Source organism: Pollutimonas rozaliensis (assembly GCF_048751585.1).
GTDB lineage: Bacteria > Pseudomonadota > Gammaproteobacteria > Burkholderiales > Burkholderiaceae_B.
The window spans coordinates 1-230,147 of sequence record NZ_JAZHOB010000006.1 but is presented as its reverse complement, the minus strand read 5'-3'; the positions used below and the strand labels follow the sequence as shown (position 1 = coordinate 230,147).

The following is a 230,147-nucleotide window of genomic DNA, read 5'->3' as shown; positions in this document are numbered from 1 at the left end:
GCCAGAAAATGGCCAGCGCGCCCACGATGAATACCATGTCGCCGAATGTGCGCACCCAGCGCAAGGTTTGCAGCAGCGGCTGCTGCATGAACTCTTCGCTGCGGGCATACCACATGCCTTCGGTCACGCTGGCGTAGAACTGGATAATACCGATAGGCAGCAGGCTGGTTGCAATCATCAGCACCAAGCCGGCATTCAGGCCCCAGAAGCCGGTACGCATGACCTTGTCATTGAAGGAAAAACCCGGAACGACATAGCGCAGGACCAGCAGGGTGAAGCCGATGGCCAGGAAGCCGTACACACCGAACAAGGCTGCATGAGCATGCACGGGAGTGGTATTCAGACCCTGAATGTAATACAGCGAGATGGGCGGATTGACCATGAAGCCGAATACGCCGGCGCCCAGCATATTCCAGAACGCCACAGCCACGAAACACATCAGCGGCCACTTGACGGCCTGCATCCAGGGCGCGCGCTCCTTAAGGCGCCAGTTTTCCCAGGCTTCGTAACCCAGCACGATCAAGGGCACCACTTCAAGCGCGCTGAAGCTTGCGCCTATCGCCATGACCGGCGTGGTCGTTCCCGAGAAATACATGTGATGCAGGGTGCCGGGTACGCCGCCCAGCATGAACAGCGAGGCCGAGGCCAGGCTGGCCGCCGTCGCGCCGCGCCGGGAGACCAGGCCCATGGTTGCAAAGATGAACGCGAGGGCGGTGGTTGCGAACACTTCGAAGAAGCCTTCCACCCAAAGATGAACCACCCACCAGCGCCAGTACTCCATGATGGTGATGTGCGTGCGTTCGCCGTAGAACAGGCCGGTGCCGTAGAACAGGCCGATGGCGATGGTCGATGCCGCCAGCAAGGCCAGCAGGTTCTTGTCGCCGCCCTTCTTGAAAGCGGGCAGCATGCCGCGCAGCATCAGCAGCAGCCAGAATGCCAGTCCCAGGAACTTCACGATCTGCCAAACGCGGCCCAGTTCCAGATATTCATAGCCCTGGTGGCCCAGCCAGAAGTTCAGCTTCTCGGGCATGATGTGCTTGATGGCCAGGAAGTTGCCGATGTACGAGCCCACCACCAGCACAACCAGCGCCCAGAACAGGACGTCGACGCCCAGCTTCTGGTGTTTGGGGTCTTTTCCACCATTGATGACGGGGGCCAGGAAGAGGCCGGCCGCCAGAAAGCCCGTGGCAATCCAGAACAAGGCGGTTTGCAGGTGCCAGGTGCGCGTCAGCGAATAAGGGAACCACTGCGACACGTCGATGCCGTAGAAGGTCTGGCCTTCGACGGTATAGTGCGCGGTGAATCCGCCCAGCAGGACCTGGGCGACAAACAGCGCGACGACCAGGAACAGATATTTGCCCAGCGCCCTTTGCGAAGGCGTCAGCGCGCCCAGCGTCAGGGGGTCGGACTTGGGCGCCACCGGCTCGGGTTCTTCGCGATGCAGGAAGGCCCAGCCCCATACCAGGAAGGCAATGCCGGCGATCAGGAAGACCACGCTGGCGATGGACCACATGATGTTGGCCGACGAGGGCTTGTTGTCCACCAGCGGCTCATGCGGCCAGTTGTTGGTATAGGTGACATGGCTGTTGGGACGCTCTGTCGAGGCGGCCCATGCCGTCCAGAAATAGAAGTTCGTCAAGTCGTGACGGCGCTGGGCGCTGGGCAGCGTGTCTTCCTTCATGGCGAAGTTGGAACGCGTGCTGCGCAGTTCCGGGTCGGCGCCGTACAGCTTCTTGTAGTACTCGGCCGTCTGCGCCATGGCTTGTGCGCGCCGCTCCGAAACCGTCACCACGCCGGTATCCGGATTCAGCGTATTGCGGCGATACTCGGTTTTAAGCTGGTTCTTAAGCACCACCTGCCGATCGGCATCCAGTTGGGCGAACGGCACGCCGGCCGTTTCCTGCCCGGCCAGATCCAGCCAAGTGGTCAATTCGCGATGCAGCCAATCCGCGCTCCAGTCGGGCGCCTGATAAGCGCCGTGGCCCCAGACGGAACCCACCTGCATGCCGCCCGTGCTTTGCCAGGCGGTTTGACCGTTCAGGATGTCGTCCTGGGTCATCAGCACCTTGCCCGACACGGTGACTACTTTTTGGGGGATAGGCGGCACTTGCCGGTAGATTTCCACGCCGCTCCAACCCAGGATACCGAATGTTATGGCCAGGACGGCCAATAACAACCACCATAACTTCTTGTACTCACCCATGATGAGCTCCTTCTGCTGCACTCGAGGCATTTAGAAACAGCACGTCGTTCTCGAGTTGGATGTGCTGTATAAGATCGTTGTTGAATTGTTCCAGGGCGCCATACAGATTGCGCCATGTGCCGCAGGCATTTTCCGGCAGCGACAGATTGCGCGTCATGAGATTTATCAAGCCCAGCGAATTTAAATGCTGGCCGTGTTCGAAACGCATCACCGAAACCGGAGCCCGGGCCGGCCCGTTCAAGCCGCGCACCAGCAGGGGAAAAAGCACCTGCTCTTCCTTCATCATGTGGCTTTCCAGTTCCTGGCGCAGCCCCTCCAGCGCGTCGGCCAGTCCCGCGGGGCAGTCGGGCTGGTCGGCATGCACGTGTTCCACCCGGCGCGAAAGCCGAATAAGCTCGGGCAACTGCTCCCTGTGGCGTTCATGAAAATTCGCCACGATGTAGTCCACCAGTTCGCCGACAGGCCTCTGCCGCCAATCGGCATCTTCCTTCGCGCTGGCTAAATTCGTTTCCATACTGCGTTTTCCTTGTGGAAAGTTGATCCCGCATCCACTAACGCAATAGACATGCCAGCTTTTAAATGCTTATTTATCAAGGGCTAAATCCATTCAGGGTATATAAAACCTAAATTAACAGGGTGTTAAAAACCCTAAATGGGTATAATCAACCTATGGATCAGCTTATTCTCGCGGACCTGGTTACCGATTTGCCCGATGCCGTGCGGCTGCAACGGGCTGTGCATACCTTACGCGAGCGCTTCGAATGCGACGCGGTCGGCCTGTTGCGGCTGGACGACGACAGCCTGCGTTTGGTGGCTGCATCGGGACTTGCGCACGAAGCCATGGGCAGACGCTTCGTGGTCGCCCAACACCCGCGCTTTGCCACCATCCTGTCGCGGCGCGAACCTACCTGGTTTGAACCGGACAGCGTTCTGGCCGATCCTTACGACGGCCTGCTGGACGACAAGAAAGGCCTGCCGCTACCCGTCCATGACTGCTTGGGCATGAGCCTGTATATAGAAGGCCGTCTGTGGGGCGCCCTGACGCTGGACGCCCTGGCCACCGGCACTTTCGACGCCGCGGGGCAAGCCGAGCTGCAGCGCTTCGGCTTGATGCTGGAAGCGGCCATACGCATAACCGCCCTGGAAAAAGAAAACCGCAATCTGCGCCAGCTTGGCAGCACGGCCGGCGGTTCAATGCAGATCGTGGACGAAAACGAGATTCTGGGCGAAAGCGCGGCCATATCCCAGCTGCTGCACGAACTGAATGTCGTGGCCGATTCCGACCTGCCCGTCTTGCTGCTAGGTGAAACCGGAGTCGGCAAAGAGCTGTTTGCACGCCGGCTGCACCGCCATTCGCGGCGCAGCCGCAAACCCATGGTGCACGTCAATTGCGCGGCCCTGCCCGAATCGCTGGCCGAAAGCGAGCTCTTCGGTCATGTCAAAGGCGCATTTTCCGGCGCCACCAGCGATCGCGCGGGACGCTTTGAAGCGGCACAAGGCGGAACCCTGTTCCTGGATGAAGTCGGCGAGCTGCCGCTGTCGGTGCAGGCCAAATTGCTGCGCGCCCTGCAGAACGGTGAAATCCAGCGGCTGGGCACCGATGTCGTCATCAAGACCGATGTCCGCATCATTGCCGCTACCAATCGGCAGCTCAAGGAAAATACCTTGGCGGGAACCTTTCGTGCCGACCTGTATCATCGCCTGTCGGTGTATCCGGTGCTTATTCCGCCGCTGCGCGAGCGCGGCCGCGACATATTGCTGCTGGCGGGCCATTTTCTTGAACTGAGCCGCGCCCGTCTGGGCCTGCGCGGCCTGCGCCTGTCGTACGCCGCCGAACGCGCCCTGATGGGCTACAACTGGCCGGGCAATGTACGCGAACTCGAGCACGTCATCAGCCGCGCCGCAATCAAGACACTTAGCCGGGGCGCCTCGCGCGATCAGATACTTACGCTGAGCCCCGACGTGCTGGACGTGGACATCGCCGAATCCGCCGCCCAGTCCCTGGAGGACACACACGTTTCGCGACTCCATCCGGATGCCTCCGCCGGTGTCGCGGCAAAGCCGGCCGCAGACTTTGCCGCGGACGACGATCTTTATGCCGTTGAACCGTTCTATGGCTCTGGCGGCCCGCCCATTTCCAGTCCGCCCAGCCCTGCGCCGGCGTCCCATGCCCCGGCCAGGCTGCTTCCCTTGCGCGAGGCACTGGACGAATGCCAGCGCCGCGCTGTACAAGACGCATTGCAGGCCGCGCGGCACAATTGGACCCACGCTGCGCGAATCTTGCAGATAGACCCCAGCAACCTGCACAAGCTGGCCAGGAAACTGGGGCTGAAATCAGCCTCAAAAATGTAACAGCGGATACTTTCTCTAAACTTATTCCAGTGGCCGGCTTGGAAAAAACTTCCTACACTCCGTACCGCCTAGTACAAAAAGCCCGTACGCAAGGCGTGTGGCTGGGATGCAAAACATCTCTTTGATACGCAGGAGCTCCGGGCGTTAATAAAGGACTGATCATGGCACTGCGAAAAAGTCATCTTGCTACAGCGATCATTGTTGCTTTTCTATCCACCCAGCCCGCCCTGGCGGACAAACCCGCTCACGCGGGAGGGGGTGGCGGCGGCCAAGGCAAAGGCCAAAGCCAAAACCACGACAGGGGCAATGGCAACGGCAAGCAGGACAAGGCGGAAAAGAACGTGCATGGCTCACGCGGCGAATCGCCGGACAGAGCGGACCGCTCGGGGAAGTCAAGTCACCAAAGACAAGTGGATAGCCGGAATAGCGGAAACCGCGACCGGGACTACCGGGGCGATCGCGGCGACTCCCTTTCCATCAATATTCACTTCAACGACCAGCAACGAAGCTATCTGCGCGAGTACTACGGCGAAGAGTTCCGCGCCGGACGCTGCCCGCCGGGCCTGGCAAAAAAACATAATGGCTGCATGCCGCCGGGGCAGGCAAAGAAGTGGCGGATGGGCTATCCGCTGGACCGCGATGTTATCTTTTACGACCTGCCACCCACCATCGTGGCGCGCATCGGACTGCCGCCGTCCGGCTACCGCTATGTGCGCGTGGCCAGCGACATCCTGATGATCGCCATAGGCACAGGCCTGGTCGTCGATGCGGTGGCGGATCTGGCCAATATGTAACAACCTCCACAGCCGGCCTTGCTAGCCGGCGAACCCGCCTTCGTGAAGGAAGCGCAGTTCTTCAGGCGTACTGATGCGTCCCAGTTCGGGATTGCGGTGCGGGAATCGACCAAACCGGGCGATGATGTCGTGATGATCTTGCGCAAAGTGGCTATTCGCCGGGCTGTGCCGCTGGTACAGCTCCAGCCCGTAGCGCTGGTCCGCCAGGCTTTCCGAATGAATGAAGGGCACGCAAAGAAAAAGCGCCAACGGTTCGCCGACCTGCTCCAGGCGCCCCGCCGTTATGGCTTGCCGCGCGCAATGGCGGGCCAAGCCGTCGGTGGCGTACATATGCGCCGTGCCGCGAAAGGCATTGCGCGGAAATTGATCCAGCAAAAGCACCAGGGCCAGGCTGGCCATTGCATCGTCCAGCCAATGATCAAGCTCCCGGCGGGCCGCCGCAAAGTGCGCATCGCTGAACCCTTGACAAAAGGCCGCGTCGAAATCCGGATTCTTGGCGAACCAGGCGGCGGGGCCGGCCTGGTTCCAGAAGTCGATGAGAGCATCGGCCTGGCTGTAAGGCGCCCGACTGTCCACGCTAGCGCCCCGCCGCCGCGGCGCTGACACCGCCGGCCATCCCCATGTCATGCTTGGGAAAATCGATAAGCCGTGTACGGACTTCGCTTTCCGAAATGCCGGTGGTCTCTGATCCCGCGCGGCTAAGCGCCGCGATCAGCGCCGCCTTTTGTTCGACCGTGCGCCCCGCGATAAATTCGACCACGAACATCAGCCCTTCCGTATCGAACTGGCCGGCATTGAGGTAGCAGCCATCCTGCAACTCATGCAACAGAACTCGAACGCTGGCCACCGGCGCGCCTATGCTTTGCACCACGGCGTCGCTGGTCCGCTGCATAAGCTGCTTTTTCTGAGCCGCCGAGAATCCCGGTGTAATCGATATGGTGACGTAAGGCATATGACCTCTTGATGGTGGGAAGACAAGCGTCGATTATCGCTGCATCAGGGCGCCCCGCACAAGCACACGCCGCCATCCCTTGTTAATATCCATTGTGCGCCCCCCCCGCCGGCCCACCCGACCCAAGGAGCATGCATGCCGTCACCCCAAGTCCAGCCTTTCTTCGACGAACAAACCTCGACGTTCTCCTACGTGGTCTACCAGGCCGGCGATCCGTCCTGCGCCATCATCGACTCCGTACTGGATTACGATCCGAAATCCGGTCGCACGGCCACGGACTCGGCCGATGAAATCATCGAGTTCGTGCGCCGCGAAAAATTGGCGGTGCAATGGATACTGGAAACACATGCCCACGCCGACCACCTGTCGGCGGCGGCCCACTTGAAAGCGGTGCTGGGCGGGCGCATCGCCATCGGGAAACACATCATGCAGGTGCAGGCGTCGTTCAAGGAGATCTTCAATCTGAAAGATGATTTCGCACCCGACGGCCGGCAATTCGACCACCTGTTCGAAGACGGCGAAACCTTCATGATCGGACAAATGAAGGCAAGCGCCCTGCACGTGCCCGGGCACACGCCGGCCGATCTGGCCTACCGTATCGACGGCCTGGGCGTATTCGTGGGCGATACCCTGTTCATGCCCGACTTGGGCACCGCGCGCTGCGACTTTCCGGGGGGCGACGCCCATGCGCTGTATCGATCGATACGGCGCATACTGAGCTTGGACGAGAGCACCGCGCTGTATCTTTGCCATGACTACCCGCCCGAGAATCGTTCGCGCCAGTGCCGCAGCACGGTCGCTGAACAGCGCCGGCACAACATCCATGTCCATGACGGCATCAACGAGACCGAATTCGTGGCCATGCGCACGGCCCGCGACGAGACCCTGGACATGCCCGTTCTGATCCTGCCCGCCATCCAGTTGAACATCCGCGCAGGCGAGCCCCCCACACCCGAGGACAACGGCGTCCACTACCTGAAAATCCCGTTGAATCAGCTTTAATCAATAGCGCTTCCGGAACATTTCGCACACAATGCGGTCTCTGTAGCTTTTTGAATCGCCGCGGTAACGGAGCGTGAATGAACTGGAACAATGTATTGATGGATAGCGGCATATGGCTGGCCCAAGCCTATGCCATTACGGTGGCGATGGCCGCCGCGACGATATGGGGCTTGGCCAGATTCACCATATGGGGCCGGCAGTTCTGGGCCTTGGCGGCGGAGTATTTTTCTCCGCGCCGCCATTGGCGCCCCTTGGCGACCCTGGCGCTCATCCTGTTCCTGACCTTGTGCGGCGTGCGCCTGGAAGTGCTGTTCTCGGCCTGGTACAACACCATGTACAGCGCATTGCAGAAACTGGACAGTGCGGGCTTCTGGACAGCCATGCTGATTTTCGCCATCCTGGCCACCGCCCATGTCATACGATCGTTGATCGACTTTTACATGCAGCAGGCCTTTACCATCCGGTGGCGGGTCTGGCTTAACGAAAAGCTGCTGGGCCAGTGGCTGGATGGGCGGTCCTACTATCGCAGCCAGTATCTGGACGCTCCCGTCGACAACCCGGATCAACGCATACAACAAGACGTTGCCACCTTCGTGGAAATGTCCTTGTCGCTGTCGATGGGCGTCGTCAACGCCCTGGTCTCCACCTTTGCCTTCACCCTGATCTTGTGGAGCCTGTCGGGGCCGCTGGCAGTGCTCGGCACGGAAGTGCCGCGCGCCATGGTCTTCCTGGTATTCGCTTATGTGCTCATCGCCACGGTGTTCGCCATCGGGATCGGCCGCCCTCTTATCCTGCTGAATTTCCTGAATGAACGCTACAACGCCGATTACCGCTACGCCTTGGTGCGGCTGCGCGAATATTCTGAAAGCATCGCTTTCTATGCCGGCGAAAAAGTGGAAGGCGCCCTGCTGCGTAGCCGTTTCGCCAACGTCATCGGCAACGCCTGGGCCATCGTTTACCGAACCTTGAAATTCCTGGGCTTCAACTTCACGGTTACGCAGACGGCGGTGGTTTTCCCCTTCATCATCCAGGCGCAGCGCTTTTTCTCCAAACAGATCAGCCTGGGCGACCTGATGCAAACAGCCCAGGCCTTCGGCCGCCTGCAGGACAATCTGTCGTTCTTCCGCAATGCCTACGACAGCTTCGCCACGTATCGCGCCACGCTGAATCGCCTGAGCGGCTTTACCAAGGCCATTGCCGACGCCGGCGCGCTGCCGGAGCCGGAACTGCGCGAGGAAGGATCGGCCCTCGTCCTGCACGGACTGTCCATAACAACGCCGGACGGGGCTCCCTTGGTGGACAAGCTGGATCTCCTTGCCGGTCCTGGCGAGTCTCTGCTTATACGCGGCCCGTCCGGCTCGGGCAAGACCACACTGCTGCGAGCCGTGGCCGGCCTGTGGCCATACTGCCAGGGAACCATCACCCGTCCCGAAGGCGAATTACTGTTCCTGTCCCAGAAGCCTTATCTGCCGCAAGGCAGCCTGCGCGACGCCCTGCACTACCCGAAGAAAGCCGACCCGGACTCCGCTCAAGCCGGCGGAAGGGCCGAACAGGTGCTGGCGACGGTCCAGCTTGGGCATCTGGCCGCGCGCCTGGATCAAGTCGATGACTGGGGCCGCATCCTGTCGTTGGGCGAACAGCAGCGCCTGGCCTTCGGCCGGCTGTTGTTGGCCGCGCCGCGTGCCGCCTTCCTGGACGAAGCCACCTCGGCCATGGACGAAGGCCTGGAAGACGCCATGTACCGCCTGGTGCGCGAGCAGTTGCCCGATACCGTGCTGCTGAGCGTGGGCCACCGTAGCACGCTGTTTGCGCATCACGGACGCCAGTTGATACTGAAGGGTGATGGAACAGGTGCCTGGGAATTAGCGGAAACGCCGAAGACGCCCAGCTGATACGATAGGCCCGGCCGCAAGGATGGGCCGGGTGAACTACACTGCCAATGCATAAAACTTACGGGCACTACGATGAATTACTTTTTTATCAAACATCTGCACATGACGGCCGCCGGCCTGAGCATTATCTTCTTCATCATCCGGGCGTACTGGTCGGTATCGGGCTCGGGCCTGCTGCAGCGCCGTTTCGTAAAGATAGCGCCTCATATCATCGATACGGTATTGTTGGTCTGCGGGGTGATCCTGGCGGCGATGATCGGCCCCGAGCAGCCGTGGATACTGGCCAAGATCGTCGCCCTGATCCTGTATATAGGCGTGGGCGCCATCGCCATCAAGCGCGGCAAGACTCCGGCATCGCGCGGTGTCGCCGCCCTGATCGCGATCGCCATTTTCTTTTATATTGTGGGCGTGGCCATTCGGCACAACCCGATGTCGTGGCTGGCCTGATCAGGCCCTTCCCCACAAGGCGGTCGCGGCCGGCCTAGGCTTACCAGGCCCCAAGCAGGCGCTGCACCGCCAGGCTGCTGCCCGCGACAGCCAGCCACACGCCCAGACCCAGGGCAATGGGCCGCAAGCCGGCGACGGCCATCCGCCGTAGATCGGACGACAGGCCGATAGCCGTCAAGGCCACGATAATCAGAAACTGCGCCAGGAAATGAATGCTCGCATTCAGATGCTCCGGGATCAGGCCCGTGGAGCGCAGGGCCGAAGCGACCAGAAACCACAAGATAAACCAAGGGAAAATGCGCGCCAGGCTGAAGCCGGCCGTGCCCTGCTTTTTTTCACGCCAGGCCACCATGACGGCCAGCACCAGGCAAATCGGAATGATCAAGGTCGCCCGGGTCAGCTTGACGATGGTGGCGTAATCGCCCGCCGCCGTGCTGTAGCTATAACCCGCCGCCACGACCGACGAAGTATCGTTGATGGCCGTTCCCGCCCACATGCCGAAGCCCGCGTCCGACATGGATAGCCAATGGCCCAGCAAAGGAAAAGCCAGTACCGCCACGATGTTGAATAGGAAAATGGTCGAAATCGCGAAAGCGGTTTCATGCTCTTCCGGCTTGATGATGGGCGTTACCGCGGCGATGGCAGATCCGCCGCAAATGGCGGTGCCCACGCCAATAAGAGTCTTGAGCCGGGCCGGTATCCCCAGCCATTTGCCCAACAGGGCGGCCGAGCCGAATGCCACGACAAGGGTGATTAGCGTGACCCAAAGCGATTCCAGGCCGGTCTGTGCGACCTGCTGAATGCTAAGTCCGAAACCCAGGGCAATAATGGACCATTGCAGTATCTGCTTGGATGCAAACTGCAGGCCAGGCTTGAATACCGGCCCGATCCCGACTGTATTGCGTATAGCAATGCCCAGCAGAATGCCGAAAACCGGGCCGCCGATAATCGGCATCCAGCGCCCCAGCATCATGGCGAACACGCCCACCACCACGGCCAGCGCCAGACCGTACAGAGGAGACGGGGCGCGCGGCGCCGCATCGGCTTGCCGGCTCTCATGCGACAAAGACGCCCCCTGCATGGCCCCGGCCGGCGGCACGGCGCCGGGAAACAAGGAAATCGAAGCACGGGCGGGATCAGACATGGGAGCAAATTCGCATTTGATAATAACGTGGGGTTATTTTAAATATGACAAGTTAATAAGCAAATTCACTAATCCTGAATTGTTGTATAAAATTTATTGATGATAGGAATAAGCATACGCCAGCTCGAAGTCTTCGTTGCCATCGCCGCGTCGGGTACAGTCCGCGCCGCGGCGGAACGGCTGTTCGTCACCCAGCCGGCCGTCAGCATGGCTTTGTCCGAACTGGAACGCCAACTGAACGCGCAGTTGTTCGATCGCGAACGGGGACGGCTGCACCTGAGCCCGCGCGGCAAAGAGCTCTTGCCGATGGCTCAGGAGATCATCGAACGCCTGCACGAAATGCTGCGCCAGACCGGCGAGCAGCCCCTGGCGCTGACGGGCGAACTGCGCGTGGGCGCCAGCAACACCATAGGCAATTACCTGGTCGGCGACCTGTTGGGCCCTTTCGTTGCGCTGCATCCCGCGGTCTCTCTGCACGTCAGCGTGGAAAACACGGATACCATTGCCGCCGGCCTGTTGGCGCATCGCATCGATATCGGCTGCGTGGAAGGTCCCGTCAACCACCCGCAACTGGAGATTCTGCCCTGGCGCGATGACGCCCTGGTGGTCTGCGCCGCGCCTTCGCATCCTCTGGCGCAAACAAGCGAATTGAAAGCCCGGCATTTCAAGGACGCCAAATGGATACTGCGGGAACGGGGATCGGCCATGCGGGTGCAAGCCGAACAGGTGCTCAGCGCGCTGCCCGCCGGAAAGATCGTGCTGGAGCTGGGCCAGGTCGAAGCCATCAAGCAGGCTGTCATAGCCGGCTTGGGCATCGCCTGCCTGCCTTACGCGGCGGCGCGCGACCCGGTAGCCACCGGCCGCCTGCGTATCCTGGATACGCCCTTTCTGAACCTGCGCAGAAGGCTGTCGCTGGTTCTGCACAAGTCCCGCTATCGGGGCGCGCTGATCGACGCCTTCGTGGCAAGCCTGGCGGCGGCACCCGATAGTGTTATGGTGAACGGTATCGACGCGCAGCGCCGCAGCAAAGGCATTCAACCATGAGTCAACAGCTCAAGCTCTTTCCCGAAGCCGAACATACGCCTCGCCGAACCTTGTTGGCGCGGGCGGCGCCCAAGCCCCGCAACACCCACAAACTGCCAACCAAGGCCAGCACCGAAGAAGCGGCGCTTGAAAACGCCAATCTTCCGGTCAATACGACGCCCGGCCTGCCGCCCTATGAGACCGTGGCGCTGGTATTGCAGGGCGGCGGCGCGCTGGGCGCCTACCAGGCCGGCGTATTCCAGGGCTTGCACGAGGCGGGCATAGAACTGAGCTGCCTGTCGGGTATTTCGATCGGCGCGCTGAACATCGCCATCATTGCCGGCAACCCGCCCGAGATGCGCATGCCGCGCCTTTTGGAGTTCTGGGAAACCATATGCCAGCCCAATGGAGGATTGGGAATCCCGCCCTTCATCGAGCAGTCTTTTTTCAATCTGAACGACACCATGCGCCAGACGATGGGCGCCCTGCATGCCGGCAGCGCCTTGCTGAACGGCCAGAAGGGCTTCTTCCAGCCGCGCTTCCCGCCACCCTCGTCCATCATGCCTGGCAACGCCGATACCGCCAGCTATTACGACACCAGCGCGCTCAAGGATACGCTGGAGCGGCTATGCGATTTCGACCTGATCAACTCCGGCCAACAGCAAGTGTCGGTCGGCGCGGTCAATGTGCGCAACGGCAATTTCGCCTACTTCGACAATACCAAGATGACGCTGCGCGCCGAGCACTTCATGGCATCGGGCGCCTTGCCCCCGGCATTTGCCGCCGTCGAGATCGACGGCGAACACTACTGGGACGGCGGACTGGTGTCGAACACACCACTGACCCAAGTGCTGGAATCGCGCCCCTTGCGCGACACCCTGGTGTTCCAGGTGGATTTATGGAGCGCGCGCGGCCAGGTACCCGTCAACATGAGCGAAGTGTCCGACCGGATGAAGGATATCCGATACTCCAGCCGCACGCGCATGATCACCGAGCAACTACGCTGGACGCAATACCTGCGCCACATATTGCAGCATCTGCTGGAGGACATCCCCCCCGATATCCGCGCCAGCGACCCTTACTGCCGCATGGCGCAAGACCTGGCCTGCAGCAAGCGCTACAACGTCATCCACCTTATATACCGCAACAAGCCCTACGAGCGGCACTACAAGGATTTCCAGTTCGGGCTGTCGGCCATGCGCGAGCACTGGGCCAGCGGACTGGAGGACATACGGCGCACCCTGGCGGAACCCGAACGCCTGGCCATGCCCGAGAATGCCTCCGGCTTCGTGACGCACGATATCCATCGCGAGGAAATCGAGCTGCTCATGGAAAAGGCCGCCGGCAAGGTCGACGGCGCCAGCTAAACCGGCGCGGCAGCGCGCGCTACGCCCTGCGGCGGCGGCCCAGCACGACGGCGCCCGCCAGGGCAAAACCCGTACCCACCAGTTGCAGGACGGTCAGGGGCTCACCCAGCAGCCATGCCGCCAGGAACAGCACGGACACGGGTCCCAACAGGCCCAGTTGCGAAGTCATGGGCGCGCCGATGCGCGCCACCGACCACATGATCATGAAGGTGGGCGCAACGGTATTGAACAAGGCATGCACCAGCGACAGTTGATAGACCGGCAAGGGCTGCCGCAGCCCGTCCAGCCCGTGCACGCCGAAGAAATGGACCATGCTGATCACCGCCGATACCGACATCGCATACGCCACCAGCCGTGTTGCGCCCACGCGCTTGATCAGTTCGCCTGAAGCAATCAGATAAAACGAATACGAGAACGCCGAACCCAGCACGAAGGCTGAACCCAGCATGACATTGCTGCCGCTGAACGACAGGTCCTGCAGAAAGACAAACATCACGCCCAGATACGACAGGCCCAGCGCCACCCACTGTCCGCCCGCGATCGGGCGCTTCAGGTAAAAGGCCGAGATGAGCAAGACGAAAGTGGGAGACAGGAACAGAATCAGTCGCTCAAGTCCGGCGGAGATGTATTGCAATCCCAAAAAGTCCAGGAAACTGGACAGGTAATAACCGATGAATCCCAGAAAGATGATTTGCAGGCGTTCCTTCACCGTCAATCGCGGCAGTTTGCCCTGCCGCGCCTTGCGCGCCTGGAACCAACCGATCGCGGCAAAGAAAGGCAGGGAAAGCATCATCCGGAAGCCAATCACCGTCAGGGCGTCGACGCCATAGCGATAAGTGAATTTCACGACAATGGCTTTCGCTGAAAAGAGCACGGCGCCCAATCCCGCCAGCAGGAAGCCCATCCAGAATTCTTGTGTACGTGTAGTGGCTGAGGCGCCAGGTGAAGAGCTCATATCGGCAAGGGGGTTTCCATGGTTTGCAGCAGTCTGGATCGGCCATCGAGCACATGGCGTTGGGCGGCGGCCCAGGCCTTGGCCGGGCTGCCCGAAGAGATCGCCTGGTAGATTTTCCGATGTTCGGCATTCGAACGGCGCATGTTGGCGCCCACGTTGAAATACTTGCGCCGGAACAGGTGCAATTCTTTCACGTAGTCGTCGTAAGCTTGTTTGGCCCGCTGGTTTCCCGATAGATCAAGGATCAATTCGTGAAAGGCCAGGTTCAATTCGTAATAGCGGTTTCCGTCATTGGCTTTCGTAGCTTCGTCCATTTCGCCCAGCAACTGCTCGAACTGGACGGCATGCTCGGCGGAAAAATGTTCGCAGGCGCGCTCCGCCGCGTAGGCGAACACCAGCGCGCGCAGCTCGTAGACCTCGATCATGTCGCGCACGGAAAGCTGCCTGACGAACACCCCCTTGTTGGGCACCGAAGTCACCAGCCCTAGGCCGGCGAGCACCTTCATGGCCTCGCGGATGGGACCCCGGCTGGTGCCCATTCTTGTGGCCAGCGCGGCTTCGTTAAGGCGCTCGCCGGGCTCGAACTCGCCCGAATAGATGAGACGCTTGAGTTCGCTTGCTACGGTCTGGGAAAGTATTGCGGAACGTGCCGGGGAAGGAGTGGAAACCATGGCGCAATCTTACCTTAAAAGCCTATGCCGATAACTTGGAGTTACCGCCTGAAAACGCAAAATCACTTGAACAATTCATTAAATATTGTCGACCAATATAATAAAGTGTTGACACTTTAAAGCAAAAAACAAATAATTCAGGCATCATCTACAGGAGGCAATATCGTGGTTCACCTAGCCGCTTCCGAGGCGCTGAAGCGCTTTCGCGTCATCGATCTGACCCAGGTCCGAGCCGGACCCACCGCGTGCCGGCAATTGGCCGACTGGGGGGCGGATGTCATACAGGTGCAGATGCCTGAACACATGCGGGGCGACGACACTTTGGGCGGACAGGATGGGTCCGACTATCAGTACACCCATCGCAACAAGCGGTCCATCACGCTCAATCTGAAAGAGCCCGAGGGCATTGCGACGCTCAAGCGCCTGATCGCGACCGCCGACGTGGTGGTCGAGAACTTCCGCCCCGACGTCAAGTACCGGCTGGGCATCGACTACGAGACGCTGTCCGTGGACCACCCCAAACTGGTCTATGCCAGCATCTCGGGCTTCGGGCAAACGGGGCCCTACGCGAACCGTCCCGGCTTCGACCAGATTGCGCAAGGCACCTCGGGCCTGATGTCGGTAACCGGCCTGCCCGAGCAAGGCCCCTTGCGGGTCGGCATTCCCATCGCCGACCTGTGTGCGGGGATATTTGCCGCACAAGGGATTCTGGTTGCCCTGCTGGAACGCGAAGCCTCCGGCAAAGGCCAATGGCTGCATACATCCTTGCTGGAATCCCTGGTCTACATGATGGACTTCCAGACCTCGCGATACTTGATCGACGGCGAAGTCGCCACACCCGCCGGCAACTACCACCCCACCAGCATCCCCACGGGCGTTTACAAGGCCCGCGACGGCTATATGAATATCGCCGTGTTCGGCTCCAAGATATGGGAGCGCTTCTGCGACATCCTTGGCGCCCCCGAATGGGTGACCGACGAACGCTACCGCGACAAGCCCTCGCGCTCGGTCAACCGGGATTCGCTCAATGCCGAAATCAACCGGCGCCTGGCCGCGCAAGACAGAAGCTACTGGATAGCCAAGCTGAACGAAGGCGGGGTCGCCTGCGGCCTGATCAACGACCTGCGCGAAGTCTTCGAGGACCCTCAGGTCCATCACCTGAATATCGTCAAGGAGGTCGTGTCGGAACGTTTAGGCAAGCAGCGCATGGTGGGCCAGCCGGTGCAGCTTACCCGTACTCCAAGTACCATCGTGCGATCCGCCCCCCGGCGTGGCGAACACACCGAGGAAATCCTGAAAAACCTGGGCTATGGCGACGAGGACCTGGCCCGAATGAAATCCCATGGAGTCTATTGATGCCGCAAGCTGAATACCTGTCCACGACGGAACGCGTCCTGGCCTGGCTGGATGAAACCACCCTGCATATCCAATTCAATAATCCGACGCGGCACAACGCGCTTTCGGTGGATATGTGGGAAGCCGTCGTACCTTTGCTCGCGCTTGCGCAAGCCGACGACCGGGTACGCCTGGTCGTGTTTTCAGGCGCTGGCCAAAAGGCTTTCGTGTCCGGCGCCGATATCTCGCAATTCGAAGACATGCGCGCCGCCCGCGAGGCAGTGACCCGCTACGAAGCCATGGCCGAGACATCGCTGACGGCGATACAGGATTTCCCCAAGCCGACCCTGGCCTGCATCAGCGGGTACTGCATAGGCGGCGGCGTCAATGTGGCGATCGCCTGCGACATCCGCATCGCCTCGGACAACTCGGTCTTTTCCATCCCTGCCGCGCGTCTGGGCCTGGGCTACCGCTATTCCGCCATGAAGAACCTGGTCGACCTGATCGGGCCGGGTGCGGCAAAGGATCTTTTCTTTACGGCCCGCCGGATCGACGCCGCCGAGGCCAAAGCACTGGGCTTGATCAGCCGGACCGCCACTGCGCAAGCACTGCCGGCGCTGCTGGCGGAGTACACCGGCGCCATGGCCGATAACGCGCCGATAACCATAGCCGCCGGCAAGGCTATCACGGCAGAGATCCTGAAGTCGGCCCCTAATGTCGACAAAGAGCGCTGCACGGCGCTTATCCGGGCCTGCTTCGACAGCCAGGATTACGCCGAGGGCAGAACCGCGTTCATGGAAAAACGCAAACCGGTGTTTATCGGCCGATAGACCAAGCCACCCACGGAGAAGAAATGAAAAGCCATTGGATGCAAATGACCGAGACGGACACATTTCTGGAGTGCCGCGACACTCCGATGCCCGAGCCCGGCCCTCAGCAATTGCTGGTTCGCATGCATGCGGCCGGCTTGAATCGCGGCGAGTTCGTGCTGGGCCACGGCCTGCATGGCAAGCCGGGAAGCTGGAAGCAGATTGGCGGAGAAGGCGCCGGCGAAGTCGTCGGCGTTGGGAAAGACGTAAACAATTTCCAGATCGGAGACAAGGTCATGGGGCGCTGTCCGGGCGCCTTCTCGGAATATGGCTTGATGGAAGCCGCCGAAGCCATGCCCAAACCCGACAGCCTGTCGTGGGAAGAGGCTGCCTGCCTGCCTCTGACCTTCCTGGTCGCCTATGACATGCTGGTGCTTCAGGGTCGGCTGAAATCCGGTGAATGGCTGCTGATCAATGGCGTCACGTCCGGTGTGGGTGTCGCCTCGTTGCAACTGGGCAAGGCCCTGGGGGCCAAAGTGATCGGCACCTCGGGCTCGGCGGAAAAATTAGAACGGCTCAAGCCATTGGGCCTCGATATCGCCCTTCAAACGCGCGGCGCGGACTTTGCTCGCGACGTCATGGCCGCCACAGATCAACGCGGCGCCGACCTTATCGTCAATGCCGTGGGCGGCACCGTCTTTGCGGAGAACATCCGCGCGGCAGCCTTCGAAGCGCGGCTGGCCATCGTCGGCTATGTGGATGGCGTGCTGCACGGCGATCTGGATCTGGAAGCGTTACACGCCAAGCGGCTGACGATCTTTGGCGTATCGAACAAGCTGCGCAGCAAAGCGCAGCGCGCAGCCGCCGTTCCCCGTTTTATGGCCGATGTACTGCCGTACTTCAGCACCGGCAAGATACGGCCGCAAGTCGATATGGAATTCGACTTTGCGGACTTGGCAAAGGCCAAAGCCTGCATGGAGGCGGGCCGCCATGCGGGCAAGATAGTGCTGCGCATTCCTTCAAGCTGATCATCAAGCAAAACATATAAATACCGAGGAGACAAAACCATGAAAATCATTCATTTCGTTCTCGCATCCGGCTTGAGCCTGATGGCTGCGCAAGCGTATGCGCAGTCGACGGATTACCCCAACCGTCCAGTACGCCTGGTTATCGGATTCGCGCCGGGCGGAGCAGCGGATACCGTTGCCCGCTCCATGAGCGAGGCTTTCGGCAAGTCCCTGGGACAGACGGTGGTGGTCGAAAACAAGCCCGGCGCAGGATCGAGCATCGCCGCCGATTATGTGGTCAAGGCAGCGCCCGACGGCTATACCGTGCTGATTGCCAGCCCCAGCAGCATTTCCATCAACCCAGCCTTGAATCCCAAGCTTTCCTACACGGCCAAGGATTTGAAAGCCGTAACGAAAATCACGACCTCGCCGCTCGTGCTGGCCGTCAGCACCAAGACCAATATCAAATCCGTCGCGGACCTGATCAAAGAAGCCAAGGCCAAGCCCGGCGTACTGAACTACGCGACATCAGGCAATGGATCGGCGCCCCATCTGGGCGCCGCACTGTTTACGCTGCTGACAGGTACGACGATGACGCATATTCCATACCGTGGAGGAGCTCCGGCCATCCAGTCGGTCATGGCCGGCGACACAGACTTGAGCTTCGGCACCGCCCCATCGGTATTGGCACAAGTGGACAGCGGAAAATTACGCGCCATCGCGGTCAGCACGAGCGAAAAATCGGTCCTTGTGCCAGACTTGCCAGGCATGCGGGAAGCCGGACTTCCGGATTACAACCTGGAGTTCTGGTACGGAATCTTTGTACCGCTGAACACGCCCGACACAGTCGTGAAAAAGATCTATGACGCCGCGATATTCGCCATGCAGCAGCCCAACGTCAAGGCCGTATTGGCACGCGAAGGCACCGAGCCCTCGTTGTCGAAATCCCCCGAAGGCTTCAACAAATTCCTGGCCCAGGATGAGAAATTCTGGGTGAAGCTGGCCAAGGACGCCAACATCGTGGTCAATTGATGCGTGATTGATATCCGGGCCGCTTGCCAACCCTGCAGTAGCGGCCCGCGTAAAAACATGCCCTAACAGGTACTTGCCTAGGCAAATAAATAAGCGCTAAAATTGATGGCATGACCAAGCCAGCATCACCCGCCAGCAACCGCAAGCAAACCTTCTATTCGGCCGCCCTATTGCTGTCCAGCAAAGACAGCAACATCGGCATTCTGGTCAAGCAAGTGCAAAGTTCGCTGAACCGCATGATCGACCAGCACGTATCGCCGCTGGGGCTTACCGCCATGCAATGGCGTCCGCTGGTGATGATACGGTATCTGAACATCAACACGCCGGCCGAACTGGCGCGCAGCGCTCATGTGGACACCGGCGCCATGACACGCACACTGGATCGTCTGGAAGCCAAGGGATTCGTCACCCGGCACCGCTGCCCCGACGACCGGCGCGTAGTCCGGATTGAACTTAGCGAAGCCGGCACCGAAGTGGCTGAACAAATCATGCCGGCGATCGCCACCACCTTGAATACTCATTTGCAAGGCTTCAGCAAATCCGAGGTGGAAACCCTGATCGATCTTCTGCATCGCATGCTGGCCAATGGCCTGCCCGGCACCGAGCTGCCCTGCGCAAAAGAGCATTAGCGCGGCTCCCCTCGAGGCCGGCCGCTTCGGAATCCCTGTTCATTTTTTTCTTTTCTCCCTCATTATTTTCGCCATATAATTGCCTAGGCAATTACCAACTAGTCAAACATATTCAGCTTTCTGTAAGAAAAACCGTCCCTGCCTTCCCTTCCTTTTGAAAACATGAAATCACTTTTTTCCATCCTGTTGCTTGCCGTCCTGTCGGGCTGCGCCGCGATCAACCCGGGCGAGCCGGGCGTGGCGCAACTGCAAGGCGCACAGCTTGGCCTGCAAGAGCGCAACATTGCCTGGCCCACCGAACAATGGTGGCTGCGCTATAACGATCCGCAGTTGAACGAATTGCTTGGCGAGGCCCTTGCGGGCAGCCCCTCGCTGGCCGCGGCGCAGGCCCGCCTTGGCATGGCCAACGCCGCCGTCGGCGGCGCCCGTGCAATTCAGCTGCCGCAATTGAACGCCAACTACACCATGCTGCGCGAACGCTTTTCGGAGAACTACATCTATCCGCCTCCTTACGGCGGCTCCATGCAGACGGACAACAACCTGCGCCTGAACCTGGGCTTCGATCTGGATTTGTGGGGCAAGAACCGCGCCCATTACGCAGCCGCCCTGTCCCAGAGCCAGGCAGCCGCCGCAGACCTGCAAGTCGCCCGCAACACACTGGTTGGCGCCACGGTTCAAAGCTACTTCAACCTGCAAAACGCGCTGGCTCAGAAACGCGTCATTGCCCAGATCGTGAAGCAGCAGGAAGATGTCCTGGCCATCACCCGCCAGCGCGTTACGGCGGGGCTGGATACCGAAGTGGAAGTCAACCAGGCGGACTCGGCGGTATCGGCCGCCCGGGTCCAGCTTAGCCAAGCCGCCACCAACGCCGACCTGCTGCGCAACCAGATCGCCGCCCTGACCGGTTCCGGGCCGGAGCGGGGCCAGCGAATACACGAAGCCGCCCTGTCTCATGGTCCGGCTGCGCTGCCCGACCAGTTGCCCCTGGAACTGCTGGGCCGGCGTCCGGATATCGCCGCCGCGCGGCTGCGGGTCCAAGCCAGCGCCAGCGAAATATCCTCCGCCAAGGCCGAGTTCTTCCCCAATATAAATCTGTCCGCCTTTGCAGGCTTCATGTCGCTGGGCATGGCCAACCTGCTGCAATCGGACAGCCAGACTTATGGCGTAGGCCCGGCCATCAGCCTGCCCATATTCAATGGCGGCGCGCTGAATGCACGGCTGGACAGCAAACGCGCGGAACGCGACCTGGCCATCGCCAACTACAACCAGACCCTGCTGACGGCCGTGCGCGAAGTAGCCGATGCAACGACGGCGATCCGCGCCCTGCGACAACAGACGGAGGATCAGGCGGCCAGCCTTCGTGCGATTACTTCGGCCTACGACATTGCAGTGAAGCGCTACAAATCGGGTCTGGGCAATTTCGTACAAGTACTGCTGGCGCAAAACGAAGTGCAAAAGCAGGCCATCCTGAATACCGACATGCTTGCCCGCGCCTACAACCTGGACGCACAACTGGCTACCGCCCTGGGCGGCGGCTACAAGACCGAAACGACTACACACTGAAACACGAGAATTCGACATGACTACCCCAACTCAATCGGCTTCCAGGCGCAAACCGCTGCTGATTACCGCCGCACTTGTTTTCATCGCCATAGGCGCCGCCTATGCGATCTGGTGGGCCATCTATGCCTCGAACTACGAATCCACCGATGACGCGTATGTGCATGGCAACCTGGTCCAGGTAACCTCGCAGATTCCCGGCACCGTCATCGGCATCGGCGCGGACGATACGCAAACCGTCGGTAAAGGCGCTCTGCTAGTCGAACTGGATCCCAGTGACGCCCGCATTGCGCTGGCCCAGTCCGAGGCAGCGCTGGCCCAGGCCGTGCGGCACACGCGCACCATCTTTGTCCAGAACAATGCACTGGAGGCCGACGTTGCCGTACGCCAGGCCGATATCGAACGTGCGCAAGTCGACCTGGCCAAGGCGCAAAGCGACCTTAAGCGGCGGCAGACGCTGGCCCATTCGGGAGGCGTCAGCGGCGAAGAAATCCTGCACGCGCAAACAGCGGTCAAGGCGGCGCAATCCGGCCTGGCGCAGGTGCAAGCCGCGCTGGCCGCCTCGCAGGCCAAGCTGCAAACCAATCAGGCGCTGACGGCCGGCACCACCGTCGCGGACCACCCCGACGTCATGCAGGCGGCAGATCAACTGCGCAAGGCTTGGCTGGCCAGCAGCCGCACACGCCTCCCCGCGCCGGTGGACGGCCTGGTCGCACAGCGTTCGGTCCAGGTGGGACAGCATGTTGCGCCGGGCACACCGCTGATGACCATCGTGCCGCTGAATCAGGTCTGGGTTGAAGCCAACTTCAAGGAAGGCCAGTTGCGGCACATGAAACCCGGCCAGAACGCGACACTGACCGCCGATCTGTATGGCAACGACATCACCTACCACGGCAAAGTCGTTGGCCTGGCCGCCGGCACCGGCAGCGCCTTCGCCCTTCTGCCGGCGCAGAACGCCAGCGGCAACTGGATCAAGGTCGTCCAGCGTGTTCCCGTCAGGATAGCGCTGGACCCCAAGGAGCTGGCCTCGCATCCTTTGCGCGTGGGTTTGTCCATGCAGGTGGAAGTGGAACTGTCTGAACCCGAAGAGGGTGCCGCAGCTGCGGGCAACACCGAATTCAAGACAGCCGTCTTCACCGATGACAGCGGCGAGGCCGATGCCCTGATAGCCAAAATTATCAAGGAAAACCTCGGTTCATGAGCGCCACGAATACCAAAGCGGCGTCGGCCGCAGCCTACCCGCCCCTGGAGGGACGGGCGCGGGTCTTCGGCACGATCGCCTTGTCGGCGGCCGTTTTCATGAACGTGCTGGACTCCTCGATTGCCAATGTTTCCATACCGACCATCGCCGGCGACCTGGGCGTCAGCGCCACGCAAGGCACCTGGGTGATCACCTCGTTCGCCGTGGCCAATGCCATTACCGTTCCCCTGACCGGCTGGCTGACTCAGCGCTTCGGGCAAGTGCGGCTGTTCGTCCTGTCGGTGCTGTTGTTCGTCATCTCGTCCTGGCTTTGCGGGTTCGCCTGGTCGCTGGAGTCGCTGGTGGCCTTCCGCGTGCTGCAAGGCGCCGTGGCCGGCCCCATGATCCCCCTGTCGCAATCGCTGATGCTGGGCACTTACCCGAAAGACAAGGCAGGCATGGCGCTGGCGCTATGGTCCATGACCATCCTGGTCGGGCCGGTAGCCGGCCCCCTGCTTGGCGGGTGGATATCCGACAACTATAGCTGGCCATGGATTTTCTACATCAATGTCCCGGTCGGACTGCTGGCGGGCTGGGCATCGTGGCAGCTGTATAAGGAGCGGGAATCGCCGCGCGCTAAGTTGCCCATAGACACCGTGGGCCTGGGCCTGCTGGTGCTGTGGGTAGGCGCGCTGCAGCTTATGCTGGACAAGGGCAAGGAGCTGGACTGGTTCGCCAGCAGCGCCATTACCGTCATGGCCGTTCTGGCGGTCGTCTCCTTCGTGTTCTTCATTATCTGGGAACTCACGGCCAAACATCCCGTCATCGACCTGACGCTGTTCAAGCACCGCAACTTCACCTCGGGCGTGATTACCATTTCGGTGGGCTACGGACTCTTCTTCGGCACAGTGGTATTGCTGGCCTTGTGGATGCAAAGCACGCTGGGGTACACGGCCACCTACGCCGGCATCGCCTCGGCCCCGGTCGGCATCCTGGCCATCATCATGTCGCCCATGGTTGGGAAAATGCTGTCCAAGCACGATCCGCGCATGATCGCCACTTTTGCCTTCCTAGTGTTTGCATTGATCAGCTATATGCGAGCCAATTTCAACACCCAGGTCGATCTGTACACCATCATGCTGCCCACCTTCATACAAGGAGCGGCCATGGCGACATTCTTTATTCCCCTGACCACCCTTACCCTGGCGGGACTGGATCCGCATCGCATTCCCGCCGCAGCCGGCCTGTCGAATTTCGTCCGGCTGCTATTCGGCGCCTTCGGCACGTCCATCACCACGACCTTGTGGGAGAACCGGGCCGGCCTGCATCACGCGCAATTGACCGAAGCCGCCCGGCCCGGAGAACCTGCCTTCGACGCCATCATGAACGGCATGCAGCAACGGGGCTTCAGCCATGAACAGTCCGCAACCGTGATCAACAACCTGATCAACCAGCAGGCATTCACCATGTCGGCCACCGATATCTTCTATGCCTCGGCCATCCTGTTCATCCTGCTTATCGGGCTGGTCTGGATCGCCAGGCCGACCTCGAACAAGGGTGCGGGAGGCGCCGGAGCCGGCGCGCATTGAGCCGGCGACAGGCGGCCTTCGCCAGGCACGAAGCTTGCTGATGACTCTGATGGATGGCGGGGCGCCCTACCGGCGCCCGCGCCCGGCCTTTTCGTTAATACAAGACAAGGATAATCATGAGCACAGCATCGACCGACGCACGCAATAGACAACCCATAGACGTAGCCGCCATACGCGAGGCCGCCCGCAAGCTGGACGATGGCGCCGTTCCGTCCGGCTACCAGGGCAACCGCCAGGAAATTATTGAAATGCTCAACGCCGCGCTGGCCACGGAACTGGTCTGTGCGCTGCGCTACAAGCGCCACTACTACACTGCCACGGGACTGGTCAACGAATCCGTCAAGGCCGAATTCCTGCAACACGCCCAGGAAGAGGAAGAACACGCCGGCCGCATCGCCGAGCGCATCGTCCAATTGAACGGCGAGCCCGACTTCAATCCGTCCACGATATCCCAGCGCAGCCATGCCGAATACGACGAATGCACCGACATCAAGGGCATGATCCGCGCCAACCTGATCGCCGAACGCGTCGCCATCGAGTCATACCGGCAGATGATAGAGCGAATCGGCGACTCCGACCCCACCACCAAGCATCTGCTTATCGACATCATGGCGGTGGAGGAGGAACATGCCGACGACATGAAGGATTTACTGGACTGAGCAGGCAGGCAGCAAGCGGTCTGCCACCTGTTTCGTCCACGGGGCCTACGACTTGGCGAGGGGTGAAAATTTATGCTATAGTTTCGCTTCTTTAATTCCCCGATAGCTCAGTCGGTAGAGCGACGGACTGTTAATCCGCAGGTCCCAGGTTCGAGCCCTGGTCGGGGAGCCACAAAATATAGAAAGAAATCAAGCCTTTAGCGATTTTTCGCCAAGGGCTTTTTTCTTGTCCGCAGCCCCTGCTAAGGTCTGTGTCCGACTTGTGTCCGAAATTTCCGGCGGCGGACACGAGACAACTTGAGACGTTCGGTGTTGCGGCGGCGCCTCAGCGGGCTGTCTGCGACGGGCGCATGCAGTGTCTCTTCCTCTCTGTACTCTTGAGGATTTCCTATCCATTCTTGCAAGGCGGCTGGCGTCCAACCACATGCGCGCCCGCCCAGATTGACAGGACGTGGAAAGCGCCCCTCTGATATACGCCGATAGATCGTAGCGCGGCTAAGTGCCGTGATGCGTATCACATCGGCAATGCGATAGAACGCAGGCGCTACAGGGAAAGCAACGTGTGCCGATTGCTTAGCGATTCCTTGCTCGTCGGACATGGCCATCTCCGTAGTGGATTGATATGGCCTTAGGATGCCTCAAATAGTCTCAACCCAAAACCTGCAAGGGCGTAGCTTGGCGTAGTAGAGTCAGATTTCCAGGTCGCAGCCTCAAGCCCCACTCGATACGCGGTGATTAACAGTAGCTTTCTCGTTTTTGTCGCCGCGTTTGAACCCCCGATCCCCCGCCATAAACGCTTGCAGCATATGTGGAATGAGCGTCAATGCATCGACCGTTTCCTCATAGGTCTGGGAATACAGGGTGGCGTAGCGCTCCAACTCAGCTTTCAGGCTGGACGAGCATGTGAAAGTCAGTTTGACGGTTTCAGTCTTGGGTAGCGGCCCCAGCCGCAGCTTTTTGGTGGTATTCATTGCGAGGCTCCCTTGTTGAAGAAAAGCGGCTGGTAGGGTCGCAGCACGAGATCGCGGTTGACGATGATCCGCACCGGCAAGCCCGGCCGACTGGTCAGCGTAGGCTGGATGTTGAGATTGCGACGAGTCATTTCTTGACCGACTTGATTGACACTGTCTTGTGCGCTGTCGCGTCCGGCGATGATGATGCGGTCGCCGTCCTGGCGGTTCTCTGGTGCCGCCAGCTCGGCACCTACGCCCAATAGTGTCGTCAGCACGGCGCCGCCGATGATGCGATCCCAATGCCAGTCCACTTCATCCTCCAGGCCAGCATAGCCGGCGGGGTCGGTACCGACAAGGTTGTCCAGCGTTAGCGAGGACGTATCTGGCAGGATGATGCGATTCCACACGACCTGCACCCGGCTCTGTCCATAGCTCACCTGGCTGTTGTAGCGGCCCAGGATGCGAGAGCCTTGCGGAATCAGTAGGTGCTTGCCGGTCGCAGAGTCATAGACGGGCTCGGTGACAGTGCCGATCACCTCCCCCGGAAGGTCGGACTTGATGCCTGTGACCAGCGCAGCGGCGATGACCGTACCGGCCATGACCTGATATGGCGACGCGGGTAATTGCAGGTTTCCGGAGTTACGGGTTTCTGTGGAGCCAGATTGCAAGAAAGCTTCTTTCTGGTCTTGCCGGTTCTGTGCGGCTGCGGGGTCGCTAGATTGTGCTGCCGTCGATGCTGGGCCAGCGGCCAGCGGGTCGAAGCCGGCCAAGGTGTTGTCCATGCTTGGCGCGACAGGCATAGCTTGCGCGACTGTCGCCGTAGGTTGGCTGGACTGGCCCTGGCCGGTACGGAAGAACACCGATGATGCGGCCGCCGCATCAGCTTCCTTGCGCCGTGCTTCCCGTTCGGCAGCTTCAGCATCAATGCCGGGCGACGCATAGGTGGCCACTGCAGGCTGTTGTGCGTTTACGATGGCCGGCCCCAAGTCGCCCGGTAGCGGTGGGCCAAGCTCCGGCACGTCGGAGGACGTCTCCGGGGCGGGCAGCATGGAATAGTCAGCCGGAAGCGCGTCAAGCCCTTCCGACTTCGATACCCGGTCTACGTTGTAAAGCTCGGTTTGCGCGCCCGCTGTGCGTCGGTGCGGTTGCAACGACCAGATCGTGGCACCCAATACGGCCACCGACAGGCCACCCACGAGCATGGCGAGTGTGCGCCGGTTCAGCCGCGTGACAGGCCGGGGCTGGGCGCGCAGTGCGACCGTTTCGGGGGCCACTTTGTCAGCCGGTGGGACGGTCTGATCGGCGGTTTCTTCCTCGCTCATACTCAGTTCCTCCGTGACGCGCCATCGGTACGCTCAATCCGTACCACCTCGCCCCGATCACCGCCCAAGCGCAGTTCGGCAGCGCCGAAGAGCCGATCCACGATGTAGTACGGCGAACGGAAGCGATAATTCACCAATTGCCCATCGCCTTCAGCGCCGATCACAAAGAGTGGCGGCAGTTCGCCCTGGGCGATGCCAGCCGGAAACTGGATATAGACCTTGTTCCCGTCATCAAAGGCGCGCAGCGGCTTCCAGGGAGGATTGCTGCCGCTGACCGCGTAACGAAAGCGCAGGTTTCCCAGCGCCAGCCCCGTATCCACGGGCGCGGCGGCTTGCGCGGCCTGGTTCTGGCGCTGCAACGCCAGCATCCGGTCTTTCGGGTACTCCCAGGACGCGGATGCCATCCACGTTTTTTCGGTGGAAGTCAGTTCCAGCAAGTATGTGCGGCGGCTGGTGGTGATAACGAGGTTCGTCTTCAGGCTAGAGCGGATGGGTTTAACCAGCACATTGACTCGCAAATCTGCGCCGCTGCCGCTGGAGGTATCCCCCACAATCCAGCGCACGGTATCGCCTGCGGCGACTGTCACCAGCTCCTCGCCCGGCTGTAGCGCGATGACTGTCACACGCCCCACACCCGTATAGAGTTGATAAAGCGCTCCGTCGCTGTAGGGCCAGACCTGGATGGCATTGACGTAGCCCTCGCGCGTAGGTGCCACCCGTGCTTCGGCATTCGCACGAGACACCCGCACGGTTTCATCTTTGGGTTCCGGCGTCGGCTTGCCGCCATCCGTGCCCGGCAAGGGCTTCAGTTGCGCCGGCAATGCCAGAGGTTCAGGCACGGCAATCACTTCAACGGGACTGGGCGGCTCGGGCAGCAGTTCGGCCTGTACCGGCTCATCAAGCGAGATGGCCGGTGGCGGTTTGCCCTGGGTGGCGCAACCCGCCAGGACAATCAGGGTCAACGGCAAAGTGTAAAAGCGGATAGATGGTGTCATCGCTGGGCTCCTTCAGATGAATCTAGTTCACGGCTCCACGACAGGCCATTGACGTAAAGCCCCAGGGGGTTTTTGCGCAAGCGTGCTTCGGTGCGCGGCGGTTGATGCACGATGGACACCACCGCCGTCCAGCGTTCCAGACCGGCAGATGCGCCATTGACGTAGCGGCGTTCTGTCCAGCGCACGTTGAAGGACGTGTCGCTGGCCCGCACGACGCTGGTGATCTGCACCGTTACCGATTCTTTGCCGATGCGGGTGAAGGGATCATTCACCCTGGCGTAGTCATTAAGTACGGCAGCCCCCTTGTCCGTGGTGTAGTCGTAGGCATCCAGCCAGTTCTGACGCACCACGATCGGATCAATAGACAACGAACGCACCAAACCAATGAAGCGGGCGAGTTGGTGGGCGATCTGTGCATCGTTGGGCAGGTACGGCGTGGCGGCTTCGCCCACCGCACGCACCTGACCCGCGTTATCCACCTCCACGACATAGGGCGTGACAATGGATTGCGCCGAACGCCAGACCAGGCCACCGGCCATGAGCAGTGCCAGCAGCAAGCACCCGAAAGCCATCAGCCGCCAATTCCTGGCTTGCACACGGGCCGAACCGATACGGTCATCCCAGACCTGGGCGGCAGATTGGTAAGGTGTCGCCGGTTGCGGCGACTCGGCATAACGTACTAGTGGTCGTTTGAAACGCATGGACTTGTCTCCTTATGAATCGGAATCACGCAGGCTCGGGCCTTGGCCCGCACCACCACCGTCACCCCCGCGCAGCGTATGGGCGGCGGTCGTGGCGGCTTGCGTCAGTTGTTGTCGGCGCTGCAGGCGTTTGGCCCAGGCCGGTTGTGCGCTGGGGCCAGCCGCCTGGGCGGTCGCCGCTTCAGCGGAAGCGCCCGATCCAGCGGCGCCTTTGAGGCCACCGGTAGCCGAACCTGCCTGGAAAGCTGACCGGGCACTGCCTGCGGTCGCGCCCACTGAACGGGCCGCACCCGCAGCCATGCGGGCGGCACCCGGCATCATGCGCGCACCGGCGGCCACGGCACCGCCTACCCCCGTAGCCGCGGCACCAATGGCGACGGCGGCACCGGCAGCGCCCACAGCAGCGCCGGCCATGGAACCGGCACCCAATTGCGGCCCGCCGGACACCAGCCCTGTGGCGATGCCCGGTCCAAAGATCCCCAGTGCGAGCAAGGAAAGCGAAGCCAGCATGATGACCAGCGCGTAATCGACGGACGGTTCATCGGGATGCACCTGGAACTCGGCAAACAAACCGCTACCAATCCCAACGATCACAGCCAGCACCAGCACCTTGACGCCGGAAGACACGACGTTGCCCAGCACCTTCTCGGCAAGGAATGATGTCTTATTCCATAGAGCAAACGGCACCAGAACAAAACCTGCCAGCGTGGTCAGCTTGAACTCGATGAGCGTCACAAAAAGCTGGATGGCCAGCACGAAGAAGCTCAACACGACCACCATCCAAGCCAGGAACAGCACCACGATGGGGTCGATGTTGGTGAACACTTCCGGAAACCCTGCCATCTCGCCGATCTGCTCCAGAATGGGTGCGGCGGCATCAATGCCGGTCTTGGCCAGGCGTCCAGGCTGCAAGAAATTCCCCATCGTGAGCGACGAACCGGAGGCGATCAGGCCCAGCCCTGCGAACGACCGGAACAGGATGCTCGCCAGCGTATTGAAGTTGCCAATGATGTAGGCAAACGCCCCGACATAGAGCACCTTGCGCAGCAACTTGGCGATCACGTCGTCCCCTTGGCCGCTGGCATGATTCATCGCCCAGAACAGGCCAGCCAGCGTCATGTCGATCACAATAAGCGTGGCCGTCAGAAACGCCACCTCACCTTGCAGCAGGCCGAACCCCGAATCGATATAGCGTGCGAAGGTTTCGAGAAATCGGTCAATGATCGCAACGTCGTTCATGGTGCAGGCGCTCCCGGTCAGTTGCCGTAGAAGTTCACGGCTTGCGGTGTGTACGGCGTGCCCGTGCCCTGAAAACGCCGCCGCACTTCGCGGGCGCGTTCGGTCGCCGCCGCCTGCTGAGCCAGCTCCAGGGAAGCGGCGCGGTCTTGCGTAATTTGAAGCTGCTGCGCCTGGATGCTCTGCTTGGCCTGCAAAGCCAGCAACTGGTTGGTCGCCTGCGTGGCCTGCAAAGCGCCTTGCGCCGACTGGCTCTGGCTCACCAAGTCGGCCAACGCGCTTTCATCATCTTGCAAGTTTTGCGAGGCTTGAGCCTGTACCCGCATGGCTGTGTGCAGGCCATCCAGTGTGTTCTTCCAACGCTCGCGGGCATCCTGGGCCATGTGGTCGCCGCTCACGGTCGAGGCGTACTGTTCAGGGTATAGCCTTGCGAATTCACGGTTCAGGTTTTCGACCTCATAGGCCAGTCCTTGCGCCTGGGCGATCTGCTGTTCAGTGGCTGCCAGGGTCGAACGCAGGCGGTTGACGACATTAAAGTCAAGGCTCGCCAGATTACGCGCCTGGTTCATCAACATCTGCGCTTCGTTCTGAAGCTGGTTGATCTGATTGTTGATCTGTTGCAGCGTGCGAACGGCGGTCAGCGTGTTCTGCGTATAGTTGGAAGGGTCAAAAACGGTTTTCCAAGCCCAGGCGGGCGAAGCGGTCAGCAAAGACGCCGTGAGCACGGCGGCGAGCGAGAGGGACAGCGTGCAGATTTTCATGGCAGGGACTCCTGTGATTGAGAAGGAACGGAAGTGACTGAGGGCGAGATGCCGGGAAACTCGGGCAACAGGTCGGCCGCCCAATCCAGGCCGCGATGGCGCAGCCAGGCACCCGCGAAGCCGGGTACACCGGCATCCAGCAGGATGCGATCGATGTCGCGCTGGTCTTGCTGGGTGGACGCCCCCGCAAAGGCGAGCGTGGCCGGTCCCAGGTCAAGATCGAAGAGGCGATTGCCCAGGCGCGACTGGTAGTAGTAGTCGCGCTTCGGCTGGGCGGTGGCAACGATCTCGATCTGTCGGCTGTTCAAGCCGAAGCCCTCGTAGATCGTGCGGATCTGCGGTTCAGTCGCCTGCGGGTTGGGTAGGAAGATGCGGCTGGCGCAGCTTTCGATGATGGCCGGCGCAATGGTCGAGTCCTTGATGTCGGCCAGGCTTTGCGTGGCGAAGATCACCGAGACGTTCTTCTTACGCAGGGTTTTTAGCCACTGCCGGATGCGGGCGGCAAAGGACGGCTCATCGAGAAACAGCCACGCCTCGTCCAGAATCAAGAGGGTCGGTGCACCATCGAAACGCTCGTCGAACCGGGCGAATAGGTAGCGCAGCACCGCCTGCACGGCGGCGGGACTGTGCATCAGCTCTTCCATCTCGAAGCCCTGCACGTCGGCCATGCCCAGCCGATCATGATCGGCGTCCAGCAATTTGCCGTGCGCACCGCCCAGCACATAGGGCGCAAGCGCCTGGCGCAGCGCGTTCGATTGCAGCAGGACGGAAAGCCCCGTCATCGTGCGCTGTTCGAAGGGCGCACCGGCCAGACTGCCCAGCGCCGACCAGATGGCGGCTTTTTCATCGGGGGTCACCGACACCCCTTCATGCAGAAAGCGACCTTCAATCCATTCCGCCGCCCAAGTGCGGTAGCCTTCGCGATCGATGCGCGCCAGCGGTTGGAAGGCAATCTCGCCATCATTGCCCAGGTCGTAATGTTCGCCACCCAAGCCCAGGATGGTGGCGCGCATCGAGCGGCCCATGTCGAAAGCGAAAATGCGTGAGCCGTGATAGCGGCGAAACTGCTTGGCCAGGACGGCCAGCAACACGGACTTGCCCATGCCGGTCGGCCCGGCGACCAGGGTATGACCAACGTCGCCAATATGCGTCACCAGCCGAAATGGCGTCGCGCCCTCGGTGCGCGTGACAATGAGCGGCGGGCCATCGAGGTGGTCGTTCTTTTGCGGCCCCGCCCATACCGCCGAGACCGGCATCATGTGCGCCAGATTCAATGTAGACACAATGGGTTGCCGGACATTGGCGTAGGCGTTGCCGGGGATGGATGATAGCCAGGCATCTACGGCGTTCAGCGTTTCCGGGATAGTCACGAAACCCCGGCCCTGGATGACCCGCTCCACTAGGCGCAGCTTTTCATCGGCCACGGCAGGGTCGGCATCCAATACGGTCACGGTCGTGGTGACATAACCAAAAGCGACTTGATCGCTCCCCAACTCCTGCATGGCGGCGTCCGCATCCGCAGCCTTGTTGCTGGCGTCGGTATCGACCAGCGGCGACTCTTGCTGGAAAATCGTTTCCCGGAGCAACGCCACAACGTTCTTGCGCTTGGCGAACCACTGACGGCGCAGGCGGCGCAGCTCCTTTTCCGCCTCGGCTTTGTCCATGCACAGAAAGCGCGTACTCCAGCGATAAGCAAAGCCAAGCCGGTTCAGGTCATCCAGAATGCCCGGCCAGGTGGACGTCGGAAAGCCCCGCACCGACACCACGCGCAGGTGGGCATCCCCCAGGGTCGGTGCCAGCCCACCGACCAGGGCGGAATCTGTGAGCAGCGCATCGAGGTGAAACGGTACTTCCGGCACCTCAATGCGGTAACGCCGTGTCGAGATGGTGGCATGCAGGTAGGTCAGCGTCTGGCTGTCATCCAGCCAGATGATTTCCGGCATGACGCCATCGAGCAGATCAAAGACCCGATCCGTCTCCGCCACGAAGGCCGTCAGGCGCTCGCGCCAATCCACCCCTTCGGAGGGCCGGTTCTCGTACAGCATCCCCGCCGCTCGGGCGCGGGACTCTTCGGGCGGCAGGAAGACCAGCGTGAGGTGATAGGCGCTCTCGAAGTGATTACCGGACGCTTCAAACGCGGCGCGGCGTTCTTGATCGACCAGCCAGGACAGCGGTTCAGGGAAGTCCGAATAGGGATAGTCTGCCGCCGGGCGACGTTCGGCTTCGATGAAGAGCGCCCAACCTGAACCCGGGCGGCGCAGCGCATTGTTCAAGCGTGCGGAAGTTGCGATCAGCTCGCCTTGGGTGGCGCTATCCAAGTCCGGCCCGCGAAAGCGTGCCGTGCGCTGAAATGATCCGTCTTTATTCAGCACGACGCCGGGCGCAACCAGCCCGGCCCACGGCAGCCAATCGGCTAGGAGCGCGGGACGCTGGCGATATTCGGCAAAGTTCAGCATGGCGTCATCCCCTCACACGTCCAGCAGCGTTTTGTGCTTGATGTGGCGTGCGAAGACCTGCATGAACTGCGGGTCAACCCGTGCACCCCACACCGCCAGGGAATGGCCGACGATCCATAGCACCAAGCCCGGAATCCACAATTGCAGGCCCAGCCCCACGGCGGCGGCCAGCGTACCGTTGGCAATCGCCACGGTGCGCGGTGCGCCGCCCATCAGAATCGGCTCGGTCAGCGAGCGGTGCAGCGGAATCTCAAAGCCGGTGGCGAAGCTCGATACGCCTTCGTTGTCGGTATTCATACGACGGCCCCGCCAGAGAAGGAAAAGAACGACAGAAAGAAGCTCGATGCCGCAAAGGCGATCGACAGGCCAAAGACGATTTGAATCAGCTTACGAAAGCCCCCGCTGGTGTCGCCAAACGCGAGCGCCAAGCCCGTGGCGATAATGATGATGACCGCGACGATGCGGGCCACCGGCCCCTGGATGGACTCCAGAATGGATTGCAGCGGCCCTTCCCACGGCATGGAGGAACCGGCGGCTTGTGCCGCGCCGGCCAGAAGCATCAGCAGCGCGGCCAGCAACAGCCCGTGCGCGGCAGGCCGGGCAAGCTGGCGTAAGCGGTTCATGGTGAAAAGCGGAACTACGGAAATACGGAAGGCATCAGCAGGTGTCATGACAGTTCTCCAGACAGATCAGGGGATGGGAAAGAAGGCGGCGACGGTTCGGGAGACGGGGTTTCCAGCGCATCAGCCAGTTGGTAGCCTGTGCCGTCAAAACCGACGACGTGGGCGATGTTCTCAATGCGGCGCTTGCGTCCGCGTCCGGCGATGTAGATCACGACGTTGACCGCCTCGGCGATCAGGGCGCGCGGCGGGTTCACCGCCACTTCCAGAATCAGTTGCTCCAGGCGCAGCAGCGCACCTACGGCAGAACCGGCGTGGATGGTGGCGATGCCGCCCGGGTGGCCGGTGCCCCAGACCTTGATGAGATCCAGTGCTTCACCGCCGCGTACTTCGCCCACCACTACACGGTCAGGGCGCAGACGCATCGTGGCGCGCACCAGTTCTTGCATCGTCACCACACCCATACGAGTGCGCAGTGGCACATGGTCGCGGGCGGTGCATTGCAGTTCGACCGTGTCTTCGAGCACCAGCACGCGGTCGCCCGTGGCGGCGATCTCGGCCAGTAAGGCATTGGCAAGCGTGGTCTTGCCGGTGCTGGTGCCCCCGGCAATGAGGATGTTCTGACGGGCGCGCACCGCCCGTACCAGAAAATCGGCTTGGGCGGCGCTCATCATGCCGTCGGTGATGTAGCGTTCCAGCGGAATCACGCCTATGGCACGCTTGCGCAGCGCGAAGGCCGGGCCGGGAGCAGCCGGCGGCAAAATGCCCTCAAAGCGTTCGCCGGTTTCGGGCAACTCGGCAGTCAGTAGCGGCTGGCCGCGATGCACTTCCGCACCGACGTGGGCCGCAACCAACCGGATAATGCGTTCGCCGTCGGCTTCGGATAGCTCCACACCCAGCGGCGCACGCCCACTGGAAAGACGATCCACCCAGAGCGAACGGTCGGGATTCAGCATAATTTCCACCACATCGGGGTCTTCCAGCGCGGCGGCGATCACCGGCCCCATGGCGGTACGCAGCATCTGAATACGACGATCCAGGGCAACGGCGGTAGATGATTTGGGGACGGCGCTCATGAGACACGCTCTTGTGCCTCAAACGGAGGCGCCGTATCGTCCATGCGTACCGGCTCGGGGTGCAGTTCTTCCACCACATCGCGCACCAAGCTGCGGCCACGCAGCAGGTGACGGCCAAGCTGTTCGACGAATTGCTCGAAGCGTGCCTTGCCCTGGGCACGGGCCGCGTCCTGATGGGCTTCGGGCACCGGCGTACTCACGGTCAGGTAGTAGCGTACGAACAGCGCCAGCGTCTCGATCTGGATATTCTGGTCACGCTCCAGGCGCTCGAATTGGCGAGACAGGCGATCGAGCCGCTTGGCCATCGCCGCTTCACGCTGGTCGCCCGCATCCGGCGAGAGCCAGGATGCCAAAGCTGCCGCCACGATGGACGATTTGGACACACCTTTCTTGGCGGCCAGTTCGTCCAGGCGCTTGGCGTGTTCAGGATGAATAAAGAGATTCAGGCGATATCGGCTCATAGCTGGATTCCGTCATCAGGATCAAGGGAGGCCATGCGCGCCACGCGCTGCATGGCGGGGTCAATCTGGCTGGGAAGTATCGGCGGCAAGTCATCGTCATCAAGCAGCCTCAGGTCGCTGGTCGGATATTCCAGTTCAGGGCTGTAAACGGTGGATTCAGAAAGTTCGGGCTGGTGACGCGGGCCACCATCGTCGGCGGTGCCCAAATCATCGGCAGATGCCGTAACCGGTAAGGCAGGCATGGCCGGAATCGCCAAACCACTCCAATCGTCAGGCCGTGCCGGTGGCGCATCCGCGTAGTGCCCGGTGGCAAGCGCAGGTGGCGGCAGTACGCGCTGCGAGAAATTGGCATCTGCGTAATAGCGCAGCTTCTTGGCCTTGATGGGCGCGACACTGGACACCATCACAACCGATTCGTCGGGCGGAAGCTGCATCACCTCGCCGGGGGTCAGCAGTGGTCGCGCTGTTTCCTGGCGTGACACCATCAGGTGTCCCAACCAAGGCGCGAGCCGATGCCCGGCGTAGTTGCGCTGCGACCGCAGCTCAGTGGCAGTGCCCAGGGTTTCGGAAATGCGCTTGGCCGTGCGTTCGTCGTTGGTGGCGAAGGTCACACGCACATGGCAGTTATCCAGAATCGAATGGTTCTGGCCGTATGCTTTGTCGATCTGGTTGAGCGATTGCGCAATGAGAAAACTGCGGATGCCATAGCCCGCCATGAAGGCCAGCGCCGTCTCGAAGAAGTCCAGGCGGCCCAGCGCCGGAAATTCATCAAGCATCAACAGCAGCTTGTGGCGGCGGGCGATGCCATCCGACCCGTCCAGCGACTCCGTCAGCCGCCGTCCGATCTGGTTGAGAATCAGGCGAATCAGCGGCTTGGTACGGCTGATGTCTGAAGGCGGCACCACTAAATACAGCGAGACCGGGTGTTCGGCGGCGATCAGGTCAGCAATACGCCAATCGCAGCGCGAGGTGACCTCGGCCACTGTGGGATCGCGGTACAGGCCAAGGAAAGACATGGCGGTGGACAGCACGCCGGAGCGTTCGTTGTCCGATTTATTGAGCACTTCACGGGCGGCGGAGGCCACCACCGGATGCGGCGCATCGCCAAGATGCGAGGTTGTCATCATCCGGTGCAAAGTCAGCTCAAAGGGACACGCTGGGTCGGACAGGAAGTTCGCCACACCGCGCAGCGTCTTGTCCTCGCCCGCATAGAGCACATGCAGGATGGCGCCCACCAGCAGCGCGTGCGAAGTCTTTTCCCAATGGTTGCGCTTCTCCAGTGCACCTTCGGGATCGACCAGAATGTCGGCAATGTTCTGCACATCCCGAACTTCGTGCTCACCCCGACGCACTTCCAGCAGCGGGTTGTACCTGGCGGACTTCGTATCGGTCGGGTTGAACAGCAGGCAGTGCGAGAAGCGGGCACGCCAGCCAGCCGTGATCTGCCAGTTCTCGCCCTTGATGTCGTGAATGACGGCCGAAGCCGGCCAGGACAGCAAGGTCGGCACCACCAGGCCCACGCCCTTGCCCGAGCGGGTGGGAGCAAAAGCCAGCACATGCTCCGGCCCTTCATGGCGTAGGTATTGGTCATCATGCAGGCCCAGGAAAATGCCAGTCGGCTGAGTCAGCCCCGCTTTGCGGATATCCGGCGCTTGCGCCCAGCGTGCCGAACCATAGGTCGTGACCAGCCTCGCCTGGCGCGAACGCCAGATCGACATGCCGATGGCGACCACCACGGCGATCAAGCCACTGCCCCCGGCAATAATGCCACCAGCGTTAAATACCTCCGACGCATAAGCATCAAAGAAAAACCACCACTCGAACAGCCGCCACGGGTGATAGATCGGTATGCCGAGAAAATCAAACCAGGGCAAGCCCAGGCGTAGCTGATAACCCAGGGCGGCAGCTGTCCATTGTGTGGCACCCCACACACCGGCGATCACAATGCCGAATACGACGGCGATCTGCCCAAACAGCACGTTCGTCCCTTGCATACCCCTGCCTCCGACTTCTCTTGCCCTGATTCCTCGTTCCAAAGCGGCACAAAAAATGTGTCCGCCCCATGAGAATCGGTGCTGGGTCAGTGCCGGTCAAAGACCGTTATCAGGACAATGCTGATGAAAAAAGCATCAGTGCATGCACAGGCGAACAGGACGAAAACGCCGCAAGCGCGAGGACGCTGCGGCGTGTCGGTTAAGAAAAACGGAATTTGTCGGGAAATGCCGACGATTAGAACTTCGGTGGCGTATCCGAGGGGGTGTAAGGCACTGTGCCGTCGCCATAGAAGCGTTTACGCGTAGCTTCGGCCACCCGGTCGCAAAGCACGTCCCCCAGATTGGTGCGATCTGTCTTGCACTGCTGACGTAGCTCCTTCAACCGTTCGGGATTTGCCGCTAGCGACTCTACAGTCTCCGGGGTAGTGACGGCGGTGGGCGGTGTTGACCGATCGCAAGCCGCCAGCAGCATCGTCGGTAACAACATAATAATCTTTATCTGTTTCATAGCCTGACCACCCCCGAAATGTATAAATCGAGATAAATACCGATCTCTATGCGCCCGACTCGATAAACTCCAGCCGTTCAATAAACCGAGCCAGCATCAGCGACGGCTCGGCATCCCGACGCAACAAGTAGGTGATTAACATGGGCGGACGCCCTGCAAGTTGCCGCGCCACAACTCCCGGCTCGCGGGTGGATGCGATATGTGCGGCACCAGCAAGGCCCAATGCTAGACCCGCCGACACAAGCGCCATCATCACGTCGAATGAGGCCACACGCTGCGCGAGTAGCGGTTCCTTATCCTGCCTACGCAACACACGATCGACCTGGCGAGCATGGCCCTCGCATACAGCGGGGTCACCCAGTACGAGGGGATAGCGCAGCACTTCCTCTAGCGGAATTTTGCGGTACTCCAGCACAGGATGACGTGCAGGCACAGCCACCATCAACTGATCTTCCCAAACCGCTTCGACAATGATGCCGTCACCCACCGCATCAGCCATAGAGAAGCCTGCGTCATATAGGTCATCGTGCAGTCCTTTAATTTGCTGAGCCAGCGGCACCTCGAATAACCGAACCTCAACTTCAGGGTCTTCTTCGCGACATCGTGCCAGTAGGGTCGGTAGGCGCGATGGAGTAATGCCGTCAGACAAGGCAACGCGCAACTGCCCCTGAAAGCCATTAGCAACAGACTTAACGCTTTCCCGCGCTTGCTCCAAGGCGGCAAGTGCGCGTTGCACATGTTCCAGGAAAAGCTCGCCGGCAAGGGTGATCCGGGTGCTACGCGTGGTTCGGACGAAAAGCTGCACGCTCAACTCTTCTTCCAATTCCTTGATGGCGCGCGATAGCGGAGATTGCTCAATATGCAGCCGCTCTGCTGCTCGTGCAAAGTGAGGCTCTTCTGCAACTGCGATAAAGCAACGAAGGTGTCGTAGTTCCATGAAGTCTCACTCTAGAACTTCGACGCCGATATGGCATCGAAAAAGAAACCATGCTCCTTCTCGGTGCATCAGGAGACGATTTTTATGTAAAGCGATAAACATGCGGAGTGACAACTGAACAGGGTCGATCCTCCTCACCGAAAAATATGCCTAAAATGGCTATAATTGCCGCACTATAACGAGCTCACACTGAAAAGCTATCAGAAGATGGATCGTTTATACGAAGATGACAAAAATGTAATCGACGCGTAACTAGATTGTCAGATTAAACCGGTTTGCATATGGCATGAAGCAGTGCTTGTCCCGTCATCGGGAGGTATGGAAAACCGTGATCCTATAGCTCCTTCCTTTTACAGAACGCCCTCGTCACTATGGTGAACAACGAATTGAATCCACAACATGGTCATGGGCGACCGGTTTTTTCGCGCTGCCCCATCTCCGACTCAACGACACGATGGACTTGGCGTTGATCTTGGTAATCGTCAGGGCCATCAGGCAGTAGCGAACGAGTGTGAATTATTTCCTCGCCATTAAACTGTGAGATGTTCATACAGAATAGTGGCGCCAATGCCGATCAGCGCCACACCGCCAAGGATTTCCGCTCGTTTACCAGCAACGTTGCCGATTATTCGGCCGACCATGACCCCGAGCGTTACCATCAAAAGCGTTGCAAAACCTATGGCGGCGGCGGTTACCAGAATATTGTTATCTATAAATGCCAAACTCACGCCGACTGCCATGGCATCGATGCTTGTAGCAAACCCGGTAGCCGCAAGTAGCCAGAAGGAGTGACGCGCCACTGGCGCTGCATCCTCCTGATCCACTTTGAGACCGTTGCGGACCATCAGCGCACCCAAGATCAGTAGCAGGCCAAACGCAATCCAATGGTTCCAGTCGGCGACGAAACCAGCCGCTACTGAGCCCAGGCCCCAGCCGATCAAGGGAGTAACGGCTTCAATCACACCAAAAATTACACCGGTTCTTAAGGCTTCGGATACCCGCGGCTTTCGAAGAGCCGTACCCTTGCCGACGGCGGCCGCAAATGTGTCGGTCGACATGGCTAGAGCCAAAATCATAGTGGAGAAGAAATTCATAGGCGGAAGAACTCCTATCCGGCGACACACGTCGTCCGCACCAAGCAGTTCCGGTGCAGATCATCCATGAAAAGAAGATGGCGGTGCTCGCCCTGCGCGGCGTACTCCAGTAAGTGGGGGTGATCGGGCGGCAAATCCGGGTGCTCGTGTGCGATGTCGGTTGAATCACTGGCAGGCCATAGCCTCAACGCCAACGCCACTCCGGTTAAACCGATCAGCGACATGGTGATGAATGTTGATTGCAGCCCGAAAGAAGCGCCAAAGCGCCCTGCCAGTGGATAACAGATCAGCCAACAAGCGTGAGAGAGTGCAAATTGCGCGGCAAAAACTGCTGGCCGATCCCCAGCATGGGAGGAACGACGTAAAAGCCGTCCAGAAGGCGTCTGTGCCACGCTATAGCCAAAGCCTATCACCAGCCAGAGTGGCAACAATATCGTATAGGTCGGAATCAGTGCACCAATGGCGGTACCGAGAACCAAAACAGTCGCCCCCGTAACCATGACCAGCCTATCAGAAACCTTGTTGAGCAGACCGGGCAGAGTCAGTGCGGCAATCATAGATCCACCGCCAAAGGCCGCTAACGCCCAAGCAACTTCAGTATCACCAAGCCCAAAGCGAGCCTTCACGATAACCACTGTGTTCACAATCACCATGGCACCCGCTGCTGAAACCGCGAGGCTGATCGCCAACAGCCCCCGCAAGCGCGGTGTGGCGAGATAAATACGAATGCCCCGCGTCGTGCGGTCCCAAATTCCTCTTTGTGGACCAGGAGCGGTCGTAGGAAGCGTGACACTGACCACAAGTGCGGCTGAGATAAGAAAACCGACAACCGTTCCGGCAAACAAGCTGTGGAAGCTTATGACAGTCAGCAGCGCTGCCGCCAACATCGGAGAAATCAGATTTTCCAGATCGTAAGCCAGCCGTGATAGGGACAATGCTTTCGTATATTCCTCTTCGTCAGGCAGGATATCCGGGATGGTCGCCTGAAAAGTCGGTGTAAACCCAGCCGATCCGGCCTGCAAAACGAAAATCAGCAAATAGATTTGCCAGATTTCGGTCACAAAGGGCAGGCTTAGCGCCACGGCGGCTCGAACCAAATCGAGAGCAACAAGTAGCGAGCGCCTCGGAAACCGATCGGCGAAAGCTTGCGCAACCGGAGCGATTCCAACATAGGCGAGCATCTTGATTGCAAGCGCGGTGCCAAGAACTGCCCCCGCATCCGCCCCTGCCAACTCATATGCAAGAAGGCCAAGCGCCACTGTCATCAGTCCTGTACCAATCAGTGCGATCACTTGTGCGGCAAACAAATGACGATAAATGCGGTTTTTCAGGATGGCAAGCATGAAATCCCTTCAAAGGAGTTTTGAAAGTGCTTTCATTTCAGCTAAGACCGAAGCCGTGTCATGATCCAGGCAATGGTCGATGTGGTCATGAATCAGGACACGTTTCGCTGCGGTTACCGCGCTTTCCACCGCAGTAAGCTGGCGAGCGATATCGAGGCAGGGTTGCTCGTCTTCAATCATGCCGATAACGTGCCGAAGGTGGCCCTCTGCACGTTTTAATCGCTTGATGAGATCGGGATGGGTTGAGTGCTTATGCGGCATTGTCATATGAGAATAGTATCCCCCCTGGGGGGATATGACAAGAGAACGAATATCTGACCGACGGTAGTGACCGCGTAAGCCAGCTACTCAGAGGGACGCCCGACTAATTGAAAGTGCTATGTCCAAAGCCTGCCATGGGCAGACATGCAACGCCTGCTACAATACGATCCCGCTAGATACGATGTATTTATTGTTGGTTCCCGTTCCTAGAACGCGGACCAATCTCGCAAATTAGGCAGATACGATAGATTTCATGCAAAACCGGTTCGGCCGATCAACAATTCGCTTTATCACTGCGATTGCAATGATTCTGAGTATTTTGGCGACTCTACCGATGGCACACTCAACGTCACATGACCCGCTTGCACTGGCTTATGCAGAAAAACTGCGTCATGCCGAGCTACCTGTAGTAGAGATTTCTGATCATGGGCATAGCCACGACTTTGGCCTAGAAGAAGAAAAACAGGCTGGCCATCTGCACGGCCATAATTCAGTCGATCACTCACACGAAATACAAAATCTTCCTCCCGAAGTATTAGTTGCGCTAGCGCCCATACCCCAAACGTGGTATCCGGTGTCGTCGCCATCCAAGCTCCCTCACCATAGTTTTCTTCTTGAGCGCCCTCCGAAAGCCGATTTCGTTACCTGAAAACCGGTCAATCAAGACCATTTCAACTTCATCGAAACTATCGGAGTACTCATGTTTAGACCCTTCCTTGGGGGCTGGCTACGCTCGCCCATACATGGGAAGCGAGCAACTTTTCTTTGCCTTGCTTTCCTGCCTCTTTTACTATTCGCCGACGCAGCCTTTGGTCACGCCGTGGCGGAAGGCGATAAGGGCTATATACAAGAGATAACGGGCATTAGTTTGCTGCCGTTCGTCTATCTTGGCGCCAAACACATGGTGACCGGATATGACCATATCCTGTTTTTGCTCGGTGTGATTTTCTTCCTCTATCGGATGAAACATATCGGCCTCTATGTAAGCCTATTTGCCGTTGGACACTCCACCACCATGCTACTTGGTGGGTATTTCAATGTCGGGATCAATAGTTACATCATAGACACCATCATTGGCTTGTCGGTCGTCTACAAGGCGCTCGACAACATGGGCGCATACCAGCGCTGGCTTGGATTTCAGCCCAATACCAAAGTGGCGACATTGATTTTCGGATTTTTCCACGGCTTTGGCCTGTCTACAAAGATCATCGAATACAACATCTCACCAGATGGCCTGGTCCCTAATCTGCTCGCCTTCAATGTTGGCGTGGAGATTGGGCAATTGCTGGCTCTTGGTGCAATCCTCATCGCCATGAGCTATTGGCGTCGCACGGAGAGCTTCTGGCGTCACGCCTACACCGCCAATGTCGTCATGATGAGCGCAGGCTTCATCCTGATGGGCTATCAAATTACCGGCTATTTCGTTTCGTAAAGGATTCAATATGTACAACACCGACCTTCCACGTCGCTCAGAGTTGCCGACTTCCGAACAACTCAAGCGCTCCACTATTATTGCTGCTATCTCTGCCCTGGTCATTCTTGTGACAGTAGTACTCCCATCCGAATATGCGATCGATCCCACGCGAATCGGCCGTATGTTGGGTCTAACTGAAATGGGTGAAATTAAGACGCAACTGGCAGCCGAAGCAGCCGCAGATGCTGCGGCCGATACTGTCGCTAGAGAACCTGCGCAACAGCCGTCTGCGCCCGTCGCTGCATCAAGCGTGACTCCTACAGTCAGTCAGCCGCTGCAATCACCTGCCCCTGTCGCTCAAGCTTCGGGAGCACCGTCCAATACACAAGCCACGGCAGCGCCTGCTCAAGCCGGAAGATCCGATGAAATGAGTATTACCCTGAAGCCCGGACAAGGGGCTGAAGTCAAGCTGGTTATGGCGGCGGGAGCAAAAGCCAATTTTTCCTGGACGGCCAATGGTGCTGTCGTGAACTATGACACGCATGGCGATGGGGGTGGGCGCTCTATTTCCTATGAAAAAGGCCGTGGTGTGGCGAATGATGAAGGAGTGTTAGACGCGGCATTTGATGGCAATCACGGTTGGTTCTGGCGCAACCGAACTGAATCAGACGTTACTGTGACTCTTCGAACAAATGGGGACTACGCAGAACTCAAGCGCGTAGTTTAGTTTTTGCTCTGATGTTCTTTGTTTGGCCTTGAGCCCTACTTGCGTATGGAAGGAGCTACTCTTTCCATACGCAGCTTATTTATCCGCTGGGTCGGATCGCCTGTCTACGCCGTCCAGGTGGCGGCGCTGTCGCCCGGGCAACACGCAACCATCGAGACGCTGCAAAACGACGCAAGTCCGTTTCTGTTCTGTTTGACGAACAAACCCGGGTAGCGCTTGGGCTGGTGGCGCTGCGAGATGAATGAAGGGACGACGCCCAGGGAGGAGTCGCCCAACTCAAGGCGATGGGCGTGCGCTCAGTCATGCTCGCCGGTGACAACTGCCGTATCGCCCAGGCCATTGCTGGCAAGTTAGGCATGGGGCGCAGCCCGAAAGCCCGGCGGCGCATTGCGCCGACACGCTCAGGTTATCCACAGATTCTGTGTGCAAGCCTGTGCATAACCAGTGAAATTTTTATGACAGGCCTTGTGGTCTGTGCCACACGCCTAAATGGGCCGGTATTTATCCAGAGCAGCGATGGGCGGCGTGTCGGTGAACCGCCCCTCGTGCCGCATTTTGGCGGGGCCACTTTTACTGCAAGCGAAGCGCTGGCGCCGACACGCTCTGGCTGATCAATGCACGATCAAAGACAGCCTACCCATGCGGCTCAATCCAAAACCACAATGCCATCCCCGCCGCCAGCCATAGCGCCACGATCAGCACCGCGCCGAATCGGCTTCTTGGCTTGGCACCTTCCGTTTGCATCCATTCGTCGGCCTGGATTCGGCATTGTGCCAGCACTTGCGGCGGCAGCAGCTTGACGGTCAACCAGATCAGGACGGGCAGCAGGATCACGTCATCGAGATAGCCCAGCACAGGGATGAAGTCTGGAATCAGGTCGATGGGGCTCAGCGCATAGGCGACCACAAATAGCCCCAGGGCTTTGGCATACCATGGTGTTAGGGGATGTTTTCCCGCAAACCATAGTGTCACGCCATCACGCTTCATCCGCTTGGCCCAAGCTTTAAGCGTCGCCCCGATGTTCATACGGCCTCGCGCTGCACTTCGATCGTAACGTGTGACAACTCATGGATATGCGCGAGCACCGCCTTGTAGTGCGCGGGTTCCTGCGGTTCTGGGGCTATCAACGAAACAATCGCTGCAAAATGGCCGGGCCCGACCTGCCAGACGTGTAGATCTGTGATCTGGCTACCCGTTGGCGCCACCGCCTCCCGAATTTCCCGCTGCACTTGCCCACTTTCAGCCGTAGCATCAAGTCGTACGCTGCCGGAGTCGCGTATCAGCCCCCATGACCAGCGGGCAATCACCAGTGCGCCGACCACACCCATGCCCGGATCGGCCCACAACCAGCCATAGTTGCGGCCGACCAGCTGAACTTGCCTCGGTTTCACGTACAGCAACTCATGCTGCTTTAAGTAGCGCCTCCATTTGAACCGGCGTACGATAGTCGTTGGCTGAATGCAGTCGTTCCCGATTATAAAAGCCTTCAATCCAACTGACGATATCGAGCCTGGCCTGTGCCCGCGTTGCATAGCGCACCTGGTAAATGCGTTCTACCTTCAGGGATTTAAAAAAGCTTTCCATCACTGCGTTATCCCAGGCATTGGCACGTCGGCTCATGGAGGCCGCCATACCGTAATCGTGCAACAGCGTACGATGCACGAGACTGGCATACTGGCTACCGCGGTCGGTATGCATAATAAGGCCTGGCGCCGGTTTGCGCTGCCAGTAGGCTGTTTTGAGCGCCTTGCATACCAAGTCCGAATTGACCCGATCACTCAACGACCAGCCCACGATTCTTCGACTGCTCAGATCCAGGATCGCCGCCAAATACAGCCAGCCTTCCTGGGTGGCTACGTAGGTGATATCTCCTACCCAGGCTTGATCAGGACCCCACTCATCAAATCGGCGTGCAAGCAGATTAGGGGCAATGGGTAAGGCATGGTCTGAATCCGTTGTGTTCCGATAGCGTTGCTTATAGACTGGCTTCAGACCTTGCCTGACAAGGCTTTGGCGTACCCGCTCATGGCTGACGTAGTGGTTATGTTGTTCACGTAAGGCTTGTACGATACGAGGGCGTCCGTAGCTACGCCGGCTGGCTTAGTGGATGGATTTGACCTGCACGTCCAGTGCTGCAGTGGCTAGACGTTGCTGACTTGGTGTGCGCACCCGCCACTGGCAGTAACCGGAACGCGATACCGCCAATACCCGACACAATCGCGACACGCTATACATGCCACGCTGCGTATCGATCCACGCGTACCTCACCGTGACCCCCTGGCAAAGTACGCCGTCGCTTTTCCCAGGATTTCGATGTCCAAACGGGCGCTGGCCAACTCTTTACGCAAGCGACTGTTCTCGGCCTCCAACTCAGAGACAGGGCGTCGTGGTGTCTCAGGCGGCCGACTAACGACGTCCGAAGGCGCTAAGGTGGCAATGTCCAGCTGGCGGCGCCAACGCCCCAGTGTCGCCGTGGGAATCCCTAAACGCCGGGCAGCTTCATTCGTACCGAGCGACTGCGCCAAGCGCGCCGACTCCAACTTATAGTCGTCCGTATATTGCCTCTTGGGCACGTTGCTTTCTTTCATTTCCTTTCTCCGTTAACAAGAAACTACCACCTTCTTGCTGTACGTGGAAACGGGGCAGGGTCACTACCTCGGGCACAAGAGCATCCGCTCCACCTTGGTATACCTGAACATGACGCCCGAGTTGCTGCAAGAGACAGGTGAGCGGTATCGAAAACATGGGGCGATCGCCTTATATACATCGGGAGACCTCCTATGAACAGGCGTCCTCTGGCGTACTGGCTCCATGCCTTCTTCGACGAATGGCTGGCCGAACAACGCAATTGCTCACAGCACACCATCAAGTCCTATCGGGACTCCTGGCGGCTGTTCCTGCGCTTCGTCGCTGCTCGGCACCATCGATCAACAAGCGCGTTGACGCTCGAAGAACTGACAGCTGACGAAGTGCTTGCATTCTTGAAGCATATCGAGGCCGAGCGACAAACCTCCATCGGAACGCGCAACTGCCGTCTGGCAGCCATCCGTTCGTTCTACCGCTTCGTCGCGGACCGTGAGCCCTTGAGCGCTTGGCAGTGTGCGGCAGTGTTGCGCATCCCGACCAAGAAAGGCAGGAGCGCCGAGCCGGAGTATCTTGACATCGAGGAGGTTACAGCCATCCTGGGTCAGCCAGATCGATCAACCAAGGAGGGACAGCGTGATCATGCGCTGTTGGCCTTCCTGTACAACACGGGCGCACGGATCCAGGAAGCCGTGAGCCTGTGCCCCCGCGACATTCGCCTGACAACACCCGCACAAGTGAAACTGCACGGCAAGGGCCGCAAAGATCGGATATGCCCACTCTGGCCGGAGACCGCTGATCTGTTGGCGTCATTGCTGCTGCGTCAACCAAGGGCTGACGACGCCCCCGTGTTCGTCAACCGCTACGGCCAGCCCTTGGGCGCAGCGGGTGAAGGACGCGATACTGAAGCGGACGTGCTTCTACAAGCGTCGACGCATTGGCTTCGCCACACGTTCGGCACGCGTCTGGTGCTCGAAGGCAAAGACCTGCGCTTAGTTGCGCAAGCCATGCGTCACAAGAACATTCGGCGCACGATGCTTTACACAAATTTGGATTTTCTCGACGTAGCACGCGCTTCAGAGAGGGGTGACGCATAGGATCCAACGAGGATCGGGAAGTCTGTGAGTCAAGAGTAGCGTTTCTTGGTGATGAAGAACTCCCATGCGCGTTTCTCGTATGCGAGATTGACGGGTCTTCATGGCGAGACGCGTAGCAGTCTTGCCATTTCAGTGAGCTTTTTGAACGTGCGAGAGTAACGAGCGCAGCTGACCGTGCTATGGGGCTTCACTATTTTCTATTAACGATTCGACACTAATCATCAGGGTCCACCTCTTCAATATGGTTTGCCGTAAACAAGGATGCTACTCTCGTGATGGTCGGCGACTGCATAAAAAATCTGCTTTGATCGGCGCTCCCCTCTGACCGAGCTGGTCAACCACCAGTACCACCATGCCTTCGCCGCACGCTGGGGCGACGGTACCACTTCATCCTCCGATGGTCAGTGCTTCCGGGCTGGTGGTGGCCGGTGTGAGAGTACCGGGCACGTCAACCCGAAGTACGGCAGCGAGTCGGGACGGCTGTTCTACACCCACATCTCCGACGAGGCGTCCCGCGCCTTCTATCCGCACGTCAAAGATCCTGTCCGAGAACCCCAACGACGTGCGTCTCGTGCTGCGCTATGTGCTATTCCACCAGGGCTCCGAGGAAGTTGCGCGGATGCTGGAGGCGGCCCGCATGCAGAAACTTCCCGCAAGTGTTCGAAGCGGTGCTCATCGCTCAGCCGGGTTGGCATGATGACCCCTCAAGCAGCTGTCTGTAGTTTCAGTGTGGCTACATGACAAGTGGTTTTCGTGTGGTGAAAGACTGCCAGGCGCATTTCTCGCACGCGAGAAATGCAATGCATCAGGCTCTGCGCCTGTAGGGGGCTACAACTCGTCTATGGGTGCCATGCAGGGGGACAGCGCCGGGCTGGCCCGGAGCACCTTCCAGCAACATAACGAAAAAGTAATCTAAGTGTCCCCTGGTTGTCAGGACCGATTCATTAAAGTATCTCCATCGTAGCGCGTTGCGAATTTCACTGGCGGTTAGTTTTTCCGCCTAGTTGTCATTATCTATTCGATGGAGTCTTTATGAAGACCTTTGTTACTGGTTTAATGTTGTCTATCTCGCTAGTGGCTGGCGTCGCCCAGGCCACCCCCGTTGATGCCTCCGAAGGCAAAACTCGAGCCCAAGTGGTGGCCGAACGGCAAGAGGCTCGGGCCTTAGGCCTCTTGAGTAGCGGTGAACTTGACTACCCTCCAGTCACTGCGGATACGTCAAACTCCAAGTCCCGCCAAGCTGTACTTGCCGAACTGGCGGCGGCTCGCAAGGCTGGTACGTTAAGTAGCGGTGAGCTCGATTATCCGCCTGTATCTCCAGTTAAAAGTTCCAAAACTCGAGCCGAGGTGCGAGCCGAACTAGCGGCTTACAAAGCGGCAGGTCATATGCAGCCGGTTCCATATTGAGCTTTGAATAGAAAGCTAGAGGTGGCTTTGGGTCCGATATGCGCCTAGCTGGTATATTTCTGCCTGGAACGCGTACGGCGGCTCACAAGTGTGAGTCTCATTGTCGTAGTCTGACTCAGTGCGCCACATCTAGTGCCCCTTCTGGAAAGGGCTGAGCTGAGTCATCCATAAGGCTGCCTTCTCGTCCTATGAAAAACCTTATTGGGCCGCATGCCGACCTCGTTTCTCCTTTCAGCTCACTCGTACAGGACCATTTTGGCGTAACTCCATGCGAAGTTTTCTTTACTTAATCGGGTTTATTTCCCTAGTTTGTGGGCCAGCGTTCGCGCAGCCTGCTCCTGACTCTTTTAGAGATAGTCCGACGGTGCAACTTGAGCCAGCCACCCAGCTGACACTTGATGAGGCGCTGAACCTAGCTCTCGCAAGGAGCCCTTCTCTTTCGGCCGCTAAATATCTCGCTGCTTCGTCCGAGGGGGTCGTATCCCAAGCGGGTGTAATCCCGAATCCGGTTTTGAGCTTCGAAATCGAGGACACGAGCAGAAGGCCTACACGAACAACCACAAGTAGGTTGAGCATCCCGATAGAGCTTGGCGGCAAGCGCAGTGCGCGCATCAAAGCTGCTGAGCTAACACGGGACGTTACAAGGAGTGATCTGCAAGGAGTTCGCGCTGACGTGCGGTCACGAACGATTTCCGCTTTCTTTGATGTTCTCATCGCTCAAGAGCAAGTCGCTTTGACAACCAGCGCGGTCGATATCGCAGGTGGGGCGCTGTACGTGGCGGCCCAGCGTGTGGCGGGAGGAAAGGTCGCGCCGCTTGAAGAGAATCGGGCGCAGGTGGAGGTGGCGAACGCGCAACTTGAACAGAGTGAGGCGCAAAGCGAGTTAAAGGCGGCTCGACAGAGACTTTCAGCACTCTGGGGTAATCCGTCTCCGGTATTTACGCAGGCGAAAGGAGATATCGATGCATTGCCAACGAGACCCGCACTGGATGATCTTGCCGTTGCGCTTGGAGACTCGCCTCTGGTGGCATCGGCGCGACTGGCCGTCGAGCGAAGTCGCGCCCAAATTCAAGTCGAGCGCAGTAAACGGTATCCCGACATCGAGCTGAGTGTTGGAGTGGCTCAAAACAATGAGCTCGGTCGCAATCAGACCATTGTTGGTGTAGCGATACCGTTGCCGCTCTTTAACCGGAATCAGGGAAATCTCTACGAGGCGTCGATGCTTGCCTATAAGAGTCGGGACGACTACCGAGAACTCAAAACCCGCTTAATGGTCGAGCTTCAGCAGGCCGCAAGTGCGTTCGATATTTCCAAAGCTGCAGCAGGGAAGCTCGAGTCGTTAATTCTTCCTACTGCAAATCGGGCCTACGAGACGGCAAAGAAAGGGTTCGAGGCAGGTAAGTTTGGATTTACTGAAGTTATTGATGCGCAGCGCACCTTGTTTCAAGCGCGAACCCGTTATCTCACCGAATTATCCGATAGTTATCAAGCTCTTGCTCAAATAGAGCGAATTTTAGCCCCCAAAATAAGCAATACGTATGAACAATAATAGACAACGCTTGACTGCTAGAGCACTGCAGGTGGTATTTGGACTGGCACTGGTTGCCGCAACGCCTATGTTTGCCAATGCGGCTTACGCAGCCGATGAGGACCACGCAGAACACTCCGAAACCGAAGAGAGCCATGCAGATAGCCCTGAGAAGGGACCGAATGGTGGTGAAATCACCCAAGCTGGAGAAATTAGCGTTGAAATGTTGTTGGCTGAAGGCAGCGGCGAGCCTCGCTTACGTATCTGGGTGAACTCGTCGGGCGCGACTATTGCGATTGATAATATAACAGCGAAGGGCCAGGTCTCAAGACCAAATGGAGAGGTGCAGAATCTCAGCTTTACTCCAGTAAGTGGATATCTTCAAAGCGAACAACTGATTGAAGAGCCGCATTTTTTCTCTTTGAGCGTCGAGGTTAAGGTTGGTGCGGAGAACAAAACCATCTCGGCACGCCTCGAGCGCCAAGAAGGAAAAATCGAGCTATCACAAGAGCAGATTACAGCAACTGGCCTACTAATAGATACCGCTGCCCCGGCAACACTTGAGAAAACCCTGAAGTTTCCCGGTGAAATCAAATTCAACGAGGATAGGACCGCACATGTCGTGCCGCGGCTTGCCGGAATCGTCGAAAGCGTGCCTGCGACCCTTGGTGAGCGAGTAAAGGCGGGACAGGTTTTAGCGACGATTTCGAGTGCAACACTGGCCGACATGCGTAGTGAGTTGCTTGCGGCTCAAAAGCGTAACGCGTTGGCCAGGACGGTCTACAACCGCGAACGAAAGTTGTGGCAGGAAAAGGTCTCTGCAGAGCAGGATTTTTTGCAAGCGCGCGCAGCACTTGCAGAGACAGAGATAGCGTTGCAAAACATCAAGCAAAAGCTTAAGACGGTAGGAGCTTCAGATGACGCATCTTCACTAAGCCGACTCGAGTTGCGGGCCCCATTTGATGGTGTCATTATCGAAAAGCATATAACCCTCGGTGAGTCCGTCCAAGAGGATGCGAGCGTCTTTACGCTCTCAGACCTTCGTACCGTCTGGGTGGAATTTCGCATCGCCGCGAAAGATCTTGAAAGCGTTCAAATCGGCAAGAAGGCCGAAGTCTCGAGCGCTGCCTTTACTTCAACAGTTCGCGGTACCGTTTCCTATGTGGGTGCATTGGTCGGACAACAAACGCGCACGGCTACTGCACGAATTACGCTCGATAACCCAGACATGGCATGGCGACCGGGCATCTTCGTAACGGTAGATGTCGTTGTGAATGAACGAGACTCCGATATAACCGTAAAGGCTGATGCCATACAAACCATCGAGGGTCAGTCGGTTGTATTTATCGCCGTACCCGGAGGGTTTGTTGCGCAGCCGGTGCAGGTTGGTGCCATCAACAATGACCGGGCTGAAATTACCTCCGGCTTATCTGCAGGAGTGAACTACGTAGCTGAGAACAGTTTTGTGCTGAAGTCAGAACTTGGTAAAGCGACAGCCTCGCATTCACACTGACAGGGAAAGCATAAAACATGTTTGAACGGATTATTCGATTTGCCATTGAGCAGCGTTGGCTTGTTATTCTTGCGGTTCTGGCCATGGGTGCCCTTGGCGTCTATAACTATAGTCAACTTCCGATCGACGCGGTTCCAGACATCACCAATGTACAAGTCCAAATCAATGTAGGTGCGCCCGGTTACTCTCCGCTTGAAGTTGAGCAACGAATCACATATCCCATCGAGACTGTAATGGCAGGCCTGCCTGGTCTACAGCAGACTCGATCGGTTTCGCGTTACGGTTTATCTCAAGTTACCGTCATATTCGAAGACGGTACGGACATCTATTTTGCAAGGCAACTGGTCAATCAACGGTTGCAAGAAGCCACGGATAACCTACCCGATGGAATTAATCCCTCCATGGGCCCCATATCGACAGGCTTGGGCGAAATTTATCTTTGGACGGTCGAAGCGGAAGATGGTGCCCGTAAGCCGGATGGTACGCAGTACACACTCACAGATCTGCGCGAGATTCAGGATTGGGTCATCAAGCCGCAGCTACGCAACGTGCCCGGTGTAACGGAGATCAACACGATCGGTGGTTTTGCTCGAGAGTATCAGGTGTCACCTAGCCTTGAGCAAATGGAATCCTATAACTTATCACTGTCGGATATCGTTTCGGCACTTGAAAAAAATAACGCCAATGTCGGTGCTGGTTACATTGAACGGAAAGGCGAGCAATATCTTATTAGAGCACCTGGGCAGGTTCGGTCCGTTCAAGATATAGAAGACATTATTGTTGCGTCCGTGCAAGGCGGGCGACCCATTCGCGTTGGGGATGTCGCGCAGGTGGAGCAAGGGCGGGAGCTGCGCACCGGTGCGGCAACGGACAACGGTCGAGAGGTTGTGCTGGGAACTGTTTTCATGTTGATCGGGGAAAACAGTCGAGCGGTGTCGCTAGCGGTTGACCAGAAGATGCAGGAGATTAATCGCAACCTGCCTCAGGGCGTTCACGCCATTACCGTTTATGACAGAACTATATTGGTCGACAAAGCAATAAATACTGTCAAGAAGAATCTTCTCGAAGGTGCTGTCCTAGTTATCGTTATTTTATTCCTGTTTTTGGGGAACATAAGAGCTGCAATCATTACCGCAATGGTTATTCCGCTGTCGATGCTCTTCACCTTCACGGGGATGGTGACGTACAAGATCAGTGCAAACCTCCTTAGTTTGGGTGCCCTAGATTTCGGCATCATTATTGATGGTGCCGTTGTAATTGTTGAAAACTGCGTACGGCGTCTCGCTCACGCGCAGGAGCATCAGAAACGGCCGCTGACTAAGACGGAGCGCTTTCATGAAGTATTCGCTGCAGCAAAAGAAGCCCGGCGGCCGTTGATTTTTGGTCAGCTGATCATCATGGTTGTTTACCTTCCCATTTTCGCCTTGACCGGCGTTGAAGGAAGGATGTTTCATCCGATGGCGTTTACCGTTGTCATTGCGTTGATAGGAGCAATGATATTGTCGGTTACGTTTGTGCCGGCCGCTGTTGCGCTGTTCATCGGAAAACGGGTCGCGGAGAAAGAAAATCGTCTGATGTCGTGGGCCAAACGCATGTATGAGCCACTTTTGGGACTGGCCTTCAAACATAGCAAAGCCGTGTTTGCAGTGGCTATCATGGTAGTGCTGGCAACTGGCGTTTTGGCCTCTCGAATGGGAAGCGAGTTTATTCCCCAACTGAACGAAGGTGACCTTTCTGTACAGGCTCTACGCATTCCGGGAACGAGTTTGTCCCAATCACTTGAAATGCAGAAGCAACTAGAGATTCGCCTCAAAGAGAAGTTCCCAGAAATCGAACGGATTTTTGCAAGAACAGGTACAGCAGAGGTTGCTTCTGATGCAATGCCGCCCAATATCTCTGATGGCTACATAATGCTTAAGCCCCAGGACCAATGGCCGGAACCAGTGAAGACGCGCGATGAGCTACTTGAAGCGATTCGAGCTGAGGCGAACCAAATTCCGGGCAACAACTATGAATTTTCTCAACCTATTCAACTTAGATTTAATGAGCTGATCTCGGGCGTACGAAGTGACGTTGGCGTGAAACTTTTCGGCGACGATAACGATGTCCTGAATGCAACCGCAACTGAGATTGCAGAGGTACTGACTCAAGTTGAGGGCGCCACTGGGGTGAAGGTAGAGCAAACGACCGGGCTGCCTGTACTTACCATAGACATTGATCGAGGACGTGCGGCGCGTTATGGATTAAACATGATGGACATCCAGGAGACCGTCTCTATCGCGCTTGGCGGACGAGTGGCGGGAACATTCTTCCAAGGCGATCGAAGGTTTGACATCACTGTGCGCCTTCCCGACGGTGTGCGCGAAAATATTGAGGCTATTCGACAGTTGCCTATAGCGTTGCCTAATGACAGCGCCGAGAGTGGCCGCGTGTCCTACATCCCATTGAGTGAAATTGCTACTTTGGACCTGTCTCCGGGGCCGAATCAAGTATCGAGGGAAGATGGAAAGCGCCGGATTGTTGTCAGTGCCAATGTTCGCGGACGAGATCTGGGTTCATTTGTCGATGATGCCGCCCAGGCGATAGAGCAAGTCAAAATTCCGACGGGCTACTGGATAACGTGGGGGGGAACGTTTGAGCAGCTTCAATCAGCGACCCAACGGCTACAGATAGTTGTCCCTGTGGCCCTGCTATTGGTTTTTGTTCTCTTGTTCGCGATGTTCGGTAACGTTCGAGACGGTCTGATTGTGTTTACTGGCATACCCTTCGCTCTTACCGGCGGAATATTCGCACTTTGGTTACGTGGAATACCGTTATCGATTTCTGCGGCAGTAGGGTTCATTGCGCTTTGTGGGGTAGCAGTGCTCAATGGCTTGGTCATGCTGTCTTTCATTGGCTCGCTGAGAGAAGAAGGCAAGCCGCTTCTGGAGGCAATTCGATTGGGTGCGCTTACGCGATTGCGGCCTGTGCTAATGACAGCATTAGTAGCGTCTCTGGGGTTTGTCCCGATGGCGATTGCTACAGGAACCGGTGCTGAGGTTCAGCGACCGCTTGCTACGGTAGTGATCGGCGGTATTATATCTTCCACCATTCTTACGCTTTTCGTTTTGCCACTCCTATATCGCCTGGCGCATCGACGTGATATAGAGGAGGCTCCTTTAGACTCCTGATAAGAAGTAGCAATGAGGCCGCAAATGCGGCTTCATGCTTATGCAGAGTGCTGTTTATCGAATGCGGTGGGCCCAGAGGGCGTACGACCACCCAGTTATCATGCAAGGGATAGGCCACTTGTTTGTGTGGACGGTTTGATGGTCCGAGGGGATAGTTCGGGGTTTTAAACGACCGGAGTTTTCGGTTTCACGCCGTAGGATAAAATGCTCTTAGGTAAAAAGTGCCTTCTGCAACGCAGACAAGGAGGTGACATTGCTTTTTAGGGCCTATGGAAATGCGCATACTGATAATCGAAGATGAAAGAAAGCTAGCGGACTATCTGCGTAAGGGATTGACAGAGAACAACTATGTGGTGGATGTTGCTCGGGATGGCATCAATGGTCTGCATGCAGCTCGGGAGGGACACTACGACATCGTGCTACTCGATGTGATGCTTCCCGGAATAGACGGCTATACCATCCTGAAGGAGCTCAGACGAGACAAGCCGACGCATGTAATCATGCTTACAGCGAGGGATCAGGTTGAAGATCGCGTACGAGGTCTGGAGGGCGGTGCCGATGACTACTTAGTGAAACCATTCGCCTTCTCGGAGTTACTTGCTCGTATTCACGCTGTGCTGCGGCGTGGTTCGACGCAAGAGTCCACCACGCTTGAGCTAGGTGATCTGAACCTGGATTTAGTCAGGAGAAGGGTTACGCGCGCCGGCGAACGCATTGACCTCACCGCAAAGGAGTTTAAGTTGCTGGCGCTTTTGCTAAGGCGCCATGGCGAAGTGATTTCTAGAACCGTGCTAGCGGAGAAGGTGTGGGAGATGAACTTCGATGGCGATACAAATGCTATCGAGGTTGCTGTACGCCGCTTACGAGCAAAGTTAGACGATCCCTTCGATACTAAACTGCTTCACACGGTTCGCGGGATGGGCTATGTATTGGAGCTTCGCGACTCGTGAAATTGTTGCGCGTGCCGTCTATGTATCAGCGATTGATACTCGTGTTTGGGTCCATCGCTTTGATGGGCTCTTGCTTGGCTGGCTTGGTGCTGTTCAAAGTAATAAGTTATGAAGTGCACCATCAAGAGATCACGGAGATACGAGGGAAAGTTGAACTCATTACACATCTTGCTTCTATGCAGGACAACCCGATCGATGTCGACGTTTTTAAAAACTCGCTAGCTGATCTCCTTGGAGAGCATGAATACTTGGAAGTATGGATTTTCGATCCTCAAGGAGCCCTGATATATGGAAAGCCGTTTCCTGTAGATCGATATGATATGACCGAGGGAGGGTTTACGATTGACCTGCCGGACGGCAGGCGGCTTAGAGGTTTAGACACTAAGATTACTGCAGGCGAAGTGCCGAATTACAACTTAATTGTGGCGATGGATACGGGACGAGGCGATAAGCTCTTATACGTCTTTGGAACCACTCTGTTGATGGTCTGTTTGGCGTGGGTGGCATTTGTATCTGCGCTCGCTACATGGGCAGTGAGGCGATCACTTTTATCAATTGACCGACTTTCAGAGCAGGCGGCTCGGATCGGGCCGCGGGACGCTCATGTGCGTCTTCCAGTAGATGACATTGACATAGAGCTGCGGCAGCTGTCCATGACCTTTAATCGAACGCTGGATCGTGTCCAGGATGCGTACCGTCGTTCAGAAGAATTTAATGCCGATGTCGCTCATGAACTAAGAACGCCGTTGGCTAACCTTATCAGCGGTACGGAAGTTGTTCTTGGTCGGCCACGCTCTGCCGAGGAGCTTCGAGTCACGATGATGTCGAACCTTGAAGAGCTGGAATCACTTCAACTTATGGTAAACGATATGCTCTTTTTAGCCAGAGCCGATAGTGGCGCAGTAGCGGCAGAGCTTACGCCTACCGGTATAAGAAGCGAGGTCGCGATTGTACTCGACTACTATGAAGCCATGCTTGAATCCGCAGAATTGCGGGTCAATGTCGTTGGCGACGCTGACGTCTTGGCGAACACTCGTTTAATACGCCGAGCTATTTCTAATCTCGTTTCTAACGCGGTCAAAGCTAGTCCCCCAGGGGAGACGATTAGTATAGAAATCCATGATCACCGTGAGAGTGTCCATATCGGGGTCCGAAATTCCGGCACAGGTATCCCTGAGGAAGTTCTGCCAAAGATCTTTGAGCGATTCTTTCGAGCTGATTCATCGCGTACTCAGCGGCCTGAAGGCCACGGCCTTGGCCTTGGCCTCTCAATTGTTAACGCCATCGCCCGCATGCACGGAGGCGACACCTTTGCCCGTTCGGGCAAAGGTTGGAGCGAAGTTGGGTTTTATATTAAAAAGAAAGCAACAAACCACTGATTAAAGAGCTGAGAGCCGAAGCAGGCTTATCGTCAACGCCTTCTAAAACTGAAACGTCGACGGGCATAAAAGTGCCGACCTTTTTCAAATGGCGCGTGCATGCTTGTCAATTAATTTTGCCACCCCGCCAACGATGCTAGGCACCGAGGCGCCATGTTCGCGGCGGGATCCTTTGCTTCGGCAGAAGCAAAAGTCTCGATTAGAATTGATGACGAATGCCTATGCTTGCCTCGGTCGCTTTAGCATCGCTCAAGAATGCGAAGTTTTTGGTGTACTTTCCCAAAGCATATAGGTTAGTGCGTTTGGACAATTTGTAGGTGTAGCCAAGGGCAAACGTATTGCTCGTGGAGTCACCGCCAGTCAAACGGTCGTCATTCGCGTCCACGCGCTGCCAAGAGCCAAATACACCGCTGGACGCGCCAACTGGTGCCGATAGCGCTACGAGGTAAGAGTTTGATTTGAAGCCATCTACAAAGGCATTCGTTGGCACTCCGGTGAAGTTTCCGATACTGCCACCATTTGGAAGGCCACTGCCGCCGAACCAACCATCAGTCGTGCGGCCATACGCTAATGCAAGTTTCACGACTTCAAAATCATATGCTGCCCCCACTAGATATGAACGAGGTGTGGCATCCCTTTGCGCTTCACTGAGCCTACTGGAGGGGTTCAGTTGGTCGTATGAGACAAATGCGCTAAGTGGGCCATTCCCGTATCGGAGACCCACAGATATGGCGCGTGTGTTGTCTGCAGTCTCGAAGCCGACCTGGTTTGCCCGTGAGTCGTCTGCGCTAAAGGAATAACCAACTCCCAATGTGAATCCAGCAACCGACGGGGTTTCGTATGTGACCAAGTTGTCGTATCGCACGAAATTACCCGAGCTGAATCCGAGCCCAGAGCCCATGTTCAGCTGGGTAAAGCCGCCTCCAAATGAAGAACCTAAGGTGCTATAGAAGTATCTAGAGGCAATGTTGTACTGGCGACCGATCTTCATTTGCCCCCAGTTATCGCTGGCAAGGCCCACCGTAGCCTCACGTCCGAATAGACGGCCGCCTTGTGTCGACGTACCAGTACGGGGACTAAATCCAGACTCTAGCTGGAAGGTTGCGTAAAGACCGCCTCCGAGATCCTCTTTTCCGCGAACTCCCCAACGAGACCCGGACATGACGCCATCGGTCATGCCGATGCGGCTTCCTTTGGCACTGACTGTCTGGCCAGTCGTGGGATCCGTAAAAGAGCCTTCGACTTTAGAATACCCTACACCGGCGTCGATGAGGCCGTAGAGGGTCACTGACGACTCGGCATGCACGGCACCGGAAGAAATTGTGGCCAATGCGGCCACGAGAAGCGTTTTTTTCATAGTAAAAACTCCATATGTTTTGCAATACTCGGCAGGATTCAATGCCGACGGAAGGGTCTGGTGCCCGGATACATCCACGTTCCGAAGGCCTCGACAAAGAAAGCGTAAACGCGCGTTCTCGACAATTCGCAGACTTTAAGCTTACAAATCAGTCGGTTTGCTGTGGTTTTACTCCCGGCTGGGCAAGGCGCTAAATGGTGCATAGCCCTGCTTAGCAAGCCATAGCGGTAGTTGAAACGAACCGAAAGGGGTAATACCGACTGAGCGCAATCACGGCCGGCTATACTTCAACAGGTGAACACAACTGTCGCAATAATGCGACATACTGCAACATCTGTAGGCTGATTGTTGAGGTGCTTGACATAGCGCGGCGCGGCGCTTGTGGCAAGCCTAGACCGGGCCGTTGCTGGCGGACTTGCACGGGTGGCCAGGTGCCACGCTGGTCACAGCGCATAGCGACACGGCGCGCTTGCGGCTTTCATTTTCAGAAGACGATCACACCAATTGACAGGGGAATAACGTCAAGTGTGCAGGCGGCTCCTGACAGCGCAATATCAGAAGTCACTGGCACCAATCTCGACTATGCTCAATACTCGTATGCACCAAAGCGAGATATGGGCATGACCTCAGACACATCACCGATTACCGAGCAGGGCGTGGCCACCTTGCTCGACGGGGCATGAGCACAGGCTCGGCACCGGGCGGAGATCATCAGGCTGCTGGCAGCGCTTGAGGTGGTCGGGCATGAAGCCCGACGACATCGCTGCTCAAACGCTTGGCTTGTCCAGGCGTCAGATGTATGTCCTGATCCGCCGCGCCTGGCAAGGCATGGTTCGGTCGCGAAACAAGTCGCGCTCCAATTGGCCCAGCGCGCCGAAGAGTCTGATCAGATGTGGCAGAGAATGCCCAAGCCGATCCAGTCGCCACGCCATCAGCACATAGCCATCATGCAGATATTCCAAAGCCGCAGCCAAACTAGGGTGTGCGGATTTGGCCACGGAAACCGTATTCTCGAAAACTCGCTCGCAGCCTGCCGCGCGAAGCGCGTCCGTCTGCAAGGCGGTGTCCTGCTTCGTCGTTGATACCCGCGCATAGCCGATCCGCGCCATTGCCCGTTATTCCGCCGCCTATCTTATTGAGCCGTTAATCAAGTATATTGTCCGGCATGGCCGTCTAGTGATCGTCTGATGGACAGGACGAGAAAGTCTACGGCATCGCTACGTATTACCATGTAATAGGAGGCTCACTCTGGCAACGCCCCTCAAGATCGACGACACGCTAAAAGTTCGCGTCCAGCACCTCGCCAACCATCGCCGCCGCTCGCCCCACGATGCATTGTATGTCTTGGCATTTTGGCACCAGACAGAGGGGGTTACTGATGCGCATAGATTTCGTCGACTGCCGCAAGAATAGATAAGCAGATGCAACAACGTGGCCTGGTCTCTTACGGTGTCTTGTGCATAGGGTTGCTGACACCTTCCGTTCAGAAGTCCGCTGCGCACACGGCTGCCAGCCAATGGAAACGACATCCGCCTTCGCGCCAGTCTTCTGGAGCACAGGCCGTGTCCCCACAATGCCGCAAGACGGGACAATCCGATGACGCAAAAGCTTCAACTCGACATTCCGCTCATTCTCCCCGAAGTCACCGATGCTTCCGATGCATGCGTTACACGGCTGACGTCGGAGCTGTCCGCACTATTGGGGATCGAACAGGCACATATCGTCATCCCGGATGCGGGCAGTCCCCCACTGCTGTGCATCCATTATGATCCTGATACCGTCTCGCTGACTCGCATCCGCGAGATCACGCAGGCGGCAGGTGCAACGATCACCGATCGCTTCGGGCACCTGCATTGGGAGGTCGACGGCATCAGCAACCAGCGGCGTGCTCGGACGGTCTCGGACCGGCTGCGCACACTTCCTGGCGTAGTAGAAGCGGAAGCCAGCGTGTCAGGCCAGCTCCGCGTCGAATTCGACCGCGAGCTAATATCCAAGCAACATATTTCCGGCGCCCTGTTTGAGATGGGCGTGACGCCCCGTCATTCGGTGCCGAACACACGGGCTTCGCCTGGCATCGACGACGACCACAGCGCACATGGCCACAAGCACAACAACGGCGACCGGGGAGCTCACGACCATGCCCACGGCGCCTTTCTCGGTCCCAATACCGAACTGATCTTCGCGCTCGCCTGCGGAGGTCTGCTGGTGGTCGGATTTGTGATTGAAAAATTTGTGAGCGGCGCTCCGACGTGGTTGCCGACTGCACTCTACGTAACGGCCTATTTCTTCGGCGGCTTTTTCACCCTGCGCGAAGCTATCGACAATCTGAAGCTGCGTAAGTTCGAGATCGACACGCTGATGCTGGTCGCGGCTGCTGGCGCTGCCGCGCTCGGCGCGTTTGCAGAAGGCGCACTTCTCCTTTTCCTGTTCAGCCTGGGTCACGCGCTCGAACATTATGCGATGGGACGCGCCAAGCGCGCGATCGAGGCATTGGCCGAACTGGTGCCGAAAACCGCAACGGTGCGCCGGTCTGATAGTGGGACGAGCGAAGTGCCGGTCGAAGATCTCAAAGTCGGCGAGATCGTTGTCATCAAGCCCGACGAGCGCATTCCTGCCGATGGCTTTATCATCAAGGGGAGCACTGCGGTTAACCAGGCACCGGTAACGGGCGAGAGCATGCCTGTGGACAAGGCCGCGGTCAGGGACAGCGCCACGGCGCGCGCCAATCCGGACAGGCTCGATGCGGCGAATCGCGTGTTTGCCGGCACCATCAACGGCAGCGGCCTTATCGAGATTGAAGTGACCCGCTTGTCGAGCGAGACGACACTTGCCAAGGTCGTCAAGATGGTGAGCGAGGCGGAGACTCAGAAGTCCCCCACCCAGCGGTTCACCGACCGGTTCGAGCGTGTGTTTGTGCCAGTAGTCCTGGCTCTGGCGGTTCTGCTCCTGTTCGCTTGGGTCGTGGTGGACGAACCGTTCCGCGATAGTTTCTATCGCGCGATGGCAGTGCTGGTCGCTGCGAGCCCTTGCGCGCTCGCGATCGCAACCCCCAGCGCGGTGCTGTCCGGGATCGCCCGCGCTGCGCGCGGCGGTGTGCTCATCAAGGGCGGGGCTCCGCTCGAATTGCTCGGATCGCTCAATGCCATCGCTTTTGACAAGACCGGCACACTCACCATAGGCGAGCCACGCATTCGGGAAATCGTCCCAGCTTCCGATGTGACCAGGCAGGAATTGATGGCGGTCGCGGTGGCGGTCGAAAGCTTGAGCGATCACCCCTTGGCCCAGGCCATTGCCCGCGATGGCAGTGAGCATGTCGGCGACCAAGCCATCCCGCAGGCGGAAAGCCTGAAGAGCCTGACGGGTCGCGGCGTCTCGGCTTTTATAGGCGAGGACGAGATCTTCATCGGCAAGGCCGAGATGTTCGGCACAGACCGCATCGCGCCCCTGTCGCAGGAGATGACGCAAGCCATCGAACAGCTGCGTGCCGCCGGCCAGACCAGCATGGTGGTGTTGCGGGGTGAACAGTTTCTCGGCGCAATTGGCCTCATGGACACCCCTCGTCCAGCGGCCAAGGCCGCGCTCGACCGACTGCGTCAGATCGGCATCAAGCGAATGATCATGATTTCCGGCGATCATCAGCGTGTGGCCAAGGCCGTCGCCAGCCAAGTCGGCATTGAGGAAGCTTGGGGCGATCTCATGCCCGAGGGCAAGGTCGAGGCGATCAAGAAGCTTCGAGCCGAGACAAAGGTGGCGATGGTTGGCGATGGAGTGAACGATGCGCCGGCCATGGCCAGCGCGACCGTGGGCATCGCGATGGGGGCCGCTGGCTCCGATGTAGCGCTGGAGACGGCCGATGTGGCCTTGATGGCCGACGATCTTGCCCATCTGCCTTTCGCGGTCGGCCTCAGTCGCCATACCCGGAGCATCATCCGCCAGAATGTCTTTGTCAGTCTGGGCGTGGTGGTCTTGCTGGTACCAGCGACCATCCTTGGCCTTGGGATAGGGCCGGCGGTCGCCATGCATGAAGGGTCGACGCTCCTGGTGGTCGTGAACGCACTTCGGCTGCTCGCCTATCGAGATCCTTTGACGAACGTAGCGTGATTATCCCGGTTTGCCGAAAAGAGCTGCTTTACCGGAGCGTTGGTCCCAGATGCCAGTAATCGCTTACCCGATGTTGTCGACACGCAGACGGACGCGCTTCGCGGGGCAGGCTGCGAGCGGGTTTTCGAGGGCAAAGTTGTCTTACGTACACTGTTCCGGATTATTTATCCCAAGTGCGTATGTTTTTCCTGTCGGGATTCCGGCTCCATCGACGCCAGCCCAGCTATGGTGCGCTCGGTAATCAGCTCGCGCTCGAACTCGGCGAGCGCTGCGAAGATGCCAAAGATCAGCTTGCCGGCCGCAATGCCTTCAGGCAGATCGCCAAGCCTGGGCGACACCAAGCTCTACATCCCCAAGGGCGACGCCGCCTATGACGGGCTGAAACCGATGATCGGCGGCACGCTCAATATCAAGCACGTCCGCGCCCATTTGGACGAATCCTGCGGCTGGCCACGTCGATCAAGCAGGGCACGGTCACGGCGTCGATGATACGCTGTTGCAATACTTGTCGTCGCTGGGTTGGGAGCACATCAACCTGACAGGCGATTACCTCTGGCGCAGTAGCGCCAAGATTGGCGCGGGCAAGTCCAGGCCGCTTCGCCCTTTGCAACCGGCTTAACGTACGATTTTTTCCGTTTTCTGAAGCGACCCCTGAATAGATGTAGGTGGTGGCGTACCTTTAATACTCGGTACTCTCACTAAGGCATACCGTTTGTTGGAATAAAGTTCATCAATTTGTTTGCCGAGTATATCTGCAACGATCTTTTGCTCGCTTTTAGGAATTGCTAAATAGAACGGTGTGCCAACCTCAACTGCTTGTGACAATTCACTCTGCGTTATCTCCCGCACCTGACCGGCTGAATAGAACTCCGCAGAGAAAGGAGGCTTGGACAGATAGAACAGCGGAACAGTGGCTTCATCTCGCTGCATGACATAGCGAACCAGGCTGCGTTCAGTGTTTCGCAAGTCGGGGTTGATCCACGCGATAGCACTCAACACAAGCATCACCGCCGGAACAACACCGGCAACTGACAGCAGCCTGCGTCCGGAAAGGTTGAATCGACTGCATATCTCGTCAGCAAAAATAGCCATCAGAACGCTGAAAGCGGCCAATGAGGGAAGGATGTAGGTCCAAAGAATATTGGCAGAGAATGTGAAAAACAATGGCGTGAACAAGGCGCTTGCCAGCCAATAACTGCACAGAGGGTCGTCACTGGTGGCCTTCATTGCCACGCGAAGGCGCGAACTGCGCAGAGCGCCGATCATCGCTGCCAGCATCAGGACGCCCCAGGGGAAAGACGCCTGCAGCCAATATAGCCATATCGTGCCATACATCTGACGATGGGCCGTTCCATATAGATCGCCTTCCCAACCAGGATCGAGAAATCGGCGAAAGTGCTCACCTACAATGAAGTAGTCCAGAAAACCAGGAGTCTTGATTTCAGCGAGGATGTACCAGGGCAGACTTAGCGCTGCAATCAAGGCTAGGCCTTTACCCCAGGGCAGCGCTTTAGTGATCTCAATCGACTTCCGGTTGAGGGCATACCAAACCACTACGGGTACAAAGCTCAGCACTACAGCCAACGGCCCCTTTGCTAAAAGGCCAATCGCCAGTCCGAGGAAAAACCCGTATTGCCACCAACAAGAAGAGCTCTCGTTCTGCGTGGAGGTGGATTTCCTCTGCTGATCGCCCGCTTGAATTAAAGCGGGATGGCGGTGTTGGACTGCCATGGCAAAGGAAACCATGGACAGGGTCGTACCCAGCGCGAGAAATGGGTCCGTCAGTACGGCGCCTGAACTGATATAGACCAGCGTGCACGTGCTATAGATGATGGCCGCCCAAAGCGCGACGCGTGGTCCTCGCAACGATCGCAACCCTGCCAGGAGTATGCCGTTTGATAAAAGCAGGCACAGCCATGATGGGAAACGCGCAGCAAACTCAGTAACGCCAAATGCCTTCATTGATAAGGCTTGGGCCCAGAATGAAAGAGGGGGCTTTCCCCAAAACGGGACGCCCGGACTGAACCAAGGCGTTATCCAGTCCCCTGATTGCGCCATAATGCGCGCGATCTCCGCATAGCGTGGCTCGCTCGTGTCATAGAGCGGAATGATCATCATTGAGATGGGAAGCAGCAACAGCACCGCCGCAAGCGTCAACCAGGCGCCTTTACTAAAACGTTGCATACCACTTTTTTCCTGCAGGGCTGGGCGCGGAGTCGGATGCCGTCTGTTCGACCGGCTTGCCTCGTCGTACCACTTCGCGCACCAAGTAAACGGGACGCTGCTTGGCTTCGTAATAGGTTTTTCCGATGTATTCGCCCAGCAGGCCGATAGACAGCAATTGAGCACCGCCGAGAATCGTGATCATTGAGATGAGTGACGGGTAACCCTGCACGGGATCGCCCAAGACGAGGGCTTTGACGACGATCCATAGCGTGAAGAGAATGCCGAATAGCGCCGTCAGTAAGCCGCCAACCATTGCCAGACGGAGCGGGGCTGTCGAGAATGAGGTAATGCCTTGGAAGGCCAGATTTAAAAGGCCCAGATAGTTCCATTTGGTGAGGCCCGCTGCCCGCGGCATGCGGTCATACTCTATGACTGTGGTCGGCAAGCCGATCCAGGCGAATAAGCCTTTCATATAGCGGTTGCGCTCATTCAACTGTTTCAGTGCGTATACTGCCTTGCGGCTTAACAATCGAAAATCGCCCGTATCGGGTGGAATGTCCACATCACTGATCGCGTTCAGCAAGCGGTAGAAGTGATGCGCACTGAAGCGCTTGAACCACGTCTCACCTGCTCTTGAGCGGCGGCGCATGCAGACCACGTCGGCGCCGCCCTTCCAGGCTTGGAGCATCTCCGGAATAAGCTCTGGGGGGTCCTGTAGGTCAGCGTCCATGATGATGACCGCGTCACCTGCAGCATGCTCAAGGCCCGCTGTGAGCGCGGCTTCCTTTCCGAAATTCCGGCTTAGAAAGACGGCAGTCACTGTCGGGTCTGCTTCGGCTAGTTGGCTCATCGCGTGGGGCGTACCGTCCCGGCTTCCGTCATCAACCAGGACTAGCTCATAGGGAATACCGAGGTCGACAAGCACGGCGGTTAAGCGCTCATGCATTAGCGCGATCACCTCGTGCTCGTTGTACAGCGGGACGATCACCGACAGCTCGGTCTTGCTGTCCTCGTGAAATTCAGGGTGCCAGTTTTCGGGTAACGCGTTCATGGAACACAATCCTTTTATAAAGGATGAAATTGATGATTGCGACTGCTGCGGTGGCGCAAAGCTGCGCTAAACCATGGCCCGCGTGAACAATCGAAATTAGGAGGTAGAAGATTCCAGCATTGACACACCAGCCCAAAATCGCCGTGCTGGCATAAGCGGGAATGGCCTTGCTATGAACGCCGATACCACTGAATGCCCAGTAAAACTGGAACAAGTAGTTGAAGAGGGACCCGACGACAGCGCCGATTACCGTGGCCAGAACTGCCGGCGCGCCTTGCCAGACTAGCAAGGCCATTGTGGTCCAATGAATTAAAGTTGCGGTCCCACCCGAGGCGAGGAATTGGATGATTTGGACCGCCAGCGATGGGCCGACAACCCGCTTGTTACGGCGCTGTCTTCGTGCGTTGGGTTGCGGTGAGGGCGAAAGAAATCTCAATCTCGACATTCTGCTCATTTATTGAGTGTCGGTGAATATATCTTTCCAAGCGCGACAAACCTCCGTCTTTTGGATTACATTTTTGCGAACCCGCGAAGCCCGCGCTTTCCTACTTGCGTTGCGATCAAGGCCGGGACTCGACCTTGAACGCTCTGGGACCATTCTGACAGACTAGGCGGTAGAGTACGAGGTGTGATCGAGATTGAGGATCAAGGGTCAGTCTTGACTCTTGGTCAGCACGCCATTCTCTCGACCTACATTGAAGCCTGCAGCTTCACTAACGGGTCCTTTACTCGCAGTGCATGACATGGCAACTCTCCAGAAGCTGCGTACCAGGGAGCGTTCAGGGACCAACGCCGAGTCCCATCTGACGACACACCAAAAGCGATGCAGCCACCCAAATCCTCACCGGAGAACCGGCCTGGTCTACTCCTATTGTCATAGCGGGTCTGGTTGTTCGATCCGAAGGAACGTGCTACTTTTATCGGCCGTAGCATAGCCGGGCACCTCAAAAGACTGTCGGGATTTGGAATCGAAAGTGGGAAAGCATTATATGTACACCATGGCTTTAAGGCCCAGTTCCGCAGAGTTGCCCGACGTCGGCTGTCCAGCTAGTTTTTGCCCCACTTCGCTGAGCTGATCGACAGCCGGGAGATGGGGTGAGATTGAGCGCATTATGAAGATCGACATCGGAGAGATCGAGCATTGAGCGGTTCTCACGGCATCGAGCAAGTACAGCGCCGCACATTGCTGGTGGTGCTGGTTCTGAACGCGCTGTTGTTCTTGGGCCTTGGAGCCGGCGGCCTAGCCGCAGATTCCAGCGCCCTATTGGCCAATGCCGTGGACAACGGATCTGACGCCGCCGTATATTTGATCAGCTTTCTGGCGGTAAGCCGCGGCGCGAGTTGGAAGCGCGGCGCTGCGCGAGCATCGGGCATCATGCTGCTAATCTTCTCCGCCGGCGTCATGGCAGATGTTGTGCGGCGCTGGCTGGTGGGCACAGAACCGATCGGTTGGACAATGATGGGCCTTGCAGTCGTCGCAGCGGTCGTCAATCTGATCTGCCTACAGCTAATCAGACGCCAGCGCAGCGATGACGTCAACATGAAGGCCGCCGAAACTTTCAGCTTCAACGACTTTGCCTCCAATGGGGGCATACTGGTCGCTGGTGGACTTGTGATGTGGCTCGACCAGACTTGGCCGGATTTGGTCGTGGGCGTGATCGTCGCAGGAATCGCCCTTAAAGGCGGAGTTGACATCCTGCGGGACGCCGCGTTACAGGATGTCGAACCGGGAAATGCGCCATGAGGAGCCTCTTTTTGGGGCAGCTCCCTCGCCGAGGCGCGCCGACTTCGGCGTTTTCACAGCGCCGATTCAAGGCCCAGATGTGCAATCAATGCCTGAACAGCTGGACTTTCATGGCTTCCATTGCTGTCGACAATGGTCTGAACCCTAACCTATTGCGTCGCTGGGTATTGGAATATGAATGGTTGGGTATGCGCACGCTGGATACCTGCGAACATGCGGCGCTCCATACTCATTCTGATCAGCGTACGCCGACTGCGTTGTGGTCGGACTTTGTGCCACTAATGCAATATCTGCCCCGACAGTGCCTGGCGCCGACATGAGGGCAGATGCGGACACGGTCGAAACGTACGAGTCGAGTGGACCGCCAGGGCGATTAATATGACCGTACATTGGCCGCAGAATCGATCTGGCGAGATGGTCCACTGAATCCGAGACTTGATGGTATGATCCGCGTCGATCAGGTGTGGCTAACGATCGAGCTCATGGATATGCCAGCCAGGCCCGACACCGCCCTAGCCCGTGTGGTTCGGGTCTTCGGCGCAGCACACCCCATCGCGCATATTTGTTTGCCAACAAACGGAGCAATCGGATGAAGGCACTTGCGCACGATGGTATCGGCCTCTGGCTGGTCCTATAAACTGGACAAGCTCGAGCCAGAGAATCGGCCGGCTCAGAGGGGCAGCATCTGCAAGCGGTTTTCCTCTCTATCGATACGCTGGAAGCTCAACGCACCGATGGAAGTGTTCTCTACTTTTTCCTCAGAAGCTATGGCGCAGGCCGATACCGACGGATTGAGTTTTGTTGCCGGAAACAAAGGCAGCATTTCGACCATAGGGCGCCTGACTTTGAGGGTATCCATCCGGTGAACCTTGCTATTACCCAAAAATATCAATCAGTTATTGATCATTTTTAATGGTTTAGATTAAGTTAGCAGTATTCTATTGCCATAGGGACGATCCGGAGGTAATCCGAATGGCGAAGATATCAAGCGCGAAGTTCAGTGCAGATGCCTGGGCCGAGCATGAAGGAGCGACCGCCGCATGCCAGTTCTGTGATGTGCGTTTAGCCCGACGTTTCCGTCAAGTCCTCAAACAAATCACGGCAGCTGGCGAACCAAGCATTCTCTTTGCATGTCAAGATGCGGCGCAATCCAAGGCGGCCTATCGATTCTTCTCGAATCCGCGCGTTAATGGATGGGCCATTCTGTCGGGGCATATGCATTGCACGCGCGACCGTGCCCAGTCGATGTCGGGACCACTGCTCGTCCTGCACGATACAACGGAGATTTCATATGGCAGCAACGAGGGCAATATAGGGCTGCTCAGTAAGGTTGCACGTAAAACGATTTGCGGCATATTGATGCATTCCAGTTTGGTCGTCACCCCAGAAGGATTGCCCCTGGGTATGGCTGCCGTCAAATTCTGGACACGCAATAAATTCAAGGGAACGAATGCGCTTAAGCGCAAGATCAACCCGACCCGTGTACCGATTGAGCAGAAGGAAAGCATTCGCTGGTTGTAAAACGTGCAGCAGTCAACAGAATTGCTAGGATGTCCTGATCAATGCATCCACGTTGGCGATCGCGAAAGTGACATATATGAATTGTTCTGTGCCGCCCAAGAACTGGGCACCCACTTTCTGGTGACGTCATTGCCCGCTACAAATCCCTGGCCGATATCGAGCGCGGGTTCAAGATGCTCGAATCCGACATCGAAATCGGTCCGGTCTACCATCGGCTGCCGGACCGGATCCGGGCGCATGCCTACATCCGCTTTATCGCGCTGGTACTGGCCCGCGTCATGCGTGCCCGACTGCACGAAGACCCGATGCCCCAGATTCGTTCACCAAAGCAAGCCTTGTCCGTATTGCGTCGAATCCAGACGCACAGAGTTACGTTTGAGGGCCAAACATCTATGGCCGGCATCTCTGCCCTAGACGCTGAACAAGCCGCGGTGCTGGCCAGCCTGAAGATCAAGAAGCCGACCGCCCACGTTGACTATGTGAACTTGTAGTGGAGCGTTCTGAGTTCGATTGCTTATAAATCAATGACTTGTGCTTTTAACTGTCGAACTCGGGGACAATGACCACAGTTGATTGTTGATTGACCAATTAGACGACGAGCGCATTTACCGTATTTATCGCGAGCTGGAATTGAACATGCGTTTCAAACCTCGTAAACGCTTGGCGCGTGCATGTAGATATGAGATAACGAAAATGTAATGTCCATGTGCGGAGTTTGCCAGCTTTGCTTACCTACAATGGTTCATCCGATCAAGGATAACGATTCTCTGAGCGATCTATCGGAGGGTTAAGCGGAAATGTTTCAGATATTTGAGGAATTAAGTGTTATGAGTAAATTTAAAAGAAACCTATCGGCAGCTTTGCTACTATCGGCGGCGGCCATGACTGCAAATGCACAATTGCAGTCCACACCATCAACTGGTACCCAAGTAGCCCGAGCGGGTGTGGCAGATGTTTACGGCGAACCTAAGACACGCGCCGAAGTACGCGCTGACCTGGAACTGTGGAAACAAGCTGGCCTCGATGAGTTTTCGAGCGGTGAGGCCACGCCTGACACATTCAGCCGTGAGTACAAAGCTGCCTATGCTGAGTATATCCGCCTGCGCTCAGGTCCCGAATACCAACAGGAAGTAGAACGACAATCAGGCATGTGATTGATCTTGGCAAGGCCCTTCCCGCTATGGGAGGGGCGATAGTCGTCGCGCACGCTGATCTCAATCAGTCGTGCGCGGTTGTTTATGTGTAGCGGCCCCAATGCTGTTGCGATCTATGCAGGCTACGCGGTAATCAGTGAGCTGAGGATCATTCCTTTACGTCTTAGTTAAGTTACGCAATCTGGATTAAGGGCCACGTCCAAGGACTCTGTTGGCCACCTTTTTCAACATTCTTTTAGGCAAAAAAAACCGCGCACGACTGATTGAGATCAGCGTGCGCGGTGACACCAGCCCATCCCATCGCGGAGAAAGGCTCTACGGCCAACGGTGCTACATAGCAGACTGTCGTTCTACTTCCTGTTGATATTCGGGGCCTGAACGCATCCGGACGTATTCGGCGTACGCCATCCGGTATCCGCGGCTAAAGGTATCTGGCGTGGCCTCACCGCGCCAGAAATCATCCAGGCCCGCTCGTTTCCACAGCTCCAGATCAGCGCGTACCTCAGCACGCGTCTTCGGTTCTCCATAGACGTCCACGATGCTTTGATTAGTATTTGATGACACGGCTTGGACTGGCTGATGCATTTGTTGAGCACTGGCGGCCGTTACGGTCGCAGTAAGTAAGAATGCAGTTACGGCCTGCTTACCAGAAATACGCATAACATTTACTCCTATAACTCAGCTCATCTGGCTTCGAGGCTACGCGGACATACCCAATTGGATTGGAGCCATCGCCTGAAGCATGAACAGAATTCTACCGATGCAAACTCGACAAACATCAGACGTTCAGATTACTTTTTTGTAAGTTTTGAATGACGCCCAAGTTCGCGAAATCCCTTGACTCTGCGTTCGACTTAGAACGAGACGACCTCAGATGTGAAGCCTCCATCGCATCACATGAAAGCTTCTCGGTAATCCACCTCTCAGACCAAGTGGATTAACACTTCCACTTGGCATATTCGATGCCGTTACGGGCCTATCTCGCTTCGGTCGAAGCGCATTTCAAATTCAGAAAGACTGGATTATGAGGGCTTCCCTTCGACGACATGCTGTTCATCAGTTCGCACTGGTTAGTTACGAATTCGTAATTTAGCGGTGCGCGAATTGACGGAATGGATTGCTTAAGATGCTCTGGTAGCGGCGGCAATGATGCGTTCCCCTTTTGGTTAGGGGCCTGTGATTGCCGGCACTTTACGTCAATCTGGGGTACTACGCTCCTATATGAAGTCGGGGCTTTGCCGTGATGCCAACCTGAAATTGCGAAACGAATGAAAATCCTGGTTATAGAAGATGAGTACAAGGTCGCGGAGTACTTAAAGCGGGCACTAACAGAACACAACCACATAGTCGACATTGCGTTGGAGGGTATGGGCGGTCTTCATCTTGCGCGAGAAAGTCAGTACGATCTGATACTGCTAGATGTGGTTCTACCAGACATTGATGGCTTCTCCATCTTGCGCGACTTGCGCAGGAATAGTCTTGTGCCCATCCTTATGCTGACCGCGCAAAGCAAGGTCGAAGATCGTGTGAAGGGACTTCACGAAGGAGCGGATGACTATTTGGTAAAACCCTTCGCTCTGTCCGAACTTTTGGCTCGTGTTCTGGCTTTGGGTAGGAGAGGCATTCCTGATTCCAGCGAGAGCCCGGGTTCCAATGTGCTTCGCGTCGCCGATTTAGAGCTTGATCTACTTCGCCGCCGCGCCTCTCGGGCGGGCGTAAAGTTGGATCTGACGGCCAAGGAGTTCGCTTTACTGGCCCTGCTGATGCGCAGGCAAGGCGAGGTCTTTTCCCGCCTGGATCTAGCTGAACAGGTTTGGGATATAAACTTCAATAGCAACACCAATGTTGTAGAAGTCGCCGTTCGAAGGCTGCGGGGAAAGATTGATGAGCCATTTGAGAAAAAGCTCTTGCATACGGTGCGTGGCATGGGGTACGTGCTAGAGCCTGACAACGATATGTGAGATTTCGCGAAGGCACACCGTCGGCGAATATGGAAAAAAAGCAAGCCGACCCAAAACTGAACGCCTGCCAGCACGGCGAGCAGCGATAACAATGAGACGAATCGGAGTTTTCGAGAGTATGGCTTCACGTCTCCAAATGGTTGCTAGAGCGGTCTTGAGCCAGTTTTTACAATGCAGATCGGAACTACTACAGCTTAGGAATAGAGTCTATGGTCGAACCACGGGCTGTGTTCGCGATACTGAATCCTATCGTGGTCCTGTGACCTATACTCTTGGCGAAACTTCCTCCTCCGTGCATTTTTGCAATCGCTGCAACGATCGAAAGACCGAGGCCACAATGGCTGGTGCCATCAGTAGTGCGCTCCCCTGTGACACGGTAAAAGCGTTGAAAAAGCTTTGGTAGATGCTGTTTTTCAACGGGTTTCCCCATATTGGAGACCTCTATTACGGTCTCGCTTGCATGGGCAGAAATACTGATGGTCACTTCGCTAGAACTGTCAGCATAGCGAAGACCGTTAGAAATCAGGTTAGAGACGGCCTGCTGGAGTAACGTCCGCTCTATCTCTGCTTGCGCATCGCCAACGAGCACAAGGCTCACACCAGATTCTGCAGCTTCTACCTCGTAGTATTCCAGGACCTTCATGATCGCGGAAGCCACACTCTGAATGAACTCTCCATGCAGGCGAACACCGCAGTCAGCCTGTGATAGAAATAGCATGTCGGTGATTATTCGAGCCATACGTTGCAACTCTTCAAGGTTTGATCCGAGCATTTCTCTGAGCTGGGCACCGGCATAACTTGAACGCAACGCTAACTCTGTTTCACCAATCAGGGTTGTCAGTGGATTGCGAAGCTCATGTGCAACATCAGCGTTGAACCCCTCCATTTGTACATAGGCATTTTCCAATCGATCAAGGACCGCGTTGAATTGGCTGACTAACGGTTGAATTTCCTCCGCTTGACTTTGCCCGTTCAACCGCTGGCCCATTTTGTCGGGCGAAAGTGCCGCGGCTTGACGGCCAAGCTCGTCAACAGGCGCTAATGCACGCCTGACTAGAAGAGTACTTACCAGAGAGACAAGCATGGCCCCCACCAATGCACAAACGAAGAGAGCGAATGCAAGCGTCTGCTGTAGGTTAATGTAAGGTGAGACGTCAAGAACTAACTGTGCTGTCATTCGGTTCTCTGGCTCGGCACTAGGAAGCGAGAACGTTACTCTGCGTTCATTAGAGCCCATTCCTTCTTCCAGCCTTTTTCCATAGATCTCCTTTTTCCCATCAACTTCAAGTATTAAGGAGAAGTCCGGGCGCCCATAGAAAAAGTCGTTAAGCTTATGGCGTAGAAAGCCAGAATCGCCCATGGCTGCATTCTCTTCCACCAAATGCCGGATAACATCGATCTTTTGCGTGAGCATTGCGTTCTGTTGAGAAGTTAAATGCGCGTTCGTAGCAAAATACACCGCGACGCACACCACTCCGAGGCCAAGAAATGTTTGGGCGGCTAGCCACTTAGACAGCCAACGACGAATAGACTTTGATCCGATGGACATTATTAAGCTCTACTATCCCTGAAGCAGCCACTGCTCATACATTCAACTACTACAGCGGCTTTGTGATCCACGATTCAACCACCTCTTTTCTACGTTTCTGGCCTGAGTTCCAGGATCGCCATTAGCGTTGTGCTGTTACACGTGACTAACGTTTTGATTAACCAACTGAACGCAACGCAAGCTAGGATAGGACTCGAATAACGAAGAGAATTAGCACCTGCTGCTACATCTTTGGTTGCGACTGACTTCTAATGCGCTACTGTTGACAACGGCGGAGCTTAGAAAGGGGCATTCGAGTTGTTCTAAAAGCGAAGGGAAACTTCCGGAACAGTGGTATAAGCGACCTCCTACTAGAACGCCAGTGTTTTGAGATTGTAGTAATCCAAACTCGTCGTTTAGCCGACAGCAAGGTTACGAATTCGTAAGGTCTTTGAAATAAAGGTCCTTTGTGAGAGTAAATTCTTTCGTCTTGGCTAGACCGGCTGCTCCTGCCGCTGGAAAGGCGGTCTAGTTCTTATGGGCTTGATTGACAGCATCGGTCGGCGCTGCCCGGATAAGATTGAAGCCGGAATCGAACAAGACCCCGAAAAGAATTTGAAGCGCACAGAAGTCTTCCACCCGCAACGCCGGGTGAGCTAAACCGATAGCCTGACGGCCGGGCGTGGCGCCCCATCGGGAAGCTCAGAGTCTGCCCTTGAATTCATCCGCGAGCCGAAAGGCTGATTTGGGCTGACTATTTCAGGGCGAATTCAGTGCCAGTGCCTTTGGACATCGGTTATGAAAAGGCTCGACCAACAAACGAACCATCGGCAGCCCACGGTCTGGAATGCGTTTGGATAACCCATATCTGAATAAGCAAAGCAGTCCTACTGTGTAGACTTAATGTCTTATTAAAATACGACTTATATTTTAAGGAGGCAGTTATGTTTCAAACGGAGAGACAATAACGATCGCCATCCATGCAGATCACGAGGCCGCTCAAATTGCAGTTCGTCATTGTGGCGCAGGTATTCCAGCGGCAATCGTACCAAAGATCTTTGACCGTTTTTCCGCGCCGATTCATCGCGGGCTCAACGGCCCGAGGGCCATGGTCTAGGCCTAGCAATCGTCAGGGCCATCGCACGCATGCATGGCGGAAATACCTTTGCACGCTCAGGTGCAGACTGGAGCGAGGTTGGTTTCAGCTTGAGCAAACAGTCCGCTAGACCTTCCGTTGGCCCATGAAAAGGACAGACCTCTCGATGGTGTCCTGGGAAATCGTTATCACTTGCCCGAAAGGTGTGTAGCGAATAGCGTTAAACAAGAGTTGCAGAGCGCTAGATGTCGTCATCAAGGTTACGAAAACGTAATCTGAATGTGCGGAGTTTGTCACAATAGCCTCCTTAGAATACGCACATGCTTCAGTCAGATAGCCCAATATGAATTGGGCTATTCCGATAGCAAGAAAATGATGCCATCCGGCTTTTGGGAATAAGAATCATGCATATCTCAAGAATGTATTTAGTAACAGCTGTCCTCTTCTTTGCAGCCACGGCGACTGCGGGTGCTCAACAGATGCGCGAGTCAGTACACTCTGACCGGGAAACAAAGCAAAGCGTCACTGAGGTTCAAAGAGAGTCCAAAACAGTTGCAGAAGTTCAAGCTGACTTGGCGCTCTGGAAGCGCGCGGGAATGGACAAGTTCTCGTGGGCCCACCCTGACACTTTCAGTCCCAGGTACAGGGCCGCATATGCGGAATATATCCGCTTGCGTTCGGGACCAGAGTATCAACTGGAAGTCCAGCGGCAGTCTGCAAAATAGGCTTAGTTGATAAAGCCTTTATCCTACAGGCTGCTACTGCATTATTCAGGCAGCACGATTTCAAACATCATGTTTTCCCCGTCACTTCTTGCAGTAATCGTGCCGCCGTGTGCGTCGATAATTGATTTCACAATCGCTAAACCCAAACCAGCCCCCTCCCCTTTTCGTTGGCGCGAAGGATCGACACGATAAAAGCGCTCAAAAATGTGAGGCAAATGTTCAGCAGGAATGATGGGCCCCGGATTTTTTATGCGAACCTTTATAGCCTCAGCCGCTGTTTCGAGGCGAACTGTGACGGCTTCCTGGGCCGGCGTATAACGAATAGCATTGGACAAAAGGTTGCTCAGCGCACGCCGAATCATTAATCTGTCGCCCGACATGCAGACACGCTCGCCTGCCAGTTCCAAGGTCACTCCTTGTTCTTCGGCCCAGGCACTGAAATAATCAAAAAGCACCCGTATTTCAGCGTCAAGATCAATTATTACAAGTTCAGGCTTCAGTAAGTTGTTGTCTGCCTGAGCCAGGAACAACATGTCGCCCACCATCTTTGCCATGCGCTCATACTCTTCGAGATTGGAGTACAGAATCTCGCGATACTGTTCGACGTTGCGCGCCTGCGAGAGCGCCACTTCGGTCTGGGTCTTTATATTTGTAATCGGAGTACGCAACTCATGCGCAATGTCCCCCGAGAAGTCGGATAGTCGTTTGAAAACACCTTCGAGACGGTCGAGCATCTGGTTGAAAGAGGTTGCGAGTTCGAGCAGTTCGGTGGGGACTGCGTCGGCCTCCAGCCGGATATGCATCTGATCAGATCTGATGCTTCGTATTTCACGGCTTATGTGTCGTATGGGCGCATGGCCCCTGTGCACGGCCAACCACGTGGCCAGGATTGCGATAAGGCAAGCGGCGACCGTGATGAGGCGAAGATAGTTGCGAAAGCTCTCCAGGTAGTGCAGGTGAAAATTAATCCCGGTAGCCACTGCAATAGTGAGCGCGGCCATGCCGTCTGGCGCAATCCGCAGGACGGCGCCTCTGAACGTCTCGCCATGGTCTTGCCATATGCCAACGGTATCGATCGTGATCTGCTCGACAGGCTGCGCAATCCTTGCAAATCTGGCCAAGTCTGAACCGGGCGTCGCATAAATCACAGAACCGTCCACCGTTGATATCCGGTACTGAGCATTGTGGTGGCCGGAGACAGCGTTTGCGAGACGCCTTCGCAATGCTTCAGGACTGTCGTCGGGCGGCAGCGTCGCGAGTGTGTGTTTTAGCGTCTGAACAACAGCAATCAATTCATCAACATCCTGTTGGACGAAGTGATTGTTGATTGACCGCTCGACAATCCAGCCGAACGACAGCAGTACCACCGTTATAACCGCTCCGATAGAGACGGTCAGGCGTACAGTAAGCGATGCAGGACGTCGTTTCATTAGCTAAGCAGGATGGGTGATATCCAACATGTAACCCATACCCCGAACGGTGTGGATCAGTTTGGGCTCGTAAGTGTCGTCGATCTTGGCGCGAAGCCGCCGGATGGCAACGTCAATGACGTTGGTGTCGCTGTCAAAATTCATATCCCAAACTTGAGAGGCAATCAGTGAACGAGGCAGTACCTCGCCCTGGCGTCGTACTAAAAGCTCCAGCAAGGCGAATTCCTTATTTGTGAGGTTGATCCGTACGCCATTCCGCTGGGCTCGTCGGCGGGGAATGTCAAGAACGAGATCCGCTATCTGCAGTTGATCATTGAATGCAGGAGCGGTACCGCGCCTCAGTAAAGTGCGTACCCGAGCCAAAAGCTCGGAAAAAGCGAACGGTTTTACCAAGTAATCGTCCGCCCCGAGTTCCAGGCCTTTTACGCGATCCTCGACGCTGTCCCGCGCTGTGAGAAACAGGACGGGTGTGGAGGATCTCGCGCCGCGTAGCGCCTGAACGATACGCCACCCATCAACGTCCGGCAGCATGACGTCCAGAATGATCAGATCATAGGATCCAGTCAATGCCAAATGGTGGCCGTCCAAACCAGTACGCGCCAAGTCGACTACAAACCCGGACTCGACAAGGCCTTGACGCAGGTAATCGCCCGTTTTGATTTCGTCTTCCACAACGAGCAGTTTCATTGGGTCGCTCCTAATTCGCGTGCTGGCTGCCAACGAAAGGTAGTTTCCGGTGGAGTATGCCATTGCGTCATTAAAGTCTAAAGCCGCGACACTGACACGATGATGACCGGAGCATTACAACATTGTAATGGTCAGCTCTTGGACGGTCGGGACCGAGCAGAGCGGTGACCGTTTCTTTGCGAAATCTGAGGCTCGTGGCACTCAAGTTGCTAGTTTCACAGTGGCGTTGCATCGCCACGTACCAACCTACAAACTCTTTGGAGATTAATATGCCTCATCAAAAGTTTCAATCGTGCATTGACACATGTTATGCCTGCGCTACAGAGTGCGACCACTGCTCTGTCTCCTGCCTTCAGGAACAAGACGTCAAGAGCATGGCACGCTGCATAAAGCTGGACATGGATTGCGCACAGATTTGTCATGTGGCCGCTAGCTACATGGCACGGGGCAGTGAATTTGCCCAAGCGGTCTGCCGACTTTGCGCCGATATTTGTCAAACATGCGGCGAGGAATGCGCCAAGCACGAAATGGAGCATTGTCAACGCTGCGCGGAAGCTTGCCGCAGATGCGCGGAAGAATGTCGTCGGATGGCTCAGATGGCCTGAGAAACCTGCGGATGAAAAGCGGTTGCTCTCGAAACATGAGCAACCGGGACAACTCCAGGCCAGAATTCATTGTGGGGCCTGGCTTCCTTAAGACTAGCGCTCTGGGGTGTACCAGACCTCGTGAACAGCCCGTTCGACCATGTCGACGTCCGCGGCGCCTTCCACACGGAGCAAGTGCGCGCACGGATCAGCATAAACGACAGCTTCGAGAGATGCTTCCTTGATAGCGGCGCTTATAGTGCCGCAGTGTCCACAAGTCATGTCATTTACTTCAAAGCTGATCATTGTCGTTCCTTTCTCTATGGATAGTCGAATATCAGCACAATAAGCGTTCCCATCAGGGTATGTCAGACATAAAGCGAATGGTACTTTCCGATAATTGTAAAGGCCGGCTCCCTTTTCACAGCTGCCTCGGGCCGGTACGAGCGTGGGTCGACTTTCTAACACATACCGATACAAATAATTTGGTTTATGACGAGTCGTGGAGTACATGACAAAGATGTAATCCGGGCGCAATGTGCTTGACAGGTCTGGGTAGCTACAGTGTGCTCATACGTTAAAAGCAAATTGAGCGAAGGTGCTGCCAAGCACTTACGCAAGGAGAACTGAAATGAAATGCGATATGAAGATGATGGTGAAAGCCGGGTTGGCTCTGGCTGCTGTGGTTGTCGTAGCCTATGCAGCGCTACCTGGCGCACGAGAATGGATCTCGGCGGTCGCTCCATCGCTGTTCTTCCTGATCTGCCCCGTGATGATGCTTTTCATGATGAAAGGCATGCAGTCGTGCGACGCTAAGAAACCCGCTCAAAAAGACAACGTAAGGCCGATGTCTTTTGACTCGCCGGCAGATAAGCGCGAACTGTAGGGCACGATCCAGAAAATCACAAGCCTTGCCGAGCTTGATGCCCAGGTGCAGGCCGCCAATGGCCGCTACGTCACGCTCGATTTTTGGGCCGACCGGTGCGTTTCATGTAAGGAAATGGAACTGTCCACGTTTACCGACGCGCAGGTCAAAAATCGGCTCAAAAATGTGGTCCTGCTCGAGGCGGACGTGACGGCAAATAATGCGGCGGACCAGACGCTGCTTAAGCGCTTCGAGCTCTTCGGTCCGCCTGGCATCATCTTTTTTGACAGACAAGGCGAAGAAGTCGATTTTCAGGTCGTCGGTTTTCAGTCAGCGAAGAAGTTTATGCGTTCATTGAATACGGCCATTCCCCTTTGACATTACAGCGCGACCGACAGCATGTCAAAAATGTAATCGAGACGTCCTCCTTCTGTCAGGGATAGTTCGTTAAAATGGCCGCGCACAGAAGCTTGCGTACTATAAGCATGATGACAAAACAGCTTTCGCGCATGTTGTTAACCTGAACGGATGGGGTCGATATGAAAACGTTACTCATGGAACGACAAATTTATCCGATGGGAAGCGCATCCCGTAGCGTCAATATCCGGACACGGATTCTGGCCGAACTGGCGACCTATAAGGTGAAAGCCCACATGCAAATTTTTTTGAACTAACGAGCATAAAGGAATAGTCCTCTAACTGGCTGATTACTTAACATCATGCACATGTCTCGCTCCACCGCCCGCTGGCTGCTTGTTTTAGTGTTGCTCCCAACGCTACTATTCTCGCGCCTGGCATTGGCAAGCTATGTGTGCCCTCAGCCTCAGTTGTTGGTTTCGGCATCAGTCGGCCATGAGCAGAGCCACGGCTGTGCCCAACCGGGTGATCACACTCATATGATCGATGAGGTGCAGCCATCGCTATGTGCGGCGCATTCTTCAGATGAAAAGCAACTGAACAACGCTGGCGCACAGCCGGCTGCATCAGAGCCGGTTTTGCTGTTCTTGTATCCGGTCTCCTTACTACCCCTGTCGCTCGCATGGCCAATCTCCGCCTACGCCGACCTGCCCGATCAAGCCAGGGGCGATAGCGCCCTATTCCTGCAGACGCTAAGGTTACGCATTTGACCTGACTCCGGTTTTTGTTATTTGTCTCGCCGCTGCGGCTGCGAGTAACTGAAAAAACTATCCGGAGTTAACCATGTTTGTATCCATACGCGCGCTTGCACCGCAGCGCGGTCTGGTGCGCGCTCACGTCCTGTGCGCACTGCTTGCAATAGCAAGTGCATCTGCCTATGGCCAAGAGGCCGGCCTCACTTTTGAGCAGGCGCTTTACCAAGCCACGAACCGATCGGCCGCCATACAGGCGAGCGAGTCATCTGTATTGGCCAGCTCGAATGCCGTTGTATCGGCGGGCGAGTTGCCTGACCCGGTATTGAAATTGGGTATCGATAGCGCTCCCATTGAAGGTCCAATGCGTTATTCGCTCAGTCGGGACTCGATGACAATGCGGCGCATCGGCATCGAACAGGAATGGGTCTCGGCGGACAAACGTGAGCGCCGGACCCGTCTTGCCAGTCGGCAGGTCGACAGGGAGCAGGCAGACCTACTGCTGCAATCCGCGAATACACGGCAGCAGACGGCGATTGCCTGGCTCAATGCGGCCTACGCCCAACGCGCTCTCGGGTTGTCCAAAGAGTTGACCACGCAGATGACAGAGGAACTCGCCGCGACGCGGGCTTCTTATCGCGGCGTGCGCGCGACGGCTGATGATGTAACGCAGGCTCAGATGTTGAGTTCGCAGGCTAGAGATCGATTGCTCAAAGCCCAGCAGGACCATCGTTCAGCGTTGATCTCATTGAGTCGATGGGTTGCCTCGCCTGTGGCGCGTATAGCGGGTGAAATTCCGCCGTTGCAAAGCCATGCTTCGTCGCTCACGATACAGGAGCTCAATCGCGTGCAGCCTGAGCTCCTCGTTGCGCAGCGCGACATATCCATTGCCGATGCGGCCACCGCCGTTGCTAGCAGCAATAGGACCCCGAACTGGACTTGGGGCGTGACCTATCAGAACCGGGGAAGTCAGTACCAGGATATGGTTTCGGTAGGTGTGAGCATCCCGCTGCCCATCGATAGGGCTAGCCGGCAAGACCGGGATGTGGCTCAAAGGGCTGCGTTGGGCAATAAAGCCCGCTTTATGTTGCGCGAGACCCAGCGCCAGGTTCAGGCCAACATCGAGAGCCTGTTCACGTCACTTGCCAACGGACGGGAACGAGTTGGCAACCTTAACACTACCTTACTGCCCGCGGCACAACGACAAGTTGGGCTTGCGACCGCCGCCTACAAGGCGGGCACGGGATCGCTGGCAGATGTCTTCAACGCCAAGCGAGGACTGCTGGAGGCAAGGCTTCAGATACTCGAACTTGAGCGGGATGTTGCACAAATTTGGGCTCAGCTCGAGCACCAGGTCATCCCGAACACTGATGAACTTATGCAAAGGAATAGTCATGCGGCCAACTAACTGGATACGCGTTATGGTCGCACTTGCTGCGGTGGTGATATTGCTTGGTGCCGGCTATGTGCTGGGTAGCCGCCAAGCGGGTAGCGCTGCGGGCAACTCTGGTGCGAGTGTGGCGGGCGACAGTAAGCCTGCACCCGATTCGGATCGAAAAGTCTTGTACTGGCACGATCCCATGGTGCCGAACCAGCGCTTTGACAAGCCGGGAAAATCGCCCTTTATGGATATGCCGCTACAGCCGGTTTATGCGGATGAAGGCGAAGCCAGCGGCATCCAGATCGATCCATCACTTCAGCAAAATCTGGGCATTCGGTACGCCACGGTCACGAGAGAGGAAACGAAGCAAGGGTTCGATGCGATCGGCACGACGCAGTTTGACGAATCACAAGCGGTGTTCATTCAGTCTCGTGTGAACGGATTCATCGAACGCCTGCATGCGGACGCACCCTTGCAGCGCGTCGAAAAAGGCGCGGCCATCGCATCGCTGTTCGTTCCTGATTGGCTTGCGGCGCAAGAGGAGTACCTCGCACTCAAGCGAGGCGGAGCTGACCAACAGATGCTGTCGGCATCGCGCGCGCGCATGCGGGCACTGTCGATACCGAAGGAAGTAGTCAGTGCCCTTGATCGAACCGGAAAAGCACAAAGCTATATTACCTTGTCTGCACCCGTCTCGGGCGTGATCACTGAGCTTTCGGTGCGCAACGGCGCAATGGTTACGCCCGGGCAGACGTTGGCCAAGTTGGTTGGCTTGAACAAGCTGTGGCTTGTGATCGAGGTGCCCGAATCGATGGCGTTAAGGGTGCGCCCTGGGATGGCCGTTGAGGCTGTATTTTCGGGCGATTCAACCCAGCGCGTTACGGGGCGAATTCGTGAGATCCTCCCCGGAATCAATACTAGCAGCCGCACCCTGCAGGCTCGGCTGGAGATCGACAACACTGAGCTGAGGTTGACACCCGGAATGCTGATGCGCGCGCACATTAGTGCGGAAAAATCGGTCTCACGCCTGCTAGTTCCCTCTGAGGCGGTGATCACAACGGGTGAGCGTTCAGTGGTCATTGTGAAGAACGAGACGGGGCGGCTGCAGCCGGTTGAAGTCGAGCTTGGCATTAGGCTCGGTGATCGGACAGAAGTACTGCGCGGACTGCGCGACGGACAGCAGATCGTCGCGTCGGGCCAGTTCCTGATCGACTCGGAAGCGAGCCTGCGATCTGTCCTTCCTAAGCTACAGGGAGGTGCTTCAACTGAAACTGACGATACCGTCAAGGCAACGACGACACCTGCAACAACTTATGAAACGACCGGTAAAGTCGAAAAGGTTGCTTCGAACAGCATGACGTTTTCGCACCAAGCAGTCCCGGCGCTAAGCTGGCCCGCCATGACGATGACGTTCAGCAAACCAGCTACGGACGCGTTCCCCGACGTGAAGGCGGGTCAGACAGTGCGATTTTCCTTCAAGCAGTCGGACGATGGCTATCAATTGGTGTCGGTTGAACCGGTTACGGAGGAAGCACGATGATTGCGCGCCTCATTCATTGGTCCATTTATAACCGCTTTCTCGTGCTGCTGGGAACCCTTGTTATTTCAGTATGGGGTGTCTTCTCACTGCTTAATACGCCGGTCGATGCCTTGCCCGATCTATCGGACACCCAAGTCATCATCAAGGCGTCTTATCCGGGCCGTGCGCCGCAGGTTGTCGAAGACCAGGTAACCTATCCGCTCACCACAACCTTGCTGGGCGTTCCGGGCGCTAAAACGATCCGAGCGTATTCATCGTTTGGCGATGCATTTGTTTACGTGCTCTTTGATGATGATACTGATCAGTACTGGGCCCGATCGCGCGTGCTGGAGTACCTGAATCAGGTACAGAGCCGGCTGCCCGCCGGTGCCAGCGTTTCACTCGGACCGGATGCCACTGGGGTAGGCTGGGTCTATGAGTATGCATTGGTGGATCGAACCGGTTCTTACGATCTGGGCCAGTTAAGAGCATTGAATGACTGGTTCTTGAAGTTTGAGTTGAAGGCGGTGCCAGACGTCTCCGAGGTAGCCTCTATCGGCGGTATGGTCCGCCAGTATCAGGTGGTCGTAGACCCGGATAAGCTACGCGCGTATGGGATCACATTGGCCGCGGTGAAAGATGCGCTGGCCAAGTCGAACCAGGAGTCGGGAGGCTCGGTGCTAGAGTTGGCCGAATCCGAGTACATGGTTCGCTCCTCGGGATACCTCAAGACACTGGAGGATTTCAGAAACGTCGTACTGCGCACCAATGACACCGGCACACCCGTCTTGCTGGGTGACGTTGCACGCATTCAGATCGGCCCTGAGATGCGCCGGGGAATCGCTGAGCTAAATGGCGAGGGGGAAGTCGCTGGGGGCGTGATCGTAATGCGTTCCGGGAAAAATGCACTCACCACTATCGACGCGGTCAAAACGAAGCTGACCGAACTGAAGAAGTCCCTGCCGCCGGGTGTTGAGATCGTGACGACTTATGATCGCTCGCAGCTGATCGAACGGGCCGTGTCAAATCTTACCGACAAGCTGATCGAAGAGTTTATTATCGTCGGCATAGTTTGCGCACTGTTTCTGTTTCATTTGCGCAGTGCCCTTGTCGCCATTCTTTCGTTGCCACTGGGCATACTCGCAGCGTTCATCGTGATGCGGTACCAAGGCGTTAACGCGAACCTGATGTCGCTCAGCGGTATCGCGATTGCGATTGGTGCGATGATAGACGCCGCCATCGTGATGATCGAGAACGCGCACAAGCATCTTGAAGCGTACGAGCTCAAGCATCCCGACACCCCGCTCACAACGTCGCGGCGCTGGGAACTGATTGCGACATCGACGTCGGAGGTAGGGCCTGCCCTGTTTTTCTCGTTGCTTATTATTACGCTGTCCTTTATACCGGTGTTTTCTCTGGAGGGACAAGAGGGCAAAATGTTCTCGCCCTTGGCATTCACCAAGACATACTCGATTGCAGCCGCCGCGGTTATCTCGGTGACACTGGTGCCGGTCCTCATGGGCTACTTCATCCGAGGGCGTATTCCCCACGAGATGGCTAATCCGATCAACCGTGTACTGATTCGGATATATCGGCCGATGCTTAATGCAACGCTACGGCGTCCATGGGCGGTTATCGCGCTGGCACTGGCAACCTTGCTGATGACATTAATACCCCTGTCGCGCCTTGGCAGTGAATTCATGCCTGCACTGAATGAAGGCGATTTGTTGTATATGCCAACAGCCCTGCCTGGATTGTCTGCGCAGAAAGCCACCGAGCTCCTGCAGCAGACTAACCGCATGATTAAATCGGTTCCTGAGGTCGCAACAGTGTTCGGTAAATCTGGCCGTGCGGATACGGCCACGGATCCCGCTCCACTTGAAATGTTCGAGACCACCATCCAGTTCAAGCCACGCGATCAGTGGCGCGCGGGCATGACGTCTCAAAAGCTGATCGCAGAACTGGACCGGACCGTCAAGGTACCGGGTCTGACCAATGTCTGGGTGCCTCCTATCCGAAATCGGCTTGACATGCTCTCCACTGGGATCAAGACGCCGGTAGGCGTCAAGATTTCCGGCCCGAGCCTGGACGAAATCGATAAGATCGCCTCGCAGGTTGAAGCGGTGGTCAAGGACGTTCCAGGCGTATCGTCCGCGTTGGCCGAACGCTTGACAGGCGGACACTACATCGACGTCGATATCGATCGTGTATCGGCCGCGCGTTACGGGCTGGCCATTACCGAAATTCAATCCATCGTGTCCTCTGCTGTGGGAGGTGAGAACGTAGGAGAGGTAATTGACGGACGGCGGCGTTTCCCCATCAATGTTCGATACCCGCGCGAGATACGCGATTCTCTGGAAGAGTTGCGACAACTGTCTATTGTTACGGACCGCGGCGCCCAGATCCGCCTTGACGATGTGGCGGACCTTGCGATCACCGACGGTCCACCCATGATCCGCAGCGAAAACGCGCGCTTGACGGGCTATGTCTACGTTGACATCCAAAACGCCGATCTGTCTTCGGTGGTCCAAGCCATGCAGGAGGTGGTCGCGCGCGAAATCGTACTTCCGGCTGGGTACTCCATTGCCTGGTCGGGCCAGTTTGAATACCTTGAACGGGCCGAAGCTAAGCTGCGAACCGTCGTGCCGATGACGCTGGCATTGGTCTTCGTGCTTTTATTCCTCACCTTCAATTCCGTGGCGGACGCATTATTGCTGATGTTGACCGTGCCGTTTGCGCTGATAGGAGGTTTCTGGCTGATCTGGATGCTCGGACATGCCATTTCCGTGGCAACCGCTGTCGGCTTTATCGCTCTTGTTGGCGTGGCAGCTGAATTCGGGGTTGTAATGCTGCTTTACCTTAAAACCGCGTTGAATGATCGTCTCAAGAGCGGCAAGGCGCTGACTGAGTCCTTGCTTGTGGAAGCGATTCGCGAAGGGGCTGTCATCCGGGTTCGTCCCAAAGCCATGACTGTAGCCGTCGTCCTCGGGGGACTGTTCCCAATCATGTTAGGTCAAGGTACGGGATCGGAAGTCATGCAGCGAATCGCCGCGCCCATGATAGGCGGAATGGTCACGGCGCCCATTCTATCGATGTTTGTCATCCCAGCCGCCTGGTTCTTGCTGCAAAGGCGGCAAATCCGCCGTCTTGAACAAAAGCGTCAATGAGGTGGCGCTTATCCGGTGCATGCGCACCGCATCTTTCACTTATGGAGAATTGTTATGAAGAAACTAATTACCTATTCGCTGGGCGCCAGTCTGGCATTTGGCGTTCCACTCGCGGTCCACGCGGCCGATGGCAACAACATGAATATGGGCGGCAACACCAACTCAACGCCGTCCACACGTTCGACGGACACTGCTTTGGCTGATGGCGTGGTTCGTAAGGTGGATCGGTCAAGCGGCATGGTAACGATCGAGCATGGCGAGCTTAAAAACGTCGGCATGCCCCCGATGACAATGGCCTATAAAGCCAAAGACGCAACGGTACTGAAGCAGGCTAAAGAAGGAGAGAAGGTTAAATTTCGGCTGGAGAACCTGAACGGCACCTATACCATCACGAGCTTGAAGAAGCAGTAGCGATTGCCGTTTCGAAGAACCGCCTGGCGCATCAGCGAGAGTCGCAGTGCGCCAGGTGGGGATTTCAAATACAAGTTGGGCAGCCGATTGGCTGCCCAACTTGTATTGACGAAAAGTGGGGGTGGCTTAAGCGCCGGTGTAGAAACCTTGTAGGTACGCCTTTTCTTCCGCGCTCATGGATGCCAGCTCCTGTCGTACCTGGGCACGAGTTTTCGTCTGCTCAGCACCTGCTATAGGCAAGGTTCCAGTTTCTTCTCCCTGGCGGCTGGCCCACGAAGGCTCCATCTTCGCCTGTTCCAGTTCCTGGATCACCTGCGCACGGCTCTTCGTATTGGACGCATCCACAACTTCGGTGCCGCCTTGTTCGGAATTGTCGGGAATCCAGCGAGCAAAGCTGGTAGCGGGAACGGCAAATGCGGCTACAAGCAGGGCAGTAAGAGTTTTGGTACGGAGGGACATGATTAATTCCTTTAAAGAGATGTTTGCGAGCGTAGTCGTTGATCCGCTAGCGCCGCGCCAGACTTTCTGGCAATGGGTCTACTTTAAAGAAGAGCAGCCAACAGGCCGATGACTAATGCATGACAATTGCGTCATCTGTCGTAAGGTGTTTGTCATGGTCTTTACGACATGTATCCGTGGCTCGTGATAAGCCTGAGCATAGCCATGAGTCTCTTGTCGTGAAATCGGCTCTGGTCTATTGCGACTCACCGGGTAGAGACGGCAGTCATGGTCGAGATAACGCCTAGAGGGCTTCATCAAACTGCATGGCTCTTGCCTTGCCCCCGGCTCCGCGCGTTCGAACGAACATTATTCTCGGATTGACCATCCTCGACAATCTTATGCCATGGCGAAAACATAGCTTACCGCCCTGTCGTTTAATCCGGGATGGCGGCGACAACTGCGGCAAGAATGAATGCAACGGTATTACCTGCCTGTGTAGCGCCGCTATGGTCGCGAGCATTCCTGTAAAAGGTCCTACCAGGGTATTAGCCAGAACTCGCTCACCAAGAAGGGACCTTCTATTGCGACATATGCGGTTCCCTGGCCAGCGCGAGGATAGGCAACCTATGACGAAAAGCACCAGCATGGGGGGATTGGGGTGTTCCTTGATGCTGACGGCACTACCGCTTTTGGGTGGGTGGTGATTGGATCCTCTTGTGGTGGTATAGGAGCCTTGCAGTAACAGAAGTGGTGGTCGGGAGATCTCATCGGTGCGCCTACATCGGCCAGCAAGTTGTTTCGGTCGGGCTGCGAGATGAGTAGCGAGCCCATTCAGCCCATTTGTAATTTCGAAGGTTCGCGTGACGTTGCAAGCGAAAACGATAGGCTTTGCGGCATTTCATGTCTAACAAAGCTGACCAATTGCGCGACCGCTTCGCTACATTACAAAATTGTAATTCGGCCGTCATCCCATGGACAGTTGCACCCCGTTAAAGTAACGGAAAATCGGAGGCACAGCGGACGGTTATATGACTGACCAGTGTCGCCAAAACGCTACTTCAATCACAGGATTTGCTCTCGTGAAACGTCCTACCACCTTAGCTATTCCCATACCCGCCATGCCTCGCCGCCGCTTCGTTCAAGGGCTTGCGGCCGGAGGCGTGCTATTAGGCCTGTCACCTTTTGCCAGGGCGACGGGGATCCGATCCGACGGCACGCGTACCGGCTCAGCGCCCGTGCTGCGAGGAACTGAATTTAATCTGGAAATTGGCGAGACGCCGGTGAACTTTACCGGAAATCCTCAAATGGCCACGACCATCAACGGATCGCTTCCTGGCCCGACCTTATACTGGCGCGAAGGCGACACGATCACCATACGCGTGACCAATCGGTTGAAGGAATCGACCTCGATTCACTGGCATGGGATTATTTTGCCGTTTCAGATGGACGGCGTTCCGGGCATCAGCTTTCCTGGCATAGCCCCGGGGGAAACCTTTACCTACCGTTTCAAGGTCGAGCAAAACGGCACTTATTGGTACCACTCGCACTCCGGCATGCAGGAAGCGACGGGCATGATAGGCGCCATTGTAATTGAACCGGCTCAAAGCGACCCGATTCGAGCCGACCGCGAATATGTGGTTCAGCTCTCGGACTGGACCGACGAAGACCCCATGCGCGTGCTCGCCAAGCTGAAGATGCAGGGTGACTATTACAACTATAACCAGCCTACCGCTGTGGATTTCTTTCAGGATGTCTCGCAGACGGGGCTGAAAGCTGCCTTCGACAAGCGCAAGATGTGGAACGAAATGCGCATGAGTCCCACAGATCTGGCGGATCTGTCGGCCGATGTGCTGACCTACCTCATGAATGGGACCACGCCAGCTGGCAACTGGACTGGACTGTTTCGGCCGGGCGAACGCATTCGCCTACGCTTTATCAACGGCTCGGGCCACAGCTTTTACGATGTACGCATTCCAGGCTTGAAAATGACGATCGTGCAAGCCGATGGGCAGAACGTTGAGCCGATCACGGTCGACGAATTTCGCTTCGGATCGGGCGAGACGTATGACGTCATCGTCGAACCCAAGGACGAGGCCTACACAATCTTTGCACAGTCCATGGATCGCACAGGCTACGCACGCGGCACCTTGGCGACGCGTTCGGGCTTAGTAGCGGCGGTGCCTGCGCTTGATGAACCTGAGTGGCTCACCATGACCGACATGATGGGCGCCATGGGCGGCGGTATGGCCGGGATGGCAGGCATGAATCACGGCGGTTCGAATCCGTCGGCCATGGCGGGAATGAATCATGGCGCCATGGCAGGGATGGACCACGGATCGATGGCCGGAATGAATCACGCCAACATGGCTGGTATGAACCATGGCGCTATGGGTAAGGACAAGGCAAGCACGACGGTACGCCATGCAAAGACGGAGTACGGTGCAAGCACGGACATGCGCGTTGATATGCCGCGCACCAATCTGGACGACCCAGGCATCGGGCTGCGCAACAACAGCCGACGTGTGCTCACGCTGGCCGACCTGCATACCATCGGCGGGCCGATGGATCCACGCGGGGCCGAGCGTGAAATCGAACTGCACTTAACGGGCAATATGGAGCGGTTTACCTGGTCCTTTGATGGCGTTGAATTTGGCAAGTCCACTCCCGTGCATTTTCGCTATGGCGAACGCGTTAGAGTCATCCTGCACAACGACACCATGATGACGCACCCCATGCACTTGCATGGCATGTGGAGCGAATTGGAAACGCCTGACGGCGCTTTCCAGGCACGCCGCCACACGATTCCTGTGCAACCAGCGCAACGCATCAGTTTTCTGGTGACCGCCGACGCGCTAGGCCGCTGGGCCTGGCACTGTCACTTGATGCTCCATATGGATATGGGCATGTTTCGCGAAGTGGTGGTGGCATGAGCCCGACAAACGATAGAAAGAGAGTCCTGACGATGCATACCCCTACAAAGAAACACATTGTTGGGCTCGCTATTGCGACGATGGGCGTTACCCCAATTTTTGCGTACGCCCAAACGCATGACGCGCATAGCGGTCATACCGCGACCCCAGTCAGTCCGGCCCCCAAAGCCCCAAGCATGCCAGGCATGGATCACGGCACAATGAAAATGCCAGGCATGGACCATGGTGGGATGAATATGGGCGGCCAGGATCATGGTTCTATGAACATGAATCCAACCGGTGCGGCTAAGCCAGAAGCGGCCATGCCCGGTATGGATCACGGCGCAGCCAATGCCGCTCTGGCGGCCCCTGCGCACAATATGGGGTCAATGGACAAGGGCGGTGGCGAGATGGATCACGGAGCCATGCAGATGCAAGGTGGCTCAGCGCCACCCGATGCACGTGATCCAAACGCCTATTCTGGCGGTTATACGCTGGATTCGGGCAAATATTCCTTGGGCCCCGCCCAGCGCCTGCGTATGTCCGATGAGCACAATTTTGCCTCGGTATGGTTCGATCGGCTCGAGTACGTCAGAGCCGGCAGCCATGAAGGGCTTGCCTACGAGGGTCAGGCTTGGTACGGCAGCACTTACAACCGCGCGGTGCTCAAAGCCGAAGGCGAAGTGACCAATGGCAAGTTGGAGGAATCCCAAACGGAGCTGCTGTGGGGCCACGCGGTATCCACCTTCTGGGATACCCAGCTAGGAGTACGTTTCGATCATGGTCAAGGGGCGCCCAACAGAGAATGGTTGGCATTTGGTGTCCAGGGCCTGGCACCTTATTGGTTTGAAGTGGATGCTACAGCGTATGTAGGTCCCAGTGGAAGGACAGCCCTCGGTCTGAGCGCAGAATACGACATCCTGCTTACACAAAGGCTTTATCTGCAGCCAAGCGTCGAGGTGAACTTCTATGGCAAAGATGACGAGCAGTGGGGCATCGGCAGCGGCTTGGCAGATGGAACGGCTGGCTTGCGCCTCAAATATCAAATCACGCGCCAATTTGTTCCGTATATTGGCGTGGAGTGGTCCAGCAAGTTCGGCAAGACCGCCGATTATGCTCGCGCAGAAGGCGAATCGAGGCAGGAAACCCGTTTCGTGGCTGGTTTGAACTTTAGGTTTTGATGTTGATGCTATCCCGGCGGTTTAAAAGTAGCCGCCTCTGCCAACTAATGTATTAAAGAGAGTATCAATGATGAAAAAGACTTTATCCATATTAGCTTTGAGTGCACTTCCCGCCCTGGCGCTTGCCGCCGGCAGCCATTCTGGTGGCCATGACATGCCGACGCATGGCATGCCAGGCCATGACATGTCGACCATGTCAAACGCTGCTTCGCCAAGCGGCCAGCCAGGCGACCCAACCAAGGTCACCCGCACGATCGAGTTAACAATGGATGACACCATGCGTTTTACGCCCGATGAAATCAACGTGAAGGCAGGTGAAACCGTGCGACTGTTCATCAAGAACACCGGCAAGATTCTTCACGAAATGGTAATCGGGTCCATAGGAGAACTCAAAGCGCATGCTGCGCAAATGCAGAAAATGCCGGGCATGAAGCACGCCGAGCCGAACATGATTACGCTGGGGCCCGGTCAGCGCGGTGGCTTGGTCTGGAAATTCGATCAAGCAGGAACGGTCGACTTTGCTTGCTTGATCCCTGGGCACATGGAAGCCGGGATGGTCGGCAAGCTGAAGGTTAGCTGATTCAGACTGGTATGCTAAGCAGGAAATTGATCGCAGGGGCGGCGGCTGTTCTTGTTGGAGGGCTAGCTACTCTCCTGTACAGCACCCGTCGGCCGCCCCACCCGGTTTTCATCGATCCGGCAGATCGGGCGCTTGTCGTGCAAGGCAAGGCGATCTACGCGAATAATTGCGTGGCGTGCCATGGCGAGGCGCTGCAAGGACAGCCGAATTGGCGCGAGCGCCTTCCTAACGGGAGGTTGCCTGCACCGCCTCATGACAAGACCGGCCATACCTGGCACCATCCCGATGCGATGCTGTTCAATATGGTCAAGAACGGTCTGGTCCCCGGGAAGACAGCGCCTCCCGGTTATGAGAGCGATATGCCGGCATATGGCGAGATACTGACTGACGAGGAAATTGTTGCGGTACTCGCTTATATCAAGAGCGACTGGCCGTCCAAGGTTTTGCAGGCGCAGAAAGAAGTCACCCTGCAACAACGCAACTAGCGTGACTCACGTTGCGGCACGCGTCGTCACACAATAGATTTTATCAGACTCAAAGTGGAGTTCCTTCATGAAAATTTGGCTTGCCGCCGTCGCTCTGGCGACCGCAACTTCCTTTGTCCACGCAACGGAGAACGCCATCACCGTTTACCAGGATCCCAATTGCGGCTGCTGCTCGGGTTGGGTCGATCATATGCGGGACGCCGGTTTCGAAGTAAAGGCCATCAAGACGGCTGACATGGCTTCCAACAAGGAAAAACTGGGCGTGCCGATGAAGCTCAGCTCGTGCCACACGGGCGTGGTCGATGACACGGGGCAAATCATCGAGGGCCATGTGCCAGCGACCACCGTGCGAAAGCTGCTCACCAATGCGTCTGTTAAAGGCGTTTCCGCGCCGGGAATGCCTTCGAATGCTCCCGGGATGGGCAAGCTTGACGGCAACCTGGTCACCGTTGACTTTAACGGCGAGCCGTTCTCAAGAGATTAGGCAAAACTCGATGCTCGCCTCAATTGGCGACTGCCATTTTTTCGATCGAAAAGTACTAGACTCAAACTTAGATGTCTGGCATCGTTGCAAATGGGCCAGGGCCTGAAAAGCCGTTCATCAACCCATGCCACTTCCCAAATAACGGTGGCATGAAGAGACAGGCAGGTCACTTATTCGTCGAATTCAGCGCCCAGGCGAGGTACCCGAGCGATAGGAATCCCAGAACAGTGAGTGCCATTGTAAGGCCCGAATCAGCGACCAGAGGGGCCACCACTGCGGAGTTGAGGGCCATGACCATCGTTTGAATAAAGCCCTGCATGGAAGCGGTCATTCCGCGCATTGACGGAAACAGATCGAGAGTCAGTAAGGTGATGCTCGGAGTTGCAAATGACATTCCAATGGTATAGACCATGACGGGTAAGATTACCCAAGGCACGACAGGTGGTAGAAAAGCGTTGTAGAGAACGTTAGATACTGTAGCGGCCAACATTATCAGATAACCATAGCCTATGGTCCGGGCAGAGGAGAATCGCTTTGCGACTTTCCCAGAAAGATAGGCGCCCAAGATAATGCCAACAGTCGCTGGAACGAATAGCCAGCCAAACTCAGCCTTGGTCAGGCCGAGATACTGAATGACAAAGATAGGCGCCGCTGAGACATACAAGAAGAAGCCAATGAAGTTACAGCTTAAGGCTAAGGACAGTAGCCAGAAAGGCTTATTTTTGAGAACAGCGCTGTAATTGCGTGCGAGCACAGTGGGGTTCATTGAGGAACGCTGACTAGCTGGCAATGTCTCCGGAAGGATGAAGTAACTGGCTATTAACTGTACCGAGCTGAAAATGGCCATGAAGATAAACACGGATTGCCAAGGGAACCAGTTTTGTAGCCATCCTCCGAAGACCGGTGCAATGGCGGGAGCCAAGCCAAAAATCATGGTTACCTGAGACAGCAGTGTTTGCGCCTCTGACCCTTCGAACCGGTCACGAATAATCACCCTTCCTACAACACTACCAGCTCCGACCGATAGACCTTGCAGGGCCCGGCACAGTATTAGCACTGAAAGAGAACTGGCCAGGGCGCCAGCAATGGACGCAGTTAGATACACGGCTAGGCCCCCTAAGATGACGGGACGCCGACCAAAGGCATCCGACATCGGTCCATGGAGCAGCATCATAAAACCGAAGGCGACGAGATAAATGCTGAGTGTCTGTTGCAATTCAATCTCTGTGGTTCCTAGGCTGACCACTAACATCGGGAAGAACGGCATGTACGTCGAAATGGAAAATGGACCCAACATGGTGTAGCTGCCAAGCAGCCAAGCCAGCCCTTTCACCTTCGTTTGTTCAGATCGGGTTTTCTTCAAAATAATTGTTGCTTTCACTTATCGGTTCATCTCAGGACGGTATACAGGAACACCGATCTTGCAATAGAACGAACGCAATCTCGGTAAACAGGCAGAGTGGTTCTTCTCGCCAGTTTCAAGTGACCGTTACGGATCACGCATCGGGCGCTCAACGACACAACTTTTTGTCGAAGGAACGAGCTAGATCCAGATACGCACGCTCTACGAAGTCGTCGCTCTTGAAGAGGTCCGCTCTTTCCTCAAGAGCCCGCAAAAGATGCTCGGCCACTTGAAGCTCGCCTTCATTACATGCCCGTTCAAATACCGCAAGCACATCGTCATCTAAGGTGGAAAATTGTTTGGTCATGATTCCCCCGATCAATTGGCCGGTCCCGGCAAAAGAACCAAAAGAGTGCGTGGAAGCAAGGTGTACTAGCGTTCGAATTAACTGCGACTGTATCGCTACAAATTGGGAATATGTTTGAGCTTTGCAGCACGCCAGCTACGATTACGATCCATACAGCAGCTCAATCTTGACATTTCTCATCAGGCGCCGTAGCTGGTATTGTGTGCTGGAGGGCTGCCAAAATGGGGCAGTTGACAATCGGAGAATCTTCGTCTGTGCAATCAGCAATAAAATTGTCCAACGTCTTTGCCATGGCCGACAGCGTTCGGATTTTGGATTCCAACTGTAGTCTCTTTTGAATCGCGCGCTTACGCACGTCCCCGCAGCATGCCTCGCCTTTTCTGCGCAGCACAAGCAGTTGCTGGATTTCGGCTAGGGTAAATCCACAGTCGCGAGCGTGTTTAATGAACTGTAGCCGTGCGATTGCGTTTTCATCGTAGATACGATAACCATTAGCGCTCTTGCGTGAGGGCGCAATAAGCCCGTTGCGCTCGTAGAACCTCAATGTATCAGGGCTCACGTCCCCAATTGTTGCGAGCTTGCCTATAGTCAGCATTCATCACCTCCAAATTCAGTCTAAACCTTAGAGTTAGGTCCAAGGTCAAGCACGAGCAAAGACTCTGTTGCTGGCTGGCTTAGCCGTTCTTGGACAAAACATAGCGTACTTGCCCCGGGCACTGGTGTTAGCTGCCCGGACGTCACCCGGCAGAAGGTGTATCAGTAGGCGTAGAGAGACCGTTCACTAAACAGAGTTACGAAGACGAAGTGCGTTAAATACGACCGATGCAGAACTTAAGCTCATTGCCAGGGCAGCAAACATCGGGGAGAGCAATAGGCCCATAAATGGGTACAAGACCCCCGCAGCTAGGGGCACCCCAAGGGCGTTGTAAACGAATGCGAAGCCCAGATTCTGCTTCATGTTCGCAATCGTTTGGTCGGACAGGTGGCGAGCAATCGAAATGCCCCGCAAATCCCCTTTGACCAGCGTCACCTGTGCACTGTTCATGGCTACGTCTGTTCCGGTGCCCATCGCAATGCCCACATTGGCTTTTGCCAGCGCCGGAGCGTCGTTAATGCCGTCACCCGCCATGGCGACAATCCGGCCTTCAGACTGAAGTTTAGTGACCAGGCCGAGCTTGTCAGCGGGCTTGACTTCGCCGTGCACTTCATCGATCCCCAATTGCTGCGCAACGGCTTTGGCCGTTGCGACACCGTCGCCGGTCGCCATGATGACGCGAATTCCGGCGTTTTGGAGATCTTGCACGGCCTCCGGTGTGCTTTGCTTGATCGGGTCCGAGACGGCCAGCAGGCCCGTCAACTGGCCGCCTGTCGCCAGGAACATCACGCTTGCACCCTTAGCGCGCAAAGATTCAGCCGTTTCGGTCAATACAGTGACGTCAACGTCTTCTTGCCGCATCAAAGCGGTATTGCCCAGAACAAGGTAGTTTCCGTCAACCCGTCCGCGAACGCCAATACCGCTGCCTGATTCAAAATCGTCAACGGCACTGAGTGTCAGGCCACGTTCACGAGCAGCGTTCACGATTGCGTGGGCAAGCGGGTGTTCGCTGCCCTGGTCCAAGCTCGCGGCAAGGCGCAGCACCTCGTCCGCCGTTGTGTCGCCCGCCGGCACGGCCTGCTCGAACGTCGGCCGGCCCTCGGTCAAGGTGCCTGTTTTATCAACGATCAAGGTATCGACCTTGCGAAAGTTCTCGATCGCTGCCGCATCGCGAAACAGCACGCCCTGCGTGGCGCCTTTTCCCGTTGCCACCATGATGGACATGGGTGTAGCCAGACCGAGTGCGCAGGGGCAAGCGATGATCAGCACGGCGACAGCATTGATTAAGCCGTACACCCAGCTCGGTTGGGGGCCGAAGAAGCCCCAGACGATCAATGTGGCCACTGCGATGACTACCACAGTCATCACAAAGTAGCCGGCAACGAGGTCAGCCATGCGTTGCATGGGCGCGCGCGAGCGTTGGGCCTGGGCTACGAGCTGGACAATTTGCGACAGAACGGTGGCGGAACCAACTTTCTCTGCGCGGATCACCAAAGAGCCGGAGGTGTTCATTGTCGCTCCGATTACCTGGTCGCCAGGGCGTTTACTCACGGGAAGCGGTTCGCCCGTAAGCATGGACTCATCCAGGGAACTGCTGCCCTCTTCGACGGTGCCATCAACCGGCACTTTTTCACCAGGGCGCACGCGCAAGCGGTCGCCTTCATGAACGTGGGTCAGAGGCACATCTTCCTCGGTACCGTCTGCATTAATGCGGCGAGCCGTCTTGGGAGCAAGCCCCAGTAATGATTTGATGGCGGCTGAAGTTTGCGATCGCGCTCGCAACTCGAGGATTTGGCCAAACAGTGTCAACGAGATGATGACCACCGCAGCCTCAAAGTAAACGGCAACGCGCCCCATGGACATGAAGGTATCAGGAAACACACCGGGCGCCACCGTTGCTACAACGCTATAGATGAATGCTGCTGCTGTACCCAGGCCTATCAGCGTCCACATATTGGGGCTGCGGTTTATTACCGACTGCCAGCCCCGCACAAAAAACGGCTGCCCCGCCCACAGAACCACCGGCAGAGATAACACCAACTCGACCCATGTTTGCGTGGCCATGCTGAACCAACCAAGCTGGTGGCCGGACATCGCAAGCGCTGTGACGATGACGGTAAATGGCAACGTCCACCAGAATCTGCGCGTGAAATCCTTTAGCTCGGGGTTATCATCATCTTCGAGGCTGGGCATTAGCGGCTCAAGACCCATGCCGCAGATCGGGCAGTTTCCCGGGTGATCCCGTCGTATCTGGGGATGCATTGGACAGGTGTATATCGTGTTCGGTGCCGGTGCCGTTGCTTGAGATGCAGATTCATCTAATTTTTTCGGGGTGAGATACTTTTCAGGATCATCCTTGAATGCGCCCAAGCACTTTGTGCTGCAAAAATAGAAGGATTCTCCTTGATGCTCTGCGTGGTGCGGCGATTGTTCCGTTACGCGCATGCCGCAAACCGGATCTGCAAGATCGCCAAGCGGATTGTCGGAGGAAGCATCGTGATGATGATGGCCATGGTGACGATGGCCGTGATTATGATCGGTGTCGGGCTGCATCATGACAATAAGGCATCCATAGTTAAGCGATAGGACTGGATCGCCTACGCGCACATCGGCTAGTGAAAGGCAAGGCTTGATATGCTTATCATGCCACATGGGAGCCATTCTGAGCCCGAAAAGCTTGGCCTGCTCGTATTACATTTTTGTCATCCGCCAAGACCTATTACTCTTCGGTGACCTGACCTTCGGAGACCGGCGCGGCCGTGCCAATCGAAACAACGAGTCAATAATGGCTTGCATGCTTAACGTCGTTGGTTATTATCGGAGTATTCTGATGTGCGGTTGACGTATATTTAATGCCCAAACACCGTGGCGCAAGCGTAAACATGCCTGGCGACACGAGCGGCATGCGAAGCAACAACCGTTCAATCCACAGTTCGGGGCCGCGCGGCGAGCGCCGCTACCGCCTATGGGCTGTCTCGCTTTTTATTAGTGGGGCCGCAAGCGTGCGAGCACGCGCAACCCTTGACGGCGAGAACGCCGTGATACGGTAAAGGGACAGCAAGACCGCCTTCACGCGCCCGTACACATGCGATTAGCAAGCGCAGGCCCTGGGACTGGAGGCATCACGCGTCACAGCCGAATGGATGCGACTCGACGAAGGACACGGACGCAGCTCGCTAAATCACCAGAGCCCCGCCGGTCCATCGTCCCGTCGTAAAGCGCCCACGCCAGGACTGCGGTGAACAAGGCATGTGTTTTACCCATCCTCAAGCTACTACTCTTACGCCGCGCAGCGGACACAGGCCGTTAAAGACGACCAGCAGGCTGCCCCCATGTCGGCGCACACCGCCATCCACATGGTCGCGCCGCCAAAGATTGCCAGAACGAAGAACACTAACTCGATGCCCAGCGCCAGAGTGATGTTCTGCCACAGGACCGCATAGGCCTTCTTCAACAGCCGGATGGTTTCGGGAATCCGGCCCGTGCCGAACCCCAGGCCCGAACGGCCTTCTGGATCTAGGATATAGGTCAGCGCAAACGAACTGCACTCGCTTCAGGGACCCATCATCCAGAACATCATGGCTCCCATGAAAACGAAGGCCAAAATTGCAAAGACACCAATTGCAGCAAGGCCGACGAGAACGACTTGCTTCAGATTTACTTTCACTTGGTCCTCATGAGCGCGGTCGTCTGCATTTCAGCCCTTTGCCACATTGCACGACGCTTACCTGCTGCAAGGGCGCCGAAATCCTGGCCAGCATAGCGCCGACAATGGACTCGAAGCGGACGACTTATCCATACAGTCAGAGTCAAACCATGTAAGCGACGCCCTGGACAATTAGCGCGGAAAGTCTATACTAAGTCGACAAGCTTCCAAGTCCGAGAATCTTGCGCTGCGCCATTGGCGGATCCGAAGAGTTAACCGAGACCCGGACAACAATCGAAAGCGTTAGGACCGATTGGCCAAAGTTAATTCGTTAAGTACAGGAGATCTCCATGAATACGAAGGTATTGTTTATCGCTCCGCTTACAACACTTTTATTGGCTGTGGGCGGTGCTGCACTCGCAGCCACGCCCGGCGGCGACGCCGCCACGATGCCGAATGGACCGGGCGCAATGCACACGCCATCGCAGGATGGCAGCCCGTCCGGCATGAACCCCATGATGCGAGGTGGAATGAGCGGCGGCATGATGAATGGCGGCATGATGGGAATGGTGGGCGGTTGTCCCATGATGGGCGCTTCAGGCGGGAAGAACGGGAAAGTCATGATGCAAATGCATGGCGAGATGATGCGTGCAATGGGCGACATTATGATTAAGTATGCCGATAAACTGGAACCGTCGGCGTCCACCAATTGATCACAGCGTTTTGGGCGCTGTTGCTTATGCACCGTTGCCCTGCTCTGATGGGGCAACGCTCTCCCGGGTGCATCAATATTTTTCTAACGCAGTGATCGTGCTGCCTTCCGTTTTTTGACCTCATCTTCGGAGCGCCATCGGCGTCTAATTGATTTTGCGCTCGCTTGAATTGCTTCCGCTGGCGGCAGAGCAAGCCAGTTCATCCATCCCAAAACGCGCTGTCGACGAAGCGTGGCTCCCACTTAACCCATATGGGGTGCGAATTGCATACAGGCAGAGCACTTCGGTAAGCAATGTGCCAAAGCTGTTGTCGATACTCGCCGGGCTAACGAAGGATCAGCGCTTCGTACGCTCTTGTCGCCGCCGTTTGCTTTTATTCTTCGATGGCAAAGGTGGCGGCATGTTTTGCCTGATCTGTTCATTACGCAGTCGCTCCTGCGTAGCGGCGCTCGCCGCACGCCTCTTTACGATAAAGCGGGAAATAGCAAAGGCTATCGCGAATGCGACCACCAGTATGATGCCGCTGGCCAAACTTATCACTCAACACTCCACAGGCGCCACGGCACCGCAATACATAAGTTACGACGATTTTAGCGATTCTCTGTCGATTCAGCCATGCACATTGCAGCAGATAAGCGCCCTTCAGACACATCCTGCCCAACCTGCTGGTAGACACTCAATGGCTCTTGAACGCCGCTGGGGAGAATCGCAAACGTAGCCTGTCGCAGCTTCCTGTCTGTAGCCGACATCCCAGCTGATCTGTTCGCCAGGTAGCATGCTGAACCAAACGGGCGTTGATAAACGCTGTCTGCGTCATCACTAATACTTAGGCGAAAGCCGTATCAAAAATCGGCATTTTTAAACATGACAAGAACGATCGCCAAGGGCACGCAAAATTCCGCACGTCGCAGTCGGTTCTATGCTCACGCATTTCTGGCAAGGCCGTTAGATGCTGCTTCAATTGCATTAACTCCTCGACGCGTACCTCCACGGTGTGGAATCGGGCATGTCTCGATATTGAAGCAATGTTCGCTCTTCGTCCGACGCCATATCGAGCGTATCAATGATGTGCCAGTCTTCAAACAAATCACTTCGTGCATCATTTCGATTCTTGCAACGACGAGATCAGGGGACATTTCACTGTCTTGCGTACTAAATCGCATCGAGCCACGAGTTGGCCCAATGTCGCTTCGATGCGCTGCAGATCAGCCAGCTTTTCACGCACATTCCGAAGCTTATGCTCCGCGATGCGGCGCGCCTCCTCACAATGGGTGCCATCGTCCAGCCTCAGCAGATCACCTACTTCGGCAAGGCTGAAACCCAGTCGCTGGGACGCTTTGATAAAGCGCACACGATCAAGTTCGGCGTGGGCATAGCGGCGAATGCTGCCATAGGCGCGCTCCGGCAGAGGCATCAGGCCCTTGCGCTGATAGAAGCGAATGGCCTCGACATTAATTCCCGCCTCCTGCGCTAACTGACCAATGGTGAATTGACTTGATGTTGTGTCCATGGTTTGACTCCGTACTTAAGTACGGAGATAAGCTTACACCATGCGAAAAAACATTTCGAACGAAAAAACCGCCACCCCACCGCAGACGGCACGTGGCGCATTGCTTGCTGGGGGTGTTTCTGCCCTTCTCGCCTCAACCTGCTGCCTAGGGCCACTAGTTTTAATCACGCTTGGCTTTTCAGGTGCGTGGATCGTCAACCTGACGGCGCTCGAACCCTATCGTCCCGTTCTCATGGGTGTGGCACTGGTGGCCTTGTTTTTTGCCTGGCGACGCATCTGGCGGCCTGCCTTAGTTTGCATACCCGGGAATATATGTGCCGTGTCGCAAGTTAAGAGTGCCTACAAATTGCTATTCGGCGCTATATCGGGGCTAGTAGTGATTGCATTCGTTTTTCCGTATGTCGCGCCTTGGCTTTACTAAAAGGAAGAAGTTATGAAAAAATTGTTCGCTGCTGCCGCCCTGTGCGCGTTGGCCGCCCCAGTCTGGGCCGCCTCCACGACCGTCACATTATCCGTACCAACGATGGATTGCCCCATATGCCCCCTCACAATGAAGAAGGCACTTACTAAGGTGCCGGGTGTAAATCAGGTCGAAGTAAACTTCGACAAGCGTCTAGCCATCGTTACGTATGAAGACTCCAAGACCAATGTCGGTGCCCTCGTAAAAGCTACGACGGACGCGGGCTATCCGTCGACGTTGGCAGGGAGCACGAAGTGAATACCGTTATATTGAAGTCGGCTCTGACCTGCCCAGAGTGCGGGCACCACAAGACGGAGACCATGCCGTCCGACGCCTGCCAATGGTTTTATGAGTGCGAGCAATGCCACACGGTGCTGAAGCCTAAACACGGTGATTGCTGTGTTTATTGTTCCTACGGCTCAGTGCCGTGCCCCCCGGTTCAGGAACAAGGCAGACAAAACGGCTGTTGCGGTTGAGGCCAAGCAGCCATGATCAAGGGCCTCTGCCAAACCACCCAATCTTGCTCAAACGTTTATTCGAAAAACCTTAGGGCCGTCAACTCGCGGCGATGACGACCATACTAATCAATCGTATTGACGTACTCATCGTCCCATCATTTCGCTCATCATAATCCCCATACCAAGAAACCCGATGATGGCAAACAGGCCAATTATCGCTAATACAATTAGAAGGATTTTTGCCAGTTTTTTACCCATGCCTTACTCATTAATGATGACTTAAATTAAATAGGCTACCGTGTATGAGATTCCTCATAATGTCGCCCCTGCTTTGGCAATCTGTGTCCAGGTTGCGCCTTGATCGTGGCTTACATACACGCTGCGCTTAAATGTCGCGATAGCCAACTCTTTAAGCCAGATGGGGTTTTGTGCGATATAGGCGATAGCGTCGTCGGCGTCTATTGGGATCTGGATCTGTTCAGCTCGGGCATCGCCAGTTAGCCTAATCAGGCTAAGTGCGGGCCCGCCAGCGTAGTTGCTAAACCAAAGACGTTTACCATCCAGATCAAACCACTGCGCGAGCACCTGTTTCCTATCGATGATTTGTTCAAAATGATTGCCCCCATCGCGCGACAGATACAGACCGTCACCGGCGCCGACGGCAAGAATTTTGGCGTCGTTAGGGTGAGCAGCTAGGCTATTGACCTTGGTTTTGAGTCCGTTAGCGGCGATTCGATTCCATGTCATCCCGTCCGACTCCGTGAAATAAATACCAATAGCCTTCATCCGGCTGTTCGCCTGATGATTGAACACATAGATGGCGTTAGTTCCATAACTGGTTGCCAGAGTATGAAAATCCGATTCGCCCTCCAGGCTCAGTTTTTCCCAAGTCTTGCCGCCATCGTTGCTTTTAATAAGACCAAAGGGATTAACGGCGTCGGATCCCGGCGCCGGGTGTCCACTGCTGTATAGCGCATCGCGCGTCGCAGAAAATCCCATATAGTCATGTTTGGGGCCAGCCATCGTAGACCAACGACCTTGCGCGTACACGGCAATACCGTTATGGCTCGGGATGAGTATCTGCTTGCCATCGGCGCTGTAAGAGAGCCCGTGGATATGCATTAGTTCGATCGGCGCCTCGGCTTTAACATTGGTTGAAACGCGCGCTTCATTTGATGCCATCACCGCAGTCCCCGCAATGGCAAGCGGTTGCCAGCCGAGTGCGGAGAAAGCAACAATGCTCACTGCAATAACACCTTGAGTTACTGTGGTTTTTGAATCAATCATTTCTATCCCATAGTTGAACAATTGCGTCTCAGGAGCACTACCCAAAAATCAGGTTGTGGCCTGCGGACTATTACTTATCAATCCTTGTAATTAAGACGCTTCAGTACTCAATAAATTTAGATAGTTCACCCGACTGCCTAGCCGCAGCGAGTTCCACCAGTACCTCGGCTCGCGTCTTGGAACTAAGGTCAGTCGCGGAAGGTGGATAATCCAGTTCGCCGTGGCTCAACGTGCCTGCGGCGCGGGCCGCGGCCAACTCAGCCTGCACCTGTTGGCGAGTCTTAGAACTGGAGGCTTGCAGCGCAAGCGGGTAGTCCAACTCACCATGGCTCATGAGGCCAAGAGCGCGAGCCTCGTGTAACTCGGCAACAACCTGGGTTCGAGTTTTAGAGGCAGACGCAACGGCATCAGAATTGGCGGCTTGCGCTGCACCAGCTACTAACGAAAAAGAAATCATCAAAGCATAAATTGCGGTTTTCATAAAATACTCCATCTACTATTAGAAAATATTGAATTAGCGTGATACATCACCCATGCGCGTACGCACGGTATATTCATTTACTCGGCCGTCTTCCGCTTTTATAGGAAGGCGTACCAGCAGACAATCACTAGCCATCAAGCTTCACATTGCCAACCGGCGGGGTATCCTTGATTTTTTCGGCTTTTACATCGTTCTCCTTGCTGCATGAAGTCATGCCTTTCATCATGAACATCATCGATAAGGGGCAAATAAGAAACAGCAGGAATGGGGCGGCCGCCGAAATCAACTCCCGGGCGGCTGGCAGCGTGAAATAGGCAATGGCGAGCAACGTGCCCAGGCCAAAACCTACCTTAATCATGGTTTTCATATCGCACTTCATGTTCGAACTCCTTGAATACGGTTACGTAACGTGATCCATACCTGAGGCACTATGCATTGGTATGTACTCAACGATTGCGCCCGAGCAGCGTCTGATAAAGCCAAGGCCTATCCCGTGCTCAGTGCTTATTCATTAATGGGATGTGTTTGCCCGATGCCCGTCCTGTGACCAACGCGCAGGCGGAGTCAACCTGCCGGCATACGCGTGAGCGGCAGGTGTGGCTGAATCCAGCGATTTAAATCTGGAAGCTACAGTACAAAATTGAGAGGGAAGAGTTGCGTCGAGAACGACGAATGGTCGAAGTGGTGGGGTTAGCCGTTACAACGGTTTGAAAGACCGGCACAATCTCCAGTCTCGAAAACACGGGGCCAAATTCCGGATATGAGAGATAAGATGCTTCGGAGCGTGGCATCCACGCTTGAGTAATGCAGATGTCCGTGCCCGCTTGATCGGCAAGCAAACACTTGGAACCGCCAACCGAATAAACATCGGCACTCGGTTGGCAAGGCATATAGCCTGTTGCTATCTCCAGCGCCTGCACCTGCATGTTGCTGGGCAGCGTGCAGGCTTGCGCGGACTGCGCCGACAAACTAAACATCAGTACAGCGATATACGCAATGCCGATAAGTAGGTTACGCGAGATGTTTCTCATAATATGGTTAGTGATTTTCGGTCTTTTAATCAAAACAACTTGATAAAATTGGACGTTAAACCTTACCACCGTAGCAATGTCAAGCATATTTTGAAAAAATGTCGCAACATTAACAACGCCATCTCAACACGCGCTGTATGGCAGTCGATTCCAATCTGTAGATGAGTCTGAACTTGGTAGCTGTGAGCCTATACAGATATGCACAGGCTTTTTGGCCTAGCCCTTAAGCGGCGGCGCGGTTAAGCCGTCGGTTAAGGGATTTAAACAATGCTGTTCTGGCTTTTTGAAGCCGAGCAGCCGCCTCATTATCGCTCATCGCAGCCGCTTCACTGTGGAGCATTTCCAGCGTCGTGTCGGGGCGCAAGTTGCGCTGCTCTGGGCCCAGGCTGGCGAGCTTCTCAAGCGGGGTCTGCACCAGGCGTTGCGGATACCGCTTAATGACCTTGCCTTTGGCATCGGTATGGTCCTGGGCGAACAGACATGGCCGGTGCAGGTTCAGGTACGGGTTCAAGTACTGTCGGCAGAAGTCGTTGATCGGTGCGGCAAAGCGTTGCGGGATATGGCCGTAACCAAAGACCTTGCGCACGACCGCTCCATTCTTGCTCTCGGCCAGGGCATTATCGGTAGAGCGCCGGGGCCGCGACTTGGTCAGTTCCGCATTGAGCTTATTGAGCAGCCGGGCGACACGGTGATTGATGTATCCGCTGCCGTTATCGGCATGCACGCCCAGGATTGTGAAGGGGAAGGCGGCGAGCATTTCCTCAAGCACGGGCAACAGGTAAGCCTCGGAGATCTTCTGGCACGTGGCCACGACTTCCCATTGGGTTACGCAGTCGACGGCGTTGATGTGATAGACGCCCTTGGCGCCATCCTGATCGCCTTGATGCACGCTGTCGATTCGGATAAAGCCCGCCCGCCCTTGTGGCTGCGGGGCGCGTCGTACGCCGATGGCGGTGCCTTTGCCCGCACGCGTTCCATTCCAGCTAACCCGCACATCTTGGTAGCGCGGCGTCGCGTGCAAGTTGTACAAATGTGCCACGGAGATGCCCGCAAGCCGCTCGTAGCGGGCATCTCCATAGACCTGCCAGGCTCGCTCAAACAGGTGCTTGGCTGCCAGTCCGCTGGGCGTGTCATGCAGCGCGTCGGTCTGGGCCAGAAGGCGTACGTCGGCTTCGGTGTAGCGCCTGTAAAAGCCAGCCACAGGCGCACGCCGCTGCCCCAGGGGCGTGCGCGTCACAAACCGCCCAATCAGGCGCACCAAGTGCTGGCGTGAGTAGCCGCTGGTGTGTTGAAGATAACGCACCACCACGCCCTTATCGCGGCGCGACAGTTGGCTATAGCGGAATCGGCCCAATACCCGCCGAACGTGGTCCTGGCGCGGGGCTTCGCCTCCCTGTACGCGAGGTGCCACCCCGGCGGTCCCTTCCAAAAACTGTTCCAAACGCTCGATGCTATCGAGCCTCTCTTCTTGCATATCGATCACCATGCCTAATGATCGACGACTTGATCCCTTTACGCGAACGCTTCAGACTCATCTCATGTTGGAAACACGAGACCCCGTTCAGACTCATGTCATATTGGAAGAGACTCGCCCTGGACAATTAGCGCGGAAAGTCCATACTAAATCGACAAGTACTTCCGAGTCCGAGAATCTTGCGCTGCGCCATTGGCGGATACAAAGATTACCCGAGACCCGGACAACAATCGAAAGCATTAGAACCGATTAGCCAGAGTTAATTCGTTAAGTACAGGAGATCTCCATGAATACGAAGGTATTGTTTATCGCTCCGCTTACAACACTTTTATTGGCTGTGGGCGGTGCTGCACTCGCAGCCACGCCCGGCGGCGACGCCGCCACGATGCCGAATGGACCGGGCGCAATGCACACGCCATCGCAGGATGGCAGCCCGTCCGGCATGAACCCCATGATGCGAGGTGGAATGAGCGGCGGCATGATGAATGGCGGCATGATGGGAATGGTGGGCGGTTGTCCCATGATGGGCGCTTCAGGCGGGAAGAACGGGAAAGTCATGATGCAAATGCATGGCGAGATGATGCGTGCAGTGGGCGACATTATGATTAAGTATGCCGATAAACTGGAACCGTCGTCGTCCACCAATTGACCACAGCGTTTTGGTCGCTGTTGCTTACGCAGCGTTGACCTGCTGATGGGGCAACGCCCTCCCCGCGCGAACTATACTTTTATAACGCCGTGCTGCCTTCCGTTTTTGACTTTATCTTAGGAACGCCGCCTGCATCCAATTGGTTTTGCGTTCACTCGGATTGCTTCCGCCGGTGGCAGGAGGAAGCCAGTTCATTCGTCCGTAAATGCCCTGCCGTCGAAGCGCGGTGTCTATCCATTGCCGCAATTGCAGGCCGGAGCTTCAATGTCGCAGATGAAAGGCACCGACTGCACTCAATCGGACGATAGCTCGAGAATGCTCGATGAAGCGCAACCAAGGAGCCGTACAGCAGCGCAATGCGAGGCGGATGCAGCAATACTTTGGGCGGCTCCATTTTTTTTCCAGAATTGGAACCCATGCCAGCCGGGTCCAAGGGCATGCCGGGTGCACATACACCTTCCATCAAAGCATCAGCTGGAGGGTTATTTACTGCATTGGCGGCTCATGATCTTCGTTCGGTTGCCTCGCGCTCTTCACGACACCCGAATGGCGTGAGGCACGCGCCATTGCACCGCCCTATTTCATAATTTTTCTTGTTGCGTGACCGAATCATCAGATCGACCCGCGTCCCGCGCCTGCTCCAGAATTTCCCATCCGCCTTTGAACGCGATGCAAACCACAACCAATCCGATCAGCAGATCGGGCAATGGCGAATTAAATACTATTACGGCGGCACCGGATATCGCAATGCCTACGTTGGCGAACATGTCATTGGTAGTAAAGATCCATGAAGCTTGCAAATGCACCCCAGCCTGGCGGTGGGATCGCAATAGCCGCAGACAAAACAAATTGGTCGCAGCATTCGCCATCGCTGCGATGATCATCACGATGCCGGCCGGTTCGCCGCCGGCCACGAAGCGCCGCAGCACTTCTACGAGCAGACCTGCGGCTAAGGCGACAAGGAAAAAACCGGACAGGCGTGCGGCACGGGCCTTCGCCACAATCGAGCGGCCGACCGCATAGATGCTCACGGCATAGACCAAGCCATCGGCAAGGTTGTCTAGTGCCGCTCCCATCAAGCCTGTAGAGTCAGCCATCATGCCGACCACGCCGACGATCAGGGCCTGCGCCAGGTTGATGGCAAACACCCAGGTCAGCGTGCGCCGTTGGGCGGCATTGCTGGCATCCAATTTGCTATCGCCTTCTCCGCTCATTCTCGTTCTCCCCTCGAATTCAGCCGCACTTGTTTAATTACGAATCGGCTTTTGGGTATTGTCGGGATGCGTGATAGATTGATACGTAAATCCTGCTGCGGCACATCGAAGTGCATGCCTGCGCTCATAAAGGCCACCGCCCCTTTCATCAGTTCAATCGTGATCCATTCGCCGGGGCAGCGATGGCCGGTGCGGTGCTCGCCTCCTCCCTGGGGAACGAAATTGAAGGCGCTTCGGTTCCAGTGACGAAAACGTTCTGGTAAGAATACATCTGGCCGCTCCCACAGTCTGGCATCGTGATCTGTGCCGTATAAATCCAGAAGGACTCTGGTACCGTGAGGAAAATGGTAGCCCTTCCAGTCAAACTCCTTGCGTGTGCGAGCCGCGACTGCGGGAAAGAAAGGATAATACCGACGTACTTCCTGCACGAACCACTCCCGATACTCCGCTTCCCCAGTTAGCAACCGGGCTCGGCATTCCGGGTGCTGATACAAAGCCAATGCCGCAAAGGTCACATACCAGGCGATGGCCACGGTTGGCCGCAAGAGGTTGATAAGCCCGACCGCCGCAAGCTCCGAATTCAGCAGTCGGCCCTGCGCATCACGGTGACGTGCAATCACCTGCAGTGCGTCGCCTTCGTCCGACGGCGGCGACTGCGCGCGCACCTGATTCACGAGCCCGCCGATCCAACCCTCTGTGCGGTTACGTGCCAGGCGCCCGCGCCAGTGCCGCGGGCCGACCGCTGCGCCAGCCTCTATCATCGCAACGAAGTCACGGGTTCTTTTTTGAACGTCCGCCTCCGCCAGCGGCACTCCCGCCCATACGCACACGGCACGGCACAGGATTTCGCAGGCTTCGTCGAACAGTACCACCTGATCCCGCTTCGCCCACCTTGTCGCATAAGCGCGCCACTGCCCGTCACTCAAGTCCGCCAACCGGGCAATACTTTCGACGCTCATGAGCGAAAGAAACATCTCCTTGCGGCGGCGATGCGGCAGGTCATCCATACCCTGCACACCTCCCCGGCCGAACAAGGTTTCCTGAACCCTCAGCGGCGCAACACCGGTACGCTCGAACCGTTCCTCATCATAGAACAGGCTTGCCGCATCTTCGCCGCTCATGCAAATGGTATTGCGCAGAAGAAGCCGCGTTCGGAATAGATCTGATCGATGCCGCTCACAGCGCTTCGTGATAAACAAATAGCCATCCCTTGCAAACGACAGCGTACTATCCGGAATCCTATCGTGAGGTATTTTAGACATAGTCAACTCCCAGGCGTGCCGCAAGACTTTCGGCCGCTTCAGCTCAAGAATCTACGCACCCGCTTACGGCTAGCAAGATGCTGTCCATACCGGCGTGCTGTTGTGCCGAAAGCAAGTAATATACCGGCACCGCAGTAAATCAGTACAGGCAGATTGCCCGCCGCTACGTAAGGAGTGGCGCCGACAAACCCCTGCGCCATACCCGATAGTGCAAGAGTCCGGTGCGGTTTAGCCTGTTGAACCACGCGCCCGCGTTGGTCGATAATTGCCGTGGCCCCCGTGTTGGTCGCACGAAGCATGTAGCGACCGGCTTCCATCGCCCGCATTTGCGCGATCTGCAAATGCTGCGGCAGTGCCAGCGAATTGCCGAACCAAGCCAGATTACTGAGATTTACAAGCAGTGTCGCATTGGGCACCGCCCGGATGATCTCCTCCCCGAACACATCCTCGAAACAGATATTGACCGCCACCTGTTGGCCGGCCAGGGAAAGCGGCGCCTGTCCTGGCCCGCCAGGCGACATGTCGGCCAGTGGGATATGCAGGAAGTCCAACACCCAGCTTAGCAGCGCTTGTGCGGGAAGGTATTCGCCGAAAGGCACGAGGTGTTGCTTGCGATAAGTTTGAGTGGGCGATGTTCCCATGCCGATCGCGCTATTAAAATAACGCACTTTGTCATTATCAACAACGCGTTCCGGCACGCCAACGATCAAATCGGCGCCGGCCGCCCGGAGGTGAGTTATAACGTCGCGGATATACACCGCTGGAAGCTCGTCAGCAAACAGCGGCAATGCCGTCTCCGGCATGACAATTAGTCTGCCCGAGCTGCGCTGCAGCAGAGACCGATAGAGCTGCAACGTCGGGGCGACATTCTCAGCACGCCATTTCTCATTCTGTGGAACATTTCCTTGGAGCAGAGTCACCGAGAACGGTGCCCCAGCAGGAGATGTCCACTGCATCTGTTGCAGCATCCCGCCCACCGTCCAGATGCCGAACAGCAGTACGGTACTCCATCGCTTCAGGTTCTTCCAACAACTCAGACAATCGAGCAGCAGCATGGCGCTTATCGCGAGCAGGAGGGAAATACCGTACACACCAAACACCGGTGCATACCCGGCGAGCGGGCTTGGGGCTGTTTGCGAATAGCCGACGGCGAGCCAGGGAAATCCGGTAAACAGGACACCCCGCAGCCATTCAAATGCAACCCAGCACGCTGGCAGTGCAATGATGCGCAATAATGTTCCGCGACTTCGGCATGCCCAGGCTACCATGCCAAAGGCCGCGTAAAACAGTGCCAGAAAGCCGCAGAAGCCGATCGTCGCGATCACGGCAAGCAGTACAGACATGCCTCCGTACTCGTGCAAGCTGATATAAATCCAACTCACACCGGCACCGAACAGACCTACCCCAAAGCACAACCCCACGAGGGCAGAACGACCGGGCGTGGCCTGGTTCAGCATTAGAGCAAAGAGCCCTGCAAGTGCAAAAACTGGTAGCGGAAAGAGTTGAAACGGTGCATACCCGAAGACAAGCACTGCCCCTATAGCAAATGCAACGCCACAGCAAAAAGCCGGTATGCGCAGGAGCGAATACACTATCTGATGCAATCTATCCCTCCAACGTCCAGTCCGAATCCGTGCAAGATCGCCACCCTTAGGACGACAGCCAATGCATCAGGAGTACTAAGGGCTTTTCGGCGACGCCAGCGGGTGCCTCTCGCTCCAGCGCGAGGGCACCACTGTCTGAAATTTGCCCACACGTAATAGACTGAGGACACCGTACGCGCAGCGCGTCACATCGCACAGTTACTCCTCCAGACTTCCCTTCGCTGTGTCGCCCTTATATCGGAAGCTTGCGAGCATAAGAAGGCCCGCGCCACAGACAATACCGATATCTGCAACATTGAATGCAGGCCAATGCCACCCTCTTAGATGGAAATCGAGATAATCGACGACATGACCACGCAGCAAGCGGTCGATTGCATTCCCCAGCGCACCTCCCAGAATCAAGCTGTAGGCCCAGGCCTGCAATGCCGGAAGGGGTTTACGCAATTCGAAAACCAGCCAAACGCTTACGCCGAAGGCGAACGCAATGAAGAAATACCGTTGCCGTCCCCCTGCATCGGCCAGGAAGCTAAATGCGGCGCCGGGATTCCAAATATGCACCAGGTTGAAAAATCCGGTCAGCGGAATTGACGTCCCATATGGCATTAATGTCGATACGGCTGCTTTCGAAGCCACATCGAGTGCCAAGATTACGAGCGCCGTCAGCCACCAACGCAGGGGGCGAGCGGCACCCTCAAACCGTGCGTAAGATTGAACAAGATAATTTATCATGCTGCCACTCTGTAGTAGTGTTCAACTCCGGCCGCAGTTTCTATCTTGAGCGCGTAGGCGCCACAATCCATTCCCTCTACTCGCAACTTGAGTGCTTTGATCGTGCTCATATTCGTTTATAAAAGGTGAGTAATAGCCATACGATAAACCCTGTAGCCGCTACAGAGTCAAACGCGAACCAAAGCCGAAACCCTCCATATGTCCGCCGCATAGCTGGAGGACTCTCATCCAAATGAGGCACACTCGCCGTTTTTATGCAAGAGGCCATAATGGCGGGCTCGCGCGGCGACCACCTGCAACTCTAACTACAGGCGAAACATCAACACCAAAGAAGTCAGGATTGACGAGGAGGGCTACCGCCAATTAGCACCGTGGTCGGCGGCTGCTGAACCTCAGCCGCCGTACCCGCTGCAACTGGCACTGGGACAAATCCGAGGGATGTCACGAGCGCAGTCATCTACACAGGGCGAAGCGGGGTAAGTACGCCCAACCCCTGACCCAAGGGAAAGGCAATGTTAGCAGAGCGCTGGAGCGCCGCACCTGGCAGCGGGATCTCCAGGCCCAGTTCACCCGAATTCTGGGCCGCCTAGCGTCGAAAAAAAGGACTTCGAAGCGGACGACTCACCCAGCCAGAGTCGAACTATGTAATCGACGCCCTGGACAATTAGCACGCAAAGCCTATACTAACTTGACAAGCTTCCGAGTCCAAAATCTTGCGCTGCGTCATTGGGGGATCCAAAGCATTAACTTGGACCCGGGCAACAATCGAAAGCGTTAGGACTGATTGGCAAGAGTTAATTCGTTAAGTACAGGAGATGTCCATGGATACGAAGGTATTGTTTATCGCTCCGCTTACAACACTTTTATTAGCTCTTGGCGGTGCTGCGCTCGCAGCCACGCCCGGCGGCGGCGGCGGCGACGCCGCCACGATGCCGAATGGACCAAGCGCAATGCAGACGCCGTCGCAGGACGGCAGCCCATCCGGAATGAACCCTATGATGCGAGGCGGAATGAGCGGCGGCATGATGAATGGCGGCATGATGGGAATGATGGGGGGTTGTCCCATGATGGGCGCTTCAGGCGGGGGAAACGGGAAAGTCATGATGCAAATGCATGGCGAGATGATGCGCGCAATGGGCGACATTATGATCAAATATGCCGATAAACTAGAACCGTCGGCGCCCACCAATTGACCACTGCGTTTTGAGTTCTGTTGCTTACACAGCGTTGCCCGCTGGTGGGGCAACGCTGCCCCGGCGTGGATCGATATTTTTCTAACGCCGTGATCATGCTGCCTTCCGTTTTTTGACCTGATCTTACGAGCGCCGCCGGCATCAAATTGATTTGGAGCTCGCTTGGATTATTTCCGCCGGCGGCAAGTTCACCCGTCCGAAAACGCCCCGCCGTCGAAGCGCCGTTTCTACTTCACCATATGAAGTGCAAATTGCATACATGGCAGAACACTTCGGTGAATAATGTGCCAACGCTCTAATTGATACTCGCCAAGCTGACTAAGGATCAGCGTTTCGTACGCTCCTGTCGCCGCCGTTTGCTTTTATTCTTCGATGGCACAGGTGGCGGCATGTTTTGCCTAAGCTGTTCAATACGGAGCCGCTCCTGCGTAGCGGCGTTCGCCGCACGCCTCTTTACGATAAGGCGGGAAATAGTAAAGGCTATCGCGAATGCAACCACCAGTATGATGCCGCTGGCCAAACTTATCACTCAACACTCCACAGGCGCCACGGCACCGCAATACATATGTTACGACGATTTTAGCGGTTCCCCGTCGATTCAGCCATGCACATTGAAGTAGATATGGCGGCCCCCAAACACATCCTGCCCCAGCTTGCTCGCAGTCCACTCATGGTTATTGATCGGCGCTGAGGACAGTCGTAGACATAGTCGTTTGCAACCGCCTGTGCAAAAGTAGCAACGCAAACGCCGGATCAATGTGCCGATTTTTCTCACAGTGCCGGCGCTCGACACCTATATTTGCCATGCAACTGGAGCGCCGACTTTGACTGGACATTGAAGACGCTGATAAACGCTCTCTGCGTCATCACTAATGCTTGGCCGAAAGCTGTACCGAAAATCGGCGTTTTTAAACATGACAAGAATGGTCGCCAAGGGCGCGCAAGATCCCGCATGTAGCAGTCGGTGCCGTACTCCCGCACTTCTGGCGCAAAGCCATTAAATGCCGCTTTAATTGCATTAATTCTTCAACGCGTACTTTCACGGCGTGGATATGGTCATCCAACAAGGCATTCACATCGCCGCAATCCTCATTGGGAAAGTCTCTGTGCTTGAGCAACGTTCGCACTTCGTCCAGCGTCATATCGAGCGTACGACAGTGTCGGATAAATCGTAGACGTTCAATGTGTTCTTCGCCATACAAACGATAATTACCTTCGCTGCGAGAAGGCTCCGGCAACAACCCCTCCTTTTCATAATACCGAATGGTTTCCGCCGTGGACTCTGTACGTTTCGCAAGCTCGCCGATCTTGATAGGCATGATGGTTTCTACTTTCTAAAGCATTAAAGTAACTATAGACTTATACAGCAATAAAATCTAGACCACGGAGTGGGATGCAGGTGCGGTCAGAGCGCTTGACTCTGAAGCCACTAGAGGGTCTCTAATGACTCTATTCATTGGAGAAACCCTCATGCAATTTCATATTGAAGACATGACGTGCAGCGGTTGCGCAGGCAAAGTCGTCAAAGCCATCCACGCCATCGACCCGAGCGCGGACGTCGTCACCGATCCACCCACGCGCAGCGTGCAAGTCACCTCGGCAGCAACAAGGGTACAGCTCGAAGCGGCCCTATGCCAGGCAGGTTACCCGCCGCGTGGAAGCGATGTTTTAGCCGCCAAAAGCGTGGCTCCCATTCTCGCCCAGGAAATGCCTCGGAGTGTTTCCATGCAGGTAGAGGGCATGGACTGCGCAAGTTGTGTGGGCAAGATCGAAACGGCTTTGGCACGCTTGCCGGGCGTTTCTGATATCCGCCTGAACTTCGCCACAGAGAAGCTTGAATTGACGGTCGCGCCCGATTCAGCCACTCAGGTCAGCAACATCGAAAAAACCATCAAGAGCCTGGGCTTTGGCGTATCGGCCAACGCAGGCCAAAAAACCACGTCGGAAGTCGATGCCACCCAGGACAGGCCTGAGGGTGTCTCCATGCAAGTGGCAGGCATGGATTGTGCAAGTTGCGTGGGCAAGATCGAAACGGCTCTGACACGTATGGCCGGTGTTTCTGATATCCGGCTGAACTTTGCCACAGAGAAACTTGAACTGACACTGGCACCCGATTCGGCCACTCAGGTTGGCGACATCGAAAAAACCATCAAGAGTCTGGGCTTTGGCGTATCCGCCACCGCAAGCTCAAAAACCATGCATGGCGAAGATGATCACAATCAACCCGCCGCACCCCCAAAACGTTGGTGGCAAACTAAAAAGGGCAAGCAGGTCGTCGGACTCGGTGTTTTAATGGGCGCCGCCTATGCGATAGCCTTGTTTGTTCCCGATTATGGAGCCTGGGTGTTCGCGGTGGCCGTGGTTGCGGGGGTGTTTCCGTTTGCGCGCAAGGCGCTTGCGCTAGCCCAGTCTGGCTCGCCCTTCTCGATCGAAACACTGATGTCCGTGGCTGCGCTTGGCGCCCTCTTCATTGGCGAGGCCGAAGAGGCAGCCGCTGTCGTATTTTTGTTCTCGATCGGTGAACTATTAGAGACCGTAGCCGCTGGCCACGCCCGCGCCGGCATCAGAGCCCTGGCCTCACTGGTTCCAAAGACGGCCGTTTTGCTCGATGCACAGGGTGGCCAGCGCGAGGTCTCCGCAGCCACGCTGCGCGTGCATGACCTTGTGCTCGTGCGGCCGGGTGACCGGGTGTCCGCCGATGGCGTGATTATCCAGGGCATATCCAGCCTTGATGAATCCCCCGTGACCGGCGAATCCATCCCTGTTGCCAAAACGACAGGCGACAGTGTCTTTGCAGGTTCGATTAACGTCGAAGGCGTCCTTCATGTGCGCGTAGAAAAAGCCGCTGCCGACAACACGATCTCACGCATTATTCATATGGTTGAACAGGCGCAGGCATCCAAAGCGCCCACTGCCCGTTTCATTGAACAGTTCAGCCGTTATTACACGCCAGCCGTGATGGCCATTGCCGCGCTGATCATCATCGTCCCGCCGCTGACCATGGGTGCTGATTGGGGAACCTGGCTTTATCGTGGCCTGGCACTATTGCTGATTGCCTGTCCTTGTGCTCTGGTGCTGTCAACACCGGCCGCCATCGCTTCCGGCTTGGCTGTCGGGGCGCGCCGCGGATTGCTCATCAAGGGCGGTAATGCCTTGGAAACGATCGGTCGGGTAAGCACGATTGCTTTCGACAAGACCGGCACCCTGACCGAAGGCAAGCCGCGCGTCACCGACGTCCTTGCCTTTACACCAGGGCGCGAGGACGAGGTGCTGGCGCTGTCCGCAAGCGTGGAGTCCGGCTCCAATCACCCGCTTGCTAAAGCTATTGTGAATCATGCTGAAGCCGCTAACATTCTCATTCCCGCTGCCTCGGATGCTTCTGCTACCGCAGGTAAAGCCGTACATGGGACTGTAGCTGGACGCACTCTGGCCATCGGATCGCCTGTGCACGCTGCCCAGGTGGCGACACTTTCGCCCAAACAGCACACCCAGATCGAAGCGCTGCAAAACGACGGCAAGACCGTTTCAGTTCTTTTCGACGAACAAACCCGTGAGTCGCTTGGGCTGGTGGCGCTACGAGACGAATCAAGGGACGACGCACAAGAAGGCGTGGCCCAGCTCAAGGCAATGGGCGTGCGCTCGGTCATGCTCACCGGCGACAACCGCCGTACCGCCCAGGCCATTGCAGGCCACCTGGGCATGGACTGGGAGGCCGAACTCCTGCCCGAGGACAAGCTGCGCCTGATCAATGAGATGAAGCACAACGCCAAGGTCGCCATGGTGGGCGATGGCATCAACGACGCACCGGCATTGGCAACGGCGGATGTCGGCATCGCCATGGGCGGTGGCACCGATGTGGCAATCGAAACGGCCGATGCCGCGCTGCTGAAAAGTCGCGTCACGGACGTGGCCCACTTGGTTGCCCTCTCGCGCGCGACCATGGCGAACATTCATCAGAACGTGATTTTCGCGCTCGGTCTGAAGGGCGTGTTCCTGATCACGACCGTGCTGGGCTTCACTGGCTTGTGGGTTGCAGTGTTGGCCGACACAGGCGCGACGGCGATTGTCACGCTCAATGCATTGCGTCTGCTGCGCTTCAAAGGGGCAAAAGCGGCGGATAATGTCCACGAAAAAGCCAAGGGGATTCGCCCGCTGGCTCCGATGCAGAGCCGTTAACTCATTCACTGAAGAGAGTCGCTGGCAAGAAACGCGACCAGCGGCTCCAAGAAAACGTCCGCACCTCCCCTTGGATCAGTAGTATTACACCGGTATTGACGAGTAGACTACAAATGGCTACTGAAACGGCGGCGCTGCGCTCGACATCTACATTGGCTATGGAACTGAAGTGCCGACTTTGACAGGACATTAGATGGGTTCAGGTCACATTCACGCATCTCCCAGCAGCGACAATGAGAAGTATCTCTGGACGGCGCTCGCACTGACATCCACCTTTATGGTGGCCGAAGTCATCGGCGGCTTCATGACGGGCAGCCTGGCGCTGCTCTCCGATGCAGCCCATATGATGACTGATGCGAGCGCATTAGGGATCTCATTGGCGGCGATTCGAGTCGCTAAGCGGCCAGCCGACGCCCGAAGAACATTTGGATATCACCGCTTTGAGATCCTCGCGGCGGCTTTCAATGCAATGCTGCTCTTCCTTGTTGCTATGTACATTCTGTACGAGGCGTACCAGCGCCTGCAGGTTCCCCAAAACATACAATCAACCGGGATGCTAGTCATCGCAACCATCGGTCTAATCATCAATTTGATTAGTATGCGATTGCTTAGCCGAGGCGCGGGCACCAGCTTGAATGTCAAGGGCGCTTATCTTGAAGTCTGGAGCGACATGCTCGGCTCCATTGGGGTTATAGTCGGCGCGATTATGATTCGAGTTACTGGCTGGGTATGGCTCGATTCCGCCATCGCGGTATTGATCGGCCTATGGGTTTTGCCGCGGACGTGGATACTTCTAAGAGAAAGCATCAATATTCTTCTCGAAGGCGTACCCGAAGGGATGGATATTGATCAAATACAAAAGACCATGCTGGCTGTTCCAGGCATTCTGAGCTTGCACGACTTTCATTTGTGGGCTCTGACCAGCGGTAAAGCGAGCCTGACAGCACATGTTGTTTATGACCCGAATTTTAGGCCTGAAGAACAATTGATTCCCGCGTTGAAAGACATTCTAGGCCGGCAGTTTTCGGTCTATCACACCACATTCCAATTTGAGACGGTGCCCTGCGCACATACCGACGATGGCTGCAATTACGTTGCCTCGCTCCATTAGACAGTGATCGCAGCAGTTCCAGCAGATCGGACTTCGATAGGCCAGCGTTACGCCTCAAACGGCTTCAAGAAGAATAAGCAAGCTCGAGAAAACGAGCCTTCATACCGATCACGCGGCCAGTCACCGCATGACCTGGACTGGCATAGCAGAGCGGTTTTTCAAGTCTTCAGCAGCTCCCTTATATCTTTTGCGATGGTCTCCGTCGAGTACTGGTCGTTGATATACAACCGTAGACGCCCTTGCGGGTCAAAAGCGTAAATGCCGCCCGAATGGTCCACGGTGTAAGAACCATTCTCGTCGGAGCTTTGCAGAGTCCGGAGTGTCTTGAACTCTTTTGCTGTTGCCTCCGTCTGCTGCCCATCACCCCTTAACCCAAGAAAGCTGGGATGAAACGCCGGAGCATACTTTTTCAGTATCTCTGGCGTATCCCGTTTAGGATCAAGCGTTACCATCAGCACTTGCACACGCTCGGCATCCGAACCGAGTAGTTCCATCACAGAGGCAAGCCTGGCCATCGTTGTGGGGCAAACATCCGGGCAATTGGTATATCCAAAGAAAGGTACGACGGCTTTCCCTTTGAAATCGGCAATAGTCCTAGTGTAATGCTTCGTAAATAACAGAACTTATATTAAGGGCTTCTGTCTTAGAATAAATGGACAGACAGGAGCCCTGAAATGCGTATTGCATCGACCCTCATGCTCACCGCCGACGAACAGAAAACGCTGGAACAACTTTCGCGCTCGAACATAACGAGCGTTCGTCTGGCGCGGCGTGCGCAGATCGTGTTGCTGGCGGCCGCAGGAATGGACAATACGACGATTGCCGAGCGGCTGAATGTCGGACGCATCCAGGTCGGGCGCTGGCGCGAACGTTATGCTCGAGGCGGATTGCCAGCGATTGAACAAGATTTGCCTCGGGGCGGGCGCCACCGCACTGTAGATACGGCCGAGGTCATCCGACTGACCACGCAAACCACACCGCAAGCGGCCACACACTGGAGCACGCGAAGCCTGGCCAAAGAGGTCGGCGTGAGCGACACCACAATCTTACGGATATGGCGCGCTCACGGCCTGAAGCCGCACTGGGTGGAGGCCTTCAAGGTCTCGCGCGATCCGCAATTTGTCGAGAAGCTCGAAGATATTGTGGGGCTCTATCTGTCGCCTCCCGAGCATGCACTGGTGCTGTGCTGCGACGAGGAAAGCCAGGTCCAGGCGCTGGATTGCACGCAACCTGGATTGCCATGAAAAAGGGTCGGGCCGCGACGATGAAGCACGACGACAAACGTCACGGCACCACGATGCTGTTCGCAGCCTTGAGCGCCCTGGACGGACAGGTCATCGCTTGCTGCCAGAAGCGCCATCGCCACATCGAGTGGCTTGACTTTCTCAAGCACATCAACCGCGAAACACCCAAGGACAAGGAGTTGCATCTGATGTGCGACAACTATGCCACTCACAAGCATCCCAAGGTCAAGGAATGGTTGAAAAAGCATACGCGTTTCCATGTCCACTTCACGCCCACATCGGCCTCCTGGCTCAATATGGTGGAGCGCTTCTTTCGCGACATAACCGCTCAGCGTCTGCGTCGCGGCGTCTTTACCAGCGTGCCCGAACTGACCGCTGCCATTGACGAGTATGTCGCCCATCACAATGAAAATCCCAAGCCGTTTATCTGGACCGCCAAGGCCAACGATATCCTTCAGAAGGTCGTTCGTGCCAACCGCCGTTTAAGTTCCAAACAGAATGAAGCACTACACTAGTTGTCGCATTTAAAGAAGCTCAAGCCGCCCGCTTGAGGGTTGATGGTGCAGCGGCCATTTTTGTTGCAGCGTTCTGCGGGTTGAGGTGAACGGCATCTACTCTGGACCAGTTCCTTGCCTTGCCAGCCCACCTGTACGGATGGCGTGTGCGGGCGGCCTCATAGACGGCATGTCGGGCTCGCAACAACACACCGTGATGACCGTCATGGCGTTGGGCTGGCGCGTCGAAGCGTATCGCACCTGGGCAAACATCGAGCGCCTCTTGAATGCGCGCGCCGGTGTTGTAAAGAAAGGACAGCAGCGCGTGATCACGCTGCCCCTCAACACAAGTGCGGTCTGGTTGGGCGAGGATTGCTTCGATCTCATTCGATTCGAGATAGCATGGTGCGGGTATTGGGGCCTTCTTGGTCGGAATGCGCAGCACAGCGGCACACTGCGCGGCGGCCGACGGCTCTCGTTCAGCCACGAAGGAGAAGACCGATGGCGTCGCCGCCTCAGGTTATTTCGGGCTGTCGAACTGCTTGAAAGCGGCATGGCCATCACCGGGGTGGCAATGGAGCTTGGATATGGCTCCACGTCAGCGTTCACATATGCATTTAGGATAGAGATAAAGCATAGTCCGACGGCTTATGTTCGCGCGGGTGATGCTTACTTTGAACCGGATTGATTGCGGTAGACGATGCAATTTCACAGACGCACCGTCTTGACCAGCATGTAAATCCCGATAGTGATCAATAGAGCCGAAAAAATCCAGTTAAGCACACCGTTCTTCACTGACAGCTGCTGTGCCAGCATGGCGCCAAGCCAGCCTCCCACAATGCCGCCGAATAGAAACTCGCCAGCCAACGTCCAGTCAATGAGGTCTGAACGCGCGTAGTTGAACGCGGTGGCCAGTCCGAAACCGCCGACGCCTAGTAGTGAAGTGCCGATCGCGTCGATAATCTTCACTCGCGCTGCCAGCATTAGTCCTGGTACGACCAGGAATCCGCCGCCAACTCCGAAAAAGCCAGCCATCGCGCCAGCGCCAAGCCCCACGCAACTCAGGCGCCCATTGATGTATTTGATTGCCTGATCATTGGGCTCGCACTCTTCCGAAGCCTTGCACCTACGGAGCATTAACAACGCCACGACTATCACCAACACCGCAAATAGCGCCTGCAGTGCCTGCCCGTTAACACCTTTGCCGACTTCGGAGCCTACAAAAGCGCCGGTGATGCCGGCTACGGTAAAAATGATCCCGGCACGCCAGCGCACATGTCCTGCGCGAGCATGTGGAATCAGATTGATGTAGGCGTTGAGCGACACCGCCAATGCGCTGGTACCGATAGCAAGATGTATGTCATGCAGGCCGACGACATACAGCAACAGTGGAATCGCGAGTGTAGAGCCGCCACCGCCTGTGAGCGCCAACGAAAATCCCACCAGACCACCACATAGCACTGCCAGCAGATGGGTGATCATTGGTCAGCCTTGCTTATTATTCGTCGCATCCAGCCCGCAGGCAAGGTTGGCCGGGACGGCTACATCCATCATCTTGGGACTCGGCAGATTAAGGTTATTCATGATCTCTATGTATTGCTCACGAGTCTTTCCGGCGAGGCGAGGACTGAAGCGGCGTTCCTCGCCGATGCTTGATGCGGTCCAGCCCTTGTAATCATGTGCGGGATACAAAATTGTGTCGTCAGGCAGGGCAAATAGGGTCTGAGTAATGGAGTCCCAAGACTTGCCAGGATCTCCGTTCTGGAAATCTGTGCGACCACTACCGCGAATCAACAGCACGTCGCCACTGAATACTGCCTTAGGTGCATCGGGCTTGAGCAGGAAACTGAACGACTCGTTGGTGTGCCCCGGCGTGTACAAGGCCTGCAGCTTGATGCCGTCTGTGTCAAGGATTTCACCGTCACTTACACGGTACGAGACACAATCTGCTTGGGTGTATTCACCCATAATGGTCATGCAACCGATTTGTTCATGCAGGTCGCCAAGCGCCGTGATGTGGTCTGCGTGCGTGTGGGTATCAATCGCTTTCACAAGGCGCAATCGCAGTTGTTCTATGGCTATCAGATATTGCGCAGCCTGCTCTTTAACAGGGTCAATGAGCACAGCCTCGCGGCCCGGTCCACTGGCAATAAGATAGGTATAAGTGCTTGAAACGTTGTCGTAAAATTGGCGAAACAGCATATTACACTTTAAAAAATGGACCTTTGACAGCTCACTATTTCTATAGACTTTGTAGTTATAAGCTTATAATAAAACTTGCTAAGGAAAGTTGCAAGTGATAAATTCTATGTATGTAACGCATACAGAGCATACGGAGGACGGAGCATATGAAGGAAAGCACAGAGTCAAACGCAGGTCGTCGAAAACATCAGATCGTGATCGTAGGCGGTGGCGCAGGCGGGTTGTCGGTAGCAAGCGCTGCGCTCAAACAACGGCCTGATCTTGACATTGCAATTGTCGAACCCAGTGAATCGCACTATTACCAGCCAGCGTGGACGCTGGTTGGCGGTGGTGCCTACGACGTCCAGGCAACGCGTCGAGCCGAGGCTGATTGCATACCTCAACAAGCTCATTGGATAAAACAGCGAGTAGCCACGTTTCAACCCAATCAGAACCAGGTGACTCTGGATGACGACAGTGTGGTTGGTTACGAATATCTGGTCATAGCCGCCGGAATTCAGCTCGATTGGAACAAAATCGAAGGGCTGGAAGAAACGCTTGGCAAGAACGGTGTTACCAGCAACTACAGCTTTGAACTGGCACCCTACACCTGGGAGTGCATTCGCAAATTTCGAGGTGGTAAGGCGCTGTTTACGTATCCGGCTACACCGATCAAGTGCGCAGGTGCGCCGCAGAAAATCCTCTATCTGGCAGCTGATCACTTCCGCCGTAACGGTATCAGCGCCGATATGCATTATTGCACCGCCGGCAATGTCATGTTTGGCGTCCCGTTCTATTCCCAAGCGCTGGATCAGGTAATGGCGCATTACGGCGCAACGCCAGAGTACAAGCACAATCTGATTGCTGTTGATGGCCCGAATAAAAAAGCAACCTTCGAAGTGGGCGATAACAAAGAGAAGTCCACTATAGCCTTTGATATGCTTCACGTCGTACCGCCACAGTCAGCGCCAGACTTCATCAAGTCCAGTCCGCTTGCCAACGCGGCGGGATGGGTCGCAGTAAACCCCGGCACGCTACGTCACGACACTTACGGCAATGTCTTCGGCCTGGGTGATTGCACGTCAACTCCCAACAGCAAAACCGCAGCAGCGGTGCGTGCTCAGTCGCGGATCGCGGTGTCCAACCTGCTTGCCGTCATCGATGGTAATGAGCTCACACAGGTTTACGATGGCTACGCATCCTGCCCGCTCACGACATCAAAAGGCAAGATGCTGCTGGCTGAGTTCAGCTACGACGGCAAAATAACGCCAAGCTTCCCGTCGGACCCGCGTGTTCCGCGACGCAGTTATTGGTGGATGAAAACGACCCTCCTGCCCAAAATGTATTGGGATATGGTTCAGGGCCGTCCTGGTCCAGATTGGCATACCGAGCGTGAGTTCCCTGTAGAGCTGCCGGCAATTCAACCTTGATACCTCATAGGGTCGTGGCATGAGACATGCCTGCGTGTGGATCTGGCGGCGTTTAACCGCCAAGTCCACGCGCCTGCACATACTGCGTACCCGAGCATAATGAGCAGCGGAGATTTACTATGGCTACACCTTCTGTTAACCCCACTCGCCCCAGCGCCAGTGATGAGCTGAACAGCTTGCTCCAGACCTTGCACGAACAGGGCCTGCTGCGACTAGCCAACGATTTGGCTGCGTCATACTCACAATGGGTGCCTACGCTGTGCGAGATCATCGACGAGTCTCCTGATGTCGAACGCTTGCGTCATGCCATACCAGCACTTATAGAGACTGCCGGTTTGCTCCAATCCCTGCATCAGCAGGGGTTATTGCGCTTTGCCAATGATGTGGTGGCTTCTCAGGATCAGTGGATGCCTGTACTAAGCGAAATACTTGACGATTATCGGAATGACGAAAGCATTCGCAAAGCGTTGCAGAACATGCTGGTTATCTGCACAACTATGCTTTCGCGTATCGAACCTGACCAACTCAGCAAGTTGCTGCTCGCGCTGAGCGACAGCCTAGAACATATAGCCAAGCGTAAACCAAATGGAAACGAAGCTGCTGCACCGGGCCTGGTAGGCCTCTATCGTATGACAAAGGACGAGTCTCTGTGGCGCGGCTTAGCGCCAGTCATCGAAATGCTGAAAGTGTTTTCAACAAAATTGGATGCGGCAACTGATCGGGCTGTTTAAACTCCCGTCAGTTTTGCCTTGGGTTCCGGCCGGCACTGCAGAAGGGTTTCGTGCTCATTATCTGGCCGTCTTTTCGGAACTCATACATATCCTGCTTGTCAGGGCATGTACGTCAATTTATGAATAAATCTTTGTTTGAGATGGGATCAGATTCTAATATGTAACTGGCCCGGAATTTCATTGGCCTAAGGCCAAGCCAGTACATTCACCGCGATACCGTTGATCAGGACTTCGCCCGGCGCTCCCGCCTGGCCGTCACCTAAGCCGGGTGCCGGCTCCCGGGTGCGCTCGCTCAGGAAGACCACCGACAGTGGCTTGTCGTGGCGACTGACTACGCAGACCTCCTCACCGAGGCCGCCACGCCATTCGCCGCGCCCGCCTGAGTCCGTCCTGAGTCGCTTGTAGCGGAAGAAGAGCGGCGAGTCGCGCTCGGCTACTTCGATGGGTGTGGGCGAAATATTGCTGGGCCACGACATCACGGATGCACCGTCCTTGCCCATCGTGGCCCCCATGCCGCCATTGAAGAACAGTACAGTCGCCATGGGCCGTCCATCGGCCCGCGTGCCGTTGATGTTGGCACTCCAGAGCGGGGACCCCGCAGCAGCCATGACGCGGTCCGGCAAAACCTGATGCATGGCGCCGAAAATGAGGACTGACAGATAATGGCCGGTCGAAGCCCGGCCGCCGACGGCCGCTGGATAGCTAGGGTTCAGAAGAGAGCCTTCAGGCGCCTCTATTCGTATGGGACGCAGCATGCCGTCACTGTTCGGAATATCCGGAACGAGTAGACACTTGATGGCGTAGACCGTCATGGCAATGGTGTAACCCAACGGACAATTGATCGCCCGTGGCTGCTGTGAGGATGAGCCTGAGAAGTCGCAAGTAATTTCGTCGCCCTTGATATCCACAGTGACGGTCAGACGCAGCCGTTCTTCGAACCCGTCGGTCAGCATCTCGTAGCTGGATTTTCCATCGGGCAATTGCGCAATGGCGCGTCGCAAAGCCGTTTCCCCACGTTCGAACAGCGCATCGGCCAACTCATCCACGCCGGTGAGCTCGTATTCGGTCAACACTTCACAAAGCCGGCGGGACACAAGTTCGTTGGCGCTGACTTGAGACCAGATATCGCCGGCCGTTTGTTCCGGCGTGCGCACATTGGTCCGTATCATGTCCAGAATAGCGTCGTTAGGGACGCCTTCCTCCAAAAGGCGAATGATGGGTAGCTGCAGGCCCTCCTCGAATAGTTCCCGGGCATTAAAACGAAAGCGGCCGCCGATGTCGGGAACATGGCCTGCCGTGGCGGAAAACGCCACAACTTTTCCTAGGTGAAAGATGGGCTTGACCAGGCACACATCATTCAAATGTCCGGTACCAATCCAGGGGTCGTTGGTGATGAACACGTCTCCGGGGTGCAGCTGTCCGGGGGGATACTTCGCAATCACGGCCTGGACGGTTCGTGGAAGGGTGCCGATGAACGCCGGGATGCTGCCGGAATTCTCGGTCAGGCAGCGGCCCTTTGAGTCGGTCACGACAACCGTAAAGTCGTTTGCTTCGGTTGAAAGGGTCGAAAACGATGTACGAACGATCAGCTTTGCTGCTTCGTCAGCGACTGAACGCACGCGCGCCCAGAACACCTCGAGAAATATTGCGTCTTTTCGTTTGCTTATCGTCTTGGGGCAGTCTACGGTCTCCATGATTCTCAATCCTCAATTGTGATGGAAATGTTGCCGCTTGGAAGCTGCTCCAAGATACCTTTGGGGCCAACCACCAACGTCGAGCTGGCGTCTTCCACCAGTACGGGGCCCGGGGCCCGGAAGCCGAGGACGAGGGTGTCGCGTTCATAGATCGGTGTGCGGACGAAGTCGTCCACCTCCTTGAAATACACATCCCGCCAAGTCTTCGGTTCGGGCGTAGCACCGGTGGCCAAGGGCTTCGGCACAAACTCCGTCCTGGGCGGCGCTTCGGCAGCGACCCGCAAGTTGACGAGTTCCACAGGAACATTGGGCGGTGTGCGACCAAACTTTTGCTCGTAGGCGAGCTTGAATGCAGAGAGCAGGCTGGCCCGAATTTCGGCTTCTATCTTCTGGCCGCCGTGATAAGGCCCCGGCGGCAAGCTGACAGAAAGGTTGAACGCCTGACCGATGAAGCGGCCGTCCGCGTGTCGCGCCACCGTGATGGGCCCAAATCCGTCGGCCAGCAGGTCGAGCGGTCCTCGTGCGTTGCTCTCGAGTGCGGCGAATTCTTGCTCCAGGTCTACTAGCGAGCCGGTTTCAGGTCGGAAGTTGACGCGGGAGCGATCGGTACGGGCCGGGGCGATCAACAATCCATAGGCCGACGCAACGCCCGCCGCGGGAGGGCAGATGATCGAACGAACACCGATTTTTTGGGCCACATAATAGGAGTGCAAAGGGCCGCCTCCTCCGGTGCAAAGCAGAACGAAGTCGCTTGCGTCTCGCCCACATTCAGCCAGATGGACGCGCGCCGCGCCGGCCATGTTCTCGGCCACAATGTCATGGATCCCCCATGCTACTTCGATGGCATCGCGATCCATTTGTTTGGCGACGGTGTGAACGGCATCGTGTGCCTTGTCCTTGTCGATGTTGAAAGCGCCCCCTGCGAAATACTCCGCATTGAGATAGCCCAGCAACAGATTGGCGTCGGTGACCGTCGGATCGACCCCGCCCAGCGCATAGCAGGCCGGCCCTGGCTCTGAACCTGCACTCCTGGGCCCTACCTTCAACAGCTCAAGCTCATCCTGGTAAGCGATGCTGCTACCGCCGGCGCCGATCTCGAGGAGATGCACGGTTGTAATTCCTATGGGCAGCCCGCTGCCTTCGGCAAAGCGCTTCCGGCGCGCAGCCTCAAAACTGTAGGCAATCGATGGCACACCATTCTCCACCAGCGTAAGCTTGGCGGTGGTGCCGCCCATATCGAAGGCAAGCAGGTTCGGCTGGTCATCGATCATCCCGTAGTGGGCGGCGGCGATCGCCCCGCCGGCGGGCCCCGATTCGAGCAGTTCAATCGGGTTCTGACGGGCTTCTTGCAGGTCGCCAAGGCCACCATTGGAGAGCATCATCAGCACGCCGCCTTGTAGGCCCAGCGTGGTCAGCCTTTGTTCGAGCGCGCCCAGGTAGCGGTCTGCCAAAGGCTTGATATAGGCGTTGGCCGCCGTCGTGGAACTGCGTTCGAATTCTCGTATCACTGGTGCGACGTCTGAGGAAAGAGTCAGATTGATGTCGGGAATTTCTTCGAGTATCCAGTCCCTTACCTGGCGCTCATGGCGCGGCGAGGCGTAGGCGTGTAGCAGGCACACAGCGACCGAATCGGCGTCGTCATCCACTAGTGTAGTGTTACATGATTAATAGAACTTATAAACAGGTGCTGCTGTCTTAGAATAAACAGACAAACAGGAGCTGCTGAAATGCGTATAGCGCCGACTTTGACATTGAGTCCCGACGAAGAGAAAACGTTGACCCAGCTTGCCCGTTCCAATACGACAAGTGTTCGATTGGCTCGACGCGCGCAGATTGTATTGCTGGCTTGGGCGGAACTTGACAACATGGCGATTGCGGACCAGCTCGGTGTTGGACGAATCCAGGTGGGGCGCTGGCGCGAACGGTATGCGCAAGGCGGGTTGGCAGCAATTGAACGGGACTTGCCGCGGGGCGGACGCAAGCCCCAGGCAGATAGCGCGCAGATCGTTCGGCTGACCACCCAAACCACCCCAAAAGCCGCCACGCACTGGAGCACGCGAACGCTGGCTAAAGAGGTCGGTGTCAGTGCCAGTACGATCATGCGAGTGTGGCGCACTCACGGCTTGAAGCCGCATCGGATTGAATCTTTCAAGGTCTCGCGCGATCCAGCCTTTGTCGAGAAATTGGAAGACATTGTGGGCTTGTATCTGTCGCCTCCCGAGCATGCGCTGGTGCTGTGCTGCGACGAGAAAAGCCAGGTGCAGGCACTGGACCGTACGCAACCTGGGCTGCCGCTGAAAAAGGGTCGGGCCGCAACGATGACGCATGACTACAAACGCCATGGCACCACCACGCTGTTTGCCGCACTGAGCGCGGCCGATGGGCAGGTCATCGCTTGTTGCCAGAAGCGCCATCGCCACATCGAGTGGCTGGATTTCCTCAAACAGATCAACCGCGAAACACCCAAGGACAAGGCGCTGCATCTGGTGTGTGATAACTACGCCACTCACAAGCATCCCAAGGTCAAGCAATGGTTGGAAAAACACCCACGTTTCCATGTCCACTTCACACCGACATCGGCCTCCTGGCTCAATATGGTGGAGCGCTTCTTTCGTGATATCACCGCCCAGCGCCTGCGTCGCGGCGTCTTTACCAGTGTGCCCGAATTGACTGCCGCCATTCAAGAGTACGTCGCCCATCACAATGAAAACCCCAAGCCGTTTATCTGGACCGCCAAGGCCAATGGCATCCTTCAAAAGGTCGTTCGCGCCAACAGTCGTTTAAGTTCCAAACAGAATGACGCACTACACTAGGTATCCCGTTATGATCAACCAGTTGAAAGTTGCCTCCCCACGGACCGCCTGTAATATCAGTGGCGGCAAACTCTTGTGTGGCGGCGTTATCTTGCTGGCAACCCGCGAGAGCAACCGCCAACAAAAAAGCGCCGATAAATCGATAAAGCTTCTTCACATTTACCTCTTTTCTACTGGGCTAATGGGCCGACAGGCGCCGTAACGGCGGCCGTAATAGCTACATTCATTGGGCAAAGCTTCCAATGGTTGGTTCAACCAGCCCCTCAGACAAGCGACAGGCTATCCCGACACCGTATTAGGCGGTTTGACTTCACACGTTGCGGTGACTGTTTCGCCTGAGCCAAAGGTGAATTCAGCTTTCACGTGAGAACCGAGAGCCAGGGTTTGGTTCGGCTTCTCGAGCATGGCGTGATAGCTGCCCGGCTTAAATTTCAGTTCTCCAGCTGCCGGTATCAGAGTGTTGTGCGCCATAACCATTTTGCTCTTGCCGCCCTGATTGGTTGTTTGATGTAACGATACCTCATCAAACTCGGACATGGCCAAGCTGGTCAGCTCCGCGTCGTTCGCGCCGGTATTCGTTATTACAAAATAGGCTGCTGAAGGGACTGGCTTCGGCAAGGAGCGAATCCAGCAACCTGAAACCGTCAATGTTTTAGAGTTCGTGGCCTTATCCTGGCTCGTATTGGCAGATTTAGCGGTCTTGTCTAGGTTCTGCGCAGACGCAGCAGAGCCGTGCTGGCCGTGAACGCTTGCGGCATAGACGGCCGAAGCACTGCAAAGCATCAACATACTAAAGGCTATTCTCTTCATGGTTCAGTCTCACGTTGTTCAAATATTGGCGAGGGCGTTGGTGAGGGGCCGCACAAAGTCCGAACCTCACACGCAATATGCGCTCGTGTTCTGTTAATTTATGCTGTCGGAAAAGTATTCGTTCTCGACAAACAACCTATCTACCTTCAATGGATTAATCGGCTGGTCATCCATTCGGATTTCATAATGCAAATGATTACCGGTTACCATGCCGGTCGATCCGACATAGCCAATGGTGTTGCCTCTCACAACGGAATCACCCTTTTTCAAACCGGGTGCAAACCGACTTTGATGCGCATAGACGGTAGTCAGATTGGTAGAGTGTTCAATAATGATCACTTTGCCATAACCGTTTTGACGGCCAATAAATGCCACCCTGCCATCCGCTGTTGCTTGGATCGGTGTGCCCTTAGGTGCAGAATAGTCAATTCCATCATGTGCTTTTTGCCTTTTCAAAACTGGGTGACGGCGCAAGCCAAAGTTAGAACTGACTTCAAATTCGCTTTCCTTGATGGGTATAAGAAAAAACGACTCGCGAAGCCGGTCTAGCCTTGGTGTGGCAGTAGCGGCATTCGTATCATGGAGTTGAAATCGTTCGTTGATAATCGAAAAGCTCAACACCTCTGCAAGCACGTTGGGAGACATCAAAGAGCTCGTTGCTAAAAAAATCGCACTTGCTGCGCAAAGCGACTTTCGTCGATTGCTAAGAGTCAATAATTTTCTATACCAAGACATAATCGTTCGAGTGTACTTTTCAAGGATGAACTGCCTCTTCTTTTCCCTTACCGCTACGCAACAAGGGCGGGCCGTTAAGCCCCAATAGGCACATCCATGTCGGTGACAACGAGCATCCGCATCGTCGCCCCGCATCAGTTATAGGCGGCTTTCACTTCTTGTTCCACCAGTGTCTTAAGCGGCTCATAACCGAATTTGGGTAATGGCTTCCCGTTAACAAAGAAAGTAGGCGTTTGAGCTATTTCCAACGAACGAAGATCCGCCTTGTCCTGCTCGAGGATAGCCGCCACTGTCGGCTCGTTCATGTCTTTCCGCGCTTTTTCAACGTCCAGGTCTGCAGCAAGGTGATCCCAGATCAAGTTGACCTGCGGATTGTCGTGTGACGCCCATTGCGGCTGCGTCTTCAGCACCGTCTCTAACGTCGACCAGTACTTATCTTGGAATCTGGACGCTTCAAGGATCTTAACCATCTCCTCCGATCCTTCATGGAATGGGGCATACCGAACAACGAGTTTCACCTTGCCCGGGTTGGCATTCACTAGCTCTTTGACGGCAGGATAAAATGCTCTGCAAGTCTCACAAGCAGGATCGAAAAACTCGACAATCGTGACCTTTGCGCCGGCCGAACCAAACACTGGCGAATGCATTCGGACGAGTTCACTAATATTAGTGTTTGCCGTCTGCGCTTTTTTTTGAGTTTGGTTCTGCTCATACATGAAGGCGCTCACGGTAAATGCCATGACCGCGACAATACTGGTTAAAACAACAATAGTCTGTTTTTTCACTTTAAAGCACCCTTTTTTACTAGTAGTAGCGCAGCGATTACTGTAAATGCTGCTAATGACAATAGAGGAATGGAGATAAAACCGAATAGGTTTAGATTCACTTCAGCGCACGACGGGCCTTGCCCACAAGGTTGAAGCGCTGGTGGAATCACGCCTAGATAAAGAAGATTGTGGTAGAAAGCCACGAACCAGCCGGCAACGACCATCGGTAAGGCGTAAGCAAACACACGCACATCGGAGGTGGCGAGACCAATCGCCAGAATAAAAACGAGTGGAAACATGAAAATGCGCTGATACCAGCACAATTCGCAAGGGACTAGCCCCATCGCTTCGCTGAAAAATAAGGCTCCAAGGGTCGCGGTAAGAGCAATGAGCCATGCTGCAAATACAAGCCCCCACCGAGACCCTGAAAGTTGATTGGCTATTGCCATAGATTTGGATCCTTAAAAATGTGCTTTAGAGAGCAGTAGACGGAGATCGTGGATGGAAATTTCTGTCGGAACATAGAACCAACTTAGCCAATGCTTCCCAGCGCCGGAAACGTTCTAAGCAGCCAAATCGCAAAACGAACCAATTGCCCGCTGGCCACAGCGATGCCCATCAGCACCAAAATTGCGCCAGTGGCTATTTGGAGGTAGCGGCCTGTCCGTCGCAGCGCGCCTAGACGGCGCATAAACGGCGTCATGAAGTAAGCCGCCAGCAGAAAAGGAACGCCAAGGCCCAACGCATACACACCCAACAACAGCATCCCTTGGCCTACACTCTGAGTCGTAGCGCCCAGCGCCAGAATGCCGCCCAGCACCGGCCCGATACAAGGCGTCCATCCGAAGCCAAAGGCCATGCCGAGCACACCGGCCGACCACGGATTGCCTCCACTTGCCCCCGACTCAAAGCGGTAATAGCGTTGCGTCCATAAGGGAGCACGCAGCACGCCCATAATCAGCAGGCCGGCAATAACAATAATGACGCCCGCGACGATATTCAGCTCATAGCGATAGGACAAGAACAGGCGTCCAATCGCCGTGATGCTGGCGCCCAGGATCAGAAAGACCAAAGAAAAACCCAGAACGAAGCACGCACTTAGACCGAGCGTTCGCCACCGTGTGATGCGCGCTTCTGCGGACGATGCTGCGGGCGTCACCGAGCCACCGGCAATATAAGAAAGATAACCTGGTACGAGCGGCAAAACACACGGCGATAGGAACGACGCGATGCCCGCGACGAATGCCGTCAACAATCCGAAAGCAGTCAGCTCAAGCATCGGACTGCCCCAAAAGAGCGAGCTTTCTCATTGACTTAACCCTCCGCGGACGAACGCATCAGCGCTGCATCAATCAAGGCTTCAACCTGAGGGCCGTCCCAGGCGGCCGGTCCCATTGCTCGTCCAATTTCGCGGCCCTCTCTATCGATCAGCAAGGTCGTGGGCACACCCGGCGCCCGAAGGATATTGGAAACCTGTGAGGTCGGGTCGAAATAGCCGTGCAGGGTTTGTATGTCGAACTCCTGATAGAACGGCTTGACCAGCGCGGAGTCCCGATCAATTGATAAGGCCACCACTTCGAATGTCGTACCACCTCGCTTGGCATTCAAGCGATCGAGCGACGGCATTTCCTCTCGGCATGGCGGACACCAGGTAGCCCAGATGTTGAGTAAAACAACACGGCCTCGAAAATCAGCCAAGCTTATTGTTTTGCCTGCCTCGTTCTGAAACGAGATGGCCGGCAACTCGCGCGGGGTATGCCAGCGCATGAAGCGTTGATCGCCTATATCGATCGCGACATTCAGCACGCTGCCAAGAAGGTTCTTCGAGGCGTTATTATCCTGATAACGATATAGCGCCGCCGCGATAGCGATCACACTGACTAATGCAAGCGCGATCCACCCGATTTTTCTAAAAGTATGCTTCATCATTAAAGTCCAATATTCACCGCTATTGAGATGTGAGCTGGTCTTGTTCGCGACGCGCCCGCTCTATGCTATTGGCCACTGCACGCGAGGCATCGGATTCAGCAGGAAGCAACGCCAACAACTGTTGCCAGTACTGGACAGCCGCCTGATAATCACGCCGTTCAAGCGCTGCCGCGCCGGCCAATGTCAGCGCAAAGGGCTCTTTAGGATCAAGACTTAACGCCTGCCCTAGCAGTTGCGTGGGCTTGCCCTTGAATCCTTCACTGCTACTCCTGGCCAGCGTTTCTGCATACTCCGACAAGGCCAACGGATCTGCGTCTATCGCGGCTGTTGCGTTGCCGAAGGCTTTCGCTGCGTCCTCATACCTTTCAAAGTATCGGTAAGATCGCGCTAACATGAGCCAGCCAGCCGGGTCGTCTGGGTTACGCGCTAGCCGCGCGGCGAGTGAATCCACCATGGCCTGCACATCGGCCTGCGTAACGCTCGCGGGGCTTTGCAGCGGCGTTGGAGCGATCGCGGCAGGATTACCTAACGCCAAGTAGGTAAATGCAGCCGCGACAGGGAGCGCGATGGACAGCGCGATGGCAGCATACTTGCCGCCCTGTCCGGCCGAAGTACCGGTTCGTCCGGGCTCCACCTCTTCAAGTACCCGTCGTTGGAGGTCTTGTCGGGCTTCAGCGTGATCGCGCGCAGATAGGGTGCCGCTCACGCGGTCATGCTCCAACTCCAGCAATTGGTCGCGCAGTACGGCCGCATTAACAGCCTGATGCTCGAGATTGCTATCGCTCCGAGGGCTCCGCCAGAGTACAAGCCCGAGTGGCATAACCACACCGGCCACGAGAAGCACGGCGAGCGAGATAAAAATTAGGCTCATGGTTATTTTCCGGTACCTGTAGTTTGCCGCAAGAGCGCGTCCGCTCGCCCACGCTCTTCATCGGTTAATAATGCGTTCATCACTCTATCCTTACGGCGAGCCAGCGATACTAATAAGACGATGAGGCCAAAAAGAAGGAGCAGCCCGGGTCCAAGCCAAAGCAAAAGCGTGGTGGCTTTGAAAGGTGGGCGATAAAGCACGAAATCGCCGTAGCGCTCGACCATATACGCGCGAATTTCCGCGTCACTCCGGCCGGCTTGAATCTGTTCGCTAATCTGCTGACGCAAATCGACCGCCAAGTCGGCTCGCGAAGCGGCGATCGATTCGTTTTGGCACACCAGACATCGCAATTCAGCCGCAATGTTGAGCATGCGTTTCTCTGCGTTGGGGCTCGTCGCCCACGACGGCACCGCAATCACCGCAATCACCGCACAAAGCAAAATCATCCACAAGCGCTTCATTGCTGCAACTCCCTAATCAACGGTAGAAGTGTGTCGCGTACGGCGCTTGGCGTGACTGCGCCGATGTGCTTGTAACGAATGACACCGGCCTTGTCGATGACAAAAGTTTCTGGCACGCCATAGACGCCGAAGTCTATGCCCACCCGCCCCTGTGTGTCAGATACAGAAAGCGTATACGCATCCCCATTGCGTTTTAGCCACGCCAGCGCTTCGCTGCGCACATCCTTGTAGTTAAGCCCGACAACAGGAACGGTATGCGTCTTGGCTAGGTCCATAATGACGGCGTGCTCCTCGAGGCAGGCATAGCACCACGAAGCCCAGACATTGAACAGCCACACTTTGCCTTTCATCGCCTCGGGCGAAAAGGTCTGCTCGGGCGATGCCAATTGCGGCAAGGTAAAGGCCGGCGCCGGCTTGTCGATGAATGGCGAAGGCACTTCGCTGGGTTTTAAGGTGAGGCCCACAGCGAGAAACCCCACCAACACAATGAAGCCCACCAAAGGCCATAGAAAGCGGTTCACGAAGCGGCTCCTTCAAGCTTTGCAGAGGCACGCCGCTCTCGCCGTTTAAGCCGGTAACGTCGGTCACTAATCGCCAGCAAGCCTCCCAGGGCCATTAATATGCAGCCTCCCCAGACCCAATCGACGAAAGGCTTGTAGTAAACGCGTACGCTCCAGGCCCCTTCAGCGAGCGGTTCCCCTAGGGCGACGTACACATGGCGCAATCCATTGGCATCGATCGCCGCCTCAGTCATCGGCATAGCCGATGAGGCATAGGTCCGCTTCTCAGGATGGAGCAGACGCAGCACTTCTCCATCACGCGACATTTCGATATCCCCCATGTCGGCAACATAATTTGGCCCTGGAGCCTTTCGCACCCCAAGGAACTTCAGGTCGTAACCGCCCGCAGTCACGATATCGCCGGGTGCCATGCGTACATCCTGCTCGGTCTCGTAGCCCATGACGAGCGAGACGCCCACCACGAATACGGCAATCCCCAGATGCGCCACATGCATGCCAAGCCAGCTGCGCGGCTGGGCGAGCAATCCGCTACGTGTAGCTCGCATACGCTCAAAGATACCCATCACTACAGCAGTTGCAATCCACGTGGCCAGTGCCACGCCTAAAGCCGCCATCGCGGACCAGCGGCCCAGCGCAATCGGCGTCGCGACGCCGATTGCCAATGCCACAGCAGCCGGCCAGTACAGCCGTTTCAGCATGGCCGCCACTTTGGCCGATTTCCAATTAGCGACCGGCCCCACCGCCATGAGCAGCAATGCCGGCACCATAAGGGGAACGAAGACGGCATTAAAGTACGGCGGGCCCACGGAAAGTTTGCCTAGCCCCAACGCATCGATAAAAAGTGGATATAAGGTTCCCAGAACGACTGAGCCTGCGGCCACGGCCATCAATACGTTATTGACGAGCAACAGGGATTCGCGCGAGATGAAATCGAACCGTCCGCCAAGCCCCACCTTTGGGGCGCGCAGCGCAAACAGGAACAAAGAGGCTCCCACCACCACAGTAAAAAGCAGCAGAATGAACACCCCTCGGCGCGGATCGGTAGCAAAGGCATGTACCGATGTCAGTACCCCCGAGCGCACAAGAAATGCGCCCAATAGGGAGAGCGAAAAGGTGCTAATGGCAAGTAGCACGGTCCAGCTCTTGAAACTGCCCCGCTTTTCGGTGACGGCCAGCGAATGAATCAAGGCGGTGCCTACCAACCATGGGATGAAGGAGGAGTTCTCCACTGGATCCCAAAACCACCAGCCGCCCCAACCCAGCTCGTAATAGGCCCACCAACTGCCCAAGGCGATGCCCAAAGTCAGAAACAGCCATGCGGCCGTGGCCCAGGGGCGTGACCAACGAGCCCACGCGGCATCCAACTGCCCAGCCAAGAGTGCGGCAATGGCAAACGCAAATACCACCGAAAACCCGACGTAGCCCATATACAGCAGAGGAGGATGAAATATCAACCCGACATCCTGCAACAGCGGATTCAGGTCCAACCCTTCTATAGGCGCAGGTACAAGACGTTCAAACGGGTTAGAGGTGAGCAAAACGAAAAGCAAAAACCCTGCAGCTACCAACCCCAACACACCCAGTACGCGTGCCACCATCGCGTCGGGCAACTGCCTTGAGAACACACTGACGGCACACGCCCAGCCGGTTTGCATGAGCATCCACAATAAGAGCGAACCTTCATGTCCTCCCCAGACTGCCGCGATCCGATAAAACAGGGGCAACTGCGAATTAGAGTTCTGGGCGACGTAAGCAACCGAAAAATCCTTAGCGACAAACGCCCAAGCCAAGCTGGCAAAGCTGATGATGATCAATAGAAACTGGACGCGCGCGGCAGGCCGTGCAAAAGCAATCCAACGTGCATTGCCGTTAGCGGCGCCGGCAAGCGCGAAGCCACCTTGGGCCAACGCCACAAATAACGTCAAAATCAGAGAAAAATGGCCGATTTCAGGAATCATGATCGTTATGGCCTCGTTTGTGATGTGTTTTTAGCTGCCTGGTCCAGCGCATGCTGGGCTTCGGGCGGCATGTAGTTCTCATCATGTTTAGCAAGGACCTCCTCAGCGCGGAATAGCCCGCCTGGCTCCAGCCGTCCTTGGGCCACAACCCCTTTCCCTTCACTAAACAAATCGGGCAAAATTCCGGTATAGGTGACCGGTATGGTCTTGGCCGTGTCGGTGACGATAAAATTCACGGTTAGACCGTCACTTTGGCGCTGCACGCTGCCCGTTTGGACCATCCCGCCGATGCGAAAGGTACGCTCTTTAGGCGCTTCGCCCGCGCTGACCTGCGTCGGGCTAAAAAAGAACACAAGATTGCTTTGAAATGCATTGAGCACTAGCACCGTAGCCACGCTCAACGCAGCCACGCCACCCACGATGAGCGCAATGCGCTTATGTCTGTTTTTCATTGACATCATTCCTTTCCATAATTGATTCGCGCTTTATCCGAGACAAGGCGCTTTTGCGACGTTGGCCGAGCAAGAGCAACTCGAGGATGAGGGCCACAACGGTGACGCCCACTGACCCCCATACGTACAGCCCATAGCCGCCCATCGCAAAGAATTCAGCCGCACTATTCCATCTCATCGGTTCGCCCCTTCTAGTTCGCTTAGCCAAGCGGCATGCCGTTCACGCTCCAGCACGATGCAACGTACGCGCAGCAATGCCACAGCCACCGTATACATCCAAGATGCCAAGGCCATGAGCAACATGCCGGCGAGCATGAGCGTCGCCATCGACGGAGCGCGCGTTAAAGAGACCGAGGCTCCCTGATGCAGGGTGTTCCACCATTGCACTGAAAAATAAATAATCGGAATATTGACGACACCGACAAGCGCGAGCACTGCACCCGCTTTATCGGCACGACGCGGCTCATCAATCGCCGACTGGAGCGCCATGAAGCCCACATAGAGAAACAACAGGATTAGCTCCGAGGTCAAACGCGCATCCCAAACCCACCAAGTGCCCCACATTGGTTTGCCCCAGAGGGCGCCAGTCCAAAGCGAAAGGAACGTGAACATGGCGCCGGTGGGCGCCAGAGCCGAGGCCATCATGGCCGACAACCGACTGTTGAACGCCAGCCCCATCGCTGCCCAGAAGGCCATGACCAGATAAATGAACATCGACATCCAGGAGGCGGGCACATGCAAAAAGATAATTCGATAGCCTTCGCCTTGCTGCGCGTCGGTGGGGGCTAAGAAAAAGCCGACATATAGCCCAGCAATAGCCAATAACGCTGCACTTGCACCGAACCAGGGAATCATTTTTCCTGCCAGAGGGTAAAACGCTCTGGGCGATGCATACTTAAACCAGTTGATCATTCAATTGCCCTTATTCCAACGCGATCCGCAGCGCCACGGTCGTAGCCCACGGTGCGAAAAAGCCAGCTAGAACCAGAACCGCAGCCAGCAATGACAGATGTGAAACTGCCCCCAAACCAGCAGCCACGGCATCCACCGAGCCAGCGCCAAAGATCAGGACCGGCACATAAAGAGGAAGCACAAGCAACGCCACCAGTACTCCGCCACCTCGCAGGCCCAGGGTCAAGCTCGCACCGATCGCCCCAATCAGGCTGAGCACCGGCGTACCGATTGCCAGAGATATGGCCAACACTGACAACGACGAAGTAGGCAGATCGAACTGCAAGGCCAATAACGGCGCCAGCAGTACCAGCGGCAAACCAGAGAGCAGCCAATGCGCAATCACTTTCCCGATTACCAGCATGCCTAGCGGCGCGGGCGAAAGCACAAGTTGTTCGAGAGTACCGTCGGCGTAATCCTGTTCGAACAGCCGATTCAGCGACAACATACCGGCCAACAACGCCGCCACCCAGAGGACGCCCGGAGCGATCTGCCGCAACGTGTCTCGCTCGGGGCCGATGCCTAAAGGAAACAGGCTCACCACAATGACAAAGAAAAAAAGCGGTGTTAGGGCATCAGCCTTGCGGCGCATGGCGAGCCTCAGATCACGCCGTATCACTCCACTAAGCGCGGACAATCCAAATATATCGCTCATACGCCTATCCGGATAACGTGTGGCGTACCTGCCAGCGCCATGTCTTGATGACTGGTTATGACGGCAGCCCCGCCCGAGTCTAAATGTGCATCGATCACTCCGGCGAGCCAGTGCGCAGCCCTAGCATCAAGTGCTGCCAAAGGCTCATCCAGGATCCATAGTGCGCGTGGTTGAAGGAGTAAGCGAGCCAAGCTCACGCGTCGCTTCTGCCCTTGGGACAAAAATCGCACGAGCAGGTCTTCCTTACCCTGCAGCCCACTCCGTCGCAAGGCTTCGCGGGCAGTACAATTGGAAACGGGATCATCGGCCAATTGAGCCCCAGCGATTAGGTTCTCTATGGCACTTAGTTCATCCTTCAGACCTGAAAGATGGCCGCAATAGAGTAGCTCTCGCCGATATTCCTCGCCCAATTGTTGGATGGGGCATTCTTTCCAGAGAACGGTTCCAGCCGAGGGCGCGGTAAGCCCCGCGATTACGCGTAAAAGGCTCGTTTTACCGCTGCCATTCTCACCTTGCACGAATAGGCACTCACCCGCCTTTATCTGAAAGCTCAGGCGTTCGAATAGGCTGCGCTCGCCACGCATGGCTTGTAGATTGATGCCTTCAAGCATCATCGCCCATCGGCATTAAAAATCTGAGCAATTGAGATATCTCCCTGTCCACAATGACGACCCGTGCGCGATGCACACAGATTTCTTAGGGTTAAAGCGCGCACAGCAACCCAATACATTTGCATAATGGCTGGCAGTAGATTTAGCGTTGCAGCAAATTCTCTTTCGCGCTTGGGATGCACAAAATGCGTGCTATCTGCAAGGTCGAGGTGACTCTACGACTCGAAAGGAGATGACTGGCGTGAACGAATCAGCGACGTGCCAACTTGGGCTATGTCTGAGACCACTGAGGCCGCTCGGGCCGCTCGCTAATCATTGCTGCTGGATGCCGCGTCTCAACAAGTCGACGGGCTGAACTGCAAGAAGGCTCAAATTTGCTGGTGTGTGATACACCAATGAGCGGCATGCAATACATGTGGCAAAAATGCGCATCGTGTTCGATGTTTGTCTTCGTAGGTGCATTGTCGTCCCCACTACTGGTTGTATCGACAAAGACCTCTTGCGCATCGTGGTAACAAGGAGTTACGCACGCTGTCTGCTCCGGCTGGCAATACACGCTCACAACGCCCCAAGACGCTTGGAGCGGCAGCATAACTAGCATAAAGAGAAGAAACAGTTTTTTCATCGCGTTAGGGATTGTACTAACTACAAGTCTGGTCCGCAAACGTCATGGAGCGCGCAAGCATCCTGATCTGCACATTCGAGAGGCCAAGCCTCACCCATTCACTCCGATACCGAAAGCATAAAGATGGATATGGGCATGACCATGAAGTTTGGCTCCATCTCCGAATACGGCCTTATTCGATGTTATTTTCGAGAGTAGATTGACAAAGTGAGATGGTAAACATTGGGCATGGCGATCTCAAAGACGGAGTATGCGCCAAATGACGATGATCTGTAACGCCGAACCATCACCGATGCGTTGACCTTTGTCCGTCGCCAAGGCTCGGCCTGCTGCCATCACGTTATTCTGCGCTTGCGCGGCTTGGCGCAAGCCCGCCACCTCTTGGTGGTACATAAGCAGCACCATCTGCCGGACTTGCTGGGTAGACCAGATACCTACGCTACCGATAATCGCGGCGATGAGAAATCCGAGTGTGATCTTGGTTCGTACTGTGAGACTTAACAGCCAGCGTACTGTTTAGCTAGCGATTGAGCACCTACCCTCCAATGTGACTCATTTCAACGCGACGCATATAGGTAACAGGAACATGGCCCCTCACTTCTGAATACCTGTCCGCCCTTCGGGCCCATGTGGATGTGATCGTTTCACGTAGAAGCTCATCATCGTCTGACTCACGCAACAAAGTACGCAAGTCCACACTCTGCTGACCAAACAGGCATAGGTAAAACCCACCGTTCGACGCTAACCTCGCTCGTGAACAATCACCACAAAATGGCTGAGTCACACTGGAAATTACGCCGATCTCTCCCTGCCCATCCAGATATCGCCAGCGTTTGGCAACCTCTCCTTTAGCAGAGGGCGATACTGGCTCCAGTGGAAAGTGCTGCTGCAACAGGGCAATGATCTCTGATGACGGATATACGGCATTCCTGTTCCATTGATTGGTATTGCCCACATCCATAAACTCTATGAAGCGCAGAATGTGGCCGGTGCCTCGAAAATATTTGGCCATGGGAAGCACTTGATCATCGTTGATGCCGCGCTTGACCACCATATTTATTTTTATGGGTGCAATACCTGCACACTTCGCAGCGTCAATACCCTGCAGTACATCATCGACGGACCAGTCAGCGTCAGTCAATCTTTGGAATACCGCGTTATCGATCGCATCCAGGCTAACGTTCAAGCGCTTGACACCCGCCTGCGCAAGGCTCTGCGCTTTACGCGTCAGTAGAACCCCATTTGTGGTCAATGAAACATCAACCGGGTGCCCGTCAGGTGTGGTGAGCGCCACGAGTTTGGCCGCCAACGCGTCCACGTTTTTACGTAGTAGTGGCTCGCCTCCCGTGATACGGATTTTTCTTACGCCTAAGTCCACAAATATCCTCGCAGCCCGCTCTATCTCTTCGTGGGTCAATAGCTCGCTGCGGGGAAGGAACTGAAAATCTGCCCCGAACACAGTTCGAGGCATGCAATAGGTACATCGGAAATTACATCGATCGGTGACTGATATACGCAAGTCTCGCAATGGCCTGGCATGCTGGTCCAGTAAGATAGATTCCTCTATGGTCATGTCGTCACCGACTGCTGCCGACATAGGCATCAAGCGATGTTCATGCAATAAGTGTTCGTTCATGCTTGGCCTTATCGTTTTTTGGAAAACCCGCTTTAGGCGGTCCTAAAGCGGGATCAGCATATGGCCGACTGAAGTGCCCCTCCTTTACGCGGGCGTAGTAGGCATCACAAATCGACGATTTTTAAAACTAACCGTTCTTTTGAATTCATCCATAGTGCCGGCCTTGCGGATATTCCCCCACGTCCCCTTGTAATAAGGGATGATGTTCCGATCGGTCCAATCCGTTGTTACGTCGCCTTGAATACCGTTTACGTAACCGAACAGCATAAAGGTCTGCCCGCGCTTGATTTCCGCAACCGGATAAACCATCGCGTACGTAGAACCGAAGTCGTTATAGACTTCTACGATATCGCTGGCCTCCACGCCAAGCTCCTGGCAGTCATCGGGATTAATTTCGATGTAGGCCATGGGATAGCGCTCTTGGGCGAAGCTATTGTATTGGTCGTGATACGCGGTTTGCCATATCTCGTTGTTTCGCCCATTGTTGAGCCAAAACTTGTATTTTTTCTTTTGCGCGGCAACAGTTTCAGGTAAACCATTCCATGGTGCGGGCAGAAAGTGCGCTTTGCCATCCTCGGTGTCGAATTTAGAGTCGGTGTAAAGCATTTCTGTGCCTGTGAACTTGCCGTCCGAGTAAGACTTGACGGGAAGCTGCACACCATTATTACCCGTAGCCCGCAAACGCTCATAGGTAACCAGATGGCCTGAGTCGCCACCTTGGCTATCAATTTTCGGCGCCCCGGGTTGTCCCGCTTGGCGAAATCCATCATTGAAAGCATCTTCTTCGGTTTTCCAGTCGAAGCCATTGAAACGTTCGGCCATCGCCGTATTGCCTTCTTTCTGGTAAAGCGCGCCTACAGCGTTAGCGATCTTGGCCGCAATGAGGCAATCGGCCATCGCAGAGCCTGGGGGGTCCATGAATTTCTCGGACAAACGAATTCGACGTTCGCCGTTCATCGACGTCAGGTTGATCTCTCCGGGGTGTGCCGCAGGCAACAATAGATGGGCAGCTTCGGCAAGCTTGGTCGGATATAGGTTAATGCTCGCGACAAACAGCCCGCCCTTCTCAGTTGCCTGATAAATGATATCGACCATCTCTTCGGTGCTCGCCCCTCGCGCCTTTTGCATCGCCTCTTTGACGATGGCTGATCGCTTTAGTACGGCTTCTCGCAATGCCTGCGCATTATTGCTGGTCTGAAAATTATTGCATCCCCACCAGGTCATCATGCGACCCTTTCCCTGGATCAGCTCTTGATCGATATAAATCTTTGTATCACCTGGATAAGGCGGCCGAGCGTAGCCTTCTTGGTGTCCACCCATACGTACACAGCCTGTGCCCCGGCGCCCAACGTTATGGGTCGCAATAACCAGACTGAGCAAGGCCGACTGAATAACGTAATTGTCATTGCCCCAAATAATGCCTTTTTCATACGCATGCATACTGCGTGGTAGTTGGCCTGTCTTCTTAGGTTTGTACGACCATTCGGCTGCTTTTTTGAGGTCCTCGACAGGCACTCCGGTAACCTTGCTGCATTCCTCCAGCGACATGCGATTGGTCTGTACAGCCTCATCAAACCCCGATGTATGCTTCTCTATGAACGGTTTGTCTATCCACCCTTGTTCGACCACATAGGTAAATAGGCCGTTAAATAGTGCCGTATCCGTGCCCGGCTCAATCGCCAGATGCAATACGCGCTCTTTGCCCGCAACCTGACGCGCAATAGAGATGGACGGTGTTTCACGAGGGTCTACGAATATGATCCGAGTCGCGGGCAACTCTTCATCCTGGAAGCGCTCTTTTTTCTTACCGCTTGTTTGGCCATATAGATTTGGCACCCAATGGTTGAGGAAGTAATTGGTTTGCGATTCATAAGGATTGTTGCCAATAGACCAAAGAACGTCGGCGAGCTCGGCATCCTCGTAAGCATTATTAAGCTCGCCAATGCCCATGTCACGGGTGGCGTGGCACTCAGAGTTATACGCCGGACGATTGTGAATACGAACCATAGGAGTTTGTAGCGCGGAGAACATCAGCTTGCCGGTACCCCAGGTATTCTCAAACCCTCCGCCAGCGCCTCCATGGTCAAAACACGAAAATACGATGCCTTCGGGCCCATCTTTATCGAGCGTTTTCTTAAGCAAGCCTGCATAAAGCCCCATTGCCTGATCCCACGACGTATCCACCCACTGATCTGCCGCGTATAAGCGCGGCTGCTTGAGCCGCGCTTTGCTATCGCCTTCGGGGGTGTACATATACGTTGCCATCCGGCCACCACGGGTCGAGCTCAGCCCACTATTAACGACGCACTCTTTATCCGGCACAATCATGATGTTGTGGCGGCTACCGTCATGCTCGGTAATAACGTTAGTCATGGCGGGCGTCAGGGTGGTGGCGTACGGCGGCAGTTGTTGACGAAAGTCCAGACCCAAGGCGTTGTCCTGGGGCGCTCGACCGCCCTCCTTCTGCTCGGGCCACTTATATACGTGATAGCCACAGCCGACAATACAGAAATGACAGGTCATATTGGTACGTTCGGCGTTCTTTGGCGGCAACGTGATGCGATCTTTTTTGGCTGGCATGGCGAATATCCTAATTAAATAATGTTTGCTTGGCGTCCGTAGATCAGCCCGTCGATACCAACGGCTGATACGGTGTCGGATGCTTCGTCATACCGCAATAGAACGCGCGGAAGATTCTCTGTCGCCTGGCCACAAATCATCTGGCCCGCCTTCTCTGCATCGAACTCACTGAAATGGCAAGGACACTTGAATGTTTTCGTGCCGTTGTCATAGATTGTCGGGCACCCCATGTGCGTGCACAGCGTGCTATACGCGACAATATCGCGATCGGGTCCGACCCCACCCGGAACAGGGGAACCCAACTTGACCGCCGTACAAGGCGACCGCTCGTCGGGGTAACTAAACGGCAGCGGCGCATCAACCGTAAGCTTTTGGGCAGCCGTGACCGTTTTGTTCGGATAGTTCAGCGTGGTTTGTGAGGGGTCGGCGGACGCAGTCTGAGCATTGGCACTCGTAAACGGCACCAAAGTAGCGGCCGCTGCGACCCCGCTGCCTCCACTGAGCTTAAGAAAACCGCGTCGGGTGAGATTCGTCGTGTCGGACATGGGGCAATTCCTCTTGAAACAGTGAGCGGAGGTCGGTAACCTGTACACACTGCTTACGCAATATGCGTGCCAAGCAACAACGAACAGTGGATACGCGCGGAGAGGACGGAAATGGCGGTATGGGGGAGAGCAAACGGTAACGCGCCCAGAGGCAATTTGAGTCAGGCGTTACCAAACGGTAACGTACGTCGTCGCCTGTTGACGGCGGGTATTGCGGCAGTTGGCGCATACGCGACACCCACTTGGGGCCAGCCGGTTGATCAGGTCGCTTTACGAATTGGCACCACGGCTGTCTTTCTCGATGATCAACTCCAGCTATTGGATATTTGGCGCGCTGACCTGCAAACTACGTTGGGCCAGGCCGTTCAATTCGTGCAACGGCGAAGCTATCGTGAAATAGTTGATCTTTTGTTGCGTGGTCAAATTGATGCCGCCTGGATTTGCGGCTACCCCTATGTGCTTAATGCAAAGCAGCTGCGCTTATTGGCAGTGCCGCAGTATCGGGGAACCCCTTTGTACCGCTCTTACTTAATCGTTCGAAACAGCGATGACACAACAGAGGCCATTACACAGCTAGAGGGTAAAGTCTTTGCCTATAGCGATCCCTTATCCAATTCGGGGTTTCTCATCCCCAGCACTGAACTGTTAGCACACCACCGGGACCCATCAACCTTCTTCCGACGATCATTCTTTACGTTTGCTCATCGCAACGTGGTTCAAGCAGTGGCCGCTGGGTTGGCAGATGCTGGAGCCGTAGACGGTTATGTATGGGATACGATTATTGCGCAGTTTCCAGCGTGGGCGTCTGGCGCACACAAAGTGTGGCAATCCCCGGAATACGGTTTTCCACCACTGGTGGTACGCAAGGATATGGCTGCGTCCACCTTTGATGCGTTAAATGCGGCACTGTTGCAAATGCACGAGCGCCGTGATGGAAAAATGATACTTGACCGGTTGGCGCTTGATCGATTCGTAAACGGCTCTGATTCTTTATACGATGGCATCCGGAGCCTTACCCAAGTCGCTGGAACCACCACATTGGAATCGGATGCCCGTTCGGCAAGTGCGACATGAATTCGTTCAACTGGCGGCGCCCATTTCAGCACATCAGCTATCGGTACAAAGTTCCATTAGCGCTGGCTGCCGCCATTCTGATCACTGAACTTGTGGTTACCGCAACGTTCGTGCAAATGTCATATTTGGCGATGCGCCAGGATATGCGTCAAGGGGCGCAAGCCCTCACCCGCATGCTGGCCTTATCGGTGCGCGAACCCCTTAGGCGCGATGATCTTTGGCGTGTCTACGAAATCATCCATATTCCGGTGGATGCAACCGGCCCTATCTCGGGCCTGCAAGCGATCATCATGTTAGACCAGGATTTCAAAGTCTATGCAGCGTCTAATCCAAAACACTATCCGATCTCGACATCGCTTGCGGCCCTGCCCGATGAGCTGAAGCTTGCAGTGGCAGCACTTCGGGAACCCGCGCAGTCCTTCTACTTCCGGTATTCAGGGTATTTTTCTCAGGTGCCGGGGGTCGCCGGAACCGTCGTTCACTCTAACGACGCAGGGATCGCTGGATACGTGTTGGCTTCATACGATGTTAGCGCTTGGCGGCAGCGTGTTACCGATCTGCTCACCCGTGTATTTTGGATCAGCATTCCTGGAATTTTTCTGTTGTTATTAGCGGGCTGGGCTTGGGGCAACCAAGTCGCCCAGCCGCTACTTTCACTAACAACAGCAATGAAACGCGTAGGCCGCGAGCCGTTAAGCGGCATCCGACGTTCTTTAGATACGTCGGGTACCGACGAGATAGGCGTGCTAAGTCAGCAGTTTTCAGGCATGTTGAACGAGCTTGAAGCCAAAGAGGCGCTCGAGCGCGAGATGGTGGCCGCTGAACGACTCGCTGCAGTAGGAAGGGTCGCCGCCGGGGTTGCACACGAAATCAATAATCCACTTGGCGGAATGATCAATGCACTTGATACGCTGCAGACACACGGAACGCCCGACAAACTGACCACCAAAACCGTGGAACTCGTGCGCCGTGGCTTAAATCAGATACGCCATACGGTGGGGGCTTTACTCGTAGAAGCACGCCTTGATGCCTCACAAATGTCACCGGCCGATTGGGAAGATCTACGTACGCTCATTGAGCCAGAGCTCAAGGCCCGACACGCCAGATTGTTATGGGATGTTCAGCCTGATCTTGCCATTGATCTGCCCGCCCACTTAGTACGGCAACTAACACTTAATCTGCTTCTTAACGCCAAAAATGCCGTCGAACCCGAAGGTTGCATCAGCTGCTTGGCTCAACGCACATGCGAATCGCTCACCATCGAGATATCCAATTCAGGGTGGCATATTCCTGACGCAGCACTACCCCATCTCTTCGAACCGTACCCTGCCGATTCACCACGGAACAGTAATTCACATGGGCTCGGCTTGTGGGTAACGTACCAGATCATTACGCAGTTACGCGGTACGATTGAAGTGAGTAGTGAGCCGGGATTCACCCGATTTACAGTCACCCTTCCTATTATTCCGCCGCCTTTGGGGGGCCAAGCATGACCAATCCTCATATTTGTCTGATTGAAGATGACCCTATCATGGGCGAGTCCCTGGTTGAACGTTTTCAACTGGAAGGCTTCAAGGTAGATCGGCATCTTTGCGCTCAAGAGGCACGAGCCGCCATCCTTGCAAATGACTACGCGCTGATCCTCAGCGACGTGCGGCTAGCCGATTTGGATGGTGATGCACTGTATTTGCAAATGCTCCAGGATGGCTACAGCCTTCCGCCCTTCATCCTTATGACGGCATACGCCACGGTAGAGCGCGCCGTAAGCATGCTCAAGCTGGGCGTACGAGATTATGTCACTAAGCCCTTCGACCTTTCACGCTTAGTGGAATCTGTTCGAGAGCTGACCACCAATCATGACGTGAATACGCACGTATCAGACGAAAACACTCTGGGAGTCTCTGCCGCAGCCCAGGAACTGGCTCAACTTGTGCCTCGAATTGCCGGGCGAGCAACCTCAGTGCTCATTACCGGAGAGTCAGGGGTAGGCAAAGAAGTTCTCGCGCGGCTGATTCATCGTCGAGCCGACTCAGCCAACACCGAGCGTCCGTTCGTAGCGGTCAACTGTGGGGCGGTGGCCCCCACGCTTGCAGAAGCCGAATTTTTTGGCTTTGAACGCGGTGCTTTCACCGGAGCAGATAAGCAAAAGCGGGGATACCTAGAGCAGGCAAACAAGGGAACCCTATTCTTGGATGAAGTGGGGGAGCTCTCCCTTCCTTTACAAGCGACCTTGCTAAGATCACTACAAGAAAAACGCATCCGCCGTATTGGCGCCGAGCACGATATCGCAACACAATTCGATCTGGTGTGTGCCACTAACCGTGATCTGGAAAGTATGGTCAAGGAACGTCTGTTCCGGGAAGACTTGTATTACCGAATCAACGCGGTCACCTTGCAGGTCAAACCTCTTAGGGAACGGCCTGAAGATGTTCATTGGCTAGCACAGCGTTTTATCAGCGCGATGGCGCAGCGGCTGAACGAGCCGCCCAAATCCTTGCATCCGCTAACGCAATTGCGACTGCAAGAATATTCGTGGCCAGGCAATATCCGCGAGCTGCACAACAGAATCGAGCATGCCTGTCTGGTAAGCCCGAATCCGATTTTAGTTCCCAGTGATATCTTTTCGTCCGATTGGCAGCGCACGACGTCCCAGCCAGCATCCTTCCCCGGTGAAGATGCTGCCCTCAATACCTATCAAGATGCTTGCGAAAGGCTTTACATTGAAGAAATGTTGATACGTTATGAAGGGCGTATTACTGAAACAGCCAAGGCACTCAAGATTTCACGTAAAAATTTATGGGAAAAAATGAAGCGGCATAACATTGAGGCCGCACGCCTGACGACGGAGACCAAACAAAGCGCATAAGCCGGTTATGCAGATCCGGAACACAGGCTGCATAGTCGTCGCCGCAAAAGACTGCAAGTCATCAAAGACTTTTCCTCCGGATGATCGGACCAGTTTTTCCTAATGATGCAGTGATGAGCCATACAACGATGTGGAGGCTTTGTGCTTCGTTGAACTGAAGCGCGAGTGAGGTGCTTAATGCTCAGAGCCTCTTAACTACTTGGGAGCTTGTAGCGAAGCAGAGCTGGTGCCGCCAAGCTTTGCAATTAACCGAACATAGATCAGTTCGCTAATTAACTCGACTAAGGTCTGCGTGACGATGACTGCCGGCAAGACAGGTATGGCCCCAGGCACAGCGAGCGCAAGCGGCAATACGACCAGAGAATTACGCGTTCCCGCACTGAAAGCGACGGTTCGTCCGGCAGCGGCATCGAGGCGGAACAGCCGGCCGATACCCCATCCGATCAGGGGAGCGATCATAGCAAAGACGATGTAGAAAGGTATCACGCCCAAGGCTGCATTAATTGCTGGGCCAAGCTGCGGCAGAACCGCCAAAACCACAATAAACAAGACGACGGCGGTCGCCGGTACTGGCAAAACCCCGAGTGCAGCTGATGCCCTTTCCCCGGCCCGGCTTCGAAATGCCCACAGCTGCATGACACCGGCCAGAGCAAGCGGAATAGCAATTAGCCAAACAAAAGCATGGATGAAAGGACCGGGCTGAACCAGGGCTGCAGCATCGTTTCCAAGAAACAGACTGAGATAGACCGGTAGTAGCAGCATCTGCATGACCAGGAGCGTTGGCGTTGCGGCCAGCAGCAGACGGGCATCGGCTCGCCCCAAGTGCGAGAACGTCACTACGTAATCAATGCACGGCGTGAGCAACACCAGCAGTACCCCAAGTCGCACCAAGGAATCGGGCGGCAGGAATTGCATCATTACAGCTATTAAAAGCGGTATGGCTACAAAATTGGTGATGAGTAGTGCAGCGATAAACCGGGCGCGAGCGAAGGCACGGCCCAGGTCGCCCAGTGGCACTTGCAGGAATGTCACAAACAACATAACCGCGAGTGCCGGGTTGATGCCGTATTCAAGTACCGTGGTGCCAGGTACTAAAAAAGCGACCAATGCGGCCAGTACAACCGAACTCAAGTAGATGCCGACTTGATGCTTTTCCAGTAATTCTCTCTTGCTTTGCATACTCGGTATCGCTTTGTCATTCCAGATTGGATGGTGTAATTAACAAGGTGCCAACCAGGACAGTGAGAGAATAATCGCTTTCCGCCGCCCTGTCTCGCACAGCTCTTTCCGGCCGCTGGCTGACTACCTATATGCTTCTGAGCTACGTTTGCCGACTATATCCAAGGCTCAGCTGGGCAACTTCACCATTTATTTAGCTTCCCGACGTCTCAGCCTCATGCTCCATAGCGCGCTCGGCCAAGCGAGCGACCTCGGCAGCCACCCCCTTGCGCTCGCTATACCGGTCTGTCAGGTAATCACTGCGATCCCGAACCAGCAAGGTAAATTTCACCAGCTCTTCCATCACGTCCACGACACGGTCGTAATACGGTGAAGGCTTCATGCGTCCGCCGTCATCGAACTCTTGATAGGCTTTCGCAACCGACGACTGGTTAGGGATGGTCACCATCCGCATCCAGCGCCCCAGTACACGCAGCGCATTGAGGGCATTGAAAGACTGGGATCCGCCACTGACCTGCATGACCGCCAGCGTACGGCCTTGCGTCGGACGCACACTGCCCACTTCCAGAGGAAGCCAGTCAATTTGACTCTTGAACACACCCGTTAAGTTGCCGTGGCGTTCAGGGCTACACCACACCTGCCCTTCCGACCAGTTTGATAACGCCCTTAGCTCCGCAACCTTAGGATGATCTGCCGGTACGCTGTCCGGCAGCGGTAGACCATGCGGATCGAAAATTCGTGTTTCCGCACCCAGGCGGGTCAGAATACGCGCGGCTTCTTCAGTGAGCAGCCGACTGTACGAGCGTTCGCGCAGCGAACCGTACAGCAAAAGAATGCGAGGTGGGTGCGTTGCCCCACCCTGCAAGAAAAGCTTGTCAAGAGTCGGGGTATCTAATGCGGACTCATCAACTATCGGCAAGGTCGAATCCGGGGGTGAAAAATAGGTGGTCATAAATATACTCAAGCTAGCGAAAAAAAGAACTTGCTAAGTGACTTAGGCGCATCGGCTAGGGTTGGCGCGCGCGTTGGCCAAGCTCGTCGATAACGAGGTCACCGTCCTCTTTAGTAAAGGGTCCCTGTTGGGTCTGTGGAAGAATATCCAGAACCAGCTCCGAAGGCCGGCATAACCGAACCCCCAATGGCGTAACCACGAAAGGTCGGTTCAGCAAGATAGGATGCGCTTGCATCGCGTCGAGCAATTGCGCATCCGTGAGCGCCGGATCGTCCAGGCCCAGCTCTAGAAATGGCGTGCCTTTTTCCCGCAATGCCTGGCGAACTGTTAACCCGGCGCTTTGAATTAAATCGACCATCGTTTCACGCGGTGGTGGCGTTTTCAAGTATTCAATGACGGTGGGCTCTATACCAGTATTGCGGATCAAGCCTAGCGTATTGCGTGAAGTCCCGCAGTCGGGATTATGGTAAATCGTGATAGTGCTCATACGGGTCCTTTTAAAGCTATATCTCTACGGTAGTCAATCAATCCTCACCGAAGGGGCGACTTGCTGCACGTCCCGTTTTCCATAAGAGGCATAGAAAGACTCAACTAGCATTAGTTTAACATTTCCACTATTATAGTTATATGGAAACGAAACTTGCCGTTAAAGCGCTTGCCGCCATCGCTCACGAATCTCGCCTAACTGCCTATCGCACGCTTGTGCAGGCCGGACCAGCGGGGTTGCCGGCTGGTCAACTGGCTGAATCCATGGGCATTGCACCATCGTCGTTGTCCTTTCACCTGAAAGAACTCGTTAACGCCGACCTTTTAAGCGCTCGTCAAGAGGGCCGATTTGTTTTTTATTCAGTTAAGTACGACTCGATGACGAGTCTGTTGGCATACTTAACTGACAACTGCTGTGGCGGGAATCCATGTCTTCCCGTTCGAAACGACGTATGCGCCGATACCCAGGACGCAACGTAATAAATATTGCCACCGGTTCCTTAGAGCCAGCGGGCTACTTCATTTAACAGTGGAAGTCCTATCATGTCCGATAAAGTCTATAACACCCTCTTTCTATGTACAGGCAATTCCGCGCGCAGCATCATGGCGGAAGCGCTACTCAATTCTTTCAGTCAAGATCGATTTAGAGCGTACAGCGCTGGCAGCCATCCCGGCGCTCATGTAAACCCCCTTACGCTTGAAATCCTTCAGGCGACTCGTTTACCGATTGATGACTTACGCAGCAAAAGCTGGGATGAGTTCGCGCGGCCAGATGCGCCACAGCTAGATTTTGTGATTACGCTATGCGATAGCGCGGCTGGCGAGACATGTCCTTTGTGGCCCGGCCAACCTATTACCGCACACTGGGGTTTTGAGGACCCATCGGCCTTTGAAGGCGCCGATCAAGAAAAGCGTGCGTATTTCGACAAGATCTTTCGTCAGATCGCGAACCGTATCAGGATCTTCAGTAGCCTGCCATTAGCCACGCTAGACCGTGTGGCCATCAAGCGCGAACTCGATACGCTGGGCAATCAAACGACGAAAACCGCCACTTCTTAGCTCCTTACGGTCGCTTTCGGCGCCAGCTCCTTTCGCAGGTCTGCATCTTTCGTCAGCCCCCACCTAAATCTCTTTTGCGCCGTATATATGAACGTCCTTTTCTTGTGCACCGGTAACTCGTGTCGCTCTATCCTGGCTGAAGCCACTTTCAACCACCTTGCCCCTGCTGGCTGGAGCGCCATGAGCGCCGGAAGCCGGCCTACAGGTCAGGTGCATCCCCGATCATTGGCGCTGCTCGCGCGCGAAGGTATTTCAGCAGAGGGCTACTTCAGCAAATCCTGGGATAACCTGCCGCATACGCCGGATGTCGTAGTGACCGTTTGCGCCAGTGCTGCGGGTGAAACCTGCCCCGCATACCTGGGGCAAGTTATTCGCACTCATTGGGGCGTTGAAGATCCTGCCCACGCAACAGGCACCGACGAAGAGATTGATGCAGCGTTCGAGCACTCGTATCGCATTTTGCGTAGCCGTATTGATGCCTTCCTGGCGTTGCCGCTTACTGAACTGAAAAGTGATCCGGCACGCTTGAAGACCGAACTGGATCGCATTGGTGATCTTTTTCCTTAAACCATCACCCGCAAGCGTTTGTGAATTGATACTTTTATCTTCAATGCCCTTCACTGAGGCATTATCCCCTTTGTCGTAAAGAGAGCCCCACCGTGCTTGCTGCAGTCTCAATTTTTATTATCACTATAGTCCTGGTTATTTGGCAACCGCGAGGCCTGAACATCGGCTGGAGCGCCTCCATCGGCGCAGTGCTTGCGCTGGCTTTCGGCGTAGTCAGCTTCGGAGACATACCCGTTGTCTGGCAGATCGTCTGGAATGCTACGGCGACGTTTGTGGCCATTATCATTATCAGCCTGCTTCTGGATGAAGCAGGCTTTTTCGAATGGACAGCACTGCATGTTGCCAAATGGGGTGGTGGCAGCGGACGCCGTTTATTCGTCTTGATCGTCTTGCTTGGGGCCGTGGTATCGGCGTTTTTTGCCAATGACGGCGCCGCCTTGATCCTGACGCCGATCGTCATGGCCATGCTTTTGGCATTAGGATTCAGCCCCGCAGCCACGCTAGCCTTTGTCATGGCGGCCGGTTTTATTGCCGACACAGCCAGCCTGCCGCTCATCGTGTCCAACCTGGTCAACATCGTTTCCGCTGACTTCTTCGACATCAGCTTTGCACGTTATGCAGCGGTCATGGTTCCGGTCAACTTTGTTTCCGTCGCGGCGACTTTGCTGGTTTTATTTCTGTATTTTCGCCGCAGCATTCCAGATCATTACGATGACCGCCAGCTCAAACAGCCCAAAGCAGCCATTCGCGACCTGGCGACCTTTCGCGCGGGATGGGTCGTGCTTGGGCTGCTGCTGATCAGCTTTTTTACCCTGGAAGGGTTTGGTATTCCAGTGAGTGCCATCGCCGCCTTGGGTGCACTGGCACTGCTTATTGTGGCCGGGCGCGGACACAAGATAAGCGTCCGCAAAGTCGTACGGGAAGCACCCTGGGCTATCGTGATCTTCTCTCTGGGTATGTATTTGGTTGTCTATGGCCTGCGCAATGCCGGACTAACTGAAATGATCGCTGGTCTGCTCAACTACCTAGCCAGTCACGGTCTGTGGGCGGCCACCTTGGGCACCGGTGTGCTGACTGCCCTACTCTCGTCCATCATGAACAATATGCCCACCGTGCTAGTCGGGGCGCTTTCGATCGACGCCAGTCAGGCAACCGGCGTGGTGAAAGAAGCCATGATCTATGCCAACGTCATCGGCAGCGACCTGGGCCCCAAGATCACCCCCATCGGCAGTTTGGCTACCCTGTTATGGCTGCATGTGCTGTCGCGCAAGGGCATGACCATCACGTGGGGATACTACTTCAAAGTAGGTATCATTCTGACGTTACCCGTATTGCTCGTTACCTTGGCAGCACTCGCCGTGCGTCTGGGCGGATGATCAACCCTGGATTGGTTCATGGCTAACGCATTGGTTTGAAGCGGCTGGCCCAAGCCGCCAGCCAGAAACTAAGGGCAAGCACCGCAGCGCAAGCGGCAATAGCCCACAGCACAACGTCGTAGGACATTGTGCTTGACCAGAGCCACGCAGCGGCTACGGGTGCGAACGCTCTGGCCAGCGTGCTGGGAAAGGTCAATAAGCCATTAATTGCACCGTAGGCTCGACGGCTGAGCATTTCAGGTACTAATAACCCCCGTACGATGGTAAAGATACCGTTGCTGGCGCCATATAGAACGCATGCCGCTGTGGAAATCCACATGCTGGTTGGCTGAAGCGCCAGAACAATAAACACCAAGGGGAATACCGCAACGACAAAGGTTCCAATACGCCGCATGGATGTTCCGGAGCCATAGATACTGATCAGGATCCGGCCCGCCACTTGCGCGGGCCCTATGGTAGCAATGGCCCAGACCACATTGCTGGTCGATAGCCCCCCTTCGAGCAGCAACGGATACATGTGAAAGGTAAACGCGGTGAACGCGCCGGCGTAAGCGGTAAGCGCCAGCATCAACAGCCAGAAGACAGGTTTTCGAAACGCTGCCTTGACCTCTTGCTTATCGGTTGCAAGTGGATTCTCGTGGTGGTGTTGATTAAAGTGAACAGCATCTTTCTCGGGTCGAATAAAACCGAAATGTGCCACTGAGCAAACCAGCCCATTGATAAGCGCCAACACAAGCAGGGCCTCGCGCCATCCCCAATGGTCCAACAAGAACTGTACAAGGGGTATGAATACAGTACTTGCGAACCCGCCCCACAGCGTTATGGCAGTAATGCCTGCTCGGGCGCCGCCCGCTCCGACTCGTCGAGCCATCACAGCAAACGCCGGTTCGTATAGCGCGGCCGCCTGCAAGCCGCCGATACCTGCAATAATTAAATAAAACGTCATCAAACTATTAACCTGCGACCAAAGGGCCAACAGCACTCCCGCCATGAGCGACGCACCGCCCATCAGCACCCTGCCGTACCCTTTATCGACGGCGATACCAACCGGATAGGCGAGAAACCCCGCCAGCACCAGACCTATCGTAGCGGCACCGTACACATCGGTCTTAGACCAACCCAGCTCGGCCATCATCGCCTCGGCAATTAAGGTAAAGCTGTAGTACAACGATCCCCATGCACATACTTGGCCTATTCCGAGGGCGATGATGAGCCCGCGCGGACTGTTGGTAGTTTCTGAAGAACTGGATGATGCGCCCAGCGCATTGACCTGAATATTAGACATGTCGCATTTACTTCACGGTTGTGTAAGCGTTTCATCTTGCAGAGCGTCAGCGACCTCAAGCATCGTCGCTTTGGCGTAACGCATGACGCCGACCAGGGTCGCGGAAGCAAAACCGGTCCATTCGCCATAACCCACCAACCATAAACCCGGCACCGCTACTGATTGAGTTCCAGAAAGAGCAACTTTTCCATCTGCGTCAACAATGCCTAACGATCTGAGATGCTGCAATGCCGGGCGAAATCCGGTACACCAAATGACCGCATCGAATGTGGTGTGCGATCCATCCTGCCAGATCACACCCCGGTCCGTGAATTCCCGAAATGGGTGCACCGCCTTGAGTGCATCACGGGCGCGCGCCGCTTTCACGGGCTCCACCATGACCACATCGCCTAAGCCACCAGGCGGATCTTGCAATATGCGCCCTTCTTGCTGTGCCTTCCATTTGGCGGTTGCCCTTTCGAACAATACGCGACCATCCACATCGTCGGGCAGAAAGATCGGCTCAGTCTGCGTCACCCACGTGGTCTTGGCCACACATGACACCTCCGCTAGAATCTGCGCGCCCGAATTTCCGCCTCCTATGACGAGCACCTTCTTGCCACGAAATGGCGCTGCGTTGCGGTAGTGCGCCGAATGTAGTTGCAATCCGGCATAAAAGGCTTGATTGGGGTAGGCCGGAATAAAGGGGTGGCTCCAGGTGCCCGTCGCACTGATAACCGCACGCGCGCGCCACACGCCGCGATCCGTATGCACAATAAAGCCGCCATTTTCACGGAGAACTTCCGTCACCGACACTGGCCGCTCTATCGAAAATTCGTAGCGCTTTTCGTACTGGGCCAGGTACCGAACAACGTCATCGCGTGTCGGATAACCGTCTACCACCGGCATGCCCCAACCCGGTAGAGAACTCCACTGAGCAGGAGAAAATAGATGCAGGGAATTCCAACCATGAACCCATGCCCCGCCCGGTGCATGGCCGCTATCCAAAAGCACCACGCTTAAAGAGGTACGCCTTAGAAAGTAGGCACCAGCCAATGCAGACTGACCGCCACCCACGATAAGCACATCACAGGTTTTCTCATTAGTAGCAGTCAATATGTTTCCCGCCTCTTGCTTATGACTTTGCTCTGCCATGGTTGTTATACCTTATAGTTCTTGAGCACCTAAAGAGGCACAAGCAGTCGCCGGCCGACAACACGCGGGTTGCGCAACCGGACTGGCAAAGTCGGTGTTGCACACGCCGGTTTCAGGCAGAATCAATTCGGATTTTTGCGCAGACTCCCAATCGCCAGCCAACGCAGCCGCGATCGAGCGCACTTGTTCGTAACCGGTCAGCATCAGAAACGTAGGCGCCCTACCATAGCTTTTCATGCCGACAATGAACACCCCCTCGTCGGGATGCCCCAATTCTTGGGCGCCATGAGGGCGAACCGTCCCGCAACTGTGTTCATTGGGATCAATTAAGGGCGCCAGCGCAACGGGGCTGCCGGTCGCGGGGTCGAGCGCCAGGCGTAGCTCGCCCAGTAGTCGCAAGTTGGGCCTAAAGCCAGTGGCGACGATGATTTCATCCATCGGTGGCAGATTCTGTTCCTTACTGTGCACGACAAGCCCCTGTGGCGACGCAACAACCTCGTTGACCCTAATGTCTTGATAAATCTCGATTGCACCATCGGCCACGAGTTGACGTATCTTCAAACCCAGCTTCCCCCGCTGTTCCAGTTGATCGTTCTCACCTCCTCCGAGGATGCGTTCTAACGAAGTACCTCGGATTGCCCAAAACACGCGAGTGCCGGGGGATACTTCTGCGAGCGCAACAAGATCCTGCAGGGCATTAAACGCAGAATGCCCCCCACCTATCACGAGGACACGCCGGTTGCTATAGCGCTGACGCGCACTACCCAGGACATCAGGAATGCCGTAAGCGATATATTCACTATTATCTTTCTCGCCTAAAGCCGGAATGCCGTTAGCCCCCAGCCAATTAGGTGTCGCGTAAGTCCCGGAAGCATCGATCACCGCACTGGCCAGCACGTCGCGCTCTCCATCAGGGTCAGCAACACGCAATAAAAAGGGAGCGGCGTGACGGCCTTGGGTTTTCATGACGTCGTGCTCCGCCTTGCTTACCGCTACAACACGGCTGTTCAAATGCAAATACGGCTTAATTTCAGGCAGTTCAGACAAGGGTTGAATGTACTGAGCCAGCAACTCGTGCCCAGTTGGATATACGTCGGGTGGCGGTTCCGTCCAGCCATTCATCATCAATAAACGTTTCGCTTCGTTGTCGATATTAAAGCGCCACGGAGAAAACATCTTTACATGACCCCACTCATTGATGCTAGCGCCAGCCTTCTCGCCAGCTTCAAAAACAATTGGGATAAGGCCCCTGCTCAACAAATGTGCTGCGGCAGCAAGCCCAATGGGACCAGCGCCAATAACTGCGACGGGATACTGGATTTGGCTCATTAAATACTCCTAATTGAATTTAACGATACATAAGTTGGTAGTGACAACTTTTAGCGCAAAAAAATGCCTTGATTACATGACCTCTAACAGTAAGGCACTCGTCATGCCGGATCCGGGGCAGCGTCAAGTAAGCTATTAACTCGTGCACCGCATCGCGCTTCCGCAGCCCGTGCCAACTGCCTGATCAGCGTCAGCGAAGCTTGACGCATTTCTGGGGAGAGGTTTTCAATCATGGTGCGCTCCTCTGCAACCAAGTCGGATCGGATCGCTCTGTAAAGTTCCTTGCCGGCTGCAGTCGATTGGACCCTGATAGCGCGGCGGTCTTCAGCGTCTTCAACGCGAACGACATATCCCTTACGCTCCAAAGCATTAACAACTCGACTGGCTGTACTTTTATCTAGGTACATTTCTTCGGCTAGCGATTGAAGCCGTAACGAGCCTTGCTTGACCAGTGTTTCCAACGCATAGCACTGCGTTACCGACACGTCGTAGCAACAAATATGGCCGCGATCTCGAAATTGATAGACGCGTATGAGATCGTTAAGCGCTTCATGCAAGTCCTTCGCATCACGTGTCAGTGAATCACCGGTAGACATGGCGATCTCCTATTAAGTTGTCAGTGACAACTATAAGGTAGTTTTCTATTGGTCGCAATTCCTGATTTAACAGCCACGCCAGGATGCAGCGGCCCTTAGACTCACTCGCCGCACTTCTCCTGCAGGGACACCACAAAGATCCTGCTCATCGACAAACCGTAGTGATTAAGTATGTCCCGGGCGACCTTGTAAGGTTTTCGGTCGGAAATGAACATAGCCCAGTTTTCGGCTATGTCCTCGCGATATGGTGGTGCACCAGGCTACTCCACCGACAATCCACGATGCCGCCCAATGTCCCAAGACACACCACTACCGCGCATGGTCGCAGCAAGCTGCTGCCCCAGCCGTTGCTCGATCACCGGCTTCCAGGGCACCAGGCTGAACCCCATGTCGTCATCAAGCATCGCGTAACGCCCACTGGCGAGCATGACGCTGCGTCGGTAGATACCGGTCACGCGCTGGCCATCCGTGACAGGACGGTGCTCCAGGCCAGTATCGGCGGCAATGCCCTGCGCGGTTCGTGCCAGCTCGCGGTTGCGCAGCGTCGCCAGCAGGTTGCGCGCCAGAACGATCCGCTGCCCACGCTTCTCAGCCAATCCCTGTTCGGCCAGAAAATCGCCACGCTGTTGCAGTGCCTCGTTAACCTCACTGCCAAAGCCCATGTCGCCCAGCCCCTTGCCGCCACCAATCAATTGCTGATCCAGCCACGTAGCGCCGAACACGCGAGCCTGCCGCTCTATTGGTAAATGCGATTTCAGTTCCACCGACACACCGCCTCCCAGGCGCTGCGCGTCATACTGACGGCCTCGCTCGGGCAAGTCTTGCGGCACGTGCCAGACGCCTTCGGCCTGCCTTTCCACCAGGCCAGCGCGGCGCAGGGCTTCCAGCCGTCGCACATGAGCTTCGACCTCCTCGCTCGGATCACGTCCGGGATGCGATTGGGCCTTGGCAACCGCCAGGTGATGATCGGTTCGGTAGATACCATTAACGGCCATTGCCGCGATGGTCTTGTCTGCGGCTCGTGGAGCGCTTGAACCTTTGATTTCCACCACGGCGCCAGTCGGGTACTGCTCCAGTTCCGTGCGCGGCGGCAGCGCAACATAGTGGGCTTTGCCATCGGTGCCATCCACGATCAGATAGCCCTTGTCGTAGAGTTCGTCGGCCAATCCTTTGCCAGCCACGCGGCCAATGATGGAACGGCCATCCTCGCCGGGCTGGAACACGGTCAGGTCGCGCTGTTTACCGCTCATGGCCCGCTGCATGGTACGGATGATGTCGCCGCGCTCGCTCATCGCCCGCAGCGTGGGTTCCGCATCGGCATGGACAGTCCAGACCCCGGTCTGCATCTCGCTCGCCAGTCCCATGCGCTGTAAGCGTTGCAGGCGGCCTACCAGTAACAGGCGTTGACGTTGCAGGCGGGGTTCTCTCTCCAGCCGTTCGGTGCGCACCAAACCCTCCACGGCCTCGCGCTGCAAGGTGCGATCCAGCCCCGTCCATCGCTCCTGATCGACTTCGCGGGTCATGCTGCGCTGGATCTCCAACTCAGTACGCGGCCCCAGCCACTCAGTTGCCAGTTCCGAGGCCCGTTCGCGCATACCCTGGGCGATGTAGTCACGGGAAATGATGAGATCTTTGCCGGTGTCATCCTTTCCGCGAAGGACGATGTGGGTGTGCGGGTTGTCGGTGTTCCAGTGATCGACGGCTACCCATTCAAGGCGGGTGCCCAGGTCGGCTTCCATGCGTGCCATCAGGTGGCGAGTATAGGTACGCAGATCATCGAGCTGTTCGGCGTCCTCGGGCGAGACGATGAAGCGGAATTGGTGCCGATCCTTCCGGCCCCGTTCCTCAAAGGCAGACAAATCAGCATCGTCGGTCATGGGGTCGTAGGCTTTGCCCGGCTCGCCGTCGCGGCCCACGCCTTCGCGCTCGATATAACGCAGATGCGTGACGGTCGAACGCGCGGCTGCCTTGGCGAGATTGACCAGTCGGGTTTTGATGGTGACGCGCCGGGAACCCGCAGTCAGTGTCGCGCCGGTAAAGCGCGCCGCAACGTGACCACGCCCCAGCCGAGCACCAGGACGGTTGCCCGCCTTGGCAACTTTTGCGCCCGCTTTGCTCGTCTGGCGCAGCACCTGGCTGATGAAGGCGTCGCCGCGCTGCTTGGGCGCCCCTGGGCGGATGCGAAAACGGTCATCATCGTTGCGGTTCATGCGCTACCCCCATCCAAGGCTGTCGCAGCCAAGCGTGCGAGGCACGCGCTTGGCTCAATGCCGACAAGGCATTGGCGATCCACGCGGCACGGTGCCGCAACCGGCGCGTGCCGCGCCGCCCCCACGTGCAGACTGTTTTTTCGCGCAACAACGTGCCGCGACCTTTTATCTTGCCCTGCATCTTTTCCCGGCCTGACAGCACGGGAATGCGATGCCCCGGCGGTGCAGCGCAGGGCGCAGCCTGCCGACCGGCGAACGCCCACCATGCCGCAGGCATGGCGCGTTCGGAACACGCGGTCTGCACAGGGGAATGCACGCGAGAGTGCAGCGCGGATACGCTCGCACTGCGCACATGGCGACACGGCGAACGCATGGCCATCGGTACGCCTGATAGCACGTCAACGACAGGCGACAATGCGATGGACATGCTGCATGAAAGACGAAAGCCAACGGGCCAGCGAGGCCAGAAGTCGATCAAGGTCATGGTTGCTTCTCCAGGTAGATGGGCTGCGCGGTGCCTATCACAGCGGATGTCTGGATCGGCCCGAAGTAGCGGCTGTCGAACGACGCCGGATTGGTTGTGCTCAACAGAAACAATTCGCCGTCGGCTAGCGGGCGACATTGCGGCCAAAATGGCAGCGACCGGCCCATGCGGTCGGCAGGCAGTACGGCGGCCACCGGCACGCCGTCGATGCGTACCTGGCCGTCCACGATGCAGACATGTTGTGGCGCGACCGCGCCCACACGTTTGAGCAGCGGGATGTGCGATGGCAGGTAGCCGCGCTGCGCAGCGAGTGCGGCCACGTCTGCCGGAAGCCGGGCCAGCACGATGCTGCCAATGCGCGTCGGGCCTGTCGGTCGGATGCGATACCAGCCGACCGGAACACTGTCGGATGGGTTGTAGATGAGGTGCGCCGCAGGCGGCACGAAGGACGCCCAGGCCAGCGCAGCGAGGCTGCAGGCGGACAGAACGGCCAGCACGATGCGAACACGCGAGCGTGAACGAGATTCGACTGTCATTGCAATTCCCTCCCAGCCAGCCAGGCGGCATGTCGCTCGGCGGTGTACTCCGGCAGTGACAGGCGAGCCGTCATACGGTTGCCCAGCGTGCGCCAGTACGCGGGCGACACGTCGATGGCGGCAATGCCCAGCGCCTCGATGGCGTCAATCTTTGCCAACATGGCGCGTAGCTTCTTTTCGCCCTCCACATGCAGCAGCAGGCGTGCACCAGGCTGCACGCCTGGGATGCGCTGCACCGCGTCCAGCGGCGTGCAAGCCTGCATCACCATGAGTTGCCAGCGCGTGGTGCCGTAGTCATTGGCCTGCCAACGCACACGGCAGAACACGGACGCGGGCAGGAACACGGCGCAGCGCCGCCAGCGGTCGAGCTGGAGCGTGCGCGCCGGTTCGCCAAAGCGCAGATAGAGGTTGAAACGCTGGTCGATGTAAGCCAACGAAACGCGGGTCAATGGCACGTTGTCGGCCTGGTCGGCCAGCGCCGCAAACAACGATGAAGGCGCAGCCGTCTCTGTCAGCGGCTGTGTGGGTGGGTGTGCAGTCATGGTGTGTTCTCCGGGAACTCGCGTTCCAGCAGCCCACGCAGCAGCTCGGCCACCGTTACGCCTTGCGTGAAGGCCAAGACCTTGATGCGCGCCCGCATAGCGGGTGTCACGTCGAGGGTCAGACGGGCCGTGTAACGGTCGCCTTTCGGGATTTCGGTGGTATCGCCCTGGCGAATCCACGCTTCGGCGTGCGGATTCGCGGGTGGACGTGCGCCGATGCCGATGCGCTTGCCCGCACGTTTGTCGGACGGTTTGTCGTTGTCACTGCTCATGGCGACCACCGCAGCAGCTCATCGACCAGCGCCGTGATTTCCCGCGCAGCGGCGCTGTCCGGGGCGGCTTCCCTGGCAAGCCGACCAGCAGCCACGCTGTCGGCAAAAACGATGCGCTGACGTACTTCGCTACGCAGTGCAGGCAGCGGCTGGTCGGCCAGCGCCTGGCGTGCCTCACGCCCAATCACCGTGGTGCTGACGCGCCGGTTGATGACAAAGGCAGCAACAAGTTGGGGCCGGAATACCTGCGCTTCGCGGATCAGCGCCACCATCTCGGCGCTAGCCCACAGGTCGTAGGGGCTCGGTTGCACCGGAATCAACACGCAATCAGCCGCCAGCAGCGCGGAGCGTGCCAGGGCAGCAATCCGGGGTGGGCCATCAATAACAACGTGATCAGCCCGCCTGGCGAGTTCTGGCGCTTCCTGATGCAGGGTTTCCCTGGCCAGACCCACGGCGCTGAACAGCCTTGGCAGTCCTTGCTGGCTTCTGCGCTGCGTCCAGTCCAGTGATGAACCCTGCGGGTCGGCATCCAGCAGAATGACGTGCTGGCCGCGTAGGGCCAGTTCCCCGGCGATATGCGTGGCGAGCGTGGTCTTGCCTACGCCGCCTTTCTGGTTGAGCAAGGCAATGATCATGGCACAGCCCTCCGATCTGGAAAGCTGGCCTGTTTTTGTCCTGCTGAACGGGGTTGGTTTTTGGGGTGTTTTTGCCGTCGGGGTTGGGGTACTTTTTGTTTTTCGGCCGTTATCCACCGCAACAGTGCTGCTTTACTATAAGTTAGAGTGTTAAAGTTAGTAATGTTAGGGGGCGCGAAAACCCGCGCCGTTATTGGTTCTCCGGCGGTTTCGTACTCCTGATAGCACGATAGCCGTACTCCCGATAGCACGATACCCCTTACTCCTGATAGCACGACACTATTCACAGGTTGTCCCGGAGTTATCCCCAGGGTTATCCCCGTGCTGTAGGCGGCACGGGCCGGAACGTTAGCAATTCCTTCTTGTCCTTCGGGATGCACACAATGCCCAGTTCGTAGCCTGGCAAGGATTGCTTGTTCACCAGAGCACGCAAGTCGTAGGCAAAATCCGAGAAGCGGCTGCTGCTTCCCGACTTGCGGTGCAGGTGCCGGAAGTCGAACTGCCAGCCGTACTCCTGCTTGCCGCCATGCTTGCGCACCAGCCGGTACAGCCAGCGTTCGATACCACCAGTCAGTTGGAAATACGCTGGGTCGATGGTCAGCACTAGGGCGGCGTCGAGCACACCGGCATAGAACCAATCCGGCAGGATCAGTTCGATGCCCAGTGGCGTGCCGCTGGCGTCGGCCAGTTCCTTCCACTCGTTGATCCAGGAAAAACGATGCAACCGCCGCCCCGTGGTTTCGCGGATGGACGTGGCCACCGTGGTCGATTGCAGACGGTCCAGCGCGGCCTTGAGACGTTGATAGTCGCGCAAGGATTTGCCTCGCCCAATAAAGCGCAGTATCTCGTAGGGCGTGGCCTGCATTCTGCGCGATGGCTGGATGCCCGCATCCCTGGCCTGCACGATCTGGCTGGCGGCCCAAATCAGGATGTCGGCATCCCAGATCGTGGCAATACCGTGTTCGGCCGTGCCCTCCACGCGGATGGTGATATTGCCGCTGCGAAAGTCGATCGGTGCGATGCGCCGCGATTTGGCCAACGAGAAGAACGGATAGGCCATCAGGTCCTGGGCGTCGCGCGGTGCCAAGTCCTCGCCTGGCAGCGCGTAGAACAAGTCGAGTTGTTCCAATTGCGCTGTCCGCTGTCCTGATGACAGCCCGAGGCGAGACATGGCGATGGCCTGGCGCGCGCCGACGTTCAACGGCCATCACGGTAGTCACCCGCATGGCGCTCGGCGTACTCGGGGTCGGACGTAGCTTCGTAACTGCGCGCATCAGCCCAGGTATCGAGGTCGGCCACCGCGTACATAACGCGCCGACCGAACTTACGAAACTTCGGCCCTCCGCCGATCACGCGTTGCTTCTCCAGCGTGCGCGGCGACAGCCGCAGGTAATTGGCGGCTTCATCGTTGGTCAGGTAGCGTTGGGGCTGTGCGGACGCGGCAATGGGTGCAGCGGCAGGCCGTAAGGGAGCGGGTCGCATAGGGTGAACCTCCATCGGTTGAGAACGCCCGGCCACACAACGCGACCGGATGGAGGTAGTCTCAAGAAAGATGGGGCGCTTGCTCAGGGACGTTTTGCAGGCAACGCGAAACGTCCTTCCTTAAGCCAACGGAAGCGCCGCAAGCTGTGCCAGGCGGCGGTAGCCACCACGCATTAGCACCTCGCCCCGGCGCACAAGCCGTCGCACACGGGCGCGCAAGGCGCTGTCGGCGTGCCAGTCGGCCACGACGGCATCCACGCCGAACAGCCCCTCGGCCACCTCGCGCAAAGACGCTCCAGCCCGGGTCGCATCGAGCGCCTGCAAAGTGTGCAGCTCTTGCAAGGCTGACAAGGTCGGTCGCGGTCGCACCGCTGCAATCGGTACGGCATCGTCGACCAGGGCCAACTTGTTCAGTTCGACGATGAGCGCTTGAGCGCATGCGCCAGACATCGCGCTGAAGCGTATGGCATAGACGTAGGCCATGCCATCTGCCAGACCGGATGCAAGCGCGAACCGCAAGCAGCCGCCCGGCCAGCGTACCCACAGCACCAAACGCTTGCCATCGTGAATTAGATGCTTCTGGCCGGGAAGGTTCCAAAGCCTGAACAGCACAGCGTCTGGCAAGGGGTCAGCGTCCGGGTAAAGCTGAACGCTATGATGGTCGGGGAACCAGATCGGATGCGCCTCACGCGCATCCAGGGCCGGATCTTCGAGCAGGCGCAAGCCCCAGCGCTGCGCCGCTTGTGGCCGACGGATACGGCGCAGCCAGTCCTGCTGGTAATCGGGATGACGGCGCAGGTATTCCCAGGCCAGCGCGTGGCGGTCGAGATGAAGTACGTAGAGATACGCGGCGGTCGGATACCAGGAATTGGTGCTTGAATCTGCCATAACGCAACCCCCCTTGATTTAACGGGCGCGTCGCCATGAACGAAACGAACACCATTCGGTTTCAATACGTTAAGATTTGATTGCTAATCAAGTAAAATGAAACTGAAAATATCAAGTTCGATTGGATCTTAACCGTTGCACAGATCATCTGAATGCGACGACAGCACCGCTGCAACCTCAGCATGCAGCATTAACCACCATGCCGTATTCCGCGCAAAAGATCATGACTGTTTAAGTCTGGGCCGCTGCACTTTTCTGCAAGACTCTTGATTCAGACCGAACGGGTCTTGAATATGACGGAAATAGTCTCAATGCGCCGGGTTTGGATGGAGTGCGCGCTTCAGTCGCAGCCGACCATATCCACCCCCATCAATCGATGTTCGAACCGTTTTCCTGCGCCAGACGGACATATTCCGATAGCGGGCGTGCCGCCTGGAAATAGCGGTCTCGCATCACGGGCTGTTTGCGTGGCCCGACAATGGATGCCAAAGCGGAAAGCTGCACCGTTCCCACGTCCGGCATGCCTATCCCTAAGTCGATCAGCCCGTAGGCCGTGTCGCCATCTTCGGGATCGAGTTCGGTAAGTAACCAGGTCACGTGAGCGTCCGGCGTAAAAAGCCGCACCACCGGCAGCGGGTCGATGGCCTGGCCAACGGCGCGGGCGCGTCCATTAACAAGCAGTTGCTCGCGTTCTTCATCGGTGATGAGCGGGTTGTTCACGTTTGTACTGCCAATAAAGCCGTTAATGCGAAAAGGCGCTTACCTGCCCAAGCGGAAAGCCGCTGATCCGTCTTCGTATTTTTGTGCAGACCCACAAAGGTGGCTTGCATCGAATTCGTGAAAGCGTGCATACGTAATGTCGCTTTTGCGTAAGTCATAGAAAGCACGATTGCGGTTCTCCGATTTTAAGTTAATACGCCAATACGTATTTCCGTCATTACACAAAAAGAAGATGAATTTGGAATGAATGAGTTAAAGATAACGTGGTTTTAATTGTGCCGTCAAACGAACCTTCTGTCTATGCAGAAGCGATCCATCCAGCGCGGCCGACCTCTCGGCGCCACCACCTTCGATGCCGAATTGGCGCAAGCCTTCGGCATGGCGGCGCGTGCGCTGCGCACGGAACGCGGCATCGCCCAGGAAACGCTGGCGAACCTGGCCGGCATCGAGCGCTCCCACCTGGGCAAGATCGAGCGCGGCGAGCACATGCCCACACTGGCGATTATCTTCAAGATCGCCAGTGCGCTGGAATGCAGCACCGCAGTGCTAATGACCGCAACAGAAGATCAGCTCACCGAAGGTAAGCGCTAACGCGGCCATGCCGCAATAGGCTATTGGGTGGACATGCGCCCCGCCAAAAGGCGGGGCGTAGTGTTTAAGCCGCTTGCGGCTTGCTGCGCGACCACAGCAGGTCGTGCGTGCCGTCCTCGTTTTCGATCAGGCGAGCATAGACCGTGGCCGGGAACGAGGGGTCATCCAGGGTCACGGACAGGTACTCCCGCCCGGCCTCGCTGGTTTTCTGCCACGCCGCGCCGATGTCATTGCCCGCCGCCTGCAGGCGGAAGTCAGGGGCTTTGTCGTTTTCCCCCTTGTCGTTGGGTACCAGCTTGACCTTGACGTTGAGTGTCAGGGTGCGCAGTGTGCCGGTGTAGCCGTTGTTGTCTGCGGTGAAGGTGCCGATAGTAGCCATGGTGATACTCCTTTCAGGGTAATCAAGGTCGCGCCAGTGCGTCCTTGTTGTGATCCGGTCGGCGGGGGTGGGCTGGGCGCACCGCGCAAGCGGCCGTAACAACGTGAAGGGCCGGGAAGCACAAAGAATTTGTCTCGCGAGGAAGCCGCGCCAGCGGCGGGGAAATTGTTTGTGCTGGACGGTTTCGGCCAATAGTCCCAAGGCGCAGCCGCCCCACGCCAGGATTCACGACAAGACAAGGACGCACAGGCCGACCATTTTGCAAAGGAGACATGGCGGAATCGGTATCTGCGCAAGACGGCGTTTCCGGTATGAGCCCTGACGCGGGCAAGATTCAGCCGCCCAACCATGAGCGCAAACGCTCCCGCCGCTTGCTGCGGCGCTGGATGAAAGGCGCGGTGTGAAAGCTCCATAAGCGAAGGCCGGGCGGCGTGTCGGTGAACCGCCCCTCGTGACGTCCATACTAGGAACCGCCAGCATCGGGGACGGCACGCTTACAGGCAACCTGCCGCAGCAAACCCAGGCGTAGCACTACCCGCACCGCCTTTTGGTGGGGCTTCGTTTTTTTATGGCAAGCGCAGCGCGCAGCGCTGCCGGCGCGAAGGCGTGAGGGATTGAAGCCGAATGGCCGTGACGGCAAGGCTGGCACGGGGCGCAGCCCGAAAGCCCGGCGGCGCATTGCGCCGACACGCTCAGGTTATCCACAGATTCTGTGTGCAAGCCTGTGTATAACCAGTGAAATTATTATGACAGACCTTGTGGTCTGTGCCACCCGCCTAGATGGGTCGGTATTTATCCAGAGCAGCGATGGGCGGCTAACTTGACCGCCAGCGTCGCCCACAGCGGCGCTGGCGCCGACACGCTCTGGCTGATCAATGCACGATCAAAGACAGCCTACATAGGCGGCTCAATCCAGAACCACAATGCCGTACCTGCCGCCAGCCATAGCGCCACAATCAGCACTGCTCCGAATCGGCTTCTTGGCTTGGCATCTTCCGTTTGCATCCATTCGTCGGCCTGGATTCGGCATTTCGCCAGCACTTCCGACGGCAGCAGCTTGACGGTCAACCAGATCAGGACAGGTAGCAGGATCACGTCATCGAGATAGCCCAGCACAGGGATGAAGTCTGGAATCAGGTCGATGGGGCTCAGCGCATAGGCGACCACAAATAGACCCAGGGCTTTGGCATACCATGGTGTCAGAGGATGCTTTCCCGCAAACCATAGCGTCACGCCATCACGCTTGATCCGCTTGGCCCAAGCTTTCAGCGTCGCTCCGACGTTCATACGGCCTTGTGCTGTACTTCGATTGTGACGTGTGACAACTCATGAATATGTGCAAGCACCGCCTTGTAGTGCGCGGGTTCCTGAGGTTCTGGGGCTATCAACGAAACAATCGCTGCAAAATGGCCGGGCCCGACCTGCCAGACGTGTAGATCTGTGATCTGGCTGCCCGTTGACGCCATCGTTTCCCGAATTTCCCGCTGCACTTGCCCACTTTCAACCGTTGCATCAAGCAGTACGCTGCCGGAGTCGCGTATCAGCCCCCATGACCAGCGGGCAATCACCAGTGCGCCGACCACACCCATGGCCGGGTCGGCCCATGTCCAGCCATAGTTGCGGCCGACCAGTAGCGCAATGATCGCCAGCACGGAAGTCAGGGCATCGGCCAACACATGCAAGTATGCAGCGCGCAGATTGTTGTCGCGGCCCTTGCCCGAAGCATGAGGATTCTCGTGGCTGTGGTGGTGATCATGGTCGTGATGGTGGCCGTGGTGATGCCCATGATGGCTATGCTCGTCTTTCAGCAACCAGGCACAAACCAGATTAACAATCAGCCCCACCACCGCCACGGCGATGGCTTGATTAAAATCGATACGAATGGGTTGACTGAGCCGCACCAAGCTTTCCCAGCCAATCAGCAAGGCAATTAAGGCCAGCAGCACGGCGCTGGCAAAACCGGCCAGATCGCCGAGTTTCCCCGTACCGAAGGAAAAACGCGGATCTCCTGCGTGCCTGCGCGCAAAGCGATAGGCCAGTGCGGCGATCAGCATCGCACCGGCATGGGTGGACATATGCCACCCGTCGGCCACCAGCGCCATGGAGCCATAGATATTACCGGCAATGATTTCCACCAGCATCATGCTGGCCGTGAGAGCGATCACCAGCCATACTTTGCGCTCATTACGCTGGTGGTCGTTGCCGAGGAAGAGGTGATCGTGGCCCGAGACCGGGATGGTGTTCGTTGTCATCAGGGGTCCTGTATGTCGTAAGTTCGTGTGCTGAGGCGTCATTTCATGTAAGCGCGGATGACCTCAACCATTTCCTCGCCGCCTTGATTGCGCTCCCTGTCTGTTTCGACCGCTAGGACGTGTTCGCGTAAGTGATCTTCCATCACCTCTGCCGTCAACCCATTGACTGCACCGCGCACGGATGCGATCTGACGCAGTACTTCCACACATGCCGCTTCCGAATCCAAAGCGCGTTCAATGCCTCCCAACTGCCCTTTGATTCGACGGACGCGGGCGATCAGCTTGTCTTTCTGGCGTGATGTATGGGACATGAGGATCAACAATGAAATATAACCTAGGGGGGTATATTATATAGCATCGTATGTTAAGCAGGAACCAAGTATTGGCGCATCCCTGATAGAGCAGGCACTGATCGAGCCTAGATTGCAGTGCGCGGCTGTTTCACCACTACTGGATCACCGCGAAGGCGATGACCGACTGATATTTAGAATTGTCACCGGGCGCGGCTACGCAGCGCCCGGATTTTGACCATTGGCCCCAAGGCGTAAGGGCTTTGGGGCCAATGCTGACTGGACAGCGAAGCGCCCCGGCTAGAACCGGGGCGCTTGCCTATCGTCAAGGTTATGCGGCTAGTGCATCAGCCGATTTGTCGGTTTCGGTTTCGGTTTCGGTTTCGGTTTCGGTTTCGGTTTCGGTTTCGAGGTTTGTATCCTGCGAACCTTCCACCCGGAAAATAACAGGCATCCAGCCCGTACCGTCCACCAGCCGTTCCGCTTCGCTGGCAATCTCGGCCTTCTTGAGTTTCGCCAGCCGGGAAACGTGGTCAGGCGCGAACTCGCCCACAGCGTCCAGAATCATGGCCTTGGAAACATGCTTGAAGTAGCCCTCAAAGGTGGGCTGCCACCATGCGGCCATATCCAACCCCACGGCTTGCGCCAGTTCCGCCCCCGGTTGATGCGATGTGGCGCGAGTCGTGACAACATCCACAGTCGCCGCCGCGCATACCGCCAACAGCGCCAGCAGTTCATCCTGCGGCTTTGCCAGCAAGGCAGCGAATAATTTGGCGCTATCCTGAGACAAGGCTTCGCCTGCGATCCTTTGCAACTCGGTCAAGGCCACGGCGGCGGGCGACTCCGGCCAGTCTGGGGCCATGCCTTCCAGCCGATCTTGCACGGTCAAGCTCACGCCTAACGGCATGCTGTCGCGTTGATAGCGGTCACGCTGCAAGACGGTCTGCACCATGCCATGCACCACTGCCGCCAGCGCTGCTTGCGGATGCTGCGCCAGTTCGATTTGCAGCGCGGCGGTACGATGAGCGCTCAAACGCTGCGCCAGCCGGTCGGACATGGCAGCGGCCTTGGGCTGGTCGTCATCTTCACCGTCGTCGTTCTCGCCGTCCTCGCCGGTGAAGCCCTGCCGCAGTCGTTCCAAGGTATGCAACGCGCGGGCTTCGGCTTCCCGCATCAGGCCGCGATGCACAACAATCTGGCCTTGTCGATCAAGCGTGACGATAGCCCCGGCGGCGGCTCTGACGTTCGGGGCGTAGTCCAGCAAGCGATCTTCCAGCGCCTGCAATTGTTCGCCCACGTTATCGCCTTTCTCCTGCAAGGCTTCGGCCTTTCCCTCCTCATCCTCTTCCAGTGCCGCATCCAGCGCTTCGCCGATGGCCTGCATCTTGGTTTCCAGCTTTTCGATACGGTCGCTTTCCCGCTTGGTAGGATTGCGCCGCTCGCGCGGGGCGCGCTGAAAGGCTTGCAGATCGGCATAGGTGGCGGTGAGTGTGGCATCCACCCACGCCCAACCCTCGGTCTTCACAGTTGCGGCGTGGCCGTCCAGCTTCTCGCGCACCAGCGTTTCCAGCAGCGTGGCATCGGTCACGTAGACGCCGGTATCGTCTTGCGCAAACAGATCACGACGAACGCCGCCGCCTGCGGCTTCGTAGGCGTCCAGCCCGACGAAACGCACCAGCGCATGGCCTGCGTCAATTTCCCGTTCGGTCAGCCGATCACGCAAGGCGTGGGGCTGGCGCTGCCATTCCGGCGCTTCATAAAACGCGGCTTCCTGCGCCGTATGGTCGTCAGTGATGGCAAGCGCCATCAACTGCTCAAGGTTCACGGTATCGGCGCGGTAATCAGCCAACAGGCGCGGCGAGACGTTCGCCAGTTTCAAGCGCCGCTGCACCACCAAGGGCGTGACGCTAAAGTCCGCTGCAATGTCTTCGATGGGTCGGCCCTCCATCACCAGCGCGGCGAACGCTTCAAACTGGTCTGCGGGGTGCATGGCTTCACGTTGCACGTTCTCGGTCAAGCTCACGGTACGGGCGTTGACATCCAACACCAGCAGGCATGGCACTTCCCAATCTTTCGGGATGCGGCGGGTCTTTGCCAACAGTTTTAGCGCGGCCAGCCTGCGGCCACCGGCCACGACTTCGTAATGCTCACCGTCGCGGGCGAGAGTCACGGTCAGGTTTTGCAGCAGCCCCACACGGGCGATGCTGGCTGCCAGCGCGTCAATAGACTGGCTTACGGTCTTGCGCACGTTGCGCTTTGAGGCGCGAAGCTGCGACAGCGGCACCAAAATCAGGTTCTGCGCCGGGGCGGCTTCCTGCGTGGCGATGGCTTGGGTTTCGGTTTGATTGATGGCGTTCATGATGAAAATTCCTTTCGGTTTGTGAAAATGCAGCCATGAAAGACGCGGCAAGGGTGGCTGCCTGCCCCTGCCACGTAAGGGGGATCAGGCTTTGAGTTGGCGCATGCCCTCGGCCAGCAGCCACAGGGAACGGTTCAGGCGAATGTCGGAATCAATGCCTTGCACCGGGCGGGTGCTTTGGCGGCGACCGTTGGCACTGCGGCCACGCAAACCGCCTTTAGTCAGGTTTTCTTGCACCCGGTTAAACGCCATCCACAAATCCGGGCGGCGGTCGTCATACCGGCGCGGCATGAGAATCTGGCTCTCGGTGATGGGTGTAGGCTTGTCCGGGTCGTCGTACTTCAAGGCCAGCGCGGCGCGGGCGAATATTTGCGCTTCGCCTTCGTCCAGCGTGATGGCCTGCAGGGCTTCGCGGGATTCCTGCGCCCGTTCAAAGCCGCTCAATACCTCATAAGCGCCTTCGATGACGTGTCCGGTCACATCGCCTTTATGCGGAATGCGTACATCAGCCACCGTATCGCCGCATACCAGCCCATTGGCGCAAACAAAGCGAAATGCCCCGGCCAGCATCTGATAACTGCTCGTGCCATCGTGCGAGTTCAAAAGAATGATTTCGTTGGCGATGCTGTCGTTGACCTGATTGGCATGGCGTAGGCGAATCATGTGTTTGGTGTGGTCGCGCCGGTCTTCGTTACGCACGCGGGTTTGCGTCACCATGAAGGGCTGAAAACCTTCCTTCCGTAGTTCCGTCAGTACCGCCGCCGTGGGGATGTAGCTGTAGCGTTCTGAACGGCTTTCGTGGGGTGCCTCGGCATAGATGGACGGCACCACGGCCCGGATTTGATCGTCGGATAGCGGATAGTCGCTACGCAGTACAGGGGAGCGGGAAGCAAAACGGGATGCAAGCATGGGTCTTTCTCCTGACAAATAAAAAATTAGTTTGCTGTTCACCGCACACCGGATTCCAAGATTCGGCCGCCCAAGCTGTTGGGCTTTTTAATGTGCGGTCGGCACGAAGAACCCGGTCGGCCTCGTTGCCACCGTCTTTCCTGAGTTCGTCGCCCGCGACGGTCAGGAGCCCACGAACGTGGGCCGTCAAGGAAGAAAGCGACAGGTAGGTGCGGCCCGCAGGCGAAGCCGAGGACACGGCCTGGCGCGCCTTGACGGCACGCGGCCACGGGCTACAGTCGCGGATAAGGTGATGAAGTCAGGAAAGATGGCTGGACAGGCAACGGCCATCCTATGGTGCTGCCCGCACGCAAGCACAAGCGCGCAGGCCCGAAGCGGGGAGCCGGGCCGTAGGCGTCAGGGATGTGCAGGGCTGACCAATGTCAGTCCCGTCAGGGATGAGCGTCGAGCGAACCCGAAGCAGCGCGGTGCGCGAAGCGCAGACGCACAGCGACTCAAGTGCATCAAAAACTAAATGGAGGGCTGGTGGTCTGGAAGCTCATGACTACATTGGTAGAGAATGCAATTCTTATGTAACATCATGGCTTATGATGTTATAAAAAATTTCCCTGCTGGAAAATCTATGTACCCCATCAGCACGACTAAAAGAGGACGGCATGGCAGATAAAAAAGTAATCTTCGTAGCATTTTCAATCGAGGATGAGAGACAAAGAGACTTCCTCAAAGGCCAGTCTCTCAATACGAACTCATCCTTTGAATACATAGATATGTCCGTCAAGGAAGCCTATGCATCAGAGTGGAAAGAGAAAGTTCGTACTCGAATCCGCAGATCAGATGGCGTAATAGTTCTGGTCAGCAAAAACTCCCTAACTTCAAGTGGACAAAAATGGGAAATTGCATGTGCCCGCGAAGAAGGAAAGAAAGTTTTAGGTATCTGGGCCTATACAGATGACCGAACAACATTGGATGGTGTTCGCACTGTTACATGGACATGGGACGCTATTAAGACTTTCATCGACAGTCTTTAATTCATATTTGAGGAAATTGCACCATGCGCATGGCTCTCATTGTTGGCATCAATCACTACGAACATGGTGGTTCTCTGTATGGATGTGTTGATGACGCTCATGCCGTAAAAGCGGTATTGGAACGCCACGGTGACGGGTCAATTAATTTTGATTGCCGGATGTTTACTGGAACAGGCCCAACAGATCGAGTTGATCGCTCACTTCTGAAAGACAGGGTGAATGACCTGTTTACAGCGCAAACCGATATCGCGTTATTTTATTTCGCCGGTCATGGGCATATCGAAGCGACAGGAGGATATCTTTTAGCAACCGACTCCCGGCGTGGTGACGAGGGGCTATCCCTCTCCGACGTCCTGACGATGGCCAACAACTCGCCATCCAGAAACAAAATCATCATTCTTGATAGTTGCCACTCAGGTATCGCCGGTACACCGCCAGCTCCCGGAAACCTTGCGAGTTTGGCAGAAGGCCTGACTATCCTTACTGCATCTTCCGCCGAACAATACGCAACAGAGGAAAACGATAGAGGGGTATTCACAACGCTGCTCGTCGATGCGCTACATGGAGGCGCATCCAATCTGACTGGGGACATTACCCCAGGTAGCATTTACGCGCATGTCGATCAATCTCTTGGGGCTTGGGAGCAACGTCCGATTTTTAAGACGAATGTGAGGCAGTTCGTCTCATTGCGCAAGGTTTCACCGCCCATCGCTCTTGATGAGCTACGACGGCTTACGGAGCTCTTTCCAAGACAAGGATATGAATTTGAACTTGATCCCTCGTTCGAGCCTGAATCGAAAGGACGGGACGCAGACATGCCAGCACCAGTGCCGGAGAACACGAGAAAATTCGCTGTCCTACAACGATATAACCGTCTAAATCTTGTCGTCCCCGTAGATGCCCCTCATATGTGGCACGCCGCCATGCAAAGTAAAAGTTGCCGGCTTACCGCTTTAGGCGAGCACTATCGTCGCCTAGTTGAAAAGAAACGCATATAAAAAGCTCTTATGCAAAGGTTCTCAGTAGTGAAAATATTCTTATCTCACCAAAAGCATGATTCAGAAACTGCTAAAAGCGTACAAAGCCACCTAAAAGCCAAACATGGTATAGATTGCTACCTTGACGTCATAGATCCTGGGATTAAATTTGGTGAAGACATTGCGAGTCACGTCAGAGCAGAATTGGCTCGATGCACTCAATTATTGGCCATCGTGTCTGAAGCGACCAAGCTATCATGGTGGGTGCCGTGGGAGATTGGCGTTGCCACAGAAAAAGACTATCCTCTCGCAACCTTTGGACGGGGCGTAACAATTCCAGAATATTTAAAGAAGTGGCCATACCTTCAAACCATGGCTGACCTTGATAAATACGCTAAAGTTTCAAGTACAACATCGCAGCGAAGCCTCACGGCGAGCATGGAGTCTAGATCTTCTGGGTCGGTCCCCTATAAGTTCAACGCGACAGAGCATTTCTACAAAACTCTTCGCGCCGAACTTGGACAATAAGCAGAAAGGGGCCGAAGCCCCCATCCTTACAGCAAGCCCCGCTCAGCAAATGATGTGGTCTTCTGGCCGGCCACAACAATGTGATCCAGCATGCGGATATCCATGAGCGTCAGCGCCTGCTTCAGATGTGCGGTCAGCGCCTCGTCCGCCGCGCTAGGCTCGGGCACCCCGCTAGGGTGATTATGCGAGACGATCACAGCGGCCGCATGACGGTCAAGTGCCGCCCTGACGACTTCACGCGGATAGACCGAGGTCTGGTTGAGCGTGCCCTGGAACATCTCCACGTATTCGATCAAACAATGCTGCGAGTCCAGAAACAGCACAGCAAACACTTCCACGTCCAAGCCAGACAGTTTCGTGGTCAGGTACTCCTTGACTACCGCAGGTGAGGAAAAAGCGGTGCCGCGCGTCATCTTCTGGTCAACGACCTGACGGGCCGCTTCAAGAATCTGATCGCTGGATGCCGGTAGATAGCAGCCTTGTGCGTCACGCACCAGCAACGTGGAATCAAAAGAGGAAAGGGACTGTTGAAACATGATCGTGCTCCGGTTACTCGGGCGGAATTGCCCGGAACCGTGTTCAGCACGGCGCAGCGCAAGCAGTCAGGGGTCGCAGACGGCCGTAGGCCGCAAGCGTGCCAGCATGCGCAGCCCTTGACAGCGAGCACGTCGTGATACGGTGAAGGGAACAGCAAGCCGCCCCTCTCGGCCAGCAAACCATGCCGGTTGGGGTTGGCAAGCGCAGCGCGCAGGCGTCAGCGATGTGCAAGGCGGACATCGTCCGTCCCGTCAGGGATGAGCTGACTAGCGAACCTGGAAAACCGCGACCGGCATTGACCGGGGACGCTCAACGCATTCGATTGGATGGACAAGCGCCTGTTGGCCGTAACCCTATGATTAGACTTGCATAATGATCTTGACCGCTAGCCCACAAACGAGTATGCTTATACACAGATGGATGTACTGGGGCCTGCAAAGGTGTCTATCTGCCCCCTGGAAACAGGGTTCAGCCGTGCTGATATTGAAGAGCACCCGCGAAACGAAGCGCCGCATAAGCGGCGCTTCGCCTTTTCAGCGTCCGTTTTGCTAGCGTCGATGATGGCTAGGGTCGCGCAGCGGCTCCCCTCTAAACACCTTGGCCGCCATCACCTGAAAACGAATCCTGCCCTTTCGCTCATGCGGCACACCAGGGCCAGGCGTACCGGGTGCGCGAACATAGGCGCTTTCCACCACCATACGCAGTGCATTGCTTTCCTGCCGGCGCAACCGGAAGTAAATCTCATAGTCCACTTCCCGGCCTTGGTCGTCGATCGCACGGATGACCAGCCAGTTTCCCTGCCCAGTGAAGTTGCAGAAATGTCCATCCAGCGTGCGCACCAACGCCGGCAACGATAACGACCAGCGGTAGCGGTCGAAGCAGAAGGCCCGCGCAACTTGACGGTGATCGAGTATCCGTCGATCCTGCCCTAAGACGTCAAAGTCAAGGATTTCACCTTCCTTCGGCCCAAAAGACACGCAATGCGAAGTGAACTCGACTTCGATGCGCAATATCAGGGCCGGGTAGCGGGCCGTCGCTGCAATGGCCAATTCGAAGGTCGGGCCACGCATATGCGAAAGATCGTAGCGAGTACCACCGACCTCAATGAATCCCTGCCCGACGTAGCTCATCCACCTCATGATGCGGCCACTCCGTTGCCCATAAGACGCATGGATACTTCCGGCATGGGTGACCCCAGCATCAGGCTACTTCCACTGCGGGCTCGGGGAGCACGGCCAAAGCGTCTTCGGCGATATCCGAAACAGGCATGGCTTCCGGTGCAGTGCGCCGGGCAGTTTTCTCGGCAGCCGTATTGACGATGAAATCCGCCACGATCTGCCAGCCAGCCCGCAACTGTGCCTCACCCTTGCCGACGTAATGGCCCAGGGTCACATCATTGCTCGTAGAGTGGTTAATCATCCGCTTGAGCACGCCACCCGAAACCAGCTCTTCGGCAATCGTCGTGAAGGTCGCACGCATATCATGTCCCTGCACCGTCGTACCTGCCTGCTTGTTGATCCAGGTCAGCGTCTTGCGGGCATCTGTAATGGAAAACAGCGGCTCGCCGGGTTCGCGTCCTTCGCATGCCTCCTTGGCGATAGCCAATGCTTCCCGCGACAACAGCAGCAGGTAGTTGCTGCGGTTCTTGGTGTCGATCAGCAGAATGCGGCCGGTTTCGAGGTTCACGTCCCGTATTCTGATGGGTTCGTAATCATATTTCTTCGCGCCGAGGATTTCGACACCACGGCAACCCGTGAGCAGTTGGAAGCGGTAGTAGTTCGCCGCCACACGGCGGGGGCTGGCGCAAGCCGCCAACCACCAGGCGCCCAGGTTCTCTGCTGGTATCGGCGTCGGGTCGCCACTTGACGCTTTAATCACAATACGATCACGTCCCGCTGTGGTTTGACTCAATGGGCTGTTGGAAATGTGGATACCATGCCATCGCAGAACCGCTCGCAAGACTTGCATGGAATAGTCCGCCTGCCGCCTGGAACGCTTCAACAGATCGTTATAGGTAGCCCAAATGGCTTTCGCTGTGATTGCCGTCATAGGAATGTGGGCCAGCGGCATCAATCCGCCATCTACAAACTTTCGGCCATTCTTGCCGACCTTGCCTGGTGCCACCATCTTCATGTATTCAGATTTGGTGCGTGATTTGAGCGGCAGACCATCTTTAGCGCGGCACTTTTTATCGACATATTCCTTGACGCCTTCCTTGAGCGTCAGCGCATCGACTGCGGCTTGCTGCTGCGCTTCGGCTTCGGCGAGCAACCGGGTTTCCTCTTCCGCCGGCCAGTCAATTCCCGAACGCGCCAGAGCCCGGATGCGTTGCCCCTCTGCGCAAGCATCAGCCAGCTTGATCTGACCCGGACTGTCCCCGTACTCCTGGGGTAATGTGTATTGGCGTTCATCCTTCGCACCCTTAACGGTATACCGAACCAGGACAGTTCGCAGACCGTCAGCTGCAATCCGCAATTGCACACCACGATCTATGGTGATTCTGTACGACTTGTCCTTAGGCTTATAGGCTTCGATGGCACGATAGGTAAGAGCGGGCATGATTGGCTTCCTTGCCGGTACGGAGCGCCCAAGCCTTGGGGGGCAGTGAATGGCTTATCCGTGTCCGAACTGTGTCCGAAAAATCTGAAGATCAGATGCCACTCAATGAGACTACAAAAAACAAAATACGTCAATAACCATTTGATTTTGAAAGGATTTTATTGTCTCACCTAGTCTTATTAAATCTCATTAAAACTCTGATTTTCATGACTGTTAATCCGCAGGTCACTGGTTCGAACCCAGTTCGGGGAGCCAAGAATATCGAAGAAAATAGCCAATTAAATCAATTGGCTATTTTTTTTTAGGATTTTTCAGCATATCTTTTTGTGTTCTTTGCTACGACACAAACAGACATTTCGTGCAAATTCCGTGCACGAAAATAGGAACCGGACGTTTCTCCAACGTCATGCTTTAGGGGTTCCAACACACATGTATATCCAAAAACAAGCTAACGGCACATATCGAGTCTGGGTGCGCCGCCGTGGCCGAAGCACCAGCTCCACCTTTGATCGTAAAGCCGATGCGGAGGCGTTTGGCCGCAAGATTGAAGCGGCCATCGAGGCTGGCGCGTCTGTCGGATACCAGCGAATTAAGTCCAGCATCCTGGCGGACCTGCTACGCCTCTATAAGGCAAATGTGATTCCCGAACGCCGTAACCCTACGCAAGAGAAACAGCGTATCAAGCATTGGCTAGACAATCTGTCATTCCGCCATATTCAATTCTGGCGTGATGGCATACCCAGTGAGTAATGACATACACAGCGGAGTTTGCAGACTCGGCGCTTAGCTCATCCACGTCTCCCCTAAGTACACCGCCGCGTCTGGCACTTTAGATTCAAGGCAAAAGCCTTAAGTCTAAAGTCGATAGCGACGGACTCAGCGCCTTCTCGTTGACAGGGGACAACATTTAAAAATCGATACTAGACTGCCCACCTCGCGCAGCCTAGTCATCTAAACTTCCCGAAGACTACACCGACTGGTTCTGGTTTGCACCCATCCAGGAAGGCATTCCCCGTGTGCATGCGGAGCGTAGAAATAAGTTTCTTGTTAACAGTACTAATTTTTAGTACTGTTAGGCCTATGAAAGCCAACCACCAGTTGGGAGAAAACGGAGTGAAACCATGAAGAACGTGATGACTATTGACGGCCAACAGGCCGTTATTACCTACGATCCGGATATTGAAATGTTCCGGGGGGAATTTGTCGGCTTGAACGGCGGCGCTGATTTTTATGCGCCCGATGTTGCCGGCTTGCGTCACGAGGGCGAACTTTCGCTTAATGCCTTCATGGACGAATGTGCCAAGCGCGGTATTGAGCCGCACAAGAGTTTTTCAGGGAAATTCGTCTTGCGAGTTGCTCCCGAAGTCCACCATGCCGCCGCCATTGCCGCGGCAGCCAATGGAGAAAGCCTTAACCAGTGGGTGGCAGGCGCCATTCAAGAAGCTGCTCACGCATAAATAATAAGCGCTTGTGCTACCTCTCTCCCTGAGCACTGCCGCACTCGACGACAAAGCGTCCGTCACCGCCGCAGCAACCGTACTCACATTGCGTATCGGGCTAACCAATGGCCAAGTCCGACTCGATACCGCATACGACCCTATCCCGCCAGGCCCTTGCCAAGTCTGGCAGTGGCGCATGACCGTCGATTCCGAAACCCTGACTGCTTGCCACGCTCTTCTGTCACCGCAAGAGCAACAGCGGGCCGACTCCTTCCTGCTGCGGCGCGCGCGCGACGTCTTCGTACAGGTCCGGGCGTTGTTGCGGCTTCTGCTCGGCCAAGAACTAGGCAAGAGCCCCCGCGACATCCAATTCAACTATGGCGAATTCCTGAAGCCTGCCCTGGCGGACAACATCAGCGATACGCATTTCAATGTGGCGCATTCCGGCGACTATGCCTTGATCGCCATCGCACATGGAACCGAAGTAGGTGTGGACATTGAACACATGCGCCCTAGAAACGACTTGGCCGGCCTCGCGGCGCAGATTCTATCTCCATCGGAGGCACAACGCTGGGAATCCCTGGATGGCGAAGAATGCGTCAAGGCGTTCTTCGCCGCCTGGACGGCCAAGGAAGCCGTGTCCAAGGCCGTGGGGCAAGGCCTGCAACTGGATTTCAAGATGCTGGAAACAGGCCTGGCGGCGCAGGCTGCGAACGGCCATGGCGCAGCAGTGCAAACGTTGCAGGCCAAGGGGTTCGGCCGCTGCAATGTGTTTGCACTGCCGGCGCCCAGCGATTATTCCGCCGCCCTGGCCTTGCGCTCCAAGGATTGATCGTCCGGCAATAGATGACTGATGGCCTGGGCCACCTGATCGGCGGTATCCTGGCCCAGCATGCTGACATGGTCGCCCTCGACATAATGCACGGCGATGACCATGTCCGTATAGTCCTGCCATCCCATGGCCGGCAAGGCCAATTGGGCATTTTCCTGGTCGCCCAGGTCGCTCGCAAGCGGCTGGGCCGCCCTGACTATCGCCAATGGCAGATCCCGGCAACTGGACGATACGGGCTGGTAGGCCAAGTAGGCCTCATATTGCACAAGGCTGCAATGATGGGCGCGCCGCAGCCATGACGCCGTGGCGGCCGACGGCACCAGGCCGGCCGCATGCGAACGCGCCAACGCCAGGTCGAAGCGTTGCTCGGCGGGCAAGGCCAGCAGCTCGCCCAGTTCCAGCGGCGTCTGCCTGCCTTGAAAGCGCGCCCGCACATCGACCATCCGCAGCAGCCACTCGGCCTGCGCATGATCGGGATCGGCATTCAGGATGGATACCCGCGGCAAGGGTGCGGGGGTATCCAGGATGAGGACACGCTCCGGCATGCGCCCTTGCGCCGCCAGTTGGCGCGCCATCTCGAACGCCACCATGCCGCCGAAAGAATAGCCGCCTATCCAGCGGGGCGCCGGCTGGCCGCGCGCGGCCAGGGCATGCAGATTGGCCTCGGCCAGGGCTTGAACGGTAGGTAGCGGCTCTTGACCCTCTTCGAGCCCGGGCGCCTGGAGCGCCCAGAATGGAATCCTCGGCGGCATGGCGCGTGCCAGGTCCAGGAAGACGCTGACATCTCCCGCGATGGGGTGCACGCAGATGAAAGGTTCCCGCTTGCCTTCCTGCTCCCGCTTATCGCTCATTACAACGATAGGCGACCAGACTTGCCCCTTCTGGATGGCCGCCGCCAGGGAGGCGATGGTCCGATGCTCAAGCAGCAAGGAAATCGGCACAGGCCTATCCAGCGCCGCCCCCAGTCTAAGGGCAAGCTGGGTCAGCTCGAGCGAGGTCAGCCCCAGTTGCCAGAAGTCCGTATCCAGGCCGCAATCCACGGCGGAGCCGGTTTCGGACAGGCCTGGAACGAGGTCGGTCACGATAGCGGCGATACGCGCTTCCAGCGTGCTGCGCGGACGCGTCGACAGGCGCAAGCCACCTGTGGCGGGCCTTGGCGCCATGTCCGCAAGCGGCAAGGAAACCGGGCGAGGCAGCATGGCCAGGGGTTGGTCCGCGGCATCCGGCATGGCTGTCAGGATGGCGGCAAGGGCCTCCAGGGCCGCCTGACCGTCTTCGGGCTTGCGATCGTCAATGGGCTGCACCAGCGACAACACCATGGCGTCGCCCGGAACCGCAACAAAGGTCAGGTCGTACGCCGTCTTCAAGCGCGACTGCACCGTCTCCACCGTCAGTCCTTCGGCGCCGGCCCAGGCGCTGGTTCCGGACGCCAGGTTCTCGACGACGACCAAGGTATCGAACAAGGTTCCGGCGGAGGCGTTGACCGCTTCGGCGATCTCGGCGGGCGACAAATAGGCATGTTGTTGCAGTTCGCCCAGCAATCCATGCAGTTGCGCAAGACCGTCGCCCACTGTCGCATGGTCATCCAGGCGAAACCGAACAGGCAGGTTGTTGATGAACAGGCCGACGATGCTTTCCACCCCGGCCACTCCAGCGGGCCGTCCGCTGACCGTTGTGCCGAAGACCACGTCCTGGCAATCCAGGCGGCCTGCCAGCCAGACAGCCCAGGCGAAGTGCATGGCGGCCGCCAGCGTCAATCCACGCCGGCGGGTGAATGCCACAAGGGCGCGAGTGGCTGATCTGGACAAGGTCAGCTTGGTGGTGATGTAGCCGCTGGCGGCCATGCGGGCCGGCGCACGCAGGCGACGGCGCATCGGCAGATCGCTCAGTGCGTCGGCAAAAAAGCGGCGGCTGGCCGTGCTGTCGTTGTGCGACAGCCAATCTATATAGCTCTTGTACGCGGCGGGTTGATCCAGCAGGGCCGGCCGCCCGCTGCGGAAGCTTTCGTAGGCGGCGCGCACTTCACGCTCAATCCGCCCCAAGCACCAGCCATCGACCAGCAGATGATGAAAGCTGGATATCAAGTACAGTTCGTCGCTGGCGGTCTGTATGACGTGCAGCCTTAGCAAGGGCGCCGCCGACAGCTCGAAGCCGCGCGCACGATCCGCCGCCAGGAAATCGTCCAAGCGCGATGGATCGAACCGGGGCCAGTTATGGGCTTCCAGCGGCAGGCCGACCCGTCGGTGGACGACCTGCATGGGGCGTGCCAGGCCCCGCCAATGGAAGGCGGTGCGCAGCACATCATGGCGGTCAAGAACGGTTTGCCAGGCATGGGCCAAGGCATCGTGGTCCAGTGCGCCGCGTATGCGCATGCAGCTTTGTTCGAAGTTGACCTCCGACCGGCCCGCCGCCAGGGTATGCACCAGCATCGCCTCCTGCATGGGCGACAAGGGATAGATGTCCTGGACATCGCGGGCGCCGGCCAACAGGGTTTGCAGTTCGCTTTCGCTGAGTCCGGCCAGCGGAAAATCGGCCGGCGTGTACAGCGGGCCGGCCTGCCCGCCCGTATACGCGAGGGTTTCCAGAATAGCGGCGATGCGCCGCAGCAGGTCGCTTGCGCCGCCCGCCGGCTCTTGCCCGGCCCAGGCCAGGCGGAGCCGGCCTTCGCGGATACCGGCCAGCAACATGCCGCGCACCGAGGGGCCGAATGCAGGCGGCGAATACAGCGCTGCCCGGCTGTCCGCACCCTGGGCTGCGGACCAGGCCACCCCGACGCCGGCCATGGGCAGGTCGAAAGTGTGAGCCAGAACACGAAAGACGGGCCCCGCCGGCTCGACGGCCTGCCTGGCCACCTTGACGGCCCGCAAGCGGTCCTGAATCGCCATGGGCCCGGTCGGGGCCGCGACGGGCAGCACGCACTCCAGATTACCGGCCAAGCCATCTGTTTTTGGCCTACCCCGAGATGACCGGCGTTCTGTATCAATCGCTTCGATCAGCAGGTTTTTTTCCTGGCAAGACGTCGCGGCTGCTTCGGCAAGCGCGGTGCACAACAGGTCCAGCGGCGAGGTCATCAACCGGTTTGCTGCAAGATCGATCAAAGCCTCTGTGGTGGCGTAGTCAAGCAGGCAATCGGCCACCACTGTGTCCCGGTCTTCCGGCTCGCCGACGGCCAGCAGTTCGGCGCTCGCGCTTTGCGCGGCGGCTTCGAGCGCGGCCAAGCCGGGGCCGGCCGCCTGCGCATCGGCTTGCATCCGCAAGCAGTCCAGCCAGGCGCCCAGCCCGCCCGCCTGTTCGCCCGCAGCCGTGGGCATCGAGCCTAAGGTCAAGGCTTCTTCCAGATCCCCAAGAACAAGCGCCGCCGTTCTTTCATCGGCGACAGCCCGATGCAGCGCCAGCACGACCACGCCGCCCGCGTTCGACTGACGGTCGATCAGAGTAGAAGCGACCACCACGCCGGTTTCAAGCTGCAGCCCCCGTCCCAGGCGTTCCGCATGCTGATCCACCCAGCCCTGCAACTGCGCATCGGGCAGGCCCGGCACTTCTATCGTACGTATGGGCAGGCGCGCGGTGTATGCCATGATCTCCACACGCTGGGCTTCGCCATCCCGCACCCAGCGCAAGCGCAACGCTTCGTGGCGTTCGGCCAGACGCTGCATGGCCAGCGCCAGTTCCAGCACCGTTACAGGCCGCGCCAGCCGTAGGCTGGCCAGCAGAAATGCCCGGCCAGCGCCGCCATGAGGCGATGCCGGAACCAGTTCGGCATCGAAAATCTGTTCACTGGCGATGCGCCGCGTGCGGGCGCGCGCCCCGGCCGCCGACTCGGCCAGCAGCCTGATGGTTTGCAACTGGAATACATCAGTGGGAGCCAGGGGCAAGCCGGCCGCCGTCGCACGCGCCGCCATGCGTATCGCGGTGATGGAGTCCCCGCCGACATGAAAGAAATTGTCGTCGATGCCCACGCCCTCCAGCCCAAGGAGCGCCGTCCAGATGTCATGCAATATGCCCTCTTCCTCGCTGCGGGGAAGCGCCCTTTCGGCGGCCCCATCCAGGTGCTGGTCCTGAACCGCGGGCAGCGCCTTGCGATCCACCTTGCCATTGGCATTCAGCGGCAGGGCATCCAGGACGACATAGGCATGAGGCAGCATATGGGCCGGCAACAGGCCTTCTAGGAACCGGCGCAGATCCGCCGAGGCGGGCGGCGTCGAAACGGGCACGACATAGGCGACCAGTTGACGGTCGCCGCCATTGTGTCGGGGCGCCGCCACGTGGACGGCGCGCAGTTCGGGATGCCGTCCCAAGGCGGCGGCCACCTCTGCCAGCTCGATGCGAAAACCCCGCAGCTTGATCTGGTCGTCGGCGCGGCCGGCAAAAAGCACAGTGCCATCGGGCCGCCAGCGGCCATGGTCGCCGGTACGATACATCCGCGCGCCGGAACTGTCGTCGTAAGGATCGGGCAAAAAAGCCGCCGCCGTGCGCTCGGGGTCGCCCGCATATCCGATGGCCACGCCGTCGCCCCCGACATAGATCTCGCCGATGACGCCGGGCGGCAGCGGCTGGCCGCGCCGATCCAGTATGTAGACGGTGCTGTTGGCGACCGGAGAGCCGATGGGAACATCCAGGCTGTCCGGGCCCAGTTTAGATAGATCGTAGAAAGTGCTGAAGGTGGTGTTTTCAGTAGGTCCGTAACAGTTCAACAGGCGCAGTCCGGTTCCGGCGCCGGCGGCCAGCACGGCGCGCGCCGCATCGCCATTGACGGCGTCGCCGCCCGTCATGACCAGGCGATTGCCCGCAAAGACGCCGGGGTCGATGCCGGCCAATTCTTGGAACAGGCCGGCGGTCACCCAAAAAACGTTGATGCGGTCGCGTTCCAGCAACTGCCGCAGCCTTGCGCAATCGAGTACGGATTCCTTGTCGACAACGACAGCCGTGCCGCCATTGAGCAGCGGCGCCCAAAGCTCCAGCGTCGACGCATCGAAGGCGGGATTGGAATAGACGGCGCTGCGGGTGTCGGGTCCGAATTGCGCATAGTTGGTGTCGCGCACCAGGCGAATGACGGCGCGCTGCGGAACGGCCACCCCCTTGGGTTCGCCGGTCGATCCGGATGTGAACATCACATAGGCTGCGGCGCCGGCAGCCACCTTGCCGTCCTCGAACGGCTCCAGCGCAGCCGCGGATTCAAACAAGGCTGCCGCACTGAGCGTGTCGCTGGAAAACTCCTTGCCGGCATCGTCATTGTCCATGATTACCGCGCGCGCCCCGATGGACGAGGCAAGCCGTGCGCGATGAGCGGATGGATGCGCCGGATCCAGCGGCACGTAGATGGCGCCCAGACGCAGGATGGCCAGCATCAGGACAATGAACCGAGCCGACAGGGGCAGGGCCAGCATGACGGCATCGCCCTGCCCGACGCCGGCCGCCGCCAGGGCGCTGGCCAGGCGGGCGGACTGCTGTGCCAGCGCCGCATAGCTCATGCACTGGCGGCGATCATCAATAGCGATGTGATCCGGAAAGGCGCTTGCAATCTCGTTGAACAGCTCGGCGATGGAAGCATCGCGCGGATAAGCCTGCCGATGGGTGTTGTAGCGGGCGATCAGGGCGCGGCCCATGTCAGGCCCGATCAAAGGCAGTTCGCCCACCGGCCGGTCCGGCGACTCGGCGGCGGCCGCCATGACGGTGCCGAACCACTCCAGAAGCTGCTGTATGGTGGCGGCCTCGAATATCGACGGATCGTAACGGCACCATAGCTCCAGTTCATCGCCGCCTGCACGGTAAACGAAGGAGAGATCCGCCTTGGCGGCCTGCTCGGCCTGGTCATCGATGATGCCGAACAGCGTGCCATCCGCAGCGCGCCGCGGCGGCGTACCGGCCTCCAGTGTGCCGAACAGGACCTGCATCAGCGGCGGCACATCGGATCGGCGCTCGATGCCCATTGCCTGAACAATACGCTGAAACGGCGCATCGCGATGCCGCAAACCTTCGTGGAATGTATGCCGCAGCGTGTCCAGCAACTGGGTAAAGCTCAGGTCGGATGCGCAGGCCAGACGCAGCGGCAAGGTATCGACCAGCATGCCCACCAGTTGCGATAATTCAGGACGTGTCCGCTTCGATACCGGCACAGTCACCACCAGATCTTCCAGGCCGCTCCAGCGGTGCAGGACGCTAAAAAAAACCGCCAGGAAGGCTAAAAAAGGCGTGGTTCCGCGTTGCCGCGCCAAGTCTTCCAGCACCGTCGCCTTTTCGCGCGGCAAGGTCAACCTTGCCGTAGCGCCCGCTTGCGGCCCGCCTTTCCCCCGCCGGCGATCCAGAGGCAGATCCAGCATGGCGGGAGCCTGGTCCAGCGCGCCACGCCAGTAGTCCAGCGCATCGGCCAGCGCCGGCGCATCCGGCGCCCCGAAGCGATCCTGCTCCCAGTCGGCGTAGTCCGGATACTGCAAGGCCAGTTCATCCCAATTGGGCGGCGTATTTCGCTGAACCCCATCGTAAGCGGCAACTAGATCGTCCAGCATGATGGGCAGCGACCCGCCATCGGCAATTGCATGATGCAGGACGATAATCATGGCCATCGGGCAATCGGCATACGAGCCTTGGGCAGGTTCAAGCAGCGCCGCCCGCAGCAAAGGACCCTTGTCCATATCGAAAGGCTGGGCCAGCATGGAGGCGACCGCTGCGGTGACTTCCCCCTGCCAGGCGGCCGAATCGCCCGCCGCCTTGCCGATGCGTGCAAGTTCGATACGCCTGTCGTCGGCAACCGCCAGCACAGGGACGTCGTCCACGAGCGGCAGTGCGGCACGCAACACGTCATGGCGTTCGACTAGCGCGTCGAACGCGCGGCGCAAGGAATCGAGATCAGGATTACCGTGTATGGAAATGACCAGGGGAACGGCGTACTCGGACCCTCCCGCCTGCAACATATCCTGGTAGCGCAACTGTTGCTGCGCGAAGCTTGCCGAAGCAATGTAGCCGCTGCTCATTCCGCAGCGCCGGACGGCACCCCGCCGGCGGACAGGTCCACACGGGTACGCGCACGCTTGCGCAGACCGGACTCCTGGCCGGCTTCGCGGCCCGCCAGCCGCTGGGCGAAATCGGACAAAGCGGGCGCTTCGAACAAGTCGATCAGTTCGACGGCCAATTTCAGGTCTCGGCGCAGCCGGGAAACCATTTGCATGGCATCGAGCGATCGGCCTCCCACGGAAAAGAAATTATCGTGCCGGCCTATGACGGGGCAGCCAAGCACAGACTGCCATATCAGGGCGATGTCGCACTCCATCTTGCCTTGGGGCGGCGCGGACGCGGCTTGAAGGCGCTGCGGTTCGGGCAGCTTCAGCCTGTCCACCTTGCCGGCGGATGTATGCGGCAATTGTTCGTGAAGCAGGATATGCTGCGGCACCATGTAGGCGGGCAGCACGCCTTGCAGATGCTGAAGTACCGCTTCGCTGCCGGGCACCTGCATGCCCGCCACATGCGCAATCAATTGCGCCGCCGCCTGGCCGTCATGGCGAAGCGCCAGCACGATGGCCTCTTCCACACCCGGCATGTCACGCAGCCGCGCTTCGATTTCGGCCAATTCGATGCGGTAGCCGCTGATCTTTACCTGCTCGTCCTCGCGCCCCTGGAAGCGCAGCTTGCCGTCATGCCCAAGGGCGACGCGATCGCCGCTGCGGTAGGCGATGCCATAGCCGGCATCGTCGTGGAAAGGATTGGGAACGAAACGCTCGTCGGTCAGCGCCGCCTGGCCCACATAGCCTTGCGCAACGCCAGGTCCGGCGATCCAGAGTTCGCCAGGCACGCCCGCGGGGCACAAGCGATTGCGGCTGTCGACCACATACGTCCGCGTGCCGGGAATGGGGCGCCCTATAGGTACGGGGCCGACGACGCCCGGCAGGCATGCCTGCCAGGTGGCCCAGACCGTGGTTTCGGTGGGGCCGTATTCATTGGCCAGTGCAACATGGCGCAGCTTTGCGCAATGGCGTTCGACCAGATCCCGCGGGCATGCCTCGCCGGCCACCACCGCCAGTTGCAGCGTTGCGAAATCAGCCGCCTCGCCGGCGGACAGGACCAGGCTCCATTGCGATGGAATCATGATGGTCTGGCTTACGGCCGCGCTGCGTATCAGCGCGGCCAGGCGATCCGGGTCATTGGCCTCGATGGCGCGCGGCAATACCAGCGTGCCGCCCGTGGCAAGCGTGCCGAAGATGCCGGTGACCGAGCCATCGAAGATCAAGGGGAAGGTCAGCAGCAGGCGGCGATTGGGCCTGTCGGGATACGCCGCAACCCGGGCGGCGACGTGATAGGCCAGATTATCGTGGGTCACGGATACGCCCTTGGGACGTCCGGTCGAGCCCGATGTAAAGATGACATAGGCCTCGTCCGCCCCGCCCGGCATACCGGCCGCCGCCACGTCCGGCAGGGTCAGGCTTGCAGCCTCTGCGGAAAAACCGGCAAGGTCTTGCACGTCGACCAGGATAGCGCAGGCAAAGTCAGGCTGCCCGATGGCAATCACGGCAGCCGCCTGAGCCTGCGACACAATATAGCGCTTGCGCTCGGCCGGTGAATTCAGATCCAGCGGCACATAGGCTGCGCCGGACATCAGGGTACCCAGGATGGCGGCTATGCCCAGGGGGCTGCGTTCCAAGTGGATGGCGACGCGATGGCCGCTGGCTATGCCGGCGGCACGCAGGCGCAGGGCAATCTGCGCGGCGGCGCCCAGCAAGGCGGCATAAGTGATTTGTTCAGTGCCGTGCACCAAGGCCGGCATTTCGGGCTGCTCGATGGCATGGCGCAGGATGTCGCTGATAACCGTGGTTTCGGGGCGCAGCGCCTGAGGCATCCCCAGGCTGCCATCCAGTTGCGCCTTTGCGATGGCCGGCGGCACCGCGTCGATACGATCGACGGGACGGTCGGCCGATGCCGGCAAAACGCCCAGGGTATGGGCCAGCATATCCATCCGCAGCGCGGCCTCGGCGGGCGCGACATGGCGTTCGTCCACCATCAGGTGCACGGCCAGGCCGCCGCCGTGGCGCTCCACCATCAGGTTCAGCGGCATGTCGGGCAAGGTCACATCGCCGGTTTCGGCCAGGGCCAGTCCGGTGCCGGCCAAAGCGCCCTCTTCGTCCAGCGGATAGTTCTGAAACCCCACCAGGCTGTCGAAGGGCAGGACGCCGGGCGCCATGCCCAGCAAGGCGCGCAGATCGTCCATGCCGATGGAACCGGCGGCACGGGCGGATGCCGCCTGATTTTGCAAAGCCTTCAGCCAATCGCTCAGGGGACGCTCATCCACCCGAGCAATAACGGGCTGTATCTGTATCTGGATGCCGACCAGCCCGGCCAGTTCGCCGCTGTCGGCATCCGACGGGCGCAAGGCTTCGACCGCGCCGAAAATGACTGTGCCGCTGTCTTGCAAGCGGGCCTGCACCAAGGCCCATGCGGCTTGCACCAAGGTATTGACGGTAACGTGGGCGACCCGGGCGAAATCCTCGAGCTGATTCGCCAGCGTTGCGGACAGGTCGATCCGATGGGCACGAATTTTGGGGCTGTCCGCATCCGTGCTCGACACAAGGACGGCGCCGTTGGCAGAATCGCCGTTCTGCGGCATAGCAGCCAGCACATCGCTCCAGTGCTCGATGGCCGCAGCCGGATCACGGGATTTTTCCCAGTCGACATAACGGCGATAGGCCGGCGCCGGAGCAAGGGAAGGCGCCGTTCCGGCAATGCCCGAACGGTACAGCGCAAAGACCTCATCAAGAAGAATACCCAGCGACCAGCCGTCCACCGTCAGGTGATGACGCGTCCATACGAGTACGTGTCGCTCGGGCGTCAGACGCAGCAATGCCATGCGCATCAGGGGCGGTTTGCGGATATCGAAAGGGCGCGCCCTGTCCTGGGCCAGATAGTCGTCCAGACGGGGCCGCCAGTCGGCGTGCGAAGCCCAGTCAAGATGCGTCACGGCAAGTGCGGCCTGACGGTGCACCACCTGGAATGGATGATCTTTCAGATCCCAATGAAAACCGCTGCGCAAGGCGGTGTGGCGGCCCACAACGTGTTGCCAGGCATCGGCCAAGGCGGCGGCGTCCAGGGGGCCTTCCAGCACAGCCCACCATTGCCCCATATACAGCGGCTGATCCGGATAGGCCAGGCAACGCATGAGCAGCGCCTGTTGCATCCGGGTAAGCGGGTAGGCGTCTTCTATGGGTCGCAGCGCGGCAGCGGGAGTGGTTTGCACGGAAGGGATTGGGGAGAAACCAGGCTGGAATCCCCCCTTTGGGGAAAGCGAATTACAGGCTTTCGATGTAGAAGCCTTCGCCCTTGACATCGCCCTGGGTGAACTTCATGAACTTTTCCACCCAGTGGCCGCCCGTCTTTGCATTCGGGTTGGAGGACAACGCATCCAGGGAGGCCTCGTCTTTCCATACCGTTGCCAAGCCATACATGGAGGGATCTTTCTTGGAGCGCATCAAGCCAAAACCGATAAGGCCCGGAATGTGGTCGCCCGGCTTGGAACCGTCGTTGGGCAGCAGGGATTTTTCGAGCAGTGAGCGTGCTTCTTGTTCGCTGCCAGCCTTGATGTTTGCGCGAGTAATCGTGAGGAACATACCAGCCATAATGTCAGTCTCCTGAGGTTGAACTACATTGAACTGCAAACAATAATATTTAGCGCTCTAGGCCTCTTTGACACAGGCCGTCGAATTGCGAACTGTATACCGCGCCAGTAACAAACGTCAATAATTGCTACATAAGTTACGAAATTATCGAGGTTGGACGTGTCACCGTTATGACAGGAAACAGCGGCCCGCGTATCGGCTTTCCGACTTCCAGCTCGGCTTGCAGCCCGGCCGCCGCCAGGGCGCCGATAACATCCTTGCCATGCGGCGCCAGCACGGATTCATCGGTGATCCAGCGGGTGACGAAACGGCGCAGCGGCCGTTCCAGGTGATTGCCTGGGGCGCCGTGCAGCGTGCGGGCATCAAAGAGAACGCAGTCGCCGGGCTGCAATTCCCAGCCAATAATGTCGTAGGCATCGCGGTCGGCTTCGATATCGGGCACCTGGCCGAAGCCGGGTCCCTGATCGCGGTCGGCGTCGCCATGGAACTCGGTATAGAAACGCTCCGCCGCGTCGCCACCCCTGGCAAAATAGGATCGCGGCATCAAGGTTCGGCCCCATCCATGTGACCCCGCGACGAACTCCAGCGACGCATCGCGTGGCGTGGGATCCAGCGCCACCCAGATCGAGCAGAATGGTCCGGCAATAGCGGTATCGTGATGCCAAGGAGTGCGCGCCGAGGCGCCGGGCAGCTTGCTGAACCAGGTGTCCTGCACCAGCCTTACCGGATTGGACCGCAGCGCCTGCGCGGCAATGGCCGCGGCCGGCGACTCCATGCAAAAGCGTTCGAACTCGGGAATATATCGGCGCGCCCATATATCCGACAGAAAGCCCCCGTCGGACGTACCCAGGTTGCGGAACAAGGGGCTGGGCTGGGCGATGTTGTGTTCGATGCCCCGGCACGCCAGCTCCACCCATTCGGCGCTGAAGGCGCCGCGCAGGCAGATGACGCCATCGCGTTCGTAGGCGGCCATCGCGTCGGGCGGAAATAAGGTGCTTGCTGTCATGTCGCGTCGCCTGTTAGTGTGCTGGTCACAGTAAAGTAACTATACAGAAGTCATGTTTAGATACAATAACTGATAGAATCATCGACTGCCACAGCAACAGCATGTTAGCGGAAGGCTTCCTGATGGACACTACGGTCGGTACCTCGTCAGCGACAGGATCCATGCAATCGCAATGGATTGTCGGCCTGCGGGCTGCGGCGCCAGGCCAGCCCACCTTCATGTTTTTCCCGCACGCGGGCGGTTCGCCCTTGTCGGCCGGCCGCGTGGCGGCCTCTTTGCCTGGCACAGCCGGGATCATGGCGGCCTATTTGCCGCGCCAGCCTTCAGACAAGGGCGGCGACCCGCCTCGTCGGGCCGCCACCGCCGCCGATGGCATCGCCAACGCTTTCCTTTCCCTTGCACAGCCCTCTCCCTTTTTCGAAGATCAGCCCTTGATTCTGGTGGGCAACAGCTATGGGGCCTTATTGGCATTCGAAACCGCCAGGCGCCTGGCCCGCGCCGGTATCCAGCCCGCCCGCCTCGTTGTGTCCGGCTTCCGCTCTCCCTGCATGCCGCCCGCCGATACCCCTTTGTACCGCCTCCCCGCCCCGCAATTGCAGGCGGAGCTTGCGGCGCGCTTCGGCATGGCCGGCGGCGATGCCGGCGACCTGGCCGCTTCCGGCCTGGAACCCGCCCTGCGCGCCGATCTCGAAGCCTGCGACACCTATCGATACACCCCCGCCGCCTTGAATGTGCCCATCGATGTCCTGCAATTGGACGGCGATCCATCGGTCTCTTCCGAAGAGCTTCAGGCGTGGGAAAAGGTCACATCCGCGACCACCCGATTGATTCCCTGCAATGGCGGGCATTTTTTCTGGACCACTCACAGCTCCGACCTTGCCCGCATTCTGATGCGGGCAGCTGCTTTATCCGCCCACGCCGCCAACGAGGCGGCTTCCATGAACAGCAACTGAAAAAAGAGGCTAGTGTGCAATCACGACTGAAGGCAATTGTTCATCGCTGGTTCAGGCCAAACACCCAGAGACTCAATGAGCTGGAACAAAAGACCTGCCAGATACTTGGCCTGCAAGCCCCCGAGCACGGCGCCGGCATCGCTGCCGGACTGGCGGACTCACACTCTTCGGGAATCGACACTCAACGATCACTGGTGGAACGCATCCTGACCGAGCGGCTGGATATTCCAGCCGACGCGCTTGCATTCATCGGAACCGGCGTCCTGCGCCACGCCACAAGAACCGCCGATGGCGCGGGAAACATCAGCGTAGCCGAAGCGGGCGATCTGGACGGGCTGCACAGCCGCCTGTCATCCGGCGCCGGCGCTGAGCGCGATGCCGTCAGGGCGGGCGCCTTCGTACGCTTCATGCTGGACACCTATGGCGCCCCGGGACTGGCCAAGTTTGCACGCGCCCTGGCTACCGAGACATCCATGGACGACGCCTGCCACACGTCCACCGGCAAATCGCAAACCATGCTGGAGCTGCAATGGGAAGAGTCGCTGGCCGACGAGCAGCCCGCCAAAGGCGCGGGCCCCTTCCTGGCCTGGACGGCCCAGCAATTGCGTCCTCATCGTTTCTTCTGCATTACGCTGGGCGTCGGGGTGTTGATCCAGACGGCCTACGCCATGCTGATGCCGATCTGGTTGAACCAGTTGTTCGATGACGGCATCACGCCGCAGAACGCCGGCGTCATCTGGCTCACGCTGGCCTATCTTATCGGTGGCTTTCTGGTCACCGCATCGGCCGGGCTGGCCATCGACTTCAGCGTATCCACGCTGGGACCCCGCACCATGAAGGATGTGCGCCAACGCACTTTCGACAAGCTGCTGGGCCTGTCCTCGCGGTCTCTGGGGCGGTTTCAAAGCGGCGACATCGTTTCCATCTTCAACAACGACATCTTCATCGTCGAGAACGGCATCGTCCGGGCCATTCCGGGCATCATCTCCAAAGCCTTCCTGATGATAGGGTCGCTGATCACCGGCATCTTGCTCGATTGGCGGATGGCCCTGGCCACCATCACCATGCTGGCCATCGCCCTGACGGCGCCCCGGCTGGTCGGGCGCCTTGCAGTGCGGGCCTCGTACGCCCGCAAGGTGGAAGACGGCAAGATAGTGGGCTTCATCAAGGAAACCGTGCAGTTGCTGCCCGTCATACGTACGCTCGACCTGGCCCGCCATCGCCGCGACCAGTTCGACGAGCGCAGCAAGACCATCTACGACGCCAGCTACCGCCAGTATCTGCTGGGCGAACTGACCGGACGCGCAACCGTGTTCGCCATCAGCGCCGCGCAACTGGGCATCATCGGCCTGGGCGCGATCCTGTCCCTGAACGGCACCGTGTCGGGCGGCGTCGTCGTGGCCTATATCGGCCTGTTGCTGGCGTTTGGCGGCGCGGCGGGCGGCATTGCCGCCCTGCTGCCATCGGCCATCCAGGCCATAGGCAGTTGGCAACGCATCGACGAATTGCTGGATCACCCCGATGATGCTCCCGATGATCGCGGCGAAGCCGCGCTGGAACCGCCGCTGTCGCGAATCGCCTTCAACAATGTTTCGTTCAGCTATACCGGCGACCGCCTGAACCTGAAAGACGTCACGCTGGAATCGCCCGCGCCGCGGCGCATTGCGCTGGTGGGGCCTTCCGGTTCGGGCAAGAGCACCATCATCAATCTGATGTCGCGCAACTATGACGCCATGAGCGGCAGCATATTGCTTAACGACACCGACATCCGCCAGGTAGACAACCACCGTCTGCGCTCGATGATGGCCGTGGTCAACCAGGACACCACCCTGTTCGAGGCATCGATCCGGTACAACATCCGCATCGGACGCATGGACGCCAGCGATGCCGAGGTCGAGCAGGCGGCGCGGGCGGCCGAGATCCACGACTTTATCATCGGCTTGCCGCAAGGCTACGACACCAATGTGGGCGAAGGCGGCAAACTGCTCTCGGGCGGCCAGCGCCAGCGCATCGTCATTGCACGCGCCCTGCTGCGCAATCCGCAGATTCTGCTGCTGGACGAAGCCACGTCGGCCCTGGACGCCGAGGCCGAGGCGGCCATCAACGAAACCCTGGGACGCATCAGCGCGGACCGCATGCTGTTTTCCGTCACGCACCGCCTGAACTCCTGCCCCGACATGGACATGATCTGCGTATTCAAGGATGGCCGGCTGGTCGAAACCGGCGCCCATGCCGAGCTCCTGGCCAAACAAGGGGTATATGCCGGGATGTGGGAGAAACAGTCCGACATCGCCATTGTCAATGCGGGACGCGATGTTGGCATCTCCATAGATCGCCTGCGCAAAATCCCCATATTCTCCACGGCGGAGGAACAAGAACTGGAGCGCATACGCAGCATGCTGCGGGTGGAGGAAGTCGAAGCAGGCACCGTGCTGGCCATCGAGGGCACGACCGAAGGCCGCTTCTACATCATCGCGCGCGGCAGCGTGGAAAGCACGGTGCTGCTGAAAGACGGCTCATCCTTGACCATGGAGGTGCTTGAAGTGGGCGATTTCCTGGGTGAGTTTGCGCTGTTGGAAGGCATACCGCATCCGACCACATGCCGTACGCGCCTGCCCTGCCTGCTGTTGTCGCTGAGCCGAAACGACCTGGCCCGCGTGGCGGACCTGACCCGTAGCAGCGACCAGCAATCCGATCTTGAAAAAGCCATCGCCGCCACGCTGGACAGGCGCCTGGACGCCAAGCTGGAAGAAATGCTGAAACGAAGGATGGGCAACCGGGTTGATGTGGAAGCCGTTGATTGATCGCCAGGAGACCGTAATGAACTCAGCCGTCCCGCAAAACACTACCCTCCTGCTTCCCCACATCCTGGATCGGCGGGCACGTACGGAAGGCGACGGCTGGTGGTTCACCTTTCTCGACAGCCAGGGCCAGCCGCAATGCCGCTGGAACGCGGCTGACCTGGCATCGCGCGCCCGCGCGATCGCGGCCCGGCTGATGCGCGATACCCAGCCCGGCGAGCCGGTGCTGCTGGTATTTCATGCCGGTCCCGATTTTCTTGCAGCCTTCATGGCCTGCCTGTGGAGCGGCCGCCTGGCAACCCCCATCAATCCGCCGCGGCGCAATCGCCTGATCGAGCGGCTGGTGGCCGTGGCCACTGACTCCGGCGCCCGCGTCGCCCTGACCAGCGAGGCGCTGCTGAGCGCCACGGACGAATGGCGCGGATCCAATGCGCGTTTGGCGGCCCTGTCCTGGGTCGCCGTGGACGGGCTGCCCGACCAGCCCGATCTGCAACCGGCCGCCATACGAGCGGACGACACCGCCTTCCTGCAGTACACCTCGGGTTCGACGGCCATGCCCAAGGGCGTCCGTGTCAGCCACGGGAACCTGCTGCACGACCTGCAACGCATGGGTGCCGTATGGGGCATAGCCGAGCAGTCCGTCATGATCAGTTGGCTGCCCGCCTTTCACGACCTGGGACTCATATTCGGCCTGCTCCAGCCCCTGTATTCGGGTTGCGGGTCAGTGCAGATGGCGCCCAATACCTTTCTGCAAAAGCCCCTGCTTTGGTTGCAGGCCATGTCGCAATTTCGCGGCACGCACTCGGCAGCCCCCAGTTTCGCCTACGATCTTTGCAGCCGCCGCATCGCGCTGCAAGACCGTGCCGGCCTGGATTTAAGCAGCATGGTCATGACTATGAATGCCGCCGAACCCATCAATCCGGCGGTCATGGACCAGTTCGTCAGCGAATTCGCGCCGTATGGATTCAGGCCCGAGACGTTCGCACCGGCCTATGGCCTGGCCGAAAGCACCCTGGCCGTCACCGGAAACCCGGTCGGGCATCCGCCGGTCTTGCGGCATTTCGACGGCGCGGCGCTGACCGCCGGCCTCATCCAGCCCTGCGACCCGGAAGCGCTGGCGGCACGGATCATGCCAGGCAGCGGCCAAGCCCTGCCGGACGTGCCCATTGCCATCGTCGATCCGGAAACGCTGCGGCGCTGCCCATCCAATCACATCGGCGAAGTCTGGGTGGGCGGCCCCACCATTGCAACAGGCTACTGGCAACGGCCCGAAGAATCCGCAGCGGCATTCGGCGCAAACATAGACGACGAACCACAGGCCGGGGGCTTCCTGCGCACCGGCGACCTGGGCGCCATGGTGGACGGCGAACTGTTCATCACCGGCCGCATCAAGGATTTGATCATCCTGGCCGGCGCCAACTTCTACCCTCAGGATATAGAGTGGGTGGCGCAGCGTTCGCACGATGCGCTGCGGCGCGACAACGGCGCGGCCTTCTACCTTGAAGCCGACGGGTCCGGCAAAGGACGCGAGCAGGTCGTGCTGGTCCAGGAAATGGAACGTTCACGGCGCGGCGAGGCGACGGAGCCCGTCTTCGAAGCCATTGCGCAGGCTGTCTGGCAACAGTTGGAAATCTCCCTGTCGCGCATCGTGCTGGTGCCCCCGGGCACCGTGCTGCGCACGTCCAGCGGCAAGATACAGCGCATGGCGAACAAGCGCGCTTATCTGGCGGGCGAGCTGCCCGAGATTGCTCAATGGGAAGCGCAGCTACCGGGCCAGGCCGATACGGCGCCGGCCCAGGGCGACGCCGGCAAGGGAATGGAGAGCCACGCCCTGCGCGCCTGGCTGGCGCAGTGGCTGTCGGACCGGCTGGGCCTTGCGTCCGACAGCCTGCGCGCGGACTGCGGCTTTGCCGAGCTGGGCCTGGACTCGCTGGCCTCCACGGAACTGGCCTTTGCGCTGGGCGAACGCCTGGGCGTGCCGGTACCCGAGACCGTGGCATACGACTATCCCACGCTGGCGCGGCTGGCCGCCCATTTTGCATCCGACGGCGTCCAGGCCGCCGTTGCCGATGAAGGCCAGGCCGGTTCCAGTACCACGCCCCTGACGGATGACTGCATTGCGGTCGTCGGCCTGGCTTGCCGCTTTCCGGGCGCGCCCGACGCGCTGGCCTACAGGCGCTTGCTGGCTTCCGGCCAGGATGCCATCGGCCGGCCGCCCGCCAATAGACCCGAAAGCGCAGGCCTGCCGCCGGGCGGCTATATCGAAGATATTGACCGTTTCGACGCTGCCTTCTTCGGCATCCGCGACAACGAAGCCAGCCATATGGATCCGCAGCATCGCCTGTTGCTGGAAGTGGCCTGGCACGCGCTCGAAGACGCCGGCGCTGCGGACCGGCAGCGCCGGCCATCGGCCACCGGCGTGTTCCTGGGCATCAGCACGCAGGATTACGGCCTGCGCTTCCAGGGGCCGGGGGCATTGTATTCGCCGCTGGCCGCCACCGGCAATTCGGCCAGCACCGCCGCGGGCCGGCTGGCCCACCTGTTGGACATCACGGGGCCGGCACTGGTGCTGGACACCGCCTGCTCCTCATCCCTGGTGGCCGTTCATGCCGCCAGCCGTAGCCTGCGCCAAGGTGAATGCGATATGGCGCTGGCCGGCGGGGTGAACCTGCTGATCAATAACAGCCTTACCCAAGGCTTTGCCGCGGCCGGCATGCTGAGTCCCGGCCATGCCTGCCGCACGTTCGACGCCGCGGCCGACGGCTATGTGCGCGGCGAAGGCGGCGGTATCGTCGTCTTGAAGCGGCTTGGCGATGCCTTGCGCGATGGCGACCGCATACGCGCGATCGTTCGAGGCGCAGCGGTGAACCACGATGGCAGGGCCAGTTCCCTGACCGCGCCCAACGCCTCGGCGCAGACCGCGCTGGTCCGCAAGGCCTTGCGCGACGCAGGCCTGCAAGCCTCGGATGTACACGTGGTGGAATGCCACGGCACGGGCACGCCGCTGGGCGATCCCATCGAAGTACAGGCGCTGGCCGACGCCTACGGCGAAGGCCGCGACGCGCCTTTGCTGATCGGGTCCGTGAAGACCAATATCGGCCACCTGGAAGCCGCCGCCGGCATTGCCGGCATGATCAAAGCCGTCCTCATGCTGGAATCCGGCCAGCTTGCGCCGACCTTGCATCAACAGAACCCCAACCCCCGCATCGCATGGGACCGCCTGCCGGTACACGTGATCGACGCGCCGCGTCCCTGGCCGCCCTGCCATCCGGCCCGCGCCGCCGTCAGCAGCTTCGGCTTCAGCGGCACCAACGCGCACCTGATACTCGAAGCAGCCAAAGCGCCAGCCGGCCCTGCGCCGCAATACGGCCCCATCGTCCTGCCCTTGTCGGCGCCCGACCCGCAAGGGCTGGACAGGCTGGCCGGCATGCTGGCCAACTGGCTGGAAGAGGGCCATGCCGACCTGCGTGGGCTGGCGGCCAGCCTGGCGATAGGCCGCGGCCAATTCCCGGTGCGCGCGGCCATCGTGGCCCATGATCTTGACGAGGCCATCGCAGGCTTGCGCGCGGTCGCCGCCGGTGAGTCCCCCTTGATCGGTGCACGCGGCCTGGCGCCCGCCGACCCGCCCAAGCTCGGTTTCCTCTACACCGGACAAGGCAGCCAATGGGCCGGCATGGGCAAGGATCTGTACGACAGCGACGCGGCATTCCGCCGCATGGTCGACGACTGCGCCGCCATTGTCGACCCTCTGCTTGGATGCTCTGTGGCTGCGGCGATGTTCGGCGACGATCCCGACTGCGACCTGGCCGATACCCGGCTTGCCCAGCCCGCCCTGTTCATACTGGGCTATGCGCTGGCCGACAGGTTGGCGACCTGGGGCATCACGCCGCAAATATCGATAGGGCACAGCCTGGGCGAGTGGGTGGCTGCCTGCCGTGCCGGCGTATTCACCCTGGATCAGGCCCTGCGCCTGGTCGTGCAGCGGGGCAAGCTGATGGGGGCCGGTGCGGGCGACGGCCGCATGGCTGCGGTGTTCGTCTCGCCGGATGCCGTGCCCGAGGCTGCGCGCCATTTGCTGAAGCAAGTCGACATCGCCGCCATCAACGCGCCGGACGAGTTCGTGGTGTCCGGCCCGGCGGCGGACATCGACGCCCTGTGCGCCGGCCTGGAAACCCACGGCATAGGCTGCCAGCCGCTGCGCACCACACAGGCTTTTCATTCGCGGCTCATGGATGCGGCGCTGGAACCCTTTGCCGCCGCCATGGCCGGCGTGGTGCTTTCTCCTCCCCGCGCGGCGCTGGTGTCCAACCTGACAGGGCAATTGGACGCCCCCTTTAATACCGAGGAATATTGGGTACGCCACATACGCGAACCGGTACGCTTCACGCAAGGCATGTCGACGCTGGCCGCCAGCGGTGCCCGCGTGCTGATCGAAGTGGGCGCCTCCCCCGCCTTGATGGGCACGGCATCGCGCACAGCCGAATTCACGGATCAACCTCCCGTCATCGTCCCGACGCTGCGGCGCAACCGCCCGGCCGGGCAGACGCTGGGCAATGTCCTGGCCCATTTGTTCGTTGCGGGCATCGACATCCGCTGGGACGATATCTATGCCGCCTCCAAACGGGCTGCCGCGCCGGGGTATCCCTTCGCGGACCAGCGGCACTGGATACCCTTTCCACAGACTGAAGCCACCATGCCCACGGCTGCGGCGGCGCCCAGGCGGGAAGAACCCAGCAACACGCCCCCGCCCGATGCTGCAAAGAGCACGGCCGGTGACGCGTCCATCGATCACCGGCAACAGATTGCCGACGTCCTGATCCGCTCCCTGCAACTGGCGCCGGCGGACGCCGAATCGGACCACGGCTTTCTTGAGCTGGGTGTCGATTCATTGGCGCTTACCGAAGCCGTGGCCACGCTGGAACGGCGCTGGGCCATTTCCATACCCCGGCGGGCCCTGTTCGAGAACCTGGGCAGCCCAAGCCGGCTGATCGCCTATGTCTTGCAGGCCCTGGCGGATACGGTGCAAGCCGTGCCGACGCCGTCCGCCCCCGCCGCGGCGCGGGCCGCTGCAATCGTTTCTACACCGCAACCGGTAATCGCAGCAGCGCCGCAGAACGTGGGCAATCCCGAAGCGCTGACTGCTTTTGCCCGCGCCTATATCGACCGCAGCCGCGCCTCGCAGGACCAGCGGCGCAAGTACGGCCCTTACTTGGCCGACAGCCGCGCCGTCGCGGGTTTCCGCAACGAAACCCGCTCCATGCTCTATCCCATCGTCGGCGCAAAGGCTCAGGGCAGCCAACTGATCGATGTGGATGGCAATGAATATGTCGACAGCGCCATGGGCTTCGGCGTACAGCTTTTCGGGCACAGCCCCGCCTTCCTGACCGAAGCGATCAACCGCCATCTGACTGAACGCGGCCTGTTCATCGGGCCGCAGGCGCATCTTGCCGGCGAAGTGGCCGAGCGGCTGTGCCGGATGACGGGCAATGCCCGCGCCGCATTCTGCAACAGCGGAACAGAGGCGGTCATGACCGCGCTGCGCCTGGCGCGCCACACGACGGGGCGGCAGCGCATAGCCATGTTCTCGGGCTCGTATCACGGCCATTTCGACGGCACCCTGGCCCAGGTCGGCGCAGGCGGGGCGACCGTCGCCCTGGCTGGCGGCACGCCGCCGGGCATGGTGGATGATGTGCTGGTGCTGGACTACGGCGACGAAGCCGCCGCGCTTGAGATACTCGCGCGCGAAGCGCCGACACTGGCCGCGGTCATCGTCGAACCGGTACAGGGCCGGCGGCCCGACCGCCAGCCGCGCGCCTTTCTTCAACAAGTGCGCGAACTGACCCGACAGTCCGGCACGGCACTGATCTTCGACGAGGTTTTGCTGGGCTTTCGGGTTGCGCAAGGCGGGGCTCAATCCTGGGCGGGCGTGCGCGCCGACCTGGTCACCTACGGCAAGATCGTTGGCGGCGGCCTACCGATAGGCGTGGTGGCGGGCGAGGCCATCTACCTGGACGCCCTGGACGGCGGCGCCTGGTCCTTCGAAGGCAAGGAACTGCCGCGCGAGGACCGCAGTTTCTTTGCCGGCACCTTCAATAAAAACCCCTTGGCCATGGTGGCGGCACAGGCCGTGCTGGCCCACCTGGAAGCGGCCGGGCCTGGCCTGCAAACGTCGCTGAACCAGCGCACGGAAGCCTTCGCAGCGCGATTGAATGCCGTGTTGCAAGCCGAGGAAACCTCCATATCGGTGCATCACTTTTCATCGCTGTACCGCTATGTGGGCGCCAGCGACCTGTTCTACAACCATCTTATCCAGAACGGCGTCTATGTGTGGGAAGGACGCACCTGCTTTCTGTCCACCGCGCATACGGACCAGGACCTGGACCGCATCGCGGCGGCGGTGCAGGCCTCGGTGCGCGCCATGCGGGCGGCAGGCATGCTGGCCCCGCGCAACCCTTCGCCGATGCCGTCCGGCCAAGCCGCGCAGCAGCAGGAACACCTGCCGACGACGCCGGGCCAGCAGGCACTGCGCCTGCTGGCGGCCTTCAGTCCGGAGACGTCGGCGGCCTACAACCAATCGTTGGTGTTCGACCTGAACGGGACCCTGGACCTGGCCGCCATACAGGCCGCCCTGGGCGATGTCGTCGATCGGCACGAGGCCTTGCGCACAACCTTCCCCGAAGACGGGGAAAGCCAATGGATACATCCCGTTTTAGCGCCCGATGTCAAAGTCATGGATTTCGACCCGGTACGCGACGGCGCTGAACAAGACTGGCTGGACCGAATGGCGCTGGCGCCGCTGGACCTGGCACACGGGCCGCTGGTCGTGGCGCGCATCGTCCGCAAATCGCCGGACGTCCATCGTCTGCTCGTCGTGATGCCGCATCTGATCACCGATGGGTGGTCCATGCAGTTGATGGCGCTAGAGCTGGCGGAACTCTACAGCGCCCGGGTCGAAAAGCGCCCCGCCGTGCTGGACGCCCCCGTTCCTTACCGCCGCTATATCGATCACTGCCGCAGCCATGCCATGCTGCCCGAGCTGGCCGCCTATTGGCAGGATCTGTACGCGACGGTGCCGGCGCCTTTGCAACTACCCACCGACCGGCCGCGTCCAGCCTTGCAGACCTTTTCGGGCGCGCGTGCAAGCCGCGACCGCTTGCCGCCCGAACTTCTGGAACGGCTGCAAGCCCTTGGCCGGCAGACCGGCAGCTCTTTGTTCTCCGTGTGCCTGGCCGCCTACGGCCGGCTCCTGGCCCGCCTGAGCGGACAGGACGAGATGGCGATAGCCATCTTCTCCGCCGGCCAGCCCGAGCTGCCCGCTCCCACGCTGATGGGCTACTGCGTGAGCGTGCTCCCCGTGCGCATGGATGCCGCTGCCGCCATCAGCCACGGCGACTTGATCCGTGCGACCCAGCATGCCGTCGCCGACGCCATGGCTCACCGCGACTATCCTTATTCCCGTCTGCTGAAGGATCTGAAGCTGCGGCGCGATCCATCGCGCCCGCCGCTGGCCTGCGCATCGTTCAATCTGGATCGCACGGACGCCGCTCCGAACTTTGCCGGGCTGGCCACCCAAATAGAGGCCAATACCCACCACGCCGTGCGCTGGGATCTGAACTGGAATATGCAGATCGACGGCAACGGCCTGCGCATCGACGCGCATTACAACAGCGATCTGTTCGATGCCGGCCGGGTGCGGGAATGGCTGGACGCCTATGTGGCCATACTGAATGAACTGGCCGGAGGCGATCCAAGCGACGGCGCTACGAGCCGAACCCCTCGCGGCGTGCAAAACGGCCATCCAGGCCTGGCGGCGCGGGTGACGGAACATGCCACGCATGCTCCCAGTGCGCCCGCGGTACGGGATCGCCACGGCATGGTCGATTACCGGTCGCTGGACGCCCATGCCGCCGACCTGGCCATGCGCCTGGCCGAGGCCGGGGTACAGGCCGGCGACCGCGTGGCCTTCCGGCTGGAGCGTGGGCTGGGCCCCGTGGCGTCGATGCTGGCCGTTATGCGCCTGGGCGCCACCTTTGTGCCGCTGGATGACGAGCATCCCGATGAACATCACGCGGCCATCCTGCAAGACAGCGCGGCCCGCGTGCTGATCGCGGAACCCAATGCCGAGCGCGCGGCGCCGTCGATTCCCATCGTGCCATGGTCGCGTGCAGCGCTGAAGCCTGAACGAAGGGACACGGCCGCGATACCATGCAAGACCGTGGCCGACACGGACATCGCCTACATCCTGTACACCTCCGGCTCCACGGGCCGCCCCAAGGGCGTGCTCATATCGCATGGCGCCATGCGCTGCTATGTCACCGCACTGCTGGACCGGCTGGCGGCAACGGCTCCCATGTCATTCGCCATCGTGACCTCTTTCGCGGCAGACCTCGGCTACACCTCCGTTCTGGGCGCCTTGTGGACGGGCGGCCTGCTGCATGCGGTCGACGCCGAATCTGCCCGCGACCCGGTGGCCCTGCAGCAATGGCTGACGGAAACGCCGGTGGATGCCCTGAAGATTGTTCCATCCCATCTGGCGGCGCTGCTGGATGCGCCGGAAGCGGCCGCCCTGCTGCCGCGCCATGCATTGATTCTTGGCGGCGACGCGCTGTCATGGGGATTGGTGGATCGTATCCGCGCGCTGGGCGTGGGCTGCCGCATCTATAACCACTACGGTCCGACCGAAACCACCATAGGCGCATGCATGACCGAGGCGACGGCGGCCTTGCGTGCGGAAAACAGTGTGTTGGTCCCGGTGGGGCCTCCTCTGGCCGGTTATGAAGTGCGCATCCTGGGCGGCGACGGCAACGCATTGGAAGACGGCAGCGAGGGCGAAATCGTCATCAGCGGCCCGGCGGTCGCCGCGGGCTATACCCACGGCATGGCGTCCGAAGGGCCTTTTTCGATCGATCAGGATGGACGGCGCAGCTATCGCACCGGCGACCTTGGGCACCGGCGCCCCGACGGCACCATCGTGTTCGCAGGGCGCAACGGCGATATGGTGAAGATTCGCGGCCACCGCATCGAGCCGGCGGGTCTGGCGGAACTGATCCGAACCTGCCCCGGCGTGCGCGATGCCGCCGTGCTGGTCGACCAGGCAGCGGGACGCGAACCCAGCCTTGTCGCCGCTGTCGCCGGCGACAGCGGCCAGGACGACATCGTCGCCTGGCTGACGCAACGCGTGCCCAAGGCCATGGTGCCTGCGCGCGTTCTGGTATTGCCGGCCCTGCCGCTGACGGTGAACGGCAAGGTGGACCGGCAGGCCTTGCTGCGCACCGCCTCGGATCCGACCCCGGCATCGCCGGCCGACAGCCGCGAACCCCCGCAGCCAACAGGCGGCGGCGTAGCGACGGACATACTGCGCGGGCTGTGGTGCGACGTCCTGCAGCGTCCCGACGTGGCGCTGGACGACGACTTCTTTGCCTTGGGCGGCGACTCCATCATGGCGATACAAATCGTGGGCCGTGCAAGAGCCGCGGGCCTGGCCTTGACGCCCGCCCAGGTATTCCAGGCGCCAACCGTGCGCGCGCTGGCGCAGCTGGCCGTTCCGGTGCAGGCGGCCGCAGCCGGCCTGACACCGCTTGCCCATCCGGTGCCGGTCACACCGATCCAGCAATGGTTTCTTGAAACGCCGATGACAAACCGGAATCGCTGGTGCCTGAGCGCCGTATTCCAGACCTCGCTGGATGTCGGCCAGGCAGCATTGCAAGAAACGATGCTGGCCATGGTCAAGCGCCACGATGCGCTGCGCACACAATGGAACGCTGCGACCGAAGAGCGGCTTCAACAGACAGGTCCGGCGTATGCGCCGGATGTCATCGTCACCGAAGCCGGCGATGCGACGCAGGCCGAGCTTGAAGTCATGGAGAACCTGCTGGCGGACCAGTTGATGGACGGACTGGACCTCGCGGCCGGCCGCATCATTGCGGCCGGCGCCATCCGGACTGGCCGATCGGGCACCCGAATCGTGGTGGTTGCCCACCACGGCCTGACCGACATGGTGTCCTGGGGCATTTTGGCCGACGACCTGGCGACGGGGCTGTCCAAGGGACCTCAAGCCATCGCGGCAGCCTCCACGTCGTGGTCATGGTGGGCGCAATCGCTGGCGCAGCGGCGCGAAGCCATGGCCGGCACACTGCCGTATTGGCTGAGCGTGGCCACGCAGGCGAATGACGCCATGATGCCCCCCATCGACCATGAGCAGGCCGCCAATCAGGAAGGCGATGTGCGGGAAGCGCGCCTTCGCATCGACACCGGCACGGCGTCCCGCTACGTCACGGCCATGGCGTCGGTCTTTGGCTTGCGTGCGCATGAAGCGGTCCTGGCGGGCCTGGGCCGCTGCCTGGTCGACTGGGCGGGCGGCGCACTGGCCGTCGAGCTGGAAGGCCATGGCCGCCAGCCTTTCGATCAGACCATCGACCTATCCCGCACAGTGGGGTGGTTCACCACGCGTTATCCCCTGGTGCTTCCCCCCACAACAGGTCAGGACGAGGGCGGCTGGCTGGTCGCCGCCAAAGAGGCGCTGCGCCGGATACCGGACGATGGCATGGGCTACGGCCTGTTGCGTTATGGCGGCGATCCCGCATTGCGGGCCGAGCCCGCCGTGTCGTTCAACTTTGTCGGCGAGATCGGGCAATTCGGGGTCGGCCAACTTGCCCTGCTGCGCCTGGGCGCCGGCCAGGAGCGCGACCCGCAGGCCGGTCGCCGCCATTTGCTGGTCTTCGACAGTTGGCTGGAAGAAGGCAGCCTGGTGATCTCCTGCCGTTTCGGCGCCCGCCATGCGCCGGAGACCATCACGGCGCTGCTCGCCCGCCTGGAGAATCAGTTGATGTCGATACTGCAAGCGTGTGAGTCATCGTCGTCGGCGGTCTATACGCCATCGGACTTTACCGCCATAGACTTCTCGCAGGACGAACTGAACCGGCTGATGGGCGAATTGGGCGATTCGTAAACCGCGCCGAGTTGGATGGCGCCCTACCCGCACACTACTTTGCTGATCCGGCCATCCGCGCCCACGTGCACGTTCAGCCGCTTAATCCTGTAATCCCGGGTCATGGGTGTATCAGGATGCAGGACACTCGTGCCTTTGGGCAGTGCGGCAATAGCGTGTTTCATGACGGCTCCCGGGATAAGTATTCCTTATTTATACACCAGCCTACTTCAACGGAACTGGACGACTCAGGTAGCGTGCCAATGCCTCGAATGCAGGCAATGTCGTCGGATCATTCGCCGAGTTTCCGGCCACCGGGTGCGATGCATAGCGCACGATCACCATTTCAGCCCCTGGATCGATATATATTCTTTGGCCATGTACGCCCCGCGCGCTGAAAGCCCCACCCTGATTGTGGGTTACCCACCACATGTCGCGATAGCTCCAGTCTTTCAGCAGATCGTATCCGCCTTGGGCAAAGGCTTTTTTATCGCCGCCGCCACGAATATCATCCACCACTTCGCTGGACACTATCTGCCGTCCATTGAACCGGCCGCCATTTCGCAGCATTTCTCCAAAGCGGGCTAGAGCATTTTCGGTTCAGGTGCATACGTGCTTGCGGGTTCTGGCGGCGCGATATTCAGTGGTGACTCAAGATCCGTGTGCGGTGCTCTCTGACGCGTGCCGGGTGGCGGGTGGCGGGAGCCGGCCTTGCTCCTCGTGTCTTGCGCCGTCCCGGCTTCGCGCGCCTGCCGCGCGGGCCGGGACCTTCCGAGCCCAGCGGATGACTCATCGCCAACCGCGTCCATCGCTAAGGGGGTTCATCGTCAACTATGTTGCCAAGGCGCAGCCGGTGGGCCGGGGCTGGGCGAGGTTTGAGCAAGCCGCCGCAGTTGCTTTGCGCCGGGGGCGTAAGAGGGCGCGCATGTTTGAGCCAGCCATCAGCCCACAGGCGGCTGATGGCTGGCGAGTTCGCGCCCGACCCCGGCGCAAAGCGGCTGCAAGGGAACCCCGAAGGGGCGCAGCGATCCAAGTCCGGCCCCTGCCCACCGACTGCGCCGGTTGTATAAGCTGGAGCAGAGCCACACGCTTACCGGCCATAAAGCTTTGTAAACACTTGAACCGAAAATGCGCTAGATCGCGCAAGCCGGTATTCAAGCCACCGCCGGCGAATGGGGTACCTATCGAATCCACCGTCATATAAGCATCCTGCTCGGCGCCAAGGCGGCTCCATATGCGCTCGGACCGCCGTCGTCATGTCGAGCACTTGGCGGATGGTGGCATTGCCAAACGCCGCAGGGCGGGGAAGCGAAAATAAGATCCATCGTCGAAGCGAACGATTCGATCGGCGGTAGGCGGAGAGCCCACCATCCACTCCATCCTGGCCGGATCGCTGACTGCCGCATCCATCTTACACATCCACGCCGTAATGCAAATACATTGACATCAAAAACTTGTCTACCTAGAATACCTATTAAATAGAATAAACGTTCTATTAAGCAGAACAACCATTAATAAGCGGTTCACGCCGCCGCGAGACAAATCCGCATGTCACTACTTCAGTCCCCCTCGCCGACGGCATCGACGCGCATCGCCGACTACATGGACACCTATGCCTGGCAGGAATTGCCCGCGCATATCCAAACGGAAGCCCAGCGCGCATTGCTCAACTACCTTGCCTGCACGATTGGCGGTGCAGCCACGCCATCCATGGACGCCGCCGTAAAAGGCGTCGCTATCTTGGACACGGCAAAAGATACACCGGTAGCCGGCCGTGAGGAGCGCTGCGGCATGTCCAGCGCGGCCCTGCTGGGCGCCCTGAGCGCATCGGCCCATACCTTCGACGATACCCATCTGGCCACGATCACCCATCCGACAGCGCCCGTGGCTTCGGCGTGCCTGGCGGCCTCACACCGGCTTTCCCAGATCGGACGGCCCGTTCCGGGCACTCGCCTGCTGGCGGCGATTGCCGCCGGCATTGAACTGCAGTGCCGCCTGAGCAATGCCATCAAGGCCGGCGGTACGGCGCACATGGGGTGGTACATCACCGGACTGTCCGGCGGTGTCGGGACGGCGATCGCAACAGGACATCTGCTGGAACTCGACCATGAAGCCATGGTCTCGGCCATCGGCCTGGCGGCTACCCAGGCTTGCGGGCTGCGCGCTACGCACGGCAGCATGGCCATCGCTTATGTGCCGGGGCTCGCCGCCCGCAGCGGCATCGATGCCGCCTTCCTGGCACAGGGCGGATTCCGATGTTCATCCATTGCACTGGATGGCCGGAATGGCCTGCTCGACGTTCTTTCCGGCGCAACGGATGCGACGGCAATCACCGAGTCGCTCGGGTCGCGCTTCGAGCTGCTGAACAATGCCTATAAACCGTATCCCTGCGGGATCGTGATCCATCCCGCCATCGATGGATGCCTGCAGCTGCTGTTGAAACACTCCATCACGACCGAAGACATCGAACGCATCGAACTGGACACCCACGCCGATGCAATGAAGCTTTGTTGGCGCCGCTTGCCGGAAACGGAACTCGAAGCGCAAGTAAGCCTGTTCCACTGGGTAGCTGCGGCAACCGTGTTCGGTTCCGCCGGCCTGGCCCAAGGTACGCTGGCTGCCATTCAGGACAGCCGGGTCTGCGCCCTTCAGGAACGCATCGAGGTCAATGTACGGCCCGAACTGCGCGACACGCAGGCAAATGTCCGCATGATCATGAAGGATGGCAGTCGATTCGAGGCCAAGGTCATCGACGCGATCGGCAGCACCCGCAATCCCATGACCACCGATCAGTTGGCCGAAAAGTTCCGCGCGCTCGCCAACCCCGTCATCGGCGTCGACAAGCAAAAAGCGGTATTCGCAACATGGGCGAACCTGCCCCACGAAAACGATGCGGCCGCGCTTTTACATATTATGGCTCTTTCCTGACAGTACCTGCCTGGCACTGCGCTGCACACCTACACGTCACCGACGCCCCCAAAGGAGATAAATATGAAATCCAAAAACAAACGAATTACCCGCCGGCGCATTCTGCAAGCGCTGGCCTGCCTGAGCCTGGGGCACGGAATGCTTCTGTCGCCGGCCCCGGCGCAGGCGGCGGACTTTCCCAGCCAGCCCATTACGCTGATCGTCGGTTTCTCACCCGGCGGCTCAAACGACATCACCGCCCGTGCGATCGCGGAACCGCTATCCAGGATACTGGGCGTCTCCGTCGTTGTGGAGAACAAGGTCGGAGCGGCCGGCATGATCGCCACCAACGATATTGCCCGCTCGAAACCGGATGGCTATACCCTGATGGTAAGCAGCGCCAGTCCGCTGGTCATCACGCCCCATACGCATGACAACGTCAACTACGACACGCTGAAGGACTTTCAACCGATCAGCCTGATCGGCATCACACCCGAAACCATGGCGGTGAATCCCCGTGTCCCGGCCACCGATCTGAAGGGCCTGATTGAACTGGCACGGAAAGACAAACTGAGCATCGCGTCCTCCGGCACCGGCGGCCTGCCGCACCTGACGATCGAATTGTTCCGCAGCCAGGCGGGCGGCCAGGTCATCCATATTCCGTACAAAGGCGCGGCTCCCGCCGTCACCGATACGCTTGCGGGGCACGTCGACGCCATCGTCGTGGATCTTCCCGCCGTGTACAAGCATATCCAGAGCGGCGGATTGAAAGGCATCGCCATGGCCAACGACAAACGCTCGGAGTTCCTTCCCGACCTGCCGACAAGCGGCGAACAGGGCATGCCTGTATTCGTCGGTGTGAACTGGATTGGCCTGATCGGCCCCAAGAACCTGCCGAAGGACATCACCCGGAAACTGCACGAAGCGGTGCTTGAAGCGGTCAAGGACCCAAAGCTCAAGCAAACGCTGGCATCGGCCGCGGTCGAAGTGTCCACCAGTCCTTCCCCGGACGCTTATGGCGCATTCATCAAGGAAGAGTTCGAGAAGTGGGGGAAGATTGTGAAGGACACAGGGATCGACGCCAAACAGTAAGGCTGCGCACTGGACCTCGGCTTCTTCCAGCGTGGGCCGCGTTATCCATCGCGGCCCACGCTGTCGAATAGCGCCATGCGCACGCCCTCTCGTTAAGGGGCTTAGCCCGCGCTATGTGAGAGAGAAGCCCATGGTGCGGCAGTGATAATGCAGCCCGCCATCTTGAACAATCAACAGCAATGCCTCGTCGGAAGTCGGATTGTGATGGGAATGCATGCTGCCGGCCGGCGTCAGAAATGTCGCAAACCTGGACCAGACCACCTTCTGATCCTCGACCATGGAATAGCTGTCCGAACATTTCAGCACCAGGGAAATCGCCGCCGAATTATGGCGGTGCGGCATCTGGAAATCGTTCGGCGCAATCGAGTTGAAAGCTAAAGTAAAAGCGGGCGATACGGTACTGCGCCCGCCGGCGTCCATGCCCAACATCACGGAACGCGCCTGCTTGCCATTGCGCCGAGTATGCCGCATGGCCTCGTCCAGGGCCTCTTCCATCATCTTGCGGGTGTAGTGAGTCGGCCGCAAGGACGATTCGTCGACCGGCGCAGGCCATAGATTCTCGAACGCCAGCAACGGTTCATTGGTGCACAGCCACAGCACGGCGCCGCCCGGCGCCGCGGCTTCATGGACTTCCTGCGCGCCACCCGGCAGCACGAAGACATCGCCCTCCGACCATTGAATGCATTCATTCCGCAAGCGTGTGCTTCCGCTTCCCTTCAAGACGCAGTAGATCTCCGTGCTCGCCCGGTAGCGCACCGTAAGCGGCTGCGCTGCCGAAAGCCGAATATAGGAGGCGAGCATGAGCGGCGACGTGGCGGGCCCGGCGCTTCCCACCAGGCCGCCAAGATTGCAATGGATCTCTTCAGACGCGCCGTCGGCAGCCATGGCGGCATCGCGCTCTGCTTCGAAGATATGCGGCGGGATGTCCGCCAGTTTCACATTAAAGGCATTATCGACGCTGAAGAACCTGGAGCGTTCTTGATACGGGGTCATGCCAGGGCTGGTTGTTCCCATGTTTCTTCCTTTGCTCATTCCACTTTCACGCCCACTTCTTCGACGAACTTCTTCCAGCGGGGAATTTCGGACGCGATGAACGCCTGATAATCCTGCGGGACGCCGCCAACGACAAGGAAACCCGCCTTGGCGAGCCGTGTTTTGGCCTCTTCCCGATTCAGTTCCTTGTTGAACGCATCGGAAAGCCACTGCACCACCGAATCAGGCGCAGCCTTGGGCGCGAACAGGCCCAGGGAATAGGAGAAGTCCACTTGCGGGTAACCCAGCTCGGCAAATGTCGGAACGTCAGGCAGTTCGGGCAGGCGCTTGGAGCTCGTGACGGCGAGCGGCTTCAACTGGCCGTTCTGTATGTACTGAAGGCTGGAAGCCACGGTCGCCATCGTGGCTTGGGTTTCCCCTCCGATCAGCCCCACCAGCGACGGGCCACCTCCCTTATAGGGAATATGCGTGATATCGACCTTGCTTGCATGCCTGAACTGCTCCATGGCAAAGTGAACGGGACTGCCATTGCCCGCCGAGCCAAAATTGAACTTGCCGGGGTTATCCTTCAGCAGCTTGATAAATTCCTGCAGCGTATCGGCCTTGACGTCCTTGTTCACCTCGAGAATGAAAGGCATCTTCACCAGCTCCACCACAGGCTTGAAGTCCCTGGCGGCGTCATAGGGCAGCTTATCGCCCACAAGCGCCGGGTTGATGACGAAGGAATTGTCGAAGAAACCCAAGGTATAACCGTCCGGCGCCGCGTCGGCGACGAATCGCGTTCCGATCTGCGCACCGGCCCCCGGCTTGTTGTCGATGATGGCATTCAGCCCCGCCGAAATCTGAATATCCTTCGTGACCAGGCGGGCAGCCACATCGGACGCCCCGCCCGGCACATAGGGCACCACAAAGCGAACCGGCTTGGCCGGATAAGACTGGGCGCAGGCCAAGCCCGAAACTACCGTCAGGGCGCTTACCGCCATTACCTTTTTCAAAGAACCGAAAACCGAATTCATGCCATTTCCCCCTGGTTGTCTTCTTTTGCCACTTTTCGATTCGCGCGTCAGCACGGGATCGTTGGTGAAACAGTTGTTGTCGTTCTTTCTGAAAGAACGATCGTTCTATATTTTAAGGTAGGATAAGAAATGCCAACATCTAGGACTAACCCTGAACATGCCGTCGCATGCGGGCTTTTCTTCGAAGCCGGTTTTCCCGATTGTGGTCACTGCCGGCTCGCTCAACTGCGCGCTACGTTGCGTTACAAGTCCGATTGAGCAAAATCCCAAGGCGGCGTATTGTGTGCATGCCCTCTTTCGCCACGCAGGGACGAAACAGCGGCCGCACAACAAGCAATACGTATAGCCGGAGATCGCGATGGATACGGTGAAACCCAAAGAGTCTGCATCGCAGCCCCTGACAACGAGCCACAGCCCATCGCCAGATGATCGCGGCACCGCCGCAACGCAGCCGGCTTTGGACGCCGCGGCGTCCTCCAAGCCCAAAGTGGCGGCAGGCGGACTGGCATTGACCACGCTGGCAACCATTGCCTTCGTCTTTGCCTTGCAGTGGGCGCAGGAATTCTTCATTCCGCTGATTCTCGGCATATTGATTTCCTTTACGTTGAACCCCTTGGTCTGCGGCTTGGAACGCATCCGGCTGCCACGCGTCGTCGCGGCCAGCGTCGTCATGATGGCGCTGTTCGGATCCAGCGCGCTGGTGGCGACATCGGTATACAACGAAGCGCAATCCATCATGGACGAATTGCCCATCGCCACATACAAGCTGACGCGCGCATTCAAGCGTGTGAACAGTGGCGAGTCCAGCACCCTGGAAAAGCTGCGCAGCGCCGCCAACACCTTGAAGGAGGCCGCCGCGCCCAGCACCGAAGGGGCGGATACAAATCTGCAGCACACGGTAACGACGCCCCCTGCCGTGGTTCTGAAGCCGACCGACTTCAATCTGAATGACTGGCTGTGGGCAGGCTCTGTCAGCGCGGCGGCCTTCGTCGGCCAGATGACCATGGTGCTTTTCCTGGTGTTCTTTGCCTTGCTGTCGGGCGATACCTTCAAGCGCAAGCTGGTGCGTTTGACCGGCCCCTCGCTATCGAACAAGAAGATCACCGTGCAAATCCTGGACGATATAAACACCTCGATCCAGAAGTACATGCTGATGCTGCTGTTGACCAACACACTGCTGGGCCTGGCGACATGGGCGGGGCTGCACTGGATAGGGCTGGACAATCCGGGGGCCTGGGCCGTCGCCGCCGCGCTGCTGCACGTTATCCCCTACTTTGGCTCCCTGCTGGCCTCCGTGGCCATCGGCTGCGCCGCCTTCCTGCAGTTCGAATCGTTCTCGACCATGCTGCTTGCGGCAGGCGCCACATTGGCGATAGCCACCTTTGTCGGGATGCTGGTCGCTACCTGGATGACCGGCCGAATCGCCAAAATGAACGCCATGGCGGTGTTCGTGGCGCTGCTGTTCGGCGCCTGGCTTTGGGGAGTATGGGGAATGCTGTTATGCGTTCCCATCATTGTTCTCGTAAAAGTTGTTTCACAGCATATAGAAGGGATGCAGCCCATTGCGGAACTGTTGGGCGAATAGGATGGGTTTCGCATAGAATTGCCTGGGTGACGCCGTCTGAAGGGCTGCGCCCGCTACGCGATATCTTTTGCGCAGCCCGCCCGCACTCATGGATACTGGATGAACAACTCCAACCTTTATTTCCGCACATTTCTACTGCTTCTGGCCATTGTTACCGTGGCCTTCATATGGGTATTGCTTCCTTACTACGGCGCCATTTTCTGGGGCACCATATTGGCCATCGTCTTCGCTCCGCTGCACCGGCGCCTGCTGGCCAAGCTGCGCAGCAGGCCCAATTTGGCGGCGTTTACCACCCTGATGATCATCGTCCTGATGGTGATCATCCCGCTGATACTGATTACCGGTTCACTGCTGCAGGAAGGGGCGGCCATCTATAAGCGCCTGAACACGGGTGAACTGAATCTTGGCGCCTATTTCGAACAGATCATGAGCGTCCTGCCCTCGTCGGTGCACGACATGCTGACCCGATTCGGCGTGGGCGACATCTTCAGCCTGCGCGAAAAGCTTTCGGCGGGTGCCTTGCAGGGCAGCAAATTTCTGGCGACGCAGGCCGTCAACGTGGGTCAGAATACATTCGAGTTCCTGATCGGCCTGGGCATCATGCTTTACCTATTGTTTTTTCTGCTGCGCGACGGCGCCCAGCTGGCCCGCCAAAGCAAGCAGTTGATTCCGCTCAGCGATGAGCATCAGCAACATTTGTTCCGGAAATTCACCACAGTGGTCCGGGCTACCGTCAAGGGCAATATCGTAGTGGCTGCGACGCAAGGCGCGCTGGGCGGACTCATGTTCTGGTTCCTGGGTATCCAGGGCGCATTGCTTTGGGGCGTATTGATGGCCTTCCTGTCCTTGCTTCCGGCGGTCGGCGCGGCGCTGATCTGGGTTCCCGTCGCGGTTTACTTTCTGGTTACCGGCGCCATCTGGCAAGGCATCGTCCTGACACTATTCGGTGTGCTGGTCATCGGCCTGGTGGACAACATCCTGCGTCCTTTGCTGGTCGGAAAGGATACCAAGATCCCCGACTATGTCATATTGATCTCGACGCTGGGCGGACTGGCGGTCTTCGGCCTGAACGGTTTTGTGATCGGTCCGCTGTTTGCCGCGCTGTTCATCGCCTGCTGGGACTTGTTTCCCTCGGCCATACGCATGAACCAGGAAGAATGAGACCCGTCCGGCCAGGCGCGCTAGTTTCCGGCAAACAGCATGCCAATGTTCACAGCCAGCGCCAAGGCCCAAGCCAGGGTGCGTAGCCCGCCGTACCCGGCGATGTAGACGCCCAGATAGACCAGCCGCAATACGATCCACGCGGCCATCAAGCCCGCCAGCCATTGCGGATCGGCCTGACGGTACAGCGCAAACAATGCGGCGGCATAAAAGAAGGGCAAGCCTTCGAATAAATTTATCTGCGCCGCATTGGCCCTGGCCCGCCAGCCTTCCTGGCGCGCAATCCAGGCGCGGGGATTATTGTTGTCGTAGGCCTCGCCGCCCGCCTTGGAAGCCGCCGCGGCAAAAAACGGCAGAAAAGCCGCTATCAATAAAAACCAAGTAATGATGCTCATGCCGACTCCTAGTAGTTCAGGCCTATGCCGACGGCGGATCCTTCGGCCGGAAACGTAAAACGGGCTTCGTCAAAGCTGGGCGCACGCATCTTCGGACGTACGTTATTGGAAAATCCATAGCCTTTTGTCGGGATGCCGAAAAAATTCGTTTCCAGCTTGCCGCTGCCATTGTCGTCATGGAAGACGGCAATCGCATATTCCCCCGGCTTCAATCCTGCGAAGACGGCCTTGGCCGAATGCGTGGCTCCGTCGATGGATGCCATGACCTTACGCAGCGCTTTGGAAGCGTCCTTTGGAAACCCCTCGGCGCTGGAATACACCGCGATGGCCACCTTGCCATCGGTATTCTTCACACCCGTCACCAGGACGGCAAGATCGCCGGCCACAACAGCTTGTGCACACAAGGCCAACAGCAGAAAGGCCGCCAGGCCCAGTATCAGCCGGGGCATCCGCAAGATGCGTGTCCAGCGATTGGCGGCATTTGTTTTCATGCTGTGCCTCTTAAAAAACCGTCAGCCGCGACGATCATGCCAACAGCCGTGAAAGCTCAAGGGCGTGGAATGCGTCAACAATACGCGGGCAACAGGGCCGCTGGACAGCCGGTCGGACTGGAAGATGCCCAGGAAGGAATTACCGGTGACCGCATCCAGCCCCACGGTAAGCAGCCAGCCTTGCTCCGTAGCCGATAAAGAGTCGCGCACAAATACCGGTTCGCCCAGGTGGGCGGCATCGTCCACGAAAATCGCCTCGCGCTGCCCGCTATCCATATCCACCCGCGCCAGCCCATTATGAAACACCGTGGCATCGGCCGCCGTGGTGAAGTAGCCAACGCGATGACGGTGCCCTGCAATGCCGGCATCCACCATGGGGAACTCGTGGTTCTCTTCGCTTAGCCTGTCCTGAGCCAGGCTCTTGCGGGGAACATTGATAATGTAGCGGCGCAGCAGGCCTTTGTTCTGCTGCAACCCAGGCTTGCCCTCCATGATCATGCGAAAGGCGGCCTTCTCTCCCAGGAAATGATCGGGAGCATCGTAGCCCACGAAATCGGCCACGATGGAGTCCCCCATGTCGAATGCATTCAGGCTATGCCACATGAAGCAGGCATCGGTCTCCAGGAAGACGGGCGGATTGGCGCCGGCCCGATCCAGAACCGCCACCATGTTGCCTTTCTGGGGCCGCCACTGCAGGCTATCGGTAAAGCTGGCCAAGCCGGCCAGAAAGCGCGGCAAAGACAGCTCCACCGGATGCAGCAGGATGACCACATAGCGCTCGGTAAAAAACCAGTCATGAATATACGAAGGCCGAGGCGATGCGACACGCTGATGGCTAAGCTGCGCGCCGCCAGCGTCACGCACAACCAGGTCCAGCCAGGTCCTGGGTCCGTGCTCCACACCCAATAGCAGCCATTGCCCGTTGCGGCCGTCCGTCTTGGTATGCGCCTTGTAATCGATATGCATATCGGCCGGTCCCACCTGCCGCTCGCCCCACGTTTCCAAGGTATCGGGATCCAGCCCATAGGGCAAGCCGACTTCATCGAAAGCATACAGACAGCCATTTTTAAGCACCACGGTCACACCCGCTTGCGACCGTATCTTGTTGCCCACATTGCGTATCATGCCGCCCGGAGCTCGCGTCGTCCAGGTGGGCATGACAAAGCGGCCGGCATCTTGTTCAGCGTGGTATTTGCGGGTGCGGACGAAACGATTGCGGTACCTGACGCGGCCCTCGGAAAAATCGAAAGCCTGTATCATGCCGTCGCCATCCAGCAGATGGCGCTTGCGTGTCTCGCCCAATTCAAAGCGACCGGGCCCGTTGCGATACAGGGTTCCCTTGAGTTCCGGGGGTATCGTGCCCTGTATTTCAGGAAAATAATCGTGTTCCTGCACCATCGAACTGGCCAGGCCGGCCAGCGGCGCTATCGTGGCTGTGGTTGCGTTCAGCATCAGGAGGCCTCTTGGGATGTCAATGACGGCACGTGATACGGTGGAAAGCGCGATACGGAAATAATTATAGGCGGGCGGCTGGCTGGAAGCCAAAATAAATTGAGGAATACTCCTCTGGAAACAAAAGGGGAAACATCCGTCCCAGCCCAACAGCGGCAATCAAAATATGTATAATAATGGGCTTGGCAAAGATCGGCCCTGCACAACAGGGCTATTTCATGCCGAACGCCGATGTAGCTCAGTTGGTAGAGCAGCTCATTCGTAATGAGAAGGTCGAGGGTTCGACTCCTTTCATCGGCACCACCAGAATCAAACGCTTGCGCCAATCCTTCGGGGTTGGCGCTTTGCTTTTCCATGAACATGCCTGGCGCTGGTCCGGAAAATTACATTTGCCCCGCCAAGGCAAGTTCGATTTCCGTCAATGTCGGCATGGACGAAGCCGCGCCATGGCGTGTCACGGAAATACCCGCCAGCGTTGCCGCGAATCTCATCGCGTCCCGAATTGGCAAACCCTTGCCCAACCCGACTGCGATGCCGGCTATAAAGCCGTCTCCCGCGCCTATGGTGTCAATACACGCACCCGCGCTGAAGGGCTCGATCAGAAAGGTATCCGCAGGGCCGCAGTACAGTGCGCCTTTTTCACCCAGCGTGACAATGACATTGCGCGCGCCTTTGCGCAAAAGAACCCGCGCCGCGGTTTCCGCCTGCGAACATGTTTCAACAGGCAACCCGGTCAGCAGGCTGGCTTCGCTTTCGTTGGGAACGATATAGTCGCACAGAGAAAAAATATCGTCGGGCAGATCCAGGGCGGGCGCCGGGTTCAAGATGGCGATCACCCCGTGCTTGCGAGCCAGTTCCAGGCCTCGGCGAGCGACGTCCACCGACTGCTCCAACTGCACCACAAATACATCGGAAGCGGCAATGTCGGACTCGATCCGGTCCACATCGGACGCCTGCATCAATCGCGAGGCGCCGGGGAAAACCGTGATGGCGTTGCCGCCGGTTTTCGAATCCAGAAAAATGCTGGCGGCGCCGGTTGCCTGGCCCTTGATAACGCTTGCCTTGCTCCGCAAACCTTCGCGAAGCCAAAGTTCGACAGCCTCCCGGCCGAAGGCATCGTCCCCGATAAACGTAAAAAAGGACACATCGGCGCCCGCCCGGGCCGCGGCAATCGCCTGGTTCGACCCCTTGCCGCCATGCCCCCGCATGAAATTCGTTGCGGTAACGGTTTCACCGGGAGCCGGCATGCGGTTCCCGGTGAAAACCAGATCGGCGGCATAAATGCCGGCCACGAAAAGCTTAGGACGTGTCATGAGCTCCCCGGCCGTTTATGCCCGATCCATTTCGTGCAGTTGCTCCACACGGCGCCGGCAATCCTCGTCGGTGGAAAATTCGGCGCTCAGGTAGGCCGCAACCAGATCATTCGCAAGCCAGGGTCCGATGATCATCGCGCCTATGCACATTACATTCACATCGTCATGCTCGACGCATTGATGCGCGGAATGAATGTCATGGCACACCGCCGCCCTGATGCCTTTTATCTTGTTGGCGGCAATCGAAGCTCCGACACCGGTGCCACAAACCATAATGCCTCGATCCGACAAACCGGACTTGATGCAATCCGTCAGTTTCCTGGCGATATCCGGAAAGTCCACGGGAGCATCGTCGAAGCTGCCCACGTCCCGCACTTCATGGCCCAGGCTTTTGACAAAATCGGCCACTGTTTTCTTCAGGGGCCAGCCCGCATGATCGGAACCGATAACAATACGCATGATTCACTTCCTAAAAAAATGCCAATAAACCGACCTACTTTCCGCGCATATCTTCCGGCAGATCGGTACCGTAATATTTCTTGTAAATTTCGTTGAGCTTGCCGTTCTTGATATTTGCCTCGACCCATTCATTGACTTTCGCCAACAGCCTGGCTTCACCCTTCTTTACACCGATCGCCAGATCGAAATTGCGCAACACAAACAGCGGCTTGAAATTATTTTTTCCTATTTTCTTGTCGATCTGCGCGACGAGCGATTGCGAGGTGGCGACCATCTTGGCCTGTCCGCTTACGGCGGCGGTTACCAGGGTGGCATCGTCGTCGTAACGGGCAACCGTATAACCGTACTTGGATGCCTGCGGCGTCAGCTCGGTATCCTGGGTCGTGCCGCGCGTTACCGCCACCGTGTGGCCTTTCAGTGTCTCCAGGCTCTTGACGGGTATGCCGTCAATCCAGCCACCACCGACTGGAGCACGGCATAGCGCTTGGAGAAATCGATGACCTTGGCGCGCTCGGCCGTCACGGACAAGGTCGATACGACAATGTCCGCCTTGTCCGTTTGCAAGTTGGGAATGCGGGTCGCACCCGTCGTCTGGATAAGTTCGTACTTGACGCCCCAGTCCTTGGCCAGCAGTTTCCCGACTTCGACATCGGCCCCGATGGGCTCAAGCGAGGCGCTCATCATGCCCGCCGGCGGAATCCCGAGATCCGTCGAAATCCGGATGACCTTGTTCTTCTGGATGTTGTCCAATACGTCGGCATGGGCGGCGCCCATCCCGCCGGCCAGCACACCCAGCGCGCACAGCATTGAAGCTGCAATGATACGTTTTTTCATTGGTATGTCTCCTGTTGATTTAACGTCTTAAAGTTCGTTCTGCATGAACTCCCTCAGCTCCGGGGTATGGGGATTGTTCAAGATGCCTGCCTCCCCTTTTTCCCAAACCTTGCCTTCATTCATGAATATGATGGTGTCCGCGATTCTTCGGGCAAAATTCATTTCATGAGTGACCATGATCATGGTCATGCCTTTCTTTGCCAGGTCCTCAATGACGCGCAGCACCTCGCCGGTCAATTTGGGATCGAGCGCGGACGTTACTTCGTCAAACAGCATGACTTTGGGTTCCATCGCCAGCGACCGGGCGATGGCGACCCGTTGCTGCTGCCCGCCGGACAATTGATCGGGGTATTGCCCGGCCTTTTCCACTAGCCCCACCTGGTTCAATACCCGGTGCGCCAGTTCGCGGGCATCCGCCTTTGCGAGCTTCTTGACCGCCCTCGGCGCCAGCATGACGTTCTCTTCTATCGTCAGGTGCGGAAACAGGTTATAGCTTTGAAACACAATGCCGATATCCTGCCTCAGCGCCCTCAGGTCGACGCCGGGCTTGTGGACCTCATGGCCGCATACGGTAATGGAACCCGCATCTATGGTCTCCAGTAGATCTATGCAGCGCAGCGCCGTGCTCTTGCCCGATCCGCTCTGGCCAATAATGGCCACGACCTGGCCCTTTGCGACCGCCATGTCGACACCGCGCAAAACCTCGGTGTGGCCAAACTTTTTATATACGCCTTCAAGGCTGACCACGATCTCGCGGCTCGGTTCTTCGTTGACGCTATGCATAGGATTTCTCTCCGGCCCTGGCCTCCAGTTTTCGACTGAATATCGAAAGCGGGTAACACATTGAAAAGTAAAGAACTGCGATCAGCATATAGATGAGAAAGGGCTGGAAGGTCGTGTTATTGACGATTTGCCCGGCCCTTACCAGTTCGATGAATCCGACGACCGAGGCCAAGGATGTGTTCTTTATTATCTGGACCATGAATCCCACGGTGGGCGGCGTGGCGATTCTGATCGCCTGCGGCAGGACGACCTTCATCATCCTTTGTGTGCGCGACAGGGCCAGGCATTCCGCGGCCTCCCACTGGGCTTGCGGAACGGACTGAATGGCGCCGCGCCAACTTTCACCCAGGTAGGCGGAGACATACACCGACAGGGACACCGACGCGGCCAATAGCGGCGACACCGACCAGCCGATGGCGGGGAGCCCGAAATACATCAGGAACATGAGCACCAGAACAGGCGTACCCTGAATGATTTGTATATAAAACGCCATGGCCAGCCTGAGCCATTTTTGCGTCGATATCCTGCACAGCGCGACAATCAGCGCCAGGACGCCGCCGCACAGCAGCGCGATGGTGGACAGCCCCACAGTCCATAAGGCGCCTTTCAACAAAAACAGCAAATATCCGGCAGCGAAGCTTTGACCCATCGTTCACCTCGCCTAGATAAAGGCCGCAAGATTTCTGCGGCGCCGAAAGATGGCCAAGCCGAAAGCCCAGAACAGAATTCTTAAAAAAATGGACAACACGACATAGAGGGCGCCGACAACGATATACGTTTCAAATGGCCGATAGGTATCGGACTGAATGAAGTTGGCGACGGCAGTCAGTTCTTCCGCCGATATCTGCGAGCAAATCGACGAAGCCAGCATCAGAAGAACAAATTGACTGGTCAATGCCGGATAAACCCGCTCCAGCGCCTGCTTCAGCACCACATGCCAATAGATCTGCCGCCGGGATAGCCCCAGCGTTTCCGCCGCTTCCAACTGCCCTTTCTCGATCGAGTCGAAACCGGCCCTCATGATTTCCGCCGAGTAAGCGCCTACATTGATGGTCAGCGCGATCATGGACACCGTGACTGCCGGCAATGACAGGCCCAGGCTGGACAAGCCGAAATACACCAGGAATATCTGCACCAGCAATGGCGTATTCCGGATCGCCTCGATGTAAGCGCTGCATATTTTCCTGAGCCAGGGTGTCCTTCCGCGTTTGCCGATGGCGCAGAAGGTGCCCAGCACAAATCCGCAAGCCGTCGCGACCAACGTCAGTCTGATCGTCAGGTATATGCCCTGAAGGACCATATCCCATCGGTCAAACACCACGGAAAAATCCAGGTTCGTCATGCGGATTTCTCCCGCGTCCTGGTTTGATTCGCACTGCGGTCATACACGGAAAACAAGGCCTGGTTGCCGTTGGCCCCTTCGCCATGAGCCCGCGCCTCGAGATACTGCGTGGTGACCAAAGCACTGGCGGGTAGCGGCACGGACAAATCAAAGGCCAGCTCTTGCACGAGCTTCAAATCCTTCAGCATCAAATCAATGCGAAAGCCCGCCTTGGCCTCGCCATTTATCATGGCTGGCCCAAGCTTGTCCAGCATCCACGATGCCGCCGATCCGCCCATCAATACCTGGCGCAATATTTGCAGGTCGACGCCTGCCGCCCGCCCCAAGGCCAGGGCTTCGCAGATGGCCTGGATGTTGATCCCGCAGATCAGTTGATTGCATAGCTTCAAGGTCTGGCCGGCGCCTGCCGATCCAACATGGGTAATCGTTGTCCCCATCGCTGCCAGTACAGGCCGTGCCACTTCGAAAGCATGCGCCTGGCCTCCGGCCATGATGGTAAGGCTGCCTTCCTGGGCGCCCACCGGGCCGCCCGATACCGGCGCATCCAGGAAGGCGATTCCTTCCGCGGCCAGGTCGGCGCCGATCTGGCGCGCCGCCACGGGCGAAATCGTGCTCATGTCGATAATCAGATTTTGCGCTGGCGGGTGGCTCGACAAGCCCTCGCCGCCGTAGATGACCGATTGCACATCCGGCGTGTTCGGCAGCATGAGGACGACGGCATCCGACCGGCTTCCCAACTCGCTTACCGTGGCGGCCGCGCTGGCGCCCAGTGCGACCGCATCCTGGACGGCATTCGGCACAACATCGTGCACCACAAGCTCGTAACCCGCCTTGATGAGATTGGCCGCCATACGCCGGCCCATCGTGCCCAAGCCAATGAAACCCACCTTTCTTATCATGTTCGCACTCGTCTCCTTCCAGGCGCCGCTTGCGGCACGCCTATTTCAACGCCGTTTTAAAAGTCGCCTGATATCGCCTTTCGTCTCCAATTTGAAAATGAATACGGAGCTGTTCATCTGCGCTCTGCTCGTCTTTCTCTGCAAGGGCGCGGAAGATCTTCCGGTGGTCTTCTATGATTTGCAATTTAAGGTCGGGGTCCCGCTCGACGACTCCGCGCCTTTCCGTATGCAGGCGGATGAACAAGGGCTGCATTGCCTTGTACATGCTGATCAGCGTGTCGGACTTGCTGGCGCGCACGATGGCCGAGTGGAACTGGAAATCCGCCATGCCGCCGTCCTGCGGCGAATCTATCGTTTCCTTGATGGCGAGAAGCGCGCGGCTGATGTCTTCAAGATCCTGCGGAGTGATCCGCTGACAGGCCAGGCGTATGGCCTGGCATTCGATGGCGACGCGCGCTTGCATGATGTCTTCGATGACCCCGCCATCCTGCGCCAGCGTGAAGGCGAAAATATCGCCCAGGACCGAGGCATCGGGCTTCTTCACGAAAGTACCCACCCTTTCGCGTATTTCGACAACGCCTATCATCGCCAGCGCGCGCAGCGCCTCGCGCACCACGGGCCTGCTGACCTCCAGATGCTCGGCCAATTCTCGTTCCGGCAGCAACAAGTCTCCGGGGCGAAGCACGCCTTCCAGCAGCTTCTCCCGCAGAAACAGGAAAACCTTCTCGTACCCCTGCTTGCCCTCGTCTTGGGCTCGAATGATGATGGCGGCTCTTGTCATGCCTTTGGTTTTACCACAGGCCTATCCAGACCAAATATCATGGAATACCCCGATTTGGCGGCGGCGACGCAGGCAATCTTCAGTACACTGTTTGACTTCCGCTTCTCCCTTCCTTCACGCCAGCCTCCTACATGATGATTCCGTTTGAAGCCTTGGCCTGCCCGCTCGATGGCGCGGCATTGCATCGCCGCGAAAATACCTGGCAATGCGTATCGAGCCACTGCTTCGATATTTCCAGCCAAGGCTATGTCCACCTGCTTCCGGTGCAAAAAAAGCGTTCGCGCGATCCGGGCGACAGCAAGGAGATGGTGGCATCGCGCCGGCGGTTTCTGAGCACCGGCGCCTACGATCCCATTGCCCGGGCCGCAGGCCAAATGGTTCTGAAAGATGTGCCGGCCGGCGCGACCCTAAGCTGCCTGGACGCCGGATGTGGCGAGGGCCACTATCTGCGCAGCCTGGCGGCAAGCGCCGGCCCCGACACAAGACTTGCCCTGGCAGGCCTGGACATTTCCAAATGGGCTGTCCAGGCTGCCGCCCGGCGAGACAAGCAGATGATGTGGCTGGTGGGCAGCAATGCCAATCTTCCCATACAGTCCGCGAGTCTGGACTGGATACTTTGCATGTTCGGTTTCCCGGTCTATGCTGAATTCGTCAGAGTCCTTAAGCCCGGCGGCCAGCTGTTGCAGGTGGATGCGGGCACCCGCCATCTGCAAGAACTGCGGGAAATCATCTACCCTGCGATCAAGGCCGAACGCAAGGATAGTGAGGCCGGGCCGCCCGGTTTCGAGCGCGTGGAGTCCGACACGCTGAAGTATTCCGTGCCGTTGTCGAACGCGGAGCAGGTCTCCGACCTGCTCACCATGACGCCGCACCTGTACCGGGCGAGCGCAGAGGGCCTGGCCAAAGCGCGGGCATTGACGCAGCTCACCATCACAGTGGATGTGCGCCTGACCCGATACAGGCTAGCCCAAGGAGGATTTGGATAGTCGAGCGTTGAGTCCAATTCACTTTGACCCGCCAGATGCTGCCTGTTACTACGCGAACCTGTGTAGATACCATGGATCAGCACTTGCCATCGTCGCCGCCGACTATCATCATAGTGAAAGACCGGCACTCTCAATCAAAGATAGGGATTGACGCTGAGCCATCGGAAATACTGGTACACGTCGACCCAAAGGCTCAACCCCACGGCCTTGTATTCATTGTTCTTCCACTGCGTCGAGGGCCGCTTCATACAGACGGATCAGCGATGCCGACTCAGCGAAGCCATGGCCGTCTTCCACGTACAGGCTGTAAAGCGTTTGAGCACAATCAATCAAAGGCAAATCCCGACCATGATCTCGCGCGAACGCCGTAACGGCTTTCAGATCCTTAAGTAGCTGGCGGGCGTAACCCGTGGGCGCATCAAAATCGCGCTGTGCGATGCGCGGGTACAGTCGCTGCAGCAGGACACTGTCGGCTAGGCCATTCGACAGACATTGAGGCAGCCGCGCTACGTCAATACCCGCAGCCTCTGCCAGCAAAACAGCCTCTGTCATCAAGGTATAGCCAACGCCAACGATAGCCTGATTGATGATCTTGGCGGTTTGGCCGCTGCCACAAGGCCCCATCAAGGTGACCTGTGCGCCCAGGTCGCGCAACACGGGTTCTGCCTGTCGAAAATCTTCGGGCGAGCCACCCGCCATGATGGTCAATGCGCCGTCCAGGGCGGCTCCCGGTCCTCCGGAAACGGGCGCATCCACCCAACGCAAACCAGCTTCTGCAGCCGCGCGCACCGCGAAATCACGGGTGGCCTGCGGATCAATGGTAGACATGTCGATCAGCAGCTTACCTCTATTCTGCTGGGTCCCAGCCAGGCGATGCTCTCCAAAGACGCACTGGCGCACCGCTTCAGTATCCAAGACACAAAGCAGAACCACGTCGGAGCAATTGATGACATCCTGTGGACTATCGGCAGTAGCCGTCCCGATCGAACTGGCCAGTTGCAAGCGGGGCGCATCGCGATCCCAGGCTGTCACACTCCATCCCCGCTGCACCATCCGACGCGCCAGCGCTTCGCCCAAAAGTCCTACTCCAACAAGGCCGATTCGCTCCTTCATTTCATCTCCTTTTGATACTCCAGCTCCAGTAACATACTTTTAGCCATCGACTACTCGCCAGCCAACATTAGCGTGAATTTAGGCTGCACTGGAAAATTGCGAACAATTATAGTAAAATTGTCAACATAAAGACAAAAAATTCCATAGATCACATGTCAATCGACCCACTTCTTTACTATACTTAAGAAGCTTCAGGGCCCTGTGGCCACCCGTAGTATGCATGCCTTACCCCCTATGAGAACCATGAACAAAGTAAATCCACGCAACTCGGAAACGATTAGTGTTCGGCTTGACGATATCCGCAATCGAGTACGTGAGATGATCGCAACCGGGCAACTAAAACCAGGGGACCGGGTCAACGAACAAGCGCTGGCTACTCAATTAGGTGTTGGACGAAACTCCGCTCGCGAAGCTCTGCGGTCTCTTGAGCGAACCGGCTTGGTTCATATCGTACCGAACCGAGGCGCCGAAGTGCGCAAGATCTCACTCGAAGAAGCTCTGGATTTGTACGATGTTCGTGCAGGACTGGCACATGTTTCGGGAAGGCTTATCGCCTCTCGCCTAGAGGTAGAAGAAGAAGCACTGTTGATCAAGCTGATGGAAGATATGGATAGTGCCATGCAACGTCGTGATAGTGCCGCCTATTATGACTTGAATCAGGCTTTCCATAAGCACCTCATGGCAGCCACGAAAAACCCACGGCTGATTGAAGCGAACGACGGAATAGAAGCGGAACTAACTCTTTACATACGACAAGGTGTTTACACTATTGCTCAAATGCGGAACTCGCATGAGGAGCACCTGCGGATAATGGAAGCACTGCGCAATGGTCAAGCGAAGGAAGCTGCTGACGCATTTGAAGAACATGTCCTTATTGGTAAGCAACGCATGCTCGACACCGTCGCTCGCCAAGCGCCGAATCATTATGAACACACCTTATAAAAAATTTAAGACTGAACATTATTAAGCCAGCCAACTGTGCCTCAAGGTGTGTTCTTCAAATCTTTCCTACCAGCTCCATAATTCGCAAATCCATGAGCACTTGATACGCATCAAGCTGCTATCTGAGTGCGATTTGCTATGCCTTGCTCGGCCGGACCAAACATATCAAACCCGGTAGCAGTGGCTACACGAAGTGCTCGGCGCGCCCGACTATACCCATATCTAAAAATGCTCAACGTCTAATCTCTGATGTAAAGACGCGCTACTTGAGTCGCGTAGAACAATGCGCCGTAAGCCATCGCACTATCACGGGCAATTAAAAAACCCATACAAAAATCTCTATACATAACGCTAGTCCATGCAAGCATGCTGAGCGAGCCTGGACACGAGAATACCGGCCCCCTCAAGAAATTGCACATGTAAAAGCTCGATTTTCGACAATTCCCCTTCTACTTTGACATATTGTCTACTATATATATAAATAACGGGACAATATAAAAATATAAACAACACATTTATAATTTTCAACTTACACACATAGATATACTATACACAAACATAATTTAATTGCAGACAATTTATGCTTGATTGTCAATATTATGGTTTAATACAAAAAATCAGAACACAGGCAAGCTCTGAGCCTTTATGGCCTGCCTTGCCTATACAACTAGGAGACATGCATGCTATTTCAACGCTTCCCATTCTTTGAACACATCAGGCGAATATATTTGACGCCCATAGTCCCGGCCAGCCTGATGGCAGTGCTTCTTATTGTGTATGCCGCGCCAAGCAGAGCAACTGCTAGCTATCCCGATAGACCTGTCACCATAGTCGTACCGTTCGCCCCAGGAGGAGGCACGGATATCATTGCGCGGATGGTGGCTGAAAAGCTCGGCAACAAGTTCAATCAGTCGTTCATCGTGCAAAATTTGCCTGGAGCCGGAGGCACAATAGGAGCCGCCAGCGTAGCCCGTGCAAAACCCGATGGATACACCTTGCTCGTGTATCACATTGGTATGATTTCCTCGACTTATCAGTTCAAGCTTCCCTACGATCCGGTGAAGGATTTCACGCCTATTACTCTACTTACATCGGCAGCGAATCTGGTAGCAATCAACCCCAATCTTCCCGTCAATAGTCTTCGAGAATTTATTGCTTATGCCAAAGCTCATCCAAACGAACTTAACTTTGGCTCATCGGGAATCGGGGGCGCCGATCATTTGGCTGGCGAATTGCTAAACACCGTAGCGGATATCCAGACCACCCATGTACCTTATCGGGGAGGCAGTCCCGCCATCGTTGCAGCGGTGAGTGGCGAGGTCCAGTTCGTAATGGGAACGGCGTCTCAGGTGGTCGGCATGGTGAAGGCAGGCAGGCTAAAAGCATTAGCGGTCATGCAAAAAAAACGCATTGCTTCGCTTCCTGACATACCCACCACTGAGGAAGCTGGCTTACCGGAATTGGATTACTCAACTTGGTTCGCTTTATGGGGGCCCGCCGATGTCCCCTCCGACATTGTGCTTAAGTTGAACAAAGCTGTCGCCGAAGCATTGGAGCAAGACGAGATGCGAGTGAAGCTGGCGGAAATAGGCGTAGAGCCTGTATTTACTACTCCACAAGAGTTTCAAACCATGTTTCAAGCGGAAAGCGTGAAGTGGGACAAAATACTCAAAAATGTATTTGCCGACAAAAAGCTTCAATGACAGTGATGCACATGGGGGGTAACGCCCCCCATGTGCCGACCTTGAAGATTCTGGATCTCTGTCATAACTATACCTAGCTAGATAGCGCGGCGGCATTACAACGAAAGTCGTACACATCAAGGAAAGATGTGTTGCTGACAAATCATTATGTCCTAGTCAGGGGTGCGGACGTTTTCTTGGACAGTTTATTTATATAGCCATCAATCCCAACGCCTGACGATATTTGATGGGGCTATGCCCACCAAGGGAGAGCTTAATCCGGCGCTCGTTGTACCAGCGAATATAGCCGTCGATCCGCTCCATGAAGTCTTCCAGAGTGACGTCCCGCCAGTTTCTTGGATAGATCATCTCCGTTTTCAGGCGTCCGAAGAATCCCTCGCACGCCGCATTGTCTGGCGAGCAACCCTTTCTTGGACATCGAACGCGCCAGTTTGGCGATGTCAGTCCGGCAGTGTCTGCCGCAGATGTAATGACCCACTGAAATCCTGCTCAGGTGATAATTTAGGAAATCACCATGAGTATGAAGATGCAAGACGAGATCA

General features: G+C 57.5%; 206 protein-coding genes, 2 tRNA genes and 11 pseudogenes (1 of these 219 running past the window's edge). 91 read left to right on the top strand and 128 right to left on the bottom strand.

Going from position 1 to position 230,147, the window contains the following annotated elements; genetic code table 11:
* Positions 1-2,203 carry the 5' portion of a nitric-oxide reductase large subunit gene (locus V0R37_RS12960; protein ID WP_420374911.1) on the bottom strand. It extends 80 nt beyond the left edge of the window, so only the first 2,203 of its 2,283 coding nucleotides appear in the window; the start codon lies at positions 2,201-2,203; its stop codon lies off the left edge, out of view.
* On the bottom strand, positions 2,196-2,717 hold the full coding sequence (locus V0R37_RS12955; RefSeq protein ID WP_420374910.1) for a hemerythrin domain-containing protein: 522 nt from the start codon (positions 2,715-2,717) through the stop codon (positions 2,196-2,198). Before V0R37_RS12955 ends, V0R37_RS12960 begins: the two co-directional genes overlap by 8 nt.
* A 155-nt stretch (positions 2,718-2,872) precedes the next feature.
* Between V0R37_RS12955 and norR the strand changes: the two genes are divergently transcribed.
* Together norR and V0R37_RS12945 are read left to right on the top strand one after the other, a co-directional pair.
* Positions 2,873-4,555 (top strand): nitric oxide reductase transcriptional regulator NorR, encoded by a 1,683-nt coding sequence (gene norR / locus V0R37_RS12950; protein WP_420374909.1) that lies wholly within the window; start codon positions 2,873-2,875, stop codon positions 4,553-4,555.
* 161 nt (positions 4,556-4,716) lie between these two features.
* The gene (locus V0R37_RS12945) at positions 4,717-5,349 is read left to right on the top strand and encodes a hypothetical protein (RefSeq protein ID WP_420374908.1); all 633 of its coding nucleotides are present in this window, start codon (positions 4,717-4,719) and stop codon (positions 5,347-5,349) included.
* Positions 5,350-5,370: 21 nt separating this feature from the next.
* Here V0R37_RS12945 and V0R37_RS12940 read toward each other — a convergent pair whose 3' ends face one another.
* Positions 5,371-5,925, bottom strand: coding sequence for a DUF924 family protein (locus tag V0R37_RS12940; RefSeq protein ID WP_420374907.1), 555 nt, complete (start codon positions 5,923-5,925; stop codon positions 5,371-5,373).
* A gap of 1 nt (position 5,926) precedes the next feature.
* Positions 5,927-6,301: a tautomerase family protein gene (locus V0R37_RS12935; RefSeq protein WP_420374906.1), complete on the bottom strand. Its 375-nt coding sequence runs from the start codon at positions 6,299-6,301 to the stop codon at positions 5,927-5,929.
* A 135-nt stretch (positions 6,302-6,436) separates the two neighbouring features.
* Between V0R37_RS12935 and V0R37_RS12930 the strand changes: the two genes are divergently transcribed.
* The 3 genes from V0R37_RS12930 (at position 6,437) to V0R37_RS12920 (ending at position 9,642) form a co-directional block, all read left to right on the top strand.
* Entirely contained in the window at positions 6,437-7,303 is an 867-nt protein-coding gene (locus tag V0R37_RS12930) for an MBL fold metallo-hydrolase (RefSeq protein WP_420374905.1), read from the top strand.
* Between the two features lie 77 nt (positions 7,304-7,380).
* Complete coding sequence (locus V0R37_RS12925; RefSeq protein WP_420374904.1) at positions 7,381-9,195, top strand: ABC transporter ATP-binding protein/permease; 1,815 nt, start codon at positions 7,381-7,383, stop codon at positions 9,193-9,195.
* Positions 9,196-9,267: 72 nt separating this feature from the next.
* On the top strand, positions 9,268-9,642 hold the full coding sequence (locus V0R37_RS12920; RefSeq protein WP_420374903.1) for a SirB2 family protein: 375 nt from the start codon (positions 9,268-9,270) through the stop codon (positions 9,640-9,642).
* 40 nt (positions 9,643-9,682) lie between these two features.
* On the opposite strand, the gene V0R37_RS12915 is transcribed toward V0R37_RS12920, so the two are convergent.
* The gene (locus V0R37_RS12915; RefSeq protein WP_489685803.1) at positions 9,683-10,786 is read right to left on the bottom strand and encodes a YeiH family protein; all 1,104 of its coding nucleotides are present in this window, start codon (positions 10,784-10,786) and stop codon (positions 9,683-9,685) included.
* A 99-nt stretch (positions 10,787-10,885) separates the two neighbouring features.
* On the opposite strand from V0R37_RS12915, the gene V0R37_RS12910 reads away from it, so the two are divergent.
* Together V0R37_RS12910 and V0R37_RS12905 are read left to right on the top strand one after the other, a co-directional pair.
* Complete coding sequence (locus V0R37_RS12910; RefSeq protein WP_420374902.1) at positions 10,886-11,830, top strand: LysR substrate-binding domain-containing protein; 945 nt, start codon at positions 10,886-10,888, stop codon at positions 11,828-11,830.
* A gap of 92 nt (positions 11,831-11,922) precedes the next feature.
* The gene (locus V0R37_RS12905) at positions 11,923-13,176 is read left to right on the top strand and encodes a patatin-like phospholipase family protein (RefSeq protein WP_420375032.1); all 1,254 of its coding nucleotides are present in this window, start codon (positions 11,923-11,925) and stop codon (positions 13,174-13,176) included.
* Between the two features lie 19 nt (positions 13,177-13,195).
* On the opposite strand, the gene V0R37_RS12900 is transcribed toward V0R37_RS12905, so the two are convergent.
* Both V0R37_RS12900 and V0R37_RS12895 read right to left on the bottom strand, forming a co-directional pair.
* Positions 13,196-14,131 (bottom strand): DMT family transporter, encoded by a 936-nt coding sequence (locus V0R37_RS12900; protein WP_420374901.1) that lies wholly within the window; start codon positions 14,129-14,131, stop codon positions 13,196-13,198.
* A complete protein-coding gene (locus V0R37_RS12895) occupies positions 14,128-14,802 on the bottom strand; it encodes a GntR family transcriptional regulator (protein ID WP_420374900.1) in 675 nt (224 codons plus the stop codon). The genes V0R37_RS12900 and V0R37_RS12895 overlap by 4 nt, the downstream gene beginning before the upstream one ends.
* A 165-nt stretch (positions 14,803-14,967) precedes the next feature.
* Here V0R37_RS12895 and V0R37_RS12890 point away from each other — a divergent pair, with 165 nt between their 5' ends.
* From V0R37_RS12890 to V0R37_RS12845, 10 genes are all read left to right on the top strand, one after another.
* Positions 14,968-16,158, top strand: a complete 1,191-nt coding sequence (locus tag V0R37_RS12890) for a CaiB/BaiF CoA transferase family protein (protein WP_420374899.1) — start codon at positions 14,968-14,970, stop codon at positions 16,156-16,158.
* Positions 16,158-16,967: an enoyl-CoA hydratase gene (locus V0R37_RS12885; RefSeq protein ID WP_420374898.1), complete on the top strand. Its 810-nt coding sequence runs from the start codon at positions 16,158-16,160 to the stop codon at positions 16,965-16,967. Before V0R37_RS12890 ends, V0R37_RS12885 begins: the two co-directional genes overlap by 1 nt.
* Before the next feature lie 23 nt (positions 16,968-16,990).
* The gene (locus V0R37_RS12880) at positions 16,991-17,974 is read left to right on the top strand and encodes a zinc-binding dehydrogenase (protein WP_420374897.1); all 984 of its coding nucleotides are present in this window, start codon (positions 16,991-16,993) and stop codon (positions 17,972-17,974) included.
* 39 nt (positions 17,975-18,013) lie between these two features.
* Complete coding sequence (locus tag V0R37_RS12875; RefSeq protein WP_420374896.1) at positions 18,014-18,985, top strand: Bug family tripartite tricarboxylate transporter substrate binding protein; 972 nt, start codon at positions 18,014-18,016, stop codon at positions 18,983-18,985.
* A 110-nt stretch (positions 18,986-19,095) separates the two neighbouring features.
* Complete coding sequence (locus V0R37_RS12870) at positions 19,096-19,614, top strand: MarR family winged helix-turn-helix transcriptional regulator (protein WP_420374895.1); 519 nt, start codon at positions 19,096-19,098, stop codon at positions 19,612-19,614.
* Between the two features lie 162 nt (positions 19,615-19,776).
* Positions 19,777-21,177 carry an efflux transporter outer membrane subunit gene (locus V0R37_RS12865; protein WP_420374894.1) on the top strand — a complete coding sequence of 467 codons (1,401 nt, stop codon included), beginning with the start codon at positions 19,777-19,779 and terminating at the stop codon, positions 21,175-21,177.
* A gap of 16 nt (positions 21,178-21,193) precedes the next feature.
* Positions 21,194-22,375, top strand: coding sequence for an HlyD family secretion protein (locus V0R37_RS12860; RefSeq protein ID WP_420374893.1), 1,182 nt, complete (start codon positions 21,194-21,196; stop codon positions 22,373-22,375).
* On the top strand, positions 22,372-23,943 hold the full coding sequence (locus tag V0R37_RS12855) for a DHA2 family efflux MFS transporter permease subunit (RefSeq protein ID WP_420374892.1): 1,572 nt from the start codon (positions 22,372-22,374) through the stop codon (positions 23,941-23,943). The genes V0R37_RS12860 and V0R37_RS12855 overlap by 4 nt, the downstream gene beginning before the upstream one ends.
* Positions 23,944-24,059: 116 nt before the next feature.
* Positions 24,060-24,602 (top strand): ferritin-like domain-containing protein, encoded by a 543-nt coding sequence (locus V0R37_RS12850; RefSeq protein WP_420374891.1) that lies wholly within the window; start codon positions 24,060-24,062, stop codon positions 24,600-24,602.
* A gap of 96 nt (positions 24,603-24,698) precedes the next feature.
* Positions 24,699-24,774, top strand: a tRNA-Asn gene (locus V0R37_RS12845).
* Positions 24,775-24,844: 70 nt separating this feature from the next.
* Here the strand turns inward: V0R37_RS12845 and V0R37_RS12840 are convergent.
* From V0R37_RS12840 to V0R37_RS12755, 18 genes are all read right to left on the bottom strand, one after another.
* Positions 24,845-25,201: a helix-turn-helix transcriptional regulator gene (locus V0R37_RS12840; RefSeq protein ID WP_420374890.1), complete on the bottom strand. Its 357-nt coding sequence runs from the start codon at positions 25,199-25,201 to the stop codon at positions 24,845-24,847.
* A 111-nt stretch (positions 25,202-25,312) separates the two neighbouring features.
* Positions 25,313-25,573 (bottom strand): DUF2274 domain-containing protein, encoded by a 261-nt coding sequence (locus V0R37_RS12835; protein WP_420374889.1) that lies wholly within the window; start codon positions 25,571-25,573, stop codon positions 25,313-25,315.
* A complete protein-coding gene (locus V0R37_RS12830; RefSeq protein ID WP_420374888.1) occupies positions 25,570-26,877 on the bottom strand; it encodes a TraB/TrbI/VirB10 family type IV secretion system protein in 1,308 nt (435 codons plus the stop codon). Before V0R37_RS12830 ends, V0R37_RS12835 begins: the two co-directional genes overlap by 4 nt.
* Positions 26,878-26,879: 2 nt before the next feature.
* Entirely contained in the window at positions 26,880-27,872 is a 993-nt protein-coding gene (trbG, locus tag V0R37_RS12825; RefSeq protein ID WP_420374887.1) for a P-type conjugative transfer protein TrbG, read from the bottom strand.
* A complete protein-coding gene (gene trbF, locus V0R37_RS12820; RefSeq protein ID WP_137238853.1) occupies positions 27,869-28,573 on the bottom strand; it encodes a conjugal transfer protein TrbF in 705 nt (234 codons plus the stop codon). Before trbF ends, trbG begins: the two co-directional genes overlap by 4 nt.
* 12 nt (positions 28,574-28,585) lie before the next feature.
* Positions 28,586-29,812, bottom strand: a complete 1,227-nt coding sequence (gene trbL, locus V0R37_RS12815) for a P-type conjugative transfer protein TrbL (RefSeq protein ID WP_420374886.1) — start codon at positions 29,810-29,812, stop codon at positions 28,586-28,588.
* 17 nt (positions 29,813-29,829) lie between these two features.
* Positions 29,830-30,570: a P-type conjugative transfer protein TrbJ gene (gene trbJ, locus V0R37_RS12810; protein ID WP_420374885.1), complete on the bottom strand. Its 741-nt coding sequence runs from the start codon at positions 30,568-30,570 to the stop codon at positions 29,830-29,832.
* Positions 30,567-33,026, bottom strand: coding sequence for a conjugal transfer protein TrbE (trbE, locus tag V0R37_RS12805; protein WP_420374884.1), 2,460 nt, complete (start codon positions 33,024-33,026; stop codon positions 30,567-30,569). Before trbE ends, trbJ begins: the two co-directional genes overlap by 4 nt.
* Before the next feature lie 12 nt (positions 33,027-33,038).
* Positions 33,039-33,323 (bottom strand): VirB3 family type IV secretion system protein, encoded by a 285-nt coding sequence (locus V0R37_RS12800; protein ID WP_420374883.1) that lies wholly within the window; start codon positions 33,321-33,323, stop codon positions 33,039-33,041.
* Positions 33,320-33,697 (bottom strand): TrbC/VirB2 family type IV secretion system protein, encoded by a 378-nt coding sequence (locus V0R37_RS12795; protein ID WP_420374882.1) that lies wholly within the window; start codon positions 33,695-33,697, stop codon positions 33,320-33,322. Before V0R37_RS12795 ends, V0R37_RS12800 begins: the two co-directional genes overlap by 4 nt.
* Positions 33,694-34,722 carry a P-type conjugative transfer ATPase TrbB gene (gene trbB, locus V0R37_RS12790; protein ID WP_420374881.1) on the bottom strand — a complete coding sequence of 343 codons (1,029 nt, stop codon included), beginning with the start codon at positions 34,720-34,722 and terminating at the stop codon, positions 33,694-33,696. The genes V0R37_RS12795 and trbB overlap by 4 nt, the downstream gene beginning before the upstream one ends.
* Positions 34,719-35,183, bottom strand: a complete 465-nt coding sequence (locus V0R37_RS12785) for a CopG family transcriptional regulator (RefSeq protein WP_420374880.1) — start codon at positions 35,181-35,183, stop codon at positions 34,719-34,721. The genes trbB and V0R37_RS12785 overlap by 4 nt, the downstream gene beginning before the upstream one ends.
* Positions 35,180-37,177: a conjugal transfer protein TraG gene (locus V0R37_RS12780; protein WP_420374879.1), complete on the bottom strand. Its 1,998-nt coding sequence runs from the start codon at positions 37,175-37,177 to the stop codon at positions 35,180-35,182. The genes V0R37_RS12785 and V0R37_RS12780 overlap by 4 nt, the downstream gene beginning before the upstream one ends.
* Positions 37,178-37,412: 235 nt before the next feature.
* A complete protein-coding gene (locus V0R37_RS12775) occupies positions 37,413-37,664 on the bottom strand; it encodes an EexN family lipoprotein (RefSeq protein WP_420374878.1) in 252 nt (83 codons plus the stop codon).
* A 67-nt stretch (positions 37,665-37,731) separates the two neighbouring features.
* Positions 37,732-38,622 (bottom strand): LysR family transcriptional regulator, encoded by an 891-nt coding sequence (locus V0R37_RS12770; RefSeq protein WP_420374877.1) that lies wholly within the window; start codon positions 38,620-38,622, stop codon positions 37,732-37,734.
* A gap of 530 nt (positions 38,623-39,152) precedes the next feature.
* Positions 39,153-39,716: a manganese efflux pump MntP gene (mntP, locus tag V0R37_RS12765; RefSeq protein ID WP_420374876.1), complete on the bottom strand. Its 564-nt coding sequence runs from the start codon at positions 39,714-39,716 to the stop codon at positions 39,153-39,155.
* Between the two features lie 14 nt (positions 39,717-39,730).
* Positions 39,731-41,059, bottom strand: coding sequence for an MFS transporter (locus V0R37_RS12760; RefSeq protein ID WP_420374875.1), 1,329 nt, complete (start codon positions 41,057-41,059; stop codon positions 39,731-39,733).
* Positions 41,060-41,068: 9 nt separating this feature from the next.
* Positions 41,069-41,326, bottom strand: coding sequence for a metal-sensing transcriptional repressor (locus V0R37_RS12755; protein ID WP_102075928.1), 258 nt, complete (start codon positions 41,324-41,326; stop codon positions 41,069-41,071).
* A 247-nt stretch (positions 41,327-41,573) separates the two neighbouring features.
* On the opposite strand from V0R37_RS12755, the gene V0R37_RS12750 reads away from it, so the two are divergent.
* From V0R37_RS12750 to V0R37_RS12740, 3 genes are read left to right on the top strand one after another with little or no spacing between them, the layout of a single operon-like run.
* The gene (locus tag V0R37_RS12750; RefSeq protein ID WP_420374874.1) at positions 41,574-41,969 is read left to right on the top strand and encodes a hypothetical protein; all 396 of its coding nucleotides are present in this window, start codon (positions 41,574-41,576) and stop codon (positions 41,967-41,969) included.
* 51 nt (positions 41,970-42,020) lie between these two features.
* A complete protein-coding gene (locus V0R37_RS12745; RefSeq protein WP_420374873.1) occupies positions 42,021-42,752 on the top strand; it encodes a HupE/UreJ family protein in 732 nt (243 codons plus the stop codon).
* Between the two features lie 10 nt (positions 42,753-42,762).
* The gene (locus tag V0R37_RS12740; RefSeq protein WP_420374872.1) at positions 42,763-43,461 is read left to right on the top strand and encodes a transmembrane anchor protein; all 699 of its coding nucleotides are present in this window, start codon (positions 42,763-42,765) and stop codon (positions 43,459-43,461) included.
* Between the two features lie 633 nt (positions 43,462-44,094).
* Here V0R37_RS12740 and V0R37_RS12735 read toward each other — a convergent pair.
* The 3 genes and pseudogenes from V0R37_RS12735 to V0R37_RS12725 form a co-directional block, all read right to left on the bottom strand.
* Complete coding sequence (locus tag V0R37_RS12735) at positions 44,095-44,487, bottom strand: YkvA family protein (RefSeq protein ID WP_420374871.1); 393 nt, start codon at positions 44,485-44,487, stop codon at positions 44,095-44,097.
* Positions 44,484-44,852 (bottom strand): cation diffusion facilitator family transporter, encoded by a 369-nt coding sequence (locus V0R37_RS12730; RefSeq protein ID WP_489685802.1) that lies wholly within the window; start codon positions 44,850-44,852, stop codon positions 44,484-44,486. Before V0R37_RS12730 ends, V0R37_RS12735 begins: the two co-directional genes overlap by 4 nt.
* A 10-nt stretch (positions 44,853-44,862) precedes the next feature.
* Positions 44,863-46,049: pseudogene (locus V0R37_RS12725) on the bottom strand (IS3 family transposase).
* A 192-nt stretch (positions 46,050-46,241) separates the two neighbouring features.
* On the opposite strand from V0R37_RS12725, the gene V0R37_RS12720 reads away from it, so the two are divergent.
* The 8 genes and pseudogenes from V0R37_RS12720 to V0R37_RS12685 all read left to right on the top strand — a co-directional run bounded on the left by V0R37_RS12720 (position 46,242) and on the right by V0R37_RS12685 (position 57,088).
* On the top strand, positions 46,242-47,141 hold the full coding sequence (locus tag V0R37_RS12720) for a tyrosine-type recombinase/integrase (RefSeq protein WP_420374870.1): 900 nt from the start codon (positions 46,242-46,244) through the stop codon (positions 47,139-47,141).
* A 321-nt stretch (positions 47,142-47,462) separates the two neighbouring features.
* A pseudogene (locus V0R37_RS12715) lies at positions 47,463-47,648 on the top strand (Tn3 family transposase); the annotation flags it as partial.
* A gap of 525 nt (positions 47,649-48,173) precedes the next feature.
* Entirely contained in the window at positions 48,174-48,548 is a 375-nt protein-coding gene (locus tag V0R37_RS12710) for a DUF4148 domain-containing protein (RefSeq protein WP_420374869.1), read from the top strand.
* A 268-nt stretch (positions 48,549-48,816) separates the two neighbouring features.
* The gene (locus V0R37_RS12705) at positions 48,817-50,097 is read left to right on the top strand and encodes a TolC family protein (RefSeq protein WP_420374868.1); all 1,281 of its coding nucleotides are present in this window, start codon (positions 48,817-48,819) and stop codon (positions 50,095-50,097) included.
* Positions 50,087-51,589: an efflux RND transporter periplasmic adaptor subunit gene (locus V0R37_RS12700; RefSeq protein WP_420374867.1), complete on the top strand. Its 1,503-nt coding sequence runs from the start codon at positions 50,087-50,089 to the stop codon at positions 51,587-51,589. The genes V0R37_RS12705 and V0R37_RS12700 overlap by 11 nt, the downstream gene beginning before the upstream one ends.
* Positions 51,590-51,606: 17 nt before the next feature.
* A complete protein-coding gene (locus tag V0R37_RS12695; RefSeq protein ID WP_420374866.1) occupies positions 51,607-54,759 on the top strand; it encodes a CusA/CzcA family heavy metal efflux RND transporter in 3,153 nt (1,050 codons plus the stop codon).
* A gap of 275 nt (positions 54,760-55,034) precedes the next feature.
* Entirely contained in the window at positions 55,035-55,709 is a 675-nt protein-coding gene (locus tag V0R37_RS12690) for a heavy metal response regulator transcription factor (RefSeq protein WP_420374865.1), read from the top strand.
* Positions 55,706-57,088, top strand: coding sequence for a heavy metal sensor histidine kinase (locus V0R37_RS12685; protein WP_420374864.1), 1,383 nt, complete (start codon positions 55,706-55,708; stop codon positions 57,086-57,088). Before V0R37_RS12690 ends, V0R37_RS12685 begins: the two co-directional genes overlap by 4 nt.
* Before the next feature lie 199 nt (positions 57,089-57,287).
* Here V0R37_RS12685 and V0R37_RS12680 read toward each other — a convergent pair whose 3' ends face one another.
* Both V0R37_RS12680 and V0R37_RS12670 read right to left on the bottom strand, forming a co-directional pair.
* Positions 57,288-58,445 carry a porin gene (locus tag V0R37_RS12680; protein ID WP_420374863.1) on the bottom strand — a complete coding sequence of 386 codons (1,158 nt, stop codon included), beginning with the start codon at positions 58,443-58,445 and terminating at the stop codon, positions 57,288-57,290.
* 791 nt (positions 58,446-59,236) lie between these two features.
* The gene (locus tag V0R37_RS12670) at positions 59,237-59,554 is read right to left on the bottom strand and encodes a recombinase family protein (protein ID WP_489685801.1); all 318 of its coding nucleotides are present in this window, start codon (positions 59,552-59,554) and stop codon (positions 59,237-59,239) included.
* 487 nt (positions 59,555-60,041) lie between these two features.
* Between V0R37_RS12670 and V0R37_RS12665 the strand changes: the two genes are divergently transcribed.
* Complete coding sequence (locus tag V0R37_RS12665; RefSeq protein ID WP_420374862.1) at positions 60,042-62,546, top strand: heavy metal translocating P-type ATPase; 2,505 nt, start codon at positions 60,042-60,044, stop codon at positions 62,544-62,546.
* A 188-nt stretch (positions 62,547-62,734) separates the two neighbouring features.
* Here the strand turns inward: V0R37_RS12665 and V0R37_RS12660 are convergent.
* Positions 62,735-62,848: pseudogene (locus V0R37_RS12660) on the bottom strand (recombinase family protein); the annotation flags it as partial.
* 13 nt (positions 62,849-62,861) lie between these two features.
* On the opposite strand from V0R37_RS12660, the pseudogene V0R37_RS12655 reads away from it, so the two are divergent.
* Positions 62,862-63,165: pseudogene (locus V0R37_RS12655) on the top strand (Tn3 family transposase); the annotation flags it as partial.
* On the opposite strand, the gene V0R37_RS12650 reads toward V0R37_RS12655, so the two are convergent.
* The 3 genes from V0R37_RS12650 to V0R37_RS12640 are packed head-to-tail and all read right to left on the bottom strand — an operon-like array spanning position 63,162 to position 66,208.
* On the bottom strand, positions 63,162-64,730 hold the full coding sequence (locus tag V0R37_RS12650) for an ArnT family glycosyltransferase (RefSeq protein ID WP_420374861.1): 1,569 nt from the start codon (positions 64,728-64,730) through the stop codon (positions 63,162-63,164). The pseudogene V0R37_RS12655 and the gene V0R37_RS12650 overlap by 4 nt on opposite strands.
* The gene (locus V0R37_RS12645; protein ID WP_420374860.1) at positions 64,717-65,763 is read right to left on the bottom strand and encodes a glycosyltransferase family 2 protein; all 1,047 of its coding nucleotides are present in this window, start codon (positions 65,761-65,763) and stop codon (positions 64,717-64,719) included. The genes V0R37_RS12650 and V0R37_RS12645 overlap by 14 nt, the downstream gene beginning before the upstream one ends.
* Positions 65,732-66,208, bottom strand: a complete 477-nt coding sequence (locus tag V0R37_RS12640; protein WP_420375031.1) for a GtrA family protein — start codon at positions 66,206-66,208, stop codon at positions 65,732-65,734. The genes V0R37_RS12645 and V0R37_RS12640 overlap by 32 nt, the downstream gene beginning before the upstream one ends.
* 696 nt (positions 66,209-66,904) lie before the next feature.
* Between V0R37_RS12640 and V0R37_RS12635 the strand changes: the two genes are divergently transcribed.
* Positions 66,905-67,507 (top strand): cation efflux transmembrane domain-containing protein, encoded by a 603-nt coding sequence (locus tag V0R37_RS12635; RefSeq protein WP_420374859.1) that lies wholly within the window; start codon positions 66,905-66,907, stop codon positions 67,505-67,507.
* Between the two features lie 670 nt (positions 67,508-68,177).
* Here the strand turns inward: V0R37_RS12635 and V0R37_RS12630 are convergent.
* Positions 68,178-68,339, bottom strand: coding sequence for a hypothetical protein (locus tag V0R37_RS12630; RefSeq protein ID WP_420374858.1), 162 nt, complete (start codon positions 68,337-68,339; stop codon positions 68,178-68,180).
* 140 nt (positions 68,340-68,479) lie between these two features.
* Here V0R37_RS12630 and V0R37_RS12625 point away from each other — a divergent pair, with 140 nt between their 5' ends.
* The 3 genes and pseudogenes from V0R37_RS12625 (at position 68,480) to V0R37_RS12615 (ending at position 70,182) form a co-directional block, all read left to right on the top strand.
* A complete protein-coding gene (locus tag V0R37_RS12625; protein WP_420374857.1) occupies positions 68,480-69,028 on the top strand; it encodes an IS4/Tn5 family transposase DNA-binding protein in 549 nt (182 codons plus the stop codon).
* 122 nt (positions 69,029-69,150) lie between these two features.
* Positions 69,151-69,519 (top strand): annotated as a pseudogene (locus tag V0R37_RS12620) (IS1634 family transposase); the annotation flags it as partial.
* A gap of 306 nt (positions 69,520-69,825) precedes the next feature.
* Positions 69,826-70,182: a DUF4148 domain-containing protein gene (locus tag V0R37_RS12615; RefSeq protein WP_420374856.1), complete on the top strand. Its 357-nt coding sequence runs from the start codon at positions 69,826-69,828 to the stop codon at positions 70,180-70,182.
* A gap of 330 nt (positions 70,183-70,512) precedes the next feature.
* Here V0R37_RS12615 and V0R37_RS12610 read toward each other — a convergent pair whose 3' ends face one another.
* Positions 70,513-70,842 carry a DUF4148 domain-containing protein gene (locus tag V0R37_RS12610; RefSeq protein WP_420374855.1) on the bottom strand — a complete coding sequence of 110 codons (330 nt, stop codon included), beginning with the start codon at positions 70,840-70,842 and terminating at the stop codon, positions 70,513-70,515.
* Positions 70,843-71,450: 608 nt separating this feature from the next.
* Here V0R37_RS12610 and V0R37_RS12605 point away from each other — a divergent pair.
* Positions 71,451-72,143 (top strand): heavy metal response regulator transcription factor, encoded by a 693-nt coding sequence (locus V0R37_RS12605; protein ID WP_420374854.1) that lies wholly within the window; start codon positions 71,451-71,453, stop codon positions 72,141-72,143.
* A gap of 187 nt (positions 72,144-72,330) precedes the next feature.
* Here V0R37_RS12605 and V0R37_RS12600 read toward each other — a convergent pair whose 3' ends face one another.
* A complete protein-coding gene (locus tag V0R37_RS12600) occupies positions 72,331-73,692 on the bottom strand; it encodes a heavy metal sensor histidine kinase (protein ID WP_420374853.1) in 1,362 nt (453 codons plus the stop codon).
* A 943-nt stretch (positions 73,693-74,635) separates the two neighbouring features.
* On the opposite strand from V0R37_RS12600, the pseudogene V0R37_RS12595 reads away from it, so the two are divergent.
* Together V0R37_RS12595 and V0R37_RS12590 are read left to right on the top strand one after the other, a co-directional pair.
* Positions 74,636-74,916: pseudogene (locus tag V0R37_RS12595) on the top strand (ATP-binding protein).
* A gap of 255 nt (positions 74,917-75,171) precedes the next feature.
* A complete protein-coding gene (locus V0R37_RS12590; protein WP_420374852.1) occupies positions 75,172-75,492 on the top strand; it encodes a DUF4148 domain-containing protein in 321 nt (106 codons plus the stop codon).
* A gap of 41 nt (positions 75,493-75,533) precedes the next feature.
* Here V0R37_RS12590 and V0R37_RS12585 read toward each other — a convergent pair whose 3' ends face one another.
* On the bottom strand, positions 75,534-76,922 hold the full coding sequence (locus V0R37_RS12585) for a Cu(+)/Ag(+) sensor histidine kinase (RefSeq protein WP_420374851.1): 1,389 nt from the start codon (positions 76,920-76,922) through the stop codon (positions 75,534-75,536).
* Between the two features lie 3 nt (positions 76,923-76,925).
* Positions 76,926-77,609, bottom strand: coding sequence for a heavy metal response regulator transcription factor (locus V0R37_RS12580; protein WP_420374850.1), 684 nt, complete (start codon positions 77,607-77,609; stop codon positions 76,926-76,928).
* Positions 77,610-77,878: 269 nt separating this feature from the next.
* On the opposite strand from V0R37_RS12580, the gene V0R37_RS12575 reads away from it, so the two are divergent.
* From V0R37_RS12575 to V0R37_RS12545, 7 genes are all read left to right on the top strand, one after another.
* Positions 77,879-78,214, top strand: a complete 336-nt coding sequence (locus V0R37_RS12575; protein WP_420374849.1) for a four-helix bundle copper-binding protein — start codon at positions 77,879-77,881, stop codon at positions 78,212-78,214.
* A gap of 610 nt (positions 78,215-78,824) precedes the next feature.
* A complete protein-coding gene (locus tag V0R37_RS12570) occupies positions 78,825-79,079 on the top strand; it encodes a DUF2933 domain-containing protein (protein WP_420374848.1) in 255 nt (84 codons plus the stop codon).
* 6 nt (positions 79,080-79,085) lie between these two features.
* On the top strand, positions 79,086-79,436 hold the full coding sequence (locus tag V0R37_RS12565) for a thioredoxin fold domain-containing protein (protein ID WP_420375030.1): 351 nt from the start codon (positions 79,086-79,088) through the stop codon (positions 79,434-79,436).
* 822 nt (positions 79,437-80,258) lie between these two features.
* On the top strand, positions 80,259-81,575 hold the full coding sequence (locus tag V0R37_RS12560; RefSeq protein WP_420374847.1) for a TolC family protein: 1,317 nt from the start codon (positions 80,259-80,261) through the stop codon (positions 81,573-81,575).
* 13 nt (positions 81,576-81,588) lie between these two features.
* On the top strand, positions 81,589-83,088 hold the full coding sequence (locus V0R37_RS12555; RefSeq protein WP_420374846.1) for an efflux RND transporter periplasmic adaptor subunit: 1,500 nt from the start codon (positions 81,589-81,591) through the stop codon (positions 83,086-83,088).
* Complete coding sequence (locus tag V0R37_RS12550) at positions 83,085-86,234, top strand: efflux RND transporter permease subunit (protein WP_420374845.1); 3,150 nt, start codon at positions 83,085-83,087, stop codon at positions 86,232-86,234. Before V0R37_RS12555 ends, V0R37_RS12550 begins: the two co-directional genes overlap by 4 nt.
* Before the next feature lie 54 nt (positions 86,235-86,288).
* Positions 86,289-86,645 (top strand): copper-binding protein, encoded by a 357-nt coding sequence (locus V0R37_RS12545; protein WP_420374844.1) that lies wholly within the window; start codon positions 86,289-86,291, stop codon positions 86,643-86,645.
* 126 nt (positions 86,646-86,771) lie between these two features.
* On the opposite strand, the gene V0R37_RS12540 is transcribed toward V0R37_RS12545, so the two are convergent.
* A complete protein-coding gene (locus V0R37_RS12540) occupies positions 86,772-87,104 on the bottom strand; it encodes a DUF4148 domain-containing protein (RefSeq protein WP_420374843.1) in 333 nt (110 codons plus the stop codon).
* Between the two features lie 1,100 nt (positions 87,105-88,204).
* Between V0R37_RS12540 and V0R37_RS12535 the strand changes: the two genes are divergently transcribed.
* From V0R37_RS12535 to V0R37_RS12515, 5 genes are all read left to right on the top strand, one after another.
* The gene (locus tag V0R37_RS12535) at positions 88,205-90,016 is read left to right on the top strand and encodes a copper resistance system multicopper oxidase (RefSeq protein ID WP_420375029.1); all 1,812 of its coding nucleotides are present in this window, start codon (positions 88,205-88,207) and stop codon (positions 90,014-90,016) included.
* Between the two features lie 176 nt (positions 90,017-90,192).
* Complete coding sequence (locus V0R37_RS12530; RefSeq protein WP_420375028.1) at positions 90,193-91,176, top strand: copper resistance protein B; 984 nt, start codon at positions 90,193-90,195, stop codon at positions 91,174-91,176.
* 70 nt (positions 91,177-91,246) lie between these two features.
* Complete coding sequence (locus tag V0R37_RS12525; protein WP_420375027.1) at positions 91,247-91,756, top strand: cupredoxin domain-containing protein; 510 nt, start codon at positions 91,247-91,249, stop codon at positions 91,754-91,756.
* A gap of 11 nt (positions 91,757-91,767) precedes the next feature.
* A complete protein-coding gene (locus V0R37_RS12520) occupies positions 91,768-92,241 on the top strand; it encodes a c-type cytochrome (RefSeq protein WP_420374842.1) in 474 nt (157 codons plus the stop codon).
* A 67-nt stretch (positions 92,242-92,308) separates the two neighbouring features.
* Positions 92,309-92,725 (top strand): DUF411 domain-containing protein, encoded by a 417-nt coding sequence (locus tag V0R37_RS12515; RefSeq protein ID WP_420374841.1) that lies wholly within the window; start codon positions 92,309-92,311, stop codon positions 92,723-92,725.
* Positions 92,726-92,891: 166 nt separating this feature from the next.
* Here the strand turns inward: V0R37_RS12515 and V0R37_RS12510 are convergent, their stop codons facing one another.
* From V0R37_RS12510 to V0R37_RS12490, 5 genes and pseudogenes are all read right to left on the bottom strand, one after another.
* Entirely contained in the window at positions 92,892-94,106 is a 1,215-nt protein-coding gene (locus V0R37_RS12510; RefSeq protein WP_420374840.1) for a multidrug effflux MFS transporter, read from the bottom strand.
* A 130-nt stretch (positions 94,107-94,236) separates the two neighbouring features.
* Positions 94,237-94,434 (bottom strand): hypothetical protein, encoded by a 198-nt coding sequence (locus tag V0R37_RS12505; RefSeq protein WP_420374839.1) that lies wholly within the window; start codon positions 94,432-94,434, stop codon positions 94,237-94,239.
* A 160-nt stretch (positions 94,435-94,594) separates the two neighbouring features.
* Positions 94,595-95,029, bottom strand: coding sequence for a heavy metal-responsive transcriptional regulator (locus V0R37_RS12500; protein ID WP_420374838.1), 435 nt, complete (start codon positions 95,027-95,029; stop codon positions 94,595-94,597).
* A gap of 186 nt (positions 95,030-95,215) precedes the next feature.
* A complete protein-coding gene (locus V0R37_RS12495) occupies positions 95,216-97,585 on the bottom strand; it encodes a heavy metal translocating P-type ATPase (RefSeq protein ID WP_420374837.1) in 2,370 nt (789 codons plus the stop codon).
* 710 nt (positions 97,586-98,295) lie between these two features.
* Positions 98,296-98,507 (bottom strand): annotated as a pseudogene (locus V0R37_RS12490) (heavy metal translocating P-type ATPase); the annotation flags it as partial.
* Between the two features lie 518 nt (positions 98,508-99,025).
* Between V0R37_RS12490 and V0R37_RS12485 the strand changes: the two are divergent.
* Positions 99,026-99,388 carry a hypothetical protein gene (locus V0R37_RS12485; protein WP_420374836.1) on the top strand — a complete coding sequence of 121 codons (363 nt, stop codon included), beginning with the start codon at positions 99,026-99,028 and terminating at the stop codon, positions 99,386-99,388.
* Between the two features lie 148 nt (positions 99,389-99,536).
* On the top strand, positions 99,537-100,106 hold the full coding sequence (locus V0R37_RS12480; RefSeq protein ID WP_420374835.1) for a hypothetical protein: 570 nt from the start codon (positions 99,537-99,539) through the stop codon (positions 100,104-100,106).
* A gap of 381 nt (positions 100,107-100,487) precedes the next feature.
* Here V0R37_RS12480 and merR read toward each other — a convergent pair whose 3' ends face one another.
* Positions 100,488-100,898, bottom strand: coding sequence for a mercury resistance transcriptional regulator MerR (merR, locus tag V0R37_RS12475; protein WP_420374834.1), 411 nt, complete (start codon positions 100,896-100,898; stop codon positions 100,488-100,490).
* 40 nt (positions 100,899-100,938) lie between these two features.
* Between merR and merT the strand changes: the two genes are divergently transcribed.
* Genes merT through V0R37_RS12460 form a run of 3 tightly spaced genes read left to right on the top strand, consistent with a single transcriptional unit; the run spans position 100,939 to position 101,834 of the window.
* Entirely contained in the window at positions 100,939-101,319 is a 381-nt protein-coding gene (gene merT / locus V0R37_RS12470) for a mercuric ion transporter MerT (protein ID WP_420374833.1), read from the top strand.
* A 12-nt stretch (positions 101,320-101,331) separates the two neighbouring features.
* Positions 101,332-101,616 carry a mercury resistance system periplasmic binding protein MerP gene (gene merP, locus V0R37_RS12465; protein ID WP_420374832.1) on the top strand — a complete coding sequence of 95 codons (285 nt, stop codon included), beginning with the start codon at positions 101,332-101,334 and terminating at the stop codon, positions 101,614-101,616.
* The gene (locus tag V0R37_RS12460) at positions 101,613-101,834 is read left to right on the top strand and encodes a GDCCVxC domain-containing (seleno)protein (protein ID WP_420374831.1); all 222 of its coding nucleotides are present in this window, start codon (positions 101,613-101,615) and stop codon (positions 101,832-101,834) included. The genes merP and V0R37_RS12460 overlap by 4 nt, the downstream gene beginning before the upstream one ends.
* 294 nt (positions 101,835-102,128) lie before the next feature.
* Here V0R37_RS12460 and V0R37_RS12455 read toward each other — a convergent pair whose 3' ends face one another.
* From V0R37_RS12455 to V0R37_RS12435, 5 genes are all read right to left on the bottom strand, one after another.
* Positions 102,129-103,103, bottom strand: coding sequence for a F510_1955 family glycosylhydrolase (locus V0R37_RS12455; RefSeq protein ID WP_420374830.1), 975 nt, complete (start codon positions 103,101-103,103; stop codon positions 102,129-102,131).
* A gap of 100 nt (positions 103,104-103,203) precedes the next feature.
* Complete coding sequence (locus V0R37_RS12450; protein WP_420374829.1) at positions 103,204-103,584, bottom strand: DUF4148 domain-containing protein; 381 nt, start codon at positions 103,582-103,584, stop codon at positions 103,204-103,206.
* A 127-nt stretch (positions 103,585-103,711) separates the two neighbouring features.
* The gene (locus tag V0R37_RS12445) at positions 103,712-103,951 is read right to left on the bottom strand and encodes a DUF2933 domain-containing protein (protein ID WP_420374828.1); all 240 of its coding nucleotides are present in this window, start codon (positions 103,949-103,951) and stop codon (positions 103,712-103,714) included.
* Positions 103,952-104,198: 247 nt separating this feature from the next.
* The gene (locus tag V0R37_RS12440; RefSeq protein WP_420374827.1) at positions 104,199-104,702 is read right to left on the bottom strand and encodes a hypothetical protein; all 504 of its coding nucleotides are present in this window, start codon (positions 104,700-104,702) and stop codon (positions 104,199-104,201) included.
* Between the two features lie 136 nt (positions 104,703-104,838).
* Positions 104,839-106,089 (bottom strand): integrase catalytic domain-containing protein, encoded by a 1,251-nt coding sequence (locus tag V0R37_RS12435; RefSeq protein WP_420374826.1) that lies wholly within the window; start codon positions 106,087-106,089, stop codon positions 104,839-104,841.
* 286 nt (positions 106,090-106,375) lie between these two features.
* Between V0R37_RS12435 and V0R37_RS12430 the strand changes: the two genes are divergently transcribed.
* Positions 106,376-106,738 (top strand): hypothetical protein, encoded by a 363-nt coding sequence (locus V0R37_RS12430; RefSeq protein WP_420374825.1) that lies wholly within the window; start codon positions 106,376-106,378, stop codon positions 106,736-106,738.
* A gap of 581 nt (positions 106,739-107,319) precedes the next feature.
* Here V0R37_RS12430 and V0R37_RS12425 read toward each other — a convergent pair.
* The 5 genes and pseudogenes from V0R37_RS12425 to V0R37_RS12405 all read right to left on the bottom strand — a co-directional run.
* Entirely contained in the window at positions 107,320-107,952 is a 633-nt protein-coding gene (locus tag V0R37_RS12425; RefSeq protein WP_420374824.1) for a cation efflux transmembrane domain-containing protein, read from the bottom strand.
* Positions 107,949-109,073 (bottom strand): cytochrome P450, encoded by a 1,125-nt coding sequence (locus tag V0R37_RS12420; protein WP_420374823.1) that lies wholly within the window; start codon positions 109,071-109,073, stop codon positions 107,949-107,951. Before V0R37_RS12420 ends, V0R37_RS12425 begins: the two co-directional genes overlap by 4 nt.
* 179 nt (positions 109,074-109,252) lie before the next feature.
* Positions 109,253-110,746 carry an apolipoprotein N-acyltransferase gene (lnt, locus tag V0R37_RS12415; RefSeq protein WP_420375026.1) on the bottom strand — a complete coding sequence of 498 codons (1,494 nt, stop codon included), beginning with the start codon at positions 110,744-110,746 and terminating at the stop codon, positions 109,253-109,255.
* 270 nt (positions 110,747-111,016) lie between these two features.
* Positions 111,017-111,547: a signal peptidase II gene (gene lspA, locus V0R37_RS12410; RefSeq protein WP_420374822.1), complete on the bottom strand. Its 531-nt coding sequence runs from the start codon at positions 111,545-111,547 to the stop codon at positions 111,017-111,019.
* A gap of 305 nt (positions 111,548-111,852) precedes the next feature.
* Positions 111,853-112,034 (bottom strand): annotated as a pseudogene (locus V0R37_RS12405) (efflux RND transporter permease subunit); the annotation flags it as partial.
* 334 nt (positions 112,035-112,368) lie between these two features.
* On the opposite strand from V0R37_RS12405, the gene V0R37_RS12400 reads away from it, so the two are divergent.
* Positions 112,369-112,740, top strand: coding sequence for a hypothetical protein (locus V0R37_RS12400; protein ID WP_420374821.1), 372 nt, complete (start codon positions 112,369-112,371; stop codon positions 112,738-112,740).
* Between the two features lie 908 nt (positions 112,741-113,648).
* Here V0R37_RS12400 and cadR read toward each other — a convergent pair.
* Positions 113,649-114,059 (bottom strand): Cd(II)/Pb(II)-responsive transcriptional regulator, encoded by a 411-nt coding sequence (gene cadR / locus V0R37_RS12395; protein ID WP_420374820.1) that lies wholly within the window; start codon positions 114,057-114,059, stop codon positions 113,649-113,651.
* 151 nt (positions 114,060-114,210) lie between these two features.
* Here cadR and V0R37_RS12390 point away from each other — a divergent pair, with 151 nt between their 5' ends.
* Positions 114,211-116,916: a heavy metal translocating P-type ATPase gene (locus V0R37_RS12390; RefSeq protein ID WP_420374819.1), complete on the top strand. Its 2,706-nt coding sequence runs from the start codon at positions 114,211-114,213 to the stop codon at positions 116,914-116,916.
* A gap of 193 nt (positions 116,917-117,109) precedes the next feature.
* Complete coding sequence (locus V0R37_RS12385; RefSeq protein ID WP_420374818.1) at positions 117,110-118,027, top strand: cation diffusion facilitator family transporter; 918 nt, start codon at positions 117,110-117,112, stop codon at positions 118,025-118,027.
* A gap of 158 nt (positions 118,028-118,185) precedes the next feature.
* Here V0R37_RS12385 and V0R37_RS12380 read toward each other — a convergent pair whose 3' ends face one another.
* Complete coding sequence (locus V0R37_RS12380) at positions 118,186-118,647, bottom strand: SCO family protein (protein WP_420375025.1); 462 nt, start codon at positions 118,645-118,647, stop codon at positions 118,186-118,188.
* 54 nt (positions 118,648-118,701) lie between these two features.
* Between V0R37_RS12380 and V0R37_RS12375 the strand changes: the two are divergent.
* Positions 118,702-119,786, top strand: a pseudogene (locus V0R37_RS12375) (IS630 family transposase).
* Positions 119,787-119,955: 169 nt separating this feature from the next.
* Positions 119,956-120,453 (top strand): helix-turn-helix domain-containing protein, encoded by a 498-nt coding sequence (locus V0R37_RS12370; RefSeq protein ID WP_420374817.1) that lies wholly within the window; start codon positions 119,956-119,958, stop codon positions 120,451-120,453.
* 20 nt (positions 120,454-120,473) lie between these two features.
* Here the strand turns inward: V0R37_RS12370 and V0R37_RS12365 are convergent, their stop codons facing one another.
* Together V0R37_RS12365 and V0R37_RS12360 are read right to left on the bottom strand one after the other, a co-directional pair.
* Complete coding sequence (locus V0R37_RS12365; protein ID WP_420374816.1) at positions 120,474-121,247, bottom strand: sulfite exporter TauE/SafE family protein; 774 nt, start codon at positions 121,245-121,247, stop codon at positions 120,474-120,476.
* 3 nt (positions 121,248-121,250) lie between these two features.
* Positions 121,251-121,967 (bottom strand): MBL fold metallo-hydrolase, encoded by a 717-nt coding sequence (locus V0R37_RS12360; RefSeq protein ID WP_420374815.1) that lies wholly within the window; start codon positions 121,965-121,967, stop codon positions 121,251-121,253.
* A 146-nt stretch (positions 121,968-122,113) separates the two neighbouring features.
* Between V0R37_RS12360 and V0R37_RS12355 the strand changes: the two genes are divergently transcribed.
* Positions 122,114-123,376 carry an NAD(P)/FAD-dependent oxidoreductase gene (locus tag V0R37_RS12355; protein WP_420374814.1) on the top strand — a complete coding sequence of 421 codons (1,263 nt, stop codon included), beginning with the start codon at positions 122,114-122,116 and terminating at the stop codon, positions 123,374-123,376.
* Positions 123,377-123,495: 119 nt separating this feature from the next.
* Positions 123,496-124,107 carry a hypothetical protein gene (locus tag V0R37_RS12350; protein ID WP_420374813.1) on the top strand — a complete coding sequence of 204 codons (612 nt, stop codon included), beginning with the start codon at positions 123,496-123,498 and terminating at the stop codon, positions 124,105-124,107.
* 185 nt (positions 124,108-124,292) lie between these two features.
* Here V0R37_RS12350 and V0R37_RS12345 read toward each other — a convergent pair whose 3' ends face one another.
* On the bottom strand, positions 124,293-125,810 hold the full coding sequence (locus tag V0R37_RS12345; protein WP_420374812.1) for a hydantoinase B/oxoprolinase family protein: 1,518 nt from the start codon (positions 125,808-125,810) through the stop codon (positions 124,293-124,295).
* Positions 125,807-127,447 (bottom strand): hydantoinase/oxoprolinase family protein, encoded by a 1,641-nt coding sequence (locus V0R37_RS12340; RefSeq protein ID WP_420374811.1) that lies wholly within the window; start codon positions 127,445-127,447, stop codon positions 125,807-125,809. Before V0R37_RS12340 ends, V0R37_RS12345 begins: the two co-directional genes overlap by 4 nt.
* A gap of 81 nt (positions 127,448-127,528) precedes the next feature.
* Between V0R37_RS12340 and V0R37_RS12335 the strand changes: the two genes are divergently transcribed.
* Together V0R37_RS12335 and V0R37_RS12330 are read left to right on the top strand one after the other, a co-directional pair.
* Complete coding sequence (locus tag V0R37_RS12335) at positions 127,529-128,614, top strand: IS630 family transposase (protein ID WP_420374810.1); 1,086 nt, start codon at positions 127,529-127,531, stop codon at positions 128,612-128,614.
* Between the two features lie 10 nt (positions 128,615-128,624).
* Positions 128,625-128,816 carry a hypothetical protein gene (locus V0R37_RS12330; RefSeq protein WP_420374809.1) on the top strand — a complete coding sequence of 64 codons (192 nt, stop codon included), beginning with the start codon at positions 128,625-128,627 and terminating at the stop codon, positions 128,814-128,816.
* A 77-nt stretch (positions 128,817-128,893) separates the two neighbouring features.
* Here V0R37_RS12330 and V0R37_RS12325 read toward each other — a convergent pair whose 3' ends face one another.
* The 18 genes from V0R37_RS12325 to V0R37_RS12240 form a co-directional block, all read right to left on the bottom strand.
* On the bottom strand, positions 128,894-129,424 hold the full coding sequence (locus V0R37_RS12325) for a copper chaperone PCu(A)C (RefSeq protein ID WP_420374808.1): 531 nt from the start codon (positions 129,422-129,424) through the stop codon (positions 128,894-128,896).
* 93 nt (positions 129,425-129,517) lie between these two features.
* The gene (locus tag V0R37_RS12320; RefSeq protein ID WP_420374807.1) at positions 129,518-130,069 is read right to left on the bottom strand and encodes a M23 family metallopeptidase; all 552 of its coding nucleotides are present in this window, start codon (positions 130,067-130,069) and stop codon (positions 129,518-129,520) included.
* 224 nt (positions 130,070-130,293) lie between these two features.
* A complete protein-coding gene (locus V0R37_RS12315; RefSeq protein WP_420374806.1) occupies positions 130,294-130,944 on the bottom strand; it encodes a DsbA family protein in 651 nt (216 codons plus the stop codon).
* A complete protein-coding gene (locus tag V0R37_RS12310) occupies positions 130,941-131,375 on the bottom strand; it encodes a disulfide bond formation protein B (RefSeq protein ID WP_420374805.1) in 435 nt (144 codons plus the stop codon). Before V0R37_RS12310 ends, V0R37_RS12315 begins: the two co-directional genes overlap by 4 nt.
* Positions 131,376-131,458: 83 nt before the next feature.
* Positions 131,459-132,205 (bottom strand): cytochrome c biogenesis CcdA family protein, encoded by a 747-nt coding sequence (locus tag V0R37_RS12305; protein WP_420374804.1) that lies wholly within the window; start codon positions 132,203-132,205, stop codon positions 131,459-131,461.
* Positions 132,206-132,240: 35 nt separating this feature from the next.
* A complete protein-coding gene (locus V0R37_RS12300) occupies positions 132,241-132,855 on the bottom strand; it encodes a TlpA family protein disulfide reductase (RefSeq protein ID WP_420374803.1) in 615 nt (204 codons plus the stop codon).
* A 19-nt stretch (positions 132,856-132,874) separates the two neighbouring features.
* On the bottom strand, positions 132,875-133,726 hold the full coding sequence (ccmI, locus tag V0R37_RS12295; protein WP_420374802.1) for a c-type cytochrome biogenesis protein CcmI: 852 nt from the start codon (positions 133,724-133,726) through the stop codon (positions 132,875-132,877).
* A gap of 2 nt (positions 133,727-133,728) precedes the next feature.
* Positions 133,729-134,187 carry a cytochrome c-type biogenesis protein gene (locus V0R37_RS12290; RefSeq protein WP_420374801.1) on the bottom strand — a complete coding sequence of 153 codons (459 nt, stop codon included), beginning with the start codon at positions 134,185-134,187 and terminating at the stop codon, positions 133,729-133,731.
* The gene (locus V0R37_RS12285) at positions 134,184-134,708 is read right to left on the bottom strand and encodes a DsbE family thiol:disulfide interchange protein (RefSeq protein ID WP_420374800.1); all 525 of its coding nucleotides are present in this window, start codon (positions 134,706-134,708) and stop codon (positions 134,184-134,186) included. The genes V0R37_RS12290 and V0R37_RS12285 overlap by 4 nt, the downstream gene beginning before the upstream one ends.
* The gene (locus V0R37_RS12280) at positions 134,705-136,666 is read right to left on the bottom strand and encodes a heme lyase CcmF/NrfE family subunit (protein WP_420374799.1); all 1,962 of its coding nucleotides are present in this window, start codon (positions 136,664-136,666) and stop codon (positions 134,705-134,707) included. The genes V0R37_RS12285 and V0R37_RS12280 overlap by 4 nt, the downstream gene beginning before the upstream one ends.
* 5 nt (positions 136,667-136,671) lie before the next feature.
* Positions 136,672-137,118, bottom strand: coding sequence for a cytochrome c maturation protein CcmE (gene ccmE, locus V0R37_RS12275; RefSeq protein WP_420374798.1), 447 nt, complete (start codon positions 137,116-137,118; stop codon positions 136,672-136,674).
* On the bottom strand, positions 137,102-137,263 hold the full coding sequence (gene ccmD / locus V0R37_RS12270; protein ID WP_420375024.1) for a heme exporter protein CcmD: 162 nt from the start codon (positions 137,261-137,263) through the stop codon (positions 137,102-137,104). Before ccmD ends, ccmE begins: the two co-directional genes overlap by 17 nt.
* A 29-nt stretch (positions 137,264-137,292) precedes the next feature.
* Positions 137,293-138,030 (bottom strand): heme ABC transporter permease CcmC, encoded by a 738-nt coding sequence (gene ccmC / locus V0R37_RS12265; protein WP_420374797.1) that lies wholly within the window; start codon positions 138,028-138,030, stop codon positions 137,293-137,295.
* 10 nt (positions 138,031-138,040) lie between these two features.
* A complete protein-coding gene (ccmB, locus tag V0R37_RS12260) occupies positions 138,041-138,724 on the bottom strand; it encodes a heme exporter protein CcmB (protein ID WP_420374796.1) in 684 nt (227 codons plus the stop codon).
* The gene (ccmA, locus tag V0R37_RS12255; RefSeq protein WP_420374795.1) at positions 138,721-139,338 is read right to left on the bottom strand and encodes a cytochrome c biogenesis heme-transporting ATPase CcmA; all 618 of its coding nucleotides are present in this window, start codon (positions 139,336-139,338) and stop codon (positions 138,721-138,723) included. The genes ccmB and ccmA overlap by 4 nt, the downstream gene beginning before the upstream one ends.
* A 1,157-nt stretch (positions 139,339-140,495) precedes the next feature.
* A complete protein-coding gene (moaA, locus tag V0R37_RS12250) occupies positions 140,496-141,563 on the bottom strand; it encodes a GTP 3',8-cyclase MoaA (RefSeq protein WP_420375023.1) in 1,068 nt (355 codons plus the stop codon).
* Positions 141,564-141,680: 117 nt separating this feature from the next.
* The gene (locus tag V0R37_RS12245; RefSeq protein ID WP_420374794.1) at positions 141,681-144,176 is read right to left on the bottom strand and encodes an arsenate reductase (azurin) large subunit; all 2,496 of its coding nucleotides are present in this window, start codon (positions 144,174-144,176) and stop codon (positions 141,681-141,683) included.
* A 14-nt stretch (positions 144,177-144,190) separates the two neighbouring features.
* On the bottom strand, positions 144,191-144,721 hold the full coding sequence (locus tag V0R37_RS12240; protein ID WP_420374793.1) for an arsenate reductase (azurin) small subunit: 531 nt from the start codon (positions 144,719-144,721) through the stop codon (positions 144,191-144,193).
* A gap of 66 nt (positions 144,722-144,787) precedes the next feature.
* On the opposite strand from V0R37_RS12240, the gene V0R37_RS12235 reads away from it, so the two are divergent.
* From V0R37_RS12235 to V0R37_RS12225, 3 genes are read left to right on the top strand one after another with little or no spacing between them, the layout of a single operon-like run.
* On the top strand, positions 144,788-145,795 hold the full coding sequence (locus tag V0R37_RS12235; protein ID WP_420374792.1) for a substrate-binding domain-containing protein: 1,008 nt from the start codon (positions 144,788-144,790) through the stop codon (positions 145,793-145,795).
* Positions 145,792-147,288 (top strand): sensor histidine kinase, encoded by a 1,497-nt coding sequence (locus V0R37_RS12230; protein WP_420374791.1) that lies wholly within the window; start codon positions 145,792-145,794, stop codon positions 147,286-147,288. Before V0R37_RS12235 ends, V0R37_RS12230 begins: the two co-directional genes overlap by 4 nt.
* Entirely contained in the window at positions 147,285-148,661 is a 1,377-nt protein-coding gene (locus tag V0R37_RS12225; protein ID WP_420374790.1) for a sigma-54-dependent transcriptional regulator, read from the top strand. Before V0R37_RS12230 ends, V0R37_RS12225 begins: the two co-directional genes overlap by 4 nt.
* 195 nt (positions 148,662-148,856) lie before the next feature.
* Here V0R37_RS12225 and V0R37_RS12220 read toward each other — a convergent pair whose 3' ends face one another.
* From V0R37_RS12220 to arsC, 3 genes are all read right to left on the bottom strand, one after another.
* Positions 148,857-149,840, bottom strand: a complete 984-nt coding sequence (locus V0R37_RS12220; protein ID WP_420374789.1) for an arsenic resistance protein — start codon at positions 149,838-149,840, stop codon at positions 148,857-148,859.
* 193 nt (positions 149,841-150,033) lie between these two features.
* The gene (gene arsH / locus V0R37_RS12215) at positions 150,034-150,792 is read right to left on the bottom strand and encodes an arsenical resistance protein ArsH (protein WP_420374788.1); all 759 of its coding nucleotides are present in this window, start codon (positions 150,790-150,792) and stop codon (positions 150,034-150,036) included.
* Positions 150,793-150,847: 55 nt separating this feature from the next.
* A complete protein-coding gene (gene arsC, locus V0R37_RS12210; RefSeq protein ID WP_420374787.1) occupies positions 150,848-151,279 on the bottom strand; it encodes an arsenate reductase (glutaredoxin) in 432 nt (143 codons plus the stop codon).
* Positions 151,280-151,419: 140 nt separating this feature from the next.
* Here arsC and V0R37_RS12205 point away from each other — a divergent pair, with 140 nt between their 5' ends.
* The 4 genes from V0R37_RS12205 to V0R37_RS12190 all read left to right on the top strand — a co-directional run bounded on the left by V0R37_RS12205 (position 151,420) and on the right by V0R37_RS12190 (position 154,280).
* Positions 151,420-151,758, top strand: a complete 339-nt coding sequence (locus V0R37_RS12205; protein WP_420374786.1) for an ArsR/SmtB family transcription factor — start codon at positions 151,420-151,422, stop codon at positions 151,756-151,758.
* A gap of 63 nt (positions 151,759-151,821) precedes the next feature.
* Complete coding sequence (locus tag V0R37_RS12200; RefSeq protein ID WP_420374785.1) at positions 151,822-152,337, top strand: arsenate reductase ArsC; 516 nt, start codon at positions 151,822-151,824, stop codon at positions 152,335-152,337.
* An 87-nt stretch (positions 152,338-152,424) separates the two neighbouring features.
* Positions 152,425-152,904: an arsenate reductase ArsC gene (locus tag V0R37_RS12195; protein ID WP_420374784.1), complete on the top strand. Its 480-nt coding sequence runs from the start codon at positions 152,425-152,427 to the stop codon at positions 152,902-152,904.
* A gap of 92 nt (positions 152,905-152,996) precedes the next feature.
* Positions 152,997-154,280: an arsenic transporter gene (locus V0R37_RS12190; RefSeq protein WP_420374783.1), complete on the top strand. Its 1,284-nt coding sequence runs from the start codon at positions 152,997-152,999 to the stop codon at positions 154,278-154,280.
* 22 nt (positions 154,281-154,302) lie between these two features.
* On the opposite strand, the gene V0R37_RS12185 is transcribed toward V0R37_RS12190, so the two are convergent.
* From V0R37_RS12185 to parA, 10 genes are all read right to left on the bottom strand, one after another.
* The gene (locus V0R37_RS12185) at positions 154,303-155,565 is read right to left on the bottom strand and encodes an MFS transporter (protein ID WP_420374782.1); all 1,263 of its coding nucleotides are present in this window, start codon (positions 155,563-155,565) and stop codon (positions 154,303-154,305) included.
* A gap of 12 nt (positions 155,566-155,577) precedes the next feature.
* Positions 155,578-156,699 carry an ArsO family NAD(P)H-dependent flavin-containing monooxygenase gene (locus V0R37_RS12180; RefSeq protein WP_420374781.1) on the bottom strand — a complete coding sequence of 374 codons (1,122 nt, stop codon included), beginning with the start codon at positions 156,697-156,699 and terminating at the stop codon, positions 155,578-155,580.
* Between the two features lie 12 nt (positions 156,700-156,711).
* Positions 156,712-158,028, bottom strand: a complete 1,317-nt coding sequence (locus V0R37_RS12175; protein WP_420374780.1) for an NAD(P)-binding domain-containing protein — start codon at positions 158,026-158,028, stop codon at positions 156,712-156,714.
* 101 nt (positions 158,029-158,129) lie between these two features.
* Positions 158,130-158,624, bottom strand: a complete 495-nt coding sequence (locus V0R37_RS12170) for a MarR family winged helix-turn-helix transcriptional regulator (protein WP_420374779.1) — start codon at positions 158,622-158,624, stop codon at positions 158,130-158,132.
* Positions 158,625-158,884: 260 nt separating this feature from the next.
* A complete protein-coding gene (locus V0R37_RS12165) occupies positions 158,885-160,834 on the bottom strand; it encodes a DUF3363 domain-containing protein (RefSeq protein WP_420374778.1) in 1,950 nt (649 codons plus the stop codon).
* On the bottom strand, positions 160,818-161,318 hold the full coding sequence (locus tag V0R37_RS12160; RefSeq protein ID WP_420374777.1) for a hypothetical protein: 501 nt from the start codon (positions 161,316-161,318) through the stop codon (positions 160,818-160,820). Before V0R37_RS12160 ends, V0R37_RS12165 begins: the two co-directional genes overlap by 17 nt.
* Positions 161,315-161,854 (bottom strand): S26 family signal peptidase, encoded by a 540-nt coding sequence (locus V0R37_RS12155; RefSeq protein WP_420374776.1) that lies wholly within the window; start codon positions 161,852-161,854, stop codon positions 161,315-161,317. The genes V0R37_RS12160 and V0R37_RS12155 overlap by 4 nt, the downstream gene beginning before the upstream one ends.
* On the bottom strand, positions 161,851-162,369 hold the full coding sequence (locus V0R37_RS12150; protein WP_489685804.1) for a DUF2840 domain-containing protein: 519 nt from the start codon (positions 162,367-162,369) through the stop codon (positions 161,851-161,853). Before V0R37_RS12150 ends, V0R37_RS12155 begins: the two co-directional genes overlap by 4 nt.
* 23 nt (positions 162,370-162,392) lie before the next feature.
* Positions 162,393-162,668, bottom strand: a complete 276-nt coding sequence (locus V0R37_RS12145; protein ID WP_420374774.1) for a chromosome partitioning protein ParB — start codon at positions 162,666-162,668, stop codon at positions 162,393-162,395.
* Positions 162,665-163,303 carry a ParA family partition ATPase gene (gene parA, locus V0R37_RS12140; protein ID WP_420374773.1) on the bottom strand — a complete coding sequence of 213 codons (639 nt, stop codon included), beginning with the start codon at positions 163,301-163,303 and terminating at the stop codon, positions 162,665-162,667. The genes V0R37_RS12145 and parA overlap by 4 nt, the downstream gene beginning before the upstream one ends.
* On the opposite strand from parA, the gene V0R37_RS12135 reads away from it, so the two are divergent.
* The gene (locus tag V0R37_RS12135) at positions 163,302-163,457 is read left to right on the top strand and encodes a hypothetical protein (RefSeq protein WP_420374772.1); all 156 of its coding nucleotides are present in this window, start codon (positions 163,302-163,304) and stop codon (positions 163,455-163,457) included. The two genes, parA and V0R37_RS12135, sit on opposite strands and share 2 nt — an antisense overlap.
* A gap of 159 nt (positions 163,458-163,616) precedes the next feature.
* On the opposite strand, the gene V0R37_RS12130 is transcribed toward V0R37_RS12135, so the two are convergent.
* The 4 genes from V0R37_RS12130 to V0R37_RS12115 form a co-directional block, all read right to left on the bottom strand.
* Complete coding sequence (locus tag V0R37_RS12130) at positions 163,617-164,474, bottom strand: replication initiator protein A (protein WP_420374771.1); 858 nt, start codon at positions 164,472-164,474, stop codon at positions 163,617-163,619.
* 26 nt (positions 164,475-164,500) lie between these two features.
* Complete coding sequence (locus V0R37_RS12125; RefSeq protein ID WP_420374770.1) at positions 164,501-164,785, bottom strand: helix-turn-helix domain-containing protein; 285 nt, start codon at positions 164,783-164,785, stop codon at positions 164,501-164,503.
* Positions 164,786-164,905: 120 nt separating this feature from the next.
* The gene (locus V0R37_RS12120) at positions 164,906-165,673 is read right to left on the bottom strand and encodes a DUF7011 domain-containing protein (protein WP_420374769.1); all 768 of its coding nucleotides are present in this window, start codon (positions 165,671-165,673) and stop codon (positions 164,906-164,908) included.
* Between the two features lie 369 nt (positions 165,674-166,042).
* Positions 166,043-166,393, bottom strand: coding sequence for a DUF2958 domain-containing protein (locus tag V0R37_RS12115; protein WP_420374768.1), 351 nt, complete (start codon positions 166,391-166,393; stop codon positions 166,043-166,045).
* A gap of 300 nt (positions 166,394-166,693) precedes the next feature.
* On the opposite strand from V0R37_RS12115, the gene V0R37_RS12110 reads away from it, so the two are divergent.
* Positions 166,694-166,984, top strand: coding sequence for a helix-turn-helix domain-containing protein (locus V0R37_RS12110; protein ID WP_420374767.1), 291 nt, complete (start codon positions 166,694-166,696; stop codon positions 166,982-166,984).
* A gap of 64 nt (positions 166,985-167,048) precedes the next feature.
* Here V0R37_RS12110 and V0R37_RS12105 read toward each other — a convergent pair whose 3' ends face one another.
* Positions 167,049-167,363 carry a DUF736 domain-containing protein gene (locus V0R37_RS12105; protein WP_420374766.1) on the bottom strand — a complete coding sequence of 105 codons (315 nt, stop codon included), beginning with the start codon at positions 167,361-167,363 and terminating at the stop codon, positions 167,049-167,051.
* Between the two features lie 272 nt (positions 167,364-167,635).
* Here V0R37_RS12105 and V0R37_RS12100 point away from each other — a divergent pair, with 272 nt between their 5' ends.
* Entirely contained in the window at positions 167,636-167,767 is a 132-nt protein-coding gene (locus tag V0R37_RS12100) for a hypothetical protein (RefSeq protein WP_420374765.1), read from the top strand.
* 490 nt (positions 167,768-168,257) lie between these two features.
* Here the strand turns inward: V0R37_RS12100 and V0R37_RS12095 are convergent, their stop codons facing one another.
* From V0R37_RS12095 to V0R37_RS12075, 5 genes are all read right to left on the bottom strand, one after another.
* A complete protein-coding gene (locus tag V0R37_RS12095) occupies positions 168,258-168,650 on the bottom strand; it encodes a YkvA family protein (protein ID WP_420374764.1) in 393 nt (130 codons plus the stop codon).
* Positions 168,647-169,615 carry a CDF family Co(II)/Ni(II) efflux transporter DmeF gene (gene dmeF / locus V0R37_RS12090; protein WP_420374763.1) on the bottom strand — a complete coding sequence of 323 codons (969 nt, stop codon included), beginning with the start codon at positions 169,613-169,615 and terminating at the stop codon, positions 168,647-168,649. Before dmeF ends, V0R37_RS12095 begins: the two co-directional genes overlap by 4 nt.
* A gap of 38 nt (positions 169,616-169,653) precedes the next feature.
* Entirely contained in the window at positions 169,654-169,926 is a 273-nt protein-coding gene (locus V0R37_RS12085) for a metal/formaldehyde-sensitive transcriptional repressor (protein WP_420374762.1), read from the bottom strand.
* Between the two features lie 310 nt (positions 169,927-170,236).
* Complete coding sequence (locus V0R37_RS12080) at positions 170,237-172,264, bottom strand: ParB/RepB/Spo0J family partition protein (RefSeq protein WP_420374761.1); 2,028 nt, start codon at positions 172,262-172,264, stop codon at positions 170,237-170,239.
* A gap of 84 nt (positions 172,265-172,348) precedes the next feature.
* Entirely contained in the window at positions 172,349-173,173 is an 825-nt protein-coding gene (locus V0R37_RS12075; protein ID WP_420374760.1) for a DUF932 domain-containing protein, read from the bottom strand.
* Between the two features lie 656 nt (positions 173,174-173,829).
* On the opposite strand from V0R37_RS12075, the gene V0R37_RS12070 reads away from it, so the two are divergent.
* From V0R37_RS12070 to V0R37_RS12060, 3 genes are read left to right on the top strand one after another with little or no spacing between them, the layout of a single operon-like run.
* Positions 173,830-174,201 (top strand): TIR domain-containing protein, encoded by a 372-nt coding sequence (locus tag V0R37_RS12070; protein WP_420374759.1) that lies wholly within the window; start codon positions 173,830-173,832, stop codon positions 174,199-174,201.
* 23 nt (positions 174,202-174,224) lie between these two features.
* Positions 174,225-175,199 carry a caspase family protein gene (locus tag V0R37_RS12065; protein WP_420374758.1) on the top strand — a complete coding sequence of 325 codons (975 nt, stop codon included), beginning with the start codon at positions 174,225-174,227 and terminating at the stop codon, positions 175,197-175,199.
* 27 nt (positions 175,200-175,226) lie between these two features.
* The gene (locus V0R37_RS12060) at positions 175,227-175,706 is read left to right on the top strand and encodes a toll/interleukin-1 receptor domain-containing protein (protein ID WP_420374757.1); all 480 of its coding nucleotides are present in this window, start codon (positions 175,227-175,229) and stop codon (positions 175,704-175,706) included.
* A gap of 26 nt (positions 175,707-175,732) precedes the next feature.
* On the opposite strand, the gene V0R37_RS12055 is transcribed toward V0R37_RS12060, so the two are convergent.
* The 3 genes from V0R37_RS12055 to V0R37_RS12045 all read right to left on the bottom strand — a co-directional run bounded on the left by V0R37_RS12055 (position 175,733) and on the right by V0R37_RS12045 (position 178,802).
* Positions 175,733-176,242 carry a JAB domain-containing protein gene (locus V0R37_RS12055; protein ID WP_420374756.1) on the bottom strand — a complete coding sequence of 170 codons (510 nt, stop codon included), beginning with the start codon at positions 176,240-176,242 and terminating at the stop codon, positions 175,733-175,735.
* A gap of 549 nt (positions 176,243-176,791) precedes the next feature.
* Positions 176,792-177,373 carry a hypothetical protein gene (locus tag V0R37_RS12050; RefSeq protein WP_420374755.1) on the bottom strand — a complete coding sequence of 194 codons (582 nt, stop codon included), beginning with the start codon at positions 177,371-177,373 and terminating at the stop codon, positions 176,792-176,794.
* A gap of 70 nt (positions 177,374-177,443) precedes the next feature.
* Complete coding sequence (locus V0R37_RS12045; RefSeq protein ID WP_420374754.1) at positions 177,444-178,802, bottom strand: tyrosine-type recombinase/integrase; 1,359 nt, start codon at positions 178,800-178,802, stop codon at positions 177,444-177,446.
* A 429-nt stretch (positions 178,803-179,231) separates the two neighbouring features.
* On the opposite strand from V0R37_RS12045, the gene V0R37_RS12040 reads away from it, so the two are divergent.
* The 3 genes from V0R37_RS12040 (at position 179,232) to V0R37_RS12030 (ending at position 181,073) form a co-directional block, all read left to right on the top strand.
* Positions 179,232-179,552, top strand: a complete 321-nt coding sequence (locus tag V0R37_RS12040; RefSeq protein WP_420374753.1) for a hypothetical protein — start codon at positions 179,232-179,234, stop codon at positions 179,550-179,552.
* A 371-nt stretch (positions 179,553-179,923) separates the two neighbouring features.
* Complete coding sequence (locus V0R37_RS12035) at positions 179,924-180,259, top strand: type II toxin-antitoxin system HicB family antitoxin (RefSeq protein ID WP_420374752.1); 336 nt, start codon at positions 179,924-179,926, stop codon at positions 180,257-180,259.
* 178 nt (positions 180,260-180,437) lie between these two features.
* Positions 180,438-181,073, top strand: coding sequence for a 4'-phosphopantetheinyl transferase family protein (locus V0R37_RS12030; protein ID WP_420374751.1), 636 nt, complete (start codon positions 180,438-180,440; stop codon positions 181,071-181,073).
* Here the strand turns inward: V0R37_RS12030 and V0R37_RS12025 are convergent.
* From V0R37_RS12025 to V0R37_RS12010, 4 genes are all read right to left on the bottom strand, one after another.
* The gene (locus tag V0R37_RS12025; RefSeq protein ID WP_420374750.1) at positions 181,037-188,044 is read right to left on the bottom strand and encodes a non-ribosomal peptide synthetase; all 7,008 of its coding nucleotides are present in this window, start codon (positions 188,042-188,044) and stop codon (positions 181,037-181,039) included. The genes V0R37_RS12030 and V0R37_RS12025 overlap by 37 nt on opposite strands.
* Entirely contained in the window at positions 188,041-191,292 is a 3,252-nt protein-coding gene (locus V0R37_RS12020; RefSeq protein ID WP_420374749.1) for an amino acid adenylation domain-containing protein, read from the bottom strand. The genes V0R37_RS12025 and V0R37_RS12020 overlap by 4 nt, the downstream gene beginning before the upstream one ends.
* A gap of 52 nt (positions 191,293-191,344) precedes the next feature.
* The gene (locus V0R37_RS12015) at positions 191,345-191,671 is read right to left on the bottom strand and encodes an antibiotic biosynthesis monooxygenase family protein (protein WP_264131828.1); all 327 of its coding nucleotides are present in this window, start codon (positions 191,669-191,671) and stop codon (positions 191,345-191,347) included.
* Between the two features lie 136 nt (positions 191,672-191,807).
* On the bottom strand, positions 191,808-192,677 hold the full coding sequence (locus V0R37_RS12010) for a phytanoyl-CoA dioxygenase family protein (RefSeq protein WP_420374748.1): 870 nt from the start codon (positions 192,675-192,677) through the stop codon (positions 191,808-191,810).
* Positions 192,678-192,838: 161 nt separating this feature from the next.
* On the opposite strand from V0R37_RS12010, the gene V0R37_RS12005 reads away from it, so the two are divergent.
* Genes V0R37_RS12005 through V0R37_RS11995 form a run of 3 tightly spaced genes read left to right on the top strand, consistent with a single transcriptional unit; the run spans position 192,839 to position 207,379 of the window.
* Positions 192,839-193,630 carry a thioesterase II family protein gene (locus V0R37_RS12005; RefSeq protein WP_420374747.1) on the top strand — a complete coding sequence of 264 codons (792 nt, stop codon included), beginning with the start codon at positions 192,839-192,841 and terminating at the stop codon, positions 193,628-193,630.
* A gap of 14 nt (positions 193,631-193,644) precedes the next feature.
* Positions 193,645-196,434 (top strand): ATP-binding cassette domain-containing protein, encoded by a 2,790-nt coding sequence (locus V0R37_RS12000; RefSeq protein ID WP_420374746.1) that lies wholly within the window; start codon positions 193,645-193,647, stop codon positions 196,432-196,434.
* 16 nt (positions 196,435-196,450) lie between these two features.
* On the top strand, positions 196,451-207,379 hold the full coding sequence (locus V0R37_RS11995; RefSeq protein WP_420374745.1) for an aminotransferase class III-fold pyridoxal phosphate-dependent enzyme: 10,929 nt from the start codon (positions 196,451-196,453) through the stop codon (positions 207,377-207,379).
* 23 nt (positions 207,380-207,402) lie between these two features.
* On the opposite strand, the gene V0R37_RS11990 is transcribed toward V0R37_RS11995, so the two are convergent.
* Together V0R37_RS11990 and V0R37_RS11985 are read right to left on the bottom strand one after the other, a co-directional pair.
* Positions 207,403-207,543 carry an I78 family peptidase inhibitor gene (locus tag V0R37_RS11990; protein WP_420374744.1) on the bottom strand — a complete coding sequence of 47 codons (141 nt, stop codon included), beginning with the start codon at positions 207,541-207,543 and terminating at the stop codon, positions 207,403-207,405.
* Positions 207,544-207,583: 40 nt separating this feature from the next.
* Positions 207,584-207,946 (bottom strand): annotated as a pseudogene (locus V0R37_RS11985) (6-aminohexanoate hydrolase); the annotation flags it as partial.
* A 960-nt stretch (positions 207,947-208,906) separates the two neighbouring features.
* Between V0R37_RS11985 and V0R37_RS11980 the strand changes: the two are divergent.
* Positions 208,907-210,286 (top strand): MmgE/PrpD family protein, encoded by a 1,380-nt coding sequence (locus V0R37_RS11980; protein ID WP_420374743.1) that lies wholly within the window; start codon positions 208,907-208,909, stop codon positions 210,284-210,286.
* 63 nt (positions 210,287-210,349) lie between these two features.
* On the top strand, positions 210,350-211,357 hold the full coding sequence (locus V0R37_RS11975) for a Bug family tripartite tricarboxylate transporter substrate binding protein (protein WP_420374742.1): 1,008 nt from the start codon (positions 210,350-210,352) through the stop codon (positions 211,355-211,357).
* Between the two features lie 111 nt (positions 211,358-211,468).
* Here the strand turns inward: V0R37_RS11975 and V0R37_RS11970 are convergent, their stop codons facing one another.
* Both V0R37_RS11970 and V0R37_RS11965 read right to left on the bottom strand, forming a co-directional pair.
* A complete protein-coding gene (locus V0R37_RS11970; RefSeq protein ID WP_420374741.1) occupies positions 211,469-212,371 on the bottom strand; it encodes a cupin domain-containing protein in 903 nt (300 codons plus the stop codon).
* 14 nt (positions 212,372-212,385) lie between these two features.
* Positions 212,386-213,366 (bottom strand): Bug family tripartite tricarboxylate transporter substrate binding protein, encoded by a 981-nt coding sequence (locus V0R37_RS11965; RefSeq protein WP_420374740.1) that lies wholly within the window; start codon positions 213,364-213,366, stop codon positions 212,386-212,388.
* Positions 213,367-213,724: 358 nt separating this feature from the next.
* Here V0R37_RS11965 and V0R37_RS11960 point away from each other — a divergent pair, with 358 nt between their 5' ends.
* Both V0R37_RS11960 and V0R37_RS11955 read left to right on the top strand, forming a co-directional pair.
* Positions 213,725-214,951 (top strand): AI-2E family transporter, encoded by a 1,227-nt coding sequence (locus V0R37_RS11960; RefSeq protein ID WP_420374739.1) that lies wholly within the window; start codon positions 213,725-213,727, stop codon positions 214,949-214,951.
* Positions 214,952-215,050: 99 nt separating this feature from the next.
* Positions 215,051-216,112: an AI-2E family transporter gene (locus V0R37_RS11955; RefSeq protein ID WP_420374738.1), complete on the top strand. Its 1,062-nt coding sequence runs from the start codon at positions 215,051-215,053 to the stop codon at positions 216,110-216,112.
* Positions 216,113-216,132: 20 nt separating this feature from the next.
* Here the strand turns inward: V0R37_RS11955 and V0R37_RS11950 are convergent, their stop codons facing one another.
* Genes V0R37_RS11950 through V0R37_RS11940 form a run of 3 tightly spaced genes read right to left on the bottom strand, consistent with a single transcriptional unit; the run spans position 216,133 to position 218,450 of the window.
* Positions 216,133-216,507 carry an MAPEG family protein gene (locus V0R37_RS11950; protein WP_420374737.1) on the bottom strand — a complete coding sequence of 125 codons (375 nt, stop codon included), beginning with the start codon at positions 216,505-216,507 and terminating at the stop codon, positions 216,133-216,135.
* A gap of 8 nt (positions 216,508-216,515) precedes the next feature.
* The gene (locus V0R37_RS11945) at positions 216,516-216,998 is read right to left on the bottom strand and encodes a DUF2141 domain-containing protein (RefSeq protein WP_420374736.1); all 483 of its coding nucleotides are present in this window, start codon (positions 216,996-216,998) and stop codon (positions 216,516-216,518) included.
* A gap of 21 nt (positions 216,999-217,019) precedes the next feature.
* Positions 217,020-218,450, bottom strand: coding sequence for a carotenoid oxygenase family protein (locus tag V0R37_RS11940; protein ID WP_420374735.1), 1,431 nt, complete (start codon positions 218,448-218,450; stop codon positions 217,020-217,022).
* Positions 218,451-218,677: 227 nt separating this feature from the next.
* On the opposite strand from V0R37_RS11940, the gene V0R37_RS11935 reads away from it, so the two are divergent.
* Positions 218,678-218,753: transfer RNA gene (locus V0R37_RS11935), tRNA-Thr, on the top strand.
* 80 nt (positions 218,754-218,833) lie between these two features.
* On the opposite strand, the gene V0R37_RS11930 is transcribed toward V0R37_RS11935, so the two are convergent.
* The 9 genes from V0R37_RS11930 to V0R37_RS11890 are packed head-to-tail and all read right to left on the bottom strand — an operon-like array spanning position 218,834 to position 224,861.
* Positions 218,834-219,763, bottom strand: a complete 930-nt coding sequence (locus V0R37_RS11930) for a ribokinase (protein WP_420374734.1) — start codon at positions 219,761-219,763, stop codon at positions 218,834-218,836.
* 15 nt (positions 219,764-219,778) lie between these two features.
* Positions 219,779-220,222: a ribose 5-phosphate isomerase B gene (rpiB, locus tag V0R37_RS11925; RefSeq protein WP_420374733.1), complete on the bottom strand. Its 444-nt coding sequence runs from the start codon at positions 220,220-220,222 to the stop codon at positions 219,779-219,781.
* A gap of 34 nt (positions 220,223-220,256) precedes the next feature.
* Positions 220,257-220,625, bottom strand: coding sequence for a transporter substrate-binding domain-containing protein (locus V0R37_RS11920; protein WP_420374732.1), 369 nt, complete (start codon positions 220,623-220,625; stop codon positions 220,257-220,259).
* An 11-nt stretch (positions 220,626-220,636) separates the two neighbouring features.
* Complete coding sequence (locus tag V0R37_RS11915; RefSeq protein ID WP_420374731.1) at positions 220,637-221,056, bottom strand: transporter substrate-binding domain-containing protein; 420 nt, start codon at positions 221,054-221,056, stop codon at positions 220,637-220,639.
* A gap of 27 nt (positions 221,057-221,083) precedes the next feature.
* A complete protein-coding gene (locus V0R37_RS11910; RefSeq protein ID WP_420374730.1) occupies positions 221,084-221,839 on the bottom strand; it encodes an amino acid ABC transporter ATP-binding protein in 756 nt (251 codons plus the stop codon).
* Entirely contained in the window at positions 221,832-222,488 is a 657-nt protein-coding gene (locus V0R37_RS11905; protein WP_420374729.1) for an amino acid ABC transporter permease, read from the bottom strand. The genes V0R37_RS11910 and V0R37_RS11905 overlap by 8 nt, the downstream gene beginning before the upstream one ends.
* Positions 222,489-222,500: 12 nt before the next feature.
* Positions 222,501-223,181, bottom strand: coding sequence for an amino acid ABC transporter permease (locus tag V0R37_RS11900; RefSeq protein ID WP_420374728.1), 681 nt, complete (start codon positions 223,179-223,181; stop codon positions 222,501-222,503).
* Positions 223,178-224,080, bottom strand: coding sequence for an NAD(P)-dependent oxidoreductase (locus tag V0R37_RS11895; RefSeq protein WP_420374727.1), 903 nt, complete (start codon positions 224,078-224,080; stop codon positions 223,178-223,180). The genes V0R37_RS11900 and V0R37_RS11895 overlap by 4 nt, the downstream gene beginning before the upstream one ends.
* 40 nt (positions 224,081-224,120) lie before the next feature.
* Entirely contained in the window at positions 224,121-224,861 is a 741-nt protein-coding gene (locus V0R37_RS11890) for a FadR/GntR family transcriptional regulator (RefSeq protein ID WP_420374726.1), read from the bottom strand.
* Between the two features lie 131 nt (positions 224,862-224,992).
* Between V0R37_RS11890 and V0R37_RS11885 the strand changes: the two genes are divergently transcribed.
* Positions 224,993-225,847, top strand: coding sequence for a putative RNA methyltransferase (locus V0R37_RS11885; RefSeq protein ID WP_420374725.1), 855 nt, complete (start codon positions 224,993-224,995; stop codon positions 225,845-225,847).
* Between the two features lie 213 nt (positions 225,848-226,060).
* On the opposite strand, the gene V0R37_RS11880 is transcribed toward V0R37_RS11885, so the two are convergent.
* Entirely contained in the window at positions 226,061-226,960 is a 900-nt protein-coding gene (locus tag V0R37_RS11880) for an NAD(P)-dependent oxidoreductase (RefSeq protein WP_420374724.1), read from the bottom strand.
* Positions 226,961-227,203: 243 nt separating this feature from the next.
* Here V0R37_RS11880 and V0R37_RS11875 point away from each other — a divergent pair, with 243 nt between their 5' ends.
* Both V0R37_RS11875 and V0R37_RS11870 read left to right on the top strand, forming a co-directional pair.
* Positions 227,204-227,902 (top strand): GntR family transcriptional regulator, encoded by a 699-nt coding sequence (locus V0R37_RS11875; protein ID WP_420374723.1) that lies wholly within the window; start codon positions 227,204-227,206, stop codon positions 227,900-227,902.
* A gap of 680 nt (positions 227,903-228,582) precedes the next feature.
* Positions 228,583-229,605 carry a Bug family tripartite tricarboxylate transporter substrate binding protein gene (locus V0R37_RS11870; RefSeq protein WP_420374722.1) on the top strand — a complete coding sequence of 341 codons (1,023 nt, stop codon included), beginning with the start codon at positions 228,583-228,585 and terminating at the stop codon, positions 229,603-229,605.
* A 189-nt stretch (positions 229,606-229,794) separates the two neighbouring features.
* Here V0R37_RS11870 and V0R37_RS11865 read toward each other — a convergent pair.
* Positions 229,795-230,053: pseudogene (locus V0R37_RS11865) on the bottom strand (IS3 family transposase); the annotation flags it as partial.
* Positions 230,054-230,147 lie beyond the last annotated feature (94 nt).

Excerpts from the sequence above, each read along its gene's own strand:
- V0R37_RS12955 (WP_420374910.1), bottom strand. The coding sequence starts at position 2,717 with ATGGAAACGAATTTAGCCAGCGCGAAGGAAGATGCCGATTGGCGGCAG.
- norR (WP_420374909.1), top strand. The coding sequence starts at position 2,873 with ATGGATCAGCTTATTCTCGCGGACCTGGTTACCGATTTGCCCGATGCC.
- V0R37_RS12945 (WP_420374908.1), top strand. The coding sequence starts at position 4,717 with ATGGCACTGCGAAAAAGTCATCTTGCTACAGCGATCATTGTTGCTTTT.
- V0R37_RS12935 (WP_420374906.1), bottom strand. The coding sequence starts at position 6,301 with ATGCCTTACGTCACCATATCGATTACACCGGGATTCTCGGCGGCTCAG.
- V0R37_RS12930 (WP_420374905.1), top strand. The coding sequence starts at position 6,437 with ATGCCGTCACCCCAAGTCCAGCCTTTCTTCGACGAACAAACCTCGACG.
- V0R37_RS12925 (WP_420374904.1), top strand. The coding sequence starts at position 7,381 with ATGAACTGGAACAATGTATTGATGGATAGCGGCATATGGCTGGCCCAA.
- V0R37_RS12920 (WP_420374903.1), top strand. The coding sequence starts at position 9,268 with ATGAATTACTTTTTTATCAAACATCTGCACATGACGGCCGCCGGCCTG.
- V0R37_RS12915 (WP_489685803.1), bottom strand. The coding sequence starts at position 10,786 with ATGTCTGATCCCGCCCGTGCTTCGATTTCCTTGTTTCCCGGCGCCGTG.
- V0R37_RS12910 (WP_420374902.1), top strand. The coding sequence starts at position 10,886 with ATGATAGGAATAAGCATACGCCAGCTCGAAGTCTTCGTTGCCATCGCC.
- V0R37_RS12900 (WP_420374901.1), bottom strand. The coding sequence starts at position 14,131 with ATGAGCTCTTCACCTGGCGCCTCAGCCACTACACGTACACAAGAATTC.
- V0R37_RS12895 (WP_420374900.1), bottom strand. The coding sequence starts at position 14,802 with ATGGTTTCCACTCCTTCCCCGGCACGTTCCGCAATACTTTCCCAGACC.
- V0R37_RS12885 (WP_420374898.1), top strand. The coding sequence starts at position 16,158 with ATGCCGCAAGCTGAATACCTGTCCACGACGGAACGCGTCCTGGCCTGG.
- V0R37_RS12880 (WP_420374897.1), top strand. The coding sequence starts at position 16,991 with ATGAAAAGCCATTGGATGCAAATGACCGAGACGGACACATTTCTGGAG.
- V0R37_RS12875 (WP_420374896.1), top strand. The coding sequence starts at position 18,014 with ATGAAAATCATTCATTTCGTTCTCGCATCCGGCTTGAGCCTGATGGCT.
- V0R37_RS12870 (WP_420374895.1), top strand. The coding sequence starts at position 19,096 with ATGACCAAGCCAGCATCACCCGCCAGCAACCGCAAGCAAACCTTCTAT.
- V0R37_RS12865 (WP_420374894.1), top strand. The coding sequence starts at position 19,777 with ATGAAATCACTTTTTTCCATCCTGTTGCTTGCCGTCCTGTCGGGCTGC.
- V0R37_RS12860 (WP_420374893.1), top strand. The coding sequence starts at position 21,194 with ATGACTACCCCAACTCAATCGGCTTCCAGGCGCAAACCGCTGCTGATT.
- V0R37_RS12855 (WP_420374892.1), top strand. The coding sequence starts at position 22,372 with ATGAGCGCCACGAATACCAAAGCGGCGTCGGCCGCAGCCTACCCGCCC.
- V0R37_RS12850 (WP_420374891.1), top strand. The coding sequence starts at position 24,060 with ATGAGCACAGCATCGACCGACGCACGCAATAGACAACCCATAGACGTA.
- V0R37_RS12840 (WP_420374890.1), bottom strand. The coding sequence starts at position 25,201 with ATGTCCGACGAGCAAGGAATCGCTAAGCAATCGGCACACGTTGCTTTC.
- V0R37_RS12835 (WP_420374889.1), bottom strand. The coding sequence starts at position 25,573 with ATGAATACCACCAAAAAGCTGCGGCTGGGGCCGCTACCCAAGACTGAA.
- V0R37_RS12830 (WP_420374888.1), bottom strand. The coding sequence starts at position 26,877 with ATGAGCGAGGAAGAAACCGCCGATCAGACCGTCCCACCGGCTGACAAA.
- trbG (WP_420374887.1), bottom strand. The coding sequence starts at position 27,872 with ATGACACCATCTATCCGCTTTTACACTTTGCCGTTGACCCTGATTGTC.
- trbF (WP_137238853.1), bottom strand. The coding sequence starts at position 28,573 with ATGCGTTTCAAACGACCACTAGTACGTTATGCCGAGTCGCCGCAACCG.
- trbL (WP_420374886.1), bottom strand. The coding sequence starts at position 29,812 with ATGAACGACGTTGCGATCATTGACCGATTTCTCGAAACCTTCGCACGC.
- trbJ (WP_420374885.1), bottom strand. The coding sequence starts at position 30,570 with ATGAAAATCTGCACGCTGTCCCTCTCGCTCGCCGCCGTGCTCACGGCG.
- trbE (WP_420374884.1), bottom strand. The coding sequence starts at position 33,026 with ATGCTGAACTTTGCCGAATATCGCCAGCGTCCCGCGCTCCTAGCCGAT.
- V0R37_RS12800 (WP_420374883.1), bottom strand. The coding sequence starts at position 33,323 with ATGAATACCGACAACGAAGGCGTATCGAGCTTCGCCACCGGCTTTGAG.
- V0R37_RS12795 (WP_420374882.1), bottom strand. The coding sequence starts at position 33,697 with ATGACACCTGCTGATGCCTTCCGTATTTCCGTAGTTCCGCTTTTCACC.
- trbB (WP_420374881.1), bottom strand. The coding sequence starts at position 34,722 with ATGAGCGCCGTCCCCAAATCATCTACCGCCGTTGCCCTGGATCGTCGT.
- V0R37_RS12785 (WP_420374880.1), bottom strand. The coding sequence starts at position 35,183 with ATGAGCCGATATCGCCTGAATCTCTTTATTCATCCTGAACACGCCAAG.
- V0R37_RS12780 (WP_420374879.1), bottom strand. The coding sequence starts at position 37,177 with ATGCAAGGGACGAACGTGCTGTTTGGGCAGATCGCCGTCGTATTCGGC.
- V0R37_RS12775 (WP_420374878.1), bottom strand. The coding sequence starts at position 37,664 with ATGTTGTTACCGACGATGCTGCTGGCGGCTTGCGATCGGTCAACACCG.
- V0R37_RS12770 (WP_420374877.1), bottom strand. The coding sequence starts at position 38,622 with ATGGAACTACGACACCTTCGTTGCTTTATCGCAGTTGCAGAAGAGCCT.
- mntP (WP_420374876.1), bottom strand. The coding sequence starts at position 39,716 with ATGAATTTCTTCTCCACTATGATTTTGGCTCTAGCCATGTCGACCGAC.
- V0R37_RS12760 (WP_420374875.1), bottom strand. The coding sequence starts at position 41,059 with ATGCTTGCCATCCTGAAAAACCGCATTTATCGTCATTTGTTTGCCGCA.
- V0R37_RS12755 (WP_102075928.1), bottom strand. The coding sequence starts at position 41,326 with ATGACAATGCCGCATAAGCACTCAACCCATCCCGATCTCATCAAGCGA.
- V0R37_RS12750 (WP_420374874.1), top strand. The coding sequence starts at position 41,574 with ATGCAAAACCGGTTCGGCCGATCAACAATTCGCTTTATCACTGCGATT.
- V0R37_RS12745 (WP_420374873.1), top strand. The coding sequence starts at position 42,021 with ATGTTTAGACCCTTCCTTGGGGGCTGGCTACGCTCGCCCATACATGGG.
- V0R37_RS12740 (WP_420374872.1), top strand. The coding sequence starts at position 42,763 with ATGTACAACACCGACCTTCCACGTCGCTCAGAGTTGCCGACTTCCGAA.
- V0R37_RS12735 (WP_420374871.1), bottom strand. The coding sequence starts at position 44,487 with ATGAACATCGGGGCGACGCTTAAAGCTTGGGCCAAGCGGATGAAGCGT.
- V0R37_RS12720 (WP_420374870.1), top strand. The coding sequence starts at position 46,242 with ATGAACAGGCGTCCTCTGGCGTACTGGCTCCATGCCTTCTTCGACGAA.
- V0R37_RS12710 (WP_420374869.1), top strand. The coding sequence starts at position 48,174 with ATGAAGACCTTTGTTACTGGTTTAATGTTGTCTATCTCGCTAGTGGCT.
- V0R37_RS12705 (WP_420374868.1), top strand. The coding sequence starts at position 48,817 with ATGCGAAGTTTTCTTTACTTAATCGGGTTTATTTCCCTAGTTTGTGGG.
- V0R37_RS12700 (WP_420374867.1), top strand. The coding sequence starts at position 50,087 with ATGAACAATAATAGACAACGCTTGACTGCTAGAGCACTGCAGGTGGTA.
- V0R37_RS12695 (WP_420374866.1), top strand. The coding sequence starts at position 51,607 with ATGTTTGAACGGATTATTCGATTTGCCATTGAGCAGCGTTGGCTTGTT.
- V0R37_RS12690 (WP_420374865.1), top strand. The coding sequence starts at position 55,035 with ATGCGCATACTGATAATCGAAGATGAAAGAAAGCTAGCGGACTATCTG.
- V0R37_RS12680 (WP_420374863.1), bottom strand. The coding sequence starts at position 58,445 with ATGAAAAAAACGCTTCTCGTGGCCGCATTGGCCACAATTTCTTCCGGT.
- V0R37_RS12670 (WP_489685801.1), bottom strand. The coding sequence starts at position 59,554 with ATGGCGCGGATCGGCTATGCGCGGGTATCAACGACGAAGCAGGACACC.
- V0R37_RS12665 (WP_420374862.1), top strand. The coding sequence starts at position 60,042 with ATGACGCAAAAGCTTCAACTCGACATTCCGCTCATTCTCCCCGAAGTC.
- V0R37_RS12650 (WP_420374861.1), bottom strand. The coding sequence starts at position 64,730 with ATGCAACGTTTTAGTAAAGGCGCCTGGTTGACGCTTGCGGCGGTGCTG.
- V0R37_RS12645 (WP_420374860.1), bottom strand. The coding sequence starts at position 65,763 with ATGAACGCGTTACCCGAAAACTGGCACCCTGAATTTCACGAGGACAGC.
- V0R37_RS12640 (WP_420375031.1), bottom strand. The coding sequence starts at position 66,208 with ATGTCGAGATTGAGATTTCTTTCGCCCTCACCGCAACCCAACGCACGA.
- V0R37_RS12630 (WP_420374858.1), bottom strand. The coding sequence starts at position 68,339 with ATGGTCGAAATGCTGCCTTTGTTTCCGGCAACAAAACTCAATCCGTCG.
- V0R37_RS12625 (WP_420374857.1), top strand. The coding sequence starts at position 68,480 with ATGGCGAAGATATCAAGCGCGAAGTTCAGTGCAGATGCCTGGGCCGAG.
- V0R37_RS12615 (WP_420374856.1), top strand. The coding sequence starts at position 69,826 with ATGTTTCAGATATTTGAGGAATTAAGTGTTATGAGTAAATTTAAAAGA.
- V0R37_RS12610 (WP_420374855.1), bottom strand. The coding sequence starts at position 70,842 with ATGCGTATTTCTGGTAAGCAGGCCGTAACTGCATTCTTACTTACTGCG.
- V0R37_RS12605 (WP_420374854.1), top strand. The coding sequence starts at position 71,451 with ATGAAAATCCTGGTTATAGAAGATGAGTACAAGGTCGCGGAGTACTTA.
- V0R37_RS12600 (WP_420374853.1), bottom strand. The coding sequence starts at position 73,692 with ATGTCCATCGGATCAAAGTCTATTCGTCGTTGGCTGTCTAAGTGGCTA.
- V0R37_RS12590 (WP_420374852.1), top strand. The coding sequence starts at position 75,172 with ATGCATATCTCAAGAATGTATTTAGTAACAGCTGTCCTCTTCTTTGCA.
- V0R37_RS12585 (WP_420374851.1), bottom strand. The coding sequence starts at position 76,922 with ATGAAACGACGTCCTGCATCGCTTACTGTACGCCTGACCGTCTCTATC.
- V0R37_RS12580 (WP_420374850.1), bottom strand. The coding sequence starts at position 77,609 with ATGAAACTGCTCGTTGTGGAAGACGAAATCAAAACGGGCGATTACCTG.
- V0R37_RS12575 (WP_420374849.1), top strand. The coding sequence starts at position 77,879 with ATGCCTCATCAAAAGTTTCAATCGTGCATTGACACATGTTATGCCTGC.
- V0R37_RS12570 (WP_420374848.1), top strand. The coding sequence starts at position 78,825 with ATGAAATGCGATATGAAGATGATGGTGAAAGCCGGGTTGGCTCTGGCT.
- V0R37_RS12560 (WP_420374847.1), top strand. The coding sequence starts at position 80,259 with ATGTTTGTATCCATACGCGCGCTTGCACCGCAGCGCGGTCTGGTGCGC.
- V0R37_RS12555 (WP_420374846.1), top strand. The coding sequence starts at position 81,589 with ATGGTCGCACTTGCTGCGGTGGTGATATTGCTTGGTGCCGGCTATGTG.
- V0R37_RS12550 (WP_420374845.1), top strand. The coding sequence starts at position 83,085 with ATGATTGCGCGCCTCATTCATTGGTCCATTTATAACCGCTTTCTCGTG.
- V0R37_RS12545 (WP_420374844.1), top strand. The coding sequence starts at position 86,289 with ATGAAGAAACTAATTACCTATTCGCTGGGCGCCAGTCTGGCATTTGGC.
- V0R37_RS12540 (WP_420374843.1), bottom strand. The coding sequence starts at position 87,104 with ATGTCCCTCCGTACCAAAACTCTTACTGCCCTGCTTGTAGCCGCATTT.
- V0R37_RS12535 (WP_420375029.1), top strand. The coding sequence starts at position 88,205 with ATGCCTCGCCGCCGCTTCGTTCAAGGGCTTGCGGCCGGAGGCGTGCTA.
- V0R37_RS12530 (WP_420375028.1), top strand. The coding sequence starts at position 90,193 with ATGCCAGGCATGGATCACGGCACAATGAAAATGCCAGGCATGGACCAT.
- V0R37_RS12525 (WP_420375027.1), top strand. The coding sequence starts at position 91,247 with ATGAAAAAGACTTTATCCATATTAGCTTTGAGTGCACTTCCCGCCCTG.
- V0R37_RS12520 (WP_420374842.1), top strand. The coding sequence starts at position 91,768 with ATGCTAAGCAGGAAATTGATCGCAGGGGCGGCGGCTGTTCTTGTTGGA.
- V0R37_RS12515 (WP_420374841.1), top strand. The coding sequence starts at position 92,309 with ATGAAAATTTGGCTTGCCGCCGTCGCTCTGGCGACCGCAACTTCCTTT.
- V0R37_RS12505 (WP_420374839.1), bottom strand. The coding sequence starts at position 94,434 with ATGACCAAACAATTTTCCACCTTAGATGACGATGTGCTTGCGGTATTT.
- V0R37_RS12500 (WP_420374838.1), bottom strand. The coding sequence starts at position 95,029 with ATGCTGACTATAGGCAAGCTCGCAACAATTGGGGACGTGAGCCCTGAT.
- V0R37_RS12495 (WP_420374837.1), bottom strand. The coding sequence starts at position 97,585 with ATGATGCAGCCCGACACCGATCATAATCACGGCCATCGTCACCATGGC.
- V0R37_RS12485 (WP_420374836.1), top strand. The coding sequence starts at position 99,026 with ATGAATACGAAGGTATTGTTTATCGCTCCGCTTACAACACTTTTATTG.
- merR (WP_420374834.1), bottom strand. The coding sequence starts at position 100,898 with ATGGACACAACATCAAGTCAATTCACCATTGGTCAGTTAGCGCAGGAG.
- merT (WP_420374833.1), top strand. The coding sequence starts at position 100,939 with ATGCGAAAAAACATTTCGAACGAAAAAACCGCCACCCCACCGCAGACG.
- merP (WP_420374832.1), top strand. The coding sequence starts at position 101,332 with ATGAAAAAATTGTTCGCTGCTGCCGCCCTGTGCGCGTTGGCCGCCCCA.
- V0R37_RS12455 (WP_420374830.1), bottom strand. The coding sequence starts at position 103,103 with ATGATTGATTCAAAAACCACAGTAACTCAAGGTGTTATTGCAGTGAGC.
- V0R37_RS12450 (WP_420374829.1), bottom strand. The coding sequence starts at position 103,584 with ATGAAAACCGCAATTTATGCTTTGATGATTTCTTTTTCGTTAGTAGCT.
- V0R37_RS12445 (WP_420374828.1), bottom strand. The coding sequence starts at position 103,951 with ATGAAAACCATGATTAAGGTAGGTTTTGGCCTGGGCACGTTGCTCGCC.
- V0R37_RS12440 (WP_420374827.1), bottom strand. The coding sequence starts at position 104,702 with ATGCTTGACATTGCTACGGTGGTAAGGTTTAACGTCCAATTTTATCAA.
- V0R37_RS12435 (WP_420374826.1), bottom strand. The coding sequence starts at position 106,089 with ATGCAAGAAGAGAGGCTCGATAGCATCGAGCGTTTGGAACAGTTTTTG.
- V0R37_RS12430 (WP_420374825.1), top strand. The coding sequence starts at position 106,376 with ATGAATACGAAGGTATTGTTTATCGCTCCGCTTACAACACTTTTATTG.
- V0R37_RS12425 (WP_420374824.1), bottom strand. The coding sequence starts at position 107,952 with ATGAGCGGAGAAGGCGATAGCAAATTGGATGCCAGCAATGCCGCCCAA.
- V0R37_RS12420 (WP_420374823.1), bottom strand. The coding sequence starts at position 109,073 with ATGAGCGGCGAAGATGCGGCAAGCCTGTTCTATGATGAGGAACGGTTC.
- lspA (WP_420374822.1), bottom strand. The coding sequence starts at position 111,547 with ATGATAAATTATCTTGTTCAATCTTACGCACGGTTTGAGGGTGCCGCT.
- V0R37_RS12400 (WP_420374821.1), top strand. The coding sequence starts at position 112,369 with ATGGATACGAAGGTATTGTTTATCGCTCCGCTTACAACACTTTTATTA.
- cadR (WP_420374820.1), bottom strand. The coding sequence starts at position 114,059 with ATGCCTATCAAGATCGGCGAGCTTGCGAAACGTACAGAGTCCACGGCG.
- V0R37_RS12390 (WP_420374819.1), top strand. The coding sequence starts at position 114,211 with ATGCAATTTCATATTGAAGACATGACGTGCAGCGGTTGCGCAGGCAAA.
- V0R37_RS12385 (WP_420374818.1), top strand. The coding sequence starts at position 117,110 with ATGGGTTCAGGTCACATTCACGCATCTCCCAGCAGCGACAATGAGAAG.
- V0R37_RS12370 (WP_420374817.1), top strand. The coding sequence starts at position 119,956 with ATGTCGGGCTCGCAACAACACACCGTGATGACCGTCATGGCGTTGGGC.
- V0R37_RS12365 (WP_420374816.1), bottom strand. The coding sequence starts at position 121,247 with ATGATCACCCATCTGCTGGCAGTGCTATGTGGTGGTCTGGTGGGATTT.
- V0R37_RS12360 (WP_420374815.1), bottom strand. The coding sequence starts at position 121,967 with ATGCTGTTTCGCCAATTTTACGACAACGTTTCAAGCACTTATACCTAT.
- V0R37_RS12355 (WP_420374814.1), top strand. The coding sequence starts at position 122,114 with ATGAAGGAAAGCACAGAGTCAAACGCAGGTCGTCGAAAACATCAGATC.
- V0R37_RS12350 (WP_420374813.1), top strand. The coding sequence starts at position 123,496 with ATGGCTACACCTTCTGTTAACCCCACTCGCCCCAGCGCCAGTGATGAG.
- V0R37_RS12335 (WP_420374810.1), top strand. The coding sequence starts at position 127,529 with ATGCGTATAGCGCCGACTTTGACATTGAGTCCCGACGAAGAGAAAACG.
- V0R37_RS12330 (WP_420374809.1), top strand. The coding sequence starts at position 128,625 with ATGATCAACCAGTTGAAAGTTGCCTCCCCACGGACCGCCTGTAATATC.
- V0R37_RS12325 (WP_420374808.1), bottom strand. The coding sequence starts at position 129,424 with ATGAAGAGAATAGCCTTTAGTATGTTGATGCTTTGCAGTGCTTCGGCC.
- V0R37_RS12320 (WP_420374807.1), bottom strand. The coding sequence starts at position 130,069 with ATGTCTCCCAACGTGCTTGCAGAGGTGTTGAGCTTTTCGATTATCAAC.
- V0R37_RS12310 (WP_420374805.1), bottom strand. The coding sequence starts at position 131,375 with ATGGCAATAGCCAATCAACTTTCAGGGTCTCGGTGGGGGCTTGTATTT.
- V0R37_RS12305 (WP_420374804.1), bottom strand. The coding sequence starts at position 132,205 with ATGCTTGAGCTGACTGCTTTCGGATTGTTGACGGCATTCGTCGCGGGC.
- V0R37_RS12300 (WP_420374803.1), bottom strand. The coding sequence starts at position 132,855 with ATGATGAAGCATACTTTTAGAAAAATCGGGTGGATCGCGCTTGCATTA.
- ccmI (WP_420374802.1), bottom strand. The coding sequence starts at position 133,726 with ATGAGCCTAATTTTTATCTCGCTCGCCGTGCTTCTCGTGGCCGGTGTG.
- V0R37_RS12290 (WP_420374801.1), bottom strand. The coding sequence starts at position 134,187 with ATGAAGCGCTTGTGGATGATTTTGCTTTGTGCGGTGATTGCGGTGATT.
- V0R37_RS12280 (WP_420374799.1), bottom strand. The coding sequence starts at position 136,666 with ATGATTCCTGAAATCGGCCATTTTTCTCTGATTTTGACGTTATTTGTG.
- ccmE (WP_420374798.1), bottom strand. The coding sequence starts at position 137,118 with ATGAAAAACAGACATAAGCGCATTGCGCTCATCGTGGGTGGCGTGGCT.
- ccmD (WP_420375024.1), bottom strand. The coding sequence starts at position 137,263 with ATGGGCGGCTATGGGCTGTACGTATGGGGGTCAGTGGGCGTCACCGTT.
- ccmC (WP_420374797.1), bottom strand. The coding sequence starts at position 138,030 with ATGATCAACTGGTTTAAGTATGCATCGCCCAGAGCGTTTTACCCTCTG.
- ccmB (WP_420374796.1), bottom strand. The coding sequence starts at position 138,724 with ATGAGCGATATATTTGGATTGTCCGCGCTTAGTGGAGTGATACGGCGT.
- ccmA (WP_420374795.1), bottom strand. The coding sequence starts at position 139,338 with ATGATGCTTGAAGGCATCAATCTACAAGCCATGCGTGGCGAGCGCAGC.
- moaA (WP_420375023.1), bottom strand. The coding sequence starts at position 141,563 with ATGCCTATGTCGGCAGCAGTCGGTGACGACATGACCATAGAGGAATCT.
- V0R37_RS12245 (WP_420374794.1), bottom strand. The coding sequence starts at position 144,176 with ATGCCAGCCAAAAAAGATCGCATCACGTTGCCGCCAAAGAACGCCGAA.
- V0R37_RS12240 (WP_420374793.1), bottom strand. The coding sequence starts at position 144,721 with ATGTCCGACACGACGAATCTCACCCGACGCGGTTTTCTTAAGCTCAGT.
- V0R37_RS12230 (WP_420374791.1), top strand. The coding sequence starts at position 145,792 with ATGAATTCGTTCAACTGGCGGCGCCCATTTCAGCACATCAGCTATCGG.
- V0R37_RS12225 (WP_420374790.1), top strand. The coding sequence starts at position 147,285 with ATGACCAATCCTCATATTTGTCTGATTGAAGATGACCCTATCATGGGC.
- V0R37_RS12220 (WP_420374789.1), bottom strand. The coding sequence starts at position 149,840 with ATGCAAAGCAAGAGAGAATTACTGGAAAAGCATCAAGTCGGCATCTAC.
- arsH (WP_420374788.1), bottom strand. The coding sequence starts at position 150,792 with ATGACCACCTATTTTTCACCCCCGGATTCGACCTTGCCGATAGTTGAT.
- arsC (WP_420374787.1), bottom strand. The coding sequence starts at position 151,279 with ATGAGCACTATCACGATTTACCATAATCCCGACTGCGGGACTTCACGC.
- V0R37_RS12205 (WP_420374786.1), top strand. The coding sequence starts at position 151,420 with ATGGAAACGAAACTTGCCGTTAAAGCGCTTGCCGCCATCGCTCACGAA.
- V0R37_RS12200 (WP_420374785.1), top strand. The coding sequence starts at position 151,822 with ATGTCCGATAAAGTCTATAACACCCTCTTTCTATGTACAGGCAATTCC.
- V0R37_RS12195 (WP_420374784.1), top strand. The coding sequence starts at position 152,425 with ATGAACGTCCTTTTCTTGTGCACCGGTAACTCGTGTCGCTCTATCCTG.
- V0R37_RS12185 (WP_420374782.1), bottom strand. The coding sequence starts at position 155,565 with ATGTCTAATATTCAGGTCAATGCGCTGGGCGCATCATCCAGTTCTTCA.
- V0R37_RS12180 (WP_420374781.1), bottom strand. The coding sequence starts at position 156,699 with ATGGCAGAGCAAAGTCATAAGCAAGAGGCGGGAAACATATTGACTGCT.
- V0R37_RS12175 (WP_420374780.1), bottom strand. The coding sequence starts at position 158,028 with ATGAGCCAAATCCAGTATCCCGTCGCAGTTATTGGCGCTGGTCCCATT.
- V0R37_RS12170 (WP_420374779.1), bottom strand. The coding sequence starts at position 158,624 with ATGTCTACCGGTGATTCACTGACACGTGATGCGAAGGACTTGCATGAA.
- V0R37_RS12165 (WP_420374778.1), bottom strand. The coding sequence starts at position 160,834 with ATGAACCGCAACGATGATGACCGTTTTCGCATCCGCCCAGGGGCGCCC.
- V0R37_RS12160 (WP_420374777.1), bottom strand. The coding sequence starts at position 161,318 with ATGACCTTGATCGACTTCTGGCCTCGCTGGCCCGTTGGCTTTCGTCTT.
- V0R37_RS12155 (WP_420374776.1), bottom strand. The coding sequence starts at position 161,854 with ATGACAGTCGAATCTCGTTCACGCTCGCGTGTTCGCATCGTGCTGGCC.
- V0R37_RS12145 (WP_420374774.1), bottom strand. The coding sequence starts at position 162,668 with ATGAGCAGTGACAACGACAAACCGTCCGACAAACGTGCGGGCAAGCGC.
- V0R37_RS12135 (WP_420374772.1), top strand. The coding sequence starts at position 163,302 with ATGGCACAGCCCTCCGATCTGGAAAGCTGGCCTGTTTTTGTCCTGCTG.
- parA (WP_420374773.1), bottom strand. The coding sequence starts at position 163,303 with ATGATCATTGCCTTGCTCAACCAGAAAGGCGGCGTAGGCAAGACCACG.
- V0R37_RS12130 (WP_420374771.1), bottom strand. The coding sequence starts at position 164,474 with ATGTCTCGCCTCGGGCTGTCATCAGGACAGCGGACAGCGCAATTGGAA.
- V0R37_RS12125 (WP_420374770.1), bottom strand. The coding sequence starts at position 164,785 with ATGCGACCCGCTCCCTTACGGCCTGCCGCTGCACCCATTGCCGCGTCC.
- V0R37_RS12120 (WP_420374769.1), bottom strand. The coding sequence starts at position 165,673 with ATGGCAGATTCAAGCACCAATTCCTGGTATCCGACCGCCGCGTATCTC.
- V0R37_RS12110 (WP_420374767.1), top strand. The coding sequence starts at position 166,694 with ATGCAGAAGCGATCCATCCAGCGCGGCCGACCTCTCGGCGCCACCACC.
- V0R37_RS12105 (WP_420374766.1), bottom strand. The coding sequence starts at position 167,363 with ATGGCTACTATCGGCACCTTCACCGCAGACAACAACGGCTACACCGGC.
- V0R37_RS12100 (WP_420374765.1), top strand. The coding sequence starts at position 167,636 with ATGGCGGAATCGGTATCTGCGCAAGACGGCGTTTCCGGTATGAGCCCT.
- V0R37_RS12095 (WP_420374764.1), bottom strand. The coding sequence starts at position 168,650 with ATGAACGTCGGAGCGACGCTGAAAGCTTGGGCCAAGCGGATCAAGCGT.
- dmeF (WP_420374763.1), bottom strand. The coding sequence starts at position 169,615 with ATGACAACGAACACCATCCCGGTCTCGGGCCACGATCACCTCTTCCTC.
- V0R37_RS12085 (WP_420374762.1), bottom strand. The coding sequence starts at position 169,926 with ATGTCCCATACATCACGCCAGAAAGACAAGCTGATCGCCCGCGTCCGT.
- V0R37_RS12080 (WP_420374761.1), bottom strand. The coding sequence starts at position 172,264 with ATGAACGCCATCAATCAAACCGAAACCCAAGCCATCGCCACGCAGGAA.
- V0R37_RS12075 (WP_420374760.1), bottom strand. The coding sequence starts at position 173,173 with ATGCTTGCATCCCGTTTTGCTTCCCGCTCCCCTGTACTGCGTAGCGAC.
- V0R37_RS12070 (WP_420374759.1), top strand. The coding sequence starts at position 173,830 with ATGGCAGATAAAAAAGTAATCTTCGTAGCATTTTCAATCGAGGATGAG.
- V0R37_RS12065 (WP_420374758.1), top strand. The coding sequence starts at position 174,225 with ATGCGCATGGCTCTCATTGTTGGCATCAATCACTACGAACATGGTGGT.
- V0R37_RS12055 (WP_420374756.1), bottom strand. The coding sequence starts at position 176,242 with ATGTTTCAACAGTCCCTTTCCTCTTTTGATTCCACGTTGCTGGTGCGT.
- V0R37_RS12050 (WP_420374755.1), bottom strand. The coding sequence starts at position 177,373 with ATGAGCTACGTCGGGCAGGGATTCATTGAGGTCGGTGGTACTCGCTAC.
- V0R37_RS12045 (WP_420374754.1), bottom strand. The coding sequence starts at position 178,802 with ATGCCCGCTCTTACCTATCGTGCCATCGAAGCCTATAAGCCTAAGGAC.
- V0R37_RS12040 (WP_420374753.1), top strand. The coding sequence starts at position 179,232 with ATGTATATCCAAAAACAAGCTAACGGCACATATCGAGTCTGGGTGCGC.
- V0R37_RS12035 (WP_420374752.1), top strand. The coding sequence starts at position 179,924 with ATGAAGAACGTGATGACTATTGACGGCCAACAGGCCGTTATTACCTAC.
- V0R37_RS12030 (WP_420374751.1), top strand. The coding sequence starts at position 180,438 with ATGACCGTCGATTCCGAAACCCTGACTGCTTGCCACGCTCTTCTGTCA.
- V0R37_RS12025 (WP_420374750.1), bottom strand. The coding sequence starts at position 188,044 with ATGAGCAGCGGCTACATTGCTTCGGCAAGCTTCGCGCAGCAACAGTTG.
- V0R37_RS12015 (WP_264131828.1), bottom strand. The coding sequence starts at position 191,671 with ATGGCTGGTATGTTCCTCACGATTACTCGCGCAAACATCAAGGCTGGC.
- V0R37_RS12010 (WP_420374748.1), bottom strand. The coding sequence starts at position 192,677 with ATGACAGCAAGCACCTTATTTCCGCCCGACGCGATGGCCGCCTACGAA.
- V0R37_RS12005 (WP_420374747.1), top strand. The coding sequence starts at position 192,839 with ATGCAATCGCAATGGATTGTCGGCCTGCGGGCTGCGGCGCCAGGCCAG.
- V0R37_RS11995 (WP_420374745.1), top strand. The coding sequence starts at position 196,451 with ATGAACTCAGCCGTCCCGCAAAACACTACCCTCCTGCTTCCCCACATC.
- V0R37_RS11990 (WP_420374744.1), bottom strand. The coding sequence starts at position 207,543 with ATGAAACACGCTATTGCCGCACTGCCCAAAGGCACGAGTGTCCTGCAT.
- V0R37_RS11980 (WP_420374743.1), top strand. The coding sequence starts at position 208,907 with ATGTCACTACTTCAGTCCCCCTCGCCGACGGCATCGACGCGCATCGCC.
- V0R37_RS11975 (WP_420374742.1), top strand. The coding sequence starts at position 210,350 with ATGAAATCCAAAAACAAACGAATTACCCGCCGGCGCATTCTGCAAGCG.
- V0R37_RS11970 (WP_420374741.1), bottom strand. The coding sequence starts at position 212,371 with ATGGGAACAACCAGCCCTGGCATGACCCCGTATCAAGAACGCTCCAGG.
- V0R37_RS11965 (WP_420374740.1), bottom strand. The coding sequence starts at position 213,366 with ATGAATTCGGTTTTCGGTTCTTTGAAAAAGGTAATGGCGGTAAGCGCC.
- V0R37_RS11960 (WP_420374739.1), top strand. The coding sequence starts at position 213,725 with ATGGATACGGTGAAACCCAAAGAGTCTGCATCGCAGCCCCTGACAACG.
- V0R37_RS11955 (WP_420374738.1), top strand. The coding sequence starts at position 215,051 with ATGAACAACTCCAACCTTTATTTCCGCACATTTCTACTGCTTCTGGCC.
- V0R37_RS11950 (WP_420374737.1), bottom strand. The coding sequence starts at position 216,507 with ATGAGCATCATTACTTGGTTTTTATTGATAGCGGCTTTTCTGCCGTTT.
- V0R37_RS11945 (WP_420374736.1), bottom strand. The coding sequence starts at position 216,998 with ATGAAAACAAATGCCGCCAATCGCTGGACACGCATCTTGCGGATGCCC.
- V0R37_RS11940 (WP_420374735.1), bottom strand. The coding sequence starts at position 218,450 with ATGCTGAACGCAACCACAGCCACGATAGCGCCGCTGGCCGGCCTGGCC.
- V0R37_RS11930 (WP_420374734.1), bottom strand. The coding sequence starts at position 219,763 with ATGACACGTCCTAAGCTTTTCGTGGCCGGCATTTATGCCGCCGATCTG.
- rpiB (WP_420374733.1), bottom strand. The coding sequence starts at position 220,222 with ATGCGTATTGTTATCGGTTCCGATCATGCGGGCTGGCCCCTGAAGAAA.
- V0R37_RS11915 (WP_420374731.1), bottom strand. The coding sequence starts at position 221,056 with ATGAAAAAACGTATCATTGCAGCTTCAATGCTGTGCGCGCTGGGTGTG.
- V0R37_RS11910 (WP_420374730.1), bottom strand. The coding sequence starts at position 221,839 with ATGCATAGCGTCAACGAAGAACCGAGCCGCGAGATCGTGGTCAGCCTT.
- V0R37_RS11905 (WP_420374729.1), bottom strand. The coding sequence starts at position 222,488 with ATGGGTCAAAGCTTCGCTGCCGGATATTTGCTGTTTTTGTTGAAAGGC.
- V0R37_RS11900 (WP_420374728.1), bottom strand. The coding sequence starts at position 223,181 with ATGACGAACCTGGATTTTTCCGTGGTGTTTGACCGATGGGATATGGTC.
- V0R37_RS11895 (WP_420374727.1), bottom strand. The coding sequence starts at position 224,080 with ATGATAAGAAAGGTGGGTTTCATTGGCTTGGGCACGATGGGCCGGCGT.
- V0R37_RS11890 (WP_420374726.1), bottom strand. The coding sequence starts at position 224,861 with ATGACAAGAGCCGCCATCATCATTCGAGCCCAAGACGAGGGCAAGCAG.
- V0R37_RS11885 (WP_420374725.1), top strand. The coding sequence starts at position 224,993 with ATGATGATTCCGTTTGAAGCCTTGGCCTGCCCGCTCGATGGCGCGGCA.
- V0R37_RS11880 (WP_420374724.1), bottom strand. The coding sequence starts at position 226,960 with ATGAAGGAGCGAATCGGCCTTGTTGGAGTAGGACTTTTGGGCGAAGCG.
- V0R37_RS11875 (WP_420374723.1), top strand. The coding sequence starts at position 227,204 with ATGAACAAAGTAAATCCACGCAACTCGGAAACGATTAGTGTTCGGCTT.
- V0R37_RS11870 (WP_420374722.1), top strand. The coding sequence starts at position 228,583 with ATGCTATTTCAACGCTTCCCATTCTTTGAACACATCAGGCGAATATAT.